The sequence below is a fragment of the Polynucleobacter yangtzensis genome (assembly GCF_027924165.1).
Classification (GTDB): domain Bacteria; phylum Pseudomonadota; class Gammaproteobacteria; order Burkholderiales; family Burkholderiaceae; genus Polynucleobacter; species Polynucleobacter yangtzensis.
On record NZ_AP026973.1, the window covers coordinates 1 to 230686 of the forward strand.

At 45.8% G+C, this 230686-nt stretch carries 235 protein-coding genes, 8 tRNA genes, 3 rRNA genes and 4 pseudogenes (1 of these 250 cut by a window edge); 183 read left to right on the forward strand and 67 right to left on the reverse strand.

Annotation, left to right across the window (positions count from 1 at the left end; genetic code table 11):
- Positions 1-100: 100 nt before the first annotated feature.
- The 26 genes from dnaA to priA all read left to right on the forward strand — a co-directional run bounded on the left by dnaA (position 101) and on the right by priA (position 26827).
- Positions 101-1525 (forward strand): chromosomal replication initiator protein DnaA, encoded by a 1425-nt coding sequence (dnaA, locus tag QMF28_RS00005; protein WP_281742517.1) that lies wholly within the window; start codon positions 101-103, stop codon positions 1523-1525.
- 263 nt (positions 1526-1788) lie between these two features.
- Complete coding sequence (gene dnaN / locus QMF28_RS00010) at positions 1789-2904, forward strand: DNA polymerase III subunit beta (RefSeq protein WP_281742518.1); 1116 nt, start codon at positions 1789-1791, stop codon at positions 2902-2904.
- Positions 2905-2915: 11 nt separating this feature from the next.
- Positions 2916-5414, forward strand: coding sequence for a DNA topoisomerase (ATP-hydrolyzing) subunit B (gyrB, locus tag QMF28_RS00015; protein WP_281742519.1), 2499 nt, complete (start codon positions 2916-2918; stop codon positions 5412-5414).
- Between the two features lie 3 nt (positions 5415-5417).
- Positions 5418-5912 carry an SET domain-containing protein gene (locus QMF28_RS00020; RefSeq protein ID WP_216213190.1) on the forward strand — a complete coding sequence of 165 codons (495 nt, stop codon included), beginning with the start codon at positions 5418-5420 and terminating at the stop codon, positions 5910-5912.
- A 2-nt stretch (positions 5913-5914) separates the two neighbouring features.
- A complete protein-coding gene (locus QMF28_RS00025) occupies positions 5915-6136 on the forward strand; it encodes a DUF3717 domain-containing protein (RefSeq protein WP_215350048.1) in 222 nt (73 codons plus the stop codon).
- 105 nt (positions 6137-6241) lie between these two features.
- Positions 6242-7009 carry an ABC transporter ATP-binding protein gene (locus QMF28_RS00030; protein WP_281742520.1) on the forward strand — a complete coding sequence of 256 codons (768 nt, stop codon included), beginning with the start codon at positions 6242-6244 and terminating at the stop codon, positions 7007-7009.
- The gene (locus QMF28_RS00035; protein ID WP_215348155.1) at positions 7006-7710 is read left to right on the forward strand and encodes an ABC transporter ATP-binding protein; all 705 of its coding nucleotides are present in this window, start codon (positions 7006-7008) and stop codon (positions 7708-7710) included. The genes QMF28_RS00030 and QMF28_RS00035 overlap by 4 nt, the downstream gene beginning before the upstream one ends.
- Before the next feature lie 22 nt (positions 7711-7732).
- Positions 7733-8959 carry an ABC transporter substrate-binding protein gene (locus QMF28_RS00040; RefSeq protein WP_068320659.1) on the forward strand — a complete coding sequence of 409 codons (1227 nt, stop codon included), beginning with the start codon at positions 7733-7735 and terminating at the stop codon, positions 8957-8959.
- Between the two features lie 16 nt (positions 8960-8975).
- Positions 8976-9896, forward strand: a complete 921-nt coding sequence (locus QMF28_RS00045) for a branched-chain amino acid ABC transporter permease (RefSeq protein ID WP_068320040.1) — start codon at positions 8976-8978, stop codon at positions 9894-9896.
- A 2-nt stretch (positions 9897-9898) separates the two neighbouring features.
- Positions 9899-10828: a branched-chain amino acid ABC transporter permease gene (locus tag QMF28_RS00050; RefSeq protein WP_216213199.1), complete on the forward strand. Its 930-nt coding sequence runs from the start codon at positions 9899-9901 to the stop codon at positions 10826-10828.
- 124 nt (positions 10829-10952) lie between these two features.
- A complete protein-coding gene (locus QMF28_RS00055; RefSeq protein ID WP_281742521.1) occupies positions 10953-11690 on the forward strand; it encodes a sulfite exporter TauE/SafE family protein in 738 nt (245 codons plus the stop codon).
- Between the two features lie 106 nt (positions 11691-11796).
- A complete protein-coding gene (mnmG, locus tag QMF28_RS00060; protein WP_281742522.1) occupies positions 11797-13719 on the forward strand; it encodes a tRNA uridine-5-carboxymethylaminomethyl(34) synthesis enzyme MnmG in 1923 nt (640 codons plus the stop codon).
- Positions 13712-14380, forward strand: coding sequence for a 16S rRNA (guanine(527)-N(7))-methyltransferase RsmG (gene rsmG / locus QMF28_RS00065; protein WP_281742523.1), 669 nt, complete (start codon positions 13712-13714; stop codon positions 14378-14380). Before mnmG ends, rsmG begins: the two co-directional genes overlap by 8 nt.
- An 18-nt stretch (positions 14381-14398) precedes the next feature.
- Positions 14399-15169 (forward strand): ParA family protein, encoded by a 771-nt coding sequence (locus QMF28_RS00070; RefSeq protein ID WP_068320049.1) that lies wholly within the window; start codon positions 14399-14401, stop codon positions 15167-15169.
- A gap of 23 nt (positions 15170-15192) precedes the next feature.
- A complete protein-coding gene (locus QMF28_RS00075; RefSeq protein WP_068320051.1) occupies positions 15193-16083 on the forward strand; it encodes a ParB/RepB/Spo0J family partition protein in 891 nt (296 codons plus the stop codon).
- A gap of 69 nt (positions 16084-16152) precedes the next feature.
- A complete protein-coding gene (locus tag QMF28_RS00080) occupies positions 16153-16647 on the forward strand; it encodes an ATP synthase subunit I (protein WP_281742525.1) in 495 nt (164 codons plus the stop codon).
- Positions 16648-16687: 40 nt separating this feature from the next.
- The gene (atpB, locus tag QMF28_RS00085) at positions 16688-17563 is read left to right on the forward strand and encodes a F0F1 ATP synthase subunit A (protein WP_068320055.1); all 876 of its coding nucleotides are present in this window, start codon (positions 16688-16690) and stop codon (positions 17561-17563) included.
- Between the two features lie 45 nt (positions 17564-17608).
- Positions 17609-17875, forward strand: a complete 267-nt coding sequence (gene atpE / locus QMF28_RS00090) for a F0F1 ATP synthase subunit C (RefSeq protein ID WP_012357116.1) — start codon at positions 17609-17611, stop codon at positions 17873-17875.
- Positions 17876-17938: 63 nt separating this feature from the next.
- The gene (locus tag QMF28_RS00095; protein WP_068320057.1) at positions 17939-18409 is read left to right on the forward strand and encodes a F0F1 ATP synthase subunit B; all 471 of its coding nucleotides are present in this window, start codon (positions 17939-17941) and stop codon (positions 18407-18409) included.
- Position 18410: 1 nt separating this feature from the next.
- Positions 18411-18947 (forward strand): F0F1 ATP synthase subunit delta, encoded by a 537-nt coding sequence (locus QMF28_RS00100; RefSeq protein WP_068320059.1) that lies wholly within the window; start codon positions 18411-18413, stop codon positions 18945-18947.
- A gap of 45 nt (positions 18948-18992) precedes the next feature.
- Complete coding sequence (atpA, locus tag QMF28_RS00105; protein ID WP_068320061.1) at positions 18993-20534, forward strand: F0F1 ATP synthase subunit alpha; 1542 nt, start codon at positions 18993-18995, stop codon at positions 20532-20534.
- A 17-nt stretch (positions 20535-20551) separates the two neighbouring features.
- Positions 20552-21421, forward strand: a complete 870-nt coding sequence (gene atpG / locus QMF28_RS00110) for a F0F1 ATP synthase subunit gamma (RefSeq protein ID WP_068320063.1) — start codon at positions 20552-20554, stop codon at positions 21419-21421.
- 55 nt (positions 21422-21476) lie between these two features.
- Positions 21477-22877, forward strand: coding sequence for a F0F1 ATP synthase subunit beta (gene atpD / locus QMF28_RS00115; RefSeq protein ID WP_011901874.1), 1401 nt, complete (start codon positions 21477-21479; stop codon positions 22875-22877).
- A 12-nt stretch (positions 22878-22889) separates the two neighbouring features.
- Positions 22890-23306 carry a F0F1 ATP synthase subunit epsilon gene (locus QMF28_RS00120; protein WP_068320066.1) on the forward strand — a complete coding sequence of 139 codons (417 nt, stop codon included), beginning with the start codon at positions 22890-22892 and terminating at the stop codon, positions 23304-23306.
- Positions 23307-23315: 9 nt separating this feature from the next.
- Positions 23316-24434 (forward strand): uroporphyrinogen decarboxylase, encoded by a 1119-nt coding sequence (gene hemE / locus QMF28_RS00125; RefSeq protein ID WP_281743685.1) that lies wholly within the window; start codon positions 23316-23318, stop codon positions 24432-24434.
- A gap of 266 nt (positions 24435-24700) precedes the next feature.
- Positions 24701-26827 carry a replication restart helicase PriA gene (priA, locus tag QMF28_RS00130; protein WP_281742532.1) on the forward strand — a complete coding sequence of 709 codons (2127 nt, stop codon included), beginning with the start codon at positions 24701-24703 and terminating at the stop codon, positions 26825-26827.
- A 3-nt stretch (positions 26828-26830) separates the two neighbouring features.
- On the opposite strand, the gene gcvH is transcribed toward priA, so the two are convergent.
- On the reverse strand, positions 26831-27223 hold the full coding sequence (gene gcvH, locus QMF28_RS00135; protein ID WP_281742534.1) for a glycine cleavage system protein GcvH: 393 nt from the start codon (positions 27221-27223) through the stop codon (positions 26831-26833).
- 88 nt (positions 27224-27311) lie between these two features.
- On the opposite strand from gcvH, the gene QMF28_RS00140 reads away from it, so the two are divergent.
- On the forward strand, positions 27312-27950 hold the full coding sequence (locus QMF28_RS00140) for an MBL fold metallo-hydrolase (protein ID WP_281743686.1): 639 nt from the start codon (positions 27312-27314) through the stop codon (positions 27948-27950).
- 21 nt (positions 27951-27971) lie between these two features.
- On the opposite strand, the gene QMF28_RS00145 is transcribed toward QMF28_RS00140, so the two are convergent.
- From QMF28_RS00145 to QMF28_RS00155, 3 genes are all read right to left on the reverse strand, one after another.
- Positions 27972-28157, reverse strand: a complete 186-nt coding sequence (locus QMF28_RS00145; protein WP_041396810.1) for a hypothetical protein — start codon at positions 28155-28157, stop codon at positions 27972-27974.
- Between the two features lie 40 nt (positions 28158-28197).
- On the reverse strand, positions 28198-29340 hold the full coding sequence (locus QMF28_RS00150; protein ID WP_281742536.1) for a fatty acid desaturase: 1143 nt from the start codon (positions 29338-29340) through the stop codon (positions 28198-28200).
- A gap of 82 nt (positions 29341-29422) precedes the next feature.
- Positions 29423-29498 (reverse strand) — tRNA-Arg (locus QMF28_RS00155).
- 103 nt (positions 29499-29601) lie between these two features.
- Between QMF28_RS00155 and QMF28_RS00160 the strand changes: the two genes are divergently transcribed.
- The gene (locus QMF28_RS00160; protein WP_281742538.1) at positions 29602-30102 is read left to right on the forward strand and encodes a c-type cytochrome; all 501 of its coding nucleotides are present in this window, start codon (positions 29602-29604) and stop codon (positions 30100-30102) included.
- 51 nt (positions 30103-30153) lie between these two features.
- On the opposite strand, the gene rsmI is transcribed toward QMF28_RS00160, so the two are convergent.
- Complete coding sequence (rsmI, locus tag QMF28_RS00165; RefSeq protein ID WP_281742539.1) at positions 30154-31047, reverse strand: 16S rRNA (cytidine(1402)-2'-O)-methyltransferase; 894 nt, start codon at positions 31045-31047, stop codon at positions 30154-30156.
- Positions 31048-31150: 103 nt separating this feature from the next.
- Here rsmI and QMF28_RS00170 point away from each other — a divergent pair, with 103 nt between their 5' ends.
- The 3 genes from QMF28_RS00170 (at position 31151) to QMF28_RS00180 (ending at position 32808) form a co-directional block, all read left to right on the forward strand.
- Positions 31151-31753, forward strand: a complete 603-nt coding sequence (locus QMF28_RS00170; RefSeq protein WP_281742540.1) for a phosphoheptose isomerase — start codon at positions 31151-31153, stop codon at positions 31751-31753.
- Between the two features lie 33 nt (positions 31754-31786).
- Positions 31787-32437, forward strand: coding sequence for a BON domain-containing protein (locus tag QMF28_RS00175; RefSeq protein WP_281742541.1), 651 nt, complete (start codon positions 31787-31789; stop codon positions 32435-32437).
- A 77-nt stretch (positions 32438-32514) separates the two neighbouring features.
- The gene (locus QMF28_RS00180) at positions 32515-32808 is read left to right on the forward strand and encodes a c-type cytochrome (protein ID WP_150114179.1); all 294 of its coding nucleotides are present in this window, start codon (positions 32515-32517) and stop codon (positions 32806-32808) included.
- An 11-nt stretch (positions 32809-32819) separates the two neighbouring features.
- Here QMF28_RS00180 and QMF28_RS00185 read toward each other — a convergent pair whose 3' ends face one another.
- Positions 32820-33476, reverse strand: coding sequence for a GNAT family N-acetyltransferase (locus QMF28_RS00185; protein WP_281742543.1), 657 nt, complete (start codon positions 33474-33476; stop codon positions 32820-32822).
- 492 nt (positions 33477-33968) lie between these two features.
- Between QMF28_RS00185 and QMF28_RS00190 the strand changes: the two genes are divergently transcribed.
- The 53 genes and pseudogenes from QMF28_RS00190 (at position 33969) to dsbD (ending at position 74054) form a co-directional block, all read left to right on the forward strand.
- Positions 33969-35501 (forward strand): 16S ribosomal RNA (locus tag QMF28_RS00190).
- A gap of 59 nt (positions 35502-35560) precedes the next feature.
- Positions 35561-35637, forward strand: a tRNA-Ile gene (locus tag QMF28_RS00195).
- 30 nt (positions 35638-35667) lie between these two features.
- Positions 35668-35743, forward strand: a tRNA-Ala gene (locus QMF28_RS00200).
- A 267-nt stretch (positions 35744-36010) separates the two neighbouring features.
- A 23S ribosomal RNA gene (locus QMF28_RS00205) occupies positions 36011-38884 on the forward strand.
- 106 nt (positions 38885-38990) lie between these two features.
- Positions 38991-39104, forward strand: a 5S ribosomal RNA gene (gene rrf, locus QMF28_RS00210).
- The 16S, 23S and 5S rRNA genes sit together here with 5 tRNA genes alongside, the layout of an rRNA operon.
- Positions 39105-39209: 105 nt before the next feature.
- A tRNA-Tyr gene (locus QMF28_RS00215) sits at positions 39210-39294 on the forward strand.
- Between the two features lie 5 nt (positions 39295-39299).
- Positions 39300-39373: transfer RNA gene (locus tag QMF28_RS00220), tRNA-Gly, on the forward strand.
- 21 nt (positions 39374-39394) lie between these two features.
- Positions 39395-39469, forward strand: a tRNA-Thr gene (locus QMF28_RS00225).
- A 64-nt stretch (positions 39470-39533) separates the two neighbouring features.
- The gene (tuf, locus tag QMF28_RS00230; RefSeq protein WP_215348176.1) at positions 39534-40724 is read left to right on the forward strand and encodes an elongation factor Tu; all 1191 of its coding nucleotides are present in this window, start codon (positions 39534-39536) and stop codon (positions 40722-40724) included.
- Between the two features lie 13 nt (positions 40725-40737).
- Positions 40738-40813: transfer RNA gene (locus QMF28_RS00235), tRNA-Trp, on the forward strand.
- Positions 40814-40833: 20 nt separating this feature from the next.
- Entirely contained in the window at positions 40834-41211 is a 378-nt protein-coding gene (gene secE, locus QMF28_RS00240) for a preprotein translocase subunit SecE (RefSeq protein ID WP_068320084.1), read from the forward strand.
- A 7-nt stretch (positions 41212-41218) separates the two neighbouring features.
- Positions 41219-41791, forward strand: a complete 573-nt coding sequence (gene nusG / locus QMF28_RS00245) for a transcription termination/antitermination protein NusG (protein ID WP_068320086.1) — start codon at positions 41219-41221, stop codon at positions 41789-41791.
- Between the two features lie 167 nt (positions 41792-41958).
- The gene (gene rplK / locus QMF28_RS00250; RefSeq protein WP_068320088.1) at positions 41959-42390 is read left to right on the forward strand and encodes a 50S ribosomal protein L11; all 432 of its coding nucleotides are present in this window, start codon (positions 41959-41961) and stop codon (positions 42388-42390) included.
- A 2-nt stretch (positions 42391-42392) separates the two neighbouring features.
- The gene (gene rplA, locus QMF28_RS00255; protein WP_068320090.1) at positions 42393-43094 is read left to right on the forward strand and encodes a 50S ribosomal protein L1; all 702 of its coding nucleotides are present in this window, start codon (positions 42393-42395) and stop codon (positions 43092-43094) included.
- A gap of 239 nt (positions 43095-43333) precedes the next feature.
- A pseudogene (gene rplJ, locus QMF28_RS00260) lies at positions 43334-43849 on the forward strand (50S ribosomal protein L10); the annotation flags it as partial.
- A gap of 153 nt (positions 43850-44002) precedes the next feature.
- A complete protein-coding gene (gene rplL, locus QMF28_RS00265) occupies positions 44003-44380 on the forward strand; it encodes a 50S ribosomal protein L7/L12 (protein WP_215366452.1) in 378 nt (125 codons plus the stop codon).
- A gap of 227 nt (positions 44381-44607) precedes the next feature.
- Positions 44608-48708, forward strand: a complete 4101-nt coding sequence (gene rpoB / locus QMF28_RS00270) for a DNA-directed RNA polymerase subunit beta (protein WP_068320096.1) — start codon at positions 44608-44610, stop codon at positions 48706-48708.
- A 1-nt stretch (position 48709) separates the two neighbouring features.
- Entirely contained in the window at positions 48710-52972 is a 4263-nt protein-coding gene (gene rpoC, locus QMF28_RS00275; RefSeq protein WP_281742550.1) for a DNA-directed RNA polymerase subunit beta', read from the forward strand.
- Between the two features lie 177 nt (positions 52973-53149).
- Complete coding sequence (gene rpsL / locus QMF28_RS00280; protein WP_068320100.1) at positions 53150-53530, forward strand: 30S ribosomal protein S12; 381 nt, start codon at positions 53150-53152, stop codon at positions 53528-53530.
- 160 nt (positions 53531-53690) lie between these two features.
- Positions 53691-54161, forward strand: coding sequence for a 30S ribosomal protein S7 (gene rpsG / locus QMF28_RS00285; RefSeq protein WP_068320103.1), 471 nt, complete (start codon positions 53691-53693; stop codon positions 54159-54161).
- A 27-nt stretch (positions 54162-54188) separates the two neighbouring features.
- The gene (gene fusA, locus QMF28_RS00290) at positions 54189-56291 is read left to right on the forward strand and encodes an elongation factor G (RefSeq protein ID WP_281742555.1); all 2103 of its coding nucleotides are present in this window, start codon (positions 54189-54191) and stop codon (positions 56289-56291) included.
- A gap of 45 nt (positions 56292-56336) precedes the next feature.
- Positions 56337-57527 carry an elongation factor Tu gene (tuf, locus tag QMF28_RS00295; RefSeq protein WP_215348176.1) on the forward strand — a complete coding sequence of 397 codons (1191 nt, stop codon included), beginning with the start codon at positions 56337-56339 and terminating at the stop codon, positions 57525-57527.
- 116 nt (positions 57528-57643) lie between these two features.
- The gene (gene rpsJ / locus QMF28_RS00300) at positions 57644-57955 is read left to right on the forward strand and encodes a 30S ribosomal protein S10 (RefSeq protein ID WP_011901899.1); all 312 of its coding nucleotides are present in this window, start codon (positions 57644-57646) and stop codon (positions 57953-57955) included.
- A gap of 197 nt (positions 57956-58152) precedes the next feature.
- Positions 58153-58809 (forward strand): 50S ribosomal protein L3, encoded by a 657-nt coding sequence (gene rplC, locus QMF28_RS00305; RefSeq protein WP_216215180.1) that lies wholly within the window; start codon positions 58153-58155, stop codon positions 58807-58809.
- 11 nt (positions 58810-58820) lie between these two features.
- Complete coding sequence (rplD, locus tag QMF28_RS00310) at positions 58821-59441, forward strand: 50S ribosomal protein L4 (RefSeq protein WP_011901901.1); 621 nt, start codon at positions 58821-58823, stop codon at positions 59439-59441.
- Complete coding sequence (gene rplW, locus QMF28_RS00315) at positions 59438-59752, forward strand: 50S ribosomal protein L23 (RefSeq protein ID WP_068320111.1); 315 nt, start codon at positions 59438-59440, stop codon at positions 59750-59752. Before rplD ends, rplW begins: the two co-directional genes overlap by 4 nt.
- Before the next feature lie 2 nt (positions 59753-59754).
- Positions 59755-60585, forward strand: coding sequence for a 50S ribosomal protein L2 (gene rplB, locus QMF28_RS00320; RefSeq protein ID WP_068320114.1), 831 nt, complete (start codon positions 59755-59757; stop codon positions 60583-60585).
- 19 nt (positions 60586-60604) lie between these two features.
- Positions 60605-60883: a 30S ribosomal protein S19 gene (gene rpsS / locus QMF28_RS00325; protein ID WP_011901904.1), complete on the forward strand. Its 279-nt coding sequence runs from the start codon at positions 60605-60607 to the stop codon at positions 60881-60883.
- A gap of 7 nt (positions 60884-60890) precedes the next feature.
- The gene (gene rplV, locus QMF28_RS00330) at positions 60891-61223 is read left to right on the forward strand and encodes a 50S ribosomal protein L22 (protein ID WP_198929325.1); all 333 of its coding nucleotides are present in this window, start codon (positions 60891-60893) and stop codon (positions 61221-61223) included.
- Between the two features lie 8 nt (positions 61224-61231).
- Complete coding sequence (gene rpsC / locus QMF28_RS00335; RefSeq protein WP_068320116.1) at positions 61232-62059, forward strand: 30S ribosomal protein S3; 828 nt, start codon at positions 61232-61234, stop codon at positions 62057-62059.
- A gap of 2 nt (positions 62060-62061) precedes the next feature.
- Positions 62062-62475 carry a 50S ribosomal protein L16 gene (gene rplP / locus QMF28_RS00340; protein ID WP_011901907.1) on the forward strand — a complete coding sequence of 138 codons (414 nt, stop codon included), beginning with the start codon at positions 62062-62064 and terminating at the stop codon, positions 62473-62475.
- Between the two features lie 14 nt (positions 62476-62489).
- Entirely contained in the window at positions 62490-62684 is a 195-nt protein-coding gene (gene rpmC, locus QMF28_RS00345) for a 50S ribosomal protein L29 (RefSeq protein WP_068320118.1), read from the forward strand.
- Positions 62685-62696: 12 nt separating this feature from the next.
- Positions 62697-62966: a 30S ribosomal protein S17 gene (rpsQ, locus tag QMF28_RS00350; protein ID WP_011901909.1), complete on the forward strand. Its 270-nt coding sequence runs from the start codon at positions 62697-62699 to the stop codon at positions 62964-62966.
- A 183-nt stretch (positions 62967-63149) separates the two neighbouring features.
- Positions 63150-63518: a 50S ribosomal protein L14 gene (gene rplN / locus QMF28_RS00355; RefSeq protein WP_015420241.1), complete on the forward strand. Its 369-nt coding sequence runs from the start codon at positions 63150-63152 to the stop codon at positions 63516-63518.
- 9 nt (positions 63519-63527) lie between these two features.
- Positions 63528-63836 carry a 50S ribosomal protein L24 gene (gene rplX, locus QMF28_RS00360; RefSeq protein WP_011901911.1) on the forward strand — a complete coding sequence of 103 codons (309 nt, stop codon included), beginning with the start codon at positions 63528-63530 and terminating at the stop codon, positions 63834-63836.
- A gap of 16 nt (positions 63837-63852) precedes the next feature.
- Positions 63853-64395, forward strand: a complete 543-nt coding sequence (gene rplE / locus QMF28_RS00365) for a 50S ribosomal protein L5 (RefSeq protein ID WP_046329383.1) — start codon at positions 63853-63855, stop codon at positions 64393-64395.
- A gap of 9 nt (positions 64396-64404) precedes the next feature.
- Positions 64405-64710 carry a 30S ribosomal protein S14 gene (rpsN, locus tag QMF28_RS00370; RefSeq protein WP_011901913.1) on the forward strand — a complete coding sequence of 102 codons (306 nt, stop codon included), beginning with the start codon at positions 64405-64407 and terminating at the stop codon, positions 64708-64710.
- Between the two features lie 24 nt (positions 64711-64734).
- Positions 64735-65130 carry a 30S ribosomal protein S8 gene (gene rpsH / locus QMF28_RS00375; protein WP_068320120.1) on the forward strand — a complete coding sequence of 132 codons (396 nt, stop codon included), beginning with the start codon at positions 64735-64737 and terminating at the stop codon, positions 65128-65130.
- Positions 65131-65140: 10 nt separating this feature from the next.
- Positions 65141-65674 (forward strand): 50S ribosomal protein L6, encoded by a 534-nt coding sequence (rplF, locus tag QMF28_RS00380; RefSeq protein WP_068320122.1) that lies wholly within the window; start codon positions 65141-65143, stop codon positions 65672-65674.
- Positions 65675-65687: 13 nt separating this feature from the next.
- Entirely contained in the window at positions 65688-66041 is a 354-nt protein-coding gene (gene rplR, locus QMF28_RS00385) for a 50S ribosomal protein L18 (protein WP_068320124.1), read from the forward strand.
- 18 nt (positions 66042-66059) lie between these two features.
- The gene (rpsE, locus tag QMF28_RS00390) at positions 66060-66578 is read left to right on the forward strand and encodes a 30S ribosomal protein S5 (protein WP_011901917.1); all 519 of its coding nucleotides are present in this window, start codon (positions 66060-66062) and stop codon (positions 66576-66578) included.
- Positions 66579-66602: 24 nt separating this feature from the next.
- Positions 66603-66791 (forward strand): 50S ribosomal protein L30, encoded by a 189-nt coding sequence (gene rpmD / locus QMF28_RS00395; protein ID WP_015420249.1) that lies wholly within the window; start codon positions 66603-66605, stop codon positions 66789-66791.
- A 27-nt stretch (positions 66792-66818) separates the two neighbouring features.
- Positions 66819-67259 (forward strand): 50S ribosomal protein L15, encoded by a 441-nt coding sequence (gene rplO, locus QMF28_RS00400; RefSeq protein ID WP_068320126.1) that lies wholly within the window; start codon positions 66819-66821, stop codon positions 67257-67259.
- A gap of 17 nt (positions 67260-67276) precedes the next feature.
- A complete protein-coding gene (gene secY, locus QMF28_RS00405; protein ID WP_068320128.1) occupies positions 67277-68614 on the forward strand; it encodes a preprotein translocase subunit SecY in 1338 nt (445 codons plus the stop codon).
- Between the two features lie 4 nt (positions 68615-68618).
- A complete protein-coding gene (gene infA, locus QMF28_RS00410; protein ID WP_068320132.1) occupies positions 68619-68837 on the forward strand; it encodes a translation initiation factor IF-1 in 219 nt (72 codons plus the stop codon).
- 33 nt (positions 68838-68870) lie between these two features.
- Positions 68871-68987, forward strand: a complete 117-nt coding sequence (gene rpmJ, locus QMF28_RS00415) for a 50S ribosomal protein L36 (protein WP_012357167.1) — start codon at positions 68871-68873, stop codon at positions 68985-68987.
- 24 nt (positions 68988-69011) lie between these two features.
- Positions 69012-69377: a 30S ribosomal protein S13 gene (gene rpsM / locus QMF28_RS00420; RefSeq protein ID WP_015420253.1), complete on the forward strand. Its 366-nt coding sequence runs from the start codon at positions 69012-69014 to the stop codon at positions 69375-69377.
- 18 nt (positions 69378-69395) lie between these two features.
- Positions 69396-69803, forward strand: a complete 408-nt coding sequence (gene rpsK, locus QMF28_RS00425) for a 30S ribosomal protein S11 (protein ID WP_015420254.1) — start codon at positions 69396-69398, stop codon at positions 69801-69803.
- A 118-nt stretch (positions 69804-69921) separates the two neighbouring features.
- On the forward strand, positions 69922-70545 hold the full coding sequence (gene rpsD, locus QMF28_RS00430) for a 30S ribosomal protein S4 (protein WP_068320135.1): 624 nt from the start codon (positions 69922-69924) through the stop codon (positions 70543-70545).
- Between the two features lie 23 nt (positions 70546-70568).
- Positions 70569-71549: a DNA-directed RNA polymerase subunit alpha gene (locus QMF28_RS00435; RefSeq protein ID WP_068320137.1), complete on the forward strand. Its 981-nt coding sequence runs from the start codon at positions 70569-70571 to the stop codon at positions 71547-71549.
- A 16-nt stretch (positions 71550-71565) separates the two neighbouring features.
- Positions 71566-71961: a 50S ribosomal protein L17 gene (rplQ, locus tag QMF28_RS00440; RefSeq protein ID WP_068320139.1), complete on the forward strand. Its 396-nt coding sequence runs from the start codon at positions 71566-71568 to the stop codon at positions 71959-71961.
- 69 nt (positions 71962-72030) lie between these two features.
- Positions 72031-72381: a divalent-cation tolerance protein CutA gene (gene cutA, locus QMF28_RS00445; protein WP_281742566.1), complete on the forward strand. Its 351-nt coding sequence runs from the start codon at positions 72031-72033 to the stop codon at positions 72379-72381.
- Positions 72378-74054 (forward strand): protein-disulfide reductase DsbD, encoded by a 1677-nt coding sequence (gene dsbD, locus QMF28_RS00450; RefSeq protein ID WP_281742568.1) that lies wholly within the window; start codon positions 72378-72380, stop codon positions 74052-74054. The genes cutA and dsbD overlap by 4 nt, the downstream gene beginning before the upstream one ends.
- Before the next feature lie 32 nt (positions 74055-74086).
- Here dsbD and hemB read toward each other — a convergent pair whose 3' ends face one another.
- Positions 74087-75106 (reverse strand): porphobilinogen synthase, encoded by a 1020-nt coding sequence (hemB, locus tag QMF28_RS00455; RefSeq protein WP_281742570.1) that lies wholly within the window; start codon positions 75104-75106, stop codon positions 74087-74089.
- On the reverse strand, positions 75090-75755 hold the full coding sequence (yihA, locus tag QMF28_RS00460; RefSeq protein ID WP_216213250.1) for a ribosome biogenesis GTP-binding protein YihA/YsxC: 666 nt from the start codon (positions 75753-75755) through the stop codon (positions 75090-75092). Before yihA ends, hemB begins: the two co-directional genes overlap by 17 nt.
- A gap of 114 nt (positions 75756-75869) precedes the next feature.
- On the opposite strand from yihA, the gene QMF28_RS00465 reads away from it, so the two are divergent.
- Positions 75870-76586 (forward strand): c-type cytochrome, encoded by a 717-nt coding sequence (locus tag QMF28_RS00465; RefSeq protein ID WP_281742573.1) that lies wholly within the window; start codon positions 75870-75872, stop codon positions 76584-76586.
- 97 nt (positions 76587-76683) lie between these two features.
- Here QMF28_RS00465 and lysA read toward each other — a convergent pair whose 3' ends face one another.
- Together lysA and lptM are read right to left on the reverse strand one after the other, a co-directional pair.
- A complete protein-coding gene (lysA, locus tag QMF28_RS00470) occupies positions 76684-77982 on the reverse strand; it encodes a diaminopimelate decarboxylase (RefSeq protein WP_281742575.1) in 1299 nt (432 codons plus the stop codon).
- Complete coding sequence (lptM, locus tag QMF28_RS09955; protein WP_082786345.1) at positions 77982-78173, reverse strand: LPS translocon maturation chaperone LptM; 192 nt, start codon at positions 78171-78173, stop codon at positions 77982-77984. The genes lysA and lptM overlap by 1 nt, the downstream gene beginning before the upstream one ends.
- Positions 78174-78190: 17 nt before the next feature.
- On the opposite strand from lptM, the gene cyaY reads away from it, so the two are divergent.
- Positions 78191-78598, forward strand: a complete 408-nt coding sequence (cyaY, locus tag QMF28_RS00475) for an iron donor protein CyaY (protein ID WP_281742578.1) — start codon at positions 78191-78193, stop codon at positions 78596-78598.
- Here the strand turns inward: cyaY and aroB are convergent.
- From aroB to QMF28_RS00495, 4 genes are all read right to left on the reverse strand, one after another.
- On the reverse strand, positions 78595-79677 hold the full coding sequence (gene aroB / locus QMF28_RS00480; RefSeq protein WP_281743574.1) for a 3-dehydroquinate synthase: 1083 nt from the start codon (positions 79675-79677) through the stop codon (positions 78595-78597). The two genes, cyaY and aroB, sit on opposite strands and share 4 nt — an antisense overlap.
- A gap of 16 nt (positions 79678-79693) precedes the next feature.
- A complete protein-coding gene (locus tag QMF28_RS00485) occupies positions 79694-80218 on the reverse strand; it encodes a shikimate kinase (protein ID WP_150114180.1) in 525 nt (174 codons plus the stop codon).
- A 12-nt stretch (positions 80219-80230) separates the two neighbouring features.
- A complete protein-coding gene (locus QMF28_RS00490) occupies positions 80231-81277 on the reverse strand; it encodes a secretin and TonB N-terminal domain-containing protein (RefSeq protein ID WP_281742581.1) in 1047 nt (348 codons plus the stop codon).
- A gap of 62 nt (positions 81278-81339) precedes the next feature.
- Positions 81340-82035 (reverse strand): hypothetical protein, encoded by a 696-nt coding sequence (locus QMF28_RS00495; RefSeq protein WP_281742583.1) that lies wholly within the window; start codon positions 82033-82035, stop codon positions 81340-81342.
- Between the two features lie 141 nt (positions 82036-82176).
- On the opposite strand from QMF28_RS00495, the gene QMF28_RS00500 reads away from it, so the two are divergent.
- The 16 genes and pseudogenes from QMF28_RS00500 to hisD all read left to right on the forward strand — a co-directional run bounded on the left by QMF28_RS00500 (position 82177) and on the right by hisD (position 100704).
- Positions 82177-84513, forward strand: a complete 2337-nt coding sequence (locus QMF28_RS00500) for a penicillin-binding protein 1A (RefSeq protein WP_281742585.1) — start codon at positions 82177-82179, stop codon at positions 84511-84513.
- Between the two features lie 12 nt (positions 84514-84525).
- Entirely contained in the window at positions 84526-85230 is a 705-nt protein-coding gene (locus QMF28_RS00505) for a transposase (RefSeq protein ID WP_281742587.1), read from the forward strand.
- A gap of 194 nt (positions 85231-85424) precedes the next feature.
- Positions 85425-90170, forward strand: coding sequence for a glutamate synthase-related protein (locus QMF28_RS00510; RefSeq protein WP_281742589.1), 4746 nt, complete (start codon positions 85425-85427; stop codon positions 90168-90170).
- Between the two features lie 41 nt (positions 90171-90211).
- Positions 90212-91675 carry a glutamate synthase subunit beta gene (locus tag QMF28_RS00515; RefSeq protein WP_068320162.1) on the forward strand — a complete coding sequence of 488 codons (1464 nt, stop codon included), beginning with the start codon at positions 90212-90214 and terminating at the stop codon, positions 91673-91675.
- A gap of 10 nt (positions 91676-91685) precedes the next feature.
- The gene (locus tag QMF28_RS00520; RefSeq protein WP_281742591.1) at positions 91686-92540 is read left to right on the forward strand and encodes an ABC transporter ATP-binding protein; all 855 of its coding nucleotides are present in this window, start codon (positions 91686-91688) and stop codon (positions 92538-92540) included.
- Entirely contained in the window at positions 92537-93325 is a 789-nt protein-coding gene (mlaE, locus tag QMF28_RS00525; RefSeq protein ID WP_281742593.1) for a lipid asymmetry maintenance ABC transporter permease subunit MlaE, read from the forward strand. The genes QMF28_RS00520 and mlaE overlap by 4 nt, the downstream gene beginning before the upstream one ends.
- A gap of 21 nt (positions 93326-93346) precedes the next feature.
- On the forward strand, positions 93347-93829 hold the full coding sequence (gene mlaD / locus QMF28_RS00530; protein WP_215348205.1) for an outer membrane lipid asymmetry maintenance protein MlaD: 483 nt from the start codon (positions 93347-93349) through the stop codon (positions 93827-93829).
- Entirely contained in the window at positions 93826-94572 is a 747-nt protein-coding gene (locus tag QMF28_RS00535; RefSeq protein ID WP_281742596.1) for an MlaA family lipoprotein, read from the forward strand. Before mlaD ends, QMF28_RS00535 begins: the two co-directional genes overlap by 4 nt.
- Positions 94573-94642: 70 nt before the next feature.
- Complete coding sequence (locus QMF28_RS00540; RefSeq protein WP_281742597.1) at positions 94643-95284, forward strand: MlaC/ttg2D family ABC transporter substrate-binding protein; 642 nt, start codon at positions 94643-94645, stop codon at positions 95282-95284.
- Positions 95285-95302: 18 nt separating this feature from the next.
- A complete protein-coding gene (locus QMF28_RS00545; protein ID WP_281742598.1) occupies positions 95303-95560 on the forward strand; it encodes an STAS domain-containing protein in 258 nt (85 codons plus the stop codon).
- A 5-nt stretch (positions 95561-95565) separates the two neighbouring features.
- A pseudogene (locus tag QMF28_RS00550) lies at positions 95566-96249 on the forward strand (ABC transporter ATP-binding protein); the annotation flags it as partial.
- 65 nt (positions 96250-96314) lie between these two features.
- Complete coding sequence (locus tag QMF28_RS00555) at positions 96315-97103, forward strand: ABC transporter permease (RefSeq protein WP_281742599.1); 789 nt, start codon at positions 96315-96317, stop codon at positions 97101-97103.
- Positions 97104-97134: 31 nt separating this feature from the next.
- Complete coding sequence (locus QMF28_RS00560) at positions 97135-97383, forward strand: BolA family protein (RefSeq protein ID WP_068320176.1); 249 nt, start codon at positions 97135-97137, stop codon at positions 97381-97383.
- A gap of 50 nt (positions 97384-97433) precedes the next feature.
- A complete protein-coding gene (gene murA, locus QMF28_RS00565; protein ID WP_281742600.1) occupies positions 97434-98708 on the forward strand; it encodes a UDP-N-acetylglucosamine 1-carboxyvinyltransferase in 1275 nt (424 codons plus the stop codon).
- A 20-nt stretch (positions 98709-98728) separates the two neighbouring features.
- Complete coding sequence (gene hisG, locus QMF28_RS00570; protein ID WP_281742601.1) at positions 98729-99355, forward strand: ATP phosphoribosyltransferase; 627 nt, start codon at positions 98729-98731, stop codon at positions 99353-99355.
- Positions 99356-99381: 26 nt separating this feature from the next.
- Positions 99382-100704, forward strand: coding sequence for a histidinol dehydrogenase (gene hisD, locus QMF28_RS00575; protein WP_281742602.1), 1323 nt, complete (start codon positions 99382-99384; stop codon positions 100702-100704).
- 35 nt (positions 100705-100739) lie between these two features.
- Here hisD and hisC read toward each other — a convergent pair whose 3' ends face one another.
- Complete coding sequence (gene hisC / locus QMF28_RS00580) at positions 100740-101807, reverse strand: histidinol-phosphate transaminase (RefSeq protein ID WP_281742603.1); 1068 nt, start codon at positions 101805-101807, stop codon at positions 100740-100742.
- 116 nt (positions 101808-101923) lie between these two features.
- Here hisC and hisB point away from each other — a divergent pair, with 116 nt between their 5' ends.
- The 4 genes from hisB to hisF are packed head-to-tail and all read left to right on the forward strand — an operon-like array spanning position 101924 to position 104755.
- Positions 101924-102511, forward strand: coding sequence for an imidazoleglycerol-phosphate dehydratase HisB (gene hisB, locus QMF28_RS00585; protein WP_068320186.1), 588 nt, complete (start codon positions 101924-101926; stop codon positions 102509-102511).
- Between the two features lie 49 nt (positions 102512-102560).
- Positions 102561-103217, forward strand: a complete 657-nt coding sequence (gene hisH, locus QMF28_RS00590) for an imidazole glycerol phosphate synthase subunit HisH (protein ID WP_281742604.1) — start codon at positions 102561-102563, stop codon at positions 103215-103217.
- A gap of 18 nt (positions 103218-103235) precedes the next feature.
- Positions 103236-103997, forward strand: coding sequence for a 1-(5-phosphoribosyl)-5-[(5-phosphoribosylamino)methylideneamino]imidazole-4-carboxamide isomerase (gene hisA / locus QMF28_RS00595; protein WP_281742606.1), 762 nt, complete (start codon positions 103236-103238; stop codon positions 103995-103997).
- Positions 103997-104755 carry an imidazole glycerol phosphate synthase subunit HisF gene (gene hisF, locus QMF28_RS00600; protein ID WP_281742608.1) on the forward strand — a complete coding sequence of 253 codons (759 nt, stop codon included), beginning with the start codon at positions 103997-103999 and terminating at the stop codon, positions 104753-104755. Before hisA ends, hisF begins: the two co-directional genes overlap by 1 nt.
- 6 nt (positions 104756-104761) lie before the next feature.
- On the opposite strand, the gene QMF28_RS00605 is transcribed toward hisF, so the two are convergent.
- Entirely contained in the window at positions 104762-105154 is a 393-nt protein-coding gene (locus tag QMF28_RS00605; RefSeq protein ID WP_281742610.1) for a type II toxin-antitoxin system HicB family antitoxin, read from the reverse strand.
- A gap of 10 nt (positions 105155-105164) precedes the next feature.
- Entirely contained in the window at positions 105165-105347 is a 183-nt protein-coding gene (locus tag QMF28_RS00610; protein WP_281742612.1) for a type II toxin-antitoxin system HicA family toxin, read from the reverse strand.
- A 134-nt stretch (positions 105348-105481) separates the two neighbouring features.
- On the opposite strand from QMF28_RS00610, the gene hisI reads away from it, so the two are divergent.
- From hisI to tatC, 6 genes are read left to right on the forward strand one after another with little or no spacing between them, the layout of a single operon-like run.
- A complete protein-coding gene (hisI, locus tag QMF28_RS00615) occupies positions 105482-105877 on the forward strand; it encodes a phosphoribosyl-AMP cyclohydrolase (RefSeq protein WP_281742614.1) in 396 nt (131 codons plus the stop codon).
- Positions 105878-105915: 38 nt separating this feature from the next.
- Positions 105916-106317: a phosphoribosyl-ATP diphosphatase gene (locus tag QMF28_RS00620; RefSeq protein ID WP_281742615.1), complete on the forward strand. Its 402-nt coding sequence runs from the start codon at positions 105916-105918 to the stop codon at positions 106315-106317.
- Positions 106318-106351: 34 nt separating this feature from the next.
- Complete coding sequence (locus tag QMF28_RS00625) at positions 106352-106708, forward strand: histidine triad nucleotide-binding protein (RefSeq protein WP_281742618.1); 357 nt, start codon at positions 106352-106354, stop codon at positions 106706-106708.
- Between the two features lie 16 nt (positions 106709-106724).
- A complete protein-coding gene (gene tatA, locus QMF28_RS00630) occupies positions 106725-106946 on the forward strand; it encodes a Sec-independent protein translocase subunit TatA (protein ID WP_215357717.1) in 222 nt (73 codons plus the stop codon).
- A 46-nt stretch (positions 106947-106992) separates the two neighbouring features.
- Entirely contained in the window at positions 106993-107469 is a 477-nt protein-coding gene (gene tatB, locus QMF28_RS00635; protein ID WP_281742620.1) for a Sec-independent protein translocase protein TatB, read from the forward strand.
- A gap of 39 nt (positions 107470-107508) precedes the next feature.
- Positions 107509-108291, forward strand: a complete 783-nt coding sequence (tatC, locus tag QMF28_RS00640) for a twin-arginine translocase subunit TatC (RefSeq protein WP_281742622.1) — start codon at positions 107509-107511, stop codon at positions 108289-108291.
- On the opposite strand, the gene QMF28_RS00645 is transcribed toward tatC, so the two are convergent.
- Positions 108288-109751 carry a tetratricopeptide repeat protein gene (locus QMF28_RS00645; protein ID WP_281742623.1) on the reverse strand — a complete coding sequence of 488 codons (1464 nt, stop codon included), beginning with the start codon at positions 109749-109751 and terminating at the stop codon, positions 108288-108290. The two genes, tatC and QMF28_RS00645, sit on opposite strands and share 4 nt — an antisense overlap.
- Before the next feature lie 208 nt (positions 109752-109959).
- On the opposite strand from QMF28_RS00645, the gene QMF28_RS00650 reads away from it, so the two are divergent.
- Both QMF28_RS00650 and QMF28_RS00655 read left to right on the forward strand, forming a co-directional pair.
- Positions 109960-111303, forward strand: coding sequence for a porin (locus QMF28_RS00650; RefSeq protein WP_281742625.1), 1344 nt, complete (start codon positions 109960-109962; stop codon positions 111301-111303).
- Between the two features lie 172 nt (positions 111304-111475).
- Complete coding sequence (locus tag QMF28_RS00655; protein ID WP_281742627.1) at positions 111476-112642, forward strand: site-specific integrase; 1167 nt, start codon at positions 111476-111478, stop codon at positions 112640-112642.
- A 111-nt stretch (positions 112643-112753) separates the two neighbouring features.
- Here QMF28_RS00655 and QMF28_RS00660 read toward each other — a convergent pair whose 3' ends face one another.
- Together QMF28_RS00660 and QMF28_RS00665 are read right to left on the reverse strand one after the other, a co-directional pair.
- Complete coding sequence (locus QMF28_RS00660; RefSeq protein ID WP_281742628.1) at positions 112754-114052, reverse strand: porin; 1299 nt, start codon at positions 114050-114052, stop codon at positions 112754-112756.
- A gap of 46 nt (positions 114053-114098) precedes the next feature.
- Entirely contained in the window at positions 114099-114644 is a 546-nt protein-coding gene (locus QMF28_RS00665) for a hypothetical protein (protein WP_281742629.1), read from the reverse strand.
- Positions 114645-114865: 221 nt separating this feature from the next.
- On the opposite strand from QMF28_RS00665, the gene QMF28_RS00670 reads away from it, so the two are divergent.
- From QMF28_RS00670 to QMF28_RS00690, 5 genes are read left to right on the forward strand one after another with little or no spacing between them, the layout of a single operon-like run.
- Positions 114866-115126 (forward strand): winged helix-turn-helix domain-containing protein, encoded by a 261-nt coding sequence (locus QMF28_RS00670; protein WP_281742631.1) that lies wholly within the window; start codon positions 114866-114868, stop codon positions 115124-115126.
- Positions 115127-115142: 16 nt separating this feature from the next.
- Positions 115143-116057, forward strand: a complete 915-nt coding sequence (locus tag QMF28_RS00675) for an amino acid ABC transporter substrate-binding protein (RefSeq protein ID WP_281742634.1) — start codon at positions 115143-115145, stop codon at positions 116055-116057.
- A gap of 3 nt (positions 116058-116060) precedes the next feature.
- Positions 116061-116852 carry an amino acid ABC transporter permease gene (locus QMF28_RS00680; protein WP_281742636.1) on the forward strand — a complete coding sequence of 264 codons (792 nt, stop codon included), beginning with the start codon at positions 116061-116063 and terminating at the stop codon, positions 116850-116852.
- Positions 116853-117521, forward strand: coding sequence for an amino acid ABC transporter permease (locus QMF28_RS00685; protein ID WP_281742638.1), 669 nt, complete (start codon positions 116853-116855; stop codon positions 117519-117521).
- Positions 117522-117545: 24 nt separating this feature from the next.
- Positions 117546-118280, forward strand: a complete 735-nt coding sequence (locus QMF28_RS00690; protein ID WP_281742640.1) for an amino acid ABC transporter ATP-binding protein — start codon at positions 117546-117548, stop codon at positions 118278-118280.
- Between the two features lie 33 nt (positions 118281-118313).
- On the opposite strand, the gene QMF28_RS00695 is transcribed toward QMF28_RS00690, so the two are convergent.
- From QMF28_RS00695 to mscL, 3 genes are read right to left on the reverse strand one after another with little or no spacing between them, the layout of a single operon-like run.
- Entirely contained in the window at positions 118314-119501 is a 1188-nt protein-coding gene (locus QMF28_RS00695) for a Do family serine endopeptidase (RefSeq protein ID WP_281742642.1), read from the reverse strand.
- The gene (locus tag QMF28_RS00700; protein WP_281742644.1) at positions 119501-121747 is read right to left on the reverse strand and encodes a tetratricopeptide repeat protein; all 2247 of its coding nucleotides are present in this window, start codon (positions 121745-121747) and stop codon (positions 119501-119503) included. The genes QMF28_RS00695 and QMF28_RS00700 overlap by 1 nt, the downstream gene beginning before the upstream one ends.
- A gap of 1 nt (position 121748) precedes the next feature.
- A complete protein-coding gene (gene mscL / locus QMF28_RS00705; RefSeq protein ID WP_281742646.1) occupies positions 121749-122171 on the reverse strand; it encodes a large conductance mechanosensitive channel protein MscL in 423 nt (140 codons plus the stop codon).
- A gap of 137 nt (positions 122172-122308) precedes the next feature.
- On the opposite strand from mscL, the gene petA reads away from it, so the two are divergent.
- The 7 genes from petA (at position 122309) to QMF28_RS00740 (ending at position 127471) form a co-directional block, all read left to right on the forward strand.
- Entirely contained in the window at positions 122309-122911 is a 603-nt protein-coding gene (petA, locus tag QMF28_RS00710) for a ubiquinol-cytochrome c reductase iron-sulfur subunit (protein ID WP_068320216.1), read from the forward strand.
- A 10-nt stretch (positions 122912-122921) separates the two neighbouring features.
- On the forward strand, positions 122922-124322 hold the full coding sequence (locus QMF28_RS00715; protein ID WP_068320219.1) for a cytochrome b: 1401 nt from the start codon (positions 122922-122924) through the stop codon (positions 124320-124322).
- Between the two features lie 31 nt (positions 124323-124353).
- Positions 124354-125127: a cytochrome c1 gene (locus tag QMF28_RS00720; protein WP_425594897.1), complete on the forward strand. Its 774-nt coding sequence runs from the start codon at positions 124354-124356 to the stop codon at positions 125125-125127.
- 95 nt (positions 125128-125222) lie between these two features.
- Positions 125223-125834 carry a glutathione S-transferase N-terminal domain-containing protein gene (locus QMF28_RS00725; RefSeq protein WP_068320223.1) on the forward strand — a complete coding sequence of 204 codons (612 nt, stop codon included), beginning with the start codon at positions 125223-125225 and terminating at the stop codon, positions 125832-125834.
- Positions 125835-125863: 29 nt separating this feature from the next.
- On the forward strand, positions 125864-126271 hold the full coding sequence (locus QMF28_RS00730) for a ClpXP protease specificity-enhancing factor (RefSeq protein WP_281742650.1): 408 nt from the start codon (positions 125864-125866) through the stop codon (positions 126269-126271).
- An 18-nt stretch (positions 126272-126289) separates the two neighbouring features.
- Positions 126290-126365, forward strand: a tRNA-Thr gene (locus QMF28_RS00735).
- A gap of 29 nt (positions 126366-126394) precedes the next feature.
- Complete coding sequence (locus QMF28_RS00740) at positions 126395-127471, forward strand: glycosyltransferase family protein (protein ID WP_281742652.1); 1077 nt, start codon at positions 126395-126397, stop codon at positions 127469-127471.
- Between the two features lie 19 nt (positions 127472-127490).
- Here QMF28_RS00740 and QMF28_RS00745 read toward each other — a convergent pair whose 3' ends face one another.
- On the reverse strand, positions 127491-128816 hold the full coding sequence (locus QMF28_RS00745) for an MFS transporter (protein ID WP_281742654.1): 1326 nt from the start codon (positions 128814-128816) through the stop codon (positions 127491-127493).
- A gap of 186 nt (positions 128817-129002) precedes the next feature.
- On the opposite strand from QMF28_RS00745, the gene QMF28_RS00750 reads away from it, so the two are divergent.
- The gene (locus QMF28_RS00750) at positions 129003-129587 is read left to right on the forward strand and encodes a phasin family protein (RefSeq protein ID WP_281742655.1); all 585 of its coding nucleotides are present in this window, start codon (positions 129003-129005) and stop codon (positions 129585-129587) included.
- A 124-nt stretch (positions 129588-129711) separates the two neighbouring features.
- On the opposite strand, the gene QMF28_RS00755 is transcribed toward QMF28_RS00750, so the two are convergent.
- The 5 genes from QMF28_RS00755 to hemA all read right to left on the reverse strand — a co-directional run bounded on the left by QMF28_RS00755 (position 129712) and on the right by hemA (position 134697).
- Positions 129712-130986: a DNA recombination protein RmuC gene (locus QMF28_RS00755; RefSeq protein WP_281742656.1), complete on the reverse strand. Its 1275-nt coding sequence runs from the start codon at positions 130984-130986 to the stop codon at positions 129712-129714.
- A 29-nt stretch (positions 130987-131015) separates the two neighbouring features.
- Entirely contained in the window at positions 131016-131324 is a 309-nt protein-coding gene (grxD, locus tag QMF28_RS00760; RefSeq protein ID WP_068320233.1) for a Grx4 family monothiol glutaredoxin, read from the reverse strand.
- Positions 131325-131431: 107 nt separating this feature from the next.
- Positions 131432-132274: a peptide chain release factor N(5)-glutamine methyltransferase gene (gene prmC, locus QMF28_RS00765; RefSeq protein ID WP_281742657.1), complete on the reverse strand. Its 843-nt coding sequence runs from the start codon at positions 132272-132274 to the stop codon at positions 131432-131434.
- A 26-nt stretch (positions 132275-132300) separates the two neighbouring features.
- Positions 132301-133380 carry a peptide chain release factor 1 gene (gene prfA, locus QMF28_RS00770; RefSeq protein WP_068320237.1) on the reverse strand — a complete coding sequence of 360 codons (1080 nt, stop codon included), beginning with the start codon at positions 133378-133380 and terminating at the stop codon, positions 132301-132303.
- A complete protein-coding gene (hemA, locus tag QMF28_RS00775) occupies positions 133381-134697 on the reverse strand; it encodes a glutamyl-tRNA reductase (protein ID WP_068320239.1) in 1317 nt (438 codons plus the stop codon).
- A gap of 1 nt (position 134698) precedes the next feature.
- On the opposite strand from hemA, the gene QMF28_RS00780 reads away from it, so the two are divergent.
- The gene (locus QMF28_RS00780; RefSeq protein ID WP_281742659.1) at positions 134699-134995 is read left to right on the forward strand and encodes a hypothetical protein; all 297 of its coding nucleotides are present in this window, start codon (positions 134699-134701) and stop codon (positions 134993-134995) included.
- Here the strand turns inward: QMF28_RS00780 and QMF28_RS00785 are convergent.
- Genes QMF28_RS00785 through QMF28_RS00800 form a run of 4 tightly spaced genes read right to left on the reverse strand, consistent with a single transcriptional unit; the run spans position 134984 to position 139459 of the window.
- Positions 134984-135739 (reverse strand): uracil-DNA glycosylase, encoded by a 756-nt coding sequence (locus tag QMF28_RS00785; RefSeq protein ID WP_281742661.1) that lies wholly within the window; start codon positions 135737-135739, stop codon positions 134984-134986. The two genes, QMF28_RS00780 and QMF28_RS00785, sit on opposite strands and share 12 nt — an antisense overlap.
- Before the next feature lie 6 nt (positions 135740-135745).
- Positions 135746-137527 (reverse strand): M61 family metallopeptidase, encoded by a 1782-nt coding sequence (locus tag QMF28_RS00790; RefSeq protein ID WP_281742662.1) that lies wholly within the window; start codon positions 137525-137527, stop codon positions 135746-135748.
- A 2-nt stretch (positions 137528-137529) separates the two neighbouring features.
- Entirely contained in the window at positions 137530-138246 is a 717-nt protein-coding gene (locus QMF28_RS00795; RefSeq protein ID WP_281742663.1) for a DsbC family protein, read from the reverse strand.
- Complete coding sequence (locus QMF28_RS00800) at positions 138239-139459, reverse strand: FAD-dependent monooxygenase (protein WP_281742665.1); 1221 nt, start codon at positions 139457-139459, stop codon at positions 138239-138241. Before QMF28_RS00800 ends, QMF28_RS00795 begins: the two co-directional genes overlap by 8 nt.
- Before the next feature lie 94 nt (positions 139460-139553).
- On the opposite strand from QMF28_RS00800, the gene ychF reads away from it, so the two are divergent.
- Positions 139554-140648 carry a redox-regulated ATPase YchF gene (gene ychF / locus QMF28_RS00805; RefSeq protein ID WP_216213392.1) on the forward strand — a complete coding sequence of 365 codons (1095 nt, stop codon included), beginning with the start codon at positions 139554-139556 and terminating at the stop codon, positions 140646-140648.
- A gap of 75 nt (positions 140649-140723) precedes the next feature.
- Here the strand turns inward: ychF and QMF28_RS00810 are convergent, their stop codons facing one another.
- Complete coding sequence (locus tag QMF28_RS00810) at positions 140724-141074, reverse strand: hypothetical protein (RefSeq protein WP_281742666.1); 351 nt, start codon at positions 141072-141074, stop codon at positions 140724-140726.
- Positions 141075-141184: 110 nt separating this feature from the next.
- Here QMF28_RS00810 and QMF28_RS00815 point away from each other — a divergent pair, with 110 nt between their 5' ends.
- Positions 141185-141754, forward strand: coding sequence for a hypothetical protein (locus tag QMF28_RS00815; protein WP_281742668.1), 570 nt, complete (start codon positions 141185-141187; stop codon positions 141752-141754).
- Here QMF28_RS00815 and trpC read toward each other — a convergent pair.
- From trpC to rpe, 5 genes are read right to left on the reverse strand one after another with little or no spacing between them, the layout of a single operon-like run.
- A complete protein-coding gene (gene trpC, locus QMF28_RS00820) occupies positions 141735-142538 on the reverse strand; it encodes an indole-3-glycerol phosphate synthase TrpC (RefSeq protein ID WP_281742669.1) in 804 nt (267 codons plus the stop codon). The genes QMF28_RS00815 and trpC overlap by 20 nt on opposite strands.
- Positions 142539-142548: 10 nt before the next feature.
- Complete coding sequence (trpD, locus tag QMF28_RS00825; RefSeq protein ID WP_281742670.1) at positions 142549-143574, reverse strand: anthranilate phosphoribosyltransferase; 1026 nt, start codon at positions 143572-143574, stop codon at positions 142549-142551.
- Between the two features lie 20 nt (positions 143575-143594).
- Complete coding sequence (locus QMF28_RS00830; protein WP_281742671.1) at positions 143595-144161, reverse strand: anthranilate synthase component II; 567 nt, start codon at positions 144159-144161, stop codon at positions 143595-143597.
- On the reverse strand, positions 144145-145650 hold the full coding sequence (gene trpE, locus QMF28_RS00835) for an anthranilate synthase component I (protein ID WP_281742673.1): 1506 nt from the start codon (positions 145648-145650) through the stop codon (positions 144145-144147). The genes QMF28_RS00830 and trpE overlap by 17 nt, the downstream gene beginning before the upstream one ends.
- Positions 145650-146375 carry a ribulose-phosphate 3-epimerase gene (gene rpe / locus QMF28_RS00840; RefSeq protein ID WP_281742674.1) on the reverse strand — a complete coding sequence of 242 codons (726 nt, stop codon included), beginning with the start codon at positions 146373-146375 and terminating at the stop codon, positions 145650-145652. Before rpe ends, trpE begins: the two co-directional genes overlap by 1 nt.
- Positions 146376-146424: 49 nt before the next feature.
- Here rpe and apaG point away from each other — a divergent pair, with 49 nt between their 5' ends.
- The 3 genes from apaG (at position 146425) to QMF28_RS00855 (ending at position 148861) form a co-directional block, all read left to right on the forward strand.
- Complete coding sequence (gene apaG / locus QMF28_RS00845; RefSeq protein ID WP_281742675.1) at positions 146425-146799, forward strand: Co2+/Mg2+ efflux protein ApaG; 375 nt, start codon at positions 146425-146427, stop codon at positions 146797-146799.
- A 128-nt stretch (positions 146800-146927) separates the two neighbouring features.
- A complete protein-coding gene (gene mltA / locus QMF28_RS00850) occupies positions 146928-148058 on the forward strand; it encodes a murein transglycosylase A (protein ID WP_281742676.1) in 1131 nt (376 codons plus the stop codon).
- Between the two features lie 26 nt (positions 148059-148084).
- Positions 148085-148861 carry an enoyl-CoA hydratase gene (locus QMF28_RS00855; protein ID WP_281742678.1) on the forward strand — a complete coding sequence of 259 codons (777 nt, stop codon included), beginning with the start codon at positions 148085-148087 and terminating at the stop codon, positions 148859-148861.
- A 19-nt stretch (positions 148862-148880) separates the two neighbouring features.
- Here QMF28_RS00855 and QMF28_RS00860 read toward each other — a convergent pair whose 3' ends face one another.
- From QMF28_RS00860 to bioA, 4 genes are read right to left on the reverse strand one after another with little or no spacing between them, the layout of a single operon-like run.
- Positions 148881-150077, reverse strand: coding sequence for a M20 aminoacylase family protein (locus QMF28_RS00860; protein WP_281742680.1), 1197 nt, complete (start codon positions 150075-150077; stop codon positions 148881-148883).
- 56 nt (positions 150078-150133) lie between these two features.
- Entirely contained in the window at positions 150134-150853 is a 720-nt protein-coding gene (bioD, locus tag QMF28_RS00865; protein ID WP_281742681.1) for a dethiobiotin synthase, read from the reverse strand.
- Positions 150846-152084 carry an 8-amino-7-oxononanoate synthase gene (bioF, locus tag QMF28_RS00870; protein ID WP_281742682.1) on the reverse strand — a complete coding sequence of 413 codons (1239 nt, stop codon included), beginning with the start codon at positions 152082-152084 and terminating at the stop codon, positions 150846-150848. Before bioF ends, bioD begins: the two co-directional genes overlap by 8 nt.
- Positions 152081-153427, reverse strand: a complete 1347-nt coding sequence (bioA, locus tag QMF28_RS00875) for an adenosylmethionine--8-amino-7-oxononanoate transaminase (RefSeq protein ID WP_281742683.1) — start codon at positions 153425-153427, stop codon at positions 152081-152083. Before bioA ends, bioF begins: the two co-directional genes overlap by 4 nt.
- An 89-nt stretch (positions 153428-153516) precedes the next feature.
- On the opposite strand from bioA, the gene bioB reads away from it, so the two are divergent.
- From bioB to lpxC, 19 genes are all read left to right on the forward strand, one after another.
- Positions 153517-154566 carry a biotin synthase BioB gene (gene bioB / locus QMF28_RS00880; protein ID WP_281742684.1) on the forward strand — a complete coding sequence of 350 codons (1050 nt, stop codon included), beginning with the start codon at positions 153517-153519 and terminating at the stop codon, positions 154564-154566.
- A 12-nt stretch (positions 154567-154578) separates the two neighbouring features.
- On the forward strand, positions 154579-155208 hold the full coding sequence (coq7, locus tag QMF28_RS00885) for a 2-polyprenyl-3-methyl-6-methoxy-1,4-benzoquinone monooxygenase (protein WP_281742685.1): 630 nt from the start codon (positions 154579-154581) through the stop codon (positions 155206-155208).
- Positions 155209-155510: 302 nt separating this feature from the next.
- A complete protein-coding gene (gene mraZ / locus QMF28_RS00890) occupies positions 155511-155939 on the forward strand; it encodes a division/cell wall cluster transcriptional repressor MraZ (protein WP_281743577.1) in 429 nt (142 codons plus the stop codon).
- 12 nt (positions 155940-155951) lie between these two features.
- Positions 155952-156902: a 16S rRNA (cytosine(1402)-N(4))-methyltransferase RsmH gene (rsmH, locus tag QMF28_RS00895; RefSeq protein WP_281742686.1), complete on the forward strand. Its 951-nt coding sequence runs from the start codon at positions 155952-155954 to the stop codon at positions 156900-156902.
- The gene (gene ftsL, locus QMF28_RS00900; RefSeq protein WP_068320283.1) at positions 156899-157165 is read left to right on the forward strand and encodes a cell division protein FtsL; all 267 of its coding nucleotides are present in this window, start codon (positions 156899-156901) and stop codon (positions 157163-157165) included. Before rsmH ends, ftsL begins: the two co-directional genes overlap by 4 nt.
- On the forward strand, positions 157162-158934 hold the full coding sequence (locus QMF28_RS00905; RefSeq protein ID WP_068320285.1) for a peptidoglycan D,D-transpeptidase FtsI family protein: 1773 nt from the start codon (positions 157162-157164) through the stop codon (positions 158932-158934). The genes ftsL and QMF28_RS00905 overlap by 4 nt, the downstream gene beginning before the upstream one ends.
- Positions 158931-160481, forward strand: coding sequence for a UDP-N-acetylmuramoyl-L-alanyl-D-glutamate--2,6-diaminopimelate ligase (locus tag QMF28_RS00910; protein WP_425594898.1), 1551 nt, complete (start codon positions 158931-158933; stop codon positions 160479-160481). The genes QMF28_RS00905 and QMF28_RS00910 overlap by 4 nt, the downstream gene beginning before the upstream one ends.
- Positions 160481-161929: a UDP-N-acetylmuramoyl-tripeptide--D-alanyl-D-alanine ligase gene (locus QMF28_RS00915; RefSeq protein ID WP_281742688.1), complete on the forward strand. Its 1449-nt coding sequence runs from the start codon at positions 160481-160483 to the stop codon at positions 161927-161929. The genes QMF28_RS00910 and QMF28_RS00915 overlap by 1 nt, the downstream gene beginning before the upstream one ends.
- Complete coding sequence (mraY, locus tag QMF28_RS00920) at positions 161920-163089, forward strand: phospho-N-acetylmuramoyl-pentapeptide-transferase (RefSeq protein WP_281742689.1); 1170 nt, start codon at positions 161920-161922, stop codon at positions 163087-163089. Before QMF28_RS00915 ends, mraY begins: the two co-directional genes overlap by 10 nt.
- A gap of 52 nt (positions 163090-163141) precedes the next feature.
- Complete coding sequence (gene murD, locus QMF28_RS00925) at positions 163142-164725, forward strand: UDP-N-acetylmuramoyl-L-alanine--D-glutamate ligase (protein ID WP_281743578.1); 1584 nt, start codon at positions 163142-163144, stop codon at positions 164723-164725.
- Positions 164722-165993, forward strand: coding sequence for a putative lipid II flippase FtsW (gene ftsW, locus QMF28_RS00930; protein ID WP_068320291.1), 1272 nt, complete (start codon positions 164722-164724; stop codon positions 165991-165993). The genes murD and ftsW overlap by 4 nt, the downstream gene beginning before the upstream one ends.
- On the forward strand, positions 165990-167063 hold the full coding sequence (murG, locus tag QMF28_RS00935; protein ID WP_281742690.1) for an undecaprenyldiphospho-muramoylpentapeptide beta-N-acetylglucosaminyltransferase: 1074 nt from the start codon (positions 165990-165992) through the stop codon (positions 167061-167063). Before ftsW ends, murG begins: the two co-directional genes overlap by 4 nt.
- Complete coding sequence (murC, locus tag QMF28_RS00940; RefSeq protein WP_281742692.1) at positions 167060-168496, forward strand: UDP-N-acetylmuramate--L-alanine ligase; 1437 nt, start codon at positions 167060-167062, stop codon at positions 168494-168496. Before murG ends, murC begins: the two co-directional genes overlap by 4 nt.
- Positions 168489-169502 carry a D-alanine--D-alanine ligase gene (locus QMF28_RS00945; protein ID WP_281742694.1) on the forward strand — a complete coding sequence of 338 codons (1014 nt, stop codon included), beginning with the start codon at positions 168489-168491 and terminating at the stop codon, positions 169500-169502. Before murC ends, QMF28_RS00945 begins: the two co-directional genes overlap by 8 nt.
- The gene (locus tag QMF28_RS00950) at positions 169499-170356 is read left to right on the forward strand and encodes a cell division protein FtsQ/DivIB (protein WP_281742695.1); all 858 of its coding nucleotides are present in this window, start codon (positions 169499-169501) and stop codon (positions 170354-170356) included. Before QMF28_RS00945 ends, QMF28_RS00950 begins: the two co-directional genes overlap by 4 nt.
- A 9-nt stretch (positions 170357-170365) precedes the next feature.
- The gene (ftsA, locus tag QMF28_RS00955; protein ID WP_216213451.1) at positions 170366-171595 is read left to right on the forward strand and encodes a cell division protein FtsA; all 1230 of its coding nucleotides are present in this window, start codon (positions 170366-170368) and stop codon (positions 171593-171595) included.
- Between the two features lie 49 nt (positions 171596-171644).
- Positions 171645-172985, forward strand: a complete 1341-nt coding sequence (ftsZ, locus tag QMF28_RS00960) for a cell division protein FtsZ (protein WP_281742696.1) — start codon at positions 171645-171647, stop codon at positions 172983-172985.
- A 112-nt stretch (positions 172986-173097) separates the two neighbouring features.
- Positions 173098-173598 carry a peroxiredoxin gene (locus QMF28_RS00965; RefSeq protein ID WP_068320303.1) on the forward strand — a complete coding sequence of 167 codons (501 nt, stop codon included), beginning with the start codon at positions 173098-173100 and terminating at the stop codon, positions 173596-173598.
- 44 nt (positions 173599-173642) lie between these two features.
- On the forward strand, positions 173643-174557 hold the full coding sequence (gene lpxC, locus QMF28_RS00970) for a UDP-3-O-acyl-N-acetylglucosamine deacetylase (protein WP_281742698.1): 915 nt from the start codon (positions 173643-173645) through the stop codon (positions 174555-174557).
- Between the two features lie 23 nt (positions 174558-174580).
- Here the strand turns inward: lpxC and QMF28_RS00975 are convergent, their stop codons facing one another.
- Positions 174581-175108: a hypothetical protein gene (locus QMF28_RS00975; protein ID WP_281742699.1), complete on the reverse strand. Its 528-nt coding sequence runs from the start codon at positions 175106-175108 to the stop codon at positions 174581-174583.
- Positions 175109-175132: 24 nt separating this feature from the next.
- On the opposite strand from QMF28_RS00975, the gene secA reads away from it, so the two are divergent.
- From secA to QMF28_RS01015, 8 genes are all read left to right on the forward strand, one after another.
- Positions 175133-177898, forward strand: coding sequence for a preprotein translocase subunit SecA (gene secA, locus QMF28_RS00980; RefSeq protein WP_281742700.1), 2766 nt, complete (start codon positions 175133-175135; stop codon positions 177896-177898).
- A 164-nt stretch (positions 177899-178062) separates the two neighbouring features.
- Positions 178063-178539: a 4Fe-4S dicluster domain-containing protein gene (locus tag QMF28_RS00985; RefSeq protein WP_068320311.1), complete on the forward strand. Its 477-nt coding sequence runs from the start codon at positions 178063-178065 to the stop codon at positions 178537-178539.
- 20 nt (positions 178540-178559) lie between these two features.
- Positions 178560-180407, forward strand: coding sequence for an aldehyde ferredoxin oxidoreductase family protein (locus tag QMF28_RS00990; RefSeq protein WP_281742701.1), 1848 nt, complete (start codon positions 178560-178562; stop codon positions 180405-180407).
- A gap of 10 nt (positions 180408-180417) precedes the next feature.
- Positions 180418-181674, forward strand: a complete 1257-nt coding sequence (locus QMF28_RS00995; protein ID WP_281742702.1) for an NAD(P)/FAD-dependent oxidoreductase — start codon at positions 180418-180420, stop codon at positions 181672-181674.
- 9 nt (positions 181675-181683) lie between these two features.
- Positions 181684-181938 (forward strand): MoaD/ThiS family protein, encoded by a 255-nt coding sequence (locus QMF28_RS01000; protein ID WP_281742703.1) that lies wholly within the window; start codon positions 181684-181686, stop codon positions 181936-181938.
- Positions 181939-182289: 351 nt separating this feature from the next.
- Entirely contained in the window at positions 182290-183525 is a 1236-nt protein-coding gene (gene argJ / locus QMF28_RS01005; RefSeq protein WP_281742704.1) for a bifunctional glutamate N-acetyltransferase/amino-acid acetyltransferase ArgJ, read from the forward strand.
- A gap of 15 nt (positions 183526-183540) precedes the next feature.
- On the forward strand, positions 183541-184398 hold the full coding sequence (locus tag QMF28_RS01010) for an ATP-binding protein (protein WP_068320324.1): 858 nt from the start codon (positions 183541-183543) through the stop codon (positions 184396-184398).
- 13 nt (positions 184399-184411) lie between these two features.
- Positions 184412-184828, forward strand: coding sequence for an NUDIX domain-containing protein (locus QMF28_RS01015; protein ID WP_281742706.1), 417 nt, complete (start codon positions 184412-184414; stop codon positions 184826-184828).
- Here the strand turns inward: QMF28_RS01015 and zapD are convergent.
- From zapD to QMF28_RS01045, 6 genes are read right to left on the reverse strand one after another with little or no spacing between them, the layout of a single operon-like run.
- A complete protein-coding gene (zapD, locus tag QMF28_RS01020) occupies positions 184825-185577 on the reverse strand; it encodes a cell division protein ZapD (protein WP_281742708.1) in 753 nt (250 codons plus the stop codon). The two genes, QMF28_RS01015 and zapD, sit on opposite strands and share 4 nt — an antisense overlap.
- Before the next feature lie 11 nt (positions 185578-185588).
- A complete protein-coding gene (coaE, locus tag QMF28_RS01025; protein ID WP_425594899.1) occupies positions 185589-186275 on the reverse strand; it encodes a dephospho-CoA kinase in 687 nt (228 codons plus the stop codon).
- Positions 186230-186730, reverse strand: a complete 501-nt coding sequence (locus QMF28_RS01030; RefSeq protein ID WP_281742709.1) for a prepilin peptidase — start codon at positions 186728-186730, stop codon at positions 186230-186232. The genes coaE and QMF28_RS01030 overlap by 46 nt, the downstream gene beginning before the upstream one ends.
- A complete protein-coding gene (locus QMF28_RS01035) occupies positions 186730-187776 on the reverse strand; it encodes a type II secretion system F family protein (RefSeq protein ID WP_281742710.1) in 1047 nt (348 codons plus the stop codon). Before QMF28_RS01035 ends, QMF28_RS01030 begins: the two co-directional genes overlap by 1 nt.
- Positions 187767-188846: a GspE/PulE family protein gene (locus QMF28_RS01040; protein ID WP_281742711.1), complete on the reverse strand. Its 1080-nt coding sequence runs from the start codon at positions 188844-188846 to the stop codon at positions 187767-187769. Before QMF28_RS01040 ends, QMF28_RS01035 begins: the two co-directional genes overlap by 10 nt.
- Complete coding sequence (locus tag QMF28_RS01045) at positions 188843-190132, reverse strand: HlyC/CorC family transporter (RefSeq protein ID WP_068320337.1); 1290 nt, start codon at positions 190130-190132, stop codon at positions 188843-188845. The genes QMF28_RS01040 and QMF28_RS01045 overlap by 4 nt, the downstream gene beginning before the upstream one ends.
- A 117-nt stretch (positions 190133-190249) precedes the next feature.
- On the opposite strand from QMF28_RS01045, the gene QMF28_RS01050 reads away from it, so the two are divergent.
- Positions 190250-190762, forward strand: coding sequence for a methylated-DNA--[protein]-cysteine S-methyltransferase (locus tag QMF28_RS01050; RefSeq protein WP_281742714.1), 513 nt, complete (start codon positions 190250-190252; stop codon positions 190760-190762).
- 4 nt (positions 190763-190766) lie between these two features.
- Here QMF28_RS01050 and QMF28_RS01055 read toward each other — a convergent pair whose 3' ends face one another.
- Positions 190767-191741: a squalene/phytoene synthase family protein gene (locus QMF28_RS01055; RefSeq protein WP_281742716.1), complete on the reverse strand. Its 975-nt coding sequence runs from the start codon at positions 191739-191741 to the stop codon at positions 190767-190769.
- Positions 191742-191859: 118 nt separating this feature from the next.
- On the opposite strand from QMF28_RS01055, the gene QMF28_RS01060 reads away from it, so the two are divergent.
- Together QMF28_RS01060 and QMF28_RS01065 are read left to right on the forward strand one after the other, a co-directional pair.
- Complete coding sequence (locus QMF28_RS01060; protein ID WP_068320700.1) at positions 191860-193275, forward strand: high affinity choline transporter 1; 1416 nt, start codon at positions 191860-191862, stop codon at positions 193273-193275.
- 100 nt (positions 193276-193375) lie between these two features.
- Positions 193376-194395, forward strand: a complete 1020-nt coding sequence (locus QMF28_RS01065) for a 2-dehydropantoate 2-reductase (protein ID WP_281742719.1) — start codon at positions 193376-193378, stop codon at positions 194393-194395.
- A 74-nt stretch (positions 194396-194469) separates the two neighbouring features.
- On the opposite strand, the gene QMF28_RS01070 is transcribed toward QMF28_RS01065, so the two are convergent.
- Positions 194470-195237 (reverse strand): fumarylacetoacetate hydrolase family protein, encoded by a 768-nt coding sequence (locus QMF28_RS01070; protein ID WP_281742720.1) that lies wholly within the window; start codon positions 195235-195237, stop codon positions 194470-194472.
- A 56-nt stretch (positions 195238-195293) separates the two neighbouring features.
- On the opposite strand from QMF28_RS01070, the gene QMF28_RS01075 reads away from it, so the two are divergent.
- Positions 195294-196229: a reductase gene (locus QMF28_RS01075; RefSeq protein WP_281742721.1), complete on the forward strand. Its 936-nt coding sequence runs from the start codon at positions 195294-195296 to the stop codon at positions 196227-196229.
- Here the strand turns inward: QMF28_RS01075 and QMF28_RS01080 are convergent.
- A complete protein-coding gene (locus tag QMF28_RS01080; RefSeq protein WP_281742723.1) occupies positions 196226-197230 on the reverse strand; it encodes a polyprenyl synthetase family protein in 1005 nt (334 codons plus the stop codon). The genes QMF28_RS01075 and QMF28_RS01080 overlap by 4 nt on opposite strands.
- Positions 197231-197305: 75 nt before the next feature.
- Between QMF28_RS01080 and rplU the strand changes: the two genes are divergently transcribed.
- From rplU to proB, 4 genes and pseudogenes are all read left to right on the forward strand, one after another.
- Positions 197306-197617, forward strand: a complete 312-nt coding sequence (rplU, locus tag QMF28_RS01085) for a 50S ribosomal protein L21 (protein WP_011902040.1) — start codon at positions 197306-197308, stop codon at positions 197615-197617.
- Positions 197618-197635: 18 nt separating this feature from the next.
- Positions 197636-197896, forward strand: a complete 261-nt coding sequence (gene rpmA / locus QMF28_RS01090; protein WP_011902041.1) for a 50S ribosomal protein L27 — start codon at positions 197636-197638, stop codon at positions 197894-197896.
- 87 nt (positions 197897-197983) lie between these two features.
- Positions 197984-199072, forward strand: coding sequence for a GTPase ObgE (obgE, locus tag QMF28_RS01095; RefSeq protein ID WP_281742733.1), 1089 nt, complete (start codon positions 197984-197986; stop codon positions 199070-199072).
- 21 nt (positions 199073-199093) lie between these two features.
- Positions 199094-199873 (forward strand): annotated as a pseudogene (gene proB / locus QMF28_RS01100) (glutamate 5-kinase); the annotation flags it as partial.
- Positions 199874-199893: 20 nt separating this feature from the next.
- On the opposite strand, the gene QMF28_RS01105 reads toward proB, so the two are convergent.
- Together QMF28_RS01105 and QMF28_RS01110 are read right to left on the reverse strand one after the other, a co-directional pair.
- Positions 199894-200457, reverse strand: a complete 564-nt coding sequence (locus QMF28_RS01105; RefSeq protein ID WP_281742734.1) for a CNP1-like family protein — start codon at positions 200455-200457, stop codon at positions 199894-199896.
- A complete protein-coding gene (locus tag QMF28_RS01110; RefSeq protein WP_281742735.1) occupies positions 200454-201053 on the reverse strand; it encodes an RNA pyrophosphohydrolase in 600 nt (199 codons plus the stop codon). Before QMF28_RS01110 ends, QMF28_RS01105 begins: the two co-directional genes overlap by 4 nt.
- 48 nt (positions 201054-201101) lie before the next feature.
- Between QMF28_RS01110 and QMF28_RS01115 the strand changes: the two genes are divergently transcribed.
- Complete coding sequence (locus QMF28_RS01115; protein WP_281742736.1) at positions 201102-202844, forward strand: proline--tRNA ligase; 1743 nt, start codon at positions 201102-201104, stop codon at positions 202842-202844.
- Between the two features lie 30 nt (positions 202845-202874).
- Here QMF28_RS01115 and ffh read toward each other — a convergent pair whose 3' ends face one another.
- Positions 202875-204257 (reverse strand): signal recognition particle protein, encoded by a 1383-nt coding sequence (gene ffh / locus QMF28_RS01120; protein ID WP_281742737.1) that lies wholly within the window; start codon positions 204255-204257, stop codon positions 202875-202877.
- Between the two features lie 20 nt (positions 204258-204277).
- Between ffh and QMF28_RS01125 the strand changes: the two genes are divergently transcribed.
- The 5 genes from QMF28_RS01125 to QMF28_RS01145 all read left to right on the forward strand — a co-directional run bounded on the left by QMF28_RS01125 (position 204278) and on the right by QMF28_RS01145 (position 211067).
- On the forward strand, positions 204278-205126 hold the full coding sequence (locus tag QMF28_RS01125) for a cytochrome C assembly family protein (protein ID WP_281742738.1): 849 nt from the start codon (positions 204278-204280) through the stop codon (positions 205124-205126).
- A gap of 3 nt (positions 205127-205129) precedes the next feature.
- Positions 205130-205948, forward strand: coding sequence for a 1,6-anhydro-N-acetylmuramyl-L-alanine amidase AmpD (gene ampD / locus QMF28_RS01130; protein ID WP_281742739.1), 819 nt, complete (start codon positions 205130-205132; stop codon positions 205946-205948).
- 330 nt (positions 205949-206278) lie between these two features.
- Positions 206279-209188, forward strand: a complete 2910-nt coding sequence (locus QMF28_RS01135; RefSeq protein WP_420865681.1) for a ribonucleoside-diphosphate reductase subunit alpha — start codon at positions 206279-206281, stop codon at positions 209186-209188.
- Positions 209189-209232: 44 nt separating this feature from the next.
- The gene (locus QMF28_RS01140) at positions 209233-210417 is read left to right on the forward strand and encodes a ribonucleotide-diphosphate reductase subunit beta (RefSeq protein ID WP_281742740.1); all 1185 of its coding nucleotides are present in this window, start codon (positions 209233-209235) and stop codon (positions 210415-210417) included.
- 332 nt (positions 210418-210749) lie between these two features.
- Positions 210750-211067 carry a hypothetical protein gene (locus QMF28_RS01145; RefSeq protein WP_304608694.1) on the forward strand — a complete coding sequence of 106 codons (318 nt, stop codon included), beginning with the start codon at positions 210750-210752 and terminating at the stop codon, positions 211065-211067.
- A gap of 214 nt (positions 211068-211281) precedes the next feature.
- On the opposite strand, the gene QMF28_RS01150 is transcribed toward QMF28_RS01145, so the two are convergent.
- The 7 genes and pseudogenes from QMF28_RS01150 to QMF28_RS01180 all read right to left on the reverse strand — a co-directional run bounded on the left by QMF28_RS01150 (position 211282) and on the right by QMF28_RS01180 (position 216986).
- Positions 211282-212241 carry a carbohydrate kinase family protein gene (locus QMF28_RS01150; protein ID WP_281742741.1) on the reverse strand — a complete coding sequence of 320 codons (960 nt, stop codon included), beginning with the start codon at positions 212239-212241 and terminating at the stop codon, positions 211282-211284.
- Between the two features lie 54 nt (positions 212242-212295).
- Entirely contained in the window at positions 212296-212916 is a 621-nt protein-coding gene (locus QMF28_RS01155) for a DUF3426 domain-containing protein (protein WP_281743582.1), read from the reverse strand.
- Positions 212890-213825 (reverse strand): annotated as a pseudogene (gene prmA / locus QMF28_RS01160) (50S ribosomal protein L11 methyltransferase); the annotation flags it as partial. The gene QMF28_RS01155 and the pseudogene prmA, both read right to left, overlap by 27 nt.
- Before the next feature lie 16 nt (positions 213826-213841).
- Positions 213842-215206, reverse strand: a complete 1365-nt coding sequence (gene accC, locus QMF28_RS01165; RefSeq protein WP_068320374.1) for an acetyl-CoA carboxylase biotin carboxylase subunit — start codon at positions 215204-215206, stop codon at positions 213842-213844.
- Positions 215207-215257: 51 nt separating this feature from the next.
- On the reverse strand, positions 215258-215722 hold the full coding sequence (gene accB / locus QMF28_RS01170; protein ID WP_281742742.1) for an acetyl-CoA carboxylase biotin carboxyl carrier protein: 465 nt from the start codon (positions 215720-215722) through the stop codon (positions 215258-215260).
- A 36-nt stretch (positions 215723-215758) separates the two neighbouring features.
- Complete coding sequence (aroQ, locus tag QMF28_RS01175; RefSeq protein ID WP_281742743.1) at positions 215759-216208, reverse strand: type II 3-dehydroquinate dehydratase; 450 nt, start codon at positions 216206-216208, stop codon at positions 215759-215761.
- A gap of 250 nt (positions 216209-216458) precedes the next feature.
- Positions 216459-216986, reverse strand: coding sequence for a TlpA family protein disulfide reductase (locus QMF28_RS01180; RefSeq protein ID WP_281742744.1), 528 nt, complete (start codon positions 216984-216986; stop codon positions 216459-216461).
- A 26-nt stretch (positions 216987-217012) separates the two neighbouring features.
- Here QMF28_RS01180 and mpl point away from each other — a divergent pair, with 26 nt between their 5' ends.
- From mpl to mtgA, 6 genes are read left to right on the forward strand one after another with little or no spacing between them, the layout of a single operon-like run.
- On the forward strand, positions 217013-218413 hold the full coding sequence (mpl, locus tag QMF28_RS01185; protein WP_281742745.1) for a UDP-N-acetylmuramate:L-alanyl-gamma-D-glutamyl-meso-diaminopimelate ligase: 1401 nt from the start codon (positions 217013-217015) through the stop codon (positions 218411-218413).
- A 20-nt stretch (positions 218414-218433) separates the two neighbouring features.
- Positions 218434-219168, forward strand: coding sequence for a 3-oxoacyl-ACP reductase FabG (gene fabG, locus QMF28_RS01190; protein WP_281742747.1), 735 nt, complete (start codon positions 218434-218436; stop codon positions 219166-219168).
- Positions 219169-219170: 2 nt separating this feature from the next.
- Positions 219171-221222, forward strand: a complete 2052-nt coding sequence (locus tag QMF28_RS01195) for a ribonuclease catalytic domain-containing protein (RefSeq protein ID WP_281742748.1) — start codon at positions 219171-219173, stop codon at positions 221220-221222.
- Positions 221206-222093, forward strand: a complete 888-nt coding sequence (locus tag QMF28_RS01200; RefSeq protein WP_281742750.1) for an energy transducer TonB family protein — start codon at positions 221206-221208, stop codon at positions 222091-222093. The genes QMF28_RS01195 and QMF28_RS01200 overlap by 17 nt, the downstream gene beginning before the upstream one ends.
- Before the next feature lie 44 nt (positions 222094-222137).
- Positions 222138-223043, forward strand: coding sequence for a shikimate dehydrogenase (gene aroE, locus QMF28_RS01205; protein ID WP_281742751.1), 906 nt, complete (start codon positions 222138-222140; stop codon positions 223041-223043).
- A 9-nt stretch (positions 223044-223052) separates the two neighbouring features.
- Entirely contained in the window at positions 223053-223784 is a 732-nt protein-coding gene (gene mtgA / locus QMF28_RS01210) for a monofunctional biosynthetic peptidoglycan transglycosylase (RefSeq protein WP_281742753.1), read from the forward strand.
- 17 nt (positions 223785-223801) lie between these two features.
- On the opposite strand, the gene pyrF is transcribed toward mtgA, so the two are convergent.
- Complete coding sequence (gene pyrF / locus QMF28_RS01215) at positions 223802-224647, reverse strand: orotidine-5'-phosphate decarboxylase (protein WP_281742755.1); 846 nt, start codon at positions 224645-224647, stop codon at positions 223802-223804.
- 73 nt (positions 224648-224720) lie between these two features.
- Between pyrF and corA the strand changes: the two genes are divergently transcribed.
- The gene (corA, locus tag QMF28_RS01220; protein ID WP_068320396.1) at positions 224721-225686 is read left to right on the forward strand and encodes a magnesium/cobalt transporter CorA; all 966 of its coding nucleotides are present in this window, start codon (positions 224721-224723) and stop codon (positions 225684-225686) included.
- 20 nt (positions 225687-225706) lie between these two features.
- On the opposite strand, the gene QMF28_RS01225 is transcribed toward corA, so the two are convergent.
- Genes QMF28_RS01225 through thiL form a run of 3 tightly spaced genes read right to left on the reverse strand, consistent with a single transcriptional unit; the run spans position 225707 to position 227778 of the window.
- Positions 225707-226186 carry a CinA family protein gene (locus QMF28_RS01225; protein ID WP_281742758.1) on the reverse strand — a complete coding sequence of 160 codons (480 nt, stop codon included), beginning with the start codon at positions 226184-226186 and terminating at the stop codon, positions 225707-225709.
- A gap of 9 nt (positions 226187-226195) precedes the next feature.
- Entirely contained in the window at positions 226196-226756 is a 561-nt protein-coding gene (locus tag QMF28_RS01230; RefSeq protein WP_281742760.1) for a phosphatidylglycerophosphatase A family protein, read from the reverse strand.
- The gene (gene thiL / locus QMF28_RS01235) at positions 226753-227778 is read right to left on the reverse strand and encodes a thiamine-phosphate kinase (protein ID WP_281742762.1); all 1026 of its coding nucleotides are present in this window, start codon (positions 227776-227778) and stop codon (positions 226753-226755) included. Before thiL ends, QMF28_RS01230 begins: the two co-directional genes overlap by 4 nt.
- A 106-nt stretch (positions 227779-227884) precedes the next feature.
- On the opposite strand from thiL, the gene QMF28_RS01240 reads away from it, so the two are divergent.
- A complete protein-coding gene (locus QMF28_RS01240) occupies positions 227885-230206 on the forward strand; it encodes an NADP-dependent malic enzyme (RefSeq protein WP_068320401.1) in 2322 nt (773 codons plus the stop codon).
- Positions 230207-230333: 127 nt separating this feature from the next.
- Positions 230334-230686: the 5' portion of a barstar family protein gene (locus QMF28_RS01245; RefSeq protein ID WP_215321414.1), read on the forward strand. 268 nt of this gene lie beyond the right edge of the window; only the first 353 of its 621 coding nucleotides appear in the window; the start codon lies at positions 230334-230336; the stop codon falls past the right edge of the window.

Here is a 230686-nt window from a genome sequence, read left to right on the forward strand (position 1 = left end):
TAGAGATTTTTCTATTATTCACAAGTTATCCACAGGTTTTCCACGTTTTTCTAGCTTGTGGATAACTTTAGGGGATCGCTACAATGGATCCTCCAAAAATATGAGCAACTTACACAATCCCCCCGCCTTGAATTCAATAAGCCCACTGGGATTTTGGGATGATGCCATTGGCATTTTATCTCGCGAACTGTCGCCCCAACAGTTTAAAACATGGATTCAGCCCCTAACTTTATTATCCTTCGTTGAAAGTGATGACTCACTAACAATAGGTGCGCCAAACCGCTTTAAGTTAGATTGGATCAAGAAAACTTTTGCCGACCGCTTTCAAGAGTTGGCATCTCAGTACTTTGGTCGCCCCATAAATGTAGGGTTTACATTGGCGACCGAGGTAAATCCAGAGAGCAATAAAACGATTGCGCCTGAAGAGGTACAACAAAAAGCGGCTGCTCCAGAGGTTGTGGAGCCTGTTATTTCTGTCGAAGAAGGGGGTTTTGAGATTGAGGACCACTCAAAACTAAACCCAAATCTCACATTCGAAACATTTGTGACTGGTAAAGCAAACCAGTTGGCACGAGCTGCGTCAATTCAGGTTGCCCACAATCCCGGCACCTCGTATAACCCCATGTTTTTATACGGCGGTGTGGGGCTAGGTAAAACCCACTTGATCCACGCAATCGGCAACCATCTTCTTAAGGAGAAGCCCAACGCTAGAATCCGCTACATCCATGCAGAACAATATGTTTCGGACGTAGTGCGCGCCTACCAACAAAAGGCTTTTGACCGCTTTAAGCGCTACTACCACTCCTTAGACCTTCTCTTAATTGACGATATTCAGTTTTTTAGCGGGAAGTCCAGAACGCAGGAAGAGTTTTTCTATGCTTTTGAGGCCCTACTAAGCAACAAGTCCCAAGTCATTATTACTAGTGATACCTATCCCAAAGAAATGGCAGGTATCGACGATCGACTTATATCCCGCTTTGATTCAGGCTTAACTGTGGCAATTGAGCCCCCAGAACTTGAAATGCGGGTTGCTATTTTGATGAAGAAAGCAATTAATGAGGGCATCCCCATGAGTGAGGATGTCGCTTTCTTTGTGGCAAAGCACCTTCGCTCAAACGTTAGAGAGCTTGAGGGTGCTTTAAGAAAGATTTTGGCTTTTGTACGCTTTCACGGCAAAGAGGTAACAATTGAGGTTGCTAGAACGGCGCTAAAGGACTTGTTGTCAATTCAAAATCGACAAATTTCTGTAGAAAACATCCAAAAATCCGTTGCTGATTTTTATAGCATTAAGGTTGCGGATATGTATTCAAAGAAGCGTCCTGCAAACATAGCTAGACCCCGCCAAATCGCGATGTTTATGGCCAAAGAGTTGACACAAAAAAGTCTCCCAGAGATTGGGGAGTTGTTCGGTGGCAGAGATCATACAACGGTTTTACATGCAGTTCGGAAGATTGCGGACGAGCGTGCTCACGACAGTCAGCTGAACCATGAAATTCACGTCATTGAACAAACTTTGAAAGCTTGATTCTGGGTTGTGGATAAGGTTGTGGAGAACCCTAGGGATAAGTTTGGGGATTACATGTGGATAAATTGTGGAAAGTCTCAGCTTCATGCAAAAATAGGGTGTTGATAAAAAGTTATCCCCGTTTTATGCAGTGCTTATACAAAAGTTTTCCACAGGTTTTTTAGCGTTTAAGGTGTTGTTTTATAGGGTGTTTTTGACTTATCCACGGAATTTCAAACCCTTATTACTATTACTACTAAGATATATACAAGGATTTAAAAGCAATGCAACTCGTTAACACTTCACGCGATAACTTACTAAAACCTCTTCAGGTTGTTAGTGGAATTGTTGAACGTAGACATACATTGCCAATTTTGGCAAACCTCTTGTTTAAAAAAGTTGGTGAGAAAGTTTCTTTTATTTCCACTGATATTGAAATTCAGATTACAACCAATGCTAATTTTGGTGTTGGTACTGAAGATGTAACAACCACTGTTGCTGCAAGAAAATTATTGGATATTTTGCGTGCCTTACCTGAGGGGCCAGTTTCCTTAAACCTTAAAGACAACAAGATGGTGGTACAGAGCGGTAAGAGCCGCTTTTCTTTGCAGACTCTGTCTGCAACAGAGTTCCCTGTAATGCAAAGTGTTGGTGAAGTTACTGCTGCATGGAAGATGTCTCAGAAAAGTTTCCGTCAATTAATTAGCCAGGTGCATTTTTCAATGGCTCAGCAAGATATTCGTTACTACTTGAACGGTATGTTGCTGGTGATTGAGGGCAAGGATGTTGTTGCTGTTGCAACAGACGGTCATCGTCTTGCGTATTCACAGGTTGAGTTGGCTGAAGCGCCATCCGGCTCAGGTCAGAAGCAAGAAATCATCATTCCACGCAAAACTATTTTGGAGTGTCAGCATTTATTGGAAGACTCCGATGAGTCTCTTGAGATTAGTTTGACTGCAAACCAGGTGAAGTTTTCCTTTGGTGATATTGAGTTAATTTCAAAGTTGGTTGAAGGTAAATTCCCGGATTTTCAAAGGGTGATCCCTAAGGGCCAGAAGAATTCATTAGTGGTTGGCAGAGATGCATTGCAATCCGCTCTTCAACGTGCTGCCATTTTGACAACTGATAAATTTAAAGGTGTTCGTTTCTCTTTATCCCCTAATCGAATCACAATTCAATCAACTAACGCTGAACAAGAAGAGGCGCAAGAAGAGATTGAGACTGAGTACTCAGGTGATGCAGTAGAGATTGGGTTTAATGTAAGTTATTTACTTGATGTTTTATCAAACCTCAAGAATGAAAAGATTCAAATTAGTTTGGGTGATGCGAATAGTAGTGCTGTAGTTACTCTGCCTGGCTCAGAGAGCTTTAAGTATGTTGTGATGCCAATGCGTATTTAACTTAGAAAAAAATGACTGAAGAAAAAAAAGTAGTAGAGCATTACGGCGCTGCATCGATTCAAATCTTAGAGGGTCTTGAGGCTGTTCGTAAACGTCCTGGTATGTACATCGGGGATACCTCTGATGGAACCGGTTTACACCATCTTGTTTTTGAGGTGTTAGATAACTCAATTGACGAGGCATTAGCAGGGTATTGCTCTGAAATCACCGTAGTTATCCAAACTGATAACTCAATCTCTATCGTTGATAACGGGCGTGGAGTTCCTACAGGTATTAAATACGACGATAAGCATGAGCCCAAGCGAAGTGCTGCTGAAATCGTTATGACTGAACTACATGCTGGTGGTAAGTTCGACCAAAACAGTTATAAAGTTTCTGGTGGTCTACACGGGGTAGGTGTTAGTTGTGTAAACGCATTATCCAAATGGTTAAAGCTAACCATTCGTCGTGACGGTAAAGCGCATTACATGGAATTTGCGCGCGGCGTAATTCAAAACCGTAATGTTGTCGATGAAAATGGTGTTTTAGTTTCCCCAATTACTGTTACTGGTGATACAGAACTTTCTGGAACTGAAGTTCACTTCCTAGCTGATGAAGAGATTTTTGGAAACGTAGAATTCCATTATGAAATTTTGGTGAAGCGCATTCGTGAGCTTTCCTTCTTAAATAATGGCGTTCACATTAAGTTAATTGACCAGCGCACTGGTCAAGAAGAAGACTTTGCCTTCTCTGGTGGTGTTAAAGGTTTTGTTGAGTACATCAATCAAACTAAAAATGTTTTACACCCAAACATTTTCTATGCAGAAGGCGTTCGTCCTTCTGATCTCGGTGGTCAAATTACCGCTGAAGTATCTATGCAGTGGAATGACAGTTTTAGTGAACAAGTACTCTGTTTTACTAATAACATTCCGCAACGAGATGGCGGTACCCACTTAACTGGTTTGCGCGCAGCAATGACTCGCGTCATTAATAAATATATTGATGAAAACGAAGTTGCTAAGAAAGCAAAAGTAGAGATATCTGGTGACGACATGCGCGAGGGCTTAGCTTGTGTTTTATCAGTTAAGGTTCCGGAACCAAAATTCTCCAGTCAAACCAAAGATAAGTTGGTTTCAAGTGAGGTGCGTGGACCAGTAGAAGAAATTGTTGCTGAAGCTTTAAGTGCTTATTTGCAAGAGCGCCCAGCAGACGCAAAGATTTTGTGCGGCAAAATTGTTGACGCAGCTCGCGCTCGTGAAGCGGCGCGCAAAGCGCGAGATATGACCCGTCGTAAGGGCGCGTTAGATGGATTAGGTTTGCCTGGAAAGTTGGCTGATTGCCAAGAAAAAGACCCATCAAAGTCTGAATTATTTATTGTTGAGGGTGATTCTGCGGGCGGATCTGCTAAGCAAGGGCGCGATCGTCGCTTCCAAGCGATTCTTCCTTTAAAAGGAAAAATCCTTAATGTTGAAAAAGCTCGCTTTGATAAAATGCTTGCAAGCCAAGAGGTGGTTACTTTAATTACTGTTCTTGGTACGGGTATTGGTATTGAAGAATACAAAGCCGATAAACTCCGTTATCACCGCATCATCATCATGACCGACGCGGACGTTGACGGAAGCCACATTCGCACGCTTTTATTAACCTTCTTCTATAGACAAATGCCTGAGTTAATTGAGCGCGGCCATATTTATATTGCTCAACCACCACTTTACAAAGTGAAGTTTGGTAAGAGCGAGCAATACATTAAAGATGACAACGAACTAAATCAATTGTTATTGAAGATTGCCCTTGAAACCGCCTCTCTACAAACACCTTCAGGTGAAGTTATTGAAGGTGAAGCATTAAATGAGTTGGCAAAACACTATCAAGTGATTCAATCGATTGTTGACCGACTTTCTCGCACTATTGATGAAGATGCTCTGCGCGCTATTGCTTCAGGCACCTCATTAAATCTGGATACTGAAAAATCAGCTAACGAGTCTGCTGATCGTTTACGCCAAGCGCTCGCGGTCTCTTTAAATCCTTTGGCTGTGGCACCAGAAATTATTGTGCAAAAAGAAGACCGCACAGAACGTTTCCGCTTACTGCTGTCCCGTCGCATTCATGGAAACCTCAAGCTATCTTCTATTAACTCTGACTTTGTACATGGTGACGATTATCAAAGCCTGGCAAATGCAGCTGCAGTTTTGTCTGGCAAGGTTGTTTCAGGATCCAAAGTTCGTCGCGGCGACCCAGACAAAAACCAGAAAGAGCAAACTATTGGTGACTTTAGAGCTGCTTTTGCTTGGTTGTTGTCTGAAGCAGAGCGCGTATTAAGTCGTCAGCGCTACAAGGGTCTTGGCGAGATGAATCCATCACAGTTGTGGGAAACCACCATGGATGCAAACTCAAGAACGCTTTTGCAGGTAAAGATTGAAGATGCGATTGCCGCAGACCAAGTCTTTACAACCCTAATGGGTGATGAGGTTGAACCTCGTCGAGCGTTTATTGAAAAGAACGCCCTGATTGCTCGTAACTTAGACGTATAAAAAATGGCTGACAAAAAATTAAAACCACCAAAGGTGGACAGATCTTCTATTGTTGTTAAATCCTCCCCAATTCATGGCAAAGGTGTTTTTGTTGCAAAGCCAATAAAAAAGGGTGAGGCAATCATTGAATACAAGGGTGAGCGCATCAGTTGGAAGTTGGCTGAAAAGCGTCATCCACATGATCCCAAAGACCCCAACCATACCTTTTACTTTTCACTAGAGGATGGTCGTGTAATTGATGCAAAGTATGGTGGCAATGCTGCGCGCTGGATCAATCACTCCTGCAAGCCTAGTTGTGAAACCCGTGAAGATACTTTCGACGGCGAGCCAAGAGTGTTTATTTATGCAAAGCGCGCCCTCAAGGTTGGTGAAGAGTTGTTTTATGACTATTCACTAGATATCGAGGGAAAAATTACCAAGCAAATGAAAAAAGATTATGAGTGCCGCTGTGGTGCTAAAAAGTGTCGCGGTACCATGTTGGCAACAAAAGAGAAGTAAAAATTTCTATGTTGTTTGTAACAATTCAAGAGTTAGAGGCGGCAATCAATTATTGGCGCAGCCAATCACCATCAGAGGGCGATGAGTTGCGTCTTTGTCCTGAGGCCTCAGCGCTTGCTAAGCCTTATGCGTTGATGATTGTGCAGGGTGCTCAACGGGTCCCGGTGGATGTTCTCGATGATATGGCCCGTTCCGCAATTCAACAATTTCAAAAAATAGCTTAAACATTTTTGTTCGCCTTCCCCGAGTTGTTTAGGGTTATTGCTATATATAGCGAAGCTATCTTGGGGTATTCTCATATTCTTGCTCCCAAGTAGGGGGCAGAGGGTATGAGATTGCAAGAAACAATATTAAAAACAATTGGACTGGGAAAATCCTTTAAAGGATTTTCTGCGGTCACCGATGTGAACCTGGATGTCACCCGGGGAACTATTCACGCTTTGATTGGGCCAAACGGCGCCGGTAAAACCACCTGCTTTAACTTGCTCACTAAATTTTTAGAGCCTAGTAGCGGTCAAATCCTATTTAATGGTTTAGACATTACCAATGAGGCCCCCGCACAGATTGCTCGCCGAGGCGTTATTCGATCTTTTCAAATTTCAGCGGTTTTCCCCCATCTGACGGTTATTGAGAATGTTCGTGTTGCACTGCAGCGAGGATTGGGAACCGAGTTTCATTTTTGGAAGTCCGGCAACTCGTTAAATGTTTTAAACGAGCGTGCCCTAGAGCTTCTTCATGAGGTTGGGTTGGAAGGCTTTGCGAACGAAGAAACCCTAAACCTGGCTTATGGCCGCAAAAGGGCGCTCGAAATTGCAACCACGTTGGCTATGGAGCCAGAGTTAATGCTCTTGGATGAGCCAACCCAAGGCATGGGTCACGAGGATGTAGAGCGTGTAACCGAATTAATTGATCGCGTTGCCAAAGGGCGGACGATTCTCATGGTTGAGCACAATATGAAGGTAGTTTCTTCTATTGCAGACCGAATTACTGTATTGCAGCGCGGCTCAGTTTTGGCCGAAGGGTCTTATCACGAGGTTTCTAACAATCCATTGGTTGTCGAGGCCTATATGGGAAGCCATGGGGGAGACAACCTATGAGCACCATGGCATTAGAGGTTAAAAACCTAGAGTCTTGGTATGGCGAATCACACATTTTGCACGGCGTAAATTTTGCCGTGCGAGATGGAGAGGTTGTCACCTTGCTTGGAAGAAATGGTGCCGGAAGAAGCACCATTCTTAAAACCATTCTTGGTTTGACCAGCAAGAGAACCGGTTCTGTAGAGGTTTACGGCACGCAAACAATTTCAATGCCTACGTACAAGATTGCGCGCCTGGGCGTCGGTTTTTGCCCCGAAGAAAGAGGGATTTTTGCAAGCTTAAGCACCGAAGAGAATTTGTTGCTTTTGCCAGAGATCGCTCCAGGCGGCATGGGTTTGGACGAGATTTATGAAATGTTTCCCAATCTCTACGAAAGAAGAAATAGCCCCGGTACTCGTCTTTCTGGTGGTGAGCAACAAATGCTGGCCATGGCTCGTATTCTGAGAACGGGCGCTAAGCTTCTGTTGCTTGATGAAATTACCGAAGGTTTGGCTCCAGTTATTGTGCAAAAGCTTGGCGAGGTTGTAACCAGTCTGCGCAATAAGGGTTTCACCATTGTTTTGGTTGAGCAGAATTTCCGTTTTGCGGCACCTTTGGCTGATCGCCACTATGTTGTTGAACATGGAAATGTGGTTGAGGTTGTAAATCAGAATGAGCTTGCTGAAAAAGCGGCTTTATTAAATGAGTATCTTGGTGTTTAGTGGATTTCTATAGGAGATGGCAATGAAGTTAAAGCAAATAACCGCGTGTCTGGTTGCGGCGACCATGTTTGGTTCAAACCCAGTGTTTGCGCAAAGCGCACCGAAGGTTAGTGGCGATGTTATTAAGATTGGTGTGTTGACCGACCTTTCCTCAACCTATTCTGATTTGGCTGGTCCAGGTGCTGTAATTGCAGCAAAGATGGCGATTGCAGATTTTTCTAAAGACGGCACTGTAATCGGCAAGAAGATTGAGTTAGTTAGCGCCGATCACCAGAACAAGGCTGATATTGCTGCAAACAAGGCTCGCGAGTGGTACGACAAAGATGGCGTAGACGTTATTGTTGAGTTGGTTTCAACCAACGTTGCTTTGGCTGTAATGGAGGTTGCCGAACAAAAGAACAAGATTACTTTGGTTTCTGGCGCAGCTTCTTTGCCAATCACCAATGAGAAATGTACTGCTAATAACGTTCATTGGACCTATGACACCTATGCGCTTTCAAACGGCACAGCTAAAGCAGTTGTAAAGCAAGGTAAAAAGAATTGGTACTTCCTTACTGCTGACTACGCTTTCGGCGCGGCTTTGGAGAAAGACTCAACCAACGTTGTTAATGCTAATGGCGGTAAGGTATTGGGAACCAGCAAGCACCCATTCCCAAACAGCGACTTTTCTTCCTACCTCCTGAAGGCTCAAGCTAGTGGTGCTGACGTAGTTGCTTTGGCAAACGCCGGGCAAGACACCATCAACAGTGTTAAGCAGGCTTCCGAGTTTGGTATCAATAAAAAGCAAACTGTTGTGCCTTTGTTGATGTTTATTACCGATGTTCACTCTTTAGGTTTAAATGCTGCTCAAGGCATGTACCTCACAGAAGGTTTCTACTGGGATAAAGACGACAAGACCCGTGCTTTTGCAAAACGCTTTATCTTGCAACATAAGCGTATGCCTTCCAGCGTTCAGGCTGGTGTTTACTCATCCGTTCTTGCTTATTTGAATGCTGTACAAAAAGCTGGCACCGATGACACCCAGGCGGTGATGAAGGCTTTGAAGTCTACAAACATTGACGATGGTTTGTTCAAAGGCAAGATTCGTGCTGACGGCAAGTTTGAGCATGATATGTATTTGCTAGAAGTGAAGAAGCCATCTGATTCTAAGAGCCCATGGGATTATTACAACGTCAAGGCGGTGATTCCTGCTGCTGAAGCGACTCAACCACTTTCATTGTCACGATGCAAGCTGGTTACTAACAAGTAATTGATCTCTATTAAGTATGTTTGAACTTCTTGGAATTACCCCTCAAGGGCTGGTTGCCCAGCTCTTGGTGGGGCTTATTAATGGCTCTTTCTATGCCATATTGAGTTTGGGGTTGGCCATTATTTTTGGCCTTCTTAACATCATTAATTTTGCGCATGGTGCTCAGTACACCATGGGTGCATTTATTGCTTGGATTGGTTTAACTCAAATCAGCCAATGGCTCGGCTTTCCTGAGCTATCTATCAATTATTGGTTTGCTTTAATTGTTGTCCCGCTGGTTTTGGCGGGCTTCGGTTTAATTCTGGAGCGCACGATGCTGCGCCGTCTGTATCACTTAGACCATTTATACGGTCTTTTGCTGACATTTGGTTTGGCACTCATTATTGAGGGCATGTTCCGTCATTGGTACGGAATCTCTGGTGAGAGCTATCCAGCCCCAGAGATGCTGCAGGGCGCTATTCCTCTCGAGTCTCTCGGCATTATTTTGCCGAAGTATCGAGTATGGGTGGTGATCATCTCTCTAGTGGTTTGTTTCTCCACCTGGTACGTGATTGAAAGAACAAAGTTGGGCGCCTATTTGCGTGCTGGAACTGAAAACCCTAAATTACTACAGGCTTTCGGTATTAATGTTCCCCTAATGATTTCGTTGGCTTACGCCTATGGCGTTGGCTTGGCTGGTTTTGCCGGTGTCTTAGCTGCCCCTATTTTTCAAGTAAACCCGCTAATGGGTTCCAACCTCATCATCGTTGTTTTTGCGGTGGTGGTGATTGGCGGCATGGGCTCCATCATGGGCGCCATCTTGACTGGTTTGGGTTTGGGTTTAATTGAGGGCCTCACAAAAGTCTTTTACCCAGAAGCTTCAGGAGTTGTGATTTTTGTGATCATGGCAATTGTTTTGTTGGTTCGTCCTGCTGGACTGTTTGGGCGGGAGAAATAAGCATGAATCCAAAAACAAAACTACTTTACGGAATTTTGGTCCTTATTGGACTGTTATTGCCGTTCCAAGATTTTATTTACCTTGTGTTTGCGATGAAGGTTTTATGTTTTGCATTGTTCGCATGCGCATTTAATTTGCTTCTAGGTTTTACAGGCTTGCTGTCATTTGGCCATGCTGCATTCTTTGGAACGGCGGCGTACATCACCGCTTACTTTTGTAAAGAGGCGGGCCTTTCTCCTGAATTGGGGATTATCTTGGGCGTTGTTGGCTCGGGGATTTTAGGCTTCCTAATTGGATCCCTGGCCATTCGTAGGCAAGGAATCTACTTTGCGATGGTGACGTTGGCTCTTTCGCAAATGATTTATTTTTTAGCTGTCCAACTACCTTTTACTGGTGGTGAGGATGGTATTCAAGGCGTACCTCGTGGAATGTTATTTGGTTTTATTGACCTAAAAGATGACGTAGCGATGTACTACTTTGTATTGGCTGTTTTCCTGTTTGGCTTCGCCTTGATCATGCGCGCGGTTCATTCCCCGTTTGGTCAGGTACTCAAAGCTATTCGTGAAAATGAGCCACGCGCAATTTCTTTGGGTTATGACGTTGATCGATTTAAATTAATGTCGTTTGTTATTTCTGCAGCATTGGCTGGCCTTGCTGGATCAATGAAGTCCTTGGTGTTTCAGTTGGCAACACTTACGGACGTTCATTGGCATATGTCAGGCGAAGTTGTATTGATGACTTTGCTTGGGGGAATGGGAACCATTCTTGGTCCAGTAGTTGGCGCAGGAATTGTTGTTGGTTTGCAAAACTATTTAGCTAACATTGGATCTTGGAGCACAATTGCCACTGGATTTATTTTTGTAATTTGTGTTCTAGCTTTCCGTCGCGGCGTTGTTGGTGAAATCGCTGCGCACTTCAAAAACAAAAACTAATTTTTGTTTTTTCCTTTTATTATTTGGTTTTAGTGTGGCGTCAATTTTTAATTGCGCCACACTCATTTAATTAAAAGAGACTCTCATCGAATTTTCAATCTATATCTGGCCACTGCTTTTGGCGATGGCTTTTTTTGCCGGGCTGGTTGATGCGGTAGCTGGTGGTGGTGGCCTAATTCAGGTTCCCGCCCTTTTTGCGGCCTATCCAGATGCGCCGCCTGCAACCTTGCTCTCAACTAATAAGGTGTCTGCGGTTGGCGGAACGCTCAATGCTGCGCGAAGATATTTACGTCATGTGTCTTTGCCGTGGGCTGTTGTTGGCCCCGCAATTGTTGCGGGTTTTGTTGGTTCGTTGTTGGGCGCTAATGCGGTAAGTAACTTTCCGGCAGAACCACTTCGCAAGGCTTTGCCTTTTGTATTGTTATTTCTGTTGTTGTATACCTGGTTTCAGCCTTCACTCGGTGAGGCTCACGCGCCAAAAACTCTTGGACGCTTTCAACGGCTTAAGGCTGCAATTCTTGGGTTAACAATTGGTTTTTATGACGGCTTCTTTGGGCCGGGCACGGGCAGTTTCTTACTATTTGGATTTGTTCGATTCTTCAGCTTTGATTTTCTTCATGCCTCTGCTGCAACAAAGCTGGTGAATGTTGCAACCAATCTAGCGGCAATTTTGATGTTAGCTAGCCTGGGGCAAATTAATTGGGCCCTTGGGTTTGCCATGATGGTGGCCAATATTGCAGGCAGTCAGTTCGGAAGTCGTCTTGCAATCAAGCATGGCAGCACCTTTGTTAGAAAGGCTTTTCTACTTATTGTGAGTGTGCTAATTTTGAAGTCCGCTTGGGATGCCTATTTTTCCAATTAAATCAATTACTTAGAAATACACCTTTTAGTTTTTAAGATATTTGTAATGTTTTGTTTCACGTGAAACAAACAAAATGCTATGATCATCGCCCTATCTGAGGCAAATCATGCGTTATTCCAAAAATTTCGATGTCATTGTGGTTGGCGGCGGTCACGCCGGGACTGAGGCTGCCCTCGCCTCAGCTCGCATGGGTTGCGATACGCTACTGATTACTCACAGTATTGAAAATTTAGGGGCGATGAGTTGCAATCCCTCCATCGGCGGGATTGGTAAAGGTCATTTAGTAAAAGAGATAGATGCAATGGGTGGTGCGATGGCTGCGGCCACTGACGAAGCCGGCATCCAGTTTCGAATCCTTAATTCAAGCAAGGGCCCTGCTGTAAGGGCCACCCGTGCCCAGGGCGACCGTGTTCTATATAAAGCCGCAATTCGCCGTCGTTTAGAAAACCAACCAAATTTAAGTCTATTTCAGGCTGCTGTTGATGATCTGCTGGTAAAAGGCGATGAGGTACAGGGCGTTGTTACGCAAATGGGCCTGGAGTTTATGGCTAAAAAGGTTGTGCTTACAGCAGGCACCTTTTTGGATGGAAAGATCCATGTTGGATTGAATAATTATGCTGGCGGTCGCGCAGGTGATCCGGCGGCAATTTCTTTATCTGCTAGATTAAAAGAGTTAAAGCTTCCTCAGGGCAGACTTAAAACGGGTACCCCACCCCGAATTGACGGCAGAACGATTGATTTCTCGGTAATGTTGGAGCAGCCTGGGGATTTAGACCCTGTTCCGGTATTTTCGTATTTAGGCCGTCCCGAGCAGCATCCCAAGCAGGTTCCTTGTTGGATTTCTCATACAAATGAGAAAACCCATGACATTATTCGAGGTGGTTTAGACCGCTCGCCGATGTATACGGGCGTGATTGAGGGTGTTGGTCCCCGCTACTGCCCTTCTATCGAAGACAAGATTCATCGTTTTGCCTCTAGAAATAGCCATCAGATCTTTTTAGAGCCTGAGGGCTTAACAACCAACGAATTCTATCCAAACGGCATCTCCACTAGCCTGCCTTTTGATGTGCAGTGGGACTTGGTTAGGAGTATTCGGGGTATGGAGTCTGCAGTAATCGTCCGTCCCGGCTATGCCATTGAGTATGACTTCTTTGATCCGCGCCAATTGCGCCATAGTCTAGAGACTAGGGTTATTGGCGGTCTTTACTTTGCGGGTCAGATCAATGGCACCACGGGCTATGAAGAGGCTGCGGCGCAGGGAATGCTGGCCGGCATCAATGCTGGTTTGGCGGCTAAAGGAAAAGAGCCTTGGTTGCCTAAGCGTAGCGAGTCTTACATAGGTGTTTTGGTTGATGATCTGATCACTCGCGGGGTTCAAGAGCCCTATCGGATGTTTACAAGCCGTGCCGAATACCGTTTGAGCTTACGGGAAGATAACGCTGATATGCGTTTGACTACTATTGGGCGAGAGCTGGGCTTGGTAGATGACTATCGCTGGGAAGTATTTTGCAGAAAACAGGAGGCTGTTTCACGTGAAACATCTCGATTGCAAAATATTTGGGTGGGCCCTAAGAGTGAGGCCGCCCCCTTTGTCTCCCAATTATTAGGGCAAGACCTTTCCCATGAATGTAGTTTGGCTGAGCTTTTGAGGCGCCCAGGTATTACTTATGAGGCAATTACTACTCTAGGCGATGGGATGTGGGCGCCAGAATCTTTAGATGAAGATCTTGGGCTGGCTGCTCAAATAAGCGACCAGGTAGAGATTTCTGTGAAATATCAGGGCTATATTGAGCGCCAAGCGACCGAAATTGCCCGTCAAGAACACAATGAGACATTTCCTCTCCCAGAATCACTCGATTATTCGCAGGTTGTTGGCTTGTCCAAAGAAGTACAACAAAAGCTTAATCTGCATAAACCAGAAACATTAGGTCAAGCTGGTCGTATTTCAGGCGTAACTCCCGCAGCCCTATCCCTCTTGTTGGTGCATCTGAAAAAGGGCTTGGGGCGCACTCAAGAAACGCATGAGTGAGGGACTCCTTGCTTTAGGAATTGAGGATCTTGGCCTCAAATTAAGCGCGACCAATATTGCCGATTTAGAGTTATTTTTACAAGAAATGGGGCGCTGGAATCGGGTCCATAACCTCACAGCAATTGAGGGTGAAAAAGATTCAATACGTCTGCATCTCATTGATTCTATTGCTGTTTTACCTGTTCTTAGGCAGTTTTTAACGGGCCCATCACCCAAGATTGCAGATCTCGGTTCGGGCGGCGGCTTACCGGCAATTCCGATTGCGATTGTTCAGCCGGAGTGGCAACTTTCCTTGATTGAAGCCATACGTAAAAAGACGGCATTTCTGCAGCATGTGCGCGGAAAGTTAAAGCTAAAAAACATTGAAGTACTCTGTGAGCGAGTAGAAGATGCTGCAGTGCATCAACCAGCGCAGTTTGATGCGGTTATTTCTCGTGCATTTACTAGCCTGGCACGCTTTTTAGATTTGTCATTGCCTTTCCTGAAGCCTGATGGCCTGGTGTTCGCAATGAAGGCTAAGCGTGCAGACGATGAAATGAAAGGTGTTTCTATGGAGAAGTGGCGCCTAGTCGCCGATGAACCCCTGCATATTCCTAATTTAGCGGTGGAGCGGCGCCTTTTGGTGTTGGCCCCCGTGAGAAAATCCACTCTCACCCTTTAAGTAGACCCAAAAGTAGCTATGGCAAAAATATTCTGTATCGCAAATCAAAAAGGTGGCGTTGGTAAGACCACGACTGCTGTTAATTTGGCCGCAGGCTTGGCAGGACTCAAACAGCGGGTTTTATTGGTTGATTTAGACCCCCAGGGCAATGCAACTATGGGGTCTGGGGTTGAAAAGGCAGATTTAAATACTAGCGTCTATCAAGTGTTGATTGGCATGGCATCTGTTAAGGAGTGTGCGCAGCGTTGCGAAAGTTCAGGCTATGACGTATTGCCAGCCAATCGCGATTTAGCTGGCGCTGAAATTGAATTAGTAGATTTAGATTTACGCGAAGTGCGATTGAAGGATGCGCTTGCGCAGGTCGCCGATGACTATGATTTTATTTTGATCGATTGCCCACCCGCTTTGTCATTGCTAACACTCAATGGATTGTGCGCAGCAAACGGCGTGATCGTTCCTATGCAATGTGAATATTTTGCGTTAGAAGGTTTGTCTGATTTGGTTAACACCATCAAACAAGTGCACGCAAATTTAAATCCGGATTTAGTCATTATTGGTTTGTTGCGCGTAATGTTTGACGCGCGCATGACATTGCAACAACAGGTCTCTGATCAGTTGCTCGAACACTTCGGCGACAAAGTTTTCAAATCTATTATTCCGCGCAATGTGCGCCTAGCAGAAGCCCCTTCCTATGGGCTTCCTGGGGTTGCTTTTGACAAGTCATCACGTGGCGCAAAAGCGTATTTAGAGTTTGGCGCTGAGATGGTTGAACGCATAAAGCAGATGTAATTTTTAAAGAGAAAATATAGAACATGGTTGCCATTAAGAAAAAAGGTTTGGGTAGAGGTCTTGAGGCCCTGCTTGGAGAAAAAACCCAACAAGCCAGCCCATCAACCGACATTAATCGCTTGCCGCTAACAGCGCTTCAAGCAGGTAAATATCAGCCACGTCAAAAAATGGAAGCGGGCGCTTTACAAGAGTTGGCAGAAAGTATTCGCGAACAAGGCGTGATGCAGCCACTGTTGGTTCGTTTAGTGGCCCCGGGCAAATATGAAATCATTGCAGGCGAAAGACGTTTTCGTGCCGCTACTATTGCCGGCTTAAAAGAGGTTCCTGTTTTAGTTTCTGGTGCAGATGATCAAGCTGCTGCAGCAATGGCCTTGGTCGAAAATATGCAGCGCGAGGACTTAAATCCTCTCGAAGAATCTCAGGGTCTGGCTCGGTTGATCGAGGAATTTGGTTTTACGCATGAGCAGGCTGCAAAAGCAGTGGGCAAATCCCGCAGTGCCATTACCAACTTACTGCGCCTTGCCCAGCTGGCAAAGCCAGTTCAGGCCATGCTGCTAGCTGGCGACATAGATATGGGCCACGCCCGTGCGCTACTCCCCCTTCCGGGCTCTAGCCAGGTTGCATTAGCTCAAAGAATCTCTGCTCAAGGCCTATCAGTCCGTGAAGCGGAAAGAATGACAGCTGCTTTGGTGATTGCTGGTGGCCAAATAGGCGACAAAAAAGCTAAAAGTAAGCCCGGTAGCCCAACAAAGAATGCCGACCCTGATATGCAGCGTTTAACCCAGGAAATAGCAGATTTGATCGGTTTGAGCACGGAATTTAAGCTCAAAGGCAAGGGTGGAGAGCTCAGAATTCGCTTTAGCCAATTCGACGAGCTAGATTCTTTGTTAAAAAAGTTGGGCGTTGAGTCATAAATAGGGGCAAAAAATGTCCCCAAATCCTTTGACATATTGCAGTGCACACATTAAACTTTCGGGGCTAAATTGATTCCTCAAAAAAATCAATTTTCCGAGGTAAATGAATGGGATGAGCCCGAAGAAGAAGCCATTCGGGTCTACAGCAAGGAAGAGATTGTTGCGTTGCAGCAGAATAATGCAGCAAAGTACCGAGCCCTTTCGCCTTGGAAGATAGTGTTGGCCCAAATGTTGATTACAGCTATCAGCATGGTGTTTTGGTCAATTTTTGGGGAGCCGGTAGGGGTAAGCCTTTATACTCAGTCGGCGTTTTTAGGTGGTTTAATTAGCGTCTTGCCTTCAACCCTGTTTTTAATCAGGTTGGAGTTGGCAAAGAAATCGCAAATATTGAATCCAGGAAGATTTTTAGCGGCATTAGTTTCAGGCGAATTTATCAAAATCGTCGTGACCTTAATGCTGTTTATTGGGATTGCGTATTTAGTCCCAGGCGTGCTTTGGGTCCCCTTATTGGTGACTTACCTGCTTGCCTTGAAGTGTGTTTGGCTGGCGTGGTTGTGGCGCTAAGTAGTGACAATTGAGATTGAAACAAAGGACTAGTTAAGAGATGTCTAGCGAAGTAAACCAAGCCCACGGGGCAGCAGAACAAATGACGCCAACAGCGTACATTTCAGAGCACTTACAAAACCTCAACAACTCAGGTGGACCACAGACGTCCATTATTGATTTCAGCATTATCAATTTAGACACTATTTTTTGGGCATCCCTCATGGGCTTGCTCGCTGTATTTATTTTGTTGATTGCAGCGCGTCGCGCAACCCCAGGTGTGCCAGGTCGTTTCCAGTGCTTCGTTGAAATGATCGTTGAAATGGCAGAGACACAATCTAAGAGTATTGTTCATGGCGATCGTTCCTACATTGCCCCGCTTGCGCTATTTGTGTTCTTTTGGATCATCTTGCTCAACACCTTGGACTTAGTGCCGGTGGATTGGGTATTAGGCGTAAATCATTTCATTGAAAGTTTTGGCGTGCACGTGCCACACCATAAAGTTGTTCCAACAACTGACCTCAATGCAACGATGGGCATGTCTATGTCCGTCTTGCTCTTAGTTTTCTTTTATAGCTTCAAAGTAAAAGGTTTTGGCGGCTTCTTGCATGAGCTCGTTTCTGCCCCGTTTGGCGCGAAGTGGTACTTGGCCCCATTCAACCTTGCTTTGAACATCATCGAATATCTTGCTAAAGGTGTTTCATTGGGAATGCGACTTTTCGGCAACATGTATGCCGGCGAGTTAGTTTTCTTGTTGATCGCATTGCTAGGTAGTGTGTGGACATTTAATTTAGATTTATCCCTGTTCGGATTGGTGGGCCATGTTATTGCTGGATCAGCTTGGGCCATCTTCCACATTTTGGTTATTTTGTTGCAAGCCTTTATTTTCATGATGTTGACCTTGGTCTACATCGGGCAAGCGCATAGCCATCACTAAGATTTTTATTTTTAACTTATCTCTTTAACTTCAGGAGTCAGCAACATGCAACAATTTCTCGCAAACATTCAAGGTTTCACAGCAATCGCTATCGGCATCATCATCGGCCTCGGCGCGATCGGTGCTTGTTTAGGTATTGCATTGATGGGCGGTAAGTACATCGAAGCTTGTGCACGTCAACCAGAATTGATGGAGCCACTCCAAACTAAGATGTTCCTTTTGGCCGGTTTGATCGACGCTGCGTTCTTGATCGGCGTTGGTGTGGCAATGTTGTTTGCTTTCGCAAACCCACTGCTCGCAGTTATTAAGTAATTGTTTTGGCGTGGATGACCAAGGGGTCATCCAACTGTTCTCAACAATACTGAAAGGAATATCGTGAATCTGAACGCGACCCTATTCGCGCAAATGATCGTTTTCTTCGTCTTATGGTGGGTTGTTGCACGCTTTGTGTGGCCACCACTTGTTAAGGCGTTAGATGAGCGTTCAAGCAAAATTGCTGATGGTTTAGCTGCTGCCGAGCGCGGTAAAGAAGCACTCGCATTAGCCAGCAATGAAGCTGAGCAAGAATTAACTAAAGCACGCCAAGAAGGTGTTCAACGTGTTGCCGAAGCTGAAAAACGTGCACAAATGTCAGCCGATGAAATTCGTGCTAATGCACAAGCTGAAGCGGCTCGAATCATTTCTCAAGCTAAGCAAGACGCAGATCAACAAGTAACGCGCGCTCGTGAAGTGCTGCGTGCTGAAGTTGCTGTTCTCGCTGTTAAAGGCGCTGAGCAAATTTTGCGTCGTGAGATTGATGCAAAAGCCCACGGCCAATTGCTTGATCAACTAAAGGCAGAACTTTGATATGGCTGATTTAGCCACTATTGCACGTCCTTATGCGGAAGCGCTTTTTCAAAGCGCCAAGCCAGCTGAGCTTGCTGGTTGTTTGGAGCAGTTAAACGAATTGGCACAGCTTGCTGCTTTGCCAGAAGTTGCTGCTTTGTCAAACAATCCAAAAGTATCCGCTGATGATTTAAGTAAGTTACTTTCTGGCATGGTTAAGACCAAGCTAGATGGCAAGGTTGCCAGCTTTTTAAATCTTGTAAATCAAAACCACCGCTTAGCAGCCGTTCCTGAAATTGCACAGCAATTTGAAGCAATGAAGAACAAGAGCGAAGGCGCAGCAGAAGTAAACATTACCAGCGCATTCCCTTTAGAGGGTTCTGCGTTAAATGATTTGTTGTCAAGTTTGAAGAAGCGCTTTGGGGGTAAAGAATTGCGCCCAACTATTCAAGTTGACCCAACATTGATTGGCGGAGTTCGCATTCAGGTTGGAGACGAAGTAATGGATAGTTCAGTTAAGGCCCAGTTAGCTCAAATGCAAGCAAGTCTTGGCGCATAAGTGATCCCTATTAAGAACATACGAAATAAGACCCAGGAGTAAGTAATGCAACTCAACCCTTCCGAGATCAGCGAGCTGATCAAAAGCCGAATTAGCGAATTGGGCGTTGACTCCCAAGTTCGCAACGAAGGCACTGTTATTTCAGTGACCGACGGTATTTGCCGCGTACATGGCTTGTCAGGCGTTATGCAGGGCGAAATGTTGGAGTTTCCAAACAACACTATCGGCCTCGCGTTAAACCTTGAGCGTGATTCTGTTGGTGCCGTAGTGTTGGGTGAATACACCCACATTAAAGAAGGCGACCCAGTTAAGTGTACTGGCCGCATTTTGGAAGTTCCAGTTGGCCCAGAGTTGCTCGGTCGCGTTGTAAACGCGCTCGGTCAACCGATTGATGGCAAAGGCCCAATCAACACTAAGTTAACTGACTTTATTGAAAAAGTTGCTCCTGGCGTTATCGCACGTCAATCTGTTAGCCAGCCAGTACAAACTGGTTTGAAGGCGATTGATGCGATGGTTCCAATTGGCCGTGGTCAGCGTGAGTTGATCATTGGCGACCGCCAAACTGGTAAGACAGCTGTTGCGGTTGATGCGATCATTAACCAAAAAGGTAAAGGCGTTTATTGCGTTTACGTGGCGATCGGTCAAAAAGCTTCTACTATTGCTAACGTTGTTCGCAAGCTCACAGAATTGGGCGCGATGGAGTACACCGTGGTTGTTGCAGCGAGTGCTTCTGAGTCTGCAGCGATGCAGTACCTCTCTGCTTACGCAGGTTGCACCATGGGCGAATACTTCCGCGATCGCGGCGAAGATGCTTTGATTGTTTACGATGACTTGACTAAGCAAGCGGTTGCTTATCGTCAAATCTCCTTGTTGCTCCGCCGCCCACCAGGCCGCGAAGCTTATCCTGGCGACGTGTTCTACCTCCACTCACGCTTGCTCGAGCGCGCTGCTCGTGTAAATGCTGAGTATGTTGAAAAGTTCACTAACGGCGCAGTAAAAGGCAAAACTGGTTCTTTAACTGCATTGCCAATTATTGAAACTCAAGCTGGCGACGTTTCTGCATTCGTTCCAACCAACGTAATTTCTATTACTGACGGTCAGATCTTCTTGGAAACCGACTTGTTTAACGCTGGTATACGTCCTGCGATTAACGCTGGTATTTCTGTATCCCGCGTTGGTGGTGCTGCACAAACTAAAGTCATTAAGAAATTGTCTGGCGGTATTCGTACTGACTTGGCGCAATATCGTGAATTGGCAGCGTTTGCTCAGTTCGCATCTGATCTTGACGAAGCAACCCGCAAGCAGCTCGAGCGTGGTCGCCGCGTTACTGAATTGTGTAAGCAAGCTCAATACAAGCCACTCCAAGTTTGGGAAATGGCCGCTTCACTCTACGCTGTGAACAACGGCTACTTCGATGACCTCGAAGTGAAGAACGTATTGGCCTTCGAAAAAGGTTTGCAAGATCATTTGAAATCTAAATATGCTGACTTAGTTGCGCGTATTGAAGAAACCAAAGACTTGAGCAAAGATGACGAAGCTGCTTTGCGCGCTGCTATTGAGGATTACAAGCGTTCTGCCTCTTTCTAAGAGGGCTCGCATAAATCATGGCAAGCACAAAAGAGATACGATCTAAGATCAAGAGCGTGCAAAACACGCGCAAGATCACGAAGGCAATGGAAATGGTCGCCGCATCCAAGATGCGTCGCGCCCAGGAGCGCATGCGTAATGCGCGCCCATATGCTGAAAAAATTCGTGAGATTGTTGCCAATCTTTCTAAAGCAAATCCTGAGTTCCGCCCTGCTTACATGGCAACTCGTGAAGTGAAGAAGGTTGGCACGATTTTGGTTACGACAGACAAAGGCTTGTGCGGCGGTTTAAATACCAACGTCTTGCGTTTGATTGCTAACCAAGTGCGCGATTTGCAAGAAAACAATATTGAGATTGCGTACACCGCAATTGGTTCAAAAGGCCTGCAATTTTTGAATCGCTCAAAAGCAAAACTCATTTCTCAAACAATTCAAATTGGCGATACGCCGCATTTGGATGTTTTGATTGGTGCGATTACCGCCCAATTGGAAGCGTTTGAGCGTGGCGAGATTGATGCTGTTTATTTGGCATATACCCGCTTTGTAAATGCAATGAAACAAGAGCCTGTTTTAGAAAAACTCTTGCCTTTGGAGGCAGAAGCTTTGACTCCAGAAGAGCAAACAGGCAATTCTTGGGATTACATCTACGAACCTGACGCAGAGTCCATTTTGAATGGCCTGCTTAAGCGTTACGTTGAAGCAATGATTTATCAGGCGGTTGCTGAAAACATGGCTTCTGAGCAGTCTGCACGTATGGTCTCAATGAAGGCCGCTTCAGATAATGCGAAGAACGTAATTGGCGAATTGCAATTGGATTACAACAAGACACGACAAGCTGCTATTACTAAAGAGTTGTCAGAGATTGTTGGCGGAGCGGCTGCGGTTTAAGCGGTCAGCGTTTAGGAATACGAAAGAATTCAGGAATTAAAAGCGGAGAAATGCGATGAGTAACGGAAATATCGTGCAGTGTATCGGTCCAGTGGTGGACATTCAGTTCCCACGCGACAAAATGCCAAACATTTATGATGCATTGACATTAGTCGAAAGCGGCGAAAAATCATTTGCTGAAAAAGGTTTGACCTTTGAAGTTCAGCAACAAATTGGTGACGGCGTAGTTCGCGCTATTGCCATGGGTGCGAGCGATGGTTTGCGCCGCGGTATGGAAGTGAAATCTACGGGCAAGCCAATTTCTGTGCCAGTTGGTCCAGCAACTTTGGGCCGCATCATGGACGTTTTGGGTCGCCCAATTGACGACGCAGGTCCGATCGCTACTGAAGAGCGTCGCGCTATTCACCAGCCAGCGCCTAAGTTTGATGAGCTCTCACCTTCTGTTGACTTGCTCGAAACCGGTATTAAGGTTATTGACTTAGTTTGCCCGTTCGCTAAAGGCGGTAAGGTTGGCTTGTTCGGTGGTGCGGGTGTTGGTAAGACCGTGAACATGATGGAATTGATTAACAACATCGCTAAGCAGCACTCAGGTTTGTCAGTGTTTGCCGGTGTTGGTGAGCGTACTCGTGAAGGTAATGACTTCTACCACGAGATGAAAGAATCTAACGTTATCGACAAAGTGGCGATGGTTTTTGGTCAGATGAACGAACCTCCAGGCAACCGTTTGCGCGTTGCGTTGACTGGTTTGACAATGGCTGAAGCATTCCGTGACGAAGGTCGTGACATTTTGTTCTTCGTTGACAATATCTACCGTTACACATTGGCCGGTACTGAAGTTTCTGCGTTGCTCGGTCGTATGCCTTCTGCTGTGGGTTACCAACCTACATTGGCTGAAGAGATGGGTAAATTGCAAGAGCGTATTACTTCTACTAAGACTGGTTCTGTTACATCTATTCAGGCCGTTTACGTTCCTGCGGATGACTTGACCGATCCGTCACCAGCTACAACCTTCTTGCACTTAGACTCCACAGTTGTGTTGTCACGTGACATCGCTGCATTGGGTATTTACCCGGCTGTTGATCCATTGGATTCAACCAGCCGTCAGCTCGACCCACAAGTGGTTGGTCAAGAGCACTATGAAGTTGCTCGTGACGTACAGATGACATTGCAGCGCTACAAAGAATTGCGCGACATTATTGCGATTTTGGGTATGGACGAATTGTCTCCAGAAGACAAATTGGCTGTATCACGTGCTCGTAAGATTCAACGTTTCTTGTCCCAGCCTTTCCACGTTGCTGAAGTGTTTACTGGTTCACCAGGCAAATACGTTCCATTGAAAGAAACTATCCGTGGTTTCAAAATGATCTGCAGCGGCGAATTGGATCACTTGCCTGAGCAAGCGTTCTATATGGTGGGTTCAATTGATGAAGCCATCGAGAAAGCCAAGAAGCTTTAATCTAGGGAAATTATGTCAACCATACGCGTCGATGTAGTAAGTGCTGAGCAGTCTATTTTCAGCGGGGAAGCCAAGTTTGTTGCGCTTCCTGGCGAAAGTGGTGAGCTCGGCATTTTGCGCGGCCACACTCCTTTGATTACACGTATTCGTCCAGGCTCAGTTCGTATTGAAAAAGCTGATGGTGACGAAGAGTTTGTTTTCGTAGCAGGTGGCTATTTAGAGGTTCAGCCAGATCACGTTACTGTATTAGCAGATACTGCTATTCGCGGTCATGATCTTGATGAAGCTAAAGCAATTGAAGCCAAGAAACGTGCCGAAGAAGCGATGCAAAATCGTGGCACTGACTTTGATTTGGCCTTGGCTCAGTCTGAGTTTGCAATGGCAGCTGCGCAGTTGGCTGCAATTGCTCGTTTCCGTCGTAAAAAGTAATAGCCGGTCATCTCCTTGCTGTTAAATGATCGGTTTTTAAAGGCCTGCCTGGGCGAAGCGGTTGACCAAACACCGCTTTGGCTCATGCGCCAAGCCGGCCGCTATCTCCCTGAATACAACGCCACACGCGCTAGAGCCGGAAGTTTTCTAGGGCTCGCAAAAAATCCTGCCTATGCTACTGAAGTAACTCTTCAGCCTTTGGATCGCTATCCATTGGATGCGGCTATTTTGTTTTCCGATATTTTGACCATTCCCGATGCAATGGGATTGGGTCTGAAATTTACGGCTGGCGAAGGCCCAAGCTTTGAGTACCCTCTTCGCACAGAAGAAGCGGTTAAGAAATTACGTGTAGCAGACATGGATCAGCTCAAATATGTTTTTGATGCTGTCTCTGAAATTCGCAAAGCATTGATGCAAGATGGTAAGCAACGCGTCCCATTGATAGGCTTCTCCGGAAGCCCATGGACATTGGCTTGCTACATGATTGATGGCTCTAGTGCTGATGATTTCCGTCATGCTAAAACCATGATGTTTAGTCGCCCTGACTTAATGCAACATATCTTGGATACCAATGCACAATCTGTTGCTGCTTATTTAATTGAGCAAGTAAAAGCAGGTGCGCAAGCACTTATGATATTTGATACCTGGGGTGGCATGCTTCCAGATGGTTGGTATCAAAAGATGTCTTTGGCGTCTATGCAAAAAGTGATTGCTATGTTGCCACGCGAGCATGATGGCAGAAAAATTCCTGTGATCATGTTTACTAAAGGTGGCGCAATTTGGCTCAATGACATGGCGCAAGTTGGTGCTGATGTGATTGCAATTGATTGGACAATGTCACTTAGTCGCGCAAGAAAACAATTGCTCGCTCTGAACAAGCCGTTGGCATTGCAAGGCAATCTAGATCCGCTAATCCTGTTCGCAGAGCCAAAACAAATCGTGGAACAAGCAAACCTTCTTCTTGAGGATTTGGCGAGCGCACCGGCCCTTAAACCCGGTTTACATCCTTTAGATGGCCATGTGTTTAATTTGGGTCACGGCATTTCTCAGTTCACCCCTCCTGAGAGCGTCACCGTACTGGCTGAAGCTGTCATCAATCGCTCTAGGGCACTCAGGGCAAAGTCGTAATACTGAGTGATCGCTAACTTGCCGCCAAAATTTTTAGCGAAAGTTATACACAGTTAGTAACAAAATTCGAAATTCAGTGAGATTGCGAATAAAGATGAAAATTCACTTTCGAATATCTCTTTAAGTCATTGATAAATATAAGAAATTACCAAAAAGCTTTAAAAGGGTGCAAAAACGGAAAGCTGATAAATTAGTTTATAAATCAGAATCCTTGGATGATATCCACAGACTTATCCACAAGCTAAATAAGAAATTAGACGTAATTCATGACCCCTCCAATCGTTGTTCAGGTCGTCGTTGACAAGCCCCTTGCCCAGGGCTTTGACTACTTGTGGGATGAGGAGTTACTAGGCAGCCCGCCAACTATTGGTGTGCTGGTAGAGGTTCCCTTTGGGCGTAGCTCGCTTGTTGGGACGGTTATTAAAGTAAGCGCTCACTCTGATTACGAGCTCGATAAATTAAAAAGTGTTTCTAGGGTTGCCCCGCTACCCCCTTTAGACCCAGCAGTTCTGCGCTTAATGAACTTTGCAAGCCAGTATTACATCCACGCTCTTGGGGAAACCATTATTCCCACCATTCCGCAGATGTGGAAAAAGCCGGATGACTGGGAAAAAATTCCAAAAAAGGTAGTTGCGGCCGAAGAAAAGCAAAAGAACAAAACCAAACAAGAAGCTGTTGAAGGATATGTCGACGAAGGCAACTTAAACGAAGGACAAAAACTCGCGTTAGAAAAATTACGAGCCTGCCCTTCGAATGAATTCAAGGCAATTCTTTTGCAAGGACAAACAGGTAGCGGAAAGACTGCGGTATTTTTAAATTGGCTCAGTGGAATTTTGAATGACGTAAATGCGCAAGCATTACTCCTGGTTCCAGAAATAAATTTAACGCCACAATTAGAGCGTAGAGTGCGCGCGTATTTCCCAGATAAAAAAATGGTTGTACTTCACAGTGGCGTTAGTGAAAAGGTCAGAGGAATTGCATGGCACGAAGCAATGACTGGCAAAGCACAAATTATTTTGGGTACACGCTTGGCAGCATTAACACCCCTGCCCAACTTATGCGCTATCGTTGTAGATGAGGAGCATGATCCATCCTATAAACAGCAAGATGGCATTCGTTATTCTGCGCGCGACCTTGCTGTTTGGCGCGCTCATGACCTTAAGGTGCCAATCTTGTTGGCATCTGCCACGCCATCGCTTGAAACATGGATGGCTGCCAAAGCGGGACGCTATGAATATATTCGCTTAGATCAACGCGCACAAGGCGCAAGCCTTCCTAAAGTACATTTGGTGAACACGCGTGATCCACAAACACAATTTAGCCCTGGCGATGTAGGGAAGCCAAAATCTAAAAGCCTAATTACTAAAACGCTCGCGCACGCGGTCAGTCAGAATTTAGAAAAACATCAGCAAAGCCTCATACTTATCAATAGACGTGGTTATGCGCCGGTGTTGAGTTGCAGCGCCTGTTCATGGCTATCTAAATGTGAGCAATGTAGTTCATATATGGTGCTTCATAAGGCTGGTGCTTTGGCCAGAAAATCAATTTTGAGTTGCCATCACTGCGGCCTGGCTAAGAGCATCCCGAATCATTGCCCTGAGTGTGGCAATGCTGATCTCAATACCCTAGGGCAAGGCACCCAAAAGATTGAAGACTCTATTGAAGAGATGTGGCCAAGCGCCAGAGTGTTGCGAGTGGATACGGATTCAAGTAGAAAGAGTAAAGGTGCTGAAGAGCTCTTTCAGGAAATACACCAGGGAAATGTTGATATCGTTGTTGGTACCCAGATGATCGCCAAAGGGCACGATTACCAAAATATTGGTTTGGTTGCCGTATTGGATGCCGATAGCAGATTGTTTTCACAGGACTTTAGAGCTGCAGAAAGATTGTTTGCGCAACTAGTCCAAGTAGCTGGTCGTGCAGGAAGATCGGGTAAAGATGGAGAGATGGGTGGCGCAATTTATATCGAAACCCAATTTCCAGAGGCTGCAGTTTTTCAGTTTCTACTACGTCATGATGTCGATGGATTTTTATCCTATACGGCAAATGAAAGAAAAGAAGCTGGCTTGCCTCCATTTGCGTATCAGGCATTAGTCCATGCCGAGGCCAAAACTCTTGATAAGGCAATCCAGTTTTTGAGTGCTTTGAAGGGCTATTTAAAGTCTAGCGACCTTATAGCTAAAGGTCTCAGAGTTTACGACCCCGTTCCCAAGGCGATGATGCGAGTGGCAGGTTTAGAGCGTGCTCAGCTCCTGGTAGAGTCCGATGATCGTAAAAATCTACAAGAAATTTTAGAGGCGATGGACCGCTACTTGCGGGAGAATTCTCAGGGGCGCATTAGCAAGGAAGGCCGCATTCGTTGGTTAATTGAGCGCGACCCAATTTCTATCTAATGTTTAAGCCCCCGGGCCTGCGTTATATGTTTCTAAAGTTAAGAGCCGGCTTAAATCAGAGGCAAGACTGTCATCAGATGTAGGTTTGATTTTAAAAAGCCACACACCATAAGGTTTTTCATTTACGAGCTCAGGTGATGCATCTACCTCCTCATTAAGCGCAACAATTTCACCACTCACTGGAGCATGAATATCGCTCGCTGCTTTTACCGATTCAATCACTGCAATGGCTTCGCCCTGCTTTACTTGTTGACCAAGCTTTGGTGCCTGAAAGAACATGACATCACCAAGAGCCTCTTGGGCGTGGTTGCTAATGCCAACCCAGATTAGGCCATCATCTTCCTGATCGGCCCATTCGTGGGTTTCTGCAAATTTAAAAGTATCTTGGCTGTTCATTGTTTTATCCTTTGGGTGCATTTTATGCCCACTCTCATAAAATGTTTATCCATCAAATTATGAATTTAGCTACTGTAGATATATGCCAATCAAATTAGGAATTATTCCTGTTACCCCTTATGAACAAAATTGCTCCATCTTGGTTTGCCAAGAGACTGGAGATGCTGCGGTGGTGGATCCGGGTGGTGATATTGAGAAGATCCTCGAAGGCGTTAAGCAGATGGGCGGAAACGTAAAAAAGATCTTACTAACTCATGGGCATCTTGATCATTGCGCAGCTGCTAAAGACTTGGCTGATCAGCTGGGCGTACCTATTGAGGGGCCGCAGGAAGATGAGCGATTTTGGATTGATCAATTACCAGAGCAAACAGTGCGCTTTGGTTTTGGACACACCAAAGTTTTTGAGCCTGATCGTTGGTTGAATAATGGCGACCATGTAAAAGTTGGCAATGTTGATTTGGAAGTGTTTCATTGTCCAGGACACACTCCAGGTCACGTAGTTTTTTTTGACAAAGAAGATCGTTTGGCAATTGTTGGCGATGTCTTATTCGCTGGCTCAATTGGCAGGACAGACTTTCCGCGAGGCAACCATGCAGATTTAATTCATGCGATTAAAACTAAATTGTGGCCCTTGGGGGATGATGTTCAGTTTGTGCCGGGCCATGGACCAATGTCGACATTTGGTCAGGAGCGAAAAACGAATCCCTATGTCGGGGATCGCACTTAAAACTTTTTACTACTGGTGATATTAGGTTTTTGCTGAACCGGTACGATGTGTACGGTTGTATAAACAGCTCGCGCAAATCCAGCGTTGTTTACGATTGCTTGTTGGAATCCATGTGCCACCCTCAAGTCGTTTTTCACGGCTGCAAGAAGAGCAAAATTTAAGGCTCTGAGAGGTTTCTTGGGTAGCTGCTGGAGTCGAGGTAGTCATGGGCAATCCGGGTAAGGCAAATCTATACAGAAGATCTATTTTACCCGTTTTGTCCCACTGGAGCTGGGCTGAGCACAACTCGGACTGAATCAGCCGTTTTATTGCCGTCAAAGTCTAGCCAAGCCTTGTTTTCAAAGTCATAAAGCTTGCACTTGCGCGCAGTATCGAAATACCAGCCCCAAGAGAACTTTTGTACAAAAATACGCTCTGGAAGGATGGTTTCAAGAGTCTGCTGGGCTTCTGGCAGGCGATAAAGCGGTACGCTCATGTCCACATGGTGCGCTGTGTGCTCCATGATGTGGTGCATCAATTTGCCCCAAATCCAGTTAAAGGTCAGATGAACAGTAGTTGAGACGAATGGCTGAGCACGTAACCACTCAGATTTTTTGTCGTACCAAGAGACTTTTGGATGGGTATGGTGTACGTAGACCACAAAACCAATCATGCCGTTCCAGAATAAGAATGGAACTGCGAAGCCAGTGATTAAACCAATCCAAATAGATTGACCAGTTGCAATGGCGCCAGCAATTAAACAAGCAATCCAAACAATCGCAAAGGCGGTAACGAGCAAATTATCTTTTAGGAAAATTGGGCGATCACCAGGTTTGTTTTTTGCATTTGGGAAGTACTCGCGTCTCCACCAAATTTCAATTAAGTAATAGAAAACAGGGCCCCAGCCGCTACGATAAAGGCGCTCTAAAGCCTTACGCCATGCGGGAAGCGCGTCGTATTCTGATTTTGATAAAGGCGCCCAAACGAAGTCAAAGCCCTTCAGATTTGTTTGTCCGTGATGCACAACGTTATGACCAACATCCCACAAGCTATACGGTGTGAGTGAAGGCAAGAAAGCAATGCGACCCAATACTTTGTTAAGTTCGCGATTAGGGGTGTAGCTTTGGTGGCATGCATCATGACCCAATATAAAGATGCGTCCTGTTACAAACCCTGCGATTACACCAAAAACGATTTTTAGCAGAATGTTTTCAACAAATATGGTTCCAGCGATACAGCCAAGCCATAAAAGGGCATCTACTACTAGGAGCATGATTGCGCGCCCCGTCTCGCCTTGTGCCATTGGAATTAACCAGCTTCGAATGATTTTTCGATGCGGTAATGGTGCCTCTGGCGGCAACGGGTTGGTCAAAGAAGGCTCTGAAAGGGCGGAATTTAGATGTGTAGACACGATAAGAATCAATAAGTTAGGTGCAAATGATAGCGGTTTTCACAATTTTTCGCATGATGTAAGTCAAAAACCCCTTTGTTTTTGGCGCGCCCGGCAGGAATCGAACCTGCGACCCTTGGCTTCGGAGGCCAATACTCTATCCACTGAGCTACGGGCGCCAGTGAAAATCTGGCTACCCTTCTATTGTAAGTGCCTATAACCCTACTCTCTAGTTATAATCACGGCAAAACAACCCTAAAACCCGTCAAACGATAAATTCTTATGAGCAACGAGCACGGAAGTCTGATTAAGTCCCCAAAACAACTCATCATCATGGTGTTTGCAAGCTTTTTTGTGCCACTCATCATCATTTTGTTGCTAATGGTGTTTGTAAACAATGGCAAGCGTAGCGATTCGTCTGCAAGTGCCGAGCAATTGATTAAGCCAGTAGCTCAGTTAAATTTTAAAGACGCCAGCACCCCTAAAGAGCTTCAAACAGGCGAGCAAGTTTATAAAGCAGTTTGCGCTGCGTGTCATGCAAGTGGCGCTGCAGGTGCGCCTAAATTTGGTGATGCAGGCGCATGGGCTTCACGTTTAGTTAAAGGCTATGATGGCTTACTAGCATCTGTAATAAAAGGCAAAGGTGCTATGCCTGCTCGTGGTGGCGCTGCTCCTGCTGATGTGAGTGACTATGAGTTAGGTCGTGCAGTTGTGTATCTAGCAAATTCTGCTGGTGGCAAATTACCGGAGCCAAAAGCACCTGCTGCTCCTGCTACTAAATAATTTCTTTGCACGTATTTAAAAGCTGGCTACATGCCAGCTTTTTACTTTTGCCTATTCGTTTTTTGCATCTAAGGCAATTTGATAAGCCTCTTTTTTTGTGAGCCCTAGAGTTTGCGAGAGGACTGCCGCAATTTCTTTGCTACCCATATAAGGGCTTAGCGCATTAGCCCACAATAGTAGCGATGCATGTTCGGGCGCCTCATCGTTTTTGGCTGGACGGCCTGCAACCACAATTACAAATTCGCCTTTAAGGCTCTCTGCACTCGCAAGCCAGCTGGCAACGTTGCAGGCTTCAAGCGAAACAATCTCTTCAAATTTTTTGGTTAACTCGCGACAAATCAAAAGCTGACGATCGGGCTCTAGATGATTTGCCAATAGCGCCAATGTCTCTTTGATGTGATGTGGTGATTCAAAAAAGATGCTTGCTTTTTTGCTGTTAGAAATATCTTGTAAGAAGGTGTCGCGATCTTTTGTTTTGTTGGGCCAAAAACCTAAAAACTGAAATCGCCCTTCCGAGCCATGCATCACAGATCCCGCTACTGAAATCGCACCAGATACTGCGCTTGCCCCGGGAATGGGTATTACCCGCAACCCAGATTTTTGAACTTCACTTACAAGTCTTGCCCCAGGGTCAGATACTCCCGGAGTGCCTGCGTCTGAGATATAGGCCCAACGCTCACCATTGGTGAGGTGCTGAATAACTGTTTGTGCCCCACTGATTTCATTGTGTTCATGAAGCGCTAAACATTTCTTATGTATGCCAAACTGCTGGAGTAACGCTGCGCTATGCCTAGTGTCTTCACATGCAATTCCATCCACTGCATTTAATACATGTAGGGCGCGTAAAGTAATGTCACCTAAATTTCCGATAGGTGTGGCCACCATGTAAAGAGCCCCAGCAGGCAAATCCTGCTGCTTTAAAAAATCATATGAGCTAAGTTCCATGGGGTTTACCTGAAAAAGTTAATTAATTAGTAAGAGAATACGTTGCTTTTGAGATGACCCGATTGCCGCTGAAATTGGGCTATCTTTGGCGCATAATATTGATATGGATAAAGATATTAATGAACGTTTGCGTAAGCGCGCCTCCCAACATTTTCTGGATAGCATTGCGGTAAAGCAAGAGGCTGAGAAAGTGTTGCCTGACTCTGTTGCTGTGGGTGTATTGGCAATGGTGGAATGTTTGCGTGCTGGCGGTAAGGTCATGGCTTGCGGCAATGGCGGCTCGGCTGCCGATGCTCAACACTTTGCCGCTGAGTTGATCGGTCGGTTTGAAAGAGAGCGCCAAGAGTTGGCGGCGATTGCTCTGACAACCGACACTTCTATTCTGACTGCAGTTGGAAATGACTACAGCTATGACGAAGTTTTCAGTAAGCAAGTTCGCGGGCTTGGAAAAAAGGGCGACATTCTTTTGGGAATTTCAACTTCGGGAAACTCAAAGAACGTTGTTAAGGCAATTGAAGCTGCAAAAAAGATGGACATCAAAATTATTGCGTTGACCGGCAATGGCGGCGGAAAAATTGCGCAGTTGTTAGATAAAGATGACATTCATTTATGCGCACCATCAACTCGAACTGCTCGCATTCAGGAAACCCATTTGGTTTTACTGCACGCCTTGTGCGATGGCGTAGATCATGTTTTGCTCGACTAAAATTTATTGACACTCAACACAGAAAATATCCCAATGAAAATTTCCTCTATCGCCAAGTTATTTGTTGTGCTGTTAATTGCATCTCAGGTGACAGCATGTGGTGTACTTGCAGTGGGCGGTGTTGCAGCTGGCGCATCGATAGCGGCGGATCGACGCACGCCAGGCGCACAAGCAATTGATAAGGGTATTGAGCTAGAAGCAGGAAATGCACTGGCGAAGAAATTCGGAGATAACGCGCACATTAACGTCACTTCGTTTAATCAAAAAGTGTTGTTAACTGGAGAGGTGAAGGACGCCGATATTAAGGGTGAAGCCGGCGCCTACGTCAAGGCGATGAAGAACGCACGCTCCGTATTTAATGAATTAACTATTGGGCCGAATAGTAGTTACACAGCTCGCGCAAATGATTCTTATCTCGAATCAAAAATCAAAACTCAAATGATCTTCACTGACCAGTTGCCATCGAATTCTATGGCGATAGTTGCTGAAGGTAGCAGTGTTTATCTTATGGGCATCTTGACGCAAAACGAAGCGGATATTGCCAAGAAAGTGGCTAGCAATACAAACGGCGTTAAAGATGTTTATGTTTACTTCGACATTATTTCTCAAGAAGAAAAAGTGCGCCTAGAAAAACAAGGCAAGGCCGATCAAACACAACCTAGTAGTCCACCAAAATTTCAGTAATTTATTGAAGGCTGTTGATGTTTAAAAAGCGAGTGACTGTAAAAATATTTTTTTTGTTTGCAGCGCTCGCTTGCTTTATGTCTGTCGCACAAGCTAGTGCTGAAGATGAAAAAGCATTTGCGATTGCAAAACAAAATGCATGCTTAGGTTGTCATGCATTCAATAAAAAAATTGTTGGCCCAAGCTTTCAAGCGATTGCAGAAAAATATAAGGGCGATGCAAATGCTCAAGCGTTTTTAAAAAATAAAATCGCTAAAGGTGGATCTGGGTCTTGGGGTGTGGTGCCTATGCCGGCGAACACAAAACTGAATGATGCGGATCTGTCTACATTAACTAGTTGGATATTGCGTGGCGCACCCAACAAAAATTAATGCAGCATTAATTAACGCACGAGACCAGGCCTACCTAAGAACCACCACCATGCTTGATTGGATTGCTTGAGGTTTTTCTTCAGTGCGTAATCCATATCAGCCCACTGTTCGTTTGCAGCTTCTTCCACAATGGTTGCAGGACTTGCGGGTGGCAATTTAAGGCAAGCGTCGGCATCGCCATAGGCGTATTCAACTGTCATTCCAGCCTTTTGTGCCAAATGCATCATCGCCTTATTGTTTGCAAGGCAGTGAACATATAGCGTTTCAATGCGGGTATTGCGTGAATGCACGGCAGAACGCTGCAATAGCGCTGTTCCCAGGCCCTGAGAGCGCCCTTCTGGCAGTACTGATACGCCAAATTCAGCAGCTCGTGGTTGGCCCTTATGCTCTGGTAAATAGGCTAAATGGGCCATGCCAATGAGCTTCAGATCCAAATCAAATACGCCGAAAATGGCATCTTTGTTGAAATCTAAGTGCTCTACATAGTGACGAATGACCTCATCAGGGGTTTGGGTACCAAAGCGTAAGCGTCTATCTTCATCATTTAGCTGTAGTAAATGGTTCAGTATCTCTTCTCTGTAGCCCGCATGAAGTTCGCGCACAGGTACAGCCTGCCCTGCCGAATATGGGCTCGCAGGTAAGTGACTATTCGCTAATTTATTGTGCATAGCAATATATTAGCAGGAATTAGAATAATTTTCAGGGTTTTCCCTAATAAATGTGGCTTAAGCGCAATAAGAGGTGAGTTTGACGGTCATAAACCGGCTCAGTTCATCCCTTGAAACCTAAAAAGCCAAAAAAATAGAAATTTAAGAAAAAAGTTGAAATTTTTTTTCAAAACTAAGTACTTGTTTTTATTGGGTTTATTTTTTTAATAGGAAAAAACCCTGCTTTTTTTAAGAAAAAGACTACGAAAGGTGTTGACGACCCAAAATAAGTGCGCTATAGTCTCACCTCTCTGCTGAATGTTATTTGAAATACAAAACAAGTCAGCCCTCTTTAAAAATTAGTCAACCGATAATTGTGGGTACTAAGTGAAAGCATCCAGTCCTTCGGGACAGATGTAAATAAATAGTACTCATAGACAGTAAAAAGATTTGGTTTTATTACCAAGTCAATTTCTTGAATGAGTGCGACGATCCGCAAGGATCACAGGAATTGAACTGAAGAGTTTGATCCTGGCTCAGATTGAACGCTGGCGGCATGCCTTACACATGCAAGTCGAACGGCAGCACGGGTGCTTGCACCTGGTGGCGAGTGGCGAACGGGTGAGTAATACATCGGAACGTACCTTATCGTGGGGGATAACGCAGCGAAAGCTGTGCTAATACCGCATACGCCCTGAGGGGGAAAGCGGGGGATCGAAAGACCTCGCGCGATTAGAGCGGCCGATGCCTGATTAGCTTGTTGGTGGGGTAAAAGCCCACCAAGGCGACGATCAGTAGCTGGTCTGAGAGGACGATCAGCCACACTGGGACTGAGACACGGCCCAGACTCCTACGGGAGGCAGCAGTGGGGAATTTTGGACAATGGGGGAAACCCTGATCCAGCAATGCCGCGTGAGTGAAGAAGGCCTTCGGGTTGTAAAGCTCTTTTGTCAGGGAAGAAACACCGGCTCTAACACAGTCCGGGAATGACGGTACCTGAAGAATAAGCACCGGCTAACTACGTGCCAGCAGCCGCGGTAATACGTAGGGTGCGAGCGTTAATCGGAATTACTGGGCGTAAAGCGTGCGCAGGCGGTTATACAAGACAGGCGTGAAATCCCCGGGCTTAACCTGGGAATGGCGCCTGTGACTGTATAGCTAGAGTGTGTCAGAGGGGGGTAGAATTCCACGTGTAGCAGTGAAATGCGTAGATATGTGGAGGAATACCAATGGCGAAGGCAGCCCCCTGGGATAACACTGACGCTCATGCACGAAAGCGTGGGGAGCAAACAGGATTAGATACCCTGGTAGTCCACGCCCTAAACGATGCTGACTAGTTGTTCGGGATTTACATCCTGAGTAACGTAGCTAACGCGTGAAGTCAGCCGCCTGGGGAGTACGGTCGCAAGATTAAAACTCAAAGGAATTGACGGGGACCCGCACAAGCGGTGGATGATGTGGATTAATTCGATGCAACGCGAAAAACCTTACCTACCCTTGACATGTCACTAACGAAGTAGAGATACATTAGGTGCTCGTAAGAGAAAGTGAACACAGGTGCTGCATGGCTGTCGTCAGCTCGTGTCGTGAGATGTTGGGTTAAGTCCCGCAACGAGCGCAACCCTTGTCTTTAGTTGCTACGCAAGAGCACTCTAAAGAGACTGCCGGTGACAAACCGGAGGAAGGTGGGGATGACGTCAAGTCCTCATGGCCCTTATGGGTAGGGCTTCACACGTCATACAATGGTGCATACAGAGGGTTGCCAACCCGCGAGGGGGAGCTAATCTCAGAAAATGCATCGTAGTCCGGATCGTAGTCTGCAACTCGACTACGTGAAGCTGGAATCGCTAGTAATCGCGGATCAGAATGTCGCGGTGAATACGTTCCCGGGTCTTGTACACACCGCCCGTCATACCATGGGAGTGGGTTTTGCCAGAAGCCGTTAGCCTAACCGCAAGGAGGGCGACTGCCACGGCAGGGTTCATGACTGGGGTAAAGTCGTAACAAGGTAGCCGTATCGGAAGGTGCGGCTGGATCACCTCCTTTCTAGAGAAAAGATGCTGGATCTATAGTGCCCACACTTATCGGTTGACAATAAAAGCCACGGGTCTGTAGCTCAGCTGGTTAGAGCACTGTGTTGATAACGCAGGGGTCGTAGGTTCAAGTCCTACCAGACCCACCATCAGCCAGAAACAAGACTTAGTGGGACGTTGGGGGATTAGCTCAGCTGGGAGAGCACCTGCTTTGCAAGCAGGGGGTCGTCGGTTCGATCCCGTCATCCTCCACCATCATCTAAATGTCAAAACTAAGCGAATATTTAATCGTTTAGTTTTGCCATTTATGGCTGTTCTTTAAAAATTTGAGTAAGCAAAGTGTCAAATGTTTCTTTGAGAGGACATTTGACAATGTAATAAGGGTAAAGATTGAATCATCAATCAGTAATACAAACGAGTTTTACCAAGTTCTTAACAAAGTACTTACAGTTTGGATTACGGCAAACATGTCAGAAGTAGAAGTAAACCTATAACAGGTACTAGCAATGGTGCTCGTTATAGGATCAAGTGAATAAGTGCACATGATGGATGCCTTGGCGATTACAGGCGACGAAAGACGTTATAACCTGCGATAAGCCCCGGGGAGCTGGTAAATAAGCTTTGATCCGGGGATTTCTGAATGGGGAAACCCACCACTTTTGTGGTATCCATACCTGAATACATAGGGTATGAGAAGCGAACCTCGTGAACTGAAACATCTAAGTAGCGAGAGGAAAAGACATCAACCGAGATTCCCAGAGTAGTGGCGAGCGAAATGGGAACAGCCTTCTAGTGATAGCTCAGTAATTAACAGAATGGAATGGAAAGTCCAACAATAAAGGGTGATAGTCCCGTATGTGAAAATTATTGGGTGGTACTAGGCTAGAGACAAGTAGGGCGGGACACGTGAAATCCTGTCTGAATATGGGGGGACCATCCTCCAAGGCTAAATACTCGTAATCGACCGATAGTGAACAAGTACCGTGAGGGAAAGGCGAAAAGAACCCCGGGAGGGGAGTGAAATAGATCCTGAAATTGTGTGCATACAAACAGTAGGAGCCTCGTAAGGGGTGACTGCGTACCTTTTGTATAATGGGTCAGCGACTTACATTCAGTAGCAAGCTTAACCGAATAGGGAAGGCGTAGCGAAAGCGAGTCCGAATAGGGCGCTAGTTGCTGGGTGTAGACCCGAAACCAGTTGATCTATCCATGGCCAGGTTGAAGGTGCGGTAACACGTACTGGAGGACCGAACCCACTAACGTTGAAAAGTTAGGGGATGAGCTGTGGATAGGGGTGAAAGGCTAAACAAAACTGGAAATAGCTGGTTCTCTCCGAAAACTATTTAGGTAGTGCCTCGTGTATCACTGTAGGGGGTAGAGCACTGTCATGGTAGTGGGGTCCATTGCGGATTACTGCGCCATAGCAAACTCCGAATACCTACAAGTGCAAGCACGGGAGACAGACATCGGGTGCTAACGTCCGGTGTCAAGAGGGAAACAACCCAGACCGCCAGCTAAGGTCCCTAATATATGCTAAGTGGGAAACGAAGTGGGAAGGCTAAAACAGTCAGGAGGTTGGCTTAGAAGCAGCCATCCTTTAAAGAAAGCGTAATAGCTCACTGATCGAGTCGTCCTGCGCGGAAGATGTAACGGGGCTAAGCATATAACCGAAGCTGCGGATCACAGTAATGTGATGGTAGGAGAGCGTTCTGTAAGCCTGTGAAGGTGTCTTGTAAAGGATGCTGGAGGTATCAGAAGTGCGAATGCTGACATGAGTAGCGATAAAGGGGGTGAAAAGCCCCCTCGCCGTAAGCCCAAGGTTTCCTGTTCAACGTTCATCGGAACAGGGTGAGTCGGCCCCTAAGGCGAGGCAGAGATGCGTAGCTGATGGGAACAAGGTTAATATTCCTTGACCATTGTTAGATGCGATGGGGGGACGGATCGCGGAAAGTTGTCCGGGTGTTGGAAGTCCCGGTTCTTGCGTTGGAGATGGCTATTAGGTAAATCCGGTAGCGTAATTCAAGGGCGTGAGACGAGCGAATTTATTCGCGAAGCAATTGGAAGTGGTTCCAAGAAAAGCCTCTAAGCTTCAGTCTAACAAGACCGTACCGCAAACCGACACAGGTGGGCGAGATGAGTATTCTAAGGCGCTTGAGAGAACTCAGGAGAAGGAACTCGGCAAATTTGCACCGTAACTTCGGGATAAGGTGCGCCCTTGTAGTTTGACCGTGAACAACGGGAGGACGAAAGGGTTGCAATAAAAAGGTGGCTGCGACTGTTTAATAAAAACACAGCACTCTGCAAACACGAAAGTGGACGTATAGGGTGTGACGCCTGCCCGGTGCTGGAAGATTAAATGATGGGGTGCAAGCTCTTGATTGAAGTCCCAGTAAACGGCGGCCGTAACTATAACGGTCCTAAGGTAGCGAAATTCCTTGTCGGGTAAGTTCCGACCTGCACGAATGGCGTAACGATGGCCACACTGTCTCCTCCTGAGACTCAGCGAAGTTGAAATGTTTGTGATGATGCAATCTACCCGTGGCTAGACGGAAAGACCCCATGAACCTTTACTGTAGCTTTGCATTGGACTTTGAATCGGTCTGTGTAGGATAGGTGGGAGGCGTTGATAACAGGATGCTAGTTCTGTTGGAGCCAACCTTGAAATACCACCCTGATTTATTTGAGGTTCTAACCTTGGCCCGTTATCCGGGTCGGGAACAGTGCATGGTAGGCAGTTTGACTGGGGCGGTCTCCTCCCAAAGTGTAACGGAGGAGTACGAAGGTACGCTTGGTACGGTCGGACATCGTACCTAAAGTGCAATGGCAAAAGCGTGCTTAACTGCGAGACCGACAAGTCGAGCAGGTGCGAAAGCAGGTCATAGTGATCCGGTGGTTCTGTATGGAAGGGCCATCGCTCAACGGATAAAAGGTACTCTGGGGATAACAGGCTGATACCGCCCAAGAGTTCATATCGACGGCGGTGTTTGGCACCTCGATGTCGGCTCATCTCATCCTGGGGCTGTAGCCGGTCCCAAGGGTATGGCTGTTCGCCATTTAAAGAGGTACGTGAGCTGGGTTTAAAACGTCGTGAGACAGTTTGGTCCCTATCTGCCATGGGCGTTGGAGATTTGACGGGGGCTGCTCCTAGTACGAGAGGACCGGAGTGGACGTACCGCTGGTGTACCTGTTGTTTCGCCAGAAGCATCGCAGGGTAGCTATGTACGGAAGAGATAACCGCTGAAAGCATCTAAGCGGGAAACTTGCCTGAAGATGAGATCTCCCGTAGGTTTAACCTACATAAAGGGTCGTTGAAGACCACAACGTTGATAGGTCGGGTGTGGAAGTGCAGTAATGCATTAAGCTAACCGATACTAATTGCCCGTTAGGCTTGATCCTATAACCAGCACTATTGTGTTGGATGTTTGCCAGATTTAATCTGCATCCTTATTACATGCTTACTCAAATAGAGTTGTTGATTTAATCAGCAACTCGACCCTCTACGCCCGGTGACCATAGCGAATTGGAACCACTCCTTCCCATCCCGAACAGGACAGTGAAACGATTCTACGCCGATGATAGTGCGGATTACCCGTGTGAAAGTAGGTAACTGCCGGGCACCAATGCGACGCCCAGACCCTCTTAGGTCTGGGCGTTTTTACTTGTGCAAAGCGTTTAGAGTGATTGACAGAAACTCCATTTGGAGTCAGAATATTGGGTTCGCGGAGGGGTGTCCGAGCGGCTAAAGGAGGCAGACTGTAAATCTGTTGGCTACGCCTACGTAGGTTCGAATCCTACCCCCTCCACCAGATGTGCGGGATTAGTTTAATGGTAAAACAGCAGATTTCCAATCTTCGGTCAAGAGTTCGATTCTCTTATCCCGCTCCAGAATTTGTTGCATTAGATTACGCCCATGTGGCTCAGTGGTAGAGCACTCCCTTGGTAAGGGAGAGGTCGGCAGTTCGATCCTGCCCATGGGCACCATGTATGGTTTTATTAATTGTGTATTTCGTGTTTGGTTTAAGAGTTAACTAAAGGCAGATTAAAAATGGCAAAAGAAAAATTCGAGCGGACAAAACCGCACGTAAACGTAGGCACCATCGGTCACGTTGACCACGGTAAAACCACATTGACAGCAGCAATTGCAACCGTGCTTTCTAAAGCATTCGGTGGCGAAGCTAAAGCATACGATCAGATCGATGCTGCTCCAGAAGAAAAAGCACGCGGTATTACGATTAATACAGCGCACGTTGAGTACGAGACAGCTAACCGTCACTACGCTCACGTAGATTGCCCAGGACATGCTGACTACGTTAAGAACATGATTACTGGTGCTGCTCAGATGGACGGCGCAATTTTAGTTTGCTCTGCTGCTGACGGCCCAATGCCACAAACTCGTGAGCACATCCTCTTGGCACGCCAAGTTGGTGTTCCTTACATCGTGGTGTTCTTGAACAAGTGCGACATGGTTGATGACGCTGAATTGCTCGAATTAGTTGAAATGGAAGTTCGTGAGCTTCTGTCTAAGTACAACTTCCCTGGCGATGACACACCAATCATCCAAGGTTCTGCTAAGTTAGCCCTTGAAGGCGACGAAGGCAAATTGGGTAAAGAAGCCATCATGAAATTGGCTGAAGCACTTGACTCATACATCCCAACTCCAGAGCGTGCTGTTGACGGCGCGTTCTTGATGCCAGTAGAAGACGTGTTCTCTATCTCCGGTCGCGGTACTGTTGTTACAGGCCGTATCGAGCGCGGTATCGTTAAAGTGGGTGAAGAGATCGAAATTATCGGTATCAAGCCAACACTCAAGACAACTTGTACTGGTGTTGAAATGTTCCGCAAATTGCTCGACCAAGGTCAAGCAGGCGATAACGTTGGTATCTTGTTACGCGGTACAAAACGTGAAGAAGTTGAGCGCGGCCAAGTATTGGCTAAGCCAGGCTCAATCACCCCACATACTCACTTTACAGCCGAGGTTTACATCTTGGGTAAAGACGAAGGTGGCCGTCATACTCCATTCTTTAACAACTATCGTCCACAGTTCTACTTCCGTACTACGGACGTAACTGGTTCAATCGAGTTGCCAAAAGACAAAGAAATGGTTATGCCTGGTGATAACGTGACGATTACCGTAAAACTCATCGCTCCTATCGCGATGGAAGAAGGTTTACGTTTTGCGATCCGCGAAGGTGGCCGTACTGTTGGCGCCGGCGTGGTTGCAAAGATTTTGGCTTAATTAGTTTTTATAAAGGGGTGTAGCTCAATTGGCAGAGCGTTGGTCTCCAAAACCAAAGGTTGGGGGTTCGATGCCCTCCGCCCCTGCCACGATTTGAACTGAAAGCAATATGTCTCAACAAACAGCAAGTCAATCTGAAGAAAAAAGCAGCTGGGTCTCTGGACTCGCTGCTTTAATCGTTGTCGCAGCGCTAGTGCTCTACTACACGCTGGCTGACCAGTCCATGTTGGTACGTCTTGCCGTTTTATTTGGCGGCATTGCATCAGCAGTTTTAATTGTGGCGATTTCACCAGACGGGCGTCGTTTTATTGCCTACGCAAAAGATTCTTGGTATGAAGTAAAAAAGGTTGTTTGGCCGACTCGTAAAGAGACTACCCAGATGACTCTAGTCGTATTTGGCTTTGTTCTGATCATGTCCTTGTTTTTGTGGATTGCAGACAAATTGATTGAATGGCTAGTTTTTTCAGTCTTTTTGGGCTGGAAGTGAGTAAAAAATGACTGATTCTGAAGTAGCCGTAAATCCACAAGCTACCGGCAATATGCGCTGGTATGTAATTCATGCTTATTCCGGAATGGAAAAAAGCGTGAAAAGAGGTCTCGAAGAGCGTATTGCGCGTTCTGGCATGCCTGAGAAATTTGGCCGTATCTTGGTTCCTTCCGAAGAGGTTGTAGAAATCAAATCTGGCACTAAATCTGTTTCTGAGCGCCGTTTCTTCCCAGGATACGTCCTGATTGAGATGGAAATGACCGACGAGAGCTGGCATTTGGTGAAAAATACACCAAAAGTGACTGGTTTCGTAGGTGGCGTTCGTAACCGCCCAAGCCCAATTTCTACTGCTGAAGTAGCGAAAATCATGGATCAAATGCAGGCTGGGGTAGATAAGCCTAAGCCTAAGACCCTATTTGAAGTTGGTGAGATTGTGCGTGTTAAAGAAGGCCCATTTGTTGATTTCAACGGAAATATCGAAGAAGTCAATTATGAGAAGTCAAGATTACGCGTTTCTGTTACAATTTTTGGCCGCGGTACCCCAGTTGAACTGGAGTTCGGCCAAGTAGAAAAGATGTAAAAACAAGGACTTAGTCCAGTTTTGCAGTGCAGCAGTTTGTAGTTTTAGATGGTTATTTAGATTTTGTATTTAACCGAGGAGCGGAGCTAGAAAGCCAAAAACTAGCGAAGCGTTTACTCAACAGCGGTCTTTCCTAATGAGGTTAGGCGCGCTTTAAGGAGCAACACATGGCAAAGAAGATCATTGGCTTTATTAAGCTGCAGATCCCTGCAGGTAAAGCAAATCCATCACCACCCGTAGGTCCAGCATTGGGTCAACGCGGCCTCAACATTATGGAATTTTGTAAGGCGTTTAATGCTCAAACTCAGAGCATGGAACCTGGCCTACCAATTCCAGTTGTGATTACAGCGTTTGCTGATAAGAGCTTCACATTCATCATGAAGACTCCTCCAGCAACCATCATGATTAAGAAGGCTGCGAAGATCGAAAAAGGATCACCACGTCCCCATACCGATAAGGTTGGTTCAATTACTCGTGCTCAAGCGGAAGAAATCGCTAAAGCAAAAATGCCAGATTTGACAGCAGCCGATATGGATGCAGCTGTTAGAACTATCGCTGGTAGCGCCCGTTCCATGGGCATCACTGTGGAAGGTCTCTAATCATGACTAAGTTATCTAAACGCGTAAAAGCAATTCAATCTAAAGTTGATCGCAATAAGTTCTATTCATTGGACGATGCATTGAACCTCGTTAAAGAGTGTGCAACTGCTAAGTTTGATGAGTCTATCGACGTTGCTGTTCAGTTGGGTATTGATGCTAAGAAATCTGACCAAGTTGTGCGTGGCGCAGTGGTGCTCCCGGCTGGTACAGGTAAGCATGTTCGTGTAGCTGTTTTTGCACAAGGCGAGAAGGCTGAACAAGCTAAAGCTGCTGGCGCAGAAATCGTTGGCATGGAAGATCTTGCTGAACAAATTAAAGGCGGCAAAATTGATTTCGATATTTTGATCGCATCTCCAGACACAATGAAAATTGTTGGTACTTTAGGTCAAGTATTGGGCCCACGTGGGTTGATGCCGAATCCAAAAGTTGGAACAGTTACTCCTGACGTTGCTACTGCAGTTAAGAATGCAAAAGCTGGTCAAGTTCAGTTCCGTGTGGACAAAGCCGGTATCGTGCACGCAAGCATCGGCCGTCGTTCATTCGAGCCAACTGCATTGAAATCCAATTTACTCGCATTGCTTGAGGCTTTGAATAAAGCAAAGCCACCTGCATCTAAGGGAGTCTATTTAAAGAAGGTCGCCGTAAGCAGCACCATGGGTGCAGGCGTACGCGTAGACCAAGCATCGTTACAGGCAGCAGCTTAACTAGCCTGTAACAAAAAAGAACTTTGGGTCGACTCCCGCTCTTTGAGTGAGAGTCGAACATCAAAGACCGTTGGTGGATTGGTTTGCTTACTCAGAAATTAATTCTTAATCGTTACGAAAGTAATAACCAGCGCAGATGGCGACCCTGAAAAGATTTTCACAAGAGACTTTGTGAATAAATGATCAGACGCTGGTGTGTAACCCCAACTGGAAACAGTTGGTTTTTATGGAGTTAAACCGTGCCTTTGAATGTACAAGACAAAAAAGCGATTGTTGCTGATGTCGGCGCTCAATTGGCTGGAGCCCAAACTGTCGTGCTCGCTGAATACCGTGGTATTCCAGTAGAGCAGTTGACAAAGCTACGTGCTAGCGCACGTGACCAAGGTGTATATCTTCGCGTTTTGAAGAACACATTGGCACGCCGTGCTGCACAAGGCACTCAGTTTGAGCCTCTTGCTGATTCGATGGTTGGCCCCTTGATCTATGGCATTTCTGCTGATCCGATTGCTTCGGCAAAAGTATTGCAGAACTTTGCTAAGACTCAAGACAAGCTAGTCATTACTGCTGGCTTATATAACGGCAAGTTGTTAGACGTTGCAGGTGTAAAAGCCCTCGCAACAATTCCAAGCCGCGACGAGTTGTTATCTCAGTTGTTAGGTGTGATGTTGGCACCGGTATCTGCGATGGCTCGCGTATTGGGCGCAGTAGCAGCACAAAAGGCAGCTGGAGCACCCGCTCCCGCAGCAGCACCTGCAGAAGCAGCAGCCCCAGCAGCAGTAGACGCTGAAGCCGCTCCAGAAGCAGCCGCTGAGCCTGCAGCCGCAGCCCCAGAAGCTGGAACAGAAGCAAACGAAACCCCTGCCGCTGAATAAGCGACAGATTAACTATTTAAGTATTAGGAGCTAAAAATGGCGATTACTAAAGAAGAAATCATTGATGCAGTAGGTAGCATGTCTGTTATGGATTTGAACGACTTGGTTAAAGCGTTCGAAGAGAAGTTTGGCGTTTCAGCTGCAGCTATGGCTGTTGCTGGTCCTGCAGGTGCTGCCGGTGGCGATGCTGGTGGTGCAGAACAAACTGAATTCACTGTTAACTTGCTCGAAGCTGGCGCAAACAAAGTTTCAGTAATTAAGGCAGTTCGCGAAATTACTGGTCTTGGCTTGAAAGAAGCTAAGGACTTGGTTGACGGCGCACCTAAGCCAATCAAAGAAGCTGTTGATAAGAAGACAGCTGAAGAAGCTAAGAAGAAGCTTGAAGAAGCTGGCGCTAAAGCAGAACTTAAGTAATACACACACTGCTGGCGCCTCTCAAAAAGGGGCGTTAGCCATGTTGGGTTTGACCTCTAGAGGTCAAACCCGATTTCATTTCTGATTGAAATCGGGTTTGCCTTCTGATACGACTGCAGAATGCAAGTTTGGTCGGACACTAGATCGAAACGGTTTAGTGTTGTCCGCCAGTGATTGGTAGTGGCCAATCGCCAAATCTTTGTACAGTCGCTGAATTCGGAGATGAAATGAACTATAGCTTCACCGAACGCAAGCGAGTCCGTAAAAGCTTTGCTAAGCGAGTAAACAACCACCAGGTTCCGTACCTGATCGCAACGCAGCTGGAATCCTACGCTAAATTTTTACAGGCTGATAAGCCGGCAATGTCTCGTCTTACTGAGGGACTTCAAGCCGCCTTTACATCAGCGTTCCCAATTGTGTCTAACAACGGCTATGCACGTATGGAATACGTGTCTTACCAGTTATCACAGCCACCATTTGACGTTAAAGAGTGTCAGCAACGTGGTTACACATACCACTCTGCCTTACGCGCAAAAGTTCGCTTGATTATTTATGATCGCGAAGCGCCTACTAAGGTTAAAGAGGTAAAAGAGAGCGAAGTCTACATGGGTGAAATTCCACTCATGACAGAAAACGGCTCTTTTGTGATTAACGGTACTGAGCGCGTAATCGTATCTCAGTTGCACCGTTCCCCAGGCGTGTTCTTTGAACACGATAAGGGCAAGACACACAGCTCAGGTAAGTTGCTGTTCTCAGCACGCATCATTCCTTACCGTGGTTCATGGCTCGATTTCGAGTTTGATCCAAAAGATATTCTCTATTTCCGCGTTGACCGTCGTCGTAAGATGCCTGTCACCATTTTGCTCAAAGCAATTGGTTTAAACAACGAACAGATTCTTGCTAACTTCTTTAACTTTGACCATTTCTCATTGACTGCTAATGGCGGCTCAATGGAATTTGTGCCAGAGCGTTTGCGTGGTCAGTTGGCTAGCTTTGATGTGCTCGACAAGAATGGCGTTGTAGTCATTCAAAAAGACAAGCGTATCAATGCAAAGCATATCCGCGAACTTGAGGCTGCAAAAACAAAAACAATCGCTGTACCAGATGACTATTTAATTGGTCGTGTAGTTGCACGCAATATTGTTGATCCAGACTCCGGTGAAATCTTGGCTTACGCTAACGATGAAATCACTGAAGAGTTGTTGGCGACATTGCGCGATGCAGGTATCAAGCAGTTAGAAACCATCTACACCAACGATTTAGATTCTGGTGCATACATTTCTCAGACATTGCGTACTGATGAAACTGCGGACCAAATGGCTGCTCGTATCGCTATTTACCGCATGATGCGTCCTGGTGAGCCTCCAACAGAAGATGCTGTTGAAGCCTTGTTCCAGCGCTTGTTCTACAGCGAAGATACTTACGATTTGTCACGCGTTGGCCGTATGAAGGTCAACAGCCGTTTGAACCGTCCAGAAATGGAAGGTCCAATGGTTCTGTCAAACGAAGATATTCTCGATACCATTAAATCTCTCGTAGATTTGCGTAACGGCAAAGGCGAAGTGGACGATATCGATCACTTAGGTAATCGTCGTGTGCGTTGCGTTGGCGAGTTGGCTGAAAACCAATTCCGTGCTGGTTTGTCACGTGTTGAGCGTGCGGTTAAAGAGCGTCTCGGCCAAGCCGAAACAGAAAACCTCATGCCGCATGATTTGATTAACAGCAAGCCAATCTCTTCTGCTATTCGTGAGTTCTTCGGTTCTTCACAGTTGTCCCAGTTTATGGACCAAACCAACCCACTCTCAGAGATCACGCACAAACGTCGTATTTCTGCATTGGGACCTGGTGGTTTGACACGCGAGCGCGCAGGTTTCGAAGTGCGCGACGTGCATCCAACCCACTACGGACGTGTTTGCCCTATCGAAACTCCAGAAGGACCTAACATTGGTTTGATCAACTCGCTCGCGTTGTTTGCGCGTTTGAATGAGCATGGTTTCCTTGAGACTCCATACCGCAAGGTTTCCAATAGCAAGGTAAGCGATGAAGTGGTTTACCTCTCTGCGATTGAAGAAGCGAAGTATGTAATTGCTCAGGCGAATGCAACGATCGACAAAAACGGTAAATTAGCTGACGAATTGGTTTCTGCTCGTCAAGCTGGTGAAACCATGATGGTTAGCCCAGAGCGCATCGATTTCATCGACGTTGCTCCTAGCCAGATCGTTTCTGCTGCTGCTTCACTCGTTCCATTCTTAGAGCACGATGATGCGAACCGTGCGTTGATGGGTGCGAACATGCAGCGTCAAGCAGTTCCTTGCTTGCGTCCTGATAAGCCATTAGTTGGTACAGGTTTAGAGCGCATTGTTGCGGTTGACTCCGGCACTGTTGTATTAGCAGCGCGTGGCGGTATTGTTGATTACGTTGATGCGAATCGTGTTGTGATTCGTGTGAACGATGATGAAACTGCAGCCGGTGAAGTTGGTGTGGATATTTATAACCTCATCAAGTACACCCGTTCAAACCAAAACACCAACATCAACCAACGTCCAATCGTGAAGGTTGGCGATCGTGTAGCCCGCGGCGACGTAGTTGCTGACGGTGCATCTACCGATTTAGGTGAATTGGCTTTGGGTCAAAACATGACTGTGGCATTTATGCCATGGAACGGTTACAACTTCGAAGATTCAATCTTGATCTCTGAGAAAGTTGTTGCTGATGACCGCTACACCTCTATTCATATTGAAGAGCTGTCAGTGGTTGCACGTGATACCAAGCTTGGTTCAGAAGAAATTACTCGCGATATCTCTAATTTGGCAGAGTCACAACTCTCCCGTTTAGATGAAAGCGGTATTGTTTACATCGGTGCTGAAGTTGAAGCTGGCGACGTATTGGTTGGTAAGGTAACTCCAAAGGGCGAGACAACTCTCACTCCAGAAGAGAAGCTCCTCCGCGCGATCTTCGGTGAAAAAGCATCTGACGTAAAAGATACTTCTTTGCGCGTTCCATCAGGAATGATCGGTACTGTTATCGATGTTCAAGTCTTCACCCGTGAAGGTATTGAGCGCGATGCCCGTGCACAGTCAATTATTCAAGAAGAATTACAACGCTATCGTTTGGACTTAAACGATCAGTTGCGTATTGTTGAAGGCGACGCCTTCATGCGTTTAGAAAAGCTGTTGATTGGCAAAGTTGCTAATGGTGGTCCTCAGAAATTAGCTAAAGGCACTAAGATCGACAAGGAATACCTTGCTGGCTTAGATAAATACCATTGGTTTGATGTGCGTCCAGCAGATGACGAAGTTGCCTCACAAGTTGAAGCGATTAAGTCCTCAATCGAAGCGAAACGTAAACAGTTTGATGAAGCCTTCGAAGAGAAGCGCACCAAGCTTACCCAGGGCGATGATTTGCAGCCTGGCGTAACGAAGATGGTTAAGGTTTACTTGGCTGTTAAGCGTCGCTTACAGCCTGGTGACAAGATGGCCGGTCGTCACGGTAACAAAGGCGTGGTTTCTAAAATCGCTCCAGCTGAAGACATGCCATTTATGGCTGACGGACGCCCTGTTGACATCGTCTTGAACCCATTGGGTGTTCCTTCCCGTATGAACGTTGGTCAGATCTTGGAAACCCATTTAGGTTGGGCTGCTCAAGGTATTGGTAAGCGTATCGACGAGATGGTTCGTCAACAAGCTAAACAAGCTGAGTTACGTAAGTTCCTCAAACAGCTTTATAACGAAACAGGCCGCATTGAAGATATCGACAACTTCACTGACGAGCAAATCACAGTATTGGCTGAGAATCTCCGCCAAGGCTTGCCATTTGCAACTCCAGTGTTTGACGGTGCTACAGAAGCAGAAATCGGACGCATGCTCGAGTTGGCTTATCCAGAAGAAGTTGCTACTTCTTTGAAGATGACTCCTTCGCGTCAGCAAATGATTTTGTGCGACGGCCGTACTGGCGATCAATTCGAGCGTCCAGTAACTGTTGGCGTAATGCACGTCTTGAAACTCCACCATTTGGTCGATGACAAGATGCATGCTCGTTCAACCGGACCTTACTCTTTAGTAACGCAACAGCCATTGGGCGGTAAAGCTCAGTTCGGTGGTCAGCGCTTTGGTGAGATGGAAGTCTGGGCCCTCGAAGCATACGGCGCTTCATATGTCTTGCAAGAAATGCTGACAGTGAAGTCCGATGACGTCGCAGGCCGTACCAAGGTTTACGAAAACATCGTCAAGGGCGAGCACACGATTGATGCTGGCATGCCCGAATCCTTCAACGTGCTGGTAAAAGAAATCCGTTCGTTGGGTATTGACATTGACATGGAGCGCAACTGATATGAAAGCATTGCTCGATTTATTTAAGCAAACGCAGGGTGATGAGCAGTTTGATGTCATCAAGATTGGCCTCGCATCTCCTGAGAAAATTCGCTCATGGTCTTTTGGTGAAGTACGCAAGCCAGAAACCATCAACTACCGGACATTTAAGCCCGAGCGTGATGGTTTGTTTTGCGCCAAGATTTTTGGACCAACAAAAGACTACGAGTGCTTATGCGGTAAGTACAAGCGTTTAAAGTTCCGTGGCGTTATCTGTGAGAAGTGCGGTGTTGAAGTTACTCTCGCCAAGGTACGTCGTGAGCGCATGGGCCACATTGAGTTGGCAGCCCCTGTAGCGCACATCTGGTTCTTGAAGTCCCTGCCATCCCGTTTGGGCATGGTTCTCGATATGACATTGCGTGATATCGAGCGCGTCCTTTACTTTGAAGCATATGTAGTGGTTGATCCTGGCATGACTCCTGAAGGCGCAATGAAGCGCGGTCAGATCATGTCTGAAGACGAGTACATTGCTAAGACTGAAGAGTATGGTGACGGTGCATTTACCGCCATCATGGGCGCGGAAGGTATTCGTGATCTCTTGCGTTCGATTGATATCGATCGCGAAGTCGAGACTATTCGTGCTGACTTGAAAGCTACTGGTAGCGATGCCAAGATTAAGAAATACGCAAAGCGTTTAAAAGTGCTCGAGGCGTTCCAGACTTCAGGTATTAAGCCTGACTGGATGATCATGGAAGTATTGCCAGTATTGCCACCTGAATTGCGCCCATTGGTGCCATTGGATGGCGGTCGCTTTGCTACCTCCGATTTGAACGATCTCTATCGTCGTGTAATCAACCGTAACAACCGTTTAAAGCGTTTGTTAGAGTTGCGCGCACCAGAGATCATCGTTCGCAACGAAAAACGTATGTTGCAAGAAGCGGTTGACTCATTGCTCGACAACGGTCGTCGCGGTAAGGCTATGACTGGCGCTAACAAGCGTCCTCTCAAGTCCTTGGCTGAGATGATTAAAGGTAAGAGCGGTCGTTTCCGTCAAAACTTGTTGGGTAAACGTGTTGACTACTCTGGTCGTTCAGTCATCGTGGTTGGCCCTACATTGAAATTGCATCAGTGCGGCTTACCAAAATTGATGGCTTTAGAATTGTTCAAGCCATTCATTTTCAACAAGCTTGAGACTTTGGGAATTGCAACCACTATTAAGGCTGCGAAAAAAGAAGTTGAAAGCCAGACTCCAATCGTTTGGGACATTCTCGAAGAAGTGATTCGTGAACATCCAATCATGTTGAACCGTGCGCCTACATTGCACCGTCTCGGTATCCAGGCTTTCGAGCCAATGCTGATTGAAGGTAAAGCAATCCAATTGCACCCATTAGTCTGCGCGGCATTTAACGCCGACTTTGACGGTGACCAAATGGCGGTTCACGTTCCTTTGTCGCTCGAAGCGCAAATGGAAGCACGTACATTGATGTTGGCTTCGAACAACGTATTGTTCCCAGCTAACGGCGAGCCATCAATCGTTCCTTCACAGGACGTGGTGTTGGGTCTGTACTACGCTACACGTGACAAGATCAACGGTAAGGGCGAAGGCATGGTTTTCGCTAACATTACTGAAGTAGTGCGTGCATACGAAGCAGGTCAAGTTGAATTGGCTTCTCGTGTTGCTGTGCGTATTACTGAGTATGAGATCGTGGACAAGAAGGCAGAAGGCGATGCGCGTTTTGCTGAGAAGACCAAGATCTATCAAACATCAGTTGGCCGTGCAATCTTGTCTGAGATTTTGCCTAAAGGCATGTCTTTCGAGGAAATCAACAAGCCTTTGAAGAAAAAAGAAATCTCACGCTTGATCAACACTTCATTCCGTAAGTGCGGTTTGCGTGAAACAGTGATTTTTGCTGACCGCCTCTTGCAGTCTGGTTTCCGCTTGGCGACTAACGCCGGTATCTCGGTTGCGATCGACGATATGCTGATTCCAACTTCTAAAGAGCGCATCATCACTGAGGCTTCTGCCAAGGTTAAAGAGTACGACAAGCAGTTCATGTCAGGTCTCGTAACCAATCAAGAGCGTTATAACAACGTGGTTGATATTTGGGGTGCCGCTGGTGACCAAGTTGGTAAAGCGATGATGGATGAGTTGTCACACGTTGACGTACTCGACCGTAACGGTAAAACTGTGCGTCAAGAATCTTTCAACTCCATCTACATGATGGCGGATTCTGGTGCGCGTGGATCTGCAGCGCAGATTCGTCAGTTGGCTGGTATGCGTGGTTTGATGGCGAAGCCTGATGGCTCCATTATTGAAACTCCAATTACTGCGAACTTCCGTGAAGGTTTGAACGTGTTGCAGTACTTCATCTCAACCCACGGTGCTCGTAAAGGTCTGGCCGATACAGCGTTGAAAACAGCGAACTCTGGTTACTTGACACGTCGTTTATGCGACGTAACTCAAGACCTCGTGGTTATTGAAGAAGATTGCGGCGCAACTTCTGGCGTAACGATGAAAGCGCTTGTTGAAGGCGGCGAGATTATCGAAGCATTGCGTGATCGTATTTTGGGTCGTGTATGTATCGGTGACATCGTTCACCCTGATACACAAGAAGTGATTGTTCCTAACGACACATTGCTCGATGAAGATCACGTTGATCAAATCGTGGCATTGGGTATCGACGAAGTTAAAGTTCGCACAGTATTGTCTTGCTTAACTCGCTTTGGCTTGTGCGCTAAGTGCTACGGACGTGATCTAGGTCGCGGTGGTTTGGTGAACGTTGGTGAGGCGGTTGGTGTTATCGCTGCTCAGTCGATCGGTGAGCCAGGTACACAGTTGACTATGCGTACCTTCCACATCGGTGGTGCAGCGTCACGCGCTTTAGTTGCAAGCAATATTGAAGCTAAATCAAATGGTGCATTGAAGTTCTCCGGCACGATGCGTGTTGTGAAGAACGCGAAGGGTGAACAGATCGTGATTTCACGTTCTGGCGAAGCCTTGATCGTTGATGAGAATGGTCGCGAGCGCGAGCGTCATAAAGTTCCTTACGGCGCAACTCTCTTGTTGAAAGAAGATGCAGCAGTTAAGGCTGGCGCAAGCTTAGCAACCTGGGATCCATTAACACGTCCGATTATTTCTGAGTACGCTGGTATCGCTCGCTTCGACAACGTTGAAGAAGGTGTAACTGTTGCTAAGCAGGTTGACGAGGTTACCGGTCTATCCACTTTGGTGGTGATTGATGGTAAGCGTCGTTCAGCAGCAAGCAAAGGCGTTCGCCCAATGATCAACTTGGTTGATGAAAAGGGTAATGAAGTCATGATCGCCGGTACTGATCATCCAGTAAACATTGGCCTCCAGGTAGGCGCTTTGATTACTGTTAAGGATGGTCAGAAAGTTGAAGTCGGTGAAGTATTGGCACGTATTCCAATCGAATCACAGAAGACTCGCGACATTACTGGTGGTTTGCCACGCGTTGCAGAATTGTTCGAAGCGCGTTCACCAAAAGATGCAGCTGTATTGGCGAAAGTTACTGGAACAGTTTCCTTCGGCAAAGAAACCAAAGGTAAACAGCGTTTGGTGATTACCGATATGGACGGTGAAGCCAATGAATTCTTGATTCCTAAAGAGAAGCAAGTTCTCGTTCACGACGGCCAAGTTGTGAACAAGGGCGAGATGATTGTGGAAGGCCCTGCTGATCCACACGACATCTTGACTCTCAAAGGTATCGAAGAGTTGGCAATCTACATCGTTGACGAAGTTCAAGACGTTTACCGTCTCCAGGGTGTGAAGATCAATGACAAGCACATTGAAGTTATCGTGCGTCAGATGTTGCGTCGTGTTCAGGTAACTGATCCAGGCGACACATCATTCATCACTGGTGAGCAAGTTGAGCGTTCTAAGTTGTATGACGCTAACGATGCAGTGATCGCCCAAGGCAAGCACCCAGCTCAGTTCGATAACGTGTTGCTAGGTATTACTAAGGCATCCTTGTCGACCGACAGCTTCATTTCAGCGGCTTCTTTCCAAGAAACCACCCGTGTATTGACCGAAGCCGCAATTATGGGCAAGACCGATACACTCCGTGGCCTCAAGGAAAACGTCATTATTGGTCGTCTGATCCCTGCTGGTACCGGCTTGTCTTATCGCCGTGCACGCAAGGTCAGAGAGCAATTCGAGCGTGACCGCGCTCAAATGATTGCCGCCGAAGAGGAAGCAATGGCCAATATGCCTGTAGAAATCGAGGCTGAAGTCGTTGCTCCTACTGGGGAGGCTGATCCAAGCTAATTTGGTAATTCTGGCCAGAAATGGCCAGTTTTTTCCCCATTTGGTTGACGGAAAAGGCTGGCCAAGCTAGAATGCTGAGTTCTACTGATTCAGAAGAGGGTCTTTTTGACCTAGAAATTCTCTAAGTCATTGATTTTCTTGAAGAAAGCAACAAAGAAGTACTAACCGAGCTATTTTATGCCAACAATTAATCAATTAATACGCAAGCCAAGAGCAAAGCTTACCGTTAAAAGCAAGAGCCCTGCGATGCAAAACAGCCCGCAGCGCCGCGGTGTATGTACACGTGTGTACACAACTACTCCTAAAAAGCCTAACTCTGCGCTACGTAAAGTAGCCAAAGTTCGCTTAACCAATGGTTTTGAAGTGATTTCATACATTGGTGGTGAAGGCCATAACCTCCAGGAACACTCAGTAGTGTTGATTCGTGGCGGTCGTGTTAAGGACTTACCAGGTGTTCGTTATCACATCGTGCGTGGTTCTTTGGACTTGCAAGGTGTTAAAGATCGTAAGCAGGCCCGTTCTAAATACGGTGCTAAGCGCGCTAAGAAAGCTGCTTAATTTTTAGTAATTAAGCAGTGTAGTTTTTTGTAGTAAGTCATTGTTTGTCAGACTTAAAAGACAAGTAAGTGGCTGTTCCGTCTAAGAAACTCCTTAGATAGTAGGACAGCCGGAGCGGATGATTCATGTGAACATCCCTAACTGAACTGAAGGAGTAGTTATGCCACGTCGTCGTGAAGTTCCCAAACGGGAAATTTTGCCGGATCCAAAATTCGGTAATGTAGAAGTAGCTAAATTCATGAACGTCCTCATGTTGGACGGTAAGAAATCGGTTGCAGAGCGTATCGTTTACGGTGCCTTTGATCACATCGAGAAAAAAGCAAACAAAGAACCACTCGAAATTTTTTCAACAGCCATGGGCAACGTTAAGCCAATGGTTGAGGTTAAGAGCCGTCGTGTTGGTGGTGCTAACTATCAAGTTCCTGTTGAAGTTCGTCCATCACGTCGTTCCGCTTTGGCAATGCGCTGGTTGCGTGAAGCCGCTAAGAAGCGTGGCGAAAAATCTATGGCTCAACGTTTAGCCAACGAATTATTAGAAGCTGCTGAAGGTCGTGGCGGCGCAATGAAGAAGCGTGAAGAAGTTCACCGTATGGCAGAAGCTAACAAAGCTTTCTCACATTTCCGCTTCTAATCAAATAGTAAAGAAAAGGCACCAACAGTGGCACGTAAAACCCCTATCGACAAATACCGCAATATCGGTATTTCTGCGCACATTGACGCAGGTAAAACAACAACTACAGAACGCGTTTTGTTCTACACCGGTGTTAATCACAAGATTGGTGAAGTTCATGACGGCGCTGCAACCATGGACTGGATGGAGCAAGAGCAAGAGCGTGGTATCACGATTACTTCTGCTGCTACTACAACATTCTGGAAGGGCATGGCAGGCAATATGCCTGAGCACCGTATCAATATTATTGATACCCCTGGACACGTAGACTTCACTATTGAAGTGGAGCGTTCAATGCGCGTTTTGGATGGCGCATGCATGGTTTACTGTGCGGTAGGTGGTGTGCAGCCACAATCTGAAACTGTTTGGCGTCAAGCAAACAAGTACCAAGTCCCACGTTTAGCATTTGTAAACAAGATGGACCGTACTGGTGCGAACTTCTTCAAGGTCTACGACCAAATGAGAACTCGCCTTAAAGCAAATCCAATCTTGATCCAAATTCCAATTGGCGCTGAAGAAAACTTTAAAGGCGTGGTGGACTTGGTAAAAATGAAGGCTGTCTATTGGGACGAGGCTTCACAAGGTACTAAATTTACATACGAAGATATTCCTGCGGAATTGCAAGCTTCTGCTGAGGAATGGCGCGAGAAGATGCTCGAAGCTGCAGCTGAAAGCTCAGAAGAGTTGATGGAAAAATATCTCGGTGGTGAAGGCTTGACCGAAGATGAAATCAAGAAAGCGTTACGTCAACGTACTATTGCTAACGAAATCGTTCCAATGCTTTGCGGAACGGCGTTTAAGAACAAAGGCGTTCAGGCGATGTTGGACGCTGTAGTTGAATTGTTACCATCACCTTTAGATGTGCCACCAGTTCCATGTGAATTAGAAGACGGCACTCCTGCAACACGTAAAGCTGACGATGCTGAGAAGTTCTCCGCATTGGCATTTAAGATCATGACTGACCCATTTGTAGGTCAGCTCATTTTCTTCCGCGTTTACTCAGGCGTAATGAAATCTGGCGACACAATCTATAACCCAATTAAGGGTAAGAAAGAGCGTGTTGGCCGTTTGTTGCAGATGCACGCAAATGAACGTGAAGAAATTAAAGAAGTATTCGCTGGTGACATCGCTGCTGCGGTTGGTCTGAAAGACGCAACTACAGGCGAAACATTGTGCGACCCAGATAGCATTGTTATTTTGGAGCGCATGGTATTCCCAGAGCCTGTGATTTCTCAAGCTGTTGAGCCTAAGACAAAAGCTGACCAAGAAAAAATGGGTCTTGCTTTAAATCGCTTGGCACAAGAAGATCCTTCTTTCCGTGTGAAGACTGACGAAGAATCAGGCCAAACAATTATTTCCGGTATGGGCGAGCTCCACTTGGAAATTTTGGTTGACCGTATGAAGCGTGAATTCGGTGTAGAAGCAACTGTTGGTAAGCCACAGGTTGCTTACCGTGAAACGATTCGCAAGAACTGCGACGAAGTTGAAGGTAAGTTCGTTAAGCAGTCTGGTGGACGCGGTCAATACGGTCACGTGGTCTTGAAGTTAGAGCCACAAGCCCCAGGCAAAGGTTTTGAATTCGTTGACGCTATTAAGGGCGGTGTAGTTCCACGTGAATACATCCCTGCAGTTGAAAAAGGCATTATCGAAACATTGAACTCCGGTGTCTTGGCTGGTTACCCAGTCGTAGATATCAAAGCAACTTTGTTCTTCGGTTCATACCATGACGTTGACTCCAATGAAAACGCATTTAAGATGGCGGGTTCTATGGCTTTCAAAGACGGTATGCGTAGAGCGGCTCCAGTGTTGCTAGAGCCAATGATGGCTGTTGAAGTTGAAACGCCAGAAGATTTCATGGGCAACGTAATGGGTGACCTCTCATCACGTCGCGGTATTTTGCAAGGTATGGATGACATTCCAGGCGGCGGTAAGATCGTTCGCGCTGAAGTGCCATTGGCAGAGATGTTTGGTTACTCAACTGGCTTGCGCTCGTTGACCCAAGGTCGCGCTACTTACACCATGGAATTTAAGCATTACGCAGAAGCACCAAAGAACGTAGCAGAAGCAGTTATGGCTGCTAAAGCGAAATAATTTATTAATTTTTGAATATTGACTAGCTAAAGAAGGCAGACAAAAATGGCAAAAGAAAAATTCGAGCGGACAAAACCGCACGTAAACGTAGGCACCATCGGTCACGTTGACCACGGTAAAACCACATTGACAGCAGCAATTGCAACCGTGCTTTCTAAAGCATTCGGTGGCGAAGCTAAAGCATACGATCAGATCGATGCTGCTCCAGAAGAAAAAGCACGCGGTATTACGATTAATACAGCGCACGTTGAGTACGAGACAGCTAACCGTCACTACGCTCACGTAGATTGCCCAGGACATGCTGACTACGTTAAGAACATGATTACTGGTGCTGCTCAGATGGACGGCGCAATTTTAGTTTGCTCTGCTGCTGACGGCCCAATGCCACAAACTCGTGAGCACATCCTCTTGGCACGCCAAGTTGGTGTTCCTTACATCGTGGTGTTCCTCAACAAGTGCGACATGGTTGATGACGCTGAATTGCTCGAATTAGTTGAAATGGAAGTTCGTGAGCTTCTGTCTAAGTACAACTTCCCTGGCGATGACACACCAATCATCCAAGGTTCTGCTAAGTTAGCCCTTGAAGGCGACGAAGGCAAATTGGGTAAAGAAGCCATCATGAAATTGGCTGAAGCACTTGACTCATACATCCCAACTCCAGAGCGTGCTGTTGACGGCGCGTTCTTGATGCCAGTAGAAGACGTGTTCTCTATCTCCGGTCGCGGTACTGTTGTTACAGGCCGTATCGAGCGCGGTATCGTTAAAGTTGGTGAAGAGATCGAAATTATCGGTATCAAGCCAACACTCAAGACAACTTGTACTGGTGTTGAAATGTTCCGCAAATTGCTCGACCAAGGTCAAGCAGGCGATAACGTTGGTATCTTGTTACGCGGTACAAAACGTGAAGAAGTTGAGCGCGGCCAAGTATTGGCTAAGCCAGGTTCAATCACCCCACATACTCACTTTACAGCCGAGGTTTACATCTTGGGTAAAGACGAAGGTGGCCGTCATACTCCATTCTTTAACAACTATCGTCCACAGTTCTACTTCCGCACTACGGACGTAACTGGTTCAATCGAGTTGCCAAAAGACAAAGAAATGGTTATGCCTGGTGATAACGTGACGATTACCGTAAAACTCATCGCTCCTATCGCGATGGAAGAAGGTTTACGTTTTGCGATCCGCGAAGGTGGCCGTACTGTTGGCGCCGGCGTGGTTGCAAAGATTTTGGCTTAAGTTTTACTAGTAACAAATATTTAGCGGTTTGCTAACCGGTGACATCAGTGCTGCTGATGTCACCGAGCTCTTTAGATGTATAACGTGGCAGCACCACAACGCTCTTTGGAATTAATATGCAAAACCAAAAAATTCGTATTCGCCTTAAAGCATTTGACTACCGTTTGATCGACCAGTCTGCAGCTGAAATCGTTGATACAGCTAAACGTACTGGTGCAGTTGTTAAGGGTCCAGTGCCTTTGCCAACTCGTATCGAGCGCTTTGATATCTTGCGTTCACCACACGTGAACAAGACATCCCGTGATCAGTTAGAGATCCGTACCCATCTCCGTTTGATGGATATCGTTGATCCTACAGAGAAAACTGTAGATGCTTTGATGAAATTAGATCTCCCAGCAGGTGTGGACGTCGAAATTAAGTTGCAGTAATTTGTTGTTTCTGGTCTTTTTGCTTGTCAAGATCGGCATTTCGGGATAGAATCTAAGGCTTCGCTCATTTATTTGAGCGAAAAACTTAGTTTTATCAGCATTAAAAACGTTGTAAGTTATTGATTTAGAAGTACTTTTACTTGTAAATCACTTAAATTAATTTTGCCGACCAATCGAAGTCGGCGTGGAGCATGAATATGAGCTTAGGCTTAATCGGCCGCAAGGTCGGCATGACCCGTCTATTTACGGACGAAGGGGAAGCGATTCCTGTGACCGTAATCGACGTGAGCGACAACAGAGTCGCTCAAATCAAGACCCAGGCAACTGATGGCTATAACGCTATCCAGTTGGCACATGGCACACGTAGAGCTACTCGCGTTACCAAAGCAATGGCTGGTCACTTCGCTAAAGCAGGAGTGATGGCTGGTAACGGTCTCAACGAATTTCATTTAGACGCAGCAAAAATCGCAGAAATGACACCAGGACAAGTAATTCCTGCTGACACTGCATTTACTGCTGGTCAAAAAGTGGACGTACAAGGCGTTTCTATCGGTAAGGGCTACGCAGGCACCATCAAGCGTTATCACTTCGCTTCTGGTCGTGCATCCCACGGTAACTCACGTTCACATAACGTACCAGGCTCAATCGGTATGGCGCAAGATCCAGGCCGTGTTTTCCCTGGTAAGCGTATGACCGGTCACTTGGGTGACGTTACACGTACAGTTCAAAATTTAGTCATCGCACGCATTGATGCAGAACGCAATCTCATCATGGTTAAAGGCGCTATTCCAGGTGCCCCAGGCGGTAAAGTTATTGTTACTCCAGCGGTTAAAACACCGTTGAAGAAGAAATAAGGAGAGCGAATATGGAACTTAAGCTTCTCCAGGACAACGGTACTTTAGGTGCAGGCGTACAAGCTTCACCAGAAGTATTCGAACGTGAATATAACGAAGCGTTGGTACACCAAGTTGTTGTGGCTTACCAAGCAAACGCACGTAGCGGTAATCGTGCACAAAAAGACCGTGAGCAAGTTAAGCACACAACCAAGAAACCTTGGCGTCAAAAAGGTACTGGTCGTGCACGTGCTGGTATGAGCTCTTCCCCGCTGTGGCGTGGAGGTGGTCGTATATTCCCGAATTCTCCAGAAGAGAATTTCAGCCAAAAAGTAAACAAGAAAATGTACCGCGCTGGTATGAGATCAATTTTGTCTCAGTTAGCTCGCGAAGGTCGTTTGAATGTTGTTGATCAATTCAGTCTCGACGCTCCAAAGACTAAAGTTTTAGCTGACAAAGTTAAAGCAATGGGCTTGGACTCAGTCTTGATTATTGTTGATCAGGTTAGCGAGAATTTGTACTTGGCATCACGTAACTTGCATAAAGTTGCTGTATGTGAGCCACAGCACGCTGATCCATTAGCTTTGGTTCAATACAAAAAAGTATTGGTAAGCAAAGCTGCGATCGCGAAAATTGAGGAGTTGCTGAAATGAGCCAAGTCCGTAAAAACGATCACAACCTAATGAGGGTTCTGCTTGGACCGGTGATCTCTGAAAAAGCCACTATGGTTGCAGAGAAAAACGAACAAGTGGTATTCCAAGTAGCTCGCGACGCAAACAAGAGCGATGTAAAACAAGCAGTTGAATTGCTCTTCAAAGTGCAAGTTGACTCAGTTCAAATCGTAAATCAAAAAGGCAAGCCTAAGCGCTATGGCCGTTTTGAAGGTCGTCGTGACCACACTAAGAAGGCCTACGTAAGCTTGAAGCCAGGTCAAGAAATTAACTTTGAAGCGGAGGCGAATTAATCATGCCTTTGATGAAAACAAAACCGACCTCACCAGGTCGTCGCTCAATGGTCAAGGTGGTCAATCCTGACCTCCATAAAGGCAAGCCTTTTGCACCGTTGTTAGAGCCACAGTTTCAAAAAGCTGGTCGTAACAATAACGGCCACATCACTACCCGTCATAAAGGTGGTGGTCATAAGCATCACTATCGTGTTGTTGACTTCAAACGCAACGACAAAGATGGCATTCCAGCAAAAGTTGAACGCTTGGAATACGATCCAAACCGCAGTGCAAATATTGCATTGATCGTGTTTGCTGATGGTGAGCGTCGATATATTCTGGCTGCAAAAGGTATGACTGTTGGTCAGGCATTGATGAGTGGCTCTGAAGCCCCAATCAAGTCTGGTAACAACTTGCCGATTCGCAATATTCCAGTTGGTAGCACTATTCACTGTGTAGAAATCATGCCTGGCAAAGGTGCTCAAGTAGCGCGTTCTGCTGGTGGTTCCGCAGTGTTGTTAGCTCGTGAAGGCGTATACGCTCAGGTGCGTTTGCGTTCCGGTGAAGTTCGCCGTGTTCTGATTGATTGCCGTGCCACTATTGGTGAAGTTGGTAATGAAGAGCATAGCTTGCGCGTTATCGGTAAAGCGGGTGCAAATCGCTGGCGTGGTATTCGTCCAACCGTTCGCGGTGTGGCAATGAACCCAGTAGATCACCCACACGGTGGTGGTGAAGGTAGAACTGGCGAAGGCCGTGTACCTGTATCCCCATGGGGCACACCAACCAAAGGTTATCGTACACGTCGCAATAAGCGTACAACTTCGATGATCGTTCAACGTCGTCAAAAACGTTAAGCGATAAGGATAAATAGATATGACACGTTCAGCTAAAAAAGGCCCATTCTGCGACGCCAGCTTAGTAAAAAAAGTTGAAGTTGCACAAGCCAACAAAGACAAAAAGCCGATCAAAACTTGGTCACGCCGTTCAACAATCCTCCCAGACTTTATTGGTCTGACGATTGCTGTACATAACGGTCGTCAACACGTTCCGGTATATGTATCAGAAAACATGGTGGGTCATAAGTTAGGCGAATTTGCCTTGACCCGTACTTTCAAAGGTCACGCTGCTGACAAGAAAGTAACGAAGAAGTAAGGGGATGATGATGGAAGTTAAAGCTATTCACAAGGGTGCCCGCATTTCTGCGCAAAAGACTCGTTTGGTCGCCGACCAAATTCGTGGTTTGCCGATTGCCCGCGCATTAAACATTTTGAACTTCAGCCCCAAGAAAGCTGCCTTCATTGTGAAGAAAGTTGTTGAGTCCGCAGTGGCCAACGCTGAACACAATAAAGGTGCTGACATTGATGAGCTCAAGGTTTCAGCAATTATTGTTGATAAAGGCACTTCATTGAAGCGCTTTACCGCACGCGCTAAGGGTCGTGGAAATCAAATTGAAAAACAAACTTGTCACATTAGCGTGACCTTGAGTAACTAAGGAAAGATATGGGACAAAAGATAAACCCAACCGGATTCCGACTCGCGGTAACGAAGAATTGGACATCACGTTGGTATGCAAACAATACTGACTTCGCAAAGATGTTGAAAGAGGACGTTGACGTTCGCATCTATCTGAAGAAGAAGTTGAAAAATGCATCCGTAAGTAAAGTAGTTATCGAGCGTCCTGCAAAGAATGCACGTATTACTATCTATAGCTCACGTCCAGGCGTTGTAATCGGTAAAAAAGGCGAAGATATTGAAGTGCTCCGCCGCGAATTACAAAAGCGTATGGGCGTTCCAGTTCACGTGAACATCGAAGAAATTCGTAAGCCTGAAGTTGACGCGCAATTGATCGCTGACTCTATTACTCAACAGTTAGAAAAGCGCATCATGTTCCGCCGTGCAATGAAGCGTGCAATGCAAAACGCAATGCGTCTTGGTGCACAAGGCATCAAGATCATGTCATCAGGTCGTTTGAATGGTGCTGAAATTGCTCGTCGCGAATGGTACCGTGAAGGTCGCGTTCCACTTCATACATTGAAGGCTGATATTGATTACGCAACATCAGAAGCGGAAACAACATACGGCATCATCGGTGTAAAAGTTTGGGTATACAAAGGCGACACATTGGGTCGTGGTGCAGAAGCTCAAGTTGCTGCACAAGCTGCTGAACCAGCTGCCGAAGAAAAGAAAACTCGTCGTGCTCCAAGCAAGACAGCTGCTCGTAAACCAGCTGCTGGCACAGACAAGCCATTAGTTGCTGCTAAACCAGCAGTAAAGCGTGTGCGTAAGGTTGAAACACCTGCCGCAGATACGCAGAAGTCAGGAGAGTAAGCATGCTACAACCAAAGCGTCGCAAGTATCGTAAGGAACAAAAAGGCCGTAACACTGGCGTGGCAACACGCGGTAGTTCTGTAGCCTTTGGTGACTTTGGATTGAAGGCCGTTGGCCGTGGTCGTTTGACTGCTCGTCAAATTGAGTCAGCACGTCGTGCAATGACTCGTCACATTAAACGTGGTGGCCGTATTTGGATTCGCATTTTCCCAGATAAGCCAATTTCACAAAAACCTGCTGAAGTACGTATGGGTAACGGTAAAGGTAATCCAGAGTACTACGTAGCTGAAATTCAACCAGGCAAAGTGCTCTACGAGATGGACGGTGTTGATGAGCAATTGGCGCGCGAAGCTTTCAAGCTTGCTGCTGCTAAGTTGCCTTTACAGACCACTTTCGTGATTCGCCACTTAGGTTGATCGGGATAGAGATTATGAAAAATACAGAATTAGCTTCAAAAGATCTGAACGCTTTAAATGCAGAGTTAACCGAGTTGCTTAAGACCGGTTTCAAGCTCCGCATGCAAAAAGGCACTCAGCAACTCACAAATACCAGCCAATTGGGTAAAAATAAGCGCGACATCGCTCGTGTGAAGACTTTTATCGCCCAAAAGACTGCACAGAAATAAGGAAAAAGGGATATGACAGAATTATCTAAACCCTTGCGCCGCACCCTTGTGGGCCGCGTCGTTAGCGACAAAATGCAAAAAACTGTGACGGTGTTGGTTGAGCGTCAAGTTAAGCATCCAGTGATTGGTAAGTACGTTGGCCAGTCTAAAAAGTACCACGCTCATGACGAAGCTGGCACATACAAGATGGGTGATACCGTTGAAATTGCTGAATCTAAGCCAATTTCACGCACTAAATCTTGGGTTGTGACCCGTTTAGTTGAAGCTTCAAAGGGTATTTAAAGAAATATTAGGGATTTTGGCGAAGATTCTTCCCAAATCCCTGTTTTACGTAGTAGAATAGAAGGCTTCTCTGGTTTTATTGGAGAAGCAGTGTTTTTCATTAATTCCGGGTTTTAACTTTCGTTAAAGCCCATAGACGGAACCAAGACTGTTTGCCTTTGGCCAATAAGTTGGGGATTAGAAATGATACAAACCGAAAGTAGATTACAGGTTGCCGATAACACAGGCGCCAGTGAAGTGTTGTGCATCAAGGTATTGGGCGGCTCTAAGCGTCGTTACGCCAGTATCGGTGATGTCATTAAAGTGACTGTAAAGTCCGCTGCTCCACGTGGCCGTGTAAAAAAAGGTGACATTTATAACGCCGTAGTAGTGAGAACTGCTAAGGGTGTTCGCCGTCCAGATGGTTCATTGATTAAGTTCGATGGCAACGCTGCGGTATTGCTCAACGCTAAGTTAGAGCCAATTGGCACACGTATCTTCGGACCAGTTACACGCGAATTGCGTACTGAGAAGTTCATGAAGATCGTTTCTCTCGCCCCCGAAGTTATTTAAGAGGCTGATATGAAAAAGATTCGTAAAGGTGATTCCGTAGTTCTGTTGACTGGCCGCGATAAGGGTAAGCAAGGAACTGTTACAGCCGTTCTCGAGAACAAATTAGTAATCGAAGGCGTAAATATTTATAAAAAGAGCGTTAAGCCAAATCCAGCAGCCGGTGTTACTGGCGGCATGATTGACAAGACGATGCCTGTTCACATTTCTAATGTGGCTGTGGTTGACGGTAACGGCAAACCATCACGTGTTGGTATCAAACTCGTGGACGGTAAAAAGCAACGTTTCCTCAAAACCACTGGCGCAACTTTAAGCGCATAAGGGGCACGGAGAAATTATGAGCACACGTTTTCAAGAGCACTATCAAGCTAAAGTAGTTGCAGATTTGATCGCCAAGTTTGGTTACAAGTCTGTAATGGAAGTTCCACGCATCACTAAGGTAACCCTGAACATGGGCTTAGGCGATGCAGTGAACGACAAGAAGATTATCGAAAATGCAGTTGGCGATTTAACTAAAGTTGCGGGCCAAAAGCCAGTTGTAACTAAAGCTAAAAAAGCGATTGCAGGTTTCAAAATTCGTCAAGGTTACCCGATCGGTGCCATGGTGACATTGCGTGGTGCACGCATGTACGAATTCTTGGACCGTTTCGTCACTGTTGCATTGCCACGCGTACGCGACTTCCGCGGTATCTCTGGCAAAGCATTTGACGGCCGTGGTAACTACAACATCGGCGTTAAAGAACAGATTATTTTCCCTGAAATCGAATACGACAAAATTGATGCCCTCCGTGGTCTCAATATCAGTATTACGACGACTGCTAAAACCGACGAAGAAGCAAAAGCTTTGTTGGCAGCATTCAAATTCCCTTTCCGCAATTAAGAGGCTAACGTGGCAAAACTATCCCTGATTGAGCGCGAGAATAAACGCGCAAAAACTGTAGAGAAGTACGCTGTTAAGCGTGCCGAACTCAAAGCGATCATTGCTGATCAATCACGCAGCGATGAAGAGCGCTATGAAGCTCGCTTGAAACTACAGGCACTTCCACGTAACGCAAGCCCGATTCGTCAAAGAAATCGTTGTTCATTAACCGGTCGCCCACGTGGCACATTCCGTAAGTTCGGTTTGGCTCGTAGCAAAATTCGTGAAATCGCCTTCCGTGGCGAAATCCCCGGTTTAACCAAGGCCAGCTGGTAAGCGGCGAAAGAATTAGGAGAACTCATGAGTATCAGCGATCCAATCGCCGACATGTTGACAAGGATCCGCAATGCGCAAGCAGTGCAGAAACCCGTAGTCTTGATGCCGTCGTCAAAAGTTAAAGTAGCCATCGCAAAAGTTTTGCAAGATGAAGGCTATATCGAAAGTTTCGAAATCAAAGGTGAAGCAGCTAAGCCAGTGCTCCACATTGATCTCAAATACTATGCAGGCCGTCCTGTTATCGAGCGTATCGACCGTGTATCTACACCAAGTCTGCGTATCTATAAAGGCCGTCATGACATTCCAGAAGTAATGAATGGCTTGGGCATTGCAATTATTTCAACCCCTCAAGGCGTAATGACAGACCGTAAAGCACGTGCAACAGGCGTGGGCGGCGAAGTTATTTGCTTCGTAGCTTAAGGAGCGAAATATGTCCCGCGTAGGTAAATCACCAATTACAGTTCCTAAAGGCGCTGAAATTAGCATCAATGGTGCAAACATTACTGTTAAAGGTCCTTTGGGCACTTTGACACATAACTTGCATCCTTCTGTTGGTTTGAAACAAGAAGATGGCGTATTGACAGTTGTTTTAAATAACGACTCACCAGAAGCTGGTGCTCAGTCAGGTACAGCCCGCGCTTTGGTTAACAACATGGTTGTTGGCGTAACTACTGGCTTTGAGCGCAAGCTCAGCTTGGTAGGCGTTGGTTACCGTGCTGCTGCTCAAGGCGAAACATTGAAGTTGCAGTTAGGTTTCTCACACGACATTATTTACAACCTGCCAAAGGGTGTAAAGGCTGAGACTCCAACTCAAACTGAAATCATTATCAAAGGTTCCAACAAGCAGCAAGTTGGCCAGGTCGCAGCTGAAGTTCGCGCATACCGTTCACCAGAGCCATACAAAGGCAAGGGTGTTCGCTACGTGGATGAGGTTGTGCATCTGAAAGAAACTAAGAAGAAGTAAGCGAGATTAGAAAATGAATAAAGACGAATCCAGACAAAGACGTGCTAGGCAGACTCGTATTCGCATTGCCGAAGCATTGGCAAATCGCTTAACAGTTATCCGTAGCAACTCACATATTTCTGCTCAGGTTTATAGCCCATGCGGAACCAAGGTTGTAGCAGCTGCTTCAACAATGGAAAAAGATTTGCGCCAAGCGATCAAAAACGGCGGCAACGCTGAAGCGGCAAAACAAATCGGCAAGTTAGTTGCTGAGCGTGCTGTTAAGGCAGGCGTTGTTGATGTTGCATTTGATCGTTCCGGTCATCGTTACCACGGCCGTATTAAGGCCTTAGCTGAAGCTGCGCGTGAAGCCGGCCTGAAGTTCTAATAGGGTTTAGGAAAAAACATGGCAAAAATGCAAACTAAGATGCAAAACGAAGAGCGTGATGATGGTCTTCGCGAGAAGATGATTGCTGTTAATCGTGTAACTAAAGTGGTTAAGGGTGGTCGTATTCTCGGCTTCGCTGCACTCACTGTAGTTGGCGATGGCGATGGCCGCATCGGCATGGGTAAAGGTAAATCAAAAGAAGTTCCAGTTGCTGTTCAAAAGGCAATGGACGAAGCACGTCGCAAGATGATCAAGGTTACTTTGCGTAAAGGTACATTGCAGCACACTGTTACTGGTCAACATGGCGCGTCACGTGTTTTGATTTCTCCAGCTAAAGACGGTACTGGAATTATTGCTGGCGGCCCAATGCGCGCGATTTTCGACGTAATGGGTGTAACTAACGTGGTTGCTAAGTCACTCGGCTCAACAAACCCATACAACTTGGTTCGTGCAACCATTGATGGTTTGAGCAAGATGAGTACTCCTGCTGAGATTGCTGCTAAGCGCGGTAAGTCAGTTGAAGAGATTCTCGGCTAAGACCAAAAGATTAGGAATCTATAAATGACAACATCTAACTCCAAAGTCAAACTGCAATTAGTACGCAGCTTGATCGGTACACGCGAAAGCCATCGTGCAACTGTTCGTGGCTTAGGCCTCGGTCGCATCAATTCAGTTTCTGAATTGGAAGACACTCCAGCTGTTCGCGGCATGATTAATAAAGTTTCTTATCTAGTTAAAGTCATTGGCTAATAACTAGCAAGTAAATAGGCGAAGAATATGCAACTCAACACAATTAAACCTGCAGAAGGCTCCAAGAAAAACCGTCGTCGCGTTGGTCGCGGCATTGGTTCTGGTCTTGGTAAAACTGCTGGCCGTGGTCACAAAGGTCAAAAATCTCGTTCTGGTGGTTTCCACAAGGTTGGATTTGAAGGCGGTCAGATGCCTATGTATCGTCGTTTGCCAAAACGTGGTTTCGTGTCTTTGACACGTCGTCATGTTGGTCAAATTACTTTGAACGACTTAGCAAAAATCAATTTGCCAGAAGTAGACTTATTGGTATTGAAAGCCCATGGTTTTGCTGGTGAGCAGATCAATGCAGTTAAGGTTATCAAGACTGGCGAACTCAAGATTGCTGTAACCCTTAAGGGCATCACAGCTACTGCTGGCGCTAAAGCAGCTATTGAAGCAGCTGGCGGCAAATTGGTTGAGTTGGCTTAATAGGTCTTTGAGTAGATATGGCATTAGCACCTACCAATAACGCAAGCACCCCAGCAGCAGGTGGCAAGTTTGGCGAACTACGCCAACGCTTAGTCTTCCTGGTGTTGGCTTTGCTCGTGTTCCGTTTGGGCGCACATATTCCAGTTCCTGGAATCGACCCAGACCAATTGGCACAGTTATTTTCTGGCCAAAAAGACGGTATTTTGGGAATGTTTAATCTATTCTCAGGCGGCGCTTTATCTCGCTTCACCGTTTTTGCCTTAGGAATCATGCCTTATATTTCTGCATCGATCATCATGCAGTTAATGACTATCGTTGTACCCTCTTTAGAGGCTTTGAAAAAAGAAGGTCAAGCTGGTCAGCGTAAGATTACTCAGTACACACGTTACGGCACTGTGCTCTTGGCAACATTCCAAGCATTGGGTATTTCTGTTGCCTTGCAGGCTCAGCCAGGTTTGGTTATCAACCCAGGTTTGATGTTTGAATTGAACACTGTAGTAACTTTGGTTACTGGCACGATGTTCTTAATGTGGCTTGGTGAGCAAATTACTGAGCGTGGTCTTGGTAACGGTATTTCCATCATTATTTTCGGCGGCATTGTTTCTGGTTTGCCGAATGCATTAGCAAGCTTATTAGAGTTGGTTCGTACTGGCTCAATGAACATTATTTCTGCATTGCTCATCGTTGTGATTTGCGTAGCAGTGACATATTTTGTGGTGTTTGTAGAGCGCGGTCAGCGCCGTATCTTGGTTAACTACGCTAAGCGTCAAGTTGGCAATAAGATCTACGGTGGCCAATCTTCTTACTTCCCATTGAAGTTGAATATGGCAGGCGTTATTCCTCCAATTTTTGCTTCTTCAATTATTTTGTTCCCTGCAACTATTGCTGGCTGGTTCACATCAGGCGAGCCAACCAATATGTTCAGCCGAATTATTAAAGACTTGGCAGCTACTTTGGCACCAGGACAACCTGTGTACACAATTTTGTATGCAGCTGCGATTATCTTCTTCTGCTTCTTTTATACCGCATTGGTATTTAACAGCCGTGATACAGCTGAGAACCTAAAGAAGAGTGGTGCATTCGTTCCAGGTATTCGTCCAGGCGATCAAACAGCGCGTTACATCGATAAGATCTTGGTGCGTTTGACTCTAGCCGGTGCAATTTATATGGTTCTGGTTTGCTTGTTGCCGGAATTCTTAGTGTTGAAGTACAACGTGCCGTTTTATTTCGGCGGTACTTCGTTGTTGATTATTGTTGTTGTTGCAATGGATTTCATGGCTCAAGTTCAGTCATTCGTAATGCAACAGCAGTATGGCTCTTTGATGAAAAAAGCCAACTTTAAGATGGGCGCTTAACTGAATGTCTAAAGACGATGTAATTCAGATGGCGGGAGAAGTTGTAGAGAATTTGCCGAACGCGATGTTTCGCGTGAAGCTTGAAAACGGACATGTGGTTCTAGGGCATATTTCCGGAAAGATGCGGATGCATTACATCCGTATTTTGCCGGGAGATAAGGTAACGGTGGAGATGACTCCTTACGACCTAACGCGCGCCAGAATCATTTTCCGTGCGAAGTAAAGATTAGTAGTACCTATTTTTAAGAGGTGAGTTATGAAAGTTTTAGCATCCGTTAAGTGTATTTGCAGAAATTGCAAGATCATTAAGCGCAAACGCGTTGTGCGCGTGATCTGTTCTTCAGACGCACGTCATAAGCAGCGTCAAGGCTGATCTGGTTAATTAAGAGGAAATCTCATGGCACGTATCGCTGGGGTAAACATCCCAAATCATCAACATACTGTTATCGGTTTAACAGCAATTTTTGGCATTGGCACAACTCGTGCACGCAAAATTTGTGAAACCACAGGTGTTGCAATCGACAAAAAAGTTAAAGACCTTACTGACGGTGACTTGGAAAAGTTGCGTGATGAAGTAGGTAAATTCATTACTGAAGGTGACCTTCGTCGTGAAGTAACTATGAGCATCAAGCGTTTGATGGACTTAGGTTGCTACCGCGGTGTTCGTCATCGTAAGGGCTTGCCTGTACGTGGTCAACGTACTAAGACTAACGCGCGCACCCGTAAGGGCCCACGTAAGTCTGGCGTGCAACTGAAGAAATAATCAAGAAAGTTTATTGACATGGCAAAACAACAATCCGCTTCCGCCGCTTCTCAGCGCGCTCGTAAGAAGGTTAAAAAGAACGTTGCTGACGGTATTGCACACGTTCACGCTTCTTTTAACAACACCATTATTACGATCACTGATCGTCAAGGAAATGCGCTTTCATGGGCAACTTCTGGCGGCCAGGGCTTCAAAGGCTCACGTAAATCAACACCTTTTGCTGCTCAGGTAGCTGCAGAAGTTGCTGGTAAGACAGCCATTGAATGCGGTATCAAGAACTTGGAAGTTCAGATCAAAGGCCCAGGCCCAGGTCGTGAATCAGCAGTTCGTGCATTGAACTCATTGGGCATCAAGATCACTGAGATTCAAGACGTAACTCCTGTTCCACACAATGGTTGCCGTCCTCCAAAGCGTCGTCGTATCTAAGCTTGGAAGTTGGCAGTTCAACAGTTTCAGTAGTTTTTTATTAAAGCCCACTGTTCGCCTGATTTAAAGGGCGAACTCACCGCCGGTCGCAAGACTGCGGCAAAGAAAGGAAAGCATCGTGGCACGTTACTTAGGGCCTAAGGCCAAATTAGCACGTCGGGAAGGTACCGACTTATTTTTAAAGAGTGCACGTCGCGCCCTGTCAGACAAGTGCAAGTTAGATACTAAGCCTGGTCAACATGGCCGTACATCTGGCTCAAGAACATCTGATTACGGTAATCAATTGCGTGAAAAGCAAAAGGTTAAGCGTATCTATGGCGTATTAGAGCGTCAATTCCGTCGCTACTTCGCAGAGGCTGAGCGTCGCAAGGGCAACACTGGTGAAACATTGCTCCAGTTGCTTGAGTCACGTTTAGACAACGTGGTTTATCGCATGGGCTTTGGTTCTACACGCGCTGAAGCACGTCAGTTGGTTTCCCACTGTGCAATTTTGCTCAATGGCAATCCAGTAAACATTCCATCTATTCAAGTTAAGCCTGGTGATGTAGTTGCTATTCGTGAAAAAGCGAAGAAGCAAGCGCGTATTACAGAATCACTCAATTTGGTTGGGCAAATGGCAGCTGTTACTTGGGTTTCAGTTGACGCAGCCAAGCTCGAGGGAACATTTAAGCAAGTGCCTGACCGTGAAGATATTAGCGGTGAAATTAATGAAAGTTTGATCGTCGAATTGTATTCACGCTAATTAGGCACTCTCAAGGAAAAAATATGCAAACAAATTTGCTCAAGCCAAAGATTATTTCTGTTGAAGCGCTTACCGCCAACCAAGCAAAGGTTGTTATGGAGCCGTTCGAGCGTGGCTATGGCCACACACTCGGAAATGCATTACGTCGTGTACTGTTGTCCTCGATGGTTGGTTATGCGCCAACTGAAGTAGCTATTGCTGGTGTTGTTCATGAGTACTCCACATTGGATGGAGTTCAAGAGGATGTAGTTAACCTCTTGTTGAACCTCAAAGGTATCGTATTTAAGTTGCAGTCACGTGACGAAGTTACTATCAATTTGCGTAAAGAAGGTCCAGGCGTTGTTACTGCAAAAGATATCGATTTGCCACATGATGTAGAAATCATGAATCCTGATCACGTGATCGCCCACTTGTCTGCTGGTGGCAAGTTGGACATGCAGATCAAGGTTGAAAAAGGCCGCGGCTATGTTCCAGGTAACGTACGTCAATATAACGACGAAGCTACTAAGATCATTGGTCGTATCGTGTTGGATGCTTCATTCAGCCCGGTAAGCCGTGTTAGCTATGCTGTTGAATCTGCTCGTGTTGAGCAACGTACCGACCTTGATCGTCTCGTAATGACTATCGAAACAAACGGTGTGTTGTCTCCTGAAGAAGCAATTCGTCAAGCAGCTAGCATCTTGGTTGATCAGTTAGTTGTATTCGCAGCTCTTGAGAGCAGCGAAGTTTCTGGTGATTTGGCACCAAGCCGCTCTTCAATGGTTGATCCAATGTTGATGCGTCCGGTAGATGATCTCGAGTTGACAGTTCGCTCTGCAAACTGCTTGAAGGCTGAGAACATTTACTACATCGGTGATTTGATTCAACGTACAGAGAATGAATTGTTGAAGACGCCTAATCTAGGTCGTAAATCTTTGAATGAAATCAAAGATGTATTGGCGGCTCGTGGCTTAAGTCTTGGCATGAAACTCGAAAGCTGGCCTCCAGCTAACCTCGAGAAATAATTAGAAAGGAAGCATCATGCGTCACGGAAACGGCTTACGCAAACTAAACAGAACATCATCACATCGCTTGGCGATGCTGCGCAACATGTCCAATTCACTTTTGGAGCACGAAGTCATTAAAACGACTTTGCCAAAAGCTAAAGAATTGCGCATGGTTGTTGAGCCTTTGATTACCTTGGGTAAAAAAGATAACTTAGCAAACCGTCGCTTAGCATTCAATCGCACACGTGATCGCGATATCGTTGCCAAGCTCTTTACAGAACTCGGTCCACGCTACGCAACACGTCCAGGTGGCTACCTTCGCATTTTGAAGTTTGGCTTCCGTCATGGCGACAATGCACCAATGGCTTTGGTTGAGTTGGTAGATCGCCCAGAAGTTGATGAAACAGCAGTAGTAGCTGAAGAGGCTTAAGTCTCACTGTTACAGTAAAAAGCCAGGCTTCGGTCTGGCTTTTTTCATTTATCAGGTTATAAATACAGAATGTCTGAAAACGCTACAGTCAATCCCAGCAAGCTTTTGGTAGTCATTACAAGTCTTCCAAGTCTGGAGGCAGCCAAGGGCTTAGCTCGTGCCTTGGTTGAGCAGAATTTGGCAGCTTGCGTGCAGCTAACTGAGGGTATTCAATCGATTTATCGCTGGGAAGGCAAAATTTGCGAAGAACAAGAAGTTCTTCTTGCTGCAAAAACTACCGAGCTCAAGTGGCTTGAGATATTGGCTTTTATTAAAAACGCGCATCCATATGACCTGCCTGAGATTTTGGCATTTGCTCCCGAGCAATTTGAAAGGCAGTACGGCAAGTGGGTTGAGTCTGAGGTAAATTCGAAGTCATGAAATTACATTCATTCTTGGCGAAAATTTTTGCACTCTTGCTGTTCATCTCAGCACAAGTATTTGCTGCGCAAGATTTCTTGCCGCCAGAAAAAGCATTCCGAGTAGAGGCTACATGGCTAGAAAATTCCAATCAAATTGAACTGGAATTTTTGCCTGCCAAAGGCTATTACATTTATCAAGAGTCTTTGAAGTTTCAGGCGGGCTCACAGGCTGAGAAGCTAAGTAATATAAAGCCTTCACTGCCACCAGGCATAGAAAAGTTTGATGAAACTTTTCAGAAAAAACTGCAGGTATACAAAGATCCGTTCTTAGTATTTTTAGAGATCAAGTCGGTGGCTGGACAGCCCGTTCATTTGGAGGTCACTCTTCAGGGATGTGCTGAAGCAGGTATTTGCTATCCACCCATGACCCTTAAATTTTTACTTGCTGGACCTGGCGTAAAAGCAGCACCAATTCCGGATGCATTGGATGGTGTTCCTTCGTCTAGCGTGAAGGCAAATGACCAATTTAGTTTGGCAGATTTATGGCGTGAGCGCGACAACGTTAATGCCATCAGCCGCTTTTTAGAAAGCACCTCAACCGCATATTTATTTCTAGCCTTCTTTGTGTTGGGCCTGGCATTGGCATTCACGCCTTGCGTACTTCCTATGCTGCCAATATTATCGAGCGTTATCTTCGGTACCCAGGGTGGCAAAGCTGTCTCTAAGGGTCGTGCAAGCGCCTTAGCGCTTGCGTACGTCTTAGGTATGGCATTGGTATATGCCTTGGCTGGCGTACTCATGGCGGCCTTAGGGGGCAGCGTACAACGCGCCCTGCAAAGCCCCTTTGCACTCGCCACTTTTGCCTTATTGCTATTAGCTCTATCTGGCAGTTTATTTGGCTTGTATGACTTACGTCTGCCCCAAACGTGGCATCAGCATGTCGATAGACTGGCAGGGCGTCAAAAGGGCGGCAGCGTATTTGGTGCCTTTGCTTTGGGGGGTATTTCCACCCTGGTAGCCAGCCCCTGCATTACAGCTCCTTTAGCAGGCGTTTTAGCCTTTATTGCCCAAACCGGTTCTATGAGTTTGGGCGCGGGCTTACTCTTTGTGATGGCCTTAGGAATGGGTCTGCCGCTGCTATTTATTGCTGTTGAGGCGCGCATCTTGATTCCATCTACTGGAATCTGGATGGTGTGGTTACAGCGTACTTTGGGTGTATTGCTGGTTGCAACAGCGGCTTGGATTGCATCACCATTGCTGCAAACGAATGATGTTGCGGGAGGCGCAAAAACAGTCAACGGTCAAAGCATTCATCAGGTTGGAGAATTGGCTTTTGTGGTCATTCAGTCGCCGGCGCAGCTTGATGCTCAATTGAGCAAAGCCAAAGAAGAAAAGAAATTAGTACTCCTCGATTTTTACGCGGATTGGTGTATCAGTTGCAAAGAAATGGAAGTGAATACTTTTTCTAATCCAGAGGTTAGCAAGGAGCTCAAGCAGTTTGTTTTATTGCAGGCTGACGTCACTGCAAATAGCTCTGAGAACCAGGCATTACTTAAGCGCTTTGGATTGTTTGGTCCGCCAGGCATTTTGATCTTTGATCAAAATTCTCAAGAGCAAAAAGATCAACGCGTTATTGGTTATATGCCACCGCAGCGTTTTATTGAACGCTTAAGAAACGCATTGAAAAACTAAAGCAGCTATATGGATAACAGGTAACTATTTAATTAATTAGCTGCTTTAATGAGTCGTGCCGCTTCAAGCGCAAAGTAAGTCAGAACGCCGTCTGCACCTGCACGTTTAAATGCAAGCAAAGATTCCATCATGACAGCATCATGATCTAGCCAACCGTTTTGTGCTGCTGCCTTGAGCATGGCGTATTCGCCACTCACTTGGTAGGCATAAGTGGGGTAATCAAACTCTTCTCTTACGCGACGAACGATATCCAAATAAGGCATGCCAGGCTTGACCATCACCATATCAGCGCCTTCGCTAATATCGAGGGCAACCTCCCGCAAAGCCTCATCCCCATTGGCGCAATCCATTTGATAGGTTTTTTTATCAGCTTTACCAAGGTTCTTTGCAGATCCTACGGCATCTCTAAATGGACCATAAAAAGCAGAAGCATATTTAGCGGAATACGCCATGATGCGAGTGTGAATGAGTTTCTTTTGTTCAAGCGCCTCACGAATTTTTCCAATGCGGCCATCCATCATGTCTGATGGCGCAACAATATCAACACCCGCTTCAGCCTGCGCAACTGCTTGCTGTACCAAGATGGCAGTCGTTTCATCGTTGAGGATACGACCCTGCTCGTCGAGCACACCATCTTGACCATGGCTTGTGTATGGATCAAGTGCAACATCAGTCATGATGCCTAAATTGGGGAAACGTTTTTTGAGTTCACGAACGGCGGATGGGATCAGCCCCTTTGGATTAAAGGCTTCCTTGCCATCTGGCGTCTTTAATGCTGCATCAATTACTGGAAAGAGTGCAAGCACTGGAATGCCTAAATCAACACACTCTTGTGCAACTGGAAAAAGTAAATCTAAAGAAACACGATTCACGCCAGGCATCGATGCAACAGCTTCAGATTTGCCCTGACCTTCCAGCAAAAACACTGGGTAGATTAAATCATTGGTAGAGACGCTGTTCTCTTGCATGAGGCGGCGTGACCAATCATCACGACGCATACGGCGAGGACGATGCCCTGGAAAATTAAGCAATGAATTAGCTGGTGATTTCATCTTCTTTAGTCTCTGCTTCAAATAACCATTTAATAACAATATTGTCGGCCTCTTCAAGTCCAATACGTTTGGTGCTTGAAAATAATTGTGCCGTAAGTTGTTTGGACTCGCCATTGCCGTCGGGCAAGGCGGGGTCATATTGTTGTAATTGATTGCGAACTGCCTCGAGTGCATGCTTACACTCGCTTTTATTGAGTTTGTCGCATTTGCTGAGTAAAACGTGGATCGGCTTACCGGTTGGCACAAACCACTCAATCATTTGCTCGTCTAGCTCGGTTATGCCACGTCTAGAGTCAACAATAAGGATCATGCCTACCAACTGCTCTCGCTCCTGTAGATAGTCGCTTAGGAGGGCATTCCAGTGGTATTTGGTCTCATGATTGACGGCAGCATAGCCGTAGCCCGGTAAATCCACCAAATAGCCCAAAAGGTCGTCTTTTGCAAAAATCCCAAAATAGTTGATGTGTTGGGTGCGCCCAGGGGTTTTACTGGCAAATGCAAGCCTTTTTTGGTTGCAAAGCACGTTAAGAGCGCTGGATTTGCCTGCATTTGAGCGTCCGGCAAAGGCTACCTCACGCAAGGGCGTGGCAGGCAGGCAATGGGTGTCATTGACTGTGGTGGCGAAGCGGGCTTGAAAGAGTTTAGACATGTCCAGAAGCTATTGTAAAATCACGCAAAATCATGAAATATCTCATGGTGTTGGGTAAAAGGTTGTAAATGCAGGGCCCAAACACTTTTAGGAATTTTTGCCAAGGTAAACATAATGCGTCAAACCTCTCAAATCTCCAAATTAACTGGCTTACGTGCTGGTTTTGCGGCTCTCTCTATTTTCGCCTTGATTGGCTTTTCTGGCACAGTTTTTGCTGCCGATGCAGCTCCTGCTGCTGAAGCCAAGGCCGCCGTTCCAGGCAAACCAAAGGTCGATGTAGCGGCCGGCGAGGCTCTGTATTCCAACGGTGATGCATCACGCGGCGTTACAGCATGCATCACATGCCATGGTCCTAAAGGTCAAAGTGCAGTTGGCACCTGGCCAAAATTATCTGCACAACACGCTGCATATACAGCTAAGCAACTGAAGAACTTTAAAGAGGGTACCCGTGCCAATCCTGTGATGATGGGTATGGCGGCAACATTAACTGAACAAGATATGCAAAATATCTCTGCCTACTTAGCCAAGCAACCAATTTCACAGGGTGTTGCCCAAAATAAGAACACGATTGAATTGGGTCAAAGCATCTATCGTGGTGGTATTGCAGCAAAAGGTGTTCCAGCATGTGCGGCTTGTCATAGCCCAACTGGTGCCGGCATTCCTTCTCAGTACCCACTATTAGGCGGTCAATGGGCTGATTACACAAATGCACAATTGCTCGCGTTCCGTGAAGGTGTTCGTAAAAATAGCAGCCAGATGACTGCGATTGCTACCAAGCTTTCTGATCAAGAAATGAAAGCAGTTTCTGATTACATCGCTGGTTTGCATTAAGCAAATTTCTTCAAATAAAAAAACCCGCTCAAGTAGCGGGTTTTTTTATTGCCTAAAACTTTTGCATTGCTATTACATCATTAAGACTAAGTAATTTTTAGTTAGGTAAAGTTTTTTCAGAAGAGAATAAGTCAGCGGTATTTTCACGCGCGCGAATGACGTAAGCTTTTTTTCCATCAACCATAATCTCTGCAGGTTTAGGTCGCGTGTTGTAGTTTGATGCCATCACAAAACCATATGCACCAGCAGACAGAATGGCAAGAAGATCGCCTTCTTCTACAGCAAGGTGACGATCCCTTCCCAGCCAATCACCAGACTCGCAAACTGGGCCAACAATGTCGTAAGTCAAAGCTGCTGCTGCTTTCTTTTGGACGGGCACAATGCCGTGATGTGCTTCATATAAGGCTGGGCGCATTAACTCTGTCATGGCGGCATCGACAATGCAGAAGTTCTTTTCAGCGCCTGGTTTTAGATATTCCACGGTGGTTAAGAGCACGCCAGCATTGCCAACTAAGGACCTGCCTGGCTCAAGGACGACATCTAAATGCCCAAAGCCACGTTCTGCCACTCGATTTAATAAGGTGTTCGTAAACTCAGTAATATCTGGGGGAGTTTCATCGCTATAAGAAATTCCGAGGCCGCCGCCGAGATCAAGGTGGTGAATAACAATGCCCTCTTTTTTCAGTTGCGCTACAAGATCTAAAACTTTATCGAGCGCATCTAGGTAAGGAGCAGTGGTGGTGATTTGTGAACCGATGTGGCAATCAATCCCAACAACGTCAATTTGAGCAAGTTGTGAGGCTTCACGATAAGTTTTTAAAACCTCGTGATAAGCGATACCAAATTTATTGCCCTTCAATCCAGTAGAAATATAAGGATGAGTTTGTGCATCCACATCCGGATTAACACGCAAAGAAATTGGGGCACGTAGATTCAGTTCGGTAGCAACCTTGTTAATCTTGTGTAGCTCAGCAATTGATTCAACGTTGATACATTTAACGCCAGCCTCTAAGGCTGCACCGATTTCAGATGCGGATTTGCCTACGCCAGCAAATACCAAACTTTTTGGATCTGCGCCAATGGCCAATGCGCGAGCTAATTCTCCGCCGCTAACCAAGTCAAACCCAGAGCCTAGTTTTTTAAAACAATCGAGCACTGCTAAATTACTGTTGGCCTTCATGGCGTAGTGCACGCGCGCACGACGTTTGTCATTAGCGTCTACGCATGCCTTGTCATAAGCCTGATAGGCTTCGGTCAACGCTTTTTTACTGTAGACATAGAGGGGCGTTCCAAACTCTTTCGCTAAGTCAGCAAGTGGAATTTCTTCGGCATACCAGTTGCCATTGCGTTCGGTAAAACCGGATAACTGAGGGATTGGAAGCGCTTTACTTGTCATTACTTGGCCGTTGAAGAATTGCTTGGACTGGCAGGTGTTTGGGGTGGGTATAGCTTGCCTTTGGGTTCTGGCTCTGTAGGGGCGGGCGGAACCGGTGGCACGTTTGGCATATATAGCGGTCCTCTTACCCCACACCCAACAAGGGATAATAAAAGGCTAAGGCAGAGGGTTCTATTAAGAATCGCTATCATGAATGTCTCTAAAACGAATGATTGAATATAGCATGCAGGACTCCACTATGAATCCAAATAATTCAGGCGCAGAAACCATTGATGACAAGCAGTTTTATCAATTGGGAAGCCATTTGCTGCATTCTATAGAAGTGGCACTAGAGGCTGCCGATGATGCATTGGATCTGGACTTAGATGTCGAGCGCCAGGGTGGAAATGTCATCAATATTCGCTTTAAAGATAAAAGCGTCATCGTAGTGAATACGCAGCCACCCTTACATGAAATTTGGGTAGCCGCAAAATCAGGTGGATATCACTATCGTTGGGCTGGCACTATGGCCAAACCTTTGTGGCTGGACACTAAAACTGGCAAAGAGCTTTTAAGTGATTTGTCAGAGTTTGCTACTGCTCAAGCGGGCGCAGAAATAAAGATTGTCCTAATTTAAGCGGCGCCTGTGGCGCTCAAGGTTTCAATCACTTGGGCATCAGCTACGCTTTTAATCTGGGCTTTGCCAATCTTTTCTAAAACAACGTAACGGATTTGGCCGCCTTCAGTTTTCTTGTCAACCTGCATGAGCTCCATATAACGTTCCGCACCAAACTTTGGCGGTGTGATTGGTAGATTCATCGACTGGATGATTTTGGTGAGACGTTGGACATCGGCTTCACTGATGTAGTTGAGGCGGCGAGATAAGTCTGCACCTAAGACCATGCCACAACCAACTGCTTCGCCATGTAGCCATTCGCCATAACCCATGCCTGCTTCAATTGCATGTCCAAAGGTGTGACCGAAGTTTAGAGTTGCACGAATGCCGCCTTCTCTTTCATCTGCAGACACTACTGCAGATTTAATTTCGCACGAGCGTAACACTGCATGACCCATTGCTTCTGTGTCGCAAGCGAGTAAAGATGTTGCATTGGCTTCAATCCAATCCAAAAATTGAGCGTCTGCAATAGCACCATGTTTCACTACTTCCGCAAGACCAGCAGAGAGCTCACGTGGAGGTAAGGTCTTTAATGTATTGAGATCTGCAATCACTGCCGCCGGCTGATGAAAAGCGCCGATCATGTTTTTACCAAGAGGATGGTTGATGCCGGTCTTGCCGCCCACCGAAGAATCCACCTGAGCAAGCAAAGTGGTCGGCACTTGAATAAAGCGAATGCCACGCATGAAGCTAGCCGCAGCAAACCCAGTCATGTCACCAATGACTCCACCGCCCAAAGCAACCAACATGGTTTGGCGATCAGCACCAAACTTCAGGAGATCATCAAAAATAAGCTGAAGGTTTTTCCAGTCCTTGTATGACTCGCCATCAGGCAAGACGATCGTTCTAACAGGCTTTCCAAGAGTATTCAGGGTCTTGGTCAGGCGCTCAGCATAGAGCGGGGCAACCGTAGTGTTGCTGACGATATAGATCGAAGTTGCTTTTTCGCAGGCGCTAAATAAGTTTGGCTGATCAATGAGGTCTGTACCAATATAAATTGGATAACTGCGATTACCTAGATCAACTTCAAGTGTTTTCATCATATTGCCAATGTATTTATGCGGAGAGTTCAAGTTGCATGATTAAGGTGTTAACCAGTTGATTAACACTCGGTTTACCAGTTTCAATCACGTGGTCAGCAATTTCACGATAGAGAGGATCGCGAATAGCGTACAAGTTCTCTAGTATTTTTTTGGCGTCACCATTTTTAAGAAGTGGGCGACCTTCGCCACCTTTAGTGCGATGCCAGAGTTCAATCGGATTGGCGTGTAAGTAGATAACAGTTCCATGCTCACTGAGTGCTTGGCGATTTTCTGGCAAGAGAATAGCGCCTCCGCCAGTTGCCAAAATGATATCGTTTTCAGAGGTGATTTCGCGAATTGCTTGAGCCTCGCGTCTGCGAAAACCTTCTTCGCCTTCCATTTCAAATATGACAGGAATTTTTACGCCGCAGCGCTCTTCGATGACGTGATCGGCATCTAGAAATCGACGCCCTAATTTTTTTGCTAAAACTTTACCGACGGTCGACTTCCCGGCGCCCATGAGGCCGATCAAAAAGATATTGTTTGTCGAAGAGTTCACCCTTCGATTTTATTAGGGTTTATCGAGAACGGTCGGAGTTAAAAAGACTAACAATTCAGTTTTGTCTTGTAATTTGGATTTATGGCGGAAAAAATGGCCAATTAGTGGTATATCCCCTAATAAAGGGATTTTGACTTCATCCTCTCGCTCGGTGGTTTGGAATATGCCGCCAATGATCGCTGTTCCACCATTCTCAACTGTGACCTCGGAACTGAGGCTTTTGGTATCAATCGCATAGCCCTGCTCTGTTTTCATGCCTACCGTGTCTTTATTGATGCCTACCAGCATTGAAATCTTTCCATCTGGATGAATTTTGGGAAGAACTTCAAGTCTTAAATTGGCTTTTCTAAATTGCAATTTGCTGCCATTTTGATTGGAGGTTTGATAGGGGAGTTCGGTACCTTGCTCAATAGTGGCCTTTACTTGGTCGCCTGTCATGATTCGGGGATTGGAAAGAATTTTTCCTTGACCCTCAGATTCCAGGGCAGATAGTTCTGCCTGAAGAATGCGGCTCCCATTTTTTGAGACTAAGGTTGCAGCTATGGTTGCTGGATTAAAGCCGCTTAATCCAGCGCCAGCTAAATCCATACTGCCAACTAGCTTTTGATCGCCTTCCCCATTTGCTTGATACCCCAGCTTGACCCCCAGTTCTTTAGCAAAGCGTTCATCCGCCTCCACAATGCGAGCTTCTATCAGAATCTGCCTTGGGCTATTGATGTGATCACCACCAAAAGGTAGCGCAGCATCCTCACGACGAAACTTCTGAAAGGCCTGGATTTCTGCATGGGGCCCAATCCAATAGATATCGCCATTACGAACGAGCCTCAAGCCGCGACTGGCAAGAATGGAATGGAGTGCAGTCTGCCAAGGAGTCTTGTTGAGATCGACTGAAATCTTCCCCTTAATCGACTCGCTTAATAAAAAATTGGTGTTACCTAATTTAGCTAAAACCCGCAAAAGATCTCTTACTTCAATGTCAGTAAATTGCAGGCTAATTGGACTCAGAAAATGATTTTGTGAGTCTGAGTTACCACCCGCTAGATTGGGTGAAAGCAGCATAAATAACGCTAGTGAAAAGCAGACTCTATTGAAGTATTTTTGGAGGCGATGAATGCAGGGGCTCATTCGTTCGATAAGGCTTTCAAAACTAGAAATTTGCCTTCGGGATGAGAGAAGATTGCGCTGCCATTTTCTATGCTGCTAAGGCGCCATTCGCCTAAAGCTTGTCCCCCTTTTTCAAAAGCAATATTGCTTTTCCCGGTATTAAAAAATGCCTGATGAGAACCTCCCATTTGGGCTGCACCCAAGTAGCGCCAACGGCGTAATTCGGCCTCATAGGAGGGCGTCTTAGGTTTGCTGGAAACCCTGCTTTCAGGCTTTTTATTAATTAATGAGTGAATACTTACTTCTATTTCATCTAACGCTGCATATAAATCATCTTGATCTTGATGCAATTCATCGCGCAATAAGGCCATCTCCTTTTTTAGCTCGGAAATGAGCTTTTGAGATTCCTCTTGAGTGCTTTGGGATGTCTGATTGAGGGTGTTAAAGGCAATGTAGATTGCAGCTGCTGAAGCTACTAATGCCCCAAAAAATAGGGCAATCATCCCGCCTATCTTTTGAATAGAAGTTGGGATTTGTAACTTGTTAAGTGGGTCTTTGAAGGCGGGGTGATTGCTCCTTCCTGAGGCCTTGGGTGCGGCGCTTTGATGTGGGGGTGGTTTGCGAATTCCATGGGGATCGGGAATGGCAGGGTCGTCGCCAAGATCACTCAAAATTTCGTCAAAAGATTGGCTGGAAATGTGGCGTGCAGGCATGATCCTATTCTTCAGTTTTGAGTCCGGAAAAGCCATCAGCTCAGATTGAACCCAGCGTCAGAAAGTAGGCATTTAGCATACGTAAAACAGGGTATTTGGAGCTTTTAGGGAAATTGACTAAGCACCCTATAATTTGGGCTTATGGCCTTACCTCCAAAAGACAAGCCGCCGCTCAATCAGCGTCCTATTCGTCCATCCGATAGACGTCCTCGGCAAACACGAGTTCAGCCTGGCTTGCCGCGCAAGAATTCAAGCAACCCATTAGTAAAGGCTTTGTTAATTATTGGCGTGGTTTTTGCCGTAGTGATTACTTTGCTGATGGGTTATGCCTTTTTGGTTGCAAAACCTAATCTTCCAAAGATCTCTGCATTAACTGATTACAACCCAAAGACTCCTCTACGTATCTACACGGCAGATAAAGTGTTAATTGGTGAGTTTGGTGAGGAGCGTCGCAAGGTAATCCCGTTAAATGAAATTCCTCAAAGCATGCGCAATGCTGTTTTAGCAATTGAGGACGATCGCTTCTATTCTCACGGTGGTGTGGACTATGTTGGAATTTTGCGTGCTGCATTAACCAACTTACGCGGACATCTTTCGCAGGGCGCTTCAACCATCACCATGCAGGTGGCGCGCAATTTCTTCCTCAGCAATGAGAAGACCTTTAGTCGAAAAATCTATGAAGTTTTATTAGCCTGGGAAATTGAGTCTCAATTAACTAAGGACAAGATTCTGGAAATCTATATGAACCAGATTTTCTTAGGGCAGCGGGCTTATGGTTTCTCTAGTGCAGCGCAGATCTATTTTGGTAAAGAGTTAAAAGATATCACCATCGCTGAGTCTGCAATGTTGGCCGGCCTACCAAAGGCGCCGTCAGCTTATAACCCAGTTAGCAATTTTCGTCGTGCCAAGATTCGCCAAGAATATATTCTGCAGCGCATGCGCGATCTGGGATATATCACTCCAGAGGATTATCAAAAAGCGATGATCGAGGAATTGCATATTCGCGGCCTTGGTAACGAGTTTGCAGTTCGTGCAGATTTCCCGGCGGAGATGGTACGCCAATTGTTATTCACGCAATATGGTGAGGCAATCTACTCCCAGGGAATAGATGTTTACACCACCATCTTGAAGGCAGATCAAGATGCCGCTTACAAGGCGGTACGTAAGGGAATTTTTGAATACGACTTGCGTCACGCCTATCGCGGCCCAGAAGGTTTCATTGATCTGCCTGAGGATTCTGTAAAACGCCAACGCGCCATTGATGAAGCATTACTTGCTTATCCACAGTTAGATGATTTGCAGTCTGGTGTTGTGCTTGAGATCAAGCCAAAAGAAATGCAGGTCATGATTGCCACTGGTGACACTATCACCATTAAAGGTGAGGGCATGAAGTTGGCAGCAGCATCCATTACCGATAGCACTCAACCTAAGAAACGTTTGCGTCCCGGTGCAGTTGTGCGGCTCCTGTCAGATGGTGGAGTTTGGAAGTTGGCCCAGCTGCCTCAAGTTGAGGCTGCATTTGTTTCTATGAACGCTGAGACTGGCGCAATCCTCTCTTTGGTGGGCGGCTTTGATTTCCGTCGCAATCAATTCAACCATGTGACACAAGCCTTGCGTCAGCCTGGCTCCTCATTTAAGCCATTTATCTATGCAGCTGCGATTGAAAAAGGTTTCACACCCAGCACGATGGTGAATGATGCGCCTTTATCGATTGGCAGTATGGAAACTGGTAGTCAAGCCTGGGAGCCTAAAAACTACGATGGTAAATATGACGGCATGATGCGCTTACGTACTGCTTTAGCTAAATCGAAGAACTTAGTTTCTGTGCGCATTATTCGCGCTATTGGCCCCTCCTATGCTCAGGAATACATTCAGCGTTTTGGTTTTGAGCCAGAAAAGCATCCACCTTATTTAACAATGGCGTTGGGCGCGGGTTCAGTTACACCATTACAAATGGCTTCTGCTTACAGTGTTTTTGCGAACGGCGGTTATCGAGTAGATCCATTCTTGATTAACAAGATGGTCGACTCCAAAGGGACTGTCATGTTTGAGGCAAAACCTACTCATGCTCGGGAAGATGCGCCGCGTGTGCTCGACGCCCGTACAGCCTTTGTCATGGATAGCATGTTGCAAGAGGTAACTAAGTCAGGGACTGCAGCTTCTGCGCGCGGCAAATTAGGCCGTAGTGATATTGCAGGTAAAACCGGTACAACCAATGATTCTCACGATGCATGGTTTGCTGGGTATAACCCTAAAGTCGTTGCGATTGCATGGATTGGTTTTGATAAGCCGGCTAGCCTGGGTGATCGAGAGACTGGTGGCGGCCTTGCGTTGCCTATGTGGATTTCTTATATGGGTACCGCGCTAAGAGAGGTTCCGCAGGAGACGCGTGAAGTTCCAAGCGGAGTAACGCAAGTGGATGGCGACTGGTTTATTCCAGAATTCTCAAACAATGGCGGTGTCCGCGAACTTCAATAGTTCGTATTCAACATGGCACGGCAAGCGCGCACTGTGATACCAGGCCAAGCAATGCATGTGATGGTTCGTGGTAACAATCGTGAAACACTATTTTTTACCGATGAAGATCGGCGCACTTATTTAGAGTGGTTACGCGAGGCGGCAAGACAATTTGGTTGCGCAGTTCATGCTTTTGCATTGATGCCGAATCATGTTCATTTATTGATGACTCCGCAAAATGAAGATTCCCTTGCAAAAACCATGCAATCTCTGGGACGTCGTTATGCGCAATATTTCAATCAGAAGCATCGACGCTCTGGAACTATTTGGGAAGGTCGGTATCGCTCATCCTTAATTGATCCAGATTATTTTTTGCGTTGTCAGCGCTATATCGAACTCAACCCAGTGAGGGCTGGATTTGAATCGAACCCCCAAAGCTCAACTTGGACTAGTTTTGCAACGCATATTGGTGGCAATGCTGAACCATGGTTAGTGGATCACCAGCATTTTTGGAAGTTAGGTAATACGCCTTTTGAAAGGCAAATGACCTGGGCTAGTTTTGTGAAAGAGGGGGCGCCTCACTGGGAGGACCGCCAAATTACGGAATCCTTGCTTCGCTCCAAACCGTGGGTGAGTGATATTTATGCGCAAAAGCTCTTCAAAAATGCCCCAGAGATAGCAGTAATACGGCATCGTGGCCGCCCTAGAAAAATAAGTCCATTAAATTCAACGACTTAGGGAACTAAAAACTTCCCCGAAATCAATTTGGGGTATTGAGTATTTTGACTCTGTCCCCATATAAGCAATACATATTGGTGCGACATCAAAATAAATGGGACAGACTCATTTTATTTCTATTGCATCGGTGTGGGTATTCACCTATATTTGATCCTCCAAAAGTAATTAGGCCTTTGTCGCCCCTCGGAAATACTATGACTACACAATTAAATACAGATCTTCGCCCTATCGCTCATGGTTTATATGACCCAAGTAATGAGCACGACGCTTGCGGCGTAGGATTCGTTGCACACATTAAAGGCAAGAAATCCCATGAGATCGTTTCTCAGGGTTTGCAGATTCTTGAGAACTTAGATCACCGGGGAGCGGTTGGTGCCGATCCTTTGATGGGTGATGGCGCTGGTATCTTGATTCAGATTCCAGATACTTTGTATCGCGAAGAAATGGCCAAGCAAGGCGTGACGTTGCCACCATTGGGTGAGTATGGTGTTGGCATGATTTTCTTGCCGAAGGAGCATGCGTCTCGTTTAGCGTGCGAGCAAGAATTAGAGCGCACTGTTCGTTTAGAAGGTCAAGTTGTTTTAGGTTGGAGAGATGTTCCGGTGGATGTGAAATTGCCGATGTCTCCAACAGTGCAAATGACAGAGCCATTCATTCGTCAAATTTTCATTGGTCGTGGTCGCGACATCATGACAACCGATGCGCTTGAGCGTAAGTTGTATGTCATTCGTAAGACAGCAAGTCATGCGATTCAAGATTTGCATCTCAAGCATGGCAAAGAATATTTCGTTGCCTCAATGTCTGCTAGAACCATTGTTTACAAGGGTTTGCTGTTAGCCAACCAAGTTGGTGCTTATTACCAAGACTTGCAAGACAAGCGCACTGTTTCAGCACTTGCTTTAGTGCATCAACGCTTCTCTACTAATACATTCCCTGCATGGGAATTGGCACATCCATACCGCATGATTGCGCATAACGGTGAGATCAATACCGTTAAGGGTAACGTCAATTGGGTGAATGCACGTGAAGGTGCAATTAGCTCTCCAGTGCTTGGCGATGACTTGCAAAAGCTCTGGCCATTAATTTATCCAGGTCAATCAGATACTGCGTGTTTCGATAACTGTTTAGAGTTGTTGGTAATGTCTGGCTACCCATTGGCGCAAGCCATGATGATGATGATTCCTGAGGCATGGGAGCAACATGCATTGATGGATGACAATCGCCGCGCATTCTATGAATACCATGCAGCAATGATGGAACCATGGGACGGTCCTGCAGCAATGGCATTTACCGATGGCCGTCAAATCGGCGCAACTTTGGACCGCAACGGTTTGCGTCCAGCACGTTATTACGTTACTGATGATGACCTTGTCATCATGGGCTCTGAGGCTGGTGTATTGCCGATTCCTGAGAGCAAGATCGTACAAAAATGGCGCTTACAACCAGGCAAGATGTTCATGATCGACATGGAGCAAGGTCGCATCATTGATGACGTTGAGTTGAAGAATGCCGTTTCTAAAGCTAAGCCATATAAGAGCTGGATCGATGCGGTTCGTGTGAAGTTGGACGAAGTCGATGCCAGCAAGGTGGATTTGGTTGATGAGAAAACCACGATTCGTCCAGCAGCTAAATTATTAGATCGCCAACAAGCATTTGGCTATACCCAGGAAGATATTAAATTCCTCATGGCTCCAATGGCCATGAACGGTGAAGAGGCGATTGGTTCAATGGGTAACGACAGCCCATTAGCGGTTCTCTCCAATAAGAACAAACCACTCTATAACTACTTCAAACAGTTGTTTGCTCAAGTTACCAATCCTCCGATTGATCCAATTCGCGAGAACATGGTGATGTCTTTGGTTTCTTTCATTGGCCCTAAGCCGAACTTGTTAGATACCAACAATATCAATCCACCAATGCGCTTGGAAGTAAGCCAGCCAATTTTGGATTTTGATGACATCACTAAGATTCGTCATATTGGTCACTACACCAATGGCAAGTTCCGCTCTTATGAATTGGATATTTGCTATCCAGCTTCATGGGGTAAGGCTGGCATTGAAGCGCGCTTAGCTTCTTTGTGTGCAGAAGCAGCTGATGCAGTGCGTTCTGGTTACAACATCTTGATCGTGAGTGATCGTCAAGTTGACGAGAAGCACGTAGCAATTCCTGCTTTATTGGCTACTTCAGCCATTCACCAGCATTTAGTGCAAAAAGGTTTGCGTACTAGCGTTGGCTTGGTAGTAGAAACAGGTAGCGCGCGTGAGACCCATCACTTTGCGCTCTTGGCTGGTTATGGCGCAGAAGCAGTTCATCCATACCTCGCAATGGAAACTTTGGCAGAAATGGCCAAAGGCTTATCCGGTGATTTATCTGCAGAAAAAGCAGTGAAGAATTTTGTGAAAGCGATTGGTAAAGGCTTGCAAAAAGTGATGTCCAAAATGGGTATCTCAACTTACATGTCTTATACAGGCTCACAGATTTTTGAAGCCATTGGTTTAAATCACGACATCATTGATCAATACTTCAAGGGCACTCCATCAAACGTTGGTGGTATCGGCGTATTTGAAGTGGCTGAAGAAGCATTGCGCATGCATTCATCTGCATTTGGTAATGACCCAGTGTTAACCAATATGCTTGACGCTGGTGGTGAGTACGCTTTCCGTATTCGTGGTGAGAACCATATGTGGACTCCTGACACGATTGCGAAGTTGCAGCATTCCACACGTATCGGCGCTGAGAAAGGCTATCAGACTTATAAAGAGTACGCCAATATCATCAATGATCAAACTAAGCGTCAAATGACTTTGCGTGGTTTGTTTGAATTCAAGATTGATCCAGCAAAAGCTATTCCGTTGGACGAAGTAGAGTCTGCAAAAGAAATCGTTAAACGTTTTGCAACGGGCGCGATGTCTTTGGGTTCGATCTCTACAGAAGCGCACGCTACTTTGGCAATTGCTATGAACCGTATTGGCGGTAAGTCTAATACTGGTGAAGGCGGCGAAGATCCAAACCGTTATGTGAATGAACTCAAAGGCATTCCAATTAAGAAGGGTGAGTCTTTAGCAAGCATCTTGGGTAGCGACGTAGTCGAGGCTAATATTCCATTGCAAGACGGCGACTCCTTGCGCTCTAAGATTAAGCAAGTTGCTTCTGGTCGTTTTGGCGTAACTACAGAATATTTGCGTTCTGCTGATCAGATTCAGATCAAGATGGCACAAGGCGCTAAGCCTGGTGAAGGCGGTCAATTGCCGGGCGGTAAGGTTTCTGACTACATCGGTAAGTTGCGTTTTTCAGTGCCAGGCGTTGGTTTGATTTCCCCTCCTCCACACCATGACATTTACTCAATTGAAGATATTGCTCAGTTGATTCATGACTTGAAGAACGTTAATCCAAAAGCAGACGTTTCTGTGAAGTTGGTATCTGAGGTAGGCGTTGGAACTGTTGCAGCTGGTGTTGCGAAAGCTAAAGCAGACCACGTTGTGATCGCTGGCCATGATGGCGGTACTGGCGCATCCCCACTGTCTTCAATCAAGCATGCTGGTTCCCCATGGGAACTCGGCCTGGCTGAAACACAGCAGACATTGGTTCTCAATGGCTTGCGTAGTCGTATTCGTGTTCAAGCTGACGGCCAAATGAAGACTGGTCGCGACGTAGTGATTGGTGCTTTGTTAGGCGCAGATGAATTTGGTTTCGCGACAGCTCCATTGGTTGTTGAGGGTTGCATCATGATGCGTAAGTGTCATTTAAATACCTGCCCAGTTGGTGTTGCTACACAAGATCCAGAATTGCGTAAGAAATTCTCAGGCAAGCCAGAGCACGTTGTGAACTTCTTCTTCTTCATTGCTGAAGAGGCTCGCGAGATCATGGCGCAATTGGGTATTCGTAAGTTTGATGACTTAATTGGTCGCGTTGATTTGTTAGATACCCGCAAAGGTATTGAGAACTGGAAAGTACATGGCTTGGATTTCAGCAAGATTTTTGCTGAACCACAGGTTGCTGCTGAAGTTCCACGTTATCAAGTGTTGACGCAAGATCATGGCTTGGCTAGCGCACTCGACAATATTTTGATTGAGAAGAGCGAGCCTGCCTTAGAGCGTGGTGAGAAAGTATCTTTCATTGTTCCTGTTAAGAACGTGAACCGTACAGTTGGCGCAATGCTCTCAGGTGAAGTAGCTCAGCGTTATGGTCATGCAGGCTTGCCAGATGACACTATTCATATTCAGTTGAATGGCACGGCTGGTCAAAGCTTTGCAGCCTTCTTGGCCCGCGGTATTACCTTAGATTTGGTTGGTGATGGCAATGACTACGTTGGTAAAGGTTTGTCAGGTGGTCGCGTGATTGTTCGTGCTCCACATGAGTTCCGTGGCGATACCGCGAAGAACATCATTGTTGGTAATACCGTGCTCTACGGCGCAATTGCTGGTGAGGCATTCTTTAACGGCGTAGCTGGTGAGCGTTTCGCGGTACGTAACTCTGGTGCGACAACAGTTGTTGAAGGTACTGGCGACCATGGTTGTGAGTACATGACTGGTGGCACAGTAGTTGTATTGGGCGCAACAGGACGTAACTTTGCTGCAGGTATGAGCGGCGGTATTGCTTATGTTTACGACGAAGATGGTCTGTTCGATAAGCGTTGCAACACCAGTATGGCTACTTTGGAAAAGGTTCTGCCTTCTGCCGAGCAGATTGCCAAGATGCCGAAGTCTGAGTGGCATGCCCCTGTCGATGTTAAAGATGGTGGTGAGCGTTTAACAGACGAGCAAATCTTGAAGGGCTTGATTGAGCGTCATTTCCGCCACACTGGCTCTGAGCGCGCAAAAGCACTTTTAGCTGACTGGGAAAATGCCCGTGGACGTTTTGTGAAGGTTCTCCCAACTGAGTACAAACGTGCTCTCGGTGAGTTGTGGGAAAAGGCTCAGAACAAAACCGTTGCTGCTTAATCAAATAGATAGACATTAAGAAAAGATACTGAGGATTCGATATGGGTAAGGTCACTGGATTTATGGAGTTTGAGCGCGTTGATGAAAAGTACGAAGCGCCGGTTAAACGTCTCCATCACTACAAAGAATTTGTTGCTGCTTTAACTGACGAAGAAGCTAAAGTTCAGGGCGCGCGTTGTATGGATTGCGGTATCCCGTTTTGTAACAACGGTTGCCCAGTGAACAACATCATTCCTGACTTTAATGATTTGGTATTCCATAGTGATTGGAAGAATGCATTAGACGTTTTGCAATCAACCAATAACTTCCCTGAATTTACCGGCCGTATTTGCCCAGCTCCTTGCGAAGCCGCATGTACTTTAGGTATTAATAGCACTGCAGTTGGCATCAAATCTATTGAGCACGCCATCATTGATAAGGGCTGGGAAAGTGGTTGGGTTAAGCCTCAGCCATCCAAGACCAAGACAGGTAAAAAAGTAGCGGTAGTTGGCGGCGGTCCTGCGGGTATGGCGGCTGCACAGCAATTGGCTCGTGTTGGTCATGATGTGACTGTATTTGAGAAGAATGATCGCGTTGGTGGCTTGCTGCGTTACGGTATTCCTGATTTCAAAATGGAAAAGTGGTTGATTGACCGTCGCGTAGAGCAGATGCAGGCTGAAGGCGTGAAGTTTGAAACCGGTGTGTTTGTTGGTAAAGAAGCGATTGGTGCTGAAGTAAAAAATTACTCCAACAAAACAGTTTCTCCTGAGCAGTTGATGAAAGATTTTGATGCTGTAGTGATCACTGGTGGCGCAGAGCAGCCACGTGATTTGCCAGTCCCAGGTCGTGAGTTAGCCGGTGTGCACTATGCGTTGGAATTTTTGATTCCACAGAACAAAGAAAATGCAGGCGATTTCAAAAACGAAATTCGTGCAACTGATAAGCATGTTGTAGTTATCGGCGGCGGTGATACTGGCTCTGATTGCGTAGGAACTTCAAACCGCCACGGCGCTACCAAGATTACTCAGTTTGAATTGCTCCCGCAGCCTCCAGAAGAAGAAAACAAGCCATTGGTATGGCCATATTGGCCAACAAAGTTGCGCACATCCTCTTCTCACGAAGAAGGTTGTGATCGTGACTGGTCTGTTGGAACGAAACGTTTTGAAGGTAAAAATGGCAAAGTAGAGAAGTTGATCGGCGTACGTTTGGAGTGGAAAGACGGCAAGATGTCAGAAGTGCCAAACTCTGAATTTGAGATCAAGGCAGATTTAGTACTTTTGGCAATGGGCTTTGTGTCTCCAGTTCAACAAGTGCTAAATGCTTTTGGCGTTGAAAAAGATGCTCGTGGCAACGCTAAAGCTACTGTGGATGGTCAAAATGCCTATCAAACGAACGTTCCTAAGGTATTTGCTGCTGGCGATATGCGTCGCGGACAGTCTCTCGTAGTTTGGGCGATTCGTGAAGGCCGTCAATGTGCCCGTTCAGTTGATGAGTATTTAATGGGGTCTTCTGTTTTACCTCGATAATGTCGAGGATATGAACAGTGGTGAGCCAAACTCCTTGGATGTAAGCAAGCAAGCTGCAGGCGAAGTTGTCGTCTCCATCAAAGACGTCAACTTTTCCTATGCTCGAGGTGAGCGGCAAATTTTGTCGGGACTCAATATGGAGTTTCGACGCGGTCAAGTGGTTGCTGTTATGGGTGGCTCTGGTTGCGGCAAGACCACCATTCTTCGCCTGATTGGCGGTCAATATACAGCTCAATCGGGCCAAGTTCTTTTTGAAGGCCAAGATATTGGCAAGATGAGCGGCGCTGAGTTGATGGCAGCTCGTCGACGTATGGGCATGCTATTTCAGTTTGGCGCTTTGTTTACCGACCTCAGTGTTTTTGAAAACGTTGCCTTTCCTCTGCGCGAGCATACCAACTTAAGTGAAGAGCTCTTACATTCATTGGTGTTGATGAAACTTAATGCGGTAGGCTTACGTGGTGCACGTGATTTAATGCCTTCACAAATTTCTGGCGGTATGGCACGACGTGTTGCTCTTGCTAGGGCGATTGCGCTAGATCCACCACTCATCATGTATGACGAGCCATTTGCTGGCCTTGACCCTATTTCGCTTGGTATTACTGCACGCCTGATTCGTGATCTGAATAATGCCCTGGGAGCCACGAGTTTATTGGTTACTCATGATGTTGAAGAGACTTTTGCGATTGCAGATTATGTGTACTTTATTGCTAATGGCCGCATTGGCGCAGAAGGCACGCCTGAAGAGTTAAGTCGCTCAACAGATCCTTTTGTCAGACAGTTTTTAGATGCCGCACCAGATGGCCCCGTGCCTTTCCACTACCCAGGTAAAACCTTGGAAGAAGATTTTGGAATGAGGCCTCTATGACTGCACTATTAAATCTCTTTGGCGATCTTGGATTTTTTGTTCGTCGTAACTTAAGTAGTCTTGGATTGGCTGCCCGCATGTTTGTAGCGGTGATTGTGCGCTCAGGATTCTTGCTTAAGAGACCACGCTTAGTGATTGATCAAATTTTATTTGTTGGTAACCATTCCTTCATCATCATTGCGGTCTCAGGATTATTTGTAGGTTTCGTATTAGGTTTGCAGGGTTACTACACTTTAAATCGTTATGGTTCAGAGCAAGCGCTTGGCTTGTTGGTCGCATTGTCTTTAACTCGTGAGTTAGGTCCAGTGATTACTGCTTTATTGTTTGCTGGCAGAGCCGGCACTTCATTGACCGCAGAAATTGGTTTGATGAAAGCTGGCGAGCAATTAACTGCTATGGAGATGATGGCAGTTGATCCTTTGGGTCGCGTGATCGCGCCACGACTCTGGGCAGGCATTATTTCTATGCCAATTTTGGCAACTATCTTTACGACTGTGGGTGTTCTAGGTGGCTATTTGGTTGGTGTTCCACTCATTGGAGTGGATTCAGGCGCCTTCTGGTCGCAAATGCAGGGTGGTGTAGACCTGTTTTCGGATATTGGTAATGGCCTAATTAAAAGCATGGTGTTTGGTGTGGCAGTGACTTTTATTGCCCTCTATCAAGGTTATGAATCTAAGCCTACGCCTGAAGGCGTTTCGCAAGCGACTACCCGTACGGTGGTTATCTCTTCTTTATCGGTTCTGGCATTGGATTTCTTGCTGACCGCGATGATGTTCTCAAATTAGAAAGAATAAACTGGGGCTCTTATGAGAAAAAGTGCAATTGATGTTTGGGTAGGTATTTTTGTTGCCATAGGTTTATTAGCAGCACTATTTCTCGCGTTAAAAGTGGGCAATATGAATGCTGTGTCATTCGCTCCAACATACAAAATTTCCGCACGCTTTGATAACATCGGTGGTTTAAAGCCTCGTGCACCGGTTAAAAGTGCTGGTGTAGTTGTTGGCAGAATTGCCAATATCTCTTTTGATGACAAGACTTATCAGGCAACAGTAGTCATGACAATTGAAGATTCTTTTAAGTTTCCAAAAGATTCTTCTGCAAAGATTTTGACATCCGGTTTGTTGGGTGAGCAATATATCGGCCTTGAAGCAGGCGGCTCGGATGACATGTTGACTAATGGTGAGAAGATTTCTCAGACTCAGTCAGCGATTGTTTTAGAAAACCTCATCAGTCAGTTTCTCTATAACAAAGCAGCAGATAGCGGTCAAGAAAAAGGCGCGGCAAAATGATGTTGTCTGTAGTGCGCAAACTCAAGGCAGCAATCTTGCTGAGTTTGGTTGCAGCCATGATTGGTTGTGCTTCGATTCCTGCTGGCTCAGAGCGCTCCCCTCAAGATCCTTGGGAGCCATTCAACCGTTCAGTATTCGAGTTTAATGAAGGCTTAGACGCTTATGTTCTAAAGCCAGTAGTTGCTGGTTATCGCTTTGTATTGCCCGAGTTTGTGCGCGATGGTATTTATAACTTCTTTAGTAACTACAACGATATTTACACTGCACTCTTTAACTTGCTACAAGGCAAACCAGGATTTGCCTTTAATGACTTTATGCGCGTAGTGGTCAATACAACCATGGGCTTGGGTGGACTATTAGACTTGGCAACGCCAGGCGGCTTAGAAAAACATAAAGAAGACTGGGGTCAAACTTTAGGTGTTTGGGGCGTCCCTTCGGGTCCGTATGTTGTTTTGCCCTTCTTTGGACCAAGTAATGTGCGCGATACCTTTGGTACTGTGGCCGATTTAGAGTCAGACTATCTCTTCAGTTACGTTAAGGATATTGGCCTAAGAAATAGTATTACCGGTTTGCGTGTAGTGAATGCGCGGAATACTTACTATGAAGCTGGTGATTTATTGGATGGCGCTGCAATTGATAAGTACAGCTTTATGCGCGATGCTTATATTCAAAGACGGGCATATCAAATTAATGAGGGTCGCGATGATGAGGAACCCATTGTTTATGAGAATCCATATCAATAAGCAGTTCATCAGTGCAGTTTGAAGTGACTAAAATGAGTCTCAATATAGATAAAGATAGTGGGCGGGAAATATGAAAAGTTTTAAAAAAATCGGTAGCTTTATTTTTGCAGGCCTGCTGTTTGTAGTCGGCACTGTTTTTGCTCAGACCCCTGATCAATCAACGCCTCCAGACGCTCTCATTAAGATGGTTGTTACAGATGTCATGGCAAGCGTTAAGGCTGATCCCGATATTCAGAAGGGCAATATTCCAAAAATTGTGGACCTGGTAGAAAAGAAAATTGTTCCTTATACCGATATGCGTCGCACAACAGAAATGGCGATGGGGCCTAATTGGAAAAAGGCGACGCCTGAGCAGCAAGCTCAACTTACTTCCGAGTTTAAGAATCTACTCATTCGTACTTATTCGGGTGCTTTGAGTCAGTTGCGTGATCAGACTGTGCAATTTAAAGCTTTGCGCGCTGCCCCAGACGATAAAGAGGTAGTTGTGAAAACCGTCGTGCTTGGCCGTGGCGACCCAGTGCCTTTGGACTATCGCCTTGAGAAAACAGCTAATGGCTGGAAGGTTTATGACATGAACATCATGGGCGTTTGGTTGGTTGAGGCCTACCGCAACCAGTTTTCAAATCAAATCAGTCAAAACGGCATTGAGGGCTTAGTCAAGTTCTTGCAAGACCGCAATAAACAATTAGCTACTGCTAAGCCAAGCAATTAATTATTAAATAAAGACGCCATGCCTTTTCTTTTGCCAAAAATCGTTACGCAAGAAAATGCCTTGCAGTTACAAAAAGAGGGCTTGTTAAATAGCCCTAGTTTGCAATTGATCGATTGCTCTGCGTTAAAAGACTTTGACTCCTCTGTATTAACTGTTTTATTGGCATGGCAAAAAAAGCTCCTGTCTGAAGGTAAGTCGATTTCGATAGAGCATGCGCCAGCGAAGCTAAAAGTTTTGGCTGGTGTTTATGGTGTTGCTGCATTGCTAGGTTTGTAATGGCAATGCATCCAGCGATATCTATTCAAAACATATCCAAGCAGTATGGGGCGCTTCAAGCTTTAGATGATGTTTCTCTGGCTATTGAGCCTGGAGAGTTTTTTGGTTTATTGGGCCCCAATGGCGCCGGCAAGACCACTTTAATATCCATTCTGGCTGGCTTAGTAAGACCTAGCCACGGTCATGCAGCCATTATGGGTGCTGATGTTCAAAAAGGTTTTCGTGAGGCACGCCGTATGCTGGGCGTTGTTCCTCAAGAGTTGGTCTTTGATCCCTTCTTTACTGTTCGAGAAACTTTGCGTTTTCAGTCGGGCTACTTTGGGATACGCAATAACGATGCATGGATTGACGAGATCATGGCTAACCTTGATCTCACCTCTAAAGCCGATAGCAATATGCGTTCTTTGTCTGGTGGAATGAAGCGCCGAGTGCTTGTAGCTCAAGCATTGGTACATAGACCACCGGTGATTATTTTGGATGAGCCCACCGCCGGTGTGGATGTCGAGTTACGTCAATCACTCTGGCAATTCATTAGCAGGCTCAATCAAGATGGCCACACGATTGTTTTAACTACACATTACTTAGAAGAGGCAGAAGCCCTGTGTCAGCGTATTGCCATGCTCAAGCAAGGCAAGATTGTGGCTTTAGACACTACCGCAAATTTATTAAGCCGCTATGGATCGGTCAAAAAAGATGGCGAAGGTAAAACCGATCTAGAAGAAGTCTTTGTCAATATTATGTCCGGAGGTGCTTTATGAGGCATGGCATAAATAGACCAGCTTTGGAATACGGCAGTGGTTTTCCGACTTTGTTGTTTAAGGAAGTGAAGCGTTTCTATAAAGTCGCATTTCAGACGATTGCTGCACCAGTTCTGACGGCTGTGCTGTACCTGATGATCTTTGGGCATGTGCTCGAAGGTAAGGAAATTTATGGTCGCCTCAGTTACACAGCCTTTCTGATTCCAGGCTTGGTCATGATGAGCGTTTTGCAAAACGCATTTGCCAACACATCCTCTTCTCTGATTCAGTCTAAGGTCACAGGGAACCTAGTCTTTGTTCTGCTTGCTCCATTGAGCCATTTTGAGTTCTATGCAGCTTATATTCTGGCTGCAGTATTTCGCGGAATCGTTGTTGGCTTAGGTGTTTTATTGATTACTATTTGGTTTGCTACACCTTCCTTGGAATATCCGCTGTGGATTTTGGTATTTGCCTTTTTGGGTGCGGCAATTTTGGGAAGTCTCGGCTTAATCGCTGGCATCTGGGCTGATAAGTACGATCAGTTGGCTGCTTTTCAGAATTTCATCATCATGCCAGCGACGATGTTGTCTGGTGTTTTCTATTCCATTCATTCTTTGCCGCCGGCGTGGCAAGTGGTCTCACATTTCAACCCCTTCTTTTACATGATTGACGGGTTCCGCTATGGGTTCTTTGGCGTCTCGGATAACTCCCCTTGGGCTAGCCTGGCAATTGTGTTCTGCTTTTTTGTGGTGGTGTCGGTGATTACCTTACGCCTGCTCCAAAAAGGCTATAAGCTCCGTTATTAATTATTTACCCCTGGTTTTATTAGGAGAAGAAATGCTACCCACCCCAGAACAAATTGAAGGCTATATCAAACAGGGTATTCAATGTACCCATATACAGGTTGAGGGTGATGGACAACATTTTTTTGCAACTATTGTGAGTCCTGAGTTTGAGGGCAAGCGCTTAGTGCAGCGTCATCAATTGGTTTATGGTGCCATGGGCGATCGCATGAAAGCAGAAGTACATGCTTTATCAATTAAGGCTTTTACACCCGAAGAATTTGCTCAGAATTCAGCAGCATAAAAAATAAATTCATTGCATATTAATTACTAAGTTATTACTGGAATCGTTTCATGGATAAATTACGAATGGTTGGCGGAACTCCTCTCAAAGGTGAGGTAGTAATTGCTGGCGCTAAAAATGCCGCGTTGCCAATTCTGTGTGCTTGTCTATTAACCGATCAACCAGTTGTTTTGCGCAATGTTCCTGACTTGCAGGATGTGCGTACCATGCTTAAGCTTTTGCAAGAAATTGGCGTCACAGTAGATTTTCCAGATGCGAGCGATCACAGTCATATGGTGCTGAATGCAGCAGTCATCAAAAGCTCCGAGGCTACCTATGAGATGGTCAAGACTATGCGCGCTTCCATCTTGGTGCTTGGCCCACTCTTGGCCAGAATGCATAGTGCCAAGGTGTCATTGCCGGGTGGTTGCGCTATTGGTGCTCGTCCAGTGGATCAGCACATCAAGGGCCTAAAGGCAATGGGCGCCAGCATCAAAATCAAGAGCGGTTACATTCAAGCTGAAACGAAGCCTCAATCTGATCGATTGAAGGGCGCCTCGATCTTGACAGACATGATTACCGTGACCGGCACTGAAAATTTATTGATGGCTGCTACTTTGGCATCAGGAACAACAGTATTAGAAAATGCTGCGCGTGAACCTGAGGTTGGCGACCTAGCTGAATTGCTAGTGAAGATGGGGGCCAAGATTTCTGGCATTGGCAGCGATCGTCTGGTAATTGAAGGCGTTGAGAAATTGCATGGTGCAGAGCATTCAGTGATTCCAGATCGTATTGAGGCTGGAACATTCCTGTGTGCAGTAGCTGCAACTGGTGGCGAGATTACCGTCAAACACTGCCGTCCAGATACTTTAGATGCAGTGATCGTGAAATTAAAAGAAGCTGGTCTGCAGATGGAGGTTGGTCCAGATTGGATTAAGGCATCGATGCAGGGTCGCCCTAAAGCGGTAAATTTCCGCACCTCTGAGTACCCAGCCTTTCCGACAGATATGCAGGCGCAGTTGATGACAGTGAATGCCATCGCAGCTGGAAGCTCAATGATTACCGAAACGATTTTTGAAAACCGCTTTATGCATGTGCAGGAGCTCAATCGTTTGGGTGCAGATATTGCTATTGAAGGAAATACCGCAATTGCTCAGGGAGTGGAAAAGCTCTCCGGCGCAATCGTGATGGCCACCGACCTACGTGCTTCTGCTAGCTTGGTAATCGCTGGACTGGCAGCTCAGGGTGAAACCCAGGTGGACCGGATTTACCACTTAGATCGTGGCTATGACCGTATGGAGCAGAAGTTAACCCTCTTGGGTGCCAAGATTGAGCGCGTCAAGTAAGGCTGATGGATAATTAGTCCATGAAATTGACTTTAGCCCTCTCCAAGGGCCGCATCTTCGAGGAAACCGCTGAGATCTTGTCCAAGGTCGGCATTGTGCCGCTGGAAGATCCTGAGAAGTCTCGCAAACTGATTATTGAAACAACCAATCCGGATGTTCGCTTAATTATTGTCCGCGCGTCTGACGTCCCAACATATGTGCAATTTGGTGGCGCTGATTTTGGCGTTGCTGGTTTAGACGTATTGATGGAAAAAGGTACTGATGGTTTGTATGTGCCTTATGACTTGGGTATTGCCAAGTGCCGTATGTCTGTTGCTGTACGCGAGGGTTTTGATTACGCCGGCGCAGTGAAACAGGGCTCTCGTTTAAAAGTAGCAACGAAGTATGTCAATTGCGCTCGTGAACACTTTGCCAATAAAGGTGTCCACATCGATACGATTCATCTGTATGGCTCAATGGAGCTTGCTCCATTGGTAGGGCTGGCTGACGCTATCGTAGATTTAGTTTCTACTGGCAACACCCTAAAAGCAAATGGTTTAGTTGAGGTTGAGCCAATCGCTGATATCAGCGCTCGTTTGGTAGTGAATCAAGCTTCGTATAAGCGTAAGCGTACTCAGCTACAGCCTATTTTTGAGCTGCTGAAGTAAGCAGCGGCCATCCAGAAGTCTCATCCATGTCTTTAAATATCAACGTCAAGCGCCTTAATAGCAAAGATGCAGGCTTCAGAGAAATTCTGCTGTCGAGCCTTTCTTTGCCTAGCGCTGATGACGAGGCTATAGATTCTGCAGTCGTCAAGATCTTGGCGGCAGTCAAAGATAAGGGCGATGAAGCGATTCTTGGTTTTACAAAACAATTCGATCGTTTGAATGTTGCAAGCGTTTCCGAATTAGAAATTCCGCGCAAGGATTTAGAGCAAGCCTACCTCTCTTTATCTGCTGAGCAAAAAAGCGCCCTAGATGTTGCTGCGCAAAGAGTTCGCGCATATCACGAGAAGCAAAAGATTGAAGCGGGTTGTCATTCTTGGGAATACGAAGAGAAAGATGGCACGCGCCTCGGTCAAAAAGTAACGCCCCTAGATCGTGTTGGTATTTATGTGCCAGGTGGTAAAGCAGCTTACCCATCCTCTGTATTGATGAATGCCATCCCCGCAAAAGTGGCAGGTGTTGCTGAAGTCATTATGGTGGTGCCTACTCCAGATGGAGCGCGTAATCCATTGGTCTTGGCAGCAGCATACCTTGCGGGTGTTGATCGCGTCTTTACGATCGGCGGTGCTCAGGCAGTGGGTGCTTTGGCTTATGGAACAAAAACTATTCCTTCGGTCGACAAAATTGTTGGACCTGGTAATGCTTATGTAGCAGCAGCTAAGCGCCGAGTATTTGGCATTGTCGGTATCGATATGATCGCCGGCCCCTCAGAGATCTTAGTCCTCTGCGACGGATCTACTAACCCTGATTGGGTTGCCATGGATTTGTTCTCACAGGCCGAGCATGATGAGCAAGCGCAATCAATCTTGCTTTGTCCAGACGTTGCATATATTGAGCAAGTGCAAGCAAGTATTAATAAGCTTTTGCCAGAAATGCCAAGAGCAAAAGTAATTGAAGCTTCACTAAAAAATCGCGCCCTATTGATTCAAGTTAAAGATATGGCAGAAGCTTGTGAGATTGCTAATGCCATTGCAGCTGAGCATTTGGAGATTTGTGCTGCCGATCCACGCAAGTGGGCAGATCAAATTCGTCATGCAGGCGCTATCTTTATGGGTAACTATACCAGTGAATCATTAGGTGATTACTGTGCCGGGCCTAACCACGTCTTGCCAACAGCACGCACTGCGCGTTTCTCTTCACCATTGGGTGTTTATGACTTCATCAAGCGTTCGAGCATGATTGAAGTGAGTGAAGCTGGTGCCCAAACTTTGGGTGAGGTTGCAAGTACCTTAGCTCATGGTGAAGGCTTACAAGCCCATGCTCGTGCGGCTGAGATGCGTCTCAAAAAGTAAGCGCTCAATAAACCCGCGCTTACTAATTCAATCTTTTAATTCAGAATTTCTTTTAAAGCGGCGACAAGTTCGTTGCTTTGTTCATCTGTGCCGATCGTAATGCGCAAGAATTCTTCTATACGCGCAGATTTAAAGTGACGAACGATGATGCCACGATCACGCAAGGCCTGATAGAGCTTGGCTCCAGCATGCTGTGGGTGACGGGTAAAAATAAAGTTAGCAGTTGAAGGAAGTGTTTCAAATCCCAAAGCATTGAGATGCTCAACTAACTTAGTGCGCGTTTGAATGACCTTGGCTGAGGTTTCTTCAAGATGCGCCTGATCTTCAATGGCAGCAATAGCCCCGGCTTGAGCAAGGCGCCCTAGCGGGTAAGAGTTAAAACTATTTTTTACTCGCTCTAAGCCTTCAATTAAGTCGGGATGACCAACAGCAAAGCCAACGCGCAGGCCAGCCAAGGCGCGTGATTTAGAAAGCGTGTGAACAACTAGAAGATTTTCTGGGCAGGTATTGCCGCGCAATAATGAAATGCAGGATTCAGTACCGTAATCAACGTAGGCTTCATCAATAACTACTACGGAGTCTTTATTACGAGATAACAAAGCTTCGATTTCAGATCTGGGAATAGATCTGCCGGTTGGGGCATTTGGGTTGGGGAAAATAATTCCACCGTTGGGCGTTTTGAAGTCGGCAGTATTGATCTCAAAATTTTCACCCAAGGGAATCGTTTGGTATTCAATCCCAAAAAGCTTGCAGTAGACCGGATAGAAGCTATAAGTAATATCCGGAAAGTGGACTGGCTTACTTTGTTTGAGAAGCCCAGCAAAGACATGCGCTAAAACTTCATCCGAACCATTGCCTAAAAAAACTTGTTTTGGGTCTAGGCCATGCAATTTGGCGATGGCTTGTTTGAGGGCTGTACCTTCTGGATCAGGATAAAGGCGTAAATCCGCAGTATTTTGACTTTCAATGGCAGCTAGCGCCTTGGGCGATGGGCCATAAGGGCTTTCATTGGTGTTGAGTTTGACCAGCCGCTGCATTTGCGGTTGCTCCCCTGGAACGTAAGGGGTTAAGGTTTTAACAACAGGGCTCCAAAAACGGCTCATGAGGGTTCTCAGGTCAAAAATCGGGATGAAAGTGCTGCAATATCGATATTTATATCTTCTCTAGGAATGATATTATGAGGCTTCAATCAACACTTCGCCTCGCGGCGCAATGAAGCATGCGGCAAGCCGACGTTACCCGAAACACTTCGGAAACCAAAATTCAGATTTCCATCAATTTAGATGGTTCCGGTAAGGCTGAGCTAGCCTCCGGAGTTCCTTTCCTCGACCATATGTTGGATCAAATTGCCCGTCACGGCATGATTGACCTCAAAGTGGTTGCTAATGGCGATACCCATATTGATGATCACCACACTGTTGAAGATGTGGGAATTACCTTGGGCCAAGCCTTTGCTAAAGCGGTAGGCGATAAAGCTGGTATTACCCGTTATGGCCACTCTTATGTGCCTTTGGATGAGACTTTATCTCGTGTTGTCATCGATTTCTCTGGGCGCCCTGGTTTGGAATTCAATGTTCCATTTACTCGTGCTCGCGTGGGTGATTTTGATGTTGATCTCAGCATTGAGTTCTTCCGTGGTTTTGTGAACCATGCTGGAGTGACTTTGCACATCGATAACTTGCGTGGCATCAACGCGCATCATCAGATTGAAACAGTGTTCAAGGCTTTTGGTCGCGCATTGCGTATGGCCTTGGCGGTAGATCCACGTGCATCCGGCTCTATTCCTTCAACCAAAGGCAGCCTCTAATCTAGATCATCTAGTTGCCAGTTAGATAACAGCAAAGATAGGCTCAATTTTGGCGCAAACCATTGCGATCGTTGATTATGGAATGGGCAATCTCCGTTCCGTGTATCAAGCATTTCATCATGTTGCACCTAATGACAATGTCCTGATTGCACATCAGCCTGAAGAAATTCGCGCCGCTGATCGTGTGGTTTTGCCAGGTCAGGGCGCTATGCCAGATTGCATGAAGCACCTACAAGAGTCCGGTTTATTAGAGGCCTTGTTAGAGGCAGCTAAAAGCAAGCCGCTCTTGGGCGTTTGCGTTGGCGAGCAAATGCTATTTGATAGAAGTGCAGAGGTTCGTGCCACTGAGCAATGGACACCGTGCTTGGGCTTGATTCCTGGTGAAGTGCGCCGTTTTGATTTGGCTGGCAAGAGGCAGCCAGATGGATCTGCTTTTAAAGTACCGCATATGGGCTGGAATCAGGTCCGTCAGGATCAAAAGCACCCCCTTTGGTCTGGTATCCCAGATTTGACCAGTTTTTATTTTGTGCATAGCTACTATGTTGTGCCGCAGCGCAATGAAGATATTGCTGGTTCTACTGAATATGGCGATTGGTTTACTTCTGCAGTGGCGCGAGATAATATTTTTGCAACTCAATTCCATCCAGAAAAAAGTGCAGAATACGGATTAAAGCTTTATCAAAATTTTGTTTCTTGGCAACCTTAATATTTATTACTCTTTGCTATGCTGCTGATTCCCGCAATTGATCTAAAAGACGGCCACTGTGTTCGACTCGAACAAGGTGATATGGATAAGGCCACGGTTTTTTCTGAAGACCCTGGCGCGATGGCAGCGCATTGGATTGGCAAAGGTGCGCGTCGCTTGCACTTGGTAGATCTCAATGGCGCATTTGCTGGCAAGTTAAAAAATGAGTCTGCCATTAAATCTATTCTCAAGGCTGTAGGTAATGAGATCCCTGTGCAGTTGGGCGGTGGTATTCGTGATCTGGAAACCATTGAGCGTTTATTGGACGACGGAATCAGCACCGTCATTATTGGCACTGCAGCAGTGAAAAATCCTGGTTTTGTGCAAGATGCTTGTACGGCATTCCCTGGGCATGTCATGGTTGGTTTAGATGCCCGTGATGGCAAAGTAGCAACGGATGGATGGAGCAAAATCACTGGTCATGAAGTGATTGATCTAGCCAAGAAATTTGAAGACTGGGGTGTAGAAGCCATTATCTATACTGATATTGGGCGCGATGGCATGCTTAAAGGTGTGAACATTGATGCTACTGTGAAGTTGGCCCAAGCTATTCGCATTCCGGTAATCGCTAGTGGCGGCTTATCGAATAATCAAGATATCGATGCACTCTGTAAAGCAGAGGAAGAGGGTGTGATGGGCGTGATTGCTGGCCGCTCTATTTATACTGGTGATCTCGATCTCGCTGCCGCACAAAAATATGCTGATGAGTTAACACTCAAATATAAAAAGAAAATTATCTAGTGTTAACCAAGCGCATTATCCCTTGTCTCGATGTGACTGCGGGGCGTGTAGTTAAAGGCGTGAACTTTGTTGGCCTGCGCGATGCAGGCGACCCTGTCGAAATTGCAAAAAAATACAACACGCAAGGTGCAGACGAACTGACCTTCTTAGACATTACCGCAACATCTGATGGACGCGACCTGATTCTGCACATCATTGAGGATGTGGCATCACAGGTATTTATTCCGCTGACTGTTGGCGGCGGCGTGCGTGCGGTTGCTGATGTACGACGCTTACTCAACGCTGGCGCAGATAAAGTCAGCATGAATTCCTCCGCAGTTGCTAATCCAGATTTGGTTTCTGATGCGGCTGCGTATTACGGCTCTCAATGCATTGTGGTGGCGATTGATGCCAAGCAAACAGAAGCCGGTAATTGGGAAGTCTTTACCCACGGCGGCAGAACAGCTACTGGCATGGATGTAGTGGAGTGGGCTAAAGAAGTTGCTAAGCGTGGTGCCGGTGAGATTTTGCTAACCAGCATGAATCGTGACGGCAGCAAAGATGGTTTTGATTTGGCTCTTACTGCAGCCGTAAGTGATGCGGTTTCAGTGCCGGTGATTGCTTCTGGTGGAGTTGGTAATTTGCAGCATTTGGTTGATGGCATTACCAAAGGCCGTGCAGATGCAGTCTTGGCTGCAAGCATCTTTCATTATGGTGAGTACACCGTTGGCCAGGCAAAGGAATATATGGCCTCCCAAGGAATCCCAGTTAGGATTTAGTTAGAGCTAAGCGCTTATCGCTAAATGGGCAATAAAAGCAGAGCGATTTTCACCGGCTGATTTAGCTTTAGCGTCCAGCCTTGCTAACACTCTTTTGGGCAGAGTGATGTTTACTCTTTCAATTTCATCTGAAAGAAGGGCGGGATCAATTTCAGCAATGGCCCAAATATATCCCTTAAATTCCTTTTTCTTTTGCAGGTTAGTAATTGGGCTGGGTCTGGGGATATCTTTGCCCGCATCCAATGCCATTTCAATCCAAAGTTCGATCGCTTCTTTGGCGTTTTCAATGGCCTCATCAATTCCGCTGTCAGCAGCTGAGAAACAGCCTGGTAAGTCGGGAACAATGACGCCCCATGCCGCCTTATCGCCACCTGGTTCAATTGCAATTGGATATTTCATGACGACTCCTTTATTTGATGCCCGCTTGTTTCAGTAGCTTTTGAACCAATCCAATTCCTAGATCCTTTTTAGGGTGGGGCACTGTAATGTGACCAGCCTTAAAGGGGTGATTAAAAACATGGTGAGAGCCTTTTGAGCCCCGCAAAATCCAGCCATCTTTTTCTAGCGCCTTGATTAGTTCTTTGCTATTCATTCACGAATTATAAATTCCATACACATCATACACATAAAAGAAGTTAGTGTCCATAAGGCGCAATGGGTTATTGCGTTAAGTTCTACACAAGCGTTTATTGGTTGGCACCCAACAATTCTGTCAAAATTGAGCAAATGTCAGATATAGATAAAAAATCCCAAGACCAAGCATTACTAGAAGCTATCACTTGGAATGACCAAGGCCTGGTTCCAGTTGTCACTCAAGAAATTGATAGTGGTGATGTGTTGATGATGGCTTGGATGAATCGAGATGCCCTCCTAGAAACTATGCGCTTAGGAGAGGCGGTCTACTGGACGCGCTCGAGACAGAAGTTATGGCATAAAGGCGAAGAGTCTGGCCACACTCAAAAGGTAAAAGAAATTCGTTTGGATTGTGACGGTGACACCATTTTGCTCAAGGTTGAACAAAAAGATGGAATTGCTTGTCATACGGGAGAACATAGTTGTTTCTTTTTGCGATGGGATGAAGCTAAAAACATTTGGCTTGATGAGTCCAAGAATAAAAAGTAATGGCGAAGACCTGCCTACAAAAGACATAAAATGATCCTATGACTAGTACTGCAAACAAATCCTCTAATCTGGACTCGGCATTAGCCCATTTGGCTGATGTGGTCGATCAACGTCGTGATGCGTTTAAAGCAGGCCAAGCAGATCCTAAAACTTCCTATACCGCTTTGCTCTTTTCGAAGGGTGACGATGGAATTTTGAAGAAGATTGGTGAAGAGGCGACTGAGGCGGTCATGGCTGCCAAGGATTTGCGTAACTCTAATTTGGCTCCCGACCAGCAAAAGTTGCTAGTAGGTGAGATGGCAGATTTATGGTTTCACTGCCTGATTGCTCTATCTCAATTCAATTTGCGTCCAGAAGATGTTATCGCCGAGCTTGATCGTCGTCTGGGAACTTCGGGTATTGAAGAGAAGGCGGCCAGAAAAGCTGCCGGCAAAGAGTAATCACGAAATACTCTGAAATAACTACGGAATCAGCATGTCACACGATCCAAATTGCCTGTTTTGCAAGATTTCACAAGGTTTAATCCCCTCCCAGAAGGTTTATGAGGATGAGGAAATCTACGCTTTTAAAGATATTAATCCTGCAGCGCCTATCCATTTTTTGATGATTCCTAAAAAACATATACCCATGTTGGAGTCTTCGGAAAGCGCAGATATCCCTTTGCTGGGTAGAATGATGGAATTAGCGCCCCGTCTTGCCAAAGAACAGGGTTGCCGTCCTGGTAAGGATGGCGGCTTTAGATTGATGGTGAATAATGGCGTGGATGGTGGGCAGGAGGTTTATCACTTGCACTTGCATGTGATGGGCGGTCCCCGCCCCTGGAAAAAATAATCCAAGGAGATTAAAGATGGGTTCATTTAGCATTTGGCATTGGTTAATTGTTTTGGTGATCGTGATGTTGGTATTTGGTACCAAGAAATTGCGCAACATCGGTCAAGACTTGGGTGGTGCTGTTAAGGGTTTTAAAGACGGCATGAAAACTTCTGAAGAGCCTAAAGAGCAAATTCAACAAAGTTCTGCAACTGCAGAGAAGACTGTTGATGTTCAAGCAAAAGACCTAAACAAGTAATTAATGCACGATAGAAACTCATGCTGCATTTAAATAACTGCGTTAAATGATTGATCTCGGAGTTTCAAAGCTTGCGCTGATTGCTGTAGTTGCTTTGGTCGTAGTTGGGCCAGAGCGCTTGCCAAAAGTTGCTCGTATGGCAGGTAATTTGTTTGGGCGTGCACAACGCTACATGGCTGATGTTAAATCTGAAGTCAATCGACAGATGGAGGTGGAGGAGTTTAAAAAGTTTCGAGAAGAAACTACTGCCACTCTTAAGGAAGTTGAAAATAGCATTGGCTCGACTGTTCAAGAGGCGGGCGCCAACTTAAGCGATCAAGCCGATATCTTTGAGACCAACTTTGAAAACCCTCCACTAGATGAAAAAGAGGTCCTTCGCAAAAGCAAGCGCCAAGGCCGCAATAGCTGGGGCGTCCGCCGTGCCGCAAGGCCGGTTTGGTTTAAGCGATCTGCAGGCATTCGTACTCGCGTGCAATCTGGCGCAGCCAGAATGAAGCGCTTTCATCACAGCGCTGGCAAATAAAAATAATACTTAAAAGCAAAAGAATAAAAACACCAACGCATGACTGATAAGAATTCAACTGAAGACTCGGGATTACAAGAAACATTTCTATCCCACTTATTTGAATTACGTGATCGCGTAATTAAATCGGCGATTGCAATTATTGTCGTCTTCGTATGTTTGGTTTATTGGGCGCCTGATATTTTTCATTTGTTTGCGCAGCCTTTGCTTGAGTCATTACCAGCAGGCGGCAAGATGATCGTGACCGATGTTACTGGTTCCTTCTTTGTGCCGATGAAGGTAACCATGCTGGTTGCTTTCCTGATTGCGCTACCTGTAGTGATTTATCAGCTCTGGGCTTTCATTGCGCCCGGCCTCTATCTACACGAAAGAAAACTCATCCTTCCTTTGGTAGTGAGTAGCTATAGCCTATTTATTTTTGGCATGGCTTTTGCCTATTTCTTAGTGTTCCCAACCGTATTTAACTTTATGGCTAGTTACAACGCGCCATTGGGTGCAGAGATGTCTACTGACATCGATAAATACCTTGGCTTTGCTATGAATACATTTTTGGCTTTTGGCATTACCTTTGAAGTACCTGTGGTGGTAGTTGTTTTGGTACGCATGGGTATGGTGCCTTTAGCAAAGCTGAGAGAGATTCGCCCTTATGTGATTGTGGGCGCTTTTGTGATCTCAGCGGTCGTGACCCCTCCAGATGTTCTTTCGCAACTGCTTCTGGCGGTGCCGATGACTCTCCTCTATGAATTAGGGCTATTTATTGCGCGCTTCTATGTGCCCAAGCCATCTGAGGATGAAGTTAAGGCAGAGGGTTCTGCGGCTTAATTAGCTTCTGCATCGACGATCTGATTTGCAAAGGTAGTCGTTAACCAGTCAGTAACACGGTCAAAGCGATAGCGCCTTTGACGAAGATTGCCTTCAAGATCCATTTCTGTGCCGGCAAATGCCTTGCCAGCTGCTAATAGAGCTCGGCGTTGCTGAATGGTTTCAATCTGAATTAATCTCGGCAATATCTTCGGTAGCTCCCAGCGAATATCCACTACTACGCAATGTTCATGTTGTAGCTGCCCAACTTCACACAACAATAATTCTGCTTTGCTGAAATTAAATTGATTGGCAATGATGATGCGATGACAAAGTAGTAGCCAGTCTTCATCGAGCTTGTGCTCAGCATGATGATTGAGTGCTTGCTCGGCGTATTGTGCTAACTCAAACCACTCATTCTTTTTGGGGTTTGGACAACTCTCCAAAATTTTGCTGAGTAATTCCTTTGCCTCTGCTACGCCTTGCTGTTGGGCTTGCCAAACCCAGTAAGAAGCCTGTAACCCGCGAACTTTTTCTTCTGACTTTTCACGCTTACGCCAAAGATTGGCGCCTTTGCGAAGTTGCGCTTGAGCATGACCAAGGTCGGCTGCGCGATCAAAGCAGCGATCACTTTCTGCTGCGTTGTATCCAGAAAATTGTGGACGGCGATAAATCTCACCGAGCGCATACCAAGCATCTCGATCGCCATCTTTAGCGGCGAGCTCCAACCAATGTGCCGCTTTCTTAAGAGAAGCATTAGATTTTGTTTCTACTGGCTCGTCCCTGTCATCCAGTTGTGCAAGACGTAATCCTAGGGTTAACTTAGCGATAGTTAGACCAAGTTCAGCGGCTCGGGTTAATGCCTCTTCATTTTTTTCATCTAGCCAAACTTTCCACAAAGATGAGAGTGCTTCATTTTTGGGTTGGAGTTTGATCAGCAATTCTTTTGCATTCGCTGCAAAAGTAGAGCCGCCTTCTGCCAGTTCATTTAAATAGCGCTTGGCAATCTTTTGAAGAGCAGCAAGATCTAAGCCGGAAATTTTCTCGACAGATGTAATTCCACTACTCTTTTTTAGCCAATCTAATAATTGAGATTGAATATCTTGATGTTGTGGATTGACTAATAAATTTACTAGTTGCCATTTAGCTGCTGAAGACTGCTCTGAGTCTTCAGCACCCTCAGCAAGCCTCCAAAAAGAATCCCAGCCAAAGCTAAATGCAGGTGAATTAAAGGTTTCGACCAGCGGAATGCTGGCAACTTGAGCCAAGACCTTAAAAATTTCAGCGCTACTTGAGCTTTGGTTCTCAAGTGTTTGATTTGTAATAGAAAAATAGGATTTTTCCAGCCAAATCAATGCGTTAGCTGGCTGAATGGGAGTTTTAAAGGCGCCGGTTAGATAGGCCTGAGCAAGATTTTGTTGCGCAGAAACATCACCTAAACGGGCTGAACTAAGGATTTTTAAGAATTCGCGGCTTGCCATATGACAATTTTGGCATCTAGAGCCCTTAAAAGACAGAAAAGAGAGGTCTTGTTGCCGAGATACAACGAAGAAAGCAAAAAAACTACCTTTTGACAAGCAAAAAGAGCTCCTAAATACCCTGACCCCCAGTCTGGGGAGGCAAAAGAAGCAAAATTCGTAGGTCCCAGTTTTATTTGGGCATTACTTTTAATTTTTGGAGATTTAAAGAATGAAAAAATCGCTATTAGCAGTTGCAGCTATCGGTGCATTTGCATCTGCTGCTCAAGCTCAGTCCAGCGTAACCGTATACGGTATCTTGGACGTTGGCTACATTGGTTCTAACGCTAAAGAAGGTACTAACGGCGCAACTAAGATTCAAAAGTCTGCTTTTGGTCAGTCTGCTGAACAAACTTCACGTTTGGGTTTCAAAGGTACTGAAGACTTAGGCGGCGGCGCTTCTGCTTTCTTTACTGTTGAACTCGGTTTGACACCACAAAACTCAGAATTGTCTGGAGGTACTGCTGAAGACCGTACCCAGCGTACAACTCAGGCTTCTGGCTCAGCTGTTGATAACCGTCAATCATTTGTTGGTTTGAAAAAGAATGGTATCGGCCAATTCGCATTCGGTCGTCAATACACTCCAGTATTTAACACTGGTGCTGCTACATCTCCTGGTCAATACAACAACGTTATCGGTGACGTAGTTTATGCAGGCGCATCTTCTGCATTCTCATCAGGCACAGTTGTTACAGGCACTAATAACGGTATTGGCTTCACAAACCGTGCTTCTAACGCGTTGACAGCTCAGTCTGATCGCTTTGCTGGCTTCCAAGTTGGCGGTATGTATGCAATGAATAACCAAAACCAAACTCAAACTGCTCCTGATGGTACTTTTGCTACATCAGCAACTGGTGGCTCAGCTGGTGGTAACACCAACTGGAACGGTTGGGGCTTGAACGGTAACTTCACATGGCAGAAATTGTATGTTGGTGTTGCTTACCAGTCATTTAAAACTCAGTACAGCACTGGCGTTCCTGCAGGTAATAGCATCCAAAACTTAGGTTCAGTTGGTGCATCTGCTGGTCAGTTAATCCAGGTAAATGGTGCTGGTGTTAGAGGTGTTGCACCTTTGTTCCCAGCAGCACAAATCTCTGACAAACAGACTTTGGTTGGTGCAACTTATGACTTCGGTATTTTGAAGGCATACGCACAATGGGTTGGCCGTAAAGTGCAAAACGATTACGCATATACTGCCAACACAGATGCTGCAGGCATTGCAACTGCAGCAGCCGGTGAGCAGCTAAACCGCAATGCACAGCAGATCGGTGTTCGTAGCTACATCACTCCAACAATCGAATCTTGGGCTTCTATCGGTAACGGTAAACTCAAAGGCGGCGTTGGTGCAGCTACAGCAAACTTTGTAGGCTGGCAAGTTGGTTCTAACTACTACCTCAGCAAGCGTACAAACTTGTACGGTATCTATGGTCAAAGCCAAACAAGCAGCGTTTCTGGCGCTGTTGGTAGCAACACAGGCGCAAACCAATACGCTCTTGGCGTACGTCACACTTTCTAATTCATTGCTAGCGTAAGCTAGTTTTAGATTAGATCTAAAAACCACCCTTCGGGGTGGTTTTTTTATGAAAATTTTTTAGTATCAATCTTAAATCTAATGCTGATAACTATTACAAATACCAATATAAGTATCTGTAAGCGGTTGTGAAAATACATCAAATTTATAAATAAATATGAAATGTATTTGCATACCGATTACAGAAATTGGAGTCGCCGCTAATGATCCGGGCAAGACTTCGGTATTTACTGTTAATGGTGCAAGCATTGCTTTCCCAGGCGTATTGCCCATCATAAAAAATGATTGTTCCGACTATAAGAATTTGGATTTAGGGAAATTCTCAAATTTAGCCAAAACAGCTCTCGAACGAGAGTTGCAAAAACATATTTCTGGTGACATCACCAAACAAACTTTGGGAATGTTTAAAAGCCGTCTCAATGCTCGATTATTGCCCTTTTTTGAGGAATTTTTAGTCAAAGATATTCATTATGAGGAGATTGTTGGCTTTATTAACTATTTGTACGCACACAATGTTAAGCCTGTAACAATTAAGCAGTATTTAGGATTATTGAGAAGAATTCTGATGCTGGCACTTGAGAAAGAGTTGATCTTTAAAATTCCATTGTTTCCTAAAATTAAAGCAAAAAGCATACCAAGGGGTGGATTTACATGCTCCGAATACAGAAAACTTCTAAAAACAAGTAGAGCCATGGCACCCAAAGAGGGCTACATTAAGGCAGGCCACCGAACTACATCTGGTGGTGCATATATCAAAAGTGATGCGGTACCAATAGAAATGACCTGGTTAATTCAATTTATGGTTAATTCATTTGTTAGGCCGGTTGATATTAAATTGATTCAACATAAGCATATTGAATCCATCACTGGCAACAATACATACTTGCGTCTTAACTTGCCCAAGACAAAGGGGCACAGTGGTCAAATTGTGACACTAAGATCGGCCAAATTTATTTATGAACGCCTACAGCGATATCAATCATCCAGGGGTTATGGGGGGCCCAATGACTATCTTTTCTTGCCAGAGGCTAGTGATAGGCAAGGGGCAATCCAACTTATATCAGGTCATTTCAGAAAAATTCTCTTAAATAGCAATCTATCGATTGGCCAGGAAGGGCAGACGCGAACACTCTACAGCCTTCGTCATACCGCCATTACTTTTAGGCTCTTATATGGACGTGGAATTGATTTGTTAACGCTTGCAAGAAATGCTCGGACTTCAGTAGAAATGATTGAACGTTTTTATTCATCAAACTTAACCGCTGAAATGAATATTGAAATGCTTCAATCAAAAAGAACTTCAGTGAAGGCGCCCTCAGGATAAGCATTGCATTTGCTAGCCAGAATCACTGCAGAAAAGAAAAAACCCACTGTGTTTCCACAGTGGGTTAATTTAATGCCTAACTAATTATCACTAGCTTACGCTAGCAATGAATTAGAAAGTGTGACGTACGCCAAGAGCGTATTGGTTTGCACCAGAGTTTGAACCAGCAACACCAGAAGCGCTGCTTGTGTTTGTCTGACCGTAGATTGCATACAAGTTTGTACGCTTGCTGAGGTAGTAGTTAGAACCCAACTGCCAGCCTACGAAGTTCAAAGTAGCTGCGTTAGCAGATGCTTTGATCTTACCAGTACCGATAGAGGCCCATGACTCGATTGTTGGAGTGATGTAGCTACGAACACCGATCTGCTGTGCATTACGGTTTAACTGCTCACCAGCTTGTGTATTCAAAGTTGAAGCGTAGTCGTTTTGCACCTTACGGCCAACCCACTGAGCATACGCCTTCAAGATACCAAAGTCATAAGTTGCACCAGCCAAAGTCTGTTTGTCAGAGATTTGTGATGCTGGGAACAAAACGCCACCTGAAACGATTTGACCGCTAGTAACAGCAGGAGAACCGAGGTTTACGTTTGCTGCTGTAGGTGTTGATGCAAATACACCAGTGCTGTACTGAGTCTTAAATGACTGGTAAGCAACGCCAACATACAATTTCTGCCATGTGAAGTTACCGTTCAAGCCCCAACCGTTCCAGTTGGTGTTACCACCACCAGCAGCTGTAGTTGAAGTTGTACCAGCAGCAACAGTTTCAGTTTGGTTTTGGTTGTTCATTGCATACATACCGCCAACTTGGAAGCCAGCAAAGCGATCAGACTGAGCTGTCAACGCGTTAGAAGCACGGTTTGTGAAACCAATACCGTTGTTGTTACCGCTTGTTAAAGTTGCAGTTGAAGCATAAACAGAAGTACCACCAGCATAAACAACGTCACCAACTACGTTGTTGTATTGACCAGGAGATGTAGCAGCACCAGTGTTAAATACTGGAGTGTATTGACGACCGAATGCGAATTGGCCGATACCATTCTTTTTCAAACCAACAAATGATTGACGGTTATCAACAGCAGAACCTGAAGAATTAGTTGTACGTTGAACGCCATCAGTAGCGCCGCCGCCAGACAATTCTGAGTTTTGTGGTGTCAAACCGAGTTCAACAGTAAAGAAAGCAGAAGCGCCGCCGCCTAAGTCTTCAGTACCTTTGAAACCCAAACGTGAAGTTTGTTCAGCAGACTGACCAAAAGCAGACTTTTGAATCTTAGCTGTGCCGTTAGTACCTTCTTTAGCGTTAGAACCAATGTAGCCAACGTCCAAGATACCGTATACGGTTACGCTGGACTGAGCTTGAGCAGCAGATGCAAATGCACCGATAGCTGCAACTGCTAATAGCGATTTTTTCATTCTTTAAATCTCCAAATACTAAGGAATGAAGATTTAAAGAGTTGGATTAATGACGAATGATCATCCGCTTAAATAGGAGTGAAATCAGCTTTAAGCTAAAAAGAAAAACAATGGAGCCGCTAATATTTGCTGCAAAAGTTGCCAATAAGATGTCCGGATTGAAAACCTTATTCAGCGCCAGGAGGTAGGCGGATCTGAATGCTGCGCTAATTAATCCACTTAGTAGGATTAAGTAAAAAAGTTCAATAAAACTCACGTTTACGAATTCATTGGAATGCTTAAAGGCCTTTTGCCATGTTCGATAGGCAATCAATGGGGCTAAAGATGAGAGTAGGCCCAGGGAAATGGCATCTTGGGGTTCAAAATACCTTAAAAAAATTCCAGAAATTGAATACCCTAGGAAAACACCCAATACGCCGGTCCACCCAAATAGAATGATTGCTACCAATCTAAAGCCAGCTAGCAAGTAGATTGCATATAAGAACTCATTAATCTTCACTGAGTCTAGAAATTTGATATTTAAATAGTCACAAGCTATCCAGAGGCATGCAATCGAGAGGGCAATCGAGGTTTTGGTGAGATAGTCGCGCAATTTGTATTAATTTTTTATTAATTATAAAAAATTTCACAATACATGGATAAAGGTAAAAACCCTTACTCTTTTTCATTTTTTTGATATAAAGTTAACTATGATAAAAATTACAAAATTGAGACAAAATTGAAGTCATCCGCTATAACTAATGCATATTTACGTTTTGTGCGTTTAATTGAGACTCTTGAAGGAGCTTCAGAATTATTTCAAATTTTGATGCCGTGGAAAAAAGCTTGCTAGAGATGATTGCGATACATTATCTTGAGGGTAAGCCTCTACTTGTTTCAGAAGCTATTTATTTAAATAAGTTAGGTTCGCCAGCAACCCTCCATAGGCGCCTAAGTAATTTACAAAAGTATGGGTTAATTCGTTATGGTGACGATCCTGATGGGCGTAAGAAATATTTAGAGCTGACGCCAAAATCAAGAGATTATTTTTCAACACTTAGTAAGTGCATTATTAAAGCTGGAAAGCCTATCTAAAACCAAGATAACTGACATGAAAAAAACACCAAATTTATATACAGCCATTATTCCCGCTCTATTGGTCGGCATGAGTTCAGTCTGTTTTGCTGCTTCCCCAACATTAGACAAAATCAAGTCATCTGGTTCAATCACCATGGGCGTGCGTGAATCCTCTATTCCAATGTCCTATACCACTGGCGATAGTCGCTTTGATGGTTATCACGTGGAGATTTGCCGCATGATCTTGGGCGACATTAAGGACAAGCTTAGTTTGAGCGCGCTTCGCATCAACTATCAGCCAGTGACTTCTCAGAATCGTGTTCCTTTGATGCAAAACGGCACGATTGATATCGAGTGCGGCACCACTACCAATAACACTGCTCGTGCAAAAGACGTTGGCTTTGCTAACACCCTATATGTAGAAGAAGTACGCATTGCCGTGAAGGCAAACTCTGGCATTAATTCTATTTCTCAGTTAGCTGGTAAAAAAGTGGCAACCACTACTGGTACAACCTCAGTGCAGTTGTTGCGCAAACATGAAAAAGCTAATGGTGTGAATTTTGATGAAGTCTTTGGTAAAGATCATGCAGATAGCTTTTTGTTGCTTGAGTCTGGCCGCGCTGATGCATTTGTGATGGATGGCTCTATCTTGGCTGGCAATATTGCCAATTCCAAGAATCCAAAGGATTACAAGATTGTTGGTGAGGTTCTCAGTACAGAGCCTATTGCGATTATGGTTCGCAAGGATGACCCAGAGTTCAAGGCTGCAGTAAATGAAGCAATCGCCAAGATTGTTAAGAATGGCAACATGCCAAAGCTGTGGAATAAATGGTTCCTATCGCCTATTCCACCTAAGAATATTGTGGTTGGTTTGGAGTTATCTCCTGCGACCAAGAACGCCTGGGCCAATCTAAACGACAAGCCCGCTGAAGATTATCAAAAGAAATAACTTATGGCTTTAGATTTAGGTGTTTTTTGTAAAAGCACCTTAGATGGGGATGTGGTCGACCACTGCATCTCTTCAATTTTCGGTTTAGGTCAGAACGCCGATCCCAGTTATCTCGATTGGCTCGTAAAAGCGTGGGGATGGACCTTAGCAGTTGCAGGCCTGAGCTTGACCATTGCGCTGCTGATTGGTGCTGTTATGGGTACCTTGCGCACTTTGCCTGAAACTGATTCATTAAATAAATGGCTAATCCGTTTATCTACTGCCTGGGTTGAGCTTTTTAGAAATATTCCAATTTTGGTTCAAGTATTTCTTTGGTATCACGTCATCCCTGCATTTGTTTTGCCCTTGAAAGCGCTGCCGTCCTATTGGTTGGTTAGTATTGCCCTAGGTTTTTTTACTTCCGCACGAATTGCCGAGCAAGTAAGGGCAGGTATTCAGGCTTTGCCAAGTGGTCAACGTATGGCTGCTACCGCTCTAGGCTTAACAACTACTCAAAGCTATCGCTACGTCATCTTGCCTATGGCTTTGCGCATTGTGATCCCACCATTAACTTCTGAGAGTATGAATCTGATTAAAAATTCATCGGTAGCATTCGCAGTTTCTGTGCCGGAGCTCACTTTATTTGCAATGCAGGCGCAGGAAGAAACGTCTCATGGTGTCGAAATCTATTTGGCTGTAACTTTGCTATACGCTTCTTCAGCATTTGCGGTGAATCGTGTAATGGCTCTGATAGAAAAAAGAACGCGTATTCCGGGTTTTATCACCCAGGCAAGCGAAGCGGGAGTGGCTCACTAAATGTTTGAACTCGACCTGAGCTTCTATAACTGGGAGTTGTTCACAAACTATATTTTGAAGGGCTTGCTCTTTAGCGTTCAGTTAACGGTGATTGCCACTATTGGCGGCATTGTTGTTGGCACTATCTTGGCCTTAATGCGTTTATCGGGTAAGTCCGCCTTGGTTTATCCCGCTACGTTTTATGTTAACACTATGCGTTCAATCCCGCTGGTGATGGTGATCCTATGGTTCTTTTTATTGATTCCGATGCTGATTGGTCGTCCTATAGGCGCAGATCTCTCGGCAACTATTACGTTCATCGCATTTGAGGCTGCGTTTTTTTCTGAGATTGTGCGAGCCGGAATTCAGTCGGTACCAAGAGGCCAGGCTTATGCGGCAGAGGCCTTGGGCATGACCTATGGTCAAAATATGCGATTCATTGTGTTGCCACAAGCATTTAGAAACATGATTCCAGTATTCATGACGCAAACGATTATTTTGTTTCAAGACACTTCTCTTGTTTACGCAATTGGAGCGTACGACTTACTGAAGGGCTTTGAAATCGCTGGTAAAAATTATGGCCGGCCCATTGAGACTTATATCTTGGCTGCTATTACTTATTTTGTGATTTGCTTCTCACTTTCAAAAGTGGTTCGTAAGATTCAAGCTAAAGTTGCCATCATCCGTTAGACATTTCTGAGCCATTAAATAATCATGATTGAACTTCGCAATGTATCAAAATGGTACGGATCTTTTCAGGTACTAAGTGATTGCAGCACCTCCATCCAGAAGGGTGAGGTGGTAGTTATTTGTGGGCCTTCGGGCTCAGGAAAATCGACCCTAATTAAAACCATTAATGCTTTAGAGCCATTTCAAAAAGGCGAGATTGTGGTTGATGGAGTGCATCTACATGATCCGAAAACCAATCTGCCCCAGCTTCGCGCTCGTGTGGGTATGGTGTTTCAGCACTTTGAGCTTTTCCCACACTTGAGTGTTACAGAGAACTTGACTCTGGCTCAGATGAAGGTGCTGGGACGTTCTGCTGACGAGGCTAACAAGCATGGCCTTAAATACTTGGAGCGGGTTGGCTTATTGGCCCAGAAGGATAAATTTCCAGGGCAGTTGTCTGGCGGTCAGCAACAGCGTGTTGCGATTGCTAGAGCCTTAAGCATGGATCCCATCGTAATGTTGTTTGATGAGCCAACTTCTGCATTGGATCCCGAAATGGTTGGTGAAGTATTGGATGTGATGGTGAAGTTGGCGAATGAAGGTATGACAATGTGTTGCGTCACCCATGAGATGGGCTTTGCCAGAAAGGTCAGTCATCGCGTGATTTTCATGGATCAAGGACGCATTGTTGAGGATTGCAGCAAAGAAGAATTCTTTGCTAATCCAGAATTGCGCTCACCAAGGGCTAAAGAGTTCTTATCTAAAATTTTGGTGGGTTAAGTCCAAAGCCCTCACCACAAATATGGCCGGCTTTTATTGCGTCATCTTTTTGGGCTTTGGTCGTTTACCAGTTTGCACTGTTAACTCAAGCTCTTTATCTTTGCGAAGTATTTTGAGCTTCGCATCATTGCCAGGAGCAATCTGTGCAATTTGATTTAAAAGCTGTCTGACGTCCTTAGTGGGATTGCCATTGACAGTGATTAGTACGTCGCCCGGCTTGACTCCACCCTTCGCTGCAGGACCTCCCTCCAAGACCCCTGAGAGCAATACACCCTGAGTGCTATTAGGTAAGCCCAGAGACTCCAGGAGCTCTTTGGAGAGGTTTTGTGGCTCAACCCCAATCCAACCTCTAGTAACACTGCCATTGCTCAGGATGGACTCCATAACCTGCTTGGCTAGATTTATGGGGATAGCAAAACCGATACCCATTGAGCCGCCATTATTGGAGTAAATCGCTGTGTTGATGCCAATGAGGTTCCCGCGGGTATCAATTAACGCGCCACCAGAATTTCCGGGATTGATTGCCGCATCGGTTTGAATAAAGTTTTCAAAGGTATTGATGCCCACATGATCTCGACCTAAGGCCGAAACGATTCCGGAGGTCACAGTTTGACCAACCCCAAATGGATTACCGATAGCAAGCACGACATCACCAACATGCACTGACTCAACTTTGCCAAGCGTAATCGGAGTGGGCAATTGTTTTGCTTCAATTTTTAATACTGCAATATCTGTTTCTGGGTCGCTACCAATCACTTGGGCTTTCACTTTTCTGCCGTCTGATAAAGCGACATCTATTTCATCAGCGTCGCTAATGACATGATGATTGGTCAAGATGTATCCCTCTGGACTAACTAAGACGCCAGACCCTAGGCTGGAGCTAGGCTCCTCTTCTGGCGGCTGATCTCCAAAGAAGAACTTAAATAAAGGATCCGCAGAATTTGGATTGGTACCTTTGCGAGCTCTTGGCTTGTTAGAGGTTTTGCTAGTGAAGATATTGACTACGGCAGGCATCGAGCGCTTGACAGCATCGTGGTATGAGCCGGGACTGAGTTGCCCATCGTAGCCGCTTTCTTTTAGGGAAACCGTATCTACTAAAGAATTCATTCTTGAATCTGATAACCACTCTGGCTTTAGAGTTGCCACAATAAATAAGGCTGCCAACATGATGGTGACAGCTTGCGCAAATAAGAGCCAATATTTATTGAGTGAAGAGTTCATTAAGGATCTACTTTATTTATTTGAACTTGCTCGATTAAAAATTTTTCTAATTCCCTAATAGGCTCTAGATCATTAAATAGAACCTCTTTGGACTGATTCATTTTTATCTTAACGGAGTTTAGTAATTCTCGGTTTTGGAGTAGCTTCACTATCAAATCAATATATTCTGACTCTGAGCTACAAACCAATTCCTTGAGATCTATCCTACTTAAAATCGAGCTGGCAAGACGGCCACGCATCTGCGGGCCTTCAAAGGCGACGATGGGCAGGCCCGAAGCTAGCGCTTGCATAGCAGTATTGAATCCCGAAAAGCCTATGGTGTCGAGATAGAGATCAGATGCCTGCATTAAGCCATGAAACTCTTCTTTTTTAAGGAAGGGAATAAAACGCAGAAATTGATTGGCATCGAGATTGGCTTTCTTAAAGCTTTCTATCAGACGCTCTTTTAAGATTGCAGTGAGATTTTCGCTAAAGTTAAAAAAGACAAGCTGACAGGCCCCAAGCTTTTGTGCAATTTGTACCAATACCTGGTCATGGTTTGGGTTGTATTTAGATGGTGAGCCGGCACATAACAATATTGGAGATTGAGAATCAATCCCGAGAGCGCTTAAATCAGGAGTCACCACTTGAATCGAGGTGTTCTCAAAGCAGGTTCCCAAATTCGGAAGACGAACCAGCTTTTCACTGTAAAGGTGGACAGATTCAGGAGGCTCCATTAGTTGAGCTGACAAAAAGAAGTCGATTGTTGGTAGGCCGGTTGTTTCTGGGTGACCCCAGCTAGCAGCCTGAACGGGGGCAAGTCGTAAGCATGCCAAAGCCTTACTAACCATATCCATGCCAATCTCAGGATAAAGAATCACATCCAGACGGAGATCCACAATGGTTTGAGCTGCTGTCATGACTGCAGTACCGCAGTTTGTATAGCTCACTGCCTTTGATTTAGCTAGCTCGGTCTCTTTGTCCTCTATCCCATTGGTATTTAAGATGTAAAGCTCAAATTGCGATGTATCTAGCTGACTTACCCATCCCTTGGTGATGGCATGCCAGACGGGATGGTCGCAAATAAAGCTGCTAACGATTCCAAGTCTGATTTTGGAGCTTGTTTTTGTGGGGTCCTGCCTTATCTTCACCCTCTCTTGAATTGGCTTGGCTAAATCAGTGCAAATCTTCCCAAATTGAGAGAGGAGGGCCTCGTTATTTAGGTCCTGGTAAGCAATATAAAAAGGGTGTCTAGCAATCAGTTTTTCACTCAAGGCCAAGTCAATTTTTTGCTCAGGAAGTGCTTGAAAAAATTGGAGTTGCTGAGCAAATGTAATTCTGGAATTGCTAAATTCTTGAATACTCTTTGCTACTTTAGGAATTTGTGCAATAGAGAGTGCGACATGAGAGTCTAGATCTCTCGGTTGTAATTCTAAAAACTTAGCGTAGTAAGTTTTTGCCAAATCACAATCGCCGAGATCGTAATAGACCTCCCCCAAAAAATAAAATGTTTTTGCATTATTTGAATCAATTTTCAATGCATGTTGGTAGCAATCAATTGCCGCTTCATATTGCTTGTATTTTTTTAGACTGTTACCAAAGTTCAAGCATGCATCGAGATAGTTAGGATTAATCTGCAGCGCTCTTTCAAAGCATTGAAATGCATCTTCGTAATATTCAATTTGAGTGAACGCATTGCCTAAATTGTTGTATGCAGTTGCAAAATGAGGATTCGCTTGAATTGCCCGCTCAAACAAGGAAATTGCCTTGTCAGACTTACCCGCTTCCAGCAAGAGAACCCCTTGATTGCTCAGGGCCTCCGCGTAGTTTGGTCTTAGGGCAATGGCTCTTTCATAAGCTTTATTTGCTTCATCAATTTTCCCCAGGCCTCGTAACGTATTGCCATGGTTGTTATGGGTCTCTGGAATATTGGGATCACAATCAATTGCCAAAGTAAAGTATGACAATGCTTCTGCATATTCAAAAAGTGCGTTGTGGACTAAACCTAAATTGCTGAGTGTTTGGGCAGAATGAGGCGCAATTAAATTTGCTCGACTCAAAAAATCAATTGCACTTTTGTGATCTTGTTTCTGATAAGCGCGAATGCCTAAAAGATTTAATGTATCAACATTATTTGGATCTAGTTTATGCGCTTCAGAAAAAAACCGATCTGCTTCGTCAGGCTTTCCTTGCTGAAGCAAGCTCAAACCATTTTGAAAAATGATCTGAGCTTGTTCTTGTGTCTCTTGGGAAATTTTTTGGGACAAATTATTTTTTTAGGCTGTCACGAATCTCGCGAAGCAAAATTACATCCTCTGGAACGGGCGGAGGAGGAGGTGCATCCATCAAGCGAACCTTATTGACCACCTTGACCATTTGGAAGATAACAAAGGCCAAAAGAATGAAATTGATCGAAATGGTAATGAAATTGCCATAGGCAAAAATTGGCACTCCAGCCTTTTTGAGGGCGTCAAAAGTTCTAGGAACACCCTCTGGGATGCGGCCAAGGACGAGAAAAAGGTTCGTAAAGTCGATATGACCCCCTAAAAGAGTCGAGATAACGGGCATAACGATGTCATTTACCAGTGAATCAACGATTTTCCCGAAAGCCCCGCCAATGATGACGCCAACCGCCAAATCGATCACATTGCCCTTGACGGCAAAGTCCCGAAATTCCTTTAAAACGCTCATAAATGCCTTCCTTTTAACTTAGATCCAGATTAACCCGAGATTAACCCCATAACTTTCTTGCTTACCCCACTTTTTACTTTAAAATCCTACCTTTAAGCAATTTCCACCCATAAATACCCTTTTTAGGAATTTTGTAAATGAGTGACAAGCCCTGTATGGACAAGGATCGCCGCAACTGGCTGATCGCCACATCGGCGGTTGGAGGCGTAGGTGCAGCCGCAGCCCTTTACCCTTTTGTAGACAGTTTTGAGCCTTCCGAGCGCGCTAAAGCCGCCGGTGCTGCTGTTGAAATCGATATCGCTGGCATGCAGCCAGATGAAATGAGAATGGTTGAATGGCGCGGTAAGCCTGTTTGGGTGGTGCGTCGTACCCCTGAGCAAGTTGCCGAATTGTCCAAGATTGATGGCGAATTAGCTGATCCAGACTCATTGCGCGATCCAGCCCAATTTACACCTCCTTATGCCCAAAATCAGTGGCGCTCTATTAAGCCAGAGTACCTTGTGGTTGTTGGTATTTGCACGCACTTAGGTTGCTCTCCTACAGCTAAATTTGAATCCGGTGCTCAGCCTTCCTTGCCTAATAACTGGCCAGGTGGCTTCCTTTGCCCATGTCATGGTTCTACCTTCGATATGGCAGGCCGCGTATTTAAAAACAAACCAGCCCCAGACAACATGGAAGTACCGCCACATATGTACCTGAGCGATACCAAGATTCTGGTTGGCGAAGATAAGAAGGCCTAAGGAGAGATAAATGGCATTTCACGAAAAAGAAGTTCCTGCAGACGCGTCAGCCGCAGTAAAGCTAATGGCATGGGTTGACTCACGTTTGCCTGTTACAGACGCATTCAAGCGTCACATGAGTGAGTACTACGCTCCTAAGAATCTGAATTTTTTCTACATCTTTGGCGCACTAGCAATCGTTGTTTTGGCAATTCAAATCATTACCGGCATTTTCTTGGTAATGAACTACAAACCAGATGCAGCTAAAGCATTTGAGTCTGTCGAATACATCATGCGCGAAGTGCCATGGGGTTGGTTGATTCGCTACATGCACTCAACTGGCGCCTCCATGTTCTTCGTTGTGGTTTACATGCACATGTTCCGTGGTTTGATCTACGGCTCCTATCGCAAGCCACGTGAATTAATCTGGATTTTCGGTTGCGCAATTTTCTTGTGCTTGATGGGCGAGGCGTTCTTCGGTTACTTGCTCCCATGGGGTCAAATGTCCTATTGGGGCGCTCAAGTGATTGTGAACTTGTTCTCTGCAATCCCACTCATTGGCCCAGATCTATCTTTATGGTTGCGTGGTGACTATGTTGTTGGTGATGCCACCCTCAACCGTTTCTTTGCATTCCACGTTATTGCAATTCCATTGGTATTGATTGGTTTAGTTGCTGCCCACATTCTTGCCTTGCATGAAGTTGGCTCAAACAATCCTGATGGCGTAGAGATTAAAGAGAACTTGGATGCCAATGGCCACCCAGTTGATGGCATTCCATTCCACCCTTACTACAGCGTTCATGACGTAATGTACTTGGGCGGATTCTTGATGGTATTCGCTTGCATCGTGTTCTTTGCACCAGAGATGGGTGGATACTTCTTGGAAGCGAATAACTTCATTCCAGCGAATCCATTTGTAACTCCGACACACATTGCACCAGTTTGGTATTTCACGCCGTTCTACTCTATGTTGCGTGCAACCACTACTAACTTCTTGTTGCCGTTGTGGATCTTCTTGGCCATCATTCTTGGAATGTTTGCCAGAAGTTCAAGCGACAAAAAAGTGAAGGGCGCTTGCGCAGCAATTGCAGTGGTATTGGCTGCCGGCTTCTATTTCTTTGATGCTAAGTTCTGGGGTGTTGTGATCATGGGTGGTTCTGTTGTGATCATGTTCTTCTTGCCTTGGCTTGATAAGTCACCAGTGAAATCTATTCGCTATCGCCCTCAGTTTCATAAATACATCTATGGTGTATTTATCGTTAGCTTTGTAATCTTGGGTTACTTGGGTATCGAGCCACCATCACCAGTATTTGAAAAGATTTCTCAGATTTGTACGATTTATTATCTGGGCTTTTTCTTGGCAATGCCTTTCTGGAGCAAGCTTGGTACATTCAAGCCAGTTCCGACGCGCGTTACTTTTGAATCCCATTAATTCAGACACCAAAGAGAAACTAGGAACTAGCATGAAACGAATTCTGCAAACTTTGATGGGCGTCTGCCAAGCAACAGTATTGGTTGCCGCCCTCGGCTTTGGTGTTGCTGCCAATGCAAGTGAAGGAGGCTTTCCTTTAGACAAAGCCCCTGATCGCGTAAGTAGCAATGCCTCATTACAAAACGGCGCAAAGATTTTTGTGAACTATTGCTTAAATTGCCATTCAGCAACCAGCATGCGTTACAACCGCTTGCGTGATATTGGCTTGACTGACCAGCAAATTAAAGACAATTTGATTTTGACGGACGCTAAGGTTGGCGATTTAATGACCATTTCCATGACGCCTAAAGAAGGAAAAGCATGGTTTGGCAAGACTCCACCAGATTTATCTGTTGAAGCTCGTGCACGTGGTATCGATTGGCTTTACACCTACTTCCGCACTTTCTATAAAGATGACACTACCCAAACTGGGTGGAACAATTTGGTGTATCCAAACGTTGGTATGCCGCATGTGCTCTGGCAATTGCAAGGTGAGCGTGCTGCGAAGTTTGAGGAGCGTAAAGATCCTCATGACGAAAGCAGAGTGGAGAAAGTATTTGTAGGGTTTGAGCAATTAACACCGGGCACCATGAAGTCACAGGAGTACGACGACAATATGGCCGACTTGGTTGCGTTCATGTCATGGATGGCTGAGCCAGTTCAGTTAGAGCGCAAACGCCTTGGCGTCATCGTGCTCTTGTTCCTCGCTGTCTTTACTCTCCTAGCTTGGCGCTTGAATAAAGCTTATTGGAAAGATATTCATTAATTGAATTTAATAGACCCTTCGGGGTCTATTGGCGACAAGATTTAACGCTGTTGTGCGTTTGTTGTATTGAAGTAGAAATTTAAGGAAATAAATTTATGATGGTGTTGTACTCGGGTACTAACTGCCCATTCTCGCAACGCTGCCGATTGGTGCTTTTTGAAAAAGGCATGGATTTTGAAATCCGCGATGTTGACTTGTTTAATAAGCCAGAAGACATCTCTGTAATGAACCCATATGGCCAAGTTCCTATCTTGGTTGAGCGCGACTTAATTTTGTATGAATCAAACATCATCAATGAATATATTGATGAGCGTTTCCCTCATCCGCAATTGATGCCGCCTGATCCAGTAGCACGTGCACGTGCGCGCCTCTTCCTCTTTAATTTTGAGAAAGAATTATTTGTGCACGTAGCAGCCTTGGAAAACGAAAAAGGTAAGGCTGCTGAGAAAGTTCATGAAAAAGCGCGTTTAGCGATTCGTGATCGTTTGACTCAGCTTGCGCCTATTTTTGTAAAAAATAAGTACATGTTGGGCGATGAGTTCTCAATGCTAGACGTTGCAATTGCGCCTTTGTTATGGCGTCTTGAGCACTATGGCATCGATCTTTCTCGTAATGCCGCTGCTCTCTTGAAATACGCTGAGCGTATTTTCAGTAGACCTGCATACATTGAAGCTTTGACTCCTTCCGAGAAGGTAATGCGCCGCTAAGCAGTTCCAGCGGTTCATTAATAGTCAGTATGTCTGACGTCCCAAGCAATAAACCCTATCTAATCCGTGCTCTACATCAGTGGTGCACGGATTTTGGTTTTACACCCTTCATTGCTGTATTTGTTGATGCTAGGGTGGAAGTGCCGATGGAGTTTGTGAAGAATGATGAGATTGTTCTTAATCTCTCTCTGGAGGCCTGCCACCAGCTGCAGATGGAAAACGACTGGATTAGTTTCCAGGCGCGATTTGGCGGGGTTCCACGGAAGATTTTGGTCCCCGTTAGTCACGTATTGGCCATTTATGCCAGGGAAAATGGCCAGGGTATGTCTTTCCCATTTGACCCTACTCAGGCTCGAGATTTACATATTGCGGATTCGGCCGATCAGAGCCCTGAAAAACCCAAAACAAGCAGACCTAGCTTGAAGATTGTGAAATAGGCTAAAATATCAACCGTTGCCCCTTTAGCTCATCTGGTAGAGCAACTGATTTGTAATCAGTAGGTGGTCTGTTCGAGTCGGACAAGGGGCACCACATTCCTTCCGGCATTTAAAATTCTCTAGATGTCATATAAAAAAATCGGATTTGACGCGGGCTTAATGTCTCTTAGAGGCACCCATATCGCCATCTTTGACTACGCACTCCAAAACCAAAAAATCTTAGGAAATGAGTCTATTGTTTTCTATGACCGCCGCTCAGAATTAATTCAACCATCTGTATTCCATAAATTTCAAAAAGAGTTTGATTTAATTCCTTACGATAGCTTCTCGGAATTAAATCCTGTCGCCGATCGCGGACAAATCGATGCGATGTATCTCATTAAGTCGGGTGAGCGTGACCAGTATGTTTTACCTGGAGTTCCCAATTTGATTCATGCGGTCTTCCCGCAAAAGATTGATGAGATGCATGGCGATATTTATGCCTATGTATCTAAGTGGTTAAGTGAGGAGTGCTCAAACGGAAAAATTCCTTATGTGCCACACATCATAGACTTGCCGCAAATAGGAGTCTCTCAAAGATCAAATCTTGGCATCCCTGAAGATGCGCTTGCATTCGGGTGCTATGGAGGTAGTGATAGCTTTAATCTTGATTTTGTTAAGAAGGTAATCGCTGAGCTGGTCGCTAAGAACTCGAAAATCTATTTTTTGTTCATGAACATCGATCGTTTTATCAATCATCCACAAGTGATATTTCTTCCGGGAAACTCAGACCCTGTATTCAAATCTAGCTTTATTAATACCTGTGATGCCATGCTTCATGCAAGAGGTATCGGCGAGAGTTTTGGTTTGGCTTGCGGCGAGTTTTCTATGCACAATAAGCCAGTAATCACCTATTCACTATCCCCGCAACGAAATCATATTGATGTATTGGGCTCAAAGGCGATTCTTTATAAAGGACCCAAAGATCTCAGTGAGATTCTCCTGGGGTTTGATAAGACCGCATCTCAAAAACAGAATTGGGACTGCTATTCCCAAGAATTTTCACCTACTGCGGTAATGAAAAAATTTGATTCAGTTTTCTTAAGTGATAACGCTGTGCAGCGCATAGAAATTGATATCAGTAGCTCAGATAAGATTGTCGTACAGGGAAAACGTCTTAGGAAAAAGCTTCGCAGCCTATCACGCAAACTCTACTTATAGGGCCGAGTAAGTATTTTGGCTAATCCAGCAGAGATACTTTTTTAGTCTCCGGCAAATACAGTAGCGCAAGAATTGCAGCACTTCCCAAGAAGATAGTGGGATACCAAAGCCCTGCTAAATCGCTATCCCATTTTTGATTTAACCAAGTTACGATCAGAGGTAATAGACCACCTATCCAACCAGCTGCAAGATTGTGTGGAAGTGTTGCTGCACTATTGCGTGATCTTGCCGGAAATAGCTCTGCAAGCAGTGCGGTCTGTGGGCCCACTACCAAAGCCAGCGCAAGAGATAAACAAGTAAGCAATAAACCAATCAATAGAATATTTTCTTGATGGCTTAGCTCTAGATATTGCGAGCCAAAATACTGAAGCGCATTAAAGGTCGGCAAAATAATAAATGCGCCTAAAAGAAGGCCGCTTACTACCACTGGTTTGCGACCCACCTTATCTGATAGCCAGCCAGCAAAAACAGTTAAAGGCAAAAGGGAGAGAGTTGCGTAAAGACTAAGTTGATCAACTGTTGCTGGCGCCAATTTAACGGATGTCTTTAAAAAGATTGCCGTGTAAACCTGAACACAAAAGAAAAGAACAGCACCACCAGAGGAGATGCAAAAGAAGAGTAGAAACATTCTTTTGCGAGTATGGGGATCGCGAAAATTAGCGACTAAAGGATTTGTAGCGTTCTGATTATTTTTAATTAGCTCCAAAAAGATGGGCGTTTCTTCAAGGGCCATGCGAGCTTTAAAAGCGATCATCAGCAAAACAATAGAAACCCAGAATGGCACTCGCCAACCCCAGGCCTGAAATTCTTCTGGAGTTAAGTAGCCTCTAAGCAAAGCAATTTGCAGTGTTGAAAATAAGATTCCTAGCGGTCCCATTAGTTGTAAAAAGCTTGTCTTAAATCCTCTGCGTTCATTGCCTGCATGTTCGGTGAGGTAGACAGCGCTCCCGCCAATCTCCCCACCTGCAGATAGCCCTTGAAGTAGGCGCAGGCTGACCAGCAAGATGGGGGCCCAAATGCCTGCTTGAGCATAGGTAGGTAAAAAGCCCACGCTAACAGTAGCGATACCCATTAAAGCAATGGTGATCATAAATACGGGTTTTCGGCCTATACGATCGCCCATAGAGCCAAATAACGCTGCTCCAATGGGCCTCACCACCATTCCCACTCCAAAGGTTGCTAAGCTCGCCAAAAGGGCTGTATTCGGGTCTGTGGACGGAAAGAATAGGGGGGCAAAAATAACGGCCAGAGTGGCAAAAGTTAAAAAGTCATACCACTCTAGAAAGGTGCCAAAGCAGGCTGCAATTGCTACTTTTCGATAGGAATGGGAATTCTGAATTTGCATTAAGTTATTGATTTAATTAGGTTTATATCTAAGTAATGATATATTTGTTGCAAAGCAGCAAATACTTCTTGATTTGTCATTTTCATTCAGTTACAGTTTCATGGTGCAGTGCAATATTTAAGGCATCTGAAATCTCCTTAAATGCACTTAATTGACAGTTGTACCACTTAATTTCTGGAGAAATACATGAACCAAGATCAAATCACCGCTAAATTGTCCCAAATTAGCAGCAAAGGCCTCGAGGCTACATTTTCTTTAAGCGAAGCTGCTTTGGAAAATGCTCAGAAATTGGCTGAGTTGAACTACGCTGCTTCTAAAGACGCATTGGTAAATACACAAGACAGCATTCAGCAAGTATTGACTGCAAAAGATCCAAAGCAAGTTACTGAAATCTTTACTGCCGATTCTTTGCAAGCTGCTGGCAATCAAGCTGTTGCTTACCAAAAGAAAGTAAGCAAAGTATTGCGTGATAGCAATAAAGAGTTCGTAAATGTTGTTGATGCAAGCATCGACCAATTGCAAGATGGCTTCCAAGATTGGATCAACACAGTTGCTGCTAATGCACCTGCAGGTTCTGATACTTTCTTATCTTCATTCAAAACTGTATACGGTAGTGCATTGCAAGGTTTTGAACAGTTCCGCGCTGCTAGCAAAGAGGCTTTTGCTACTGCGGAGAAAACTGCTGATCAAGCAATCGAAGCTGTACAAGGTCAAATTGCTCAAGTTAAAAAATCTGCTACTCCTGCATCACGTAGCCGTAAAGCTGCTTAATTTAGAGCTTATACAGAACTAGATTTAGTAGTAAGCCTTAAGAAAAAACCCCGCTTAGAGCAAACTAGGCGGGGTTTTTGTTTATCTATGTCTTTTAAATATTCACCAAGACAGAGGGGTGGAGTTACTCAAAGTCCGCAGATGATTCAATTAGTGGGGAAGCTAGGCTCTTACTGGGTTTGACACCTAGCTCACGCACTTTTTCGGCGGAGCGAATGAGGTTGCCTTTACCAGTTTTCAGTTTATTAAACGCATCGTGATAACTAGTTTGCGCTTGATCTAATCGTTGACCTAGCTTTTCTAAGTCATCTACAAAGCCAACAAATTTGTCGTAAAGATTGCCACACTGTTTTGCGATCTCCAATGCATTGCGATTTTGATGATCTTGTCGCCAGAGATGGGCAACTGTTCTAAGTGTCGCCATTAAAGTGCTTGGGCAAACTAGAACAATATTCTTGGCTAGCGCCTCTTGATATAAGTTGGGCGCAGTCTTTAATGCTAGTAAGAATGCAGGCTCTATCGGTACAAACATTAAAACGAAATCCACTGAGCCCACCCCATAGAGGGAGCTGTAGTTCTTTCCAGAAAGGCCTTGAATATGTTGGCGCAGTGACTGAATATGCGCGGCCAGTTCTTGCTCGGCTGTTGCAGGGTCTGTGGTTTCGGCATGTCTGGCATAGGCCGTAATCGATACTTTGCTGTCAACTACCAGGCTTCTGCCCTCAGGCAGCTTGATTACAACGTCCGGCTGCAGGCGTGAGCCATCGCTTTGTGTATGACTATCCTGAACTAAGTACTCTTCGCCCTTGCGCAGACCAGAGGATTCTAGGATCGATTCCAGCACCAATTCACCCCAATTGCCTTGAACCTTGGAGTCGCCCTTTAATGCTTGAGTTAAGGAGCGTGTTTCATCTGACATACGAAGATTCAGATTGGCTAAGCGCTCAATTTCGCTTTTCAGAGCATGGCGCTCGCGAGCTTCATTGCCATAAGAGCTACTTACTTGCTCTTTAAATTCAGTGAGCTTAGTTTGCAAAGGCTTAAGAAGGGCATCTAAGCTTGCTGCATTTTGTTCGGTAAAGCGCTTGGATTTATCTTCCAAGATTTCATTGGCTAAATTTTTAAACTGATTTGTCAGCGCTTCTTTTGCTTCGTTGAGTGACTCAATTCTGCCTAAACCCTGTTTGCGCTCTGAATCCAACTCTGCCTCTAGGCGGATTGCATTTTGTAACGCTTGATCACGTTCGATGCGAAGGCTTTGGGTGAGCGCAATCTCAGTCTGAGCCTGAAGCTCAACGCGAGCAAGGGCGGAGCGTAAGTTGAGTGCATAAACTAAAAGGCCTGCACATAATCCTAATGGCAGGCCAAACAGTAGAAGAGAGCTTAAATCAAAACTCACAGCGACAATAGTCTCTACAAAAAGAGTAATTAAGCTTTAACAAGCTTTTGGAGTTCACCAGACTGAAACATTTCAGTCATGATGTCTGAACCACCAATAAATTCACCATTGATATAGAGCTGAGGAATAGTGGGCCAGTTTGCATATTCTTTGATGCCCTGACGAATGCCTGCATCTTCTAAGACGTTTACGGTATGGAGTTTTTCAACGCCACTAGCGCGCAAGATATTCACTGCATTTCCGGAAAAGCCGCATTGCGGAAACTGAGCAGTCCCCTTCATGAATAAAACAACGGGGTGGCTAGTAACGATTTCTTTAATTTGAGCTTGAGTGTCCATACATTCTTTCTAATAAATTTCTACTGCAGCGGTCTTATTGCTAAGACAGTTTTAAAAACAAGGTTTAGTTGATTTTAAGACTTAATGTGAAAAAGGGTTATTTGGCTTTATTTTCTGCCCGAGGCAACGCGGTAATGCCCACCCAAATCTACATGGGTTTGAATATCACGCAACCCCCCTAGCTTCATTAGGGATACGACCGCTTCTGATTGGTCAAAACCATGTTCTACCGCAATCAACCCATTCGGATTTAGATAAAGCTGGGCCCCAGAAATAATAGATTCTAGGCAGCTAAGTCCTGTGCCATGATCGGTGAGGGCTGAAAGAGGCTCAAAACGTAAGTCGCCCTGATTTAAGTGTGAATCTTGGTAGGCAATATACGGTGGATTACTCAAGATGACGTCAAAAGAGGCGCCAGCCTCTAGAGCTTCATACCAGCTGCCTTGCAAAAATTGCACACGATCGGCAATCTTCAATTGTTTTGCATTAGCTTTGGCAATCTCCAATGCCTCGGTGGATTGATCGGTAGCGGTAACAATGGCCTGAGAGGCGTCACTTGCAATCGCGAGGGCAATCGCGCCAGAACCTGTACCAAGATCCAAAATGCTTACTAGAGTATTTAAGCGCTTTATTTCTTGTAGGCCAATTTCCACGAGAAGTTCTGTCTCTGGGCGCGGAATCAAAACGCCGGGGGCAACACACAGTTCAATGTTGTGAAAACCTCTTTTGCCAATGAGGTAGGCAACTGGTTCACCTTGTAGCCTCTTGGACTCTAGTTTTTTCCAGTCTTCAAGCGCAATGTCATTAAGCTCTAATTCATCGCGTGATAGTAGGGCGGAGCGTGGAAGCTGGTAATGTTTTTCCAGAACATACGCCATAAGTACTTTTGCATCAGCAGATGCAAGTGCCGAGCCTCTCAATAGAGCGCGTAGGCTTAAATTTGCACTCACAGTTTCGGCGATCGTTGATTGATGATTTAGTTATCACCAAGAGCCGCTAGCAGCTCTGCTTGGTGCTCGGAGGCAAGGGCATTGCAAAGATCGTCTATATCGCCATCCATCATTGCATCAATCTTATATAGAGTGAGGTTGATGCGATGGTCGGTAATGCGACCCTGGGGGAAGTTATAAGTTCGGATACGATCGCTGCGATCTCCAGAGCCAATCAGAGATTTTCGGGTCTGTGCTTCTAGTTGATGCTTCTCGCGCTCGCGCGCATCCATGATACGAGAAACCAATACTTTCATAGCTTGTTCGCGATTGCGGTGTTGGCTGCGATCATCTTGGCACTCCACCACCGTTCCTGTTGGCAAGTGAGTAATGCGTACCGCAGAGTCAGTTTTATTAATATGCTGTCCGCCAGCACCTGAGGCGCGGAAAGTATCGATTCTTAATTCAGCAGGGTTGATCTTGACCGCCTCAAGTTCATCTGCCTCAGGCATCACAGCTACAGTACAAGCAGAGGTGTGAATACGGCCCTGGGTTTCTGTCTGTGGAACGCGTTGGACACGATGACCGCCAGATTCAAACTTTAGACGCGAGTAAACGGCTTGACCCACCAGGCGCAAGACCACTTCTTTATATCCACCCAAATCAGATTCAGCAGCACTGACTACTTCAACTTTCCAGCCTTGGCGTTCAGCAAAGCGGGTGTACATACGCAAAAGATCGCCTGCAAATAGCGCACTCTCATCGCCACCAGTGCCTGCCCGAATTTCTAAGAAAACGTTACGTTCATCGTTCTCATCTTTAGGCAACAATAGCTTCTGGAGTGTGCCCTCAAGCGCTTCCATAGTAGCCAAAGCTTGCTTTTGCTCCTCGTCCGCGAAATCTTTCATTTCCGGATCTTTGCGCATATCTTCTGCTGCTTGAGCATCGGCTTCGGCTTGCTTGTAGAGTCCGAATTGTTCAACTACTGTTGCAATATCAGAATGCTCGCGCGTGAGCTTCCGATAGGCATCCATGTCTTTGGTTGCTTCTTCGGAAGTTAATAGGGAATTGAGTTCGGCTAAGCGCGTGTCTAGGTGGTCTAGCTTAGCCCGCATGCTGGGCTTCATCTAATGGTCTTCTGGCTTGGAATGCGAGGCGAATAATTTAGGTAACAACTTAATCAAGGCGTCACGCTCAGCGCCATTAGAGTGTTGTAACGCATGGAGTGAGCCATGCAAAAATTTATTTGTCAGACCTTGCGCCATCGCATTGAGAACTTCTTGTGGGTCATCACCGCGCATCAAGCGCTTCATTGCACGCTCAAGCTCAAGCTGCCGCAAGCGTTCACCTTGCTGTTGAATATCCTGAATGAGTGGAACAGAATTACGACCCTGCATCCAATGCATAAAGTTACCAACACGATCTTCGATGATCGCTTCGGCTTGACTTACTGCCGCTTGACGTAAATTGGCGCCAGTTTGAATCATGACTCCTAAGTCATCCACTGTGTAGAGATAGATGTCATCTAAGCGGGAGATTTCTGGTTCAAAGTCTCTTGGTACTGCTAAATCAATCATTACCATCGGCTTATGGCGACGCTGTTTGAGGGCACTTTCCACCATACCAAGACCAATGATCGGCAGTGAGGAAGCGGTGCTAGAAACAATAATGTCGAACTCGTGAAGGCGGCCGGGTAGCTCGGAGAGTTTGAAGGACTCAGCCTCTACATCTTGCGCAGAAATAGAGTCTGCTAATTCCTGGCCGCGCTCGATAGTGCGATTGGCGATCGCAACATTTTTAGGTTTACGTGCAACGAAATGTGTTGCGCATAAGGTGATCATGTCACCAGCACCAATAAACAAAATCTTTTGATCTGAAATTTTTTCAAAAATGCGTTCAGAGAGTCGCACAGATGCTGCAGCCATTGAAATAGAGTGAGCGCCGATTTCAGTTGAGCCGCGCACTTCTTTGGCGACTGCAAATGTTTTCTGGAAGAGTTGATTGAGATAAGTTCCCAAAACACCAGCATCATTGGCTGTGCGGACAGCATCTTTCATTTGTCCTAAGATTTGAGTCTCACCAATGACCATCGAGTCTAGACCGCATGCCACTCTGAAGGCATGTCGAACTGCATCGGATTGTGGCAAAGAGTAAATATGAGGCTCAAGACTGCTAGGCGCAAGTTGTTGAGTTTTTGCTAGCCAATCAAAAGTTGCTTCATGCAAGATACCTGCGGCATTGTCATCATTCGCAGCGCAATACAACTCAGTACGGTTACAGGTCGACAAAATAGTGGCTTCGGGCAGCCCAGCATGATTCGCACCAACTAAGTGTTGGCGTAGATCGTGCAACGCTTCTTGAAGAAATTCAGGGTCAAAGGCGACCTTTTCCCGAATGGCGACCGGCGCTGTGTGATGATTGATGCCGAGTGTCAACAACTTCATAATGGCAATTATAGATTTGATGGCAGCATTAATGGGGGTATCAATGGGGTTTTTAGCTTTTCTGGTGATTGGGGGTATTTCTGGGGTCTCATCCTGGATCTTTTATCCCGGACCCTTACAGGGCTTCAGGCCTGGAAAGGTCCTTGCAGCCTTCTTGCTCGGCTTCGTGGCGGCCGCTGGCAGCTCGTTTTTAGGGCAATACTTTGGATTTTTTCAGTCTGGGCAAATATTGGAGTGGGCCAGCGCTATTTTTGCCTCTTGTACAGTAGCTTGCGTATTTACCGCTTTAACTAAATAAGTCATTTTGAACGCTCTCCACCCAACGGATGGGTGAGCTTTTGTGTTCAATGAGCCACTGATTGGTGCTGCTGAAGTGATTGCAGCTTGCCTTGGCGCCGGGCTCCAAAAAGGGCTTATCTGTTTTATATACCCCTAAGCCTGATGGGTGCGAGGATTGGAGAATAAGTTGGTTTTGACTATCTTCAATTAAGGGCAGTTTGGATTGCGCGTGACCGCCCCAGAGCATCCAGACTAAATGCGGCTTAGATTTAGAGAGTGCGTTGATTAAATGATCAATCAAACTTTTCCACCCTAAATTGGCGTGACTGCCTGCTTCACCCAGCCTGACGCTCAAGGCGGTATTGAGAAGAAGAACACCCTGCTTGGCCCAGTTGTGCAGATCACCGCTGGGTAACTGACCAAAACCTTCTAGCGCAAGTGCTTTGCTAATGTTGCGAAGCGAGCTGGGAAATTCTCGAGAGTTGATTGCAATTTCCGCTGGAATAGAAAAAGCAAGTCCCTGGGCTAATCCTGGAGAGTGATAGGGGTCTTGACCCAGAATCACTACCTTAACCGAATCCACTGGAGTCAGTTTGAGTGCTTTAAAAAAGTTTTGCGGTTCTGGCCTTACTGCGCCTGGATCAGCATTCAAAACAGTCTGCAAATTCTTTTCTAGCGATTGCCAATCTGCCGACTCAAAATAGTTTCCCAGTAGTGCATGCCAATCACTGGGGATATCGTCTTTTGAAAATAGCGTCTTCAATTTTAATCAGACATCTTTCTTTGGCGATAGTGCATATTGTGTAGGTGCTTGGGCGGATTGCAGTGAGACCATGCGCTCATGCTCAAGATCATCGCGATAAAAAGTGATGCGTGTTTGAGTGTTTTCAGAAAGGCTGCCTAAAACCCTATCCCAACGTGCGCTGGTGACCCTTTGCCCATCAACACTAGCCAGTAAATCCCCGGCTGCCAGACCTGCTGCCTGGGCAATGCCGCTATCGAGTACATGAGTAATCTTGAGCCAACCATTCGCATCGGTATATCGCATGCCAAATTGCAGCTTAAGTTTTTCTAGGGTTGATTGGTGCTTCAGTTTGACGGCAACAAGGTTTGATCCAATCCATTTTTGCAATGGAATATCTTCAACGCCAAAAATGTAACGCGCTTTTATGTCTGCCCAAATTTTTCTGAAACCTTCGCCTAGCAATTCAATTAACAAATGATCTAGTTCATCTTCTGCGAGGCCGTCTAGGGTGATGCCATGCTTGCGCCACATGAGACGCATTAGATCATCTAGGGAGAGTTTATTTTTAGAGAATGCGCGGATTTGTAAATCGAGGCCAAGAGCCAGTAATGCACCCTTGCCGTAGTAGCTAACAACGGCATTAGGTGTGTTTTCATCTGCTTGGTAATACTTAGTCCAGGCATCAAATGAGCTATCAGCAAGGCTTTGCTTGTGACGCCCAGGACCCCGTAAGATGCCATTCCAGTTATCTGCAACAAGTCTCAGATAGGTTTTCAAATCAATCCGTTTGCTGCGCAATAGTTGAAGGTCATCGTAATAACTGGTGAAGCCCTCAAATACCCAGAGCAAGCGAGTGTGATTTCTTTTTGCGAGATCGTAAGGTTGAAAAGCTTTTGGCTGAATACGTTTAACTAACCACGCATGAAAATATTCATGACTGCATAGACCCAGAAATTCTCTATAAGCAGACTCTTCAAAGACAATATTTTCCTGGGGGATTTGATCACGTCGGCAAAGTAATGCAGTGCTATTGCGATGTTCAAGCCCGCCATAGCCATTCAGTACAGCATTAACTAAAAAGAGATATTCCTCAAATGGGGCGCGCTTGGTTTTGGGTTCAAACAATTCAATAGTGCTGCTGCAGATTGCCTGAAGATCTTCAGCAAGGCGCTTAGAGTCAACAATGTGATTGCATCCCTGAATAGCCATGCGATGGGATACGCCATTAGATTTCCAGTGCACCAGTTGAAACTCGCCCATAGCAACAGGATGATCAAGTAAATCATCATAATTTTTTGCTAGATAAAAACCAAATCCACGCTCATCAGTCTTTGCTGCTCTTAATGTCGTTTGCACTGTCCAATGGTCTGCAAAAGCAACTTCAGGCGCAGTGACAGCAAGAGAGCAAGGTATATGCTCTTGACCTTTGACTGCAAGACATAGGCTGGTTGCATTAAAGAAGGCGCGCTCAGTATCGAGATAGGCTGCACGAACTGATGAATCAAACGCGTAAACAGTTGTCAGGACTTCAATGGAGTCATTTGATGGCGGTAAACGCCAATGGTCATTATCAATCCGCTCGACCACGAGCTTCTTTCTAGGGCCTGTCGCTGAGAATGCTTCAAGTGACTCCACATGTTTACTGAAATCCCGAATTAAATAACTGCCCGGAATCCAGGCTGGCATTTGTAGGATCTGACCATTAGGGTCGGGGTTGCTAATGTGCAGCTTTACACGAAAGCGATGACCATGAAGGTCCGCCGGCCAGACCGTATATTGAATTGCAGGTAAGTCGGCGTTATTCATGATTATTTTAGTGAATTAAATTTCTTTTCAATGTCAGTGATTTGTACGGCACCAGGGAAGCGACTGCCATCTGTAAAGAATAAAGTTGGTGTGCCTGTAACCCCATAAGTCTTGGCAAAAGCCATATTTTTGTCTAGTGGTGTGCTGCAATCTGCCTTGCCACTAGGTGTAATACCGTTAATCATCCAATCCATATAGGCTTTATATGGATCTGCTGAGCACCAAATTTGTTTTGATTTTTGTGCAGAATCTGGCGATAAGATTGGAATCAGATAGGTATAGATAGTAACGTTATCTAGTTGCTGCAGTGATTTTTCTAAGCGCTTACAGTAGCCGCAATTGGGATCAGAGAAAACGGCAAGCTGACGACTGCCATTGCCGCGAACATTTTTGATAGCGTTAGCAGGGGTTAAGTCACTCCATTTAATGCGATTTAAATCTGCCTGCCTTTGCTCGGTAATATTTTTACCGCTTGAAAGTTCAATGATTTCACCCTGAATCAGATATTTTCCAGAGGCGTCTGTATAAAAAATATCGTTGCCTACCAATACCTCGTACAGGCCAGATACAGGCGCTGGTGAAACACTTTTGACTTTGGCGTTAGCGCCTAACTTCTTCTGAATTTCTGTTTTGATTTGCTGCTCTGGTTGCGCATGCGCTAATCCAGTGCAAATAAGGCTGGCGCCAATAAAAGCAACCATAGATAAGAATTTATTCAAAATCAATTTCTCCTAAAGCGCGTTCAATTAAGCGCTGTTTTATAAAGTGGCTTTTGTTCACAAGCCCTAGACCCCAGTTACGAAGTTGTCGTTCTGTGTTGCTGCTTGCAGAAAATAGTTTCTTCAGTTTATCGGTAACCCACAAAAGTGCACTGGTATCGCCTTGGCGTTGACGTTCATAGCGACGAAGTAACACGATGTCACTTGGTGTGCGGAAGGACTCACGTTTACCTAAAATATTCAGCAAGACAGCAACATCACGAAGTCCTAAATTGAGGCCTTGCCCCGCCAGAGGATGCATGACATGCGCGGCATCGCCAATGAGCACAACCTTTGGAGAGGCTTCTGGGCCGATAAAACGTTTGGCTCGAATTTTTCGTAAAGGATAGGCCGCTGGTATGGAGTTCAGAGTGAGTTCGCCTAACTGCTTAAGTATGACGCCATTCGCAATCGAAGAAAACTGATCTAGCCATTGGGCTTGATCAAGTTTTAATAAAGCAGCAGCACGCTCAGGGGAGGTAGACCAGACCATGGAAACTTGTTTGCCTGGTAAAGGCAACATGGCGACTATGTCACCACCTGGTAAGAACCACTGAAATGCAGTTTCTAAGTGTGGATAGGTACAGAGCCAATTAGCTACCACCGCGCTTTGTGAATAACTTTCTTCGCTGGCGCTAATCCCAAGCTCGTTACGAATAGGGGAGTTGGCACCATCAGCTGCAATTACCAGTTGTGCGCGAATACTGCCGCCATTTTTTAAATGCAAAGTACTTCCATCTGCATCTACATGAATTTTTTCTACGACATCACTGATACGTTCTAGCTTGTTTTGAAAGCGTGATGCTTGATCAAGGGTGTGCTCAATTAAGTTGGACTCTCCAATCCAGGCGAGCTGAGGTGTTCCAGCTTCAAAGGCTGAAAGGTGGAGTTGGTCATTTTTTTCGCCCCTATCGCCGTAGATGCGCATATCTCGAACCGGCTGCAGGCGGCTGTGATCAATTGCGTCCCAAATTTGTAGGTGAGCCAGCAATTTTTGAGTGCTTGGGGAAAAAGCGTAGATTCGTTGCCCCCATTGGGTGCCTTGTGGGCTAGCAACGCTTTGTCCTAAATCAGGGGCTATTTCTATGGTTTGCAGACCCAATTGAGCTAGGCCGAGGGCGCAAGCCTTACCAGCAATGCCTCCGCCGACCACAACAACGTCTGCTGTGCGCATTTGGGAGGGGTGGCCTGAGGATTTGGACAGGGAATTTGAGTGAGCTTCTGACATAACTCGATGATATCGAAACCAGCCCCTTTACAATAAGGTCATGTCTTTGAAATGTGGCATCGTCGGCCTGCCTAACGTCGGCAAATCTACCCTCTTTAATGCGCTTACCAAGGCTGGAATCGCAGCGGAAAACTATCCTTTCTGCACGATTGAGCCCAATGTAGGTGTGGTTGAGGTTCCTGACCCCCGTTTAGCCGCACTGGCTGAGATCGTGAAGCCTGAGCGCATTCTGCCGGCAGCAGTCGAATTTGTCGATATTGCTGGTTTGGTAGCTGGCGCCTCAAAAGGTGAAGGTCTTGGCAATCAGTTTTTGGCGAATATCCGCGAAACCGATGCCATTACCCATGTGGTGCGGTGTTTCGAGGATCCAAACGTAATCCACGTTGCCGGAAAAATTGATCCCATCGCCGATATTGGCGTGATTGATACCGAGTTGGCCCTATCCGATTTGGCTACAGTAGAGAAAACTCTAAATCGTTCAAGCAAGGCTGCAAAGTCTGGCAATGACAAAGAGGCTGCCGCTTTGGTTGCAGTTCTAACTAAAGTTCAAGCCCATCTGGATTCTGCTTTGCCAGTTCGCAGCTTGAACTTAAGTGATGACGAAAAATTACTGATCAAGCCTTTATGCTTGATTACAGCTAAGCCTGCAATGTATGTTGCGAACGTGAAAGAAGACGGCTTCTCAAACAATCCGCACCTCGATGCTGTTAAGCAACATGCCGCAAAAGAAGGTGCGCCGGTCGTAGCAGTTTGTGCTGCAATTGAAGCGGAAATTGCCGACTTGGATGAGGCTGACAAGATTGAGTTCCTGGCTGATCTGGGAATGGAAGAGCCGGGCCTAGATCGTGTGATTCGTGCGGGTTATTCATTACTCGGTTTGCAAACTTATTTCACTGCTGGTGTTAAAGAGGTTCGTGCCTGGACTATTCATCAGGGCGATACAGCGCCACAAGCTGCTGGTGTGATTCATACGGATTTTGAGCGCGGGTTTATTCGTGCCCAAACAATTTCTTATGATGACTTCGTTCAGTTCAAAGGTGAGGCGGGTGCCAAGGAAGCAGGTAAGATGCGCGCTGAAGGTAAGGAATACGTTGTGAAAGACGGAGACGTCTTGAACTTCTTGTTTAACGTTTAAGTAATTCTTTCCCAACCAAAAAAAGCCCTGAAAAGGGCTTTTTGCTTATGAGGCTAAAGAATATAAAGTCGCTTATTAAGTGGCTTTTATAGCCTTTTCTAAGCATTTAGAAATTTCTTCATAACGCTTGAGTGCCATTTTGGTGGGTAGCACTTCTTTTTTACGACCATCCACATTGGCAGCCATTTTGATGTAACCCATGGCGCTGAGATTTTTTAGGCGACCATGTAAAGTTGCTTGTGAGCCGAGATCGGTGATGGAAATGAGGTCGCCAACCAAAATAGCTTGCTTCGCATGAGCACAAGCAACGATCTTATCGAGCAAGCTTTCTTCAATGCAGTCCAATTTCTTTCCCGGATTAATGCGATCGATAGCATCAATCAGATTGAGAAACTTAATGTAAGACGAGGTTTTTGTAGTGGACATATTAACTGGCATTGATTTATTAGCTTAAAGGCTAACATGAGTGTATTCCCTAAGTCTCATTTTAGCAATTGACGCACATCAATTATTAAAATTAATCCATACTGATTGCAATGTCTAAATTCCTCACAATTTCTTCAGAATGGTTAATTGGCTGCGCTATTAGTGCGATGGCGTACACATTTCTCTTTTATTTAAATGGTTGGTTAACCAATAGCTTGGTATTTGGTTTGGGGGTAAATTGGATTTATCTTCCTGCTGGCTTACGTTTATTTCTGACTTTGATTTTTGGTTTGTCTGGTGCGCTCGGAATTGCAATCGCCTCTTTCCTGATTAGCTACTACGGTGACTTCCCGCATGAATTAACCCTTTGCATTGGCGTTGGATTGATTTCAGGATTTGCGCCGTACTTAGCTCGATATTTCGTATTTAGCAATCTGCGACTTGAATCAGATTTAAGTAATCTGAATTTTCCAAAATTGATATCCTGCATTTTGATTTATTCCTTGCTATCAGCAGGCCTACACCAATGGTGGTTTTCTACCATGACCTTGGAGGATACCGGCAGCGTAAATCACTTTGTAGTGATGTTTATAGGTGATGTATTGGGGTCGCTGCTGCTGATCTCGTTAATCAAATATTGCTTAGATCTCTTGAGAAAAGTTAGGCAAACAGCTCACTAAGAGCCGCGCCTGGGTCGGCGGCACGCATAAAGGCCTCACCCACCAAGAAGGCATTCACTTGATATTCGCGCATGAGCCGAACATCGGCACGACTCAATATTCCAGACTCTGTTACTAATGTTTTACTACTTGGAACCATAGATAGCAGGGAGAGTGTAGTTTGTAGGGTTACTTCAAAAGTCTTGAGGTTGCGATTATTAATGCCAAGTAGTGGTGTCTTGAGTTCAAGCGCTTGCTCCAGCTCGGGAGCATTGTGTACCTCGACCAATACATCTAAACCTAGTTCGTGCGCGCAGGCTTCCAACTCTTTCATTTGATTAAGTTCTAAGCACGCTACGATTAACAGAATTGCATCTGCACCAATCGCGCGGGCTTCATAAACTTGATAAGGGTCTATGGTGAAGTCTTTACGCAAAACGGGAATACTGCAGGCAGCACGAGCTTGTTGGAGATAGTCGTTACAGCCTTGAAAATAATCCACATCCGTTAGAACTGATAAACAAGCGGCGCCATGTTTTTCATAGGACCTGGCAATATCTGCTGGCACGAAGTTCTCACGCAAGATTCCTTTGCTTGGGCTTGCCTTCTTAATTTCAGTGATCACACCAGCTTTACCAGCCGAAATCTTTCTCTCTATAGACTGAATAAAGCCTCTGGGCTTCAGACGCGCATCTAGATTGTTGGCTTCAGCTTGCTCGCGTTGATTGGCAAGAGACACTTTATTAACGCAGTTAGCAACTTCAATCTTTTTGGTTGCAACAATTTTGTCGAGGATATCGCTCATAAATAATGACTTATTTAGATTGTGTTGCTGCTACGAATGAGTCTAGCTTCTGACGGGCGGCACCTGATGCAATAGCGGCTTTAGCAAGTTCAACACCGCTAGCAATGTCTTTAGCCACGCCCGCAACGTAAAGCGTTGCACCTGCATTGAGGCAAACAATATCGCTTGCTGCGCCTGGCCTGCCATCGAGAACCTCAAGAACAATCTTCTTGGACTCTTCAGCGTTGGCCACTTTGAAGCCATTGGTTGCGGCTGTATTGAGGCCAAAGTCTTTTGGATGAATTTCATATTCACTTACCACGCCATCTTTGAGCTCTCCAACCAAGGTGGGTCCCTCTAAAGAAATTTCATCAAGACCATCACGTCCGTAAACCACTAGTGCGTGCTCCATTCCTAGTGCTTGCAATACACGCGCCTGAATTCCTACTAGATCAGGGTGGAACACCCCCATCAAGATACGCTTGGCATCCGCAGGGTTGGTGAGGGGTCCCAAGATATTAAAAATGGTTCGTACGCCGAGCTGCTTGCGAATTGGAACAACATTCTTCATTGCTGGATGATGGTTTGGGGCAAACATAAAGCCTGCGCCTACCGTTGAGATACATTTGGCTACTTGATTAGCGGACAGCGCAAGATTAACGCCAAGCGCTTCTAAAACATCAGCGCTACCGGACTTGCTGCTCACACTACGGTTGCCGTGTTTAGCAATCTTAGCTCCTGCACCTGCTGCGACAAACATCGCTGCAGTCGAGATATTGAATGTGTGCGCGCCATCGCCGCCTGTGCCTACGACATCGACCAGGTGACTACGGTCATCCACGTTTACAGAGGTTGCAAACTCACGCATTACTTGTGCAGCAGCAGCGATTTCACCAACCGTTTCTTTTTTGGTGCGAAGTGCAACCAATAATCCAGCAACCAGCTCTGGCGACATCTCGCCGCTCATGATGAGGCGCATCATGGCAGTCATCTCATCATGAAATAGTTCGCGATGTTCAATGCAGCGTTGTAAGGCTTCTTGCGGAGTAATTGGCATAGCGCTGTAATTAAGGTTGCTTATTTGTTTTGTAAAAAATTCTTGAGTAGGGCATGACCATGCTCAGAAAGAATGGACTCTGGATGAAACTGCACGCCTTCAACCGCAAGCTCCTTGTGGCGTACACCCATAATCTCTCCATCAGACGATGTTGCAGTGACTTCTAGCATTGCAGGCAGTGAACTTTTCTCAATAGCAAGAGAGTGGTAACGCGTCACCTTGAATGGATCGGGTAAATCTTTAAATACACCCACGCCAGTGTGATGAATGCTATCGGTCTTACCGTGCATTACTTTTTGGGCGCGAATGACTTTACCGCCAAACGCTTCACCAATAGCTTGGTGACCTAAACAAACTCCAAGAATCGGAATTTGTCCGGCATAGTGCTTGATAGTTTCAACTGAGATGCCTGCTTCAGTTGGGCTACATGGCCCAGGTGAGATGCAGATACGTGCTGGATTGAGCTTGGCAATATCCTCAACGGTAATTTCATCATTACGAAATACCTTTACCTCTTCACCCAGTTCTGCAAAATACTGAACAAGGTTATAGGTAAACGAATCATAGTTATCAATCATTAGGAGCATCAAGTCCTCCTTGTACTAAATCTGCTGCAGTCAATACTGCACGTGCTTTTGCTTCTGTTTCTTTCCATTCGGCAGTCGGGTCGGAGTCGGCTACAACGCCTGCGCCTGCCTGAGAGTGCAGCATGCCATCGCGGATAACGCCAGTACGAATAGCAATGGCTACATCCATATCTCCCGAGAAGGATAGATAGCCAACTGCGCCACCGTATACGCCGCGCTTCACGATTTCCATCTCATCAATGATTTCCATTGCTCGAATTTTTGGTGCTCCCGATAAGGTGCCTGCTGGGAAGGTGGCTCGCAATACATCCATATTGCTCATATTGTCTAAAAGATCGCCTTCTACAGAGCTCACAATATGTTGAACATGTGAGTACTTTTCGATCGACATGGAGTCAGTCACCTTGACTGAGCCTGTTTTTGCGATGCGTCCCACGTCATTGCGCGCTAAATCAATCAGCATGACGTGTTCAGCGATTTCTTTAGGATCTGCCAAGAGTTCTTTGGCTAGACGCTCATCTTCCTCAGGGTTTGCTCCGCGAGGGCGTGTGCCAGCCAGCGGACGTATGGTCACAATCTTCTCGGCGGCACGTTTTTCTTGGCGCACCAGAATCTCAGGGGATGAGCCAACAATTTGCATATCCCCAAAGTCATAGAAGTACATATATGGGGACGGGTTGAGTGAGCGTAGGGCTCTGTAGAGTGCCAAAGGTGAATCTGTAAATGGTTTGCTGATGCGCTGACCAATCACCACCTGCATACAATCACCGGCCAAAATATATTCTTTGGTTTTCAGAACTGCATTTTCAAAATCGGCAGCCTTAAATTTGCGAATGAGTTCTGTCTTAGTGCTTGGTAAAGGTGCTGGCATATTGGCTGGCTTACCAAGACAAGTCATTAATTCTTTTAAACGTCCCTGGGCTTTTTCAAAACTATCAGTAATGCTTGGATCTGCATAAACGATGAAGTAAATTTTTCCAGCGACGTTATCAATCACTGCCAACTCTTCAGTCAACATGAGTTGAATATCAGGTACGCCTAATTCATCGGGTAGCTTATGTTTAGCTAGACGTGACTCAATGTAACGCACTGTGTCATAACCAAAGTAACCTGCTAGGCCACCACAAAAACGTGGCATATCGGGTTGTAGCGCAACCTTAAAGCGTTTGAAATAAGTATTAACAAAGTCGAGTGGATTATCGGTGTTACTTTCGATGACTTTTCCGTCCGTAACTACCTCATTGATTGGTTCAGTGGGTGTGCCAACAGTTCTGACGATTGTCCTGGCAGGTAGGCCAATAAAAGAGAAGCGGCCGAAACGCTCACCACCCAAAACGGACTCCAACAGATAAGTATTTTTCGTGCCAAACGCTTGGCTGAGTTTGACGTAAAGCGACAATGGCGTTTCAAGATCGGCCAAGACCTCCTTAATAAGAGGAATGCGATTGAAACCCTGTTTAGCTAGGGCATTAAATTCTTCGCGTTGCATTAGGATTTTCCTGACTTTCCTAATTCAGCGCGCATTGCATCAATCACTTGCGCATAATTTTCTTTGCCATAAATTGCTGAGCCAGCAACAAAAGTATCGGCACCCGCTTTTGCAACTTCAGCAATATTGTCGACCTTAATGCCACCATCTACTTCAAGACGAATGTGTCGACCAGTCTCAGCTTGGTAGCGATCGAGGCGTGCGCGAACTTGAGCAATCTTATTGAGAGTGCTTGGTATAAATGATTGACCACCAAACCCTGGATTAACTGACATGAGTAATACCAAGTCAATGAGCTCCAGCGTGTGATCAAGATGATCTAGTGGAGTTGCTGGATTAAATACAAGACCTGCTTGGCAACCTTGATCACGAATGAGGTTCAGAGTGCGATTGACATGTGGACTTGCTTCAGGATGAAAGCTAATTAAATTGGCGCCCGCTTTAGCAAAGTCAGGAACAATACGATCCACTGGTTCGATCATCAGGTGCACATCGATTACAGCCGGCTTGCCATCTTTGATTGCATACGGACGAATAGCCTCACAAACCAAGGGGCCAATGGTGAGATTAGGCACATAGTGGTTGTCCATCACATCAAAGTGAATCCAATCAGCGCCCGCCACTAAAACGTCTTGTACTTCCTTGCCCAGACAGGCGAAGTCAGCAGACAAAATCGATGGGGCAATAACAAATTGGCTATTTGAGGATGTTTTTTGGCTTTCCATCCCTAGATTCTAGCTTGCAGTTGACCTTAGGATGGAGCAGAATTCGACCATGAATCCCCACGAAATTAGCATAACGGTCAAAGCCCAGTATCTTCCGGAGCAATCTGACCCCGATAACCGCCAATTTGCCTTTGCTTACACCGTCACCATACGAAATACAGGCGCGGCCAGTATTCAGCTCATAGCACGCCATTGGTTTATTACAGACGGGGATAACGACGTCCAGGAGGTTCGTGGCCTGGGGGTTGTAGGTCAACAGCCGCTTTTGCGCTCTGGTGAGCATTTTGAATACACCAGTTGGGCTACCTTGCCCACCCCCGCAGGGACTATGCGTGGGGAGTATTTCTGCGTAACTGAGGAGGCTCAGTTCTTTCAGGCTCCTATTCCTGAGTTTGCCTTGGTGATGCCCCGTACCTTGCATTAGCGCAAGGTTCAGGAGACTACTTTTTGCCTTTGCCCGTCCAGAGGACAATAAACAACAATAGTCCTAAGGCAACGGCACCTTCAAAGACAAACAGTAGCATTGGGTATTCATCGAGTAAATTGGCGATCATGATTTTTAAATTTAAATATGTTTCATTAAGTGTATTCGCAATCCTGGTCGTTAGCTTGATTGCGGGATGTTCTACTCCCCCCACTCGTGGCACGGGATATCGCTCAAGTGGTTCTGGCGCCTCGCCATCAAGCTACAGTTCTTCCATTGCAAGTTTTAGTGCTGTCTCTTGGCAGGCGTTGCCTGGATGGCAGGATGATGACTTATCCCAAGCTTGGCCTGCATGGTTAAAAAGCTGTGATGCTTTGCGCAAGAAAAACAGCGAAGTCAATTGGCGTCAAGTGTGTGCTCAAGCAAGTAGTGTTTCGGGCCGTGACACACAGGCTGTTCGTAAATATTTTGAAAGCAACTTTCAAGCTTATGAAATTCGTACTAGCTCTGGAAGCGATACTGGTCTAATCACTGGCTATTACGAGCCAGTTATGAATGGCTCACTCACTCGCACCAGCACATACAACGTGCCACTCTATAGCTACCCAAGCGCGTGGCGTAAATCAAAGCCGAATCCTGGTCCGACGCGCGCAGAGCTTATGAGTTCAGGGGTTTTGAAGGGGTCGGAAATTGCGTGGGTACAAGATCCTGTAGCAGCAGCTTCCATGCAAATTCAGGGCTCTGGAAAAATTCGCCTTGAAGATGGGCGCATCTTGCGTCTTGGCTACGCGGGGACGAATGACCAGCCCTTCAAGTCATCTGCACAATGGTTGTTAGATCGTAAAGAAATTACGCGTAGCGAGGCAACGATGCAAGGTATTTCGCAATGGGCTAAACGCAATCCCGATCGAGTTAATGAAATGCTCAACGCGAATCCGCGTTTTGTTTTCTTTAAAGAGTTGCCGGGTAATGTGGCGGCAGATTTAGGTCCCAGCGGAGCCTTGGGTGTTCCGCTTACTGGTGAGCGTAGCATTGCTGTTGATTTGCAGGCTTTACCTTTGGGCGCACCAGTATTTTTAGCTACAACAAAGCCTTTGAGTAATCAGCCTTTACAAAAGTTGGTGATGGCACAAGATACTGGCAAAGCCATTGTGGGCGGTGTCAGGGCGGACTACTATTGGGGGTCAGGGGATTCTGCTGGAGAAATGGCAGGTCGTATGAAACAAAATGGCAGGATGTGGCTGCTGCTTCCACGTTAATGCATTCTTACTACTGAAAGAAATCAATGAGCTACAAAACAATTTTGACTGAAGTGGATGGCAAGGTCGCTACTATCACCTTGAATCGTCCTGAAGTATTGAACGCCTTGAATGACCAATTAATGGAAGAGCTTGGCGCTGCATTATTGGCTTTTGATGCAGATGACAATATTGGCTGCATGATTGTTACTGGTAGTGAAAAGGCGTTTGCGGCTGGAGCGGATATCGCATCCATGGCGAAGTATGGATTGAAAGATGTTTATCGAGATGACTTTATTACCCGCAACTGGGAAGAGATTAAAAAAGTCCGTAAGCCTGTAATCGCTGCTGTCTCTGGCTATGCGCTTGGTGGTGGTTGTGAGCTCGCCATGATGTGCGACACCATTATGGCTGCTGATAACGCGAAGTTTGCTCAACCAGAAGTGAAGCTAGGCATCATTCCTGGGGCTGGCGGAACACAACGTTTACCACGTGCAGTATCGAAAGCAAAAGCCATGGATTTAGCTCTGACAGGCCGCATGATGGATGCCGCCGAAGCTGAGCGCTCTGGTTTGGTCGCCAGAATTTTCCCGCAAGCAGATTTGCTGAAAGAAGTTAAAGTAATTGCTAAAGGAATTGCTGATATGCCTTTGTTGACTGCAATTATGGTGAAAGAAAGTATCAATACAGCTTACGAGACTACATTGTCTGAAGGTATTCATTTCGAGCGCCGTCTCTTTCATGCATGTTTCGCAACAAATGATCAGAAAGAGGGTATGGCTGCGTTTATGGAAAAACGCCCAGCCAAATTTACCAATTCTTAATTTCAGAAATTCAAAGAATCTAGTTTTTTTCTAGGAAGCGTTGAGCTAGTTTGACCCAATAGCTCACGCCTACTGGAATCAAGGAATCATTGAAGTCGTAAGAGGGATTGTGTAGGTGGCAAGGACCCATGCCATGACCTACAGAGCGATGATCACCATCGCCATTGCCAAGGAAAACATAGCAACCTGGCTTTTCCAGCAACATAAACGCAAAGTCTTCTGCACCCATCGTCGGATCGATTGAGGCATTCACATTTTGCTTGCCAACCAATTCGCTCATTACCTCAGTGGCAAATTCCACTTCATTGGCATGATTAATGAGGGGTGGGTAGTTTCTTGCAAATGTGATTTCTGCTTGGCAATCGAAAGCACTCGCAACACTGTGTGCGATTTCTCGAAGGCGTTGCTCAATGAGATCTAAGACATCCAATGTAAATGTGCGCACTGTGCCACCAATGAATGCGCTATCTGGAATGACATTGCTTGTTTCGCCCGCATGAAATTGTGTAATGGATAAAACCGCAGCATCTACAGGACGTTTATTACGGGTAATGATGCTTTGCAAGGCAAGAACTACTTGCGCCCCAGCAAAAACTGGATCTGCACTGTTATGAGGAAGGGCGGCATGACCACCTTTTCCTTTAATGGCGATTTCGAAAGTATTACTAGAGGCCATCATGGGGCCAGACGTCACTCCAAAGTGGCCTTCCGCTAATCCAGGCCAGTTGTGCAATCCAAATACGGCATCACATGGGAACTCTTTGAAAAGCCCATCTTTAATCATTTCATTTGCGCCGGCGCCACCTTCTTCGGCTGGCTGGAAAATAAAAATCACTGTACCTTTGAAGTCGCGATGATTTGATAGATATTGTGCAGCACCAAGAAGCATGGCAGTGTGACCATCATGACCACATGCATGCATTTTTCCTGGATTTTTTGAAGCATGCGCAAAATTGTTGTGCTCTTGCAATGGGAGCGCATCCATATCGGCGCGCAAACCAATCATCTTGCCGGGTCCTAAGTCGCCATCTAAGCGACCTACTACTCCAGTTTTTCCCATACCGCGGTAAACAGTGATTCCCCAGCTAGAAAGTGCCTCAGCGACTAAATCAGCCGTGCGGTTCTCTTCGAAACGCAATTCAGGGTGTGCATGAATATTGCGTCGAATTTCTTGAATAGCTTCTGCGGATTCGGTAATTTCTGGAAGTAAATGCATCCCTTCATCTTATCCGAAAGTCTTTTGATATGCCTTTAGAAGGCAATTAATACTGATTATTGATTGGGCAATTGAATGTGCTTTGCAGCAAAATGCAAAGCCTCAATTGAATAAGGGCTATCAGTGGTTTTTTGTAGCTCTTTTGGCAGCGACGGAATCAGACCTAAAAAGGGCGCGTCAATCCTAGCTCGCAGGGTCTGGAGATTTCCCTGTAGAAGAGGCATTTCCTCTTCAAGGGCATTGGCAATCCATCCAGCAATCTTTAAGTTGCGCGCTTTGATTACTTCATACGTTAACAGGGCGTGATTAAGGCAGCCTAATTTCATGCCCACCACAAAAATTATTGGCAAATCAATCTTCTTTGCAAACCCACCTAAATCTTCATCTTGATTTAAAGGTACTAACAGGCCGCCAGCTCCCTCAACCACAATGCAATCCGCATGCTTTTGAATATTCTGAAAAGCGTTATGCATGACGCTCATCTCAAGCTTTAAACCCTGCTGCGCTGCTACTAGGTGAGGCGCGGCGGGTTTATCCAGCACATAAGGACATAAACTCAATTCACCATGACTGAGGTCAGAGGCAATGCGTAGTGTTTCTAAGTCTTCATTGAGAGTTATGCCACTTTTATCTTTGTAGGTGCCAGCGACAACCGGTTTAAAGCCAATGGCATTTATTTGTTGCTCGCGCAATTTCACAATGAGCGCGCCGCTTACCAAGGTTTTCCCAACTTCGGTATCAGTTCCTGCAACAAAGAATCCAGCGGACTTATTCATGGGATATCTTTTGGATTGCTGTCTGCTCAATCGTTTTCAAGGTGGCGATTAGCTGACGTAAATCCGCTTCACTATGATTTGCCGAGAAGGTAATTCTCAATCGTGCACTACCAATGGGTACGGTCGGTGGACGAATGGCTGGAATCCAGTAACCAGCATCATCTAATAACTTAGCAGCCAGCAAGGCATTAGCATTACTGCCCAAAATAACAGGCTGAATGGCTGTACAAGAGGGTACCTTTTCCCACTGAGCAAAATGCATTTCATCTTGCCAAATGCGAATGAGTTTATTGAGTTGGGTGCGGCGACTGCTACCTTCATTCCCCTCAATGATGTCTAAACTCTTGGAGAGTGTGTGTGCTATTGCTGGTGGCGTAGCAGTACTGTAAATGAAGGGGCGACCTTTTTGGATAAGCCATTCAATCAAGGTTGCATGTGCACAAACAAATGCACCGCTGACACCAGCAGCTTTCCCAAGCGTGCCGATATACACAATGCGATCTGAGCAGATATTTTCCTGCTCCAATATGCCGTGACCGTGCTTACCTAAAACCCCAAAGCCATGAGCATCATCCACCAATAGCAAGGCATCGTATTGCTCAGCGACTTCCAGTAATCTCTTAACAGGGGCAAGGTCACCATCCATGCTAAAGACGCCATCGGTGACGATTATCTTGAGGGCGCTCTGATCAGCCTTTAGTGATTCACTTAATGTATTGATGTCTTGATGATCAAATAAGTGAACTCGTGCTTTAGTTTGCGCACTTGCTAGGCGAACACCATCAATCAAAGACGCATGATTTAACTTGGCTGAATAAATGTTGGTGGATCCATTTGGGGCAAGTCTTGCTAGGGCTGTAATCGCTGTCAGATTTGCAAGGTAGCCGGTACTAAAAAAGAGTGCACGTGCATCTGGGATATGTTGCCTCTGAAAATCTGCCAACTTACTTTCAAGAATCTCATGGGCAATGCTGTGGCCGCTGATGAGATGAGAGGCGCCACTACCAACGCCATACTGTGCTGCACCTTCAGCAAGGGCTTGAATGAGATCGGGATGATTTGCTAAGCCTAGATAGTCATTGCTGCAGAAAGCCTTTAATTCTCGTCCGTTCACCAGAGCTTTGGTGTCGCATGGAGATTCAGTTGACCTGAGTTTTCGCTTGAGTAGCTGCAAATCCAAATCTGCAATTTGCTCTTGCGCTAATTGAAGGGCATTACATGCGTTTGTCATACCAATGTCTTCTCGAGGGCAAGCTGCACTGCTTTACCTAATTGCATCGTTTCTTCGGATGACAGAATATAGGGAGGCATTACATAAATCGTATTACTAATTGGCCTGATTAATACAGCTGCTTCCAGGCTATTGGCAAACATCGTTCTTGCAAAAGTTTTGGGATTCTTAAGGCAATTGTTTTTAACGTCAAATGCCAAAATCATTCCCTGCTGGCGCCAATGCTCAATTCGGGGATCTAACTTTGCCCATGTAAATGCATTTGCTAGATCTTGCGAGCGCTCAATGTTTTTTTCTAATACGTTTTCGGATTCAAAAATCTCAAGACAAGCTAGAGCGGCAGCGCATGCTAACGGATTGCCTGTGTATGAGTGGGAGTGTAAAAACCCTTGCGACGTTTGGTCGCCATAAAACGCTTGGTAAATCTGATCGGTAGTAAGGCATAGAGATAGTGGCAAGTAACCGCCACTAATTCCCTTGGAGAGCGTTAAGAAATCTGGCCAGATACCAGCATGTTCACAGGCGAAGAACTTACCGCTCCGTCCACAGCCAACGGCAATCTCATCTGCAATCAGATGCACTTCATAGCGATTGCATAGTTCTCTGACTAGGCGCAAATATTCGGGAGAGTGCATCGCCATTTGTCCGGCGCATTGCACTAAGGGTTCAACAATAAACGCAGCTATCTGTTGATGCTCTTTTGCAAATAACTCTTCAAGTTGTTTGGCTGCGTGTTTTGCCACATCATCTGCGGTCTCACCAACTTTTGCTTTGCGTGCATCGGGGGAGGTGACTGTGTAGACATCTTGCAGCAGTGACCCATAAGCTTCTCTAAAAATGGCTACGTCAGTTACTGCTAATGCACCTAACGTTTCTCCGTGATAACCATTCTCTACACAAACAAACTTTTTCTTTTGTGGTTTGCCATTGAGTTGCCAATAGTGATGACTCATCTTCAGTGCAATCTCAACAGCAGACGCGCCATCGGATGCATAGAAGACGTGACCTAAGTGATGCTTGGTTAGTGCTGAAATTTTTTCAGATAATTCGACTACTGGAGGATGGGTAAATCCTGCGAGCATCACGTGCTCAATTTTTTCTAGCTGCTCAGTTATTGCATGATTGATGCGTGTATTGGAGTGGCCAAATAAATTGGTCCACCAAGAACTAATAGCATCGAGCAGGGCATTTCCATTTTCGTCATAGAGCCAAGCACCTTTGCCTTTGGTAATCGCAACTAGCGGAAAAGACTCATGCTGTTTCATCTGAGTGCAGGGGTGCCAAACGGCGGCTAGGCTGCGATCAACGAGTGCGGCTTGATTTAAATCAGAAATAACCTTCATGTTTGATATTTGACCACTAGTTTTCCCAATTTCAGGCCTGTATCTGTTATGTTTATGCCTTGAATCTACCTAATTTCTGGAATTTGCCCATGCAGGACACTCAAACCGTTGAAAAACCTTTAACTCAGTTCAAATCGAAGGCTGAATTGCATCAAAGTATTAATTCGGAGATTGAGGCGCCTGGAGAGTGGTCAGTGGCTCAAATTGAGGCCTTATTTGCACTCCCATTCAATGAATTGATGTTGAAGGCTCAAGAGACTCATAAGGCTTATTTCCCTGAGGGTGATGTGGAATTGGCTACCTTGTTGTCAATTAAAACGGGCGGCTGTCCTGAAGACTGCGGCTATTGCCCGCAAGCAGCGCGTTATGACACCGACGTTAAGGCCGAGAAGTTAATGGGCTTGGAAGAGGTTTTAGAGGCTGCTAAAGCAGCTAAAGCAGCCGGTTCTAACCGTTTCTGTATGGGTGCTGCATGGCGTGAGCCCAAAGATCGCGATATTGAAAAAGTGACCGCCATGATTAAGGGCGTTAAGGCCTTAGGCCTCGAAACCTGCGCTACCTTGGGCATGTTGGAAGCTGATCAAGCTCAGGCCCTCCAAGAGGCTGGCCTGGACTTCTATAACCATAATTTAGATACCAGCGAAGATTTTTACCGCTCAGTGATCTCCACTCGTGGTTATCAGGATCGCTTGGATACGATTTCCAATGTCCGCGCTGCCGGTATGTCAGTTTGCTGCGGTGGAATCGTAGGAATGGGTGAATCCAGGGAACAGCGCGCTGCCTTTCTGGCGCGCTTAGCCAATCTGAGCCCATATCCAGAATCAGTGCCTATTAATCATTTGGTGCCAGTTGCTGGTACTCCTTTGGCAGATCAAAAGCCATTAGACCCATTCGAGTTTGTTCGAACTATTGCGGTTGCTAGGATCACCATGCCTAAAGCCCGCGTGCGTCTGTCTGCTGGTCGTCAGGAGCTCGGCAGAGCAGTCCAGGCGATGTGTTTCTTGGCTGGTGCTAACTCGATTTTCTACGGTGAGCAACTGCTCACTACCGGTAATCCTGAGGCAGAACAAGACCGTGCACTCTTAGCTGAGTTGGGTCTGAAGACCAAGCAAAGCAGCAAAGCAGAGGTTTTAATTTAACCTTTGTCGCGAATGTCTCCGATAGATCGCTTTATTCTGGAATTTGATACTGCCCTTAGGTCGGTAGTTGGGGGCGCCAATGCTCAAAGACCCACCCCAGGGTCGGATTTTGCCAATCATTCTGGTTTGGATGCTGCCGAACGAAAACATGCTGCTGGACTCATGCGTGTCAATCACGTTGGTGAAGTTTGTGCGCAAGCGTTGTATCAATCACAAAAATTAGTCGCACGAAATTCAGATATTCAAGAGATGCTGGACCACTCTGGTCGCGAAGAAATGGATCACCTAGCGTGGTGTGAAACTCGCCTACAAGAGCTTGGGTCACATACCAGCTATCTCAATCCACTTTGGTATGCGGGATCCTTTGCAATCGGCTTGGCAGCAGGCTTAGCGGGCGATAAGTGGAGTTTAGGATTTGTTGCTGAAACAGAAAAACAAGTTGAGAATCACTTAGAAAGTCATCTCGAAAAATTGCCTAAAGAGGATCAACGCTCACGTGCAATTGTTGATCAAATGCGCATGGATGAAATTGCTCATGGACAAGCCGCAAAAAATGCAGGCGGTGCAAATTTGCCAGAAACTATTCAGAAAATAATGCACGCAATGTCTAAGGTAATGACTACTACTGCTTACAAAATTTAAAACTGAAATACGATTAATTCTTAAAAATTAATTTCCGATTAATTTTGATATATTTTTTTGATATTACTGTTTATAAATACAGTATATTTTGCGATTATCTAGCCCAATAGCTAAGATCTATTCTTAAGTATATTTTCCAAGCCATTGTTTCAAGTAGCTATTTTACTAACACCATTTTCTGAACACATGACGCTAAGTGTTTGTAAACACTAGAGAAATTCCTAAAAAAACTCCTAAAAACACTTGACCCTCTTAGTGCGATCCTCTAAAGTGGGAGGAAGTGTGAAAAAGTGGGGTAAATGGTGTTTCAAGGTGCGTCAGCTCTCAATTTAGATGCAAAAGGCCGCATGTCTGTGCCGGCAAAGCATCGTGACGCCTTGTTGGTACAGGGCGAGGGCCGAATCACGCTCACAAAACACCCCGACGGCTGCCTACTTCTCTTCCCAAGGCCTGAGTGGGAAACCTTCAGAGCGAGAGTTGCACAACTTCCAATGGATGCTCATTGGTGGCGTCGAATCTTCTTGGGTAACGCAGCGGAAATGGAATTGGATAGTGCTGGTCGCGTATTGGTCGGTCCAGAATTGCGTGCAGCAGCTGGAATAGAAAAAGAAGTGATTTTGCTTGGTATGGGAAGTCACTTGGAATTGTGGGATGCAGCAACATACGCTGCAAAAGAACAGGCGGCGATTGCGCAAGGCATGCCTGAAGCACTCAAGCAATTTAATTTTTGATGACAGGGTGCTATGAACATATCTCATCGCCCAGTGTTACTGGCCGAGGCGGTGACGGCGCTAGTTGGCGGCCCACTGATTCAAAATCAAAATTCAGCAAAACAAATTCTGGTAATCGATGGAACCTTTGGGCGTGGCGGTCATACTCAAGCGCTGCTCAAAGAATTGAATCCATCAGCACGAATGATTTCTTTCGACAAGGATTTGGATGCGATCGCAGTAGCGCAGCAAATCAACGATCCGCGCTTGAAAATTGTGCACGACAGTTTTGCGCAGATGGATCAGTACGCGGAAGCAGAATCAGTCGATGGAATTTTGTTGGACTTGGGGATCAGCTCGCCCCAAGTGGACGAAGCACATCGGGGATTTTCTTTTCGACGCGAAGGTCCACTCGATATGCGCATGAATACCGATCATGGTTTAACTGCAGCAGAATGGTTGGAGCAAGCACCACCGGAGGAAATCACGCACGTGATTAAGACTTACGGAGAAGAACGCTTTGCATATCAGATCGCTAAAGCCATTGTGGCCAAGCGTGAAGAAGGCTTGTCTCCAAAAACTACAACAGAATTAGCCAGTCTTGTAGCTAGTGTTGTACGCACACGTGAATCGGGTCAAGATCCTGCAACCAGAACATTTCAAGCCCTGCGAATTTTTATCAATCGCGAGCTAGAAGATTTAGAGCTCGGTTTAAAAGCGGCATTGAAATTATTAAAGCCTGGCGCAAGACTAGCGGTAATCAGTTTTCACTCTCTTGAAGATCGCATCGTGAAGCAGTTCATGCAAGCACATGCCAAAGTAGAGGTGCCTCGTGGCTTGCCGGTGCGCGAAAAAGATTTGCCGCAAAGCGCGCTTGAAATTATTGGTCGTGTTAAGCCTAGTGATGCAGAGGTATCTGAAAATCCTCGCGCACGATCAGCAATAATGCGTGTCGCTGAAAAGCGCATGGGGGCAGTTGCATGAATCGCGCGACATTGACCTTGCTCGCATTGCTATTAATTTGTGCTCTATCTCTAGTGGCGGCGCAGCAGCGTGCGCGTAAGTTATTTATTTTGCAGGAACGGGCGCAGATTGAAGAGCGTAAATTAAATCAAGAATGGTTACGTCTTGAGTATGAGCAACGCAATCTTTCGAAGTCCGCACGTATTCGTGATGTTGCGCGCAATCAATTACGCATGTCCCCAATTTCTCCTGAACGTACTTTGTATCTGAGGGAGGCTAAATGAGGCCGGTTGGTTTTTCTACTACGCCTAATTTAGTGTTGCGTCTGCCAATGTGGCGGTCGCGTTTAATGCTATTCCTCCTATTCTTTGTTTTCATGATGCTTTTGCTACGTGCATTTTGGATTCAGGGTCCAGGCAATGCATTCTATGAAGCAAAAGGCGTGCGCGGCACTCAGCGTGAATTAGAGTTGCCCGCAAGCCGCGGAAAAATTTTGGATCGTAATGGTCAGGTTATTGCGACTAGTCTTGAAGCGAAATCGGTTATCGCCTATAACGACACAGTGCCTGATGATTTGGCTGCAGATAAGGTGCAGAAGCTGGCAAGTCTCTTGCAGATGAGCGAATCAGATTTACGCAAGAAGCTAAAAGAAGAGCGCAAGCAAATCTTCTTAAAACGCCAAGTTGATCCAGCGGTTGCACAGCAAATTAAGCAATTAGAAATTCCGGGTATTGGTTTAAATAACGAATATCGTCGCTTCTATCCAGAGGGCGAGGCGATGGCGCACGTGGTTGGCTTTACAAACGTAAACGATAAAGGCCAAGAGGGCATGGAGCTTTCGAGAGAGAAAGATCTTGCCGGACACCCAGGGCAGAGACGTGTAGTGGTTGATCGTCTTGGGCGCGTTGTTGATGAAATGGCTATTTTGCAGTTGCCACAAAATGGCAAGGACTTGAATCTTTCGATTGATAGCAAGATTCAGTTCCTGGCCTATAACGCTGTGAAAGATGCAGTTGAAAAGCATCACGCTAAAGCAGGTGGCGCCGTAGTGCTTGATACACAAACAGGCGAGATTTTGGCTTTGGCAAACTATCCAAGTTACAACCCGAATGATCGAAGGGTATTAACTGGCGAACAATTACGTAATCGCGTCTTAACGGACACCTTTGAGCCTGGCTCAACCATGAAGCCGTTAACGATTGCAATTGCATTAGAAAAAGGCGCGGTCAAGCCTGATACCAATATGGTAATTGGCGCTAAATATTTAATTGGACCAAAGCCAATTACCGATACGCATCCTTATGGCAATTTAACGGTCTCACAAATTATTCAAAAGTCCAGCAACATTGGAACGGCAAAGATTGCAATGAATAGTCTTTCTGCTGAAGAGATGTGGGATTTCTATACGGCAGTTGGATTTGGCCAAGCGCCAAAAATTGGTTTCCCTGGTGCTGTAGCTGGAACAGTTCACCCATTTAAAAAGTGGATGCCTACCGATCAAGCGCGTATTGCATTCGGTTACGGTATTTCTGCTTCGCTATTTCAGGTAGCTCGTGCTTATACAGTTTTTGCCCGTGATGGTGAATTGGTTCCCCTGACAATTGAGCGTAGCCCAGAATTTAAACCAGGCACAAAAGTTCTTTCTCCAAAAACTGCAATAGAAATGCGCGCCATGATGGAGTCTGTTACTGAGCCTGGAGGCACCGCTATCAAGGCTCAGGCTGAGGGTTTCCGTGTGGGTGGCAAGACTGGAACAGCACATAAGTTAGTTGGCAAAGGCTATGGCAATAAATACCGCGCCTACTTTGCTGGTCTCGCTCCCATTAGCGCTCCACGCATTGTGGTTGCAGTCATGATTGATGAGCCTACAGGTGGAAGTCACTACGGTGGTGATGTCGCGGCACCAGTTTTCTCAACCATTGTGAGTGAAACACTGCATACCTTAAATGTATTGCCAGATAATAAAGTGAAGCAGATGGTGCTGCAAGACAAGAGTCCACACGAGATTCAGTCTGCAAATGCACAAGCTCAACATGTGGTTTTGAAACGATGAGGGTGGACTTGAAAATAGACACCAATCACTTGATTGACCACTTACACACACTAGCGAATTCCTCCGCAAAAGTGTGTGCGGATAGTCGCCAGATTCAGTCTGGCGATATCTTTTTTGCCTATCCGGTAGGTCATGGCAATGCATTGCGCGATGGACGTCAATTTATTCATGCTGCCTTAGAAAATGGAGCAGCAGCTGTGGTGTTTGATCCTACGGGTATGGACAATCAATTTATAGATCACCCACAATGCTTCGCAGTTGAAAATCTTGCTGCAGAGGCAGGCCAGTTGTGCTCTCAGTGGTACGGAAACCCCAGCAAAGAATTGAGCATTATTGGCGTTACTGGTACCAATGGAAAAACAAGTATTACTCAGTGGCTTGCTCAGGCTTTAGATGCCAGCAATCATCGTACTGCGGTTTTAGGCACTTTAGGAACTGGATTTCCAGGTGCTTTAGTTCAAACTGGATATACAACTCCAGATGCTCCAAAGTTACAAACTCAGCTAGCAGAGTTGCTCAGCGCAGGTGCAAAGCAAGTAGCCATGGAAGTATCTTCACACGCATTAGATCAATATCGAATCGCCGGAACTGACTTAAATTGCGCGGTCTTCACCAATCTCACGCAAGATCATTTGGATTACCACGGCAGTATGGAAGAGTACGCCGAGGCGAAAGCGAAGTTATTTCAGCAGTCTGGACTTAAGCATGCGGTCATTAATTTGGATGACGCATTTGGTCGTGAGTTAGCTATGAATCTGTTGGCTAAAAATGATTTGAAAGTTTGGGCGTACGCCTTGTCGCCAGCAATATTTAAAGGTTTTGAAAAATTTGGTGACCGATTACACCGTATTTATGCAAAAGAGACTGCGTTGAGTGGTGCAGGCTACGATTCCACTTTTGTTTATGACAATGCGGGAAGTGCTCAATTGCACATCCCGTTATTGGGTGAATTTAATTTAAGTAATGCGCTTGCAGTATGGACGGTATTGCTTACTCAAGACATGAGCTGCGAGCTTGCAGCGCATAAAGTCAGTCAATTAAATCCGGTGCTTGGGCGTATGGAGTTAATTCAGATTGGCAAGCCTCAAAAAACAGAAAGCTTATTGGCGGTTGTCGATTACGCACATACGCCAGATGCTTTAGAAAAAACTTTGCAGGCTTTGAGACCTATTGCAGATCAGCGTGGTGGAAACATTTGGTGTGTATTTGGCTGCGGTGGCGATAGAGATGCCGGAAAACGATCGCTAATGGGCGCTGTTGCAGAGCGTTATGCCGATCAAATTTTGATTACTAGTGACAATCCACGCTCAGAGGATCCGCAAGCCATCATGCAGATGATTCGTGGCGGTCTAAAAGTGGATGCAACAAATGTTCAGATGATTGCCGATCGTGCTGCTGCCATTATGGCGGCTGTGCGCAATGCGAATGCTCGCGATATTGTTTTGGTCGCTGGTAAGGGTCATGAAACTACCCAAGAAATTAATGGCAAGAAATTTGATTTCTCTGACCAGGAACATATTCGCTTGGCTGCAGGGGGTGGAATCTAATGTCCATCATGACAACGCTTGCTCAAGCACAGGCCATGCTGCCAGGAAGCAAGCTAATTAATACCTCTGTAGAAGCCGCTCAGGAGTTAGTTGTTGCTCGAGTGGGTACTGATAGTCGTCAGATAGAGCGCAATGAATTATTTGTGGCTTTGGTTGGCGAGCGTTTTGACGCTCATGACTTCTTATCTGATGTTGCTAAAGCTGGAGCAGGTGCTGCGCTAATTAGTAGTAAAGATAAATGCCCGACCGACTTGCCAGCAATTTGCGTTTCGAATACACGCGTTGGTTTAGGAAATTTAGCCAAAGCATGGCGCGCTAATCACCCCATTCCTTTAGCTTTGGTTACTGGTAGCAATGGTAAGACCACCGTTAAGGAAATGATTGCTTCTATTTTCAAGGCTGCCGTTGGTGAGCAACATACCCTGGTGACCAAAGGTAATTTGAACAACGATATTGGTTTGCCATTAACCCTATTAAAGTTACGCTCGACGGATCGTCTAGCAGTTGTTGAGCTTGGCATGAATCATCCGGGTGAGACGGCACAGTTGGCTGCTATTGCTCAAGCCAATATCGCATTAATTAATAACGCCCAGCGTGAGCATCAAGAGTTTATGGCAACAGTGGCTGCTGTAGCTGAAGAACACTCTGATGCAATTCGCGCTTTACCAAGTGATGGCATCGCTGTATTCCCAGCAGATTCTGAATTTGCAAATGTTTGGCGCCAGGCCGCTGGAGGTCGCAAGGTCATTGATTTTGTTTTGTCATCTGCACAGACTAAGGCATCGGCTGCAGTTACTGGGACCCTATTAAGCAATGGGTTAGTGCAGATTAAAACTGAACAAGGCAGCATCGAGGTTCAGTTAAATACTTTGGGTAGCCATAATGTTCGCAATGCCCTAGCAGCAAGTGCGGTAGGAATTGCTGCTGGTGTAGGTCTTGAAAAAATTAAGCAGGGTCTCGAATCTTTCTCGCCGGTCAATGGACGTATGCAAGCTAAGGCGATCGATTCAAATCGAACCCTCATTGATGATAGCTATAACGCTAATCCTGATTCTGTAAGAGCGGCTATTGACGCTTTAAAACAATCAGGAAATTTATCTTGGTTGATTTTGGGTGATATGGGTGAAGTTGGTAATCAAGGTCCAGAGTTTCATCGGGAAGTTGGCGCTTATGCTGCTGAACAAGGGGTTGCCAAGCTTTTTGCCTTAGGTGAGCAATGCCAATTCGCACTCCAAGGATTTAATGAGGCTGGTAAAGGTGTTGCAACTTCAGCTCGGGCAAAACATTTTTCAGATATGGACAGTCTGATTGCGCAATTAAGAGATGCGCTTCATACCCAGTCCAGCGGCAGCAATCAGCATTTAAATATTTTGGTTAAAGGTTCACGGTTTATGCGCATGGAGCGTGTAGTGCAGGCCTTGTTAGAGGAGGCTAAAACATGCTCTTAATGTTGGCGCAATGGTTGCAGGATGATTACGGATTTTTCCGAGTGTTTAACTACATCACTTTTAGGGCGGTGATGGCAACGGTGACTGCATTGTTAATTGGTTTGGCTGCCGGACCTTGGGTTATTCGCAAACTTACCGCTTTAAAGATGGGTCAGGCAGTAAGAACAGATGGGCCGCAAACGCATTTAGTGAAATCTGGCACTCCGACAATGGGTGGCGTCTTAATTTTGATTGGCATCTTTATTTCATGCATGCTGTGGGCGGATCTTAGCAATCGCTTTATTTGGATTGTGATGATTGTTACCTTTGGCTTTGGCTTGGTAGGTTGGGTGGATGATTACCGTAAAGTGGTCTACAAAGATCCTAAGGGTATGGCCTCTAAAGAGAAATTCCTTTGGCAAACTTTGATTGGTTTGTTTGCTGCAATCTACCTTGCGTTTTCTGTTTCCGAGGTCAATAACCTCAAAGTGCTGCAATTATTCTATGAGTGGCTCAGAAGCGGTTTCGCTTTAGACCTGCCAGCAAAAACCGACTTGTTATTACCGTTTATGAAGGAAGTGAGCTACCCATTAGGAATTATGGGTTTCATTATTTTGAGTTACTTGGTAATTGTTGGTAGTAGTAACGCAGTCAACTTAACTGATGGCCTTGATGGTTTGGTCATCATGCCAGTCATTCTGGTGGGTGCTGCATTAGGTGCTTTTGCCTATGTAATGGGTAATGCAATTTATGCAAAGTACCTCCTCTTTCCTTATATTCCTGGCGCTGGCGAGTTAATGATTTTCTGTGGCGCTATGGGCGGCGCAGGATTAGCTTTCCTTTGGTACAACACTCATCCAGCTCAAGTATTTATGGGTGACGTAGGTGCGCTAGCTTTAGGTGGTGCGCTCGGCACTATTGCAGTCATTGTTCGTCAAGAGATTGTGTTGTTTGTGATGGGCGGTATTTTTGTTGCCGAAACCCTTTCAGTCATGCTGCAAGTGTTTTGGTTCAAGTTAACTAAAAAACATTTTGGCGAGGGCCGTCGTATTTTTCGCATGGCGCCATTGCATCATCATTTTGAATTGGGTGGCTGGAAAGAAACACAAGTAGTTGTGCGCTTCTGGATCATTACGATTCTCTTAGTCTTAATTGGCTTATCTAGCTTGAAGTTACGGTGATCCAAAAGTAAATATGTTGATTTTAGAAAATACCTTCGCTAATTCAGCTTTCATGAGTGATGAAGGCTATCAAGCACCAAGCCGATTCCTCATTTTAGGTTTGGGTGAATCTGGTGTTGCAATGGCTAAGTGGTGCTTGCGTAATGGTGCAGAGGTGCGTCTCGCCGACACCCGTGAGCAATCATTATTAAGTGAGCGTCAGAATGCTTGGTTGCAAGAGCTTCACATTGCGGGTCTAAAAGATACTTGTTTTGGACCTTTGAGTGATGACTTACTCAAAGGGATTGATGTGATTGGTATCAGCCCAGGGCTTTCTCCGGTGCAAGACCCAATTTATTCATTCTTGGTAAAAGCTGAGGAAGCTGAAATCGACGTGTGGAGCGAAATTGAATTTTTTGCTCGTGCAATTTCTGCTTTAGGTCGCATGGCTCAGGCACAAGAGTCTAGCTATGAGGCTGCGATATTGGCGGTCACTGGTACCAATGGCAAAACAACGACTACTGCACTAACGGGTCAACTCTGTGAGCGCGCCGGCAAGAAAGTTGCTGTTGCGGGAAACATCAGCCCTGCCGCTTTGGAAAAATTAATGAGCTGCTTGGACTTGGCAGATCAAATTGTCGACATGCCTGATGTTTGGGTGTTGGAGTTATCCAGTTTCCAGCTGGTTTATACCCACACCTTAAATGTAACTGCAGCAACTGTGTTGAATATTACCCAAGACCATTTGGATTGGCATGGGGATATGCAGGCTTATGCAGACGCTAAGTCTAGAATATTTGGCGCCGATACAGTGTGCATCCTGAATCGTGACGACTCTCTTGTAATGGGCTTGCTTTCTGAAGAGCAGAAAACAGAGAAGTCTATTGTGACTTTTGGCTCTAATCGTCCAGATGAGCAAGGCGCATTTGGTATTGAGCATGACTTGCGTGCTGGAGGTATAGATTGGCTAGTATGGGCTGAAGTAGATGAGGATGTAGAGCCTAAGCCTAAGCGTCGTCGCAAGTCTGCGGTTGTTGAGGATGATGAGCCATTACGATTGAAGCGCCTCATTCCAGCTGATGCATTAAGAATTCGTGGTCGTCACAACGCCTTAAATGCCTTGGCTGCGCTTGCGTTAGCACGCGCTGCCAATTTGCCAATGAACTTGTTATTGCATGGTTTGCGTGATTACCATGGCGAGCCTCATCGAGTACAAAGCATTGCGATTGTTAAAGACGTTGAGTATGTGGACGATAGTAAAGGCACTAATGTGGGTGCTACTGTTGCCGCATTAAATGGTTTGGGTAATAACGAATTAGGAAAACGCATTTGGTTAATTGCTGGTGGAGATGGTAAGGGGCAAGATTTCAGCCCACTTCGTGAACCAGCTTTGCGTTTTGTAAAGGGCGCCTTCGTGATTGGCAAAGATGGTGTTGCCATTGGCGAATCATTAGGCGCTGGAATACCTGTCACTAATTGTGGTGACTTAGTGACTGCAGTTCAGACTGCAGCTGCGCAGGCAATATCTGGTGACATAGTGTTGTTATCTCCAGCTTGCGCTAGCTTAGATCAGTTCCGTGACTATAAAGAACGCGCTCAAGTATTTGCTGCAGAAGTCGAAGAGTTGGGAATGCGCTTTGAAGGGGTCCAGGCATGAACTTAAAAGAGAAATTCTTTCCTGAAAACCGTCTTGGATTAAATCGTTTCTGGAATTTTTCTAGAGGCGGAATCGATAACTTCCGTACTGGCTTGCGAGATGCGGTATCTGGCGTAGAACAAACTCGTTCACGCATGATGGAGTATGACCAGTTGCTTGTTTGGGCAATTTTGTCCCTCATGTTGATTGGTCTAGTGATGGTGTATTCAGCCTCTATTACTTTGGCTGATGGACCTAAGTATGCAAACTACAGTAGCAACTTTTTTTTGATCCGCCACATGATTTCTTTGGCGATTGCTATTGGAGTGGGGATTTGGGCTTTCAAGATTCCTACAAAGGTATGGGATCGTTATTCACCAGTCATTTTTGGATTTACCGTTTTACTACTTATCGCGGTACTCATCCCTGGTGTCGGCAAAGGCGTGAATGGAGCTAAGCGTTGGATTCCCCTTGGCTTGATGAACTTTCAGCCTTCCGAGCTAATGAAATTTGCTGCAGTGATCTTTGCGGCAAGCTATACAGTGCAACGCCAAGAATATCTCCATTCCTTTGTGAAGGGTATGTTACCCATGGGTATTGCGGTTGCCTTGGTTGGTGGCTTGCTGATGGCTGAGCCGGATATGGGTGCATTCGTTGTGGTTGCATTGATTGCATTTGGCATTCTCTTTTTGGGTGGTATCAACGCTAAATTGTTCGGTGGTTTGATTGCGGTTGGTTTGATGAGCGGTGCAACGATGATTGCGCTCTCACCATTCCGTCGTGGACGTATGTTGGCATTTATGGATCCATGGCAAGTAGATAACGCAGCCAATAAGGGATATCAATTAACCCATTCACTCATGGCATTTGGGCGTGGCGAATGGTTTGGTACAGGCCTTGGCGGTAGCGTAGAAAAATTACATTACTTGCCTGAAGCCCACACCGATTTCATCATGGCAGTGATTGGTGAAGAGCTTGGTTTTGTTGGTGTCGTCGTGATGATCTTCTTGTTCTACTGGATCGTACGTCGCGCATTCTTAATCGGACGCACCGCATTGCAATTAGATCGTAGCTTTGCAGGACTTGCTGCTAAGGGTGTAGCTATTTGGATTGGTTGGCAGGCCTTTATTAATATGGGTGTGAACCTTGGGCTGTTACCAACTAAAGGTTTGACTTTGCCATTGGTGAGTTATGGTGGTTCTGGTATTTTGATGAATGCTGTTGCGATGGCAATGCTATTGCGCATTGATTTTGAAAATCGCATTCTGATGCGTGGAGGGAAGCTTTGACAAAACCCTCAATTCTTGTGATGGCTGGTGGTACTGGTGGGCATATTTTCCCAGGCCTAGCTGTCGCTGAATATCTGCGGATTTGCGGCTGGAATGTCTCTTGGTTAGGTAATCAAGCGGGCATGGAATATCGCCTCGTGAAGTCTTGTGACTTTCCATTTGAGGCAGTTGATTTTGGTGGCTTGCGTGGGAAGGGTTTAAAGACCAAACTCATGTTGCCAATTAATTTGATGCGTGCATGCATTCAGAGTTGGAAAATCATGCGTCGCGTCAAGCCGAACGTTGTTTTAGGTATGGGTGGCTACATTACTTTCCCAGGCGGCTTAGTCAGTAAATTATTGAAGCGACCATTGGTTTTGCATGAAGCAAATTCAGTTGCTGGTAGCGCCAATATTGCGCTAAGCAAAATCGCCATGCGAACTTTGACTGGATTTCCCAATACGATGCCAAATGCAGAATGGGTTGGTAATCCGATTCGTGAAGAATTTGACCATATGCTCGCGCCAGCAGAGCGTTATGAGGAGCGCCAAGGACCTTTATCTATTTTGGTTGTTGGCGGTAGCTTGGGAGCTGCAGCCTTAAATGAAAATATTCCAGCTGCTTTGGCGTTGATTCCATTGGGGTCTCGTCCTAAGGTTATTCATCAAGCCGGCGATAAGCATTTGGCAGACCTAGAAAAGCGTTATGCCGATCTGGGTGTCGCGGCAGATATTCGTCCATTTATTGACGACATGCCAGCCGCGTATTCACAGGCAGATTTAGTAATTTGTCGTTCTGGTGCGATGACTGTTTCTGAAATAGCTGCTTGTGGAGTTGCTTCTTGCCTTATTCCTTTCCCATTTGCGATTGATGATCATCAAACCGCTAATGCACAGTTTTTATCTAGTGCAGACGCAGCAGTTTTATTGCCGCAGCCCTTACTCAATCCGCAAGATTTAGCAATGATGATTCAAAATCTGAATCGCAAAGAATTAAAAGAAATGGCGCTGAGAGCGCATGCCTTGGCTAAACCACATGCGACGCAGCGAGTGGCTGAAGTGTGTGCAGACTGTGCAGGAGTAGGCAAATGAAGCATATCGTTCAGCAAATTCACTTCATCGGTATCGGTGGCGCTGGTATGAGCGGCATTGCTGAGGTGCTTTTGAACTTGGGATATCAGGTTTCAGGATCAGATCTTGCGGAGGGCGCTGTTACTAAGCGCCTGAAAGAGTTGGGCGCCGTGATTTATATCGGCCATGATCCTAAAAATATTGGCACTGCTGAGGCAGTAGTCATTTCAACAGCAGTCGCTGGCAATAATCCCGAAGTCTTAGCTGCACGAGCAGCAAAAATCCCAGTTATTCAGCGCGCTGTGATGTTGGGTGAGTTAATGCGCCTAAAGCAGGGCATTGCGATTGCTGGTACCCATGGAAAAACAACGACTACTAGTTTGGTCGCATCAGTTTTGGCTGAAGGCGGACTAGATCCCACATTCGTGATTGGCGGGAAACTCAATTCTGCAAACGCCAATGCGCGTTTAGGGCGTGGTGACTTCATCGTTGTTGAGGCCGATGAATCCGATGCTTCTTTCTTGCAATTATTTCCAGCAATGGAAGTCGTCACCAATATCGATGCAGATCATATGGATACCTATCAGCACGATATGGCTCGCTTAAAGCAAGCATTTGTGCAGTTTATTCAGCGTATGCCGTTTTATGGTGTGGCAGTACTTTGTATTGATGATGCAAATGTGCGCGACATTATTCCATTTGTATCCCAACCAGTATTACGCTATGGCTTATCTGAGGATGCCGATATCCGTGCAAGTAATGTGCGCGCAGATGGCACACAGATGCATTTCACAGTTGATCGTCGCACGGTACGCAGACATGGCAATAAGCCTGGTCCACTCAATGTCACGCTGAACTTGCCTGGATTACACAACGTGCGTAATGCCTTGGCTGCAATTGGTATCGCTACAGAGCTGGGTGTGGGCGATGAAGCAATCACAAAAGCACTCTCTGAGTTTAGCGGGGTTGGTCGTCGCTTCCAGCGTTATGGAGAAATTCCGCTGGCATCAGGTGGCAGCTTTACTTTGATTGATGATTATGGACACCATCCGGTAGAGATGGCGGCCACTTTGGCTGCCGCACGCGGCGCCTATCCAGATCGTCGTTTAGTTCTGGCGTTCCAGCCACATCGCTTTACTAGAACGCGTGATTGTTTTGGTGAATTTGTACAAGTCCTTAAAAGCTTTGATGCGTTGGTATTGACTGATGTCTATCCAGCTGGTGAGGCAAAAATTCCAGGGGCAGATGGTAAGAGTTTGATGAAGGCCGCAATAGCTGAGGATAAGAATTCAAAAGCCTTATTAAATTCAGCTGCAGTTGCTTACGCCGCAAATATTGCAGAGATGCCAGAAAAATTGAGTCAAGTTTTAAAAGATGGAGATGTATTAATTACGATGGGTGCAGGATCAATTTCTGCTTTGCCGCATACGTTAGCGGAGGCAAAGCATGTCTAAAGTAGGTACTAACTTGAGCTCTTGGGGCGATCGCGTTAAGGCTAGCTTAGCTAGTATGGACGTTAAGTCATTCGGTCGTGTCGGCGTATTGCTTGGCGGTAAATCTGGCGAGAGAGAAATTTCTCTTATGTCAGGCAGTGGTGTGCTGGGAGCCTTGCGTTCTAAAGGTGTGGATGCCCACGCCTTTGATACCGGTTTGCGTTGCCCTACTGAACTACCTAAAGAAAAATTTGATCGTATTTTCATTTCGCTGCACGGTCGCTTTGGTGAGGACGGCACGATTCAGGGCCTGCTTGACTTATTAGGCTTGCCTTATACCGGTAGCGGAGTTTTAGCATCCGCTTTGGCGATCGACAAGATTGTCACCAAGCAAGTCTGGATTAGTAATGGACTGGCGACTCCTGAGTATGAAGAGTTGACCGCAACAAGTGATTGGAATGCTGTAGTTCAGCACCTAGGTTTGCCATTAATTGTGAAGCCTGCGCATGAGGGATCTTCCTTGGGGCTTACTAAGGTGAAATCAGTTGATGAGCTGCCGGCCGCTTACAAACTCGCCGCTGGTTTAGATAAAAAAGTGATTGCAGAGACCTGCATCATCGGCGACGAATTAACTTGCCCACTGGTTGGTTACGGTAAAACTGCCGAAGCATTGCCGGTGATCAAAATTATTCCTCCGCAAGCAAATTACGATTTTCATAATAAGTATTTCTCTGATGAAACTCAGTACCTATGCCCAACAGGGCTTGCGCCAGAGGTGAATGCTGCCGTTCAGGAATTAGCCTTGGCAGCATACAAAGCCTTGGGTTGCCGGACTTGGGGTCGTGCGGATGTGATGTTGGAGCAAAAAACTGGCAAACCTTATTTACTGGAAATGAATACTTCTCCAGGCATGACTTCTCATTCATTGGTGCCAATGGCCGCTAAGGCCGCAGGTATTGAGTATGCAGATTTGGTGCTTTGGTTATTGGGCCAAACACTGCCACAAAAAGAGGGTGCTCATGCATGAGTAACTTCATGGACCGCTTCGGTGAAATTTTCTCTATGTTGGTGGCTCCACTTTGGAATCACTCAGATCGCATGGAGAAGCTAAGTAGTTTCTTGATACGTTGCTTCATAGTGATGCTATTAATTGGTATTTTGGTTTGGCTTAGTCAGCGTCCAGTATTTGCATTGAAGCAAATACAAATTGAGCCAGTTGCAGGACAAACGCTCAAACATATTAAGAAGCCTATCGTGAGGCAGCAGGTCCTAGAAACGGTACAGGGTAATTTCTTTAGTGTTCGTCTAGAGGATGTAAAGCGAGGCTTTGAGAGCATGCCTTGGGTTCGACATGCCAATGTACGCCGTGTCTGGCCTAATGGATTGGTCGTCAGCATTGAAGAGCAGAAACCATTCGGTACATGGGGTGGTGCTGAGAGTCACACGTTAATGAACACTCATGGGGAGTTATTTGCTGGACGAGTCTCTGAGGTAGGTGACGACATCCATCTGGTTGACTTCTCTGGCCCCGCAGATTCAGGCAAGGAAGTGATGAGCCTTTATGAAAAAGCAAATAGCTGGTTTAAGCCTTGGGGTGCAGAAGTAACTAGTCTTGCCTTAACGGAGCGCTACGCATGGAACGTCAGACTGTCAAATGGTATGAGAGTCGAGTTTGGACGTGATGAAGAAAGCTCCGATAAAAATTTAACTGAAGAGCGTGTTGCGAGATTATTTAAATATTGGCCCCAAGTACAAGAGAAGTGGGCAAATCGAATTGATGCAATTGATTTGCGATATGCAAATGGTTTTGCGGTTCATCTTGCCTCTGCAAGTTTGAAGAAGAATGATGTAGATGGCAAAAAAAGCGAGCTGAAGCAATGAGGAATGGCAATGAGTAAAGACAATCGTGATGTGTTGGTTGGGTTAGATATTGGTACATCCAAGGTTGTTGCCTTGGTTGCTGAATTAGCTCCTGATGGTCAATTCAATGTAGTTGGCGTTGGCCAAACCGCATCTAAGGGCTTGAAGAAGGGCGTTGTAGTCAATATTGAGGCGACAGTTCAATCGATTCAAAAGGCGCTTGAAGAAGCCGAGGTGATGGCGGATCGTCAGATCGTCCAGGTATTTACGGGCATTGCTGGTAACCATATTGTGAGTTTTAACTCGAGCGGCATGGTGGCAATACGCGACAAAGAAGTTGGCGCTGGTGATGTGGAGCGCGTGCTCGAGACTGCCAAGGCTATCAACATTCCAACTGATCAGCAGATTTTGCACATCCTTGTTCAGGAATTCATTATTGATGGACAGGAAGATGTGCGCGAGCCGATTGGCATGAGCGGTCTTCGCTTAGAGGTGAAGGTGCACATTGTTACTGGCGCTGTAAGTGCGGCTCAAAACATTGTCAAGTGCGTACGTCGCTGTGGGCTTGAAGTAAACGATTTGATTTTGCAACCTTTGGCCTCAAGTTTGGCGGTGCTTACTGAGGATGAAAAAGAGTTGGGTGTGGTGTTGGTGGATATCGGTGGTGGAACTACTGATATTGCAATTTACTGCCAAGGTTCTATTCGTCATACCGCAGTAATTCCAATTGCGGGCGATCAAATTACCAATGACATTGCGATGGCTTTGCGTACACCAACAATTGATGCGGAAGATTTGAAGATTGCACATGGCATTGCTCGTCAAGACATGGCAGATCCTACTGCGATGATTGATGTTCCTGGTGTGGGCGATCGTGAGCCACGTCCGATGTCTAAGCAAGCATTGGCGGCAGTGATTGAGCCACGTGTGGAAGAGTTATTTACGCTCGTGCGAGGTGTAGTTCGCGACTCCGGTTACGAAGACATGGTTTCTTCTGGAATTGTTTTAACAGGTGGCACTGCGCTCATGCCTGGCATGGTGGAGTTGGCTGAGCAAGTCTTTTTAAGACCAGCCCGAATCGGTACGCCTGAGTACCGCGGCCATTTACATGAAGTTTTGCGTAGTCCCAGATATGCCACCAGCATTGGTTTGCTGATGGAAGGTCAAGCGCAGTTATTGCGCGGCCGTCGTGTTTCTCAATCAGGCGCGTTGCAAGGAGTTATCTCGCGCATGAAGGAATGGTTCGCAGGAAATTTTTAAGTTTTTTTCGTCGTCGTCAATGTAGTACGTTTTTTACCTAGGAGGGTATATGGAATTTGAAATGTTAGATCAAGAAACAGCTGGCAAGACCATTATTAAAGTGGTTGGAGTCGGTGGCGCTGGTGGCAATGCTGTCCAGCACATGATCCGTCGTGGTGTTAACGGCGTAGAGTTCATTTGCATGAACACCGATGCTGGCGCTTTACAGCGTTCTGAGGCATCTGTGAATTTGCAACTGGGCTCTAGCGGATTGGGTGCCGGGGCTAAACCAGAGATCGGTGCTGCATCTGCTGAAGAGGCGCGTGCACGTATTGCTGATACCTTGCAAGGTGCACATATGGTGTTCATCACTGCTGGTATGGGTGGCGGCACTGGAACTGGTGCAGCTCCGATCGTTGCTCAAGTGGCAAAAGAAATGGGCATTCTCACTGTTGGTGTGATCAGTAAGCCATTTGATTTTGAGGGCGTGAAGCGTTTGAAGGTTGCTGAGAACGGTGCTGCAGAGCTCGAGTCATATGTAGATTCGCTTATTGTTGTACTCAATGAAAAACTCTTTGAAGTAATGGGTGAAGATGCTGAGTTCGACAAAGCATTTGCTTGTGCTGATGACGTATTGCATAACGCGGTTTCAGGTATTGCAGAAATCATTAATGTTCAAGGTTTGATTAACGTTGACTTTGAAGACGTTAAGACAGTCATGGGCGAGCAAGGCAAAGCCATGATGGGAACAGCAACTGTTTCTGGTATGGATCGTGCTCGCTTGGCTGCTGAAGCTGCGGTGGCATCACCATTGTTAGAGGGTGTTGATCTTTCAGGCGCACGCGGTGTATTGGTTAACATTACTGCTAGCCGTTCATTGAAGTTGTCTGAGACTCGTGAAGTAATGGCTGCGATTCGCGGCTACGCTGCAGATGATGCAACAGTGATCTTCGGTACCGTATATGACGAGAGCTTAGGCGATGCCTTACGTGTGACTGTGGTTGCTACTGGTTTGAATAATCCTCAAGCTCGTAAAAATAACCAGCCTGAGGTAGTTTGGAGACAAGCTACTGGTACTCACGATGCAATGCCAACAATGGCTGATCTTAATAGTTTTGCCCCTGCAAGCCCATCTGCTGCAATGAGCAAAGTAAGCATGGATTCTGCTTTGGGAACTAGCGCAGGCTTGGCAATGACTGGTGTTGGTAGTGCTCCAGCAATCGCAGCTCAGCCAGCAAGTACTGGGGTTGATTACAGTCAATATGATTTACCACGCGTTTTTCGTAGCTCTCGTGAAGCGACTCCTGCGCCTACATTAGGTGCAGATAGCTCTCCGCAAGCTAAATCCATGTTGGACAAAGGGGCTGATTACTATGAAATCCCAGCCTTTTTGCGTAAGCAAGCAGATTAATTGACTGCTTTATACAATAGGTAATTGCAAAATGCCAGCGCGGCGCCCCTCCGGACGACGAATCCCGCGCTTGCGTTGGCATGCTTACTAACAATTATTTATTGGAGATGTCATGATTGCTGTTGGACAAAAATTACCGAACGCTACTCTTTATGAATTTATGAATGAAGAGACCGAAGGCTGCTCCTTGGGGCCAAATGCCTTTGAAGTTGAGAAATTAGCTGCCGGTAAAAAGATAGTACTCTTCGCATTGCCAGGTGCTTTTACGCCAACTTGCTCTGCTAAGCATGTGCCTGGATATGTTGAGCACTTTGATGCGATCAAGGCTAAAGGTGTTGATGAGATTTGGTGTGTTTCTGTAAATGATCCATTTGTGATGGGTGCATGGGGACGCGATCAAAAAGTAGGCAAGAAGATTCGTATGCTTGGCGATGGCAGTGCTGAGTTCACCAAAAAACTTGGATTAGAGTTGGATTTAACTGCTCGTGGATTTGGTGTGCGATCTGACCGTTATGCCATGATTATTGAAGACGGCGTTGTGAAGTCACTTGATCGCGAAGCTCCTGGCAAGTTTGAAGTAAGTGATGCAGCTTCTATTTTGAAAAAACTGTAATCAGAATTTACTAACGAATATCCCCTGAATTTAGATAGCCACATATGATGAAGCAACGCACTATCGCCACTCCGGTAAAAACCGTGGGGATTGGCTTGCACTCTGGCCGCAAGGTGACGATTTCTATCAAGCCTGCGCCAGTGAATTCAGGGGTTCAGTTTGTTAGGGTGGATACGCCTGAGCAGTCAGTTGTTCCCGCAACTGCCTTGGCTGTTTGCGATACAAGACTAGCCTCTGTCATTCAGAAAGATGGCGTACGTGTTTCAACTGTAGAGCATTTGCTATCTGCTTGTGCCGGGCTAGGTTTGGATAATTTATTAATTGAACTTGATGGCGAAGAAGTCCCCATCATGGATGGCAGCGCTGCTTCATTTTTGTTTTTAATTGAATCAGCGGGTATTGCCGAGCAAGAGGCTCCACGTCAATTTGTCGTGATTAAAAAACCAGTTGAGGTTCGTGAAGGCGACAAGCTTGCGCGATTAGAGCCATTCTTTGGATTTAAGTTGGACTTTACGATTGACTTTAAACATCCAGCCGTAGATAAAACTGGACAACGTTTTGTAGTGGATTTTGCAGAACACGCTTATCGCAGTGAAATTGGTCGTGCACGTACTTTTGGTTTTGCTCACGAAGTGGAAGCATTGCGTGAAATGGGTTTAGCGCGTGGCGGTAGTTTAGACAACGCGATTGTTTTGGATGAGCACCGTATTTTGAATAACGAAGAACTTCGTTACGAAGATGAGTTTGTGCGTCACAAAATCTTAGATGCGATTGGTGATCTCTACCTCATTGGGCACCCAATTGTGGGCGCTTATGTTGCTGAAAAGTCAGGACACGCCCTCAATAACGCACTTTTGCGTAAGCTTTTGGAAGATCCAAGTTCTTACGAAATTAGCTCCTTTGCTGAAAATAAGGCTCCTGAAGCCTATTCCCAAGAAAGTCAGCCCCTCTTTTTCTAAGAAGCTCAAAACCGCTTTTTAGCTTATTTCGGCTTGTTTTTGAGTAGTTTCTCGATAGAGGAGCGCAGGCCTGAATCTGGCCCTAATTTCTCCAAAAGAGACTCCCAAGACTTTTTAGCTGCCTCATTTAAGCCTTTTGGTTTTTCCCGTTCGGCTGGTCTGGCTTTTACCTCCCAGGCTGGCGGGGCTGGTTTAACCCGAATCATTATTGCACTACATACTAAGCCAGAATTAGCTAACTCTTTGATTAGGCTGGGTAAAATTTGCTGTAAGCGACTAGCAATGCTGGCGCTGCTCACCAGTAAAAAGAGCTCATCTTTCGAGCCAGAGCGCCATCCAGCTTCAATTTTTGAGCTGAGGTGACCTAAATCCAGGGTAGTAAGTGCTGAGTGGATCCGCCCCTTCAGTTTTGCCAGATCCTCTGTTCTGGCCAAAATCCCCCCAAGCCCATCGGATTCTCGTAGGTAATCCATCCAGTCATGGGCTGTGTGCTTGCGGGATGATTTAGGGGTGAAGTTCATAAAAAATGGGGTTGCGGGTGATAAACTCAAGGACTTATTTTTCTTCAATATCCCATGGTAATCGGTCTTCTTAAAACCCTGGTCGGCAGTCGTAACGACCGCCTCTTAAAACAGTATCGCAAAGTCGTTGCCAAGGTCGCCGCTTTTGAGGCGAGCCTGCAATCTTTGGATGATGCTGCACTTGCCGCAAAAACTGCAGAATTCAAGTCTCGCCTAGCTTCTGGTGAGTCATTGGATGACATTGCCGCAGAAGCATTTGCTGTTGTTCGTGAGGCTAGTGCCCGCGTCATGAAGATGCGTCACTTCGATGCCCAGATTTTAGGTGGTTTAGCCTTGCATCAAGGCAAGATTGCTGAGATGGGTACTGGTGAAGGAAAAACCTTAACTGCTACTCTGCCAGTCTATTTGAATGCACTGACTGGTAAAGGTGTGCACGTTGTAACAGTCAATGATTATTTGGCGCAGCGTGATGCCGAATGGATGGCCAAGCTATACAACTTCTTGGGCATGAAGGTGGGTGTGAATTTATCCCAGATGGATCACACAACTAAGCAAGAAGCTTATGCCGCAGATATTACCTACGGTACAAATAACGAATTTGGTTTTGATTACCTACGCGACAACATGGTTCAGGACTTGGGTCAGCGTGTACAGCGTGGTTTAGCTTATGCAATCGTTGACGAAGTTGACTCCATTCTGATTGATGAGGCACGCACACCGTTAATCATCTCCGGTCAGGCGGAAGATCATACCGATCTTTATATCAAGATTAATGCTCTGCCATCTCACTTAGAGCGTCAAATTGGCGAAGAGAAGGCCGATGGTACTGGCGTTGAAAAGCCGGGCGATTACTGGGTGGATGAGAAATCCCAGCAGGTTTATTTGACAGAGCAAGGGCACGATAAAGCTGAGCAAGTATTGGTTCAGTTGGGCGCGCTCAATGATGGCGATTCTCTTTATGCGCCACAAAATATTACTTTGATGCACCACGTATATGCAGCTCTGCGTGCGCATTCTTTGTATCACCGTGATCAACATTATGTTGTTCAAAATGGCGAAGTAATCATTGTTGATGAATTCACTGGTCGTTTGATGCAGGGACGTCGTTGGTCTGATGGTTTACATCAAGCCGTGGAAGCTAAAGAAGGCGTACAGATTCAAAATGAGAATCAAACTTTAGCTACGATCACTTTCCAAAACTATTTCCGCATGTACGGCAAGTTAGCTGGTATGACTGGTACTGCTGATACAGAGGCTTACGAATTTAAGGAAATTTACAACTTAGAAACAGTTGTGATTCCTCCAAACCGGATTAGCCAAAGAAAAGATAAGCAAGACCAAATCTATAAGTCTTCTCGTGAGCGCTATGATGCGGTCATTAAAGATATTCAAGATTGTTATGAGCGTGGTCAGCCAGTACTGGTTGGCACAACCTCAATTGAGAACTCTGAGTTGATCGCACAATTGCTAGATCAACGTAAATTGCCGCACCAAGTATTGAACGCAAAGCAGCATGCTCGCGAAGCAGAAATTATTGCTCAAGCAGGGCGTCCAAAAATGATCACGATCGCTACTAATATGGCTGGTCGTGGTACCGACATTGTGTTGGGCGGCAACGTTGGCAAGCAATCTTCTTTGATTGAGGCAGATAACTCTCTTTCCGATGCTGAAAAAGCATCCAAAATTAAGCAATTGCAAGATGAGTGGCAAAGTATTCATGATGCAGTCCTTGCGTCAGGTGGATTGCACATCATCGGTACCGAGCGTCATGAGAGTCGTCGTATTGATAACCAGTTGAGAGGGCGCTCAGGCCGTCAGGGTGATCCAGGTTCCTCCCGTTTCTATCTTTCATTAGATGATGCGCTGCTTCGTATCTTTGCAGGCGATCGTTTACGCGCTGTGATGGATCGATTGAAGATGCCAGACGGCGAGCCGATTGAAGCTGGCATGGTGACTCGTTCTATTGAGTCTGCGCAGCGCAAAGTTGAAGGCCGTAACTTTGATATTCGTAAACAGTTGCTCGAATATGACAACGTTGCTAATGATCAACGTAAAGAAACATATCGCCTCAGAAACGAAGTGCTTGAAAGTAGCGATATTGGCGACTTAATTGCCAATTTACGTGAAGATGTATTGCGTTCAGTTTGTTCAGTTTATGTACCGCTGGAGTCTATGGAAGAGCAGTGGGATCTCACTGGCCTAGAGAATGTGCTGGCTAGCGAGTGGGGCCTTACAGTTGACCTGAAGGGTTGGGTTGAAGCGGCCGATAGCGTAGATGATTCTGAAATTGTTGAGCGTGTATTGCAGGCTGCTAAAGAAGCTTACGATGCAAAAGTAGATCTCTCCGGTCGAGAATCTTTTGCTAGTTTTGAACGTTCGGTTCTGTTGTATAGCCTAGATAGTCATTGGCGTGAGCACTTGGCTGCTTTAGACCATTTGCGCCAAGGCATTCATTTGCGTGGCTATGCCCAAAAAGATCCTAAGCAAGAATATCGTCGCGAAGCTTTCGAGTTATATGGCGAGTTGCTTAACGTCATCAAGAACGATGTTGTCAAAAGCATTATGACAGTTCAGATTCGTAGCGCAAGCGAGTTAGATCAAGCCTCTGAATCGATGAATGATGATTTGGCTAAGATATCCGATGTTCAGTATCAGCACGCTGATCCAGAAAAAGAAGTTGCAGGATCAACCGGCGATGGTGGTGCTGCAGTGAATATTCAGCCCGCCCCTGTTCGCACAGGTCCAAAGGTGGGACGTAATGATCCTTGCACATGCGGCAGTGGTAAGAAGTATAAAAATTGCTGCGGTGCGTTAGCTTAAATTCAATTCAGCTAAGCATTAATCAAAAGGGGGCTAAGCCCCCTTTCTTTTTCCTACATCTCTGCAATCTTTCAGGGCTTTCCCTAGCTATCTAGCGCCACAAATTTCGATGATTATTGGCTCTAATATGCAAAAAATTGCATTTATTGCAAAAAGGAATCGACATGCAAAAGTCCCTGCTTATTAATGCAGACAAATGTACTGGGTGTCTTCAATGCGAGATGGCCTGTAGTTATGAAAACTATGGAGTTTTCAACACCTCTAAATCCCGAATCAAGGTTTTTGAATTTCATAAAACGGGCAAGAAGGTTCCTTATACCTGTACTCAATGTGATGAAGCCTGGTGTCTCCAAGCATGCCCTGTAGATGCGATTCGAGTAGATTTGGTTACTGGCGCTAAGGTGGTTTCAGAAGATACCTGTGTTGGATGCAAGGTCTGCACTATTTCCTGTCCTTTTGGAACCATCAACTATGTTCAAGAGACTGGTAAGGTGCAAAAGTGCGATTTATGTGGGGGCGATCCTGCTTGCGCTACGGCATGCCCAACGCAAGCGATTACCTACGTAGATGCAGATTGGACTGGTCTGGACAGAATGCGTGAGTGGGCTGACAAGCTTGGCAACCAAGATAGCGCTAACTAAAAAAGTATAGGAAAAAAATCATGTCATGGGCTGGAAAACTACTGCGCGTTAATTTAAGCAAGGGCACTTGCCAATCTGAACCTTTGAATATGGAGTGGGCCAAAGCGTATTTGGGTTCACGTGGTTTAGCGTCTAAGTATTTTATTGAAGAGGTTGATCCAAAAGTAGATCCCCTTTCTGCAGAAAATAAAATTATTTGGTCCACTGGCCCTTTAACTGGAACTACGGCATCTACTGGCGGTCGTTACACAGTTGTAACCAAGGGCCCATTAACTGGGGCTATCGCATGCTCTAACTCTGGTGGTTATTGGGGTGCAGAGTTGAAGATGGCTGGCTGGGATATGGTGATTTTTGAAGGCAAGTCTCCTAAGCCGGTATACCTTTATATAGAAAACGATAAGGCTGAATTGCTGGATGCTTCAGATCTATGGGGTAGATCAGTTTGGGAAACAGAGCCTGCCATCAAAATGAAACATCAGGACCCACAGATACGAGTTTCTTGTATTGGGCGCGCTGGTGAAAATCAAGTGTTGTATGCGGCCATTGTGAATGACTTGCATCGCGCGGCTGGACGTTCGGGTGTTGGAGCTGTAATGGGTAGCAAGAACTTAAAAGCTATTGCAGTTCGTGGCACCAAGGGGGTTGGAAATCTTAAAAATCCAAAGGCATTTATGGATGCAGTTGCAGCAGGTAAGGCCGTGTTAGCTGGTCATGCTGTTACTGGTCAAGGTCTTCCTACTTATGGCACACAAGTATTGATGAACGTGATCAATGAGGTAGGTGCACTGCCTACGCGCAATCATCAAGATGTTCAGTTTGAGGGTGCGAAAGATATTTCTGCTGAAGCGATGGCAGCACCTCGTGAGAGTGATGGCAAAGCGCATTTAGTAACCAATCAAGCTTGTTTTGCTTGTACGATTGCTTGTGGACGCATCTCAAAAATTGATGATACTCATTTCTCTATCGAAAATAAGCCACAGCATATGCATGCCTCAGGTGGTCTTGAGTACGAGGCTGCTTGGGCACTTGGTGCAGCGAATGGCGTAAATGATCTTGAGGCATTGCAATACGCTAATCAGCTTTGTAATGAGCAGGGCTTAGATCCGATTTCATTTGGCGCCACTATTGGTGCTGTGATGGAGTTATATGAGATGGGTGTTTTAACCAAAGAGCAAATTGGCATTGAGGCTCCATTTGGGTCAGCTAAAGCGCTTTGTTATTTGGCAGAAATTACCACTGAAGGTACTGGTTTTGGGAAAGAGATTGGCCTTGGATCTGCTCGTTTAACTAAAAAATATGGATACCCAGATCTCTCTATGAGCGTGAAGGGTCAAGAGTTCCCGGCTTACGATGGTCGCGTGATTCAGGGTATTGGTTTGGCTTATGCCACTTCAAACCGTGGTGCGTGTCACCTTCGTGGTTACACCATTGCTTCTGAAGTCCTGGGGATTCCAGTTAAGACAGAGCCTAGTGAAACTCAAGGTAAGCCAGAGTTAGTTAAGGCATTTCAGGATGCTACCGCTGCGTTTGATTCTGCTGGAATTTGTATTTTCACCAGCTTCGCATGGACCCTGGCTGATGTGGCCCCGCAATTGCAGGCAGCCTGTGGCGATGAATTTACAGTAGAAAATTTAACGACTATTGGCGAGCGTATTTGGAATATGGAGCGTGACTTTAATAATCGTGCCGGCTTTACGAATAAGGACGATAAGTTGCCTAAACGTTTGATGGAGGAGGCTGCTAAAACAGGACCGGGTAAGGGTGTGGTTAGCGGCCTGGATAAGATGCTTCCTGAGTACTACCAAGTTCGCGGTTGGGATGCTGAAGGGCGTCCAAGCGCTGAAACTTTGAAACGCCTAGGCCTTTGAGTTTTTATATATGAAGCATGTCATCCTGGGCAATGGACCGGCCGGCGTCATTGCGGCGGAAATCATTCGTAAGCGCGCCCCACATGATCAGATTGTGATGATCGGGTCTGAGGATTCGCCACCTTACTCCCGAATGGCTATTCCTTATTTACTCATGGGCAACATTAATGAGTCGGGGACTTATTTACGCAAGGATTCTGATCATTATCAAAAACTGAGAATTGAGCAGGTTCACGGAAAAGTGATCGCGGTAGATATAAAAGCAAAGAAATTGGAGTTAGAGGGTGGCCAGTCTATTCAATTTGATAAATTGCTGATTGCGACCGGCTCTGTTCCTGTGCAGCCTCCGATTCCCGGTATTGATTTGCCTGCTGTTCATCCATGCTGGACACTGGAAGATGCTCGGGCGATCACAAATTTGGCAAAACCTGGTTCTCGAGTTTTGCAGATGGGTGCTGGCTTTATCGGGTGCATCATTCTTGAGGCGTTAGCCAGTAGAAAAGTAGAGCTTACGGTTGTTGAGATGGGTGATCGTATGGTTCCGAGAATGATGACCTCTGTAGCTGGCGGCATGATTAAAAAATGGGTTGAAGATAAGGGTGTTCAGGTTCATACCAGCACTAAGGTGGAGGCAATTACAAAGGCCAATTCAGGTTTGACAGTAAAGCTGTCCAACGGAAAGACTCTAGAAGTTGACCTAGTAATTTCAGCGACTGGTGTACGTCCTAATATTGCCTATCTAAAATCTTCAGGCCTTGAAATTCAAACGGGAATTTTGGTTAACGAGCAGATGCAAACCTCTCATCCAGATATTTATGCAGCAGGGGATGTAACCGAGAGTATTGATTTTTCCACTGGCGAGCGCATCGTGAATGCGATTCAGCCTAATGCTGCTGAGCAAGCCAGAATTGCTGCTATTGCTATGACTGCTGGAGAAGTTGAGAGCTTGGGTGCGCTGCAAATTAACGTCCTTGATACCCTAGGATTAATTTCCTCCTCATTTGGTTTATGGTCAGGCGCCCAAGGTGGCGATCATGTGGAGTTAGTTGATTTGCAGCAATATAAATACTTGCGCTTAGAGTTTCTTGGCGACGTTTTGGTTGGCGCTATTTGCGTTGGCAGTACTGAGCATATTGGCGTACTTCGAGGTTTAATCCAAGGGAAGATCTCGCTGGGTGAGTGGAAGGAGGTATTGATGGCAGATCCTACTAAAGCAATGAGCGCCTATCTCGCTGCGGGCCAAGCACAATCTGCCTGGATGAATTAAGCTTCAGGAATGCAAGTTACTTTGAAGTTGTTTGCCAGCTTGGCAAGCTATCTACCTTCCAATAAAAAAAATAGCATCGAAGCAGATATTGAGTTAGCTGATGGCAGCACCATCGGTGACGTCATTAGTTTGTATAAGATTCCGAGCAAATCAGCACATTTGGTGATGGTGAATGGGGTTTATATCAAGCCGGAAGAGTGCGATCAATACGCCCTAAAGTCGAATGATGCTTTGGCTATTTGCCCTCCGGTTGCTGGCGGGTAATCCCCGCGTATTTCCGAATGCCGCAATTTGACAGAAATATGGGTTGCACCAGTGCAGACCTGATGCGTTGGCTACCCCAAGCCTTGGGCGAGCTTCATACCAATACAAGCCTTGTTGTAGATGGCCAGGTCTTGAAGGAGGCTACTCAACCCCAATTGCGAATTTTTGGGTCTAGTCAGCCGGTACGAAAAATTGCACTTTTAGAGATCCCGGTTCTACAGGTGAGGCTCCAATTTTCCGAAAGTTGGTCACGAAACGATTGTGAGGCTGTCCTAAAGCGATTTGATCTTTATACTCGAAGAGGTGGGGGTTAGTTGTGGCCCTCTTCAAATCCATTTATTAAGTTTTTATATGACAGTTAATCTACCACTCCCCCAAAAAGCCGAACTCAAGCCTGTTAAGGGTTTTCAGATGGGCATCGCTGAAGCCGGAATTAAGAAGGCAAATCGCAAAGATCTTCTGGTGATGACCTTGGCGCCTGGATCCCAGGTTGCGGGTGTTTTTACCTTGAATCGTTTTTGCGCTGCCCCTGTGCAAGTTTGCCGCGAGCATTTAGCTCAAGAGGGCCGTAATGGTGAGATCAGAGCTCTAGTGGTGAATACTGGCAATGCTAACGCTGGAACAGGTGAGTCAGGCATGAAGCATGCCTTAGAAACCTGTGCAGCTTTGGCAAAAGATCTGAAGATTAATCCTGAGCAAATTTTGCCTTTTTCAACGGGCGTCATTCTTGAGCCACTACCGATTGAAAAAATTATCACCGCCTTGCCAAAAGCGGTAGCCAATTTGGGTGAGGACAACTGGTTTGATGCGGCTGAAGCGATCATGACCACCGATACCCAACCTAAGGCCACATCAGTTACTGTGGAGACGCCTGCTGGCGTAGTGACCATTACAGGCATCTGTAAGGGTGCGGGAATGATTCATCCGAATATGGCGACCATGCTTGGATTTATTGCGACTGATGCAGGTTTTGCTCCAGGCCTACTGGGCAACCTGACGCGTGAAGTTGCAGACCTTTCTTTTAATGCCATCACGATTGATGGCGATACATCGACCAATGACTCATTCATCATTATGGCTACTGGTCAGTCAGCAGTTCAGATTCAATCTTCGAATGATCCTAGCTACGCAATTTTGAAAGATGCATTAATTTCATTAGCTCGCAAACTGGCGCAAATGATTGTGCGTGATGGCGAGGGCGCTACTAAATTCATGACTATTGAAGTGGTTGGCGGAAAAACTCCTGAAGAGTGCCGCTTGGTTGCTAAAGCAGTTGCCCATTCACCTTTAGTCAAAACGGCTTTCTTTGCAAGCGATCCCAATTTAGGCCGCATCCTTGCTGCGATTGGCTACGCGGGCATTTCTGACTTAGATGTGAACCGTGTGCAAATGTGGCTTGGCGATGTTTGGGTTGCGAAAGATGGTGGTCGTAATCCCGATTATCAAGAGGCGGATGGTCAAAGGGTAATGCAGGCTCCAGAAATTACTGTGAAGATTGATTTGGGTCGTGGCACGGCTACACAAACTATGTGGACATGTGATTTATCTCATGACTACGTATCGATTAATGCAGACTACCGCTCATAAAATACCACTTGAAATATGAATGAAAAATTAGATCGTCTTTTAGACCACCTTGATACTTTTTTACCTAAGCCTTTAACTGAAGAACAGTGGAAATCCTCAACAGCATTTAGATGGCGTCGTCGCGACAGTATTTTCGGTAGCATTGGATTTTTGCAGCCTGTAAAGCATGTGTCTGATATCACCTTCGAAGACTTGCAAAACATTGACCGTCAACGCGATGCCATTCGTGACAATACAAAAAACTTTATTCAGAGGAAGCCGGCCAATAATATTCTGTTGACTGGTGCGAGAGGGACTGGAAAGTCTTCTCTCATTAAGGCAAGCTTGCATGAGTTTGCTAGCCAGGGTTTACGCCTCGTTGAGGTTGAAAAAGAGCATTTAGCAGATTTGGCTGACATTACTGAGCTCTTAGCAGAGCGTCCAGAGCGCTTTATTATTTTTTGCGATGACCTTTCTTTTGAGGATGGAGAATCTGGCTACAAGGCCATGAAATCAGCCTTAGATGGCTCTGTTTCTGCCCAGGTCGACAATATTTTGATTTATGCCACCTCTAACCGCCGTCATTTATTGCCGGAATATATGAAGGATAACGAGAGTTATGTTCATAACGATGATGGTGAAATTCATCCTGGTGAAGTCGTAGAAGAAAAGATTTCTTTGTCTGAGCGCTTTGGTCTTTGGTTATCTTTCTATCCACCTAAACAAGATGAGTATTTAGCGATCGTGGCTCATTGGTTGCAGCACTTTGGTTTGAGTTCCAAAGAGATTGAAGCGGCTCGCTCTGAAGCCTTGGTATGGGCATTAGAGCGTGGATCACGTTCAGGGCGCGTTGCTTGGCAATTTGCCAAACACTGGGCTGGCTCAAAAGCTTAGATGAATAATTTTCATGATTGAAACCCAACGTTCAATTACCGAAGTCGCCGCAGGTATATTGCTTGATGCTGAGGGCCGCTATCTTTTGGGGCAGCGACCTGAAGGTAAGCCATATGCTGGATATTGGGAAGTCCCGGGTGGAAAAATCGAAAAAGGAGAGTCCGTTTTCGAGGCGCTTAAGCGTGAACTTTGGGAAGAGCTTGGTATTGAAATTGAATCAAGCGAAGAGCTTACCGTGCTAGAGCATGACTACCCACATGCCTATGTTCGTCTGCATGTCAGCATTATTCGTGATTGGAAAGGCACGCCCAAGGGCTGTGAAAATCAATCCTTGTCTTGGGAATTATTGTCCGCAGAAAAACCCAGTGTTGAGCCTTTATTGCCTGCGGCCTGGCCTATGCTAGAAAGGCTTAGAACCCTTTTATCTTAAAGCTGACAGAGGGTTAGCTTGAATGGCACATCTGCATTTACGAGCTGTGCTTTTTTATCGCGTTCCGACCTTAAGAAGCGTACTGAGAGCAAATATTTATTCGCGCTGATCTCAGAAAATAAAGTGTCATCTTCAACGGCAATACGCATTAATTGATACACCTTGCCAGAAGGAGCTTGTTGAAATGATCCGTTATGTGCAACCACATCCTTAGCTTCGCCAGACTGACGAAGTAGTCGCAAAAATAATTGACATGCTTCTTGCCAAGGCAGGAGTGGGCTAATATATTTTTCAAGCAATTCTCGGCGCTCGGAGGTGGGGCTATTTTTCCAAGCATGATAGCTAGGTAAATCAATTGGACTTGTGCCGCCTGGAATATTTAGGCGAGTACGAATTGCATTTAACCATTCACTCTCGGTAATTGCGGAGTTAGGTCTGCCGGCAGATTGATTGATGCTAGCAGCAACAGCATCAATTTCAGAAAGAGTTTGCGTGAGTGCTTCTTGATCTACTTTTTGTGATGACTTCAATCCATTGAGCGCATATTTCTGGCGCTCAAACTCTTTGAGCAGCAATGACTTGATATCACCACGAGCGCCAATATCCCCAAGATCAAACAAGATAGAAATAGCGTTGTGGTGTAACTCAGGGTCATCCGAGCGGATAAAGTGATTAAAGCGGGCGAACAAATACTCCAGTCGAAGCATGCTTCGAACTAATTCATTGAAGGGGTATTCGTAGACAATCACAAGCCCATATTCTATGACGAACTTGAGCGATCTTTCTGAATCTGTAAGATTTTTTGGTGCAAGCTCAAGACTTCTGCTTTGAGTTGATTAAGGGTCCCCTGGTTTTCAATCACCAGATCGGCCAAAGCAAGTCGCTCTGCTCTGCTTGTTTGGGCTTTAAGGATTGCCTCAACCTCATTACGGGGTAATTTGCTGCGGTGCATCACTCGTTCAATTTGTGTCTCTTCCGGGCAGTCCACCACTACCAAGTAATCCAGCAGGGACCTCCAGTTGCCTGACTCAATTAACAACGGGACCACAAAAACAAGATAAGGAGCCTTTTCCTCAATCAACTTCTGGGCTTGTTTATTCGTTTCATGCCGAATTAAAGGGTGGATAATCTCCTCTAGGGATTTCCTAGCCTGAGGGTCTGCAAAAACTAGGCTGCGCATTTTGCTTCTATCTAGCGCTCCGCTAGGGTCAATAAATTCTGCACCAAACTGCTTTTGAATTAAAGGAATGGCCGCACCACCTGGGGCGGTAATCTGGTGGGCAATCAGATCGGTGTCTACTATGCCCGCTCCTAACTTAGCCAACTCATCACTAACTGCCGTTTTGCCCGAGCCAATGCCGCCTGTTAGGCCAACAAGGGGCAATCGCCCTTTTAACGCACCTAGGCTAGCTTGCTCAGCAGGAGTGTTTGTATAGTCTGTGGCCATAACAACTCAATGATGCCAGCAATAGCAAGAAAGGGGCCAAATGGAAAAGCCGCCCGATGATTTTGCTTATTCCACACCAGCCAAATAATCCCACCAATCAGTCCAGTCAAGGATGCTGTGAGAAGAATGCCGGGTAATGGCTGCCAGCCAAGCCAGGCCCCTAAGGCTGCCAAGAGTTTTGCATCTCCCATGCCTATGCCATTCTGTTTCTTGAGTGCACGATAGAGTGCATTTAATAACCAAAGACCTGTATAGCCAAGAATGGCGCCAATGATTGAATCTTGAAAAGAGGCAAAACCTTGGTTTGAAAGGCTGTTGAACAAAAGGCCTGTGAAGAAGAGCGGCAGGGTGATGATGTCGGGCAGCCTGAAGGTGCGCAAATCAAAGTATGCTAAATACAGCAAGACCAATATTAGGAATATTTGGACCCACTCTGAAAAAGCAAGATTGATCATTAAACAATTTGTCCTAGGTTAAAGATTGGGAGATACAAGATTATGACTAGGCTTCCAATGATGAGTCCAACAACAATAATCAATAAAGGCTCCAAACTATGGCTGAGAGTATTTAGGCGATTGCTTAATTGGTTGCTCAATACAGTTGCGCGCCTCTGTAGCATATCAGCGAGCGCGCCACTTTCTGAGGCAATTCTTAAGAGTTGCAGTGTCTCCAGGTCAAATAGTGAATGTCGAGGATCAGCCTTTACTATTGCATCCCCAAGCGACCAGCCGCGGGTCAAGTGCTTAAATATTTCAGCGCTGAAATCATGACTAAGCCAATGGTTTGATGATTGGGCAGTCACTCTGAGGGCATCAGGCAGTGGCAATCCAGATTTCAGCAGATGGCCTAATGTGCGACACCAATAAGTCAGGGTAGCTAATCTGAGGAGCTGTCCAATTAGGGGTATGCAGAAGCTGAGTCGATCGCATTGCTTTTGTAGTTTAGTAAGCTTGATCCATGCAAAACTAAAGAGACTGACTAGGCTGACTAGAGTTATCACCATCTCAATATAAAAGGCCTCAAACCAGGCAGATAACTCAATCAATGTCTTCGTTGGGACTGGCAGCTCTGCTTGAAAATGAGCAAATACATCCTTAAAGACTGGCACAACCCAAATCATCATCACAATTACCAGTAGGCAGGAGCTTGTTAGGGTGATCATGGGATAGCTCATCGCCTGTTGAATTTTTCGTCGCAATTCTATTTGAGCCTCAAGTTGTGCGCAGATTGTTTTAAGTGCTAGATTAAAGTCCCCTGTACGTTCGCTAACCCGAATCAAGTTAATGAACTCCATAGAAAATAGATTTTGTTGGCTGCGCAGGCATTGAGAAAAGCTCTCTCCCTTTTTAAGTTGCGCATAGATGCCACCAATCCAGGGAAGCCAGGATTTGGGTGCGGTGGAGTAAATGAGTGCAATTGCATTAAGAAGTGGCAAGCCGGACTCGAGAAGTGTTAGGAGTTGGTCGGCAAAATGCAATTGTTCTTTCTTGCTCAGTGCCATGCACCTACTTCTGATTCTAGGTCCGCTTGAGTAATTAATCCGGCTTGTACATGAGCTAATCCAGCTGCTCGCATGGTAGTAAATGAAGGGGATGGGTCAAAGAGTTTAGATTGACTAAGTACTTCATGAACCCCAATACGTCCAAAGTAGCCGCTATCACCGCAGTTTAGACATTGGGCTTTTTCGCTAGCATTGCGATTAAGACATTGATGGCAAGTCATCCTGACTAAGCGCTGTGAACTGACAATCAATAGGCAGGACTCGAGAGATTCTCGATCAATCCCCAGATGCCGAAGTCTTGGTACAGCCCCGCATGCATTGCGAGTATGCAGGGTACTCAGAATGAGATGTCCTGTTTGTGCTGCCTGAATCGCTAAGTTCGCTGTGGCAGCATCGCGTATTTCACCAATCATGATGACATCAGGATCTTGCCGCAGTAGAGCGCGGATGATGGTTGGAAAGTCTAGCCCTGCCCGTGGATGATAGGCAACTTGATTGACTCCTGCCAGACGAATTTCAATCGGATCCTCTATGGAGCAAAGATTGCGATGAGATTGGTTGAGATGCCTTAGGCAGCTATACAGAGTACGAGTCTTACCGCTGCCCGTTGGTCCGGTCACAATAATGAGCCCATTCGGTTGGCTAAGTCCTTCTTGGAATATCTGTAATTGATCTGGAAGAAGTCCAATTTCCTTAAGATCAAGATCTTCAGTGCAGCTTGGCAGTATTCGAATGACGCCTTTTTCTCCATGAAGAGTTGGCAGAATTGAGACGCGACAATCTCTATCGGGCTTGGAGAAATTGTGCCCAATACAAAGACGCCCATCTTGTGGAAGTCGTTTCTCTGCAAGATCTAAGCGAGCTAGAACTTTGACGCGTGCAATCAGACGTTCATGTAATTCAATGGGGTAGTGCGAGTGAACTCTTAACAAACCATCTACTCGAAATCGAATGAGGGTTGCTTGGGCTCCAGCCTCAATATGAATATCACTCGCTCTAGCATCTAGGGCATGAGCGGCAATTTCATACCAAGTGCGAATGATTAGTGAGTCATCTTGAGCAACGCTCAATCTTGCTCTTGGGCTTGGAATGGGCGATAGAGCTTTACTGTTTTTACGCCATGTTCATCAAATTGAATAATTTCCATGACTATGCCTGCAATACGAATGCTGACATCGTGATCTGGAATGGCTTCTAGCTTTTCAAGAATGAGGCCATTTAATGTGCGAGGTCCATCCAAAGGAAGGTTGAGATTTAGCAGGCGATTAAGGTCTCTTAGTGAGGCGCTACCGCTTGCTAGATAGGTCCCATCAGCAAGCCAATGGGGGTCAGTTGAAAGATTGGAGAAGGAAGTTGTGAACTCACCAATCAGCTCCTCAACAATATCCTCAAACGTGACTAGACCCAGCACTTCGCCATATTCATTTACAACCAAGCTTAAGCGCTGTTGGTTGTCTTGGAAAAACTGCATTTGCTGCAAGACAGGTGTTCCGCTCGGTATAAAGTAAGGCTCATTGAGGAGGACTCTAAAATCCTCATGCTTTAAGTCAGTATCACCCAACAATGACAAGGCTTTTTTGACCGAGAGGATGCCGACAATTCGCTCAGAGTCTTGGTCACATACTGGTAATTTGTTGTGATAGCAGGTTTCTAGTTGTTGAACCACTTCATCAATGGGTCTTGATAGGTCTAAAACTTCAATCTTGGATCTAGGTGTCATCACATCATCAACCGTGATGTTTTCTAGGTTAAACAAGTTGAGCAAAATATTGCGATGATGGTTGGAAACAAAGCGATTTGATTCCAACACTAGACTGCGTAACTCTTCCTTGCTCATGGCTCTGCTATCAGAGGATGATTGCAGGCCGGAGACTTTCATTAGGCCAGAGACAAAGCTATTAATAAACCAGAGCAAAGGCTTCAGTAAAAATGTCAGCGGCAAAATAACCCAGCCAACATTGGATGCAATTTTTTCCGGAAATGCTGCCCCAATAACTTTGGGGGTGATTTCACTAAAAATAATAATGAGCAATGCAACCACTAAAGTTGCGATCGAGAGCACGAGCCCACTGTCACCAAAAATATGCAGGGCAATACCCGTTACCAGGATAGGTAAAACAGTATTAATAAGATTGTTAGAGATCAGCAGAACGGATAGCAGTGAATCAATACGTTTTAGGAGTCTTTCAGCCAGTGCTGCTCCTGCATTGCCGCTATTGGCCATTGCACGGAGACGATGACGATTGGAGGACAGCATGCTGGTCTCTGCCATCGAGAAGAAGCCAGAGAGTGCGAGTAAAAATAGGACTAGAGCAACTTGACCGTAAAACGGCCAATCGTCAAAAAAAGTGTCCATGCGGTCTACCTAAAAAAGTAAGGATGAGTCAATATAGCAAAGTGGCATGTAGCAAGCTATAGCCACAGTGTAAAGAGTGGTCAGCTAACCTGTTTAATTATGTGAGAATGAATCCCTATGACAGCCTCTCCAATGCCATGCACCGCGAATAGTCCAAGTTACTGTGTGATTGCAGCACCTTTTGGCCGCCTGGGAATTTTGACGGAGCTGGTAGAGGGAAGTTTAATGTTGTCAAAAATTGACTACTTACCAGCCGAAGAAGTATTAATAGCGCCAAAAAATGCACTAGCCAAAGAGGTAGCACGCCAGTGCAGGGCATACTTTAAAGATCCTACCTGGCAATTTGATTTGCCTACAAAACCTGCGGGTACTGAACATCAGAAAAAGGTATGGGCCAGCATTCAAGATATACCGGCCGGCACAACAAAAACTTATGGTGAGGTAGCAAAGAAAATTAAGAGTGGTCCACGGGCAGTGGGCACTGCATGTGGTGCAAATCCTTACCCCTTAATTGCACCTTGCCATAGAGTAGTTTCTGCTCAAGGAATTGGGGGGTTTATGAAAGAGAATTCCCCAGGTTTGTATCGCCAAATTAAGCTCTGGCTTTTAAAGCACGAGGGTGCTTTGTAAGTTTTTATTTAATTAAAGATCTGCTATTCAGGTAGAAAAAAGCCTTCATTAGGACATCACTTTTAACGGCAATCTTGGTAAAGCCATAAAACTTCATAACAGCACTTTTAGAAAGCTTTACTTCATCCTTGCTATCAAATTCTTTGCGCTGAGCAATTTTTGAAAGCGTCATAACTGCTAAGCCGAAAGCCAAAAAGCAAAAGCGCCTCATACCTTGCTCTTCTTTAGGAATCAGCAGAATATATTGCAGAGAGTCTTGTAGTTTTTGATAGGCAATCTTTAAAAGCTCTGCCTGACTTACATTCATTGGCTTCCATGAAACTCCGCGCGCCTTATCCTCCGGTGAGTCTTTAAGAATATTGGTCATTTGTAGCGCTTGACCAAATGCGATAGCTAGATTCTCATGCCCTACGAGTGCTCTTTCAAAAGCCCGGGAATGATTGCTGAATATGGTGGTAAGTAGCTCACCAACTACGCCAGCAACTACATAGCAATACTTTTCAAACTCTGCGAGGTCTTGAAGGCCAGCTTGATTCTGTTTGCCATGAAAGAAGGACATCCCCTCTGACATGATGGAAACGCAGCGACTGACGGCCTGTTGGTCATTGCTGGAGCAAGTGTGCAGTATTCGTAAAACTGTTGGCGTATTCGCAATCAAATCAATTTCATCTGGATTGCTGTAATTTTTTAATGCCTCAAGACAGGGTTCAACAAAACTTTCAACTGGCGTCTTTTCAAGAACGGCATCTAAAAAAAGCGCCGAGAGTGACTGCTTGGTCTGGGCGCTTAACTCTGCTGCATCTTCAATAGTGTCAACAATGCGGCAAAGCAAATAGGTGTTGCCAACCACTTTCTCGATACTTGGTGGCAGGAGCGGTATGGTGAGGGCAAAAGTACGCGATACAGAGCTTAGGATGGCTTTTTGGTAGGCCAGATCAGCAGAGGGGTTGGGTGTTGGGGTTTGCTTAGGCGCTCTCACTCTTGAATTATGTCAGACCAGCGTCTTTCGTGGAGCACTCCAAATGGGCGCTTTTTGTTAACTGCTAAAAGTGACATGGCCATATAATTTCATCACATTTCAGAAGGAGCATCTAGGCGTGCTAATTTGGTTCGTCATTATTTACTGGGTAGTCTCAGTGGGAATTGGTTTGTGGGCCGCCCTGCGAGTCAAAAATACTGCTGACTTTGCTGCGGCTGGTCATAGCCTTCCTCTGCCGATCGTTACTGCAACGGTATTTGCTACCTGGTTTGGATCTGAAACTGTTCTAGGAATTCCCGCCACTTTTCTGAAAGAAGGTTTGGGGGGTGTAGTTTCTGATCCATTCGGTTCATCTCTTTGTTTAATTTTGGTCGGCCTCTTTTTTGCGCGACATCTCTATAACCGTCGCATGCTCACGATTGGTGATTTCTTTCGCGAAAAGTATGGGCGCACTGTAGAGGTTTTAGTAACTCTCTGTATCGTGGTTTCCTACTTAGGTTGGGTAGCCGCACAAATTAAAGCTTTGGGTCTCGTATTTAATGTCGTGTCTGAGGGCAGTATTTCTCAGACGGGTGGTATGTTGATTGGTGCGGGTAGCGTGCTGATTTACACCTTGTTTGGGGGTATGTGGTCAGTTGCCATTACGGACTTTATTCAAATGATCATCATCGTGATTGGCATGCTTTATATCGGCGGTGAAATGACTTCTCAGACTGGTGGTATTGGCGTAGTCATTGAACATGCGGCCGCAGCTGGTCAATTCAGTAACTTCTGGCCGGATATGAATTTGGCGTCCATCTTAGGTTTTGTCGCCGCTTTGTGCACGATGATGTTGGGCTCTATTCCACAACAAGACGTCTTCCAGCGGATTACCTCATCTAAGAATGTCAATATTGCTGTTCAAGCTGCTTTGCTCGGTGGCGTGTTGTATTTCATTTTTGCTTTTGTGCCGATGTACTTGGCTTACTCAGCAACCTTGATTAGTCCGGATTTGGTGAAGCAATATTTAAATACAGATCCACAAATGATCTTGCCGAAACTGATTCTGAATCATGCGCCATTAATTGCGCAGGTAATGTTTTTTGGAGCGCTTTTATCGGCGATTAAGAGCTGCGCGAGTGCCACCTTATTGGCGCCATCAGTCACATTTGCTGAAAACATTGTGCGAGGCTTTTTTAAGCATTTGTCAGACCAGGATTTACTGAAGGTCATGAGAATTACCGTGCTCTGTTTCGCGGTGGTAGTGACATTCTTCGCCATCAACTCAAATCTTTCGATCTTCAAAATGGTTGAGAACGCCTATAAGGTGACTTTGGTAGCTGCTTTTGTTCCCCTAGCGTTTGGTGTGTATTGGTCAAGGGCCAATTCTTTAGGTGGCTTGTTGGCGGTGGTTGGGGGCCTTACGGTCTGGATCAGCTGCGAAACCTTGGCGCCTGATGCCATCATGCCCCCTCAATTAGCTGGGTTGGTGGCGAGTATTGCAGGCATGCTTTTAGGTAGCCTAGTGCCTAGAGATCAATTAAAAGCTATTTAAGTCAAAGGTTGCTTAAAAATTAAGCAACCTTAATTGCTGCAGTGCAAAAACCCAATTAAAATAAACCCAATTCAAAATTTTTAGTTCTTATGGAGTTCCTATGAAAATCTGTGTGATCGGTGGGGGTGGCGCTATTGGCGGTTACCTAGCTGTCATGTTGGCGCGAGCAGGCAACGATGTCACTGTTGTTGCTCGTGGCGCAACTTTAGCGGCGATTAAAGAGCGTGGTCTTGCTCTGATTATGGATGACCAACCAGAGCCTTTGGTTGCCCAAGTAAAAGCTGTGGAAAAAATTCGTGATGCTGAAACTCCAGATGTAGTCATTCTTGCAGTGAAGGCGCATCAAGTGGAGCCGATCATTGATGACTTAGCTGCGATCATGGGTCCAGAAACCATTTTGATTCCAATGCAAAACGGAATTCCTTGGTGGTATTTCCAGAAGCTTGGTGGCGACTATCAAGATCACTCCGTTGAAACGGTAGACGCTGGCGGCGTTGCTAAGAATGCGATTAATCCAAACAACATTATTGGTTGCGTAGTGTATCCAGCAACCTTTACTCAAGCGCCTGGCGTGATTCGTCACGTGGAAGGTAACCGCTTCCCGTTGGGCGAGCTGGATGGCAAGACTACAGAGCGCATTCAGAAGATGTCCGAGATGATGGGTGCGGCTGGATTTAAGTCACCCATCTTGGACGATATTCGTTCAGAGATCTGGCTCAAGCTTTGGGGCAATATGACTTTTAACCCAATCAGCTCTTTAACTCACGGTACCTTGGAAGGCATCTGCCAATACCCATTGACCAAAGAGTTGGCCCGTAACATGATGGCCGAAGCTCAGACTATTGCTGAGAAGTTGGGTGTTACTTTCCGTGTTGATATCGAGCGTCGTATTGCGGGCGCTGAAAAAGTTGGTAAACACAAAACTTCTATGTTGCAAGACTTAGAGGCTGGTCGTAGCTTGGAGATCGATGCTTTGTTAGGTTCAGTGATTGAGCTTGGCAAGATCACACAAACTCCAACCCCTTGCTTGAATACCGTTTTTGCTTTGACGAGGTATCTGGATGAAAACGTTCAAGCTTCAAAAGGCAGCTTGGCGTTGCCTTCAGTATCAGGCTACTAAAAAGTAAAGTTACCGCAAATAAAAAACCCTTGCTACTCAACATAGCAAGGGTTTTTGCTTTTCCAAGCCCTTAATTACTCGAAGCGATTATCGAGTTGTCCAACGCCATCAATGATGATGCTGACATTGCTACCAGGCTTCATTGAGCCGACGCCTACGGAAGTACCACAAGCAATGATGTCGCCCACTTCGAGCGGCACATCTTGTGAGATCAGACTGACCAATTTTGCAGGTGGGAAAATCATATCTGCAATTGGAAAGTTTTGACGCTCTTGATCATTGAGGATCGTCTTGATACTTAGCTTGCTTGGGTCTACATCAGTAGTGATGTAAGGGCCAAATACGCCAAAGGTATTAAAGCTCTTTGCACGTGTCCACTGCGCATAACCAGGATCGCGATTCAGAATTTCAATAGCAGTTACATCATTAATACAGGTGTAGCCAAAAATTGCTTTTGCAGCTTCTGCCTCATCCGCTTCATGGCAGCGCTTACCAATCACAATACCGAGCTCACCCTCATAAACTACTTTTCCTGTGTAGGATTTGGGCGTGCGAATCACTTGGTTTGCTGCCAAGAATGAGTTATTCCCTTTGAGGAAGTACAAAGGCTCGGCTGGCACCGCATGTTCAAGTTTGGTGACTAAGGCATGAAAGTTATCCACCATAGCAACCATTTTTGAAGGGGTGCATGGGATGTCGATAGTGACATCAGATAATTTGATGGTTTCACCGGTGGCCTTGGGTCCGTTGAATAAATCTCCTTCGTACACGGCGATTTGGTCGCCCTGCACCTGTCCTAAACCACTTTTTCCTTGATGCTGAAATCTAAGCCACTGAGCCATAATAAGTTCCTATGAAGTTAAATATTTGATATGCAATATCTTACAGGGATGAATTGATGTCTAAGACTTCTGAGCTTGAATTTGCACCAGAACAGGATCAGCCGGTTCGCTACATAGAGCGCACCCGCAGTTACTACTTGGGTTTGGGTTATGAAAATCCTTATGTTTGGGCTCACTACATTGATGTTCCATTTAGCCCCCTCAAAAAGCCGCTGACTCAATCAGTGCTGGGGCTCATTACTACGGCTGTCCCATATGACTCGGATAAGGGTCCGCAGGGTCAGGGCGCCCCTTACAACTCAACAGCTAAGTTTTATCAGCCGTACCAGCAATCCACCGAAGGGGAAGTTGATTTACGGATTGCTCATGTCGGCATTGATCGCAAGAATGCCAATATGGAAGATAGCAATTGCTGGTTTCCGCTAGAGGCTGCTAAAAGGGCATCTGCAACGGGGGAGGTGGGTGCGCTTTCACCTAATTTTTATGGCTTGCCTACTAATCGCAGTCAGCGCCATACATTGGAAATAGATGCGCCACTTATTTTAGAAATGCTTCAAGCGGATGGCGTAGATGTAGCAGTATTGATTCCGAATTGCCCGATCTGTCATCAGAGCCAAGGTTTATTGGCGCGGTATTTGGAGGCTGCGGGAATTTCAACTGTGGTGATGGGTGCTGCAAAGGATATTGTTGAGTATTGCGGCGTACCGCGATTGTTGTTTAGTGATTTTCCTTTGGGTAATGCTGCAGCAAAGCCGAATGACGTTGCTTCGCAGGATCTCAATTTTCAATTAGCTTTGCGTCTTCTGGAGTCTGCTCCTGCACCACGCACAACTGTTCAGTCACCATTAAGATGGTCTGATGATCCTTCATGGAAAATGGATTACTCCAATTTAGATAGATTGTCTTTACAGGAAATTGCTCGATTGCGTGAAGAGGCTGAGCAGACGCGAATTACAGCACGCGAACTGAGAGTGAAGACCCTAGGAACTTAGGTTTGTCTTGTAAGTGAATATGCGCAGAGCGCTTCTAGCGCCTGAGTAGCGGGGTTTGCAGGGAAGTCTTTGAGATAAGACAGAGCTAGGTCTGCTTCACGTTTAGCCGCTGCTTGCGTGTAATCCAGAGCACCAGAGTTTTGTACGGCAGCCAGGATTTGTGCAAAAACATCATCCGGTAAATCTTGGTTTTGCTCAATTGCTGCACGCACTAAAAGTCGTTCTTCGTTAGTGCCGTTTTCTAATAAGTAAATGAGTGGCAAGGTTGGTTTGCCTTCACGCAAATCATCACCAGCATTTTTTCCCATTTGTGCAGCATTGGCCGTGTAATCGAGAAGATCATCCATGAGCTGAAAAGCTGTGCCGATGTGACGGCCAAATGCAGCAGCTTGTTCGCGTTGTGCATCAGGAGCGTTGGCAAGAATAGCGCCTAACTCGGTAGAAGCTTCAAATAATTTAGCTGTTTTATAGCGAATGACTTGTAGGTAGCTAGCTTCATCAACTTCCGGATCATTCATGTTTAGGAGTTGCAAAACTTCGCCCTCGGCAATCGTATTGGTTGCATCCGACAGAATTTGCATCACCCTTAAGTCATTTGGACTCACCATCATTTGGAAGGCTCTGGAATACAAGAAATCGCCGACTAAAACGCTGGCAGCATTGCCAAAAGCAGCATTCGCAGTTTCGCGGCCTCTTCTGAGGGTGGATTCGTCGACTACGTCGTCATGAAGGAGGGTGGCTGTATGAATGAATTCAACAACAGCGGACATCTCCAAAATATGGGGGGTTTCTTTGCCATTAGCCAGGGATTTGGCCACCAACATCAAAAGGGCAGGCCTTACCCGTTTGCCGCCTGCCTGGATGATATAGGTTGAAATTTGGTCAATTAAGGCCACTTTTGAGGCCAAACGCTGACGGATAACCTCGTCTAAGGCCTTGAAATCTAAGGCAATTGGGGCCAGGATTTGGCTTAAGTCATTGGTTTTGACAGTGCTAGGCATGCAAGATATAATAATGGGCTTAGCTGGTCCAGGGTGGATTAGCTTAAATGTAGATATTAATTGAGGTTTCAAACCATGTACGCGGTCATAAAAACCGGTGGCAAACAGTATAAAGTTGCTGCAGGCGAAAAATTGAAAATAGAACAGATACCAGCGGAAATCGGCAGCGAAATCACTCTTGACCAAGTCCTCGCCGTTGGCGAAGGCGCTTCACTGAAATTAGGTGATCCATTGGTTAATGGTGCAGCTGTGATGGCCACTGTCGTCTCCCAGGGACGTCACGATAAAGTGACAATCTTTAAGATGCGCCGTCGCAAGCATTATCAAAAGCACCAAGGCCATCGTCAGAATTTCACTGAAATTTTGATCAACACGATTAAAGCCTAATTCAGGTAGGAGAAACAAATGGCACAGAAAAAAGGCGGCGGCTCAACACGAAATGGTCGCGACTCAGAATCGAAACGCTTAGGCGTTAAGGTATTTGGCGGCGAGCATATTAATGCTGGCAGCATCATCATTCGTCAACGTGGCACACGTGTTCATCCAGGTGCAAACGTTGGTATTGGTAAAGATCACACTTTGTTTGCCTTAATTGACGGACAAGTGGAATTCGGCGTTAAGGGTGCTTTGAAGAAGGCCCAAGTTTCAGTCCTGCCTCGTTCATAAGGCGCCTGACTGAGACTCGTTTGATTCAGATTTATTCCGAATTTAACTCTTAGGAACAGGCCTCGCTAAGCGAGGCCTTTTTTATTCATGAAATTTATAGACGAAGCACGTATTGAAGTAATTGCCGGGCAAGGTGGTGCCGGAAGTGCCTCTATGCGCCGTGAAAAGTTCATTGAATTTGGCGGTCCTGATGGCGGTGACGGCGGCAAGGGCGGTAGCGTCTGGGCAACGGCCGATCGCAATATCAATACTTTGATCGATTACCGCTACGCAAAAACGCACACTGCAAAAAATGGTGAGCCTGGTCGTGGCGCGGATTGTTATGGCCGTGCTGGCGATGACATTGAATTGCGCATGCCTGTTGGTACCATTATTTCCGACTACGAAACTGGCGAGCCTATCGCGGACTTAACTACGCATGGTGAGCGCCTTTGCTTAGCGCAGGGCGGTGTTGGTGGTTGGGGCAATATTCACTTTAAGAGCAGTACAAATAGAGCGCCGCGTCAAAAGACAAACGGCAAACCTGGCGAGCGTCGTAAATTGAAATTAGAGCTCAAGGTATTGGCTGACGTTGGTTTGTTGGGCATGCCTAATGCCGGTAAATCAACATTGATTACTGCTGTTTCGAATGCGCGTCCAAAGATTGCTGATTATCCATTTACAACCCTCCATCCAAATTTGGGTGTGGTGCGTGTGGGTGCTGAGCGAAGTTTTGTGATTGCCGATATTCCTGGTTTGATTGAGGGTGCGGCTGAAGGCGCTGGTTTGGGCCATCGCTTCTTGCGTCACTTGCAACGCACGGGTGTGCTGCTTCACTTGGTCGATATCGCTCCTTTTGATGCGAATGTTGATCCGGTAGCTGATGCTGTGGCGATTGTTAACGAGTTGCGTAAGTATGACGAAGCCTTGGTTGAAAAACCACGTTGGTTAGTGCTTAACAAAGTCGACATGATCCCTGAAGAGGATCGCAAAAAGGTTGTTGCTGACTTTGTGAAAAAGTTTAAGTGGAAAGGCCCTGTATTTGAGATATCTGCTTTGACCGGTATGGGCTGCGACAAGCTTTGCTACTCTTTGCAAGATTATTTAGATTCTGTGCGTCGTGATCGTGATGATGCTGATGAGCGTGCTCAAGATCCTCGCTATCAAGACCAGCTAGAAGATAAAAAACCAGATTAAATATTCCATTTGCTCTTTGCTATGAATGCTAAAAAAACTCAACGGATTGTTGTCAAAGTAGGTTCTAGTCTTGTCACCAATAATGGTGAAGGTTTGGATCATGCTGCGATTGCTATGTGGGCCGAGCAAATGGCAGGCCTATTAAAGGCTGGCCATGAGGTATTGATGGTGAGTTCAGGTGCAATTGCTGAGGGTATGCAACGTTTGGGATGGACCAAGCGTCCACAAGAAATTCATCAGCTACAGGCAGCTGCTGCAGTTGGTCAGATGGGTTTGGTGCAGGTTTATGAGAGTTGTTTTGCGCGCTTCAATTTGCGTAGCGCTCAGATTTTGCTGACGAATGCAGATTTGGCTGATGCGGAACGAAATGCCAATGCTAGAGCTACTCTGGACACGCTATTGAAGCTAGGTGTCGTTCCAATTATTAATGAGAATGACACCGTAGTTACCGATGAAATTAAGTTTGGTGACAATGACAGTCTTGCTGCATTAGTAACTAATTTAATTCATGCAGATCTCTTGGTTATTTTGACTGATCAAGGTGGTTTGTTTACTGCAGACCCACGTCAAAATCCTAATGCCACATTGTTAGCAGATGCTATTGCTGGCGATCCTACCTTAGAAAAAATGGCTGGTGGTGCAGCAAGCGAACTAAGCAAGGGTGGAATGCTCACGAAGGTATTAGCCGCCAAGATTGCTGTGAAGACTGGTGCAGCAACAGTAATTGCTTCTGGGCGCGAACCCAATGTCCTTACTCGTCTAATGGCGGGTGAGAAGATTGGCACTCGTCTGAGTGCCAAGTAATCCCTCAAAACTTTCTTTTACTGAATCCCGTTTGAATTGGTTGGCTTTTGCCCGCCAATAAAACCATTTGGGTTCAGTGAACTCAGGATATTTTTAATATTTTTTTCTTGAGAGTTGAAGTTGCAAAAAGCACCTTGAGCTAGAGAGGCTTGATAGCGGTTTGGTATATCGCTCTGGATGTTTTTCCAACTGCCAAGAGGGTTTTCTTTCCAACCAGTGCTTTCGTAGGTGCCGTAGAGGCGCCACTGAAATGAATCGCAACGAACACCTTCATATTGAGCTTGTTGACCACCGCTGGGGTTGGTAATTACAACGATGTAGCGTGTGACGCCATCAGCACCAATCAGGATTGAATCTGTATCTACCGCAAACTTGAAAACTGTTCGTTGAGATACGTAGAAGGGTACTAATGTTTTTTGGTTTGGTGGATTTAAGGGCATAGCAGTCGTACCCTCCTTAAATACCATCGGCGCAAATGGGTCCAGACCACTTTGTAGTGGGTCTCCAGCGCAGGCAGTCAAGCCGGCAGCCAAAATGAGGCAGTTTAGGGAAATAGCAATTCTGGGGAATATTTTTTTCATTTTGGTTTGTCTGATTTTTCTGAAGATTTGGGTTGATCTTCGTGTCCAGCATAAAAAGACTGGATCATATCCAGAGGAGTACCCCATGCCAGTTGCTGCATACGCATGCCCCTGGAAAGATAGCGTGCTAGCTCTGATAAAGCCAATTGATAGACTTCGCGTTTGAAGCCAATAACGGCATCTAATTGAATCCAAAATGGAACCCAGCGCCAAGCATCAAACTCGGGATGCTCCGAGGCGCGCAGTTGAATATCACTATCTAAACCTACTAGACGCAAGAGAAACCAGATTTGTTTTTGTCCGCGATAGGCGGCACGGTGGAGGCGGGTGGAGTTTTGGCGGCGCAGGTATTCCTCAGGGACGTCGTAGCGAAGCCAATCCCTGGTGCGTCCAATAATTTGGACATGCTCCGGTAGTAAGCCAACCTCCTCATGCAATTCGCGGTACATAGCCTGTTCAGGGCTTTCACCATGCTGAATCCCACCCTGCGGGAATTGCCACGAATGCTGCCCAACGCGTTTTCCCCAGAAAACCTCGTTACGGCTGTTGAGGAGGACAATGCCGACATTCGGGCGATACCCTTCACGGTCAAGCATGATCGTGCCTCAAATCCTTTAAAATCAACGATTTGATTATATCCATACATGAAAGCCTCACAATCATTTCTCGCCACGCTAAAAGAAGCCCCCTCCGACGCTGAGGTGGTTTCGCACAAGCTCATGGTGCGCGCAGGATTAATTCGCAAGCTCAGCGCAGGCGTCTACAACTATTTACCGCTGGGTTTGAAGGTGATTCGCAAGGTAGAAAACATCATTCGCGAAGAAATGAATCGTGCTGGCGCTATTGAATTGCTGATGCCGATGATTCAACCTGCTGAATTGTGGCAAGAGACTGGTCGCTGGGAAAAGATGGGTCCAGAGTTGCTGCGCATCAAAGATCGTCATGATCGTGATTTCTTGATCCAGCCAACTTCTGAAGAGGCGATTACAGATTTGGCTCGCAATGAGATAAAGAGTTACAAGCAATTGCCAGTCAACTTTTATCAAATCCAAACTAAGTTCCGCGATGAGCGTCGCCCTCGTTTTGGCATAATGCGTGGCCGAGAGTTCAGCATGAAAGATGCTTACTCATTTGATCGTGATGTTGAGGGTCTCAAGAAGTCTTATCAAATCATGTTTGATGCATACACCCGCATCTTCAAGCGAATGGGCCTCCAGTTCCGTGCGGTAACTGCTGACAATGGCGCCATTGGCGGCTCTGGCAGTCAAGAGTTCCACGTGATTGCCGATACGGGTGAAGATGCGATCGTGTATTGCCCTAATTCTGATTATGCAGCGAATTTAGAGGCTGCGGAGTCGTTAGCATTAATTGCTGCACGTGCTGCAGCTTCAGCGGCAATGAGCAAAGTTCCAACGCCTGATAAAACCAATTGCGCTGATGTGGCTAAGTTCTTAAATGTTCCGCTTGAGTCCACTGTGAAGTCCTTGCTGTTTGCTGCTGATCAAGAGAATGGTCCAGCCAAACTCTTTATGTTGTTGGTACGTGGTGACCATGAGCTCAATGAAGTAAAGGCCAGCAAGATTCCTGGTATGGCCGAATCTCGTTTTGCTACAGAAGCAGAAATTAAACAAGCTTGTAATGCACCTGCGGGCTATTTGGGCCCTGTTGGTGTTAGTGCTGATGTTACCGTTGTTGCTGATCGCACTGTTGCCAATATGGCAGATTTTGTTTGTGGTGCGAATGATGCTGGCCATCACTTAACCGGTGTGAACTGGGGCCGTGATTTACCTGAGCCTTTGGTTTTGGATATTCGTAATGCTGTCATTGGTGATCCTTCTCCAGACGGCAAAGGTGTTGTTGATATTTGCCGCGGTATTGAAGTGGGTCACGTATTCCAATTGGGCACGCGTTATTCAGAGGCGATGGGTTGCACTTACTTGGATCAACAGGGTAAAGCTCAGCCGATGGTGATGGGTTGTTACGGCATCGGTGTTACGCGTTTGCTTGGTGCTGCAATTGAACAAGGGCATGATGAGAAGGGCATTATTTGGCCAATCTCGATGGCTCCATTTGAAGTAGTGATCTGCCCAATGGGTTACGAAAAGTCAGAAGCAGTGAAAGCTGTGTGCGATCAATTGCATGATGAGTTATTGGCTGCAGGCATTGATGTGATTTTGGATGACCGCAATGAACGTCCAGGTGCGATGTTTGCTGACTGGGAGTTAATCGGAGCGCCGTTCCGTGTAGTCATTGGTGATCGTGGTTTGGCGGATTCTCAAGTGGAATTCAAAGGCCGCACTGATGCTGAATCTCAAAACATTCCGCTGGCCGAAATTAAGGCGAAAGTAATTGCTGCAGTTCAAGCTGCTAAGCAATCGATCGCTTAGACCGTCTCCTAAATTAGCTTTTAGATTTAGTTACTTCTTAAAGAGTCCGCCAATACCTTTGGCGGCTCCTTTTGCAGCCATGGTGGCCATGGTGCGCGCCATTTTTCCGCCCTTGAATTGCTTCATCATGGTTTGCATTTGCTCGAACTGTGCGAGCAGGCGATTGACTTCTTGAACTTCCACGCCAGAGCCCGCAGCAATACGACGCTTGCGACTGGCTTTCAGTAATTCAGGCTTTCTGCGCTCTTGAGGCGTCATGCTGTCAATAATTCCACGCATGCGTGTAGTTTGTTTATCAGCATTACTTAAATTAGTTTTGGAAGCCGCTTGCGCCATTTGACTGGGCAACTTATCCATCAGGCTGGCCATGCCACCCATCTTTTGCATTTGCATGAGTTGATCGCGGAAATCCTCAAGATCAAACCCACCTTTAGAAATCTTGCTGGCTAATTTTTCGGCTTTAGCAACATCGACATGCTGTTGAGCTTGTTCAACCAAGGCAAGGATATCTCCCATGCCCAGAATACGGTTTGCCATGCGCTCAGCATCAAATGCCTCAAGCCCATCCATCTTTTCGGCGACGCCGATGAATTTGAGTGGTACACCAGTAACTTGGCGAACTGAGAGTGCCGCACCACCACGGGAGTCACCATCTAACTTGGTCAGAATCACGCCAGTGAGTGGCAATGCCTCGTGGAAAGCCTTGGCGGTATTCACGGCATCTTGGCCGAGCATCGCATCAACCACGAATAAGGTTTCAATTGGATTAAGGCTGGCATGCAGAGTTTTGATTTCTTGCATGAGCACTTCATCAATACCAAGGCGACCTGCGGTATCAACGAGCACTACGTCAAAGTAGTGGCGACGAGCCCAATCTAGGGCAGCGAGCGCAATGTCATTTGGTTTTTGGCTGACATCGCTTGGGAAAAATTCAGCACCAACTTGCTTGGTAACAGTTTCTAATTGCTCAATCGCCGCTGGACGATAGACGTCGCATGAAACGGTGAGAACTTTCTTTTTCTTCTTCTCTCGCAACCATTTTGCTAGCTTGCCAACAGAGGTCGTTTTACCTGCACCCTGTAAGCCTGCCATCAAGATCACTGCCGGTGGTTGAGTAGCTAAATTGAGTTCACCACTTTGATTGGTGTCGCCCATCATCACTTGGGCAAGTTCGCGTTGCACTACGCCAACAAGAGCTTGTCCTGGGCTGAGGCTTCCAACCACTTCCTCGCCAAGGGCTTTAAATTTAATTTGCTCAAGCAGTGACTTCACTACTGGAAGCGCTACGTCAGCCTCTAATAGGGCTAAACGGATTTCCCGCAGCATTTCTGCGGTATTGGCTTCAGTAAGGCGGGCTTGGCCCCGCATTGTTTTAACAACGCGAGATAGGCGGTCGGTGAGGTTTTCTAGCATTTATCGATTAGACTTTCCAGATGGATATTTTAGGTTACTCAAGTTACGGATGGCTTCCTTCCGCACTTTATTTAGTGCTTTTGCTGGTTTTAAGCTTCAAAGCCAAGAGCGGCGTGGAGTCTAGGTTCTCAACAGCCATGGTTCAGGTTGCTATTTTTGTAATTTTGGTGATTCATGGGGTGCAGCTTCACGACTCTGTCTTCACTCCGGAGGGCTTTGTATTCGGTTTTGCGCAAGATTTATCCTTAATTGCATGGGTTGGCCTAGCCTTTTATTGGTTCCAGTCTTGGTTTTTGCCCATCTCCAGTCTGCGTTGGATGGCTCTAATGTTTGCGCTGATTTGCGCATTTCTCCCAAGTCTATTCCCCGGGGTCTTAATTTCGCCTAAGGCAGTTTCAGACCCTTGGTTCAAGGGTCACTTTGTTGTGGCGACGGTTGCAGTGGGCTTATTGAGTTTGGCGGCTATGCACGCCATGCTTATGAGCGTACAAGATCGTGCCTTGCATCGTCAGTTAGCCATTATTCCCAATGGAAGACTAGCTCATTGGTTGGAGGATCTTCCGCCCTTAATGACCATGGAGAGCCTCCTATTCAACTTGCTCTACGTTGGTTTTGCACTTCTAAGCTTGACGGTCTTCTCTGGTTTGCTCTTTTCTCAAACTCTGTTTGGTAAACCGTTGGTCTTTGATCACAAAACCATTTTTGCTTTGGTCTCATGGGTCTTGTTTGCAGGACTGCTTTTGGCTCGCTGGCGAGTAGGTTTGCGCGGTAGAGCTGCAATTCGTTGGGTATTAAGTGCTTACACAGCTTTACTGCTTGCTTATGTAGGCAGTCGCTTTGTGCTTGAAGTTATTTTGCAGAGAGTGTAATTCTTGTTTAAGTGGATTTTATTAATTGCAGGTGCTGGCCTTGTTTATCTTTGGATTAAGGGTAAAAAGCAGGCTAAGCTCAATGCTGAAAATCCCCCCAAACCCAGTAAAGATAAGCTTAAGAAGGCTGTCGATCCTGAGGTCATGGTGCAGTGTCAATATTGCAAAGTGCATCTTCCGCAACCAGAAGCAATTGCTTATGACGATCGTTTCTACTGCTCAAAAGAGCATCTGCACGATCTCGATTCTGAAGGCTGGATTGGTAATGCATATTGGCGCATTTCGCCTAACCAAGATATCAGACCTGAAAATATTCAACCTGATCTTGCGGTAATTCATCACATTAGTCTGCCACCTGGCGAATTTAGAAAGCAGGATTCCAGCGGATATATTGTGGATTTTTTTCAAAACAAGCTAGACCCAAATCAGCATCCCTATTTTGCGGAAATTGCCGATCAAAAAGTATCAAGCCATTTCTTGATAACACGCTCTGGATCGCTGGTGCAGTTCGTATCTACTCGCAAGAAAGCTTGGCATGCTGGGGTTTCTGAGTTTCTTGGTAGAGAAAAGTGCAATGACTTTTCTATTGGGATTGAGTTAGAGGGTGATGGTGACACACCATTTGAGGTCGCTCAATACCAAGCCTTAACAAACCTCATACAAAAATTGACAAGCTCATACCCTGACTTGCAATTTGCTGGACACAGCGATATTGCTCCTGAGCGTAAAACAGATCCTGGAATAAATTTTGATTGGAAAAAGTTCCAAAAAGAGACAGGAATTTCTGACAAAAAACTGCCTTTCGGTTTGGATTCTCGATAGGCAAGTTTTGTATGTGAGCGTCCGCTTACTTTTACAGCCTTTGTCTAAAAAGGGCTAAAAAATCCGCACCAAAATGACCCCAAAATTAGTAGAAAACTTAGTAAAAATACTAATAAATATTTGTCATAAATAGCTTACCAAATACTAAATATTTCCCTATACTTAGTGCCTAATGCACTTCAAGACACTAGATGTAGTGTTTGAATCCAGCAATACCCCATTGTTTTTTAACGATATTTTGTCCAAATAACTATATATAGACGCAGGAGCAACATGACATACGCTAATCCACAGACAGCAGACCAATCCGCTGGAGCGAATAACCCAGGAATGAGTCCTGCAGGGGCAATGAATCAAGCTCCTTCCGCCGGCTTTGTGGCTGGTGGTGTTGGTGGCACTCAGGCAACACAATTGTCTGATTACAAAATCATTCGCCGCAACGGTTCCGTTGTTGCTTTTGAACCATCCAAAATTGCCATTGCTGTAACCAAAGCATTTTTAGCGGTTAATGGCGGTCAAGGTGCTGCATCTGCACGCGTACGTGAGCAAGTTGAGCAATTGACACATTCTGTTGTGCGCGCATTGTTGCGTAGCCGTCCAAACGGTGGCACTTTCCACATTGAAGATATTCAAGACCAGGTTGAGTTGGCTTTGATGCGCAGCGGCGAGCACAACGTTGCTCGTGCCTACGTTCTCTATCGTGAGAAGCGCAACCAAGAACGCGCTGCTCAGCAAGAAGTTTCACAAGAAGCACAAACCGCTAATCAGGCTGGTGAGTCTGGTATCAAGGTGACGGATAACGGTGTTGAGAAGTGGCTTGATATGGCTGCTTTGCGCACAGTGATTGAGGCTGCTTGCGAAGGCTTGGGAACACATATTGATGCAACCCCAATCATCACTGAAACCATTAAGAATTTGTATGACGGCGTACCAATGGCGCAGGTGTATGACTCCGCGATCTTGGCATCCCGCACATTGATTGAAAAAGATCCTGCATACAGCCAAGTAACTGCGCGTATTTTGATGCATGTGATTCGTAAAGAAATCTTGGGCAAAGAAGTATTGCAAGGCGACATGCAAGCTGAGTACAGCACCTATTTTGCAAAGTACATCAACGAAGGAATTTCCGCTGAATTATTAGACCCACGCATGCGCGAGTTCGATTTGCCACGCCTAGCCGCAGCTTTGAATGCTAGCCGCGATTTGCAATTTAACTATCTCGGTTTGCAGACTTTGTATGACCGCTATTTCTTGCACATTGAAGACCGTCGCATTGAGATGCCACAGGCCTTCTTCATGCGCGTTGCAATGGGCTTGGCTCTGAATGAGTTGGATCGCGAGCGTCGTGCAATTGAGTTCTATGAAATCCTTTCTACATTTGATTTCATGTCCAGCACACCAACATTATTCAATTCAGCTACAACACGTCCACAGCTCTCTAGCTGCTACTTGACCACTGTAGATGATGACCTAGATGGCATTTATGAGGCATTGAAAGAAAATGCTTTGTTGTCTAAGTTTGCTGGCGGCTTGGGTAACGACTGGACTAACGTTCGTGCGTTGGGAAGCCATATCAAAGGTACTAACGGTAAATCACAAGGTGTTGTGCCATTCTTGAAGGTGGTGAATGACACTGCCGTAGCTGTTAACCAAGGCGGTAAGCGCAAGGGTGCGGTTTGCGCCTACTTGGAAACATGGCACTTAGATATCGAAGAGTTTTTGGAGTTGCGCAAGAACACAGGTGACGACCGTCGTCGTACCCATGACATGAATACCTCCAACTGGATTCCTGACTTGTTCATGAAGCGCGTTATGGAAGGTGGCGATTGGACTTTGTTCTCTCCATCTAATACCCCTGATTTGCATGACAAGTTTGGCAAAGCTTTTGAAGAAGCTTATGTTGCTTATGAGCAAAAAGCTGATCGTGGTGAATTGAAGCCATTCCGCCGCATTCCAGCGCAGCAATTGTGGCGCAAGATGCTCGGCATGTTGTTTGAAACTGGCCACCCATGGATCACATTTAAAGATCCTTGCAACATCCGTAGCCCACAGCAGCACATTGGCGTAGTTCACTCATCAAACCTCTGTACTGAGATCACTCTCAATACAAACGAGACTGAGATTGCGGTTTGTAACTTGGGTTCTGTGAACTTAACTGCTCACATGACAACTGATGCTAACGGCAAGATGATTTTGGATCACGAGAAGCTCCAAAGAACCGTTCGCACTGCAATGCGTATGTTGGACAACGTGATTGATATCAACTACTACGCAGTAGCTAAAGCTCGTAACTCCAATTTGAAGCATCGTCCGGTCGGTATGGGCATCATGGGCTTCCAGGATTGCTTGCATATGCAACGTATTCCTTACGCTAGTGATGAAGCCGTGAAGTTTGCTGATTCTTCCATGGAAGCGGTTTGCTACTACGCTTATCAAGCATCCAATGAATTGGCTGAAGAGCGCGGCGTTTACAGCACATACAAAGGTTCATTGTGGGATCGCGGCATCCTCCCGCAGGATTCAGTAGCAATGTTGGCAGCTGAGCGTGGCGGTTATGTGGAGGTAGACAACTCTTCCACTATGGATTGGAGCGGTTTACGTGCACGTATCAAGCAACACGGTATGCGCAACTCAAACTGTGTAGCGATTGCGCCAACAGCAACGATTTCCAACATTATTGGTGTTTCTGCTTGTATCGAGCCTACATTCCAGAACTTGTTCGTGAAATCCAACCTTTCTGGCGAATTCACAGTGGTGAACGAGTACTTGGTGCGTGATTTGAAAGATCGCGGCCTCTGGGATGAAGTCATGATTGCCGATTTGAAGTACTTTGACGGCACTTTGTCTAAGATCGATCGCATTCCACAAGATTTGCGTGATTTGTACGCAACAGCCTTTGAGGTTGAGCCGACCTGGTTGGTTGAGGCAGCTTCTCGTCGTCAAAAGTGGATTGACCAAGCGCAGTCATTGAATATCTACATGGCCGGCGCTTCTGGCAAGAAATTGGATGACACCTACAAGTTGGCTTGGTTGCGCGGCTTGAAGACGACTTACTACCTCCGCACAATGGCTGCTACTCACGTTGAGAAATCAACTGTTGCTAGCGGTCAGTTGAATGCAGTTTCAAGCGGTGGTGGCGTGAACGGTACAGATGCTGCAGCAGCACAAGAGGCAGATGGTCCGGTTTGCACAATGCGCCCAGGCGATGCAGGATTTGAAGAATGTGAAGCATGCCAATAAGCGATTCGCTTATTGGTGATAAATAGAAGAATTAGGAGAGAGTTATGTTGAATTGGGAAGAGGAAGTTGCTCCAGCGCTAGCGAAAGCTGGTATTGCACCGCAGCCGGTTGCAGTGGAGCCACAGCGTCCACAGCCAGATCAAGTGGCAATGGCACCACAAGCTGCAGCACCTGCGTCAGTGGCAGCCGCTAATTTATCTGGCGGCGCTGCCTTGCGTGTAAACGCCGCTGATAAGCGCGTGATTAATGCTAAGACTGACGTAAATCAGCTGGTTCCATTTAAGTACAAATGGGCTTGGGAAAAGTATTTGGCAGGTTGTGCAAACCACTGGATGCCACAAGAGATCAATATGAACCGCGATATCGCGCTTTGGAAAGATCCAAATGGTCTGACAGAAGACGAGCGTCGCATTATTAAACGCAATCTTGGTTTCTTCACAACAGCTGATTCTTTGGCTGCAAACAATATTGTTTTGGGTACTTATCGCCACATTACCGCTCCAGAATGCCGCCAATACCTATTGCGCCAGGCTTTTGAGGAAGCGATTCACACCCATGCGTACCAATATATTGTGGAATCTTTAGGCTTAGATCAGTCTGAAATCTTCAATGCGTACAACGAGATTGAGTCAATTCGCGCTAAAGACCAGTTCTTAATTCCCTTTATCGACGTATTAACAGACCCAAATTTCAAGACTGGCACATTAGAAAACGATCAAAAGTTACTTCGTTCGCTGATTGTTTTTGCTTGCGTGATGGAAGGTTTGTTCTTTTATGTTGGTTTTACGCAAATACTTGCAATGGGTCGTCAAAACAAAATGACGGGTGCTGCTGAGCAGTATCAATACATCCTTCGCGACGAGTCTATGCATTGCAATTTTGGTATCGATTTGATTAATCAAATCAAGCTGGAGAACCCGCAGTTATGGACTTCCGCGTTCAAAGACGAGATCAAATCTATCTTCGAAAAAGCGGTCGAATTGGAGTACCGTTACGCTGAAGATACGATGCCTCGCGGAGTGCTCGGATTGAACGCTCCGATGTTCAAAGGGTACCTAAGATACATTTGTAATCGCAGATGTTTGCAAATAGGACTTGACGCGATGTTCCCAAATGAAGAGAATCCATTTCCATGGATGTCAGAAATGATTGATCTGAAAAAAGAACGAAACTTTTTTGAGACACGCGTTATTGAGTATCAAACCGGTGGTGCGCTTAGTTGGGAGTAGTAAGACTGAAGTAAAGCGCACAACTGGCTAAATAGGAGATTAGACGGTTGGATAGTTTTAGAAGTCAGCAAAACCAGACTCAAATCCGAAAACCCTTGCTCAAGGGTGCCTGGGCTATTCTCTCTATTTTTTCCAGCACATTTAAGAAGCCGTTGTCCTTCGGGGCCACGGCTTTTTTTCCAAGATTCATTAGCGTGCAGCACTTAGTATCAAGCCGCGCGCCGATGAATGGCTCGCTCGTCAGATCCAAAAGGTTGCAAAACCAGGCGGAAATGAGTGGTCGGGTCTTCTTAATGTAGTTTGTACTAATCCTCACGTGAAGGAGCATTACTATGGCAACTGCCAAGAAAAAACCTGCTGCAAAGAAACCAGCTGCGAAGAAAAAAGTAGCTGCTAAGAAGCCTGCTGCTAAAAAAGTAGCTGCTAAGAAGAAGCCTGCTGCTAAGAAAAAAGTAGCTGCTAAGAAGCCTGCTGCTAAAAAAGTAGCCAAAAAGCGTCCTGCTGCTAAAAAAGCTGCTGCTAAGAAGCCTGCTGCTAAAAAAGTAGCTAAAAAGAAGCCTGCTGCTAAGAAAAAAGCTGCTGCTAAGAAGCCTGCTGCTAAAAAAGCTGCAAAAAAGGTTGCTAAAAAGCGCGTAGCAAAAAAAAAGTAAGTAAGCCTGCTGCGAAGAAAGCGGGCTCTGCTGTAAAAAAGCCCGCGGCTAAGAAAGCTGCACCAGCGACTAGTGCGTTGAATCCTGCCGCTGCTTGGCCCTTCCCAACTGGCACACGTCCTTAATCAGACGGGTGTTACTAGAAGGGGTCTCTCACGAGACCCCTTTTTTTATTGCCAAAATTTGGGCGGCTGAAAGAAAAACCAAAGAATGCTTAGAAGCTAAAGCCAAACGCTGCTTTAAATTGGCTAGCAATCTGATCTTTGCTTAATTGGTGATTTTGTGGTCCTTGATGGGTAATTTTGATTGATCCCATGAGGCTTGCCAGGCGACCAGTAGTCTCCCAGTCCATGCCATTTTCTAACCCAAAGAGTAAGCCGCCGCGGAATGCATCACCGCAACCAGTTGGGTCAACCACTTTTGCTGCTGGTACTGACGGAATAGCAATACATTTGCCATCAACATAGATATCGGCCCCTTCAGCACCTTTGGTAACAATCAGCGCCTTCACTCGCTCAGCGACTTTTGCCAAGCTCAATCCTGTTCTTTGTGAAAGCATTTCACCTTCATAGTCATTGACGGCTAAGTAACTAGCGATATCGACCAGTTCAAGCAACTCAGGGCCGTTGAACATCGGCAAGCCTTGGCCTGGATCAAAGATAAACGGAATATTGGCATCAGCCAATTGATGGCAGTGCTCCCACATGCCTTGACGACCATCGGGGGCGACAATTCCCAACTTCGCCGGGCCTTTAGCATTTTTATTGCGCTCCGCCACAACCGCAGAAACTTGATTTAAGTGTGATTCGCCCATTGCACCTGGATGAAAGGCGGTAATTTGATTATTCGCCTGATCGGTGGTGATCATGGCTTGGGCGGTAAACGCATTTTCGATCTGGCGAATATGGCTCGCATCAATCTTGAGTTGCTCAAGGTGGTTCATGTACGGTACCGCATCGCCACCAACGGTAGCCATGATGATGGGATCGCCACCCAAAAGATTAAGGTTGTAAGCAATATTGCCCGCACAACCACCAAATTCGCGACGCATGGTTGGAACCAAAAAGGCTACGTTCAGGATATGAATCTGCTCAGGCAGGATTTGATCGGCAAATTTGCCTTCAAAATTCATGATGGTGTCGTAGGCGATAGAGCCACAGATCAAGCTAGCCATAAATTGCTTTCTTTATAAAAAATGAGGGGATAAATGTGATGTTGATGAATGGATTTAGGGGTAGAGCACCCGTACGCGATAACCCGCGGCATTTGGTGGAAGTGAAATAGGTAGCTCAATCTGTAAAAGCTCGCCAGAAGGGACCCCCTTTTTAAAAAAATCAGGATGAGTCTCTTGCCAAGTTTTGGGAAGCCATTCTTGCGGGGTAAATTGCAGTGATTTGATTTCAGATTCTTCTGCATCAGTCAAAGTAATTTCTAAATTTGGCGGTAAAACAGTAATAGCAAGACGATTTTGTATCTCAACTTGCAACATAGATTGATTTGCGACGCTTTTAAGCCCTTCTCGAGCGTTTTCTGGTGAAAGTGTGGCTGAAGTTATTTTCCAAGCGGCAAAATCGCTTACAGCGCGATCTAGACATCCTAGTGCGCGACAAAGTTTTGCATCTACACGCTGTAAAACAGAAAATGAATTCACAAAAAAAGAATTTGATGTGCCATCAACGCGTGGTGCAAGTGCTGGAAGCAATGAATTTCTTGAGAGATGCTCTCCAAAAACCAGCAAGAGCAGCAATAAGCCTGCGTAAAGTACTAATTTAAGACTTTTTTTTTGAGCAGATGGAGCAAAAGCAGCATTGGCAGCACTTTGCTTCTCTTGGTTGAGGGTGCCATGCAAACAAACCCAACCTTCGCTCTCTTTCCAGACTGAAAGCGTTAGCCATTGACTGTAAGTGGCAATTACCTCTTCAGCTTGGCGTGCAAGTACGCCCGATAAAACAATCCGACCGCCCAATTTCATCTTATTTACCAGCGCTGGAGCAAGCACTTGCAGTGGGTTGGCCAAAATATTGGCCATAACAATGTCGTATTTGGTTTCTGCAGCTAACTCTGTGGCACCTTCATTTGGTAACACGAAAGTAATGGTGGTGTTATTGATTTCTGCATTACTGCGTGCCGCAACCATGGCTTGTGGGTCGATATCAGTGCCAATAACAGGGTTGCAACCTAACTTAGCTGCAGCAATGGCCAAGATTCCTGAGCCACAGCCGTAATCCAAAAAGCTCTGGTTCTGAAGATTTTTTTGTTGCTCAAGCCAAAGTAGGCATAAATGGGTAGTGGGATGACTGCCTGTACCAAAGGCAAGCCCTGGATCAACGGCTAGGCAAATCGTATTTGGATCGGTTGGCGCATCATGCCATGAAGGCACTACCCAAATGCGCTCACCAATTTGAATGGGTGCAAATTGACTTTGAGTTAGTCGAACCCAGTCTTGCTCTTCAACTGTTTTTTCTTGGGGAGGCGCTAAGTTAAAGCCTGCATCTTTTAAGGAAGCAAGCAGCTCCGGGATAAATTCCGCGCTGTCAGAAGCGTCAATCTCAGGATTAAATAGGGCAGTTACTGCAGATCGATCCCAAGCTTGCACTTCTGGTGAAAGCCCTGGCTCTCCGTAGAGAGGATTTTCATCGTATCCACCAGCAGCATCATCCTCGACGGTGACTGATAGAGCGCCCAAGTCCAAAAGCGCATCACCTAAAGGTTCTGCGGTTTCGGCAGCTACCGTGAATACCAGTTCACGATAAGACATGAGGCGCTCGCATTAATTAGGATTTGCCGCGACTTGCAGCTTGCTCTTCTAAGCGATGCTCCAAGTAGTGAATGCTGGTTCCGCCTTCAATGAAATTGGGATCCAACATCAATTCACGATGGAGTGGCACATTGGTCGTGATGCCATCAATCACCATTTCAGAGAGGGCAATCTGCATACGGCGAATAGCTTGCTCACGGGTATTGCCGTAAGAAATCAATTTGCCAATCATGGAGTCATAGTTAGACGGCACTACGTAACCGCTATATGCATGCGAGTCGACACGAATACCAGGACCACCTGGCATATGGAATGAACCAATCTTGCCTGGGCTTGGAGTGAACTTGAATGGATCTTCGGCATTTAAGCGGCACTCAATGGCATGTCCGCGGAAAACGATGTCTTTCTGGCGGTAGCTGAGTTTGAGGCCAGCAGCAATACGAATTTGTTCTTGAACAATATCCACACCAGTGATCATTTCAGTAACTGGATGCTCTACCTGAACACGGGTGTTCATCTCAATAAAGAAGAATTCGCCGTTCTCGTAAAGGAATTCGAATGTGCCAGCGCCGCGATAACCAATCTTGCGACAAGCTTCTGCACAACGCTCGCCAATTTTGGCAATTAAACGACGGTCAATGCCAGGAGCTGGGGCTTCTTCAATCACTTTTTGGTGGCGACGCTGCATGGAGCAATCACGCTCACCTAGCCAAATGGCATTGCCATGAGTATCAGCAAGAATCTGAATCTCTACGTGACGAGGTTTCTCTAAAAACTTCTCCATATAGACTTCTGGATTACCAAAAGCGCGACCAGCTTCCTCGCGAGTCATATTGACCGCATTGATGAGGGCCGCCTCAGTGTGAACTACGCGCATACCGCGACCACCACCACCACCGGCGGCTTTAATGATGACGGGATAACCAACCTTTTTAGCGGTTGCAAGAATCTCTTTTGGATTATCGGGAAGAGCACCCTCGGAACCAGGAACGCAAGGCACGCCTGCTTTAATCATGGCGCGTTTAGCAGAAACCTTGTCACCCATTAAGCGAATAGATGCTGCTGTAGGTCCGATAAATGCAAAACCCGATTTTTCTACGCGCTCTGCGAAGTCAGCATTTTCAGAAAGGAATCCATAGCCAGGATGGATCGCTTCTGCATCAGTCACTTCTGCCGCAGAAATAATCGCAGGCATATTAAGGTAGCTCAGTGGAGATGGCGCCGGTCCGATGCATACCGCTTCATCGGCAAGCCTCACATACTTCGCTTCTTTATCTGCAGTGGAATACACCACAACAGTTTTAATTCCCAACTCGCGGCATGCGCGTTGGATGCGGAGAGCAATTTCTCCCCGATTGGCAATCAGAATCTTATCGAACATGTCGGCTCTGAGTTAAGTAACGGTGAATTGGAATAGATCTAAGTGGATCTATTAGGCGATGATGAAAAGAGGCTGGTCAAACTCAACACCCTGACCGTTTTCACAGAGGATTTCCTTAACTACACCAGCATGCTCAGATTCAATTTCGTTGAGTAGCTTCATCGCTTCAATGATGCAAAGAGTTTGACCTACTTTGACGGTATCACCAATATTGACGAAGTTTGGTGATTCTGGATTTGGTGCGCGGTAGAAAGTACCAACCATTGGAGACTTCGCAACAAAACCAGTTTCAGCAGCAGGCGCTTCAACAGCTGCCGCTGGGGCAGGTGCGCTGGCAGATGGCGCAGCTTGCATGGCTTGTACAGGCGCTGGATTGGCGTAAACCACCTGGCCAGCAGGAGCTGGAGATCCAGCGTTGACGATGCGAACGCGATCTTCTCCCTCATTTACTTCCAACTCAGAAATACCTGACTCAGAGACTAAGTCGATCAAGGTTTTTAGTTTTCTCAGATCCATACGAGTGCTTCCTCTCTTGTAATTCTTTAAATAGATTTACTTCTTTAGACTTGTAATCGCTGCTTGCAGCGCTAATTCATAACCAATGGCGCCAAGACCACAAATAACCCCCGTCGCAATGTCGGACAGGTAGGAGTGCTTGCGGAATTCTTCACGCTGGTGAATATTTGATAAATGAACTTCTGTAAAGGGAATGGCTACACCAGCCAATACATCGCGTAGGGCAACGCTGGTGTGAGTAAAGGCGCCTGGATTGATGATGATGAAATCAACCCCATCTTGCTTGGCCTTCTGAATTCGGTCGATTAACTCGCCTTCATGATTGCTTTGAAAGGTGTTTAGATCAACAGATTGCGCTTTAGCTAGCTCACCTAGCTTTTGATGAATGTCTTCTAGGGTTGTTTTGCCGTAAACATCGGGTTCACGGGTGCCTAATAGATTTAGGTTTGGGCCTTGAATTACGAGAATTGAAGCTTTTTTCGACATAGATCCCTATTTTTAGAGGCAGTTAAGCGTTAATTGACGATTTGGGCTTTGTGCCCTACATACAACTTCATGCTTTATTGCTTATGAGGGAAAGTATACCTTTATAAGGGCGGTACAAGACCAAAAAGTTGCTTCAAAAATAGGAATTTTCGAAACTTTTAAGTGCAGATATTGAAAAATACTGAATGTACTGCCAAGAATTAAGGCGGAATGGCTTTAAGTTTGCATCATTAAAACTCAATAAAAATACTTATAAAGCGGATTTAATGGCATTTCTGAGCTCATCTTCGCTTATCTTGCCTAATTTGCTATAGCTGGATTTCCCTTTGGCATTAATGATGATGGTGTAAGGGAGGGCGCCTTGGGAATTTCCCATTTGCTTAGAAAGATTACTGCCCTGCAAACCACCAATCATGATCGGATAGCTAACTGGGGTTTTTTCGAGGAATTCACGAATATTGGAGGGTGAATCGATGCCGATACCAACAAATAAGACGTTTTGCTTTAAAAACTCTTGTTGTAACTTATCTAAAGTAGGCATTTCTTCAACGCAAGGGGGGCACCAGGAGGCCCAAAAGTTCACAACCAGGACTTTTCCTTGCCATTCTTGAGTATTGGCTACTTTTCCGTCTGGGGTTTGCCAAGGGTTTTCAAGAAATGCTTTTACGGCGGGGTCGCTAGCTAAACCAGTTTTGTAAATCCATTGCGAAGTCAGTACGCCTGAAACGAGTGCCAAAAGACTAATTACGACGATGATGATCCATTGTCTGCGGTTCATTACAGCTCCTTCGCTAAAATTCGTAAATGCATATACATATCTTGGGCATTTGCGGTACTTTCATGGGCGGCATTGCCGCAATCGCTAGACAAGCTGGACACCGCGTTACTGGCTGCGATGCCAACGTGTATCCACCAATGAGTACGCAGCTTGAAGCTCAAGGCATCGAACTGATTGAGGGATTTTCGCCCGAACAATTATCTCAGTTTGAGACCATGCCTGATTTATTTGTAATTGGCAATGTGGTTTCTCGCGGCAATCCTTTAATGGAGGCGATTCTCAATCAAGGCTTGCCCTATATTTCTGGTCCACAATGGTTGGGCGAACAGGTTTTATACGGCAGACATGTTCTAGCGGTTGCTGGCACACATGGCAAAACAACTACCTCAGCTATGCTGACTTGGATTTTGGAGTTCAACGGCTATAAACCCGGCTACCTGATTGGTGGGGTGCCTCTGAACTTCACAGTATCTGCGCGCTTGGGTGAGAGTAAATATTTTGTGATTGAAGCAGATGAATACGACACTGCATTTTTCGATAAGCGCAGTAAGTTTGTGCACTACCGACCTCGCACTGCTTTATTAAATAATTTGGAATTTGATCACGCCGATATCTTTGCGGATCTTGCTGCAATTGAAACCCAGTTTCATCATCTTGTCCGTACCGTTCCGGGCGATGGTTTATTGGTGGTAAATGGCGAAGAGCCTGCTTTAGCGAGTGTCATTACGCGTGGTGCGTGGGCCCCTGTAGAGCGCTTTGGCCAAGAACTTACAAATGAATGGTCATTAATCTCACAGAAGAATGACGGTTTTGTTGTGCGCAAAGCTGGTAAAGAAGTGGCAACAGTAAAGTGGTCAATGGATTCAGGTGTTATGGGTCGGCACAATCAACTAAATGCTCTTGCAGCGATTGCTTCTGCCAATCACATTGGAATTTCTCCTGTAGATTCTGCGCGTGCGCTGGCAGAGTTCAAGAATGTGAAGCGTCGTTTAGAAACCATTGGTGTTGCAAATGACATTACGGTCTACGACGATTTTGCACATCACCCAACTGCAATCACTACTACCGTTGATGGTTTGCGTCGTCGCGTTGGAAAAGCGCGCATCTTGGCTGTACTAGAGCCGCGTTCAAACACAATGAAGCTTGGCGTGATGAAGACTCAACTTCCTGGAAGTCTTGAAGCAGCCGACAAAGTATTTGCATATGGCGCAAACTCAGGAAAAGAGTCATTGGGCTGGGACTTGGCTGAGGTTTTATCTCCACTCAATACAAAAGAGCAGGATAAAGCACAAGCTTTCGATGATCTTGAAGCCTTAGTTAAAGTAGTTGCTCATGAAGCCAAGCCTGGTGATCATATTTTGGTTATGAGTAATGGTGGGTTTGGTGGCGTGCATCAAAAACTATTAAAAGCCATTTCGGCAAAGTAACAAAATACAGAAAGCAAAAAATGGGTAATAGATTAAAAGACAAAGTAGCCATCATTACCGGTGCCGCTAAGGGTATTGGTTTTGCTACTGCCCAGCGTTTTGCGCAAGAGGGTGCCAAGGTCATCATTACCGATATCAACCAAGAGGCTGTCAACAGCGCTGCTGCACAAGTCTTGAATTCCGAAGGCTATGCCATGAATGTGACTGATCGCGCCAGCATTCAGTCGGTAGTTGACCAGGTGATGCAAAAGCATGGACGCATTGATATCTTGATTAATAACGCAGGCATTACTCAAGATGCGCGCTTGATTAAGATGACCGAAGCTCAGTTTGATACGGTGATTGATGTCAATTTGAAAGGTGTATTTAATTGCACCCAGTTAATTGTTCCGCATATGCTCGAGGCCGGCTCTGGTGCGATAGTCAATGCATCTAGTGTTGTGGGTCTATACGGTAATTTTGGTCAAACCAATTACTCGGCTACAAAATTTGGCGTTATTGGCTTTACTAAAACCTGGGCACGCGAGCTTGGTCCTAAGGGAATTCGAGTAAATGCGGTATGTCCAGGTTTCATTGCTACAGAGATGGTTAAAGCCATGCCAGAAAATATTTTGCAAGACATTGAAAAGCGCAGTTGGCTGGGTCGCTTAGGTACTCCAACTGAAATGGCGAATGTTTACTTGTTCTTGGCTAGTGATGAAGCAAGTTATGTCAATGGAGTGGCATTAGAAGCTAGCGGCGGGATCTCGCTCTAAGCATGAATCTTTTATACGAAGAAGGTGGCGACATCAAGATCGCCACAGTGCAGTCTGCATCAGGTGCTGGAGATGCAGAGTCATGGCAGGCAACCAGTCTTTCTGGAAAAAAGATTAAGCTCAAAGCTAAAGAGGTTTGGTTGCGCTTTGAAAAGCCAGAAGCGCAGGCCGCTATAGACGAGGCCGGCACTCTGACTGCCGATATTGATTTGCAGTTACTTTGGGATTGCGCACCAGATGAAGAATTTGGTTTAGTTGATGTGGCGCATGAGTACTTTGGATCACAAGCCAGTATTCCGCAACAAGTTGCTCTAGCAATAGCTTTGCAGGGAGCCCCTGTTTTCTTTCGTCGCAAAGGACGTGGTCGCTTTCAGAGAGCGCCATTAGAGCAGCTTCGGGCCGGACTGGCAGCTTTAGAGCGTAAGCAAAAAGAGCTTGAGCAGCAGTCTGTTTGGCAGCAAGAGTTAGTAGATGGAACTTTTCCTGAAACACTCAAGTCTTCAGCCAAGCAATTACTTTTTTCTCCCGATAAGAATACTTCTGCGTACAAGGCACTTATTGCTGCTTGTACCGAGACCGGTGAATCTCCGGCTCAGTTGATGATTCGTTGTGGTGCAATTGATTCGCCTTTAGCATATCACCAGGGACTGTTTCTAAAGGCGCATTTTCCGAATGGTGCGGATCACAGCCCAGCTATTGGGGTTGATCAAGCAGCATATGCAGCTGCTATTGCTGAGCTTCCAGTCGCCCAAGTGCAGGCATTCTCTATCGATGATTCCGGCACTACTGAGATTGATGATGCTCTATCGGTCACGCCAATTGAGGGCGGGCATCGAATAGGTATTCATATTGCTGCTCCAGGTTTGGCCATTGCAAAAGATGATCCCTTGGATCAAGTTGCGCGTAATCGTATGTCTACGGCGTACTTCCCTGGCGACAAAATTACGATGTTGCCTGATTCAGTCATTGAGCAATTCTCCTTAGATGAAGGCATGCCAAGACCTGCCTTATCGATCTATGTTGATATTGATTTGCAGGGGGTCGTCAATCGAGCGACTTTGCAGATGCGTGCAGAGATGGTGCCTATGGCAGCCAATTTACGCTTGGAAGATATTGAGCATCTTGTGAGTGAAGAGAGTTTGCTTGATGAGGGTGCTAACTATCCTTATCGCAAAGAGTTAGCCATTTTGTGGCAAGCCGCTAAACATCTTCATGCTGGTCGTCAAGAAAAGCGCGTGGCAAATGGCTTACGTGCCGAGCAACTTGGGCCTGTGGATCCCAATGCTCTCGCAAGAGATTTTCACTTCCAGATTCAAGAGGTGGATGGGGTTCAGCACGTTGATATCTTGCCGCGTCAGCGTGGCTCCATTTTGGACACCATTGTTGCTGAGTGGATGATCTTCTGTAACAGCGCCTCTGGTCAGCTTCTTGCCGACCATGGTCTTCCAGGATTATTTAGAACTCAGAAGGGCTGGGGCCCACTGCGCACTCGCATGCAAACCACTCCAGGACCGCATGAAGGCTTGGGCTTGGACTATTACGCTTGGTGTACCTCTCCCTTGCGTCGATATTCTGATCTGGTCAATCAATGGCAATTAATTGCGCTTGCAAAGCATGGCGTGACAGCCAAAATGGTTGCACCGTTTCCGCCACGCGATGCTACGTTGATGGGTATTGCTGCTGACTTCGAGTCTTGCTATCAAGCATATGGAGAGTTCCAAGACCGACTAGAAAAATATTGGTGCTTACGTTGGATCACGCAAGATGGTGAATCAAAGACTGTGTATGTCCGTCATTTGAAAGAAGGCATGTCTCGAGTGGAGCAAGTGCCATTGCACTTACCTATTCCTGAGTTGGCAACGCATCCTCGTATGACGCGTGCAGAAGTAGTGATTGCCGATGTAGATTTATTGCAACTTAGCGCAGGTGTTCGTGTTCTAGAAATTGAAGCAAAGTTGGAGGCTCCTGAAAAGGAATCAGCTGACCAAGCTATAGGGTCGGGGCTAGAGCCAGAGCCTTCAGACAAACCTGAAGAAGATGCTAGCCCAGCTTAAATCTCTTGAGATTCCGTGTCCTGAGAGACTCGGTAAGGCCTTGCATTATCTGCATCGCGCATGGAATCGTTATCCATTTCGTTTTGCCTTATGTGCCTCCATTCTGATTCATCTGGTGCTCTTGTCATTTCGCTGGGGTGTTGGGGAAATTCAGAATCGCCGGCTCAATACCCCCCTGAGCGTGGTTTTGGTTAATGCCAGCAATAAAACGCCACCTCAAAAAGCGAGCAAATTGGCTCAAGCCGATTTACAGGGCGGTGGTAAAACAGAGAATCAAGACGCTACAGCTTTGCATCGCGCTAGATTGGGGGCGGAAGCAAGACTTGAAGTTTTGGAGAAGCAGCAAAAGCAAATGCTCGCAAAGCTAGATGAGCAGCGCAATCGCTCTGGTGGTCGTAAAAGCGGCGATGAGCAAAAAATTACACCGCAACTCAATTCTTTAGAAGCTGAGTTAGCAAAGCGGCTCCAGTCTGATGGTAGAGAGCCAAGACGTAAGGTGCTGACTGGTGACAATACAAAAGCAGTGAGCTTTGCACACTATTACGATGCCATGCGCCAAAAAATTGAGGCTTATGGCAGCGCATTTTTCCCGAGGGCAAATGGGCGCCCTTTATACGGCAGCTTGGTGATTGTGGTGAGTGTGGATAACCAAGGAAGAATCACCACGAACGCTCAAGGTAAAGATGGGCTTTCTATTGGCCGCAGCTCCGGAAATCCTGAGTTGGATCGTCAGGCCCTTGCCATCGTTAGGGCTTCGGCTCCCTTTGGCCCCTTCCCTTCGGAAATGCGTAACCAAATTGACGTATTGGATTGGATCTCCACTTTCGAGTTCACACGCGATGGAGTGGATCGTCTAGAGCTACGTCATTAAAGCTATTTAACTAACTTTATAAATTCGCTTATTCTGTAGTCATTATGAGTTCCACGAATACCACCCTTTTGCATACAGACCTAAGCCTATTTGCTGGCGTGGATGTTTATGCTGTGGCTGGTAATCCGATTGCCCACAGCAAATCTCCGGCAATTCATCAACGTTTTGCGGAGCAAGCAAAGCAGCGTATGCACTATGGGCGTCTTCAGCCTGAGGTAGGTGCATTTGCGCAAGCAGCTAAAGCATTTTTTGCTGCAGGTGGCAAAGGTATGAATGTCACAGTACCCTTTAAGTTGGATGCCCAAAACTTAGCTGATGTATTAACGCCTCGCGCACAATTGGCTGGCGCCGTTAATACTTTGTGGAAAACAGAGGGCAAAATTTTTGGTGACAATACTGATGGCGCTGGTCTAGTGCGCGATCTTTTGGCGCAAGGTATTAATCTGCATAGCGCCCGCATTTTGTTGATTGGCGCTGGTGGAGCTGCGCGCGGCGTGATTGGTCCTTTGTTGGAGCAAGCTCCTAAAGCTCTCATCATTGCAAATCGCTCCAGTGCTAAAGCCGATGAATTGATCAAACTTTTTGCTGATCTAGCAGCTTCCAAAGAAGTGGCGCTGGAGTCCCGAACTTTGGCGGATCTTGAAGATCCTGCAAAAACGCAGCACCCATTTGATTTAGTAATCAATGCCACTGCTGCTGGTCTGACGGATGAATCGCCTTTGAGTTCGCAGGCAGTGAGCAATATTTTTGTACCCAGCTCTTTTGCCTATGACATGGTCTATGGCAAAACCACTGCTTTTATGCAGCAAGCTCTTCAACGGGGTGCACGAGTAAGCGATGGTCTTGGTATGTTAGTCGAGCAAGCGGCTGATGCATTCTTGCTATGGCGTGGGGCACACTTGACAAATTTAATTGATCCTCGCGTAGTCTTGGCAGAGCTTCGCAGCTAAATTATCTTGATGCGCTGGCTTCTCTATCCAGTGAAATGTTTGCTAGCAGGATTTGTGGCGATGCAAATATTTTTTGCCCTGCAGATTGCTTTATGGATCGGCTTGGATCCAAGTAGCACTGCTTTTCAAAGGGCAGAGCGTTGGCGCTTATGTTCATGGCACTGGAGTTGCTCCGTGCAATCTCGATGGGTCTCATACGACAAGATCTCCAATAATCTCAAGCGTGCAGTTCTGGTCAGTGAAGACGATATCTTCTTTCAGCACAGTGGCGTGCGGGTAGAGGATATGCAAAAAGCTTGGCAAAAAAATCAACAAAAAACTCAAGCAAGCAATAAATCAAAAACAGCTTTGCGAGGCGGTTCAACCATTACGCAGCAGTTAGCAAAAAATTTATTTCTTTCTTCAGAGCAAAACTATTTGCGCAAGGGGCAAGAACTCATCATTACTGGGCTATTAGAGTTGATGCTCTCCAAGCAGAGGCTGTATGAGATTTATCTCAACTCAGTAGAGTGGGGTGAGGGTATTTTTGGAATTGGTGCAGCCTCGCAGCACTATTACGCTACAAGTCCAGCAGCGCTTGACCGAAATCAGGCTGCTGCACTAGCTTCAGCATTACCTGCACCCAAGTGCTTTGATAAGCAGCAGTATTGCCGCCGTGGAAGTATTAATTATTCTGCTCGCCAAGAATTCATCCTGGAGAACATGGATCGGGTTGCATTAGCGCCCAACCCAAAGAAGTAAAGATGTTTAGAGGCTGATTATTTATTTGCCGCAGCGCTAAGAGCATCGCGCGTGCTTATAGCAACTGCTCTGGCGGCTTCTGCAAAATCACTTCCAGAGCTAGCGTACAGAATGGCTCTGGAAGAGTTAATGATCATCCCGGTTCCCGGCTTACCTGGGACTTTTCCTGCGCTGACAGTGGCATCAATGTCGCCACCTTGAGCGCCAATGCCCGGAATTAGCAAAGGCATCTCACCAACGATGGCTCGTACTTTGGCGATTTCTTCTGGGAAGGTTGCTCCAACGACTAGGCTAATCTGACCAGACTGGTTCCATTGCTGCGCAGCGAGTTTGGCTACATGAAGATAGAGTGGCTCACCATTCGGGGCTACGTTTAGAAACTGCAAATCAGATCCACCGGGATTCGATGTACGGCACAATACAATTACGCCTTTACCTGCATGCTTGAGATAGGGCTCAATCGTGTCAAAGCCCATATAGGGGTTCACAGTTACCGCATCGGCGCCATAGCGATCAAAGGCCTCAAGAGCGTAATGGTCTGCGGTACTGCCAATATCCCCACGCTTGGAATCGAGAATCACGGGGATATGGGGGTATTTATCTTTGAGATGCTGAATCAGTTTTTCTAGTTGAGCCTCGGCTCTTTGGGAGGCAAAGTAGGCAAACTGAGGCTTGAAGGCGCAGACCAAATCCGCAGTCGCATCAGCGATTTCGCGACAGAACTCATAGATGCCCTCTGGTTTCCCTTGTAGGGATGGGGGTAAGCGCTTTGGGTCTGGGTCAAAACCAACGCACAGCATGCTGCCTTGGGAAGCCCATGCGGACTGGAGTTGCTGGTTAAAGGTATTTGAGCGAGAGTTCATTGGATTTGGCTTATTTTAGTGAAACTGTCATGTTGTATAGGATAAACTAGCGCACATTCCTTAGGAGTTCACCATGATCAACTTGTTCGTCCTGCAAAATGGCCGCCTCTCTCAAGAGCAAGTCGAAGATCGCAATGAATTGTTGCAATATGCCAATCCTATCTGGATTGACGTGGTTGATCCAGAAGAAGAGGAATTAATCTGGATTAAAGAGGCGTTTGGCGTACTCTTGCCAGAGTTAGATGACTTGGGTGACTTGGAAGCTTCTGCGCGTTACTTTGAAGCTGATGATGGCCACCTCCATATTCGTACTGATTTCTTGTTAGATGAAGAAGAAACTTCTCGTAACGTTCGAGTCGCTTTCGTTCTTACCAAACAAGTGCTGTTCTCGATTCATGATGAAGACTTGCCAGTGTTCCGTTTGGTTCGCTTGCGTGCGCGTTTGCGTCCAGGGTCAGTAAGTAATGCAAAAGACGTATTACTAGATTTGTATTCAACCGATGCTGAGTACTCTGCGGATGCTTTGGAAGAGGTTTATGAAAATCTAGAGCAAGCGGGTAAACGAGTCTTGCAGGATGATATTAATGATGCGGATGCAGAACAAGTTCTCGAGACCATTGCAAAAGAAGAAGATACCAACGGACGTATTCGTCGCAATGTGATGGATACCCGCAGAGCTTTATCTTTCCTGATGCGCAGCAAGTTACTCTCTGATGAACAGCAAGAGGAAGCGCGCCAAATTTTGCGCGACATTGACTCACTCGAAAACCATACCGCTTTTTTATTCGACAAGATTAACTTCTTGATGGATGCTACCGTCGGTTTCATTAATTTGAACCAATCTAAAATTATCAAGATCTTCTCGGTGGTATCGGTAGCTTTAATGCCACCAACCTTACTTGCCAGTATCTGGGGTATGAACTACAAACACATGCCGGAATTAGACGCGACTTGGGGTTATCCAATGGCAATTGGTGCGATGTTAGTCTCAGCAATCATCCCTCTTTGGTACTTCCACAGCAAAGGCTGGATGAAGTAATCGGCGATTTATAGTTTCTTTTAGCTTCTGAGTAGAGCAATTAGCTCAGTAAGTGCGAACTCGGTTGCTTGCTCTCTCACCTTTTGACGATCGCCGTCAAAGCGCATGGTTTTGGTTAGGGTTTGATTTGCAGTAGCCCAACCAAACCAAACAGTTCCAACCGGTTTTTCAGGTGTGCCACCAGATGGCCCTGCTACCCCAGTGATTGAAATAGCCACATTGCTTCCTGAATTGATCCTGGCACCCTCAGCCATCGCCTTGGCTACAGCCTCACTGACTGCCCCATGGGCCTCGATGATCTCTGCTGGTACCCCAAGGCATTCGGTTTTAGCTTCATTGCTGTAGGTAATGTAGCCACGTTCAAACCATTCGCTTGATCCTGATAGCTCAGTTAAGGTCGCACAGACTAAGCCCCCAGTACAAGACTCGGCTAGCGATACCGTCCAATTTCTGGAAAGCAAAATCTCAGCCAATGTTTTAGTGAGGTCCGCTGTATTCATTGATGTTCGTTATTTAATCAGAAACTGCAACAAGGCAATTACCAGAAGCGTGCAAAAGGCGGCTGCAAGATCATCAACCACAATACCAAAACCGCGCCAAATAATTTGTAATAAAGAAGAGCGCCTGGAATGATCAGTTGCCATATCTTTAAAGTGGCGGTCAATTATTCCAATTGGACCTGGCTTCATTGCATCAAAATAACGGAACAGCCCAAATGCAATTGCTTGCATCCAAATATTGGTTGGCATGATGAAGATCAGAACTAACCAAAAGGCAACAATTTCATCCCAAACAATTCCACCAAAATCTTTTTTACCAAGCTCTTCGCTGACCTGACCGCAGATCCAGCAGCCAAGCAATATACCGCCGCCAATAATCCAGAGAAAATCTTCGGTGCTAAGAAAGTATTCGCCAACCAGAAAGGCCGCCCAGGCCCAGAGCGTACCGGCAGTGCCTGGTGCTACGGGGCTGAGACCGCTACCAAAGCCAAATGCAATGGTCCGACTAGCGGTTTGAAATACCCACTTAAAAGTTGGCTTTACTTCAACAGAATTCTGGGGATTCGTCATGATGCAAAGTGATCAAATGATTTTAAAAACGGGGCAGCTTCTGCATCACTCAAAAGAGCGCCAGATTCGTGCAGTAAATATACTTTTACTGCATCATCCTTTTTTGGAACTGTTTTGCCAATGATGGTTAGTGGTAATCCGATAGATTTACTAATGGCTTGGATGTTGTCGCGTTGACTTGCGGAAGCAGTAAAGCAAATCTCATAGTCATCTCCACCGCAGGCTGCAAATTGATTTTGAATTTGTAGATCTTGCTTTTGCAGCGTGTCAGTTTTTGGCAGCTTGTCTAACTGAATTTCAGCATCGACTTGTGACTGTTTCAAAATGTGACTTAAGTCGCCAAGAAGACCATCGGATACATCTAAGGCGGAGCTCGCAATATTTCTAAGTTGCATACCCAGTTCAATTCTCGGTGTGGGGTTGTGCATACGATGTTCTATCTGTTGTAAATCCTCGGTAGATAGCGTTATTTCATGACGCAGTGCAGCAAGAGCAAGTCTTGCGTCGCCAACGGTTCCAGAAACCCAGATGTCATCCTCCGGCTTTGCCCCTGATCTACGAATGGCCTCTCCTTTGGGTAAAGCACCAAAAGCAGTGATTGAAATCGTCAGCGGTCCAGCCGTGGTGTCGCCTCCTATGAGGGGGCATGAATACTCTTCCGCCATGGCAAAAAGGCCCTTAGAAAATGCCTCTAACCATGTGTTGTCTGCCGTTGGTAGGGCAATTGCTAGCGTAAATCCGAGGGGTCTTGCACCCATCGCGGCTAAGTCTGAAAGGTTGACTGCTAGGGCTTTGCGGCCTAATAGCTCGGGATTGGCGCCTGCAAAAAAATGCCTGCCCTCAACCAGCATGTCGCTGGTAATGGCAACCTCTTCATCTGCCCTAGGTTTGATTAGAGCGCAATCATCACCAATTCCAAGGGTAATCGCCCGATCTGCATTGGTGCGCAAAGAATTAGCAGCCGTTTTAAAAAAACGTTCGATCAGGTCAAATTCCCCAAAGGGTTTGGAATGAGAAGACATACCTCATTTTATGGTGGTTATGTAACGAACGCCCGAGAGGAATAGAATTAAGCTCTTAACAGTCTTAGATGAAATAAAGATAAGACGAAATTTAGCGAGCTAGTGAATGAGTAAAGAAAACAATAAAGAGCAACAAATTGCAGCCTTGAGAGAGGCGGCCCTTCAGTACCACGAGTTTCCTACTCCGGGCAAAATTGAAATTGCCCCGACAAAACAACTAACTAATCAGCGAGATCTAGCCCTGGCGTACACGCCTGGGGTTGCTGCTCCTTGCGAAGAAATTGTTAAAGATCCTGCGAATGCTTTTAAGTACACGGCACGTGGAAATTTAGTTGGTGTTATCACAAACGGTACTGCCGTTTTAGGTTTGGGAAATATTGGACCATTGGCAAGTAAGCCGGTGATGGAAGGTAAGGCAGTTCTCTTTAAGAAATTTGCTGGCATTGATGTTTTTGATATCGAAGTCAATGAAAACGATCCAGACAAGTTGGTAGAAATTATTGCGGCATTAGAGCCAACATTCGGCGGTATTAATTTAGAAGACATTAAAGCGCCTGATTGTTTTGTAGTTGAGCGCAAGTTGCAAGCGCGTATGAAGATTCCGGTCTTCCATGATGACCAGCACGGTACTGCAATTGTGGTCGCAGCCGCCATCCTCAATGGTTTGAAGGTGGTTGGCAAAAAAGTTGAAGAGGTAAAGCTGGTTACTTCTGGAGCGGGTGCTGCTGCATTAGCTTGTTTGGATCTGTTGGTTGATCTTGGTATTCAGCGCAAAAATATTTGGGTAACAGACTTAGCTGGTGTTGCTTACAAAGGTCGCAAGGAGTTGATGGATCCAGAGAAGGAACCATTCTGCCAAGACACAGATTTACGCACACTCGATCAAGCAATTGAAGGCGCAGATATTTTCTTGGGCCTTTCTGCTGGTGGCGTTCTTAAGCAAGATATGGTGAAGAAGATGGCGCCTAAGCCATTGGTTTATGCATTGGCAAACCCAACCCCAGAAATCTTGCCTGAAGAAGTAAAAGCAGTTCGTCCAGACGCAGTGATGGCAACTGGCCGTACTGACTATCCTAACCAAGTCAATAACGTTTTGTGTTTCCCATTCATCTTCCGTGGCGCATTGGATGTGGGCGCAACCACCATTACTCGTGGCATGGAAGTCGCAGCAGTCAAGGCTGTGGCGGAGTTGGCTCAAGCGGAGCAGAGTGAAGTAGTAGCGTCGGTTTACGGTATTGAAAATCTTTCCTTTGGCCCGGAGTATCTAATTCCGAAACCATTTGATCCGCGTTTAATTACTGTGATTGCTCCAGCCGTTGCTAAAGCTGCAATGGATGATGGCGTTGCTTCACGCCCGATTAAAGATTTCGATGCATACCGCAATCAGTTGCAACAATTTGTATACCACTCTGGTACTTTGATGAAGCCGCTCTTTAGCATTGCTAAACGTGTGCCTGCAAATCAAAAACGCATTGTGTTTGCTGAGGGTGAAGATGAGCGCGTATTGCGCGCAGTACAAATCATCATTGATGAGCATTTGGCAACACCAATTCTGATTGGCCGCCCAGCCGTGATTGAGCATCGCATTGTGAAGTTCGGTCTTCGTATGAAGGCGGGCGATGACTTTGAAGTTGTTAACCCAGAGAATGACCCGCGCTACCGTGACTTCTGGCAAACCTATCTCGGCCTTACAGAACGTAAGGGCGTGACCGAGTCGTTTGCTAAGTTAGAGATGCGTCGCCGTAATAGTTTGATCGGCTCCATCATGATTATCAAAGGCATGGCCGATGGCATGATTTGCGGAACTGTAGGTAATTCTGCGACTCATCTCAAGTATGTTGATGAGGTAGTTGGTCGCGAAGCTGGCGCCAATGTGTACGGCGCAATGTCTGGTTTGATTCTGCCTGGCCGCCAAGTATTTTTGGTTGATACGCATATTAATATCGATCCAACCGCTTGCGAATTAGCTGAGTTGACTTTGATGGCTGCAAGTGAAATGCGTAAGTTAGGTCTCGTACCTAAAGTGGCGCTGCTTTCACATTCCAATTTTGGTTCAAGCAATGCCCCATCTGCTATCAAAATGCGCGAAGTGTTGGCATTGATTCAGAAGGCGGATCCAACCTTGGAAGTGGATGGTGAAATGCATGGCGATAGCGCTTTGGATGAAACCATTCGTGCGGGTGCGGTAACCTCATCTCCATTAAAGGGTGATGCCAATCTCTTGGTTTTGCCAAATATTGATGCTGCAAACATTTCTTACAACTTGCTAAAAACAGCAGCCGGTAACGGAATTGCAATTGGCCCATTGTTATTGGGTGTTGCTAAGCCAATCCATATCCTGACCCCAGCAGCGACAGTTCGCCGCATTGTGAATGTGACAACTTTGGCAGTTGTGGAAGCGGCAAGCAACGCGAGAGGTATTTCTTAAGACCCTAAAATTATGTAAGTTAGCGATAACTTACATAATTTATTTCTATATAAATCAGTGTGTTACATAAAATGCACTGTATTTGGGCTTGATTTGATGGCGTGTTACGGGTAACCTAGCACCCATCATGAATAATCGCTCTGAAAACAGCAATACAGCCAGCTTCGACGAACATAGCCGCGCTGAAAGTTGGGACAGCAATGATCGACTTGAAACCGAATCATCCGCTGCCAATATTTATGCTGAAGGCGGTTTATCTCGTTTACAAACCTATGCAGCAAATCAAGTTTCGGGGAAAAAAGTGACAGCTTCTTGGCGTGCCGCTTTGGCCGTTCGCGATGCCGGACCGCCGGCAATGTTGCGCAGTGTGCGCCCAAATATTGTGCAATCGATTCGCGCTTTCCGTACTCCTGATTTGCAGGAAGCGGCAACAGAATTAGGTCAACACTTCATTTATGCCAATTGCGCTAATGCAATGAC

Bases quoted from the DNA above. Each gene is read 5' to 3' on its own strand.
- dnaA (WP_281742517.1), top strand. From the start codon at position 101: ATGAGCAACTTACACAATCCCCCCGCCTTGAATTCAATAAGCCCACTG.
- dnaN (WP_281742518.1), top strand. From the start codon at position 1,789: ATGCAACTCGTTAACACTTCACGCGATAACTTACTAAAACCTCTTCAG.
- gyrB (WP_281742519.1), top strand. From the start codon at position 2,916: ATGACTGAAGAAAAAAAAGTAGTAGAGCATTACGGCGCTGCATCGATT.
- QMF28_RS00020 (WP_216213190.1), top strand. From the start codon at position 5,418: ATGGCTGACAAAAAATTAAAACCACCAAAGGTGGACAGATCTTCTATT.
- QMF28_RS00030 (WP_281742520.1), top strand. From the start codon at position 6,242: ATGAGATTGCAAGAAACAATATTAAAAACAATTGGACTGGGAAAATCC.
- QMF28_RS00035 (WP_215348155.1), top strand. From the start codon at position 7,006: ATGAGCACCATGGCATTAGAGGTTAAAAACCTAGAGTCTTGGTATGGC.
- QMF28_RS00040 (WP_068320659.1), top strand. From the start codon at position 7,733: ATGAAGTTAAAGCAAATAACCGCGTGTCTGGTTGCGGCGACCATGTTT.
- QMF28_RS00045 (WP_068320040.1), top strand. From the start codon at position 8,976: ATGTTTGAACTTCTTGGAATTACCCCTCAAGGGCTGGTTGCCCAGCTC.
- QMF28_RS00050 (WP_216213199.1), top strand. From the start codon at position 9,899: ATGAATCCAAAAACAAAACTACTTTACGGAATTTTGGTCCTTATTGGA.
- QMF28_RS00055 (WP_281742521.1), top strand. From the start codon at position 10,953: ATGGCTTTTTTTGCCGGGCTGGTTGATGCGGTAGCTGGTGGTGGTGGC.
- mnmG (WP_281742522.1), top strand. From the start codon at position 11,797: ATGCGTTATTCCAAAAATTTCGATGTCATTGTGGTTGGCGGCGGTCAC.
- rsmG (WP_281742523.1), top strand. From the start codon at position 13,712: ATGAGTGAGGGACTCCTTGCTTTAGGAATTGAGGATCTTGGCCTCAAA.
- QMF28_RS00070 (WP_068320049.1), top strand. From the start codon at position 14,399: ATGGCAAAAATATTCTGTATCGCAAATCAAAAAGGTGGCGTTGGTAAG.
- QMF28_RS00075 (WP_068320051.1), top strand. From the start codon at position 15,193: ATGGTTGCCATTAAGAAAAAAGGTTTGGGTAGAGGTCTTGAGGCCCTG.
- atpB (WP_068320055.1), top strand. From the start codon at position 16,688: ATGTCTAGCGAAGTAAACCAAGCCCACGGGGCAGCAGAACAAATGACG.
- atpE (WP_012357116.1), top strand. From the start codon at position 17,609: ATGCAACAATTTCTCGCAAACATTCAAGGTTTCACAGCAATCGCTATC.
- QMF28_RS00100 (WP_068320059.1), top strand. From the start codon at position 18,411: ATGGCTGATTTAGCCACTATTGCACGTCCTTATGCGGAAGCGCTTTTT.
- atpA (WP_068320061.1), top strand. From the start codon at position 18,993: ATGCAACTCAACCCTTCCGAGATCAGCGAGCTGATCAAAAGCCGAATT.
- atpG (WP_068320063.1), top strand. From the start codon at position 20,552: ATGGCAAGCACAAAAGAGATACGATCTAAGATCAAGAGCGTGCAAAAC.
- atpD (WP_011901874.1), top strand. From the start codon at position 21,477: ATGAGTAACGGAAATATCGTGCAGTGTATCGGTCCAGTGGTGGACATT.
- QMF28_RS00120 (WP_068320066.1), top strand. From the start codon at position 22,890: ATGTCAACCATACGCGTCGATGTAGTAAGTGCTGAGCAGTCTATTTTC.
- priA (WP_281742532.1), top strand. From the start codon at position 24,701: ATGACCCCTCCAATCGTTGTTCAGGTCGTCGTTGACAAGCCCCTTGCC.
- gcvH (WP_281742534.1), bottom strand. From the start codon at position 27,223: ATGAACAGCCAAGATACTTTTAAATTTGCAGAAACCCACGAATGGGCC.
- QMF28_RS00145 (WP_041396810.1), bottom strand. From the start codon at position 28,157: ATGACTACCTCGACTCCAGCAGCTACCCAAGAAACCTCTCAGAGCCTT.
- QMF28_RS00160 (WP_281742538.1), top strand. From the start codon at position 29,602: ATGAGCAACGAGCACGGAAGTCTGATTAAGTCCCCAAAACAACTCATC.
- rsmI (WP_281742539.1), bottom strand. From the start codon at position 31,047: ATGGAACTTAGCTCATATGATTTTTTAAAGCAGCAGGATTTGCCTGCT.
- QMF28_RS00170 (WP_281742540.1), top strand. From the start codon at position 31,151: ATGGATAAAGATATTAATGAACGTTTGCGTAAGCGCGCCTCCCAACAT.
- QMF28_RS00175 (WP_281742541.1), top strand. From the start codon at position 31,787: ATGAAAATTTCCTCTATCGCCAAGTTATTTGTTGTGCTGTTAATTGCA.
- QMF28_RS00180 (WP_150114179.1), top strand. From the start codon at position 32,515: ATGTCTGTCGCACAAGCTAGTGCTGAAGATGAAAAAGCATTTGCGATT.
- QMF28_RS00185 (WP_281742543.1), bottom strand. From the start codon at position 33,476: ATGCACAATAAATTAGCGAATAGTCACTTACCTGCGAGCCCATATTCG.
- tuf (WP_215348176.1), top strand. From the start codon at position 39,534: ATGGCAAAAGAAAAATTCGAGCGGACAAAACCGCACGTAAACGTAGGC.
- secE (WP_068320084.1), top strand. From the start codon at position 40,834: ATGTCTCAACAAACAGCAAGTCAATCTGAAGAAAAAAGCAGCTGGGTC.
- nusG (WP_068320086.1), top strand. From the start codon at position 41,219: ATGACTGATTCTGAAGTAGCCGTAAATCCACAAGCTACCGGCAATATG.
- rplK (WP_068320088.1), top strand. From the start codon at position 41,959: ATGGCAAAGAAGATCATTGGCTTTATTAAGCTGCAGATCCCTGCAGGT.
- rplA (WP_068320090.1), top strand. From the start codon at position 42,393: ATGACTAAGTTATCTAAACGCGTAAAAGCAATTCAATCTAAAGTTGAT.
- rplL (WP_215366452.1), top strand. From the start codon at position 44,003: ATGGCGATTACTAAAGAAGAAATCATTGATGCAGTAGGTAGCATGTCT.
- rpoB (WP_068320096.1), top strand. From the start codon at position 44,608: ATGAACTATAGCTTCACCGAACGCAAGCGAGTCCGTAAAAGCTTTGCT.
- rpoC (WP_281742550.1), top strand. From the start codon at position 48,710: ATGAAAGCATTGCTCGATTTATTTAAGCAAACGCAGGGTGATGAGCAG.
- rpsL (WP_068320100.1), top strand. From the start codon at position 53,150: ATGCCAACAATTAATCAATTAATACGCAAGCCAAGAGCAAAGCTTACC.
- rpsG (WP_068320103.1), top strand. From the start codon at position 53,691: ATGCCACGTCGTCGTGAAGTTCCCAAACGGGAAATTTTGCCGGATCCA.
- tuf (WP_215348176.1), top strand. From the start codon at position 56,337: ATGGCAAAAGAAAAATTCGAGCGGACAAAACCGCACGTAAACGTAGGC.
- rpsJ (WP_011901899.1), top strand. From the start codon at position 57,644: ATGCAAAACCAAAAAATTCGTATTCGCCTTAAAGCATTTGACTACCGT.
- rplC (WP_216215180.1), top strand. From the start codon at position 58,153: ATGAGCTTAGGCTTAATCGGCCGCAAGGTCGGCATGACCCGTCTATTT.
- rplD (WP_011901901.1), top strand. From the start codon at position 58,821: ATGGAACTTAAGCTTCTCCAGGACAACGGTACTTTAGGTGCAGGCGTA.
- rplW (WP_068320111.1), top strand. From the start codon at position 59,438: ATGAGCCAAGTCCGTAAAAACGATCACAACCTAATGAGGGTTCTGCTT.
- rplB (WP_068320114.1), top strand. From the start codon at position 59,755: ATGCCTTTGATGAAAACAAAACCGACCTCACCAGGTCGTCGCTCAATG.
- rpsS (WP_011901904.1), top strand. From the start codon at position 60,605: ATGACACGTTCAGCTAAAAAAGGCCCATTCTGCGACGCCAGCTTAGTA.
- rplV (WP_198929325.1), top strand. From the start codon at position 60,891: ATGATGGAAGTTAAAGCTATTCACAAGGGTGCCCGCATTTCTGCGCAA.
- rpsC (WP_068320116.1), top strand. From the start codon at position 61,232: ATGGGACAAAAGATAAACCCAACCGGATTCCGACTCGCGGTAACGAAG.
- rplP (WP_011901907.1), top strand. From the start codon at position 62,062: ATGCTACAACCAAAGCGTCGCAAGTATCGTAAGGAACAAAAAGGCCGT.
- rpmC (WP_068320118.1), top strand. From the start codon at position 62,490: ATGAAAAATACAGAATTAGCTTCAAAAGATCTGAACGCTTTAAATGCA.
- rpsQ (WP_011901909.1), top strand. From the start codon at position 62,697: ATGACAGAATTATCTAAACCCTTGCGCCGCACCCTTGTGGGCCGCGTC.
- rplN (WP_015420241.1), top strand. From the start codon at position 63,150: ATGATACAAACCGAAAGTAGATTACAGGTTGCCGATAACACAGGCGCC.
- rplX (WP_011901911.1), top strand. From the start codon at position 63,528: ATGAAAAAGATTCGTAAAGGTGATTCCGTAGTTCTGTTGACTGGCCGC.
- rplE (WP_046329383.1), top strand. From the start codon at position 63,853: ATGAGCACACGTTTTCAAGAGCACTATCAAGCTAAAGTAGTTGCAGAT.
- rpsH (WP_068320120.1), top strand. From the start codon at position 64,735: ATGAGTATCAGCGATCCAATCGCCGACATGTTGACAAGGATCCGCAAT.
- rplF (WP_068320122.1), top strand. From the start codon at position 65,141: ATGTCCCGCGTAGGTAAATCACCAATTACAGTTCCTAAAGGCGCTGAA.
- rplR (WP_068320124.1), top strand. From the start codon at position 65,688: ATGAATAAAGACGAATCCAGACAAAGACGTGCTAGGCAGACTCGTATT.
- rpsE (WP_011901917.1), top strand. From the start codon at position 66,060: ATGGCAAAAATGCAAACTAAGATGCAAAACGAAGAGCGTGATGATGGT.
- rpmD (WP_015420249.1), top strand. From the start codon at position 66,603: ATGACAACATCTAACTCCAAAGTCAAACTGCAATTAGTACGCAGCTTG.
- rplO (WP_068320126.1), top strand. From the start codon at position 66,819: ATGCAACTCAACACAATTAAACCTGCAGAAGGCTCCAAGAAAAACCGT.
- secY (WP_068320128.1), top strand. From the start codon at position 67,277: ATGGCATTAGCACCTACCAATAACGCAAGCACCCCAGCAGCAGGTGGC.
- infA (WP_068320132.1), top strand. From the start codon at position 68,619: ATGTCTAAAGACGATGTAATTCAGATGGCGGGAGAAGTTGTAGAGAAT.
- rpmJ (WP_012357167.1), top strand. From the start codon at position 68,871: ATGAAAGTTTTAGCATCCGTTAAGTGTATTTGCAGAAATTGCAAGATC.
- rpsM (WP_015420253.1), top strand. From the start codon at position 69,012: ATGGCACGTATCGCTGGGGTAAACATCCCAAATCATCAACATACTGTT.
- rpsK (WP_015420254.1), top strand. From the start codon at position 69,396: ATGGCAAAACAACAATCCGCTTCCGCCGCTTCTCAGCGCGCTCGTAAG.
- QMF28_RS00435 (WP_068320137.1), top strand. From the start codon at position 70,569: ATGCAAACAAATTTGCTCAAGCCAAAGATTATTTCTGTTGAAGCGCTT.
- rplQ (WP_068320139.1), top strand. From the start codon at position 71,566: ATGCGTCACGGAAACGGCTTACGCAAACTAAACAGAACATCATCACAT.
- cutA (WP_281742566.1), top strand. From the start codon at position 72,031: ATGTCTGAAAACGCTACAGTCAATCCCAGCAAGCTTTTGGTAGTCATT.
- dsbD (WP_281742568.1), top strand. From the start codon at position 72,378: ATGAAATTACATTCATTCTTGGCGAAAATTTTTGCACTCTTGCTGTTC.
- hemB (WP_281742570.1), bottom strand. From the start codon at position 75,106: ATGAAATCACCAGCTAATTCATTGCTTAATTTTCCAGGGCATCGTCCT.
- yihA (WP_216213250.1), bottom strand. From the start codon at position 75,755: ATGTCTAAACTCTTTCAAGCCCGCTTCGCCACCACAGTCAATGACACC.
- QMF28_RS00465 (WP_281742573.1), top strand. From the start codon at position 75,870: ATGCGTCAAACCTCTCAAATCTCCAAATTAACTGGCTTACGTGCTGGT.
- lysA (WP_281742575.1), bottom strand. From the start codon at position 77,982: ATGACAAGTAAAGCGCTTCCAATCCCTCAGTTATCCGGTTTTACCGAA.
- lptM (WP_082786345.1), bottom strand. From the start codon at position 78,173: ATGATAGCGATTCTTAATAGAACCCTCTGCCTTAGCCTTTTATTATCC.
- cyaY (WP_281742578.1), top strand. From the start codon at position 78,191: ATGATTGAATATAGCATGCAGGACTCCACTATGAATCCAAATAATTCA.
- aroB (WP_281743574.1), bottom strand. From the start codon at position 79,677: ATGAAAACACTTGAAGTTGATCTAGGTAATCGCAGTTATCCAATTTAT.
- QMF28_RS00490 (WP_281742581.1), bottom strand. From the start codon at position 81,277: ATGCTGCTTTCACCCAATCTAGCGGGTGGTAACTCAGACTCACAAAAT.
- QMF28_RS00495 (WP_281742583.1), bottom strand. From the start codon at position 82,035: ATGCCTGCACGCCACATTTCCAGCCAATCTTTTGACGAAATTTTGAGT.
- QMF28_RS00500 (WP_281742585.1), top strand. From the start codon at position 82,177: ATGGCCTTACCTCCAAAAGACAAGCCGCCGCTCAATCAGCGTCCTATT.
- QMF28_RS00505 (WP_281742587.1), top strand. From the start codon at position 84,526: ATGGCACGGCAAGCGCGCACTGTGATACCAGGCCAAGCAATGCATGTG.
- QMF28_RS00510 (WP_281742589.1), top strand. From the start codon at position 85,425: ATGACTACACAATTAAATACAGATCTTCGCCCTATCGCTCATGGTTTA.
- QMF28_RS00515 (WP_068320162.1), top strand. From the start codon at position 90,212: ATGGGTAAGGTCACTGGATTTATGGAGTTTGAGCGCGTTGATGAAAAG.
- QMF28_RS00520 (WP_281742591.1), top strand. From the start codon at position 91,686: ATGAACAGTGGTGAGCCAAACTCCTTGGATGTAAGCAAGCAAGCTGCA.
- mlaE (WP_281742593.1), top strand. From the start codon at position 92,537: ATGACTGCACTATTAAATCTCTTTGGCGATCTTGGATTTTTTGTTCGT.
- mlaD (WP_215348205.1), top strand. From the start codon at position 93,347: ATGAGAAAAAGTGCAATTGATGTTTGGGTAGGTATTTTTGTTGCCATA.
- QMF28_RS00535 (WP_281742596.1), top strand. From the start codon at position 93,826: ATGATGTTGTCTGTAGTGCGCAAACTCAAGGCAGCAATCTTGCTGAGT.
- QMF28_RS00540 (WP_281742597.1), top strand. From the start codon at position 94,643: ATGAAAAGTTTTAAAAAAATCGGTAGCTTTATTTTTGCAGGCCTGCTG.
- QMF28_RS00545 (WP_281742598.1), top strand. From the start codon at position 95,303: ATGCCTTTTCTTTTGCCAAAAATCGTTACGCAAGAAAATGCCTTGCAG.
- QMF28_RS00555 (WP_281742599.1), top strand. From the start codon at position 96,315: ATGAGGCATGGCATAAATAGACCAGCTTTGGAATACGGCAGTGGTTTT.
- QMF28_RS00560 (WP_068320176.1), top strand. From the start codon at position 97,135: ATGCTACCCACCCCAGAACAAATTGAAGGCTATATCAAACAGGGTATT.
- murA (WP_281742600.1), top strand. From the start codon at position 97,434: ATGGATAAATTACGAATGGTTGGCGGAACTCCTCTCAAAGGTGAGGTA.
- hisG (WP_281742601.1), top strand. From the start codon at position 98,729: ATGAAATTGACTTTAGCCCTCTCCAAGGGCCGCATCTTCGAGGAAACC.
- hisD (WP_281742602.1), top strand. From the start codon at position 99,382: ATGTCTTTAAATATCAACGTCAAGCGCCTTAATAGCAAAGATGCAGGC.
- hisC (WP_281742603.1), bottom strand. From the start codon at position 101,807: ATGAGCCGTTTTTGGAGCCCTGTTGTTAAAACCTTAACCCCTTACGTT.
- hisB (WP_068320186.1), top strand. From the start codon at position 101,924: ATGCGGCAAGCCGACGTTACCCGAAACACTTCGGAAACCAAAATTCAG.
- hisA (WP_281742606.1), top strand. From the start codon at position 103,236: ATGCTGCTGATTCCCGCAATTGATCTAAAAGACGGCCACTGTGTTCGA.
- QMF28_RS00605 (WP_281742610.1), bottom strand. From the start codon at position 105,154: ATGAAATATCCAATTGCAATTGAACCAGGTGGCGATAAGGCGGCATGG.
- QMF28_RS00610 (WP_281742612.1), bottom strand. From the start codon at position 105,347: ATGAATAGCAAAGAACTAATCAAGGCGCTAGAAAAAGATGGCTGGATT.
- hisI (WP_281742614.1), top strand. From the start codon at position 105,482: ATGTCAGATATAGATAAAAAATCCCAAGACCAAGCATTACTAGAAGCT.
- QMF28_RS00620 (WP_281742615.1), top strand. From the start codon at position 105,916: ATGACTAGTACTGCAAACAAATCCTCTAATCTGGACTCGGCATTAGCC.
- QMF28_RS00625 (WP_281742618.1), top strand. From the start codon at position 106,352: ATGTCACACGATCCAAATTGCCTGTTTTGCAAGATTTCACAAGGTTTA.
- tatA (WP_215357717.1), top strand. From the start codon at position 106,725: ATGGGTTCATTTAGCATTTGGCATTGGTTAATTGTTTTGGTGATCGTG.
- tatB (WP_281742620.1), top strand. From the start codon at position 106,993: ATGATTGATCTCGGAGTTTCAAAGCTTGCGCTGATTGCTGTAGTTGCT.
- tatC (WP_281742622.1), top strand. From the start codon at position 107,509: ATGACTGATAAGAATTCAACTGAAGACTCGGGATTACAAGAAACATTT.
- QMF28_RS00645 (WP_281742623.1), bottom strand. From the start codon at position 109,751: ATGGCAAGCCGCGAATTCTTAAAAATCCTTAGTTCAGCCCGTTTAGGT.
- QMF28_RS00650 (WP_281742625.1), top strand. From the start codon at position 109,960: ATGAAAAAATCGCTATTAGCAGTTGCAGCTATCGGTGCATTTGCATCT.
- QMF28_RS00655 (WP_281742627.1), top strand. From the start codon at position 111,476: ATGAAATGTATTTGCATACCGATTACAGAAATTGGAGTCGCCGCTAAT.
- QMF28_RS00660 (WP_281742628.1), bottom strand. From the start codon at position 114,052: ATGAAAAAATCGCTATTAGCAGTTGCAGCTATCGGTGCATTTGCATCT.
- QMF28_RS00675 (WP_281742634.1), top strand. From the start codon at position 115,143: ATGAAAAAAACACCAAATTTATATACAGCCATTATTCCCGCTCTATTG.
- QMF28_RS00680 (WP_281742636.1), top strand. From the start codon at position 116,061: ATGGCTTTAGATTTAGGTGTTTTTTGTAAAAGCACCTTAGATGGGGAT.
- QMF28_RS00685 (WP_281742638.1), top strand. From the start codon at position 116,853: ATGTTTGAACTCGACCTGAGCTTCTATAACTGGGAGTTGTTCACAAAC.
- QMF28_RS00690 (WP_281742640.1), top strand. From the start codon at position 117,546: ATGATTGAACTTCGCAATGTATCAAAATGGTACGGATCTTTTCAGGTA.
- QMF28_RS00695 (WP_281742642.1), bottom strand. From the start codon at position 119,501: ATGAACTCTTCACTCAATAAATATTGGCTCTTATTTGCGCAAGCTGTC.
- mscL (WP_281742646.1), bottom strand. From the start codon at position 122,171: ATGAGCGTTTTAAAGGAATTTCGGGACTTTGCCGTCAAGGGCAATGTG.
- petA (WP_068320216.1), top strand. From the start codon at position 122,309: ATGAGTGACAAGCCCTGTATGGACAAGGATCGCCGCAACTGGCTGATC.
- QMF28_RS00715 (WP_068320219.1), top strand. From the start codon at position 122,922: ATGGCATTTCACGAAAAAGAAGTTCCTGCAGACGCGTCAGCCGCAGTA.
- QMF28_RS00720 (WP_425594897.1), top strand. From the start codon at position 124,354: ATGAAACGAATTCTGCAAACTTTGATGGGCGTCTGCCAAGCAACAGTA.
- QMF28_RS00725 (WP_068320223.1), top strand. From the start codon at position 125,223: ATGATGGTGTTGTACTCGGGTACTAACTGCCCATTCTCGCAACGCTGC.
- QMF28_RS00730 (WP_281742650.1), top strand. From the start codon at position 125,864: ATGTCTGACGTCCCAAGCAATAAACCCTATCTAATCCGTGCTCTACAT.
- QMF28_RS00740 (WP_281742652.1), top strand. From the start codon at position 126,395: ATGTCATATAAAAAAATCGGATTTGACGCGGGCTTAATGTCTCTTAGA.
- QMF28_RS00745 (WP_281742654.1), bottom strand. From the start codon at position 128,816: ATGCAAATTCAGAATTCCCATTCCTATCGAAAAGTAGCAATTGCAGCC.
- QMF28_RS00750 (WP_281742655.1), top strand. From the start codon at position 129,003: ATGAACCAAGATCAAATCACCGCTAAATTGTCCCAAATTAGCAGCAAA.
- grxD (WP_068320233.1), bottom strand. From the start codon at position 131,324: ATGGACACTCAAGCTCAAATTAAAGAAATCGTTACTAGCCACCCCGTT.
- prfA (WP_068320237.1), bottom strand. From the start codon at position 133,380: ATGAAGCCCAGCATGCGGGCTAAGCTAGACCACCTAGACACGCGCTTA.
- hemA (WP_068320239.1), bottom strand. From the start codon at position 134,697: ATGAAGTTGTTGACACTCGGCATCAATCATCACACAGCGCCGGTCGCC.
- QMF28_RS00780 (WP_281742659.1), top strand. From the start codon at position 134,699: ATGGCAATTATAGATTTGATGGCAGCATTAATGGGGGTATCAATGGGG.
- QMF28_RS00790 (WP_281742662.1), bottom strand. From the start codon at position 137,527: ATGAATAACGCCGACTTACCTGCAATTCAATATACGGTCTGGCCGGCG.
- QMF28_RS00800 (WP_281742665.1), bottom strand. From the start codon at position 139,459: ATGCGCACAGCAGACGTTGTTGTGGTCGGCGGAGGCATTGCTGGTAAG.
- ychF (WP_216213392.1), top strand. From the start codon at position 139,554: ATGTCTTTGAAATGTGGCATCGTCGGCCTGCCTAACGTCGGCAAATCT.
- QMF28_RS00810 (WP_281742666.1), bottom strand. From the start codon at position 141,074: ATGTCCACTACAAAAACCTCGTCTTACATTAAGTTTCTCAATCTGATT.
- QMF28_RS00815 (WP_281742668.1), top strand. From the start codon at position 141,185: ATGTCTAAATTCCTCACAATTTCTTCAGAATGGTTAATTGGCTGCGCT.
- trpC (WP_281742669.1), bottom strand. From the start codon at position 142,538: ATGAGCGATATCCTCGACAAAATTGTTGCAACCAAAAAGATTGAAGTT.
- trpD (WP_281742670.1), bottom strand. From the start codon at position 143,574: ATGCCAATTACTCCGCAAGAAGCCTTACAACGCTGCATTGAACATCGC.
- QMF28_RS00830 (WP_281742671.1), bottom strand. From the start codon at position 144,161: ATGCTCCTAATGATTGATAACTATGATTCGTTTACCTATAACCTTGTT.
- trpE (WP_281742673.1), bottom strand. From the start codon at position 145,650: ATGCAACGCGAAGAATTTAATGCCCTAGCTAAACAGGGTTTCAATCGC.
- rpe (WP_281742674.1), bottom strand. From the start codon at position 146,375: ATGGAAAGCCAAAAAACATCCTCAAATAGCCAATTTGTTATTGCCCCA.
- apaG (WP_281742675.1), top strand. From the start codon at position 146,425: ATGAATCCCCACGAAATTAGCATAACGGTCAAAGCCCAGTATCTTCCG.
- mltA (WP_281742676.1), top strand. From the start codon at position 146,928: ATGATTTTTAAATTTAAATATGTTTCATTAAGTGTATTCGCAATCCTG.
- QMF28_RS00855 (WP_281742678.1), top strand. From the start codon at position 148,085: ATGAGCTACAAAACAATTTTGACTGAAGTGGATGGCAAGGTCGCTACT.
- QMF28_RS00860 (WP_281742680.1), bottom strand. From the start codon at position 150,077: ATGCATTTACTTCCAGAAATTACCGAATCCGCAGAAGCTATTCAAGAA.
- bioD (WP_281742681.1), bottom strand. From the start codon at position 150,853: ATGAATAAGTCCGCTGGATTCTTTGTTGCAGGAACTGATACCGAAGTT.
- bioF (WP_281742682.1), bottom strand. From the start codon at position 152,084: ATGACAAACGCATGTAATGCCCTTCAATTAGCGCAAGAGCAAATTGCA.
- bioA (WP_281742683.1), bottom strand. From the start codon at position 153,427: ATGAAGGTTATTTCTGATTTAAATCAAGCCGCACTCGTTGATCGCAGC.
- bioB (WP_281742684.1), top strand. From the start codon at position 153,517: ATGCAGGACACTCAAACCGTTGAAAAACCTTTAACTCAGTTCAAATCG.
- coq7 (WP_281742685.1), top strand. From the start codon at position 154,579: ATGTCTCCGATAGATCGCTTTATTCTGGAATTTGATACTGCCCTTAGG.
- rsmH (WP_281742686.1), top strand. From the start codon at position 155,952: ATGAACATATCTCATCGCCCAGTGTTACTGGCCGAGGCGGTGACGGCG.
- ftsL (WP_068320283.1), top strand. From the start codon at position 156,899: ATGAATCGCGCGACATTGACCTTGCTCGCATTGCTATTAATTTGTGCT.
- QMF28_RS00905 (WP_068320285.1), top strand. From the start codon at position 157,162: ATGAGGCCGGTTGGTTTTTCTACTACGCCTAATTTAGTGTTGCGTCTG.
- QMF28_RS00910 (WP_425594898.1), top strand. From the start codon at position 158,931: ATGAGGGTGGACTTGAAAATAGACACCAATCACTTGATTGACCACTTA.
- QMF28_RS00915 (WP_281742688.1), top strand. From the start codon at position 160,481: ATGTCCATCATGACAACGCTTGCTCAAGCACAGGCCATGCTGCCAGGA.
- mraY (WP_281742689.1), top strand. From the start codon at position 161,920: ATGCTCTTAATGTTGGCGCAATGGTTGCAGGATGATTACGGATTTTTC.
- murD (WP_281743578.1), top strand. From the start codon at position 163,142: ATGAGTGATGAAGGCTATCAAGCACCAAGCCGATTCCTCATTTTAGGT.
- ftsW (WP_068320291.1), top strand. From the start codon at position 164,722: ATGAACTTAAAAGAGAAATTCTTTCCTGAAAACCGTCTTGGATTAAAT.
- murC (WP_281742692.1), top strand. From the start codon at position 167,060: ATGAAGCATATCGTTCAGCAAATTCACTTCATCGGTATCGGTGGCGCT.
- QMF28_RS00945 (WP_281742694.1), top strand. From the start codon at position 168,489: ATGTCTAAAGTAGGTACTAACTTGAGCTCTTGGGGCGATCGCGTTAAG.
- QMF28_RS00950 (WP_281742695.1), top strand. From the start codon at position 169,499: ATGAGTAACTTCATGGACCGCTTCGGTGAAATTTTCTCTATGTTGGTG.
- ftsA (WP_216213451.1), top strand. From the start codon at position 170,366: ATGAGTAAAGACAATCGTGATGTGTTGGTTGGGTTAGATATTGGTACA.
- ftsZ (WP_281742696.1), top strand. From the start codon at position 171,645: ATGGAATTTGAAATGTTAGATCAAGAAACAGCTGGCAAGACCATTATT.
- QMF28_RS00965 (WP_068320303.1), top strand. From the start codon at position 173,098: ATGATTGCTGTTGGACAAAAATTACCGAACGCTACTCTTTATGAATTT.
- lpxC (WP_281742698.1), top strand. From the start codon at position 173,643: ATGATGAAGCAACGCACTATCGCCACTCCGGTAAAAACCGTGGGGATT.
- secA (WP_281742700.1), top strand. From the start codon at position 175,133: ATGGTAATCGGTCTTCTTAAAACCCTGGTCGGCAGTCGTAACGACCGC.
- QMF28_RS00985 (WP_068320311.1), top strand. From the start codon at position 178,063: ATGCAAAAGTCCCTGCTTATTAATGCAGACAAATGTACTGGGTGTCTT.
- QMF28_RS00990 (WP_281742701.1), top strand. From the start codon at position 178,560: ATGTCATGGGCTGGAAAACTACTGCGCGTTAATTTAAGCAAGGGCACT.
- QMF28_RS00995 (WP_281742702.1), top strand. From the start codon at position 180,418: ATGAAGCATGTCATCCTGGGCAATGGACCGGCCGGCGTCATTGCGGCG.
- QMF28_RS01000 (WP_281742703.1), top strand. From the start codon at position 181,684: ATGCAAGTTACTTTGAAGTTGTTTGCCAGCTTGGCAAGCTATCTACCT.
- argJ (WP_281742704.1), top strand. From the start codon at position 182,290: ATGACAGTTAATCTACCACTCCCCCAAAAAGCCGAACTCAAGCCTGTT.
- QMF28_RS01010 (WP_068320324.1), top strand. From the start codon at position 183,541: ATGAATGAAAAATTAGATCGTCTTTTAGACCACCTTGATACTTTTTTA.
- QMF28_RS01015 (WP_281742706.1), top strand. From the start codon at position 184,412: ATGATTGAAACCCAACGTTCAATTACCGAAGTCGCCGCAGGTATATTG.
- coaE (WP_425594899.1), bottom strand. From the start codon at position 186,275: ATGGCCACAGACTATACAAACACTCCTGCTGAGCAAGCTAGCCTAGGT.
- QMF28_RS01030 (WP_281742709.1), bottom strand. From the start codon at position 186,730: ATGATCAATCTTGCTTTTTCAGAGTGGGTCCAAATATTCCTAATATTG.
- QMF28_RS01035 (WP_281742710.1), bottom strand. From the start codon at position 187,776: ATGGCACTGAGCAAGAAAGAACAATTGCATTTTGCCGACCAACTCCTA.
- QMF28_RS01045 (WP_068320337.1), bottom strand. From the start codon at position 190,132: ATGGACACTTTTTTTGACGATTGGCCGTTTTACGGTCAAGTTGCTCTA.
- QMF28_RS01050 (WP_281742714.1), top strand. From the start codon at position 190,250: ATGACAGCCTCTCCAATGCCATGCACCGCGAATAGTCCAAGTTACTGT.
- QMF28_RS01065 (WP_281742719.1), top strand. From the start codon at position 193,376: ATGAAAATCTGTGTGATCGGTGGGGGTGGCGCTATTGGCGGTTACCTA.
- QMF28_RS01070 (WP_281742720.1), bottom strand. From the start codon at position 195,237: ATGGCTCAGTGGCTTAGATTTCAGCATCAAGGAAAAAGTGGTTTAGGA.
- QMF28_RS01075 (WP_281742721.1), top strand. From the start codon at position 195,294: ATGTCTAAGACTTCTGAGCTTGAATTTGCACCAGAACAGGATCAGCCG.
- QMF28_RS01080 (WP_281742723.1), bottom strand. From the start codon at position 197,230: ATGCCTAGCACTGTCAAAACCAATGACTTAAGCCAAATCCTGGCCCCA.
- rplU (WP_011902040.1), top strand. From the start codon at position 197,306: ATGTACGCGGTCATAAAAACCGGTGGCAAACAGTATAAAGTTGCTGCA.
- rpmA (WP_011902041.1), top strand. From the start codon at position 197,636: ATGGCACAGAAAAAAGGCGGCGGCTCAACACGAAATGGTCGCGACTCA.
- obgE (WP_281742733.1), top strand. From the start codon at position 197,984: ATGAAATTTATAGACGAAGCACGTATTGAAGTAATTGCCGGGCAAGGT.
- QMF28_RS01105 (WP_281742734.1), bottom strand. From the start codon at position 200,457: ATGAAAAAAATATTCCCCAGAATTGCTATTTCCCTAAACTGCCTCATT.
- QMF28_RS01110 (WP_281742735.1), bottom strand. From the start codon at position 201,053: ATGCTTGACCGTGAAGGGTATCGCCCGAATGTCGGCATTGTCCTCCTC.
- QMF28_RS01115 (WP_281742736.1), top strand. From the start codon at position 201,102: ATGAAAGCCTCACAATCATTTCTCGCCACGCTAAAAGAAGCCCCCTCC.
- ffh (WP_281742737.1), bottom strand. From the start codon at position 204,257: ATGCTAGAAAACCTCACCGACCGCCTATCTCGCGTTGTTAAAACAATG.
- QMF28_RS01125 (WP_281742738.1), top strand. From the start codon at position 204,278: ATGGATATTTTAGGTTACTCAAGTTACGGATGGCTTCCTTCCGCACTT.
- QMF28_RS01135 (WP_420865681.1), top strand. From the start codon at position 206,279: ATGAGTCCTGCAGGGGCAATGAATCAAGCTCCTTCCGCCGGCTTTGTG.
- QMF28_RS01140 (WP_281742740.1), top strand. From the start codon at position 209,233: ATGTTGAATTGGGAAGAGGAAGTTGCTCCAGCGCTAGCGAAAGCTGGT.
- QMF28_RS01145 (WP_304608694.1), top strand. From the start codon at position 210,750: ATGGCAACTGCCAAGAAAAAACCTGCTGCAAAGAAACCAGCTGCGAAG.
- QMF28_RS01150 (WP_281742741.1), bottom strand. From the start codon at position 212,241: ATGGCTAGCTTGATCTGTGGCTCTATCGCCTACGACACCATCATGAAT.
- accC (WP_068320374.1), bottom strand. From the start codon at position 215,206: ATGTTCGATAAGATTCTGATTGCCAATCGGGGAGAAATTGCTCTCCGC.
- accB (WP_281742742.1), bottom strand. From the start codon at position 215,722: ATGGATCTGAGAAAACTAAAAACCTTGATCGACTTAGTCTCTGAGTCA.
- aroQ (WP_281742743.1), bottom strand. From the start codon at position 216,208: ATGTCGAAAAAAGCTTCAATTCTCGTAATTCAAGGCCCAAACCTAAAT.
- QMF28_RS01180 (WP_281742744.1), bottom strand. From the start codon at position 216,986: ATGAACCGCAGACAATGGATCATCATCGTCGTAATTAGTCTTTTGGCA.
- mpl (WP_281742745.1), top strand. From the start codon at position 217,013: ATGCATATACATATCTTGGGCATTTGCGGTACTTTCATGGGCGGCATT.
- fabG (WP_281742747.1), top strand. From the start codon at position 218,434: ATGGGTAATAGATTAAAAGACAAAGTAGCCATCATTACCGGTGCCGCT.
- QMF28_RS01195 (WP_281742748.1), top strand. From the start codon at position 219,171: ATGAATCTTTTATACGAAGAAGGTGGCGACATCAAGATCGCCACAGTG.
- QMF28_RS01200 (WP_281742750.1), top strand. From the start codon at position 221,206: ATGCTAGCCCAGCTTAAATCTCTTGAGATTCCGTGTCCTGAGAGACTC.
- aroE (WP_281742751.1), top strand. From the start codon at position 222,138: ATGAGTTCCACGAATACCACCCTTTTGCATACAGACCTAAGCCTATTT.
- mtgA (WP_281742753.1), top strand. From the start codon at position 223,053: ATGCGCTGGCTTCTCTATCCAGTGAAATGTTTGCTAGCAGGATTTGTG.
- pyrF (WP_281742755.1), bottom strand. From the start codon at position 224,647: ATGAACTCTCGCTCAAATACCTTTAACCAGCAACTCCAGTCCGCATGG.
- corA (WP_068320396.1), top strand. From the start codon at position 224,721: ATGATCAACTTGTTCGTCCTGCAAAATGGCCGCCTCTCTCAAGAGCAA.
- QMF28_RS01225 (WP_281742758.1), bottom strand. From the start codon at position 226,186: ATGAATACAGCGGACCTCACTAAAACATTGGCTGAGATTTTGCTTTCC.
- QMF28_RS01230 (WP_281742760.1), bottom strand. From the start codon at position 226,756: ATGACGAATCCCCAGAATTCTGTTGAAGTAAAGCCAACTTTTAAGTGG.
- thiL (WP_281742762.1), bottom strand. From the start codon at position 227,778: ATGTCTTCTCATTCCAAACCCTTTGGGGAATTTGACCTGATCGAACGT.
- QMF28_RS01240 (WP_068320401.1), top strand. From the start codon at position 227,885: ATGAGTAAAGAAAACAATAAAGAGCAACAAATTGCAGCCTTGAGAGAG.